We start from the raw sequence: 227839 nt of genomic DNA, 5'->3' as shown, positions 1-227839 counted from the left end.
TCGCGCAAAGACCGAACACGTCCACGACGTGGTTCGGCTGTGTGAAGCCGTGCTCGGCCGCGACCGTGCGCGCCCACTCCTCGACGGCATCCGCCTCGATCTCCACGGTGAGACCACAGTTGCGGCAGATCAGGTGGTGGTGATGCGTGCCCGGCGTGCAGGCGCGGTAGAGGCTCTCACCCTCCTGCTGCAGCGAGTCGGCCTCGCCCTCGGTCGCGAGGTCGGCGAGCGCGCGGTACACGGTGGCCAGTCCAATGGATGACCCGCTCTCCCGCAGCGCGGAGTGCAACGCCTGCGCGCTCACGAACGCCTCGGACTCGCCGAGCGCTTCGCGAACCGCCTCGCGTTGCCAGGTGTTGCGCTTCACCGCCATGCTTCCACCTTACGTTTGGGCACTCGCCGCGCGCCGATCACTCGGCAGATCAAATAGATCGCGAACGAGATGGTCGTGATGAAGGGACTGATCGGCAGCGAACTGCCGATCGCGATGAGGATGCCGCCGACCGCGGACACGAACCCGAACACCATGCTGAGCACGGGCACGAGGATGGGCGACGACGAGACACGCAGCGCTGCAGCGGCGGGCGTCACGAGCAGGGCGAGCACGAGCAGCGCACCGATCACCTGCACCGAGACCGCGATCGTCAGCCCGAGCAACAGCATGAACGTGAAGCTCAGCGCGCGCGACGGCACACCGCGTGCGGCGGCGACATCGGGATCGAGGCTGTCGAAGGTCAGCGGCCGCCAGATCACCAGGAGCACCGCGAGTACCGCGATCGAGATGCCGATGAGCAGCCCCAGCTGCGGGAAGTCGACGGACACGATCTGGCCGGTGAGCAGGCCGAACTTATTGCCGCTGCGTCCGGGGTAGAGGGCGAGGAAGAGGATGCCGAGGCCCAGGCCGAACGGCATGAGCACCCCGATGATCGAGTTGCGGTCCCGCGCCCGGGCCCCGAGTAGTCCGATGATCCCGGCCGCCACGAGCGAGCCGACCACCGAGCCGAGCACCACATTCGCCCCCAGGAGCAGGGCAGCTGCCGCACCCGCGAACGAGAGCTCGCTGATGCCGTGCACGGCGAAGGCCATGTCGCGCTGCATGACGAAAACACCGATGAGGCCGCCCGCGATGCCGAGCACCGCGCCCGCGTAGACGGAGGCCTGCACGAGCACAAGCAGCTCGCCGTAGTCGCTGAAGTCGAAGATCATCAGTGGTGCCCCACATCCGTTGCGCCGGCGACGAACACTCGCCCCTCGCGCCGCAGCACCTCGACGGGCGTGCCGTAGAGGTCACTCAGCACCTCGGAGCGCAGCACCTCGTCGGGCGTACCCACCGTGAAACGGCCCTGCGCGAGGTACAGCACACGATCGACCATGCCGAGCACCGGGTTCACATCGTGCGTGACGAAGACGACGGCGGTGTCGTTCTCCCTGCGCTGCTCATCGATGAGCTCGGCCACCCCTCGCTGGTGCGCGAGGTCGAGACTCGTGAGCGGCTCGTCCGCGAGAAGCAGGAGCGGGTCGGATGCCGTGGCCTGCGCGACCCGCAGTCGTTGCTGTTCCCCGCCGCTCAGTGTGCCCATCGGCTGCTCGGCGTACTCGGTCGCCCCGACGGCGGCGATCGCGGCATCCACGCGTGCGCGATCCGCGGCCGAGGTGATCGGCAGGCCGAAGCGGTGCCCGTTGACCCCGAGCGTGACGAGATCGCGGCCGCGCAGCGGCGTTCCCGGTGCCACGATGCGCTGCTGCGGAATGTACCCGATGCGCCGGTCACCGCGCCGAACGGGTGCTCCGCCCACCGAGATCGTTCCCGAGTCCAGCGGCTGCTGGCCGAGGATGGTGCGGAGCAGGCTCGTCTTGCCCGACCCGTTGGCGCCGAGCACCGCAAGGAACTCCCCCGGCGCGACCGACAGGTCGAGCGCACGCCACAGGGCGCGCCCGCCGAAGCTGAGCGCGCCCTCGTGGATCTCGAGTGCGGGAGTGGCCACTAGATGAGTGCTTCCTCGATCTGCGCGATGTTGACCCGGCTCATCCACGAGATGTAGTCGTAACCGTCGGGCAGTGTTTCGGTGAAGGAGGCGACGTTGATGTCGGCATCCTCCGCGGCATCCCGCAGCTTCTCGGTCTCGGGGCTCGAGGTCTGCTCGTTGTAGCCGAGCATGATCACCGACTTCGAGGTGATGAGGTCGAGCGTCTCCTGAAGAGCGAGCGGCGGCACATCCGACCCCTCCTCGATCGCCTCGGTGAAGGCCTCTGGGGTGGCGTTGACGAGACCGATCGTGTCGATGAGGTACCCGGGAACCGGCTCGGTGAGGGCGACGCTGCGACCCGCTGCCTTGGGGATGAGGCTCTCCGCCTTGTCCTGGAGGATCCCGATCTGGTTCACGAACTCCTGGGCGTTCGCGGCGTAGGTGCTCGCATTGTCGGGGTCGATCGTGCCGAGGTCGGTGGCGATCTGGTCGGCGAGACGGCCCATGGCGGTGAGGCTGTACCAGACGTGCTCGTTGAAGCCCTCGATGTGATCGTGGTCGTCCTCGCCCTCGGCGTGGTCATCGTCTTCCGCGGCATCCGCGGGCAGCAGGCCGGAGACCTCCACCGCGTTGATCACCGGGGCGGACGTGGCGGATGCCTCGACCAGGGTCTCCATGAAGGTGTCGTAGCCACCACCGTTGAGGATCACGAGGTCCGCGTCATCCACCGCCTTGCGGTCTCGGGCGGAGGCCTCGTAGCTGTGCGGGTCCTGCGAGGGGCTGTAGATGATGTTGGTCACGTCGAGGTGCTCGCGGCCGACGGCGGAAGCGATGTTGCCGTAGACGTTGGTGGAGGCGACGACGGTGACGCGGTCACTCTCGGCCTCAGGGGCTGGGGTAGCGGCGCATCCCGCAAGGATCAGGACGGAGGCAGCGAGAACGGCGAGTTGCTTCATGGTGGTGCTTTCTAAGCGAACGGTAATGAGATTCGTTATCAGTACCGTAACACAGCTGCGCCGGACTCAACTGCAGACGCGTTCAGTCCAGGAGCAGGGCGGGCTCCTCGAGCACGCTCGCGACGTCGGCCACGAAGCGGCTCACGACGTCGCCGTCAACCACACGGTGGTCGAAGCTGCCACCGAGCGTGGTGACGAAACGAGGACGCACCTCGCCGTCGACGACCCACGGCTTCTGCTTGATCGTGCCGAGCACGAGGATGCCCACCTCGCCGGGGTTCAGGATCGGGGTTCCCGTGTCCATGCCGAACGAGCCGAGGTTGGTGATGGTGAACGTGCCTCCCGCCATGTCCGCGGGGGTGGACTTGCCATCCCGTGCGGTGATCGTGAGCTGCTCGAGCGACAGCGCGAGATCCTTCAGCGAGAGGGTGTGCGCATCCTTGACGTTCGGCACGACAAGTCCGCGTGGGGTCGCCGCGGCGATACCGAGGTTCACGTAGTGGTGGACCGTGATCTCCTTGTCGGTGAACGTCGAGTTCACCGAGGGGTTGCGGCGGATCGCCCAGATCGCAGCCTTCGCGGCGATGAGCAGCGGGGAGACCCGGATGCCGGCGAAGTCGGGCGAGTTCTTCAGGCGCTTGACGAACTCCATGGTGCGCGTGGCATCCACGTCGACGAAGACGCTGACGTGCGGGGCCGTGAACGCGCTCTTGGCCATCGCGGTCGCGATCGCCTTGCGCACGCCCTTGACGGGGATGACCTCCTCGCGCTCGGCACCCCACTCCGGCGTCTCGATGTTGCGGAACACGCTCGCCTGCGACGCCTGGCGGATGACGTCGTCGCGGGTGATCTCGCCGGCGAGGCCGGTCGCGAGCACCGTCGTCAGGTCCACGCCGAGGTCCTTGGCGAGCTTGCGGATCGGCGGCTTCGCGATGATGGCGGATGCCGCGGCAGCGGGAACACTCGACGGCCGCGCCGCGGGCGCGGCAGGCGGGGCGACCACGGGCGCTGGCGGTGCACCGGCGCCGCGCTTGCGACGGGACACTCCGTGCCCAGCCGAGCCGTAGCCGACGAGCACCGCGCCAGACGTGTCCTCCGCGGGCGCACCCTCCGAGGCGACGGTCGCGGCGGTGTCGGTGATGATCGCTGCGGGCTCGGGCTCCGGTGCTGGGGTGGCAGGGACATCCCCGTCGACGGAGATGATCGCGGTGCCGACCTCAACGGTCTGCCCCTCGTCGACGAGCAGCGCGGACACCTTTCCCTCGAAGGGGGACGGCAGTTCGACGAGCGACTTGGCCGTCTCGATCTCCACGAGTACCTGGTTGATCGAGACGGTGTCGCCGGCCTTGACCTTCCAGGCGACGATCTCGGCCTCGGTCAGGCCCTCACCCACATCGGGAAGCAGAAACTCAGACAAGGGGAAGCTCCTTAGTACGCCATGGCGCGGTCGACAGCTTCGAGCACGCGGTCGACATCGGGCAGGTAGGTCGTTTCGAGTTTGGCGGGAGGGAACGGGGTGTCGAAGCCGGCGACGCGCAGGACGGGAGCCTCGAGGTTGTAGAAGCAGCGCTCGGCGATGGTCGCCGCGATCTCGGAGCCGACCGAGACGAAGCCGGGAGCCTCCTGGGCGATGACCAGGCGGCCCGTCTTCTGCACGGACTCGACGATGGGCGCGTAGTCGATGGGCGAGATCGAACGAAGGTCGATGACCTCCGCGCTCGTGCCCTCCTCGGCTGCGAGCTCCGCGGCCTGCAGCAGCAGCGACACCGTCGGGCCGTAGCCGAGCAGCGTGATCTCGGTGCCCGTGCGCACCACGCGACTGGCGTGCAGCGGGATGCCGGGGTTCTCGAGGTCCACCTCGCCCTTCGGCCAGTACCGGCTCTTCGGTTCGAAGAACAGCACGGGGTCGTTGGACGCGATCGCCTCCTGGATCATCCAGTAGGCATCGTGCGGGCTCGCGGGACTCACGACGCGGAGTCCGGGAGTGTGCGCGAAGTACGCCTCGGGGCTCTCCTGGTGGTGCTCGACGGCACCGATGTGGCCGCCGTACGGCACGCGGATCACGACCGGCATGCTCAGGCTGCCCTCGTGACGGTAGGTGAGCTTGGCCAGCTGCGAGGTGATCTGGTCGAAGCCGGGGAAGATGAAGCCGTCGAACTGGATCTCGCACACGGGCCGGTACCCGCGCATGGCGAGACCGATGGCGCTTCCGACGATGCCGGACTCGGCGAGCGGAGTGTCGAGCACCCGCTTGTCGCCGAACTCCGCCTGGAGCCCCTCGGTCACGCGGAACACACCACCGAGGCGACCGATGTCCTCACCCATGAGGAGAACCTTCGGGTCGTCGGCGAGCGCCTTCTGCAGCCCCAGGTTGAGGGCCTTGGCCATGCTCAGGGATTCGGTGCTCACTGTCCGGCCTCCTCGAAGGATGCCTCGTACCGTTCGAGCCACGCCGACTGTTCGTCCATCAGCTGATGCTGCTCCGAGTACACGTTGCTGAAGATCTTCGAGTTCGGCAGGCCACCGAGCGCGAGGGTGCGGCGACGCACGTCGGCGGCCAGGTCCTCGCCCTCCTGCGCGACCTCCGCGAAGAAGGCGTCGCCCTCCCCGCGGCTGCGGAGGTAGGCCTCGAAGCGGGGGATCGGGTCGTGCTTGACCCAGAAGTCGAGCTCCGACTCATCCCGATACTTGCTGGGGTCGTCACTCGTGGTGTGCGCCCCGATGCGGTAGGTGAGGGCCTCGATGAAGCCGGGCCCGCCGCCGGAACGGGCGACGTCGAGGTTCGCCGTGGTGACGGCGTAGCTGGCGAGCACGTCGTTGCCGTCGATCTGCACCCCCGGGATGCCGAAGCCCGACGCGCGGAGGTAGAGCGGGCTGCGCGACTGGCGGCTGACGGGCACGGAGATGGCCCAGTGGTTGTTCTGTAGGAAGAAGACCTGCGGCGTCTGGTAGCTCGCCGCGAAGACCAGGGCCTCGCTGACATCCCCCTGGCTCGATGCGCCGTCGCCGAAGTAGACGACGGCTGCCTCGTCGGTGTCCGGGTTGCCCGTTGCGGTGGCTCCGTCGAACTGGATGCCCATCGCGTAGCCGGTGGCGTGCAGCGTCTGCGAACCGATGACGAGCGTGTAGAGGTGGAAGTTGCCGTTCTCCTTCGGATCCCAGCCGCCGTGGCTGAGGCCGCGCAGCATCTCGATGATGCGCATCGGCTCCACGCCGCGGATGCGCGCGACGACGTGCTCGCGGTAGGCGGGGAAGATGTGGTCCTGCGGGCGGGCGGCGAAGCCGGAGCCGACCTGCGCGCCCTCCTGCCCGATGCTCGGAATCCACAGGCCGAGCTGGCCCTGGCGCTGCAGGTTGCCCGCCTCGACGTCGAACCTGCGGATCACCACCATCTGGCGGTGGAACTCGCGCAGCTGTTCGTCGGAGAGCTTCTCGATGATCGGGAGGTACTGCTCGGTCGCATCGTTCGTGACGATGGTCCCCTCCGGGCTGAGAAGTTGAATCGTCGCCGGGGTGTAGGCCATTGCTCTAATCTAACCCGCCCTTGCGGCTCCCGTTCGTTGGAGTGAGACAACCTCCTCGGCAGCACTTAGGAGTTTCTCCACAGCTTCCGTCTCTCCGATGGAGATGCGGATGCCCTCTCCCAGTGGTCGCACGATGATCCCGTGCCGCTCAAACACTTCAGCGGCAGCGACGCTGTGGGCCCCCGTCGACAGCCAGACGAAGTTGCCCTGGGGCACGGGGATGTCCCATCCCTGGGCGGTAAGTCCCTCGACGACCTGCTCCCTCAACGCGGCGAGCGCGGCGACGCGGGCGAGCAGCTCCTCCTCGTTGTCGAGGGAAACGATCGCGGCCCGCTGGGCGGGCTCGGTAACCGACAGCGGGATGGCGACGGCGCGTGCGGCATCCATCACGTACTCCGCGCCGACGGCGTAGCCGATGCGGAGGCCCGCAAGGCCGTAGGCCTTCGAGAAGGTGCGCAGTACGACGAGGTTGGGATGCTCGGCCACGAGTGGTTCGCCGCGAACCGCCTCGGGATCCGTGACGAACTCGGCGTACGCCTCGTCCAGGATCACAAGCACGGTCGGCGGGACCGCGTCGAGGAACTCGAGGAACTCGGTGCGGGTGACGGTCGTGCCGGTCGGGTTGTTGGGGCTGCAGACGATCACCACGCGCGTACGGTCGGTGATCGCGGCGGCCATCGCGGGCAGGTCGTGGCGCCCGTCGGCGGTGAGCGGAACCTGCACGCTAGTCGACCCCGCGGTGGCGACGAGGAGCGGGTAGGCCTCGAAGCTGCGCCACGCGTAGACGACCTCATCGCCGGGGGCGCTGGCCGCCGAGATGAGCTGTGCGAGCACAGACACGGAGCCCGCACCCACCTGGACCTGCTCCGGCGAGATGCCGAACTTGACCGCGACGCGTCCACGGACTCCGGCAGCGGAGGCCTCGGGGTAGCGGTTGATGCTGCTCTCGGTGATCGCAGCGAGCACCGCAGGCAGCGGCGGGTAGGGGTTCTCGTTGGAGGAGAGCTTGAAGGCATCCTCGGCTGCTGTACGCCCCTGTCGGTAGGGCACGATCGATTCGATCTCGGGCCGCAGTCGCACTCGCTCGTTGGTCACGGTCGCTCCTCGCTCATGAGCCAAGCCTATTCTCGACGCGCCCGCGCCGACCTGCCGTTGCCTCGGAGCCCACCCCACGGCATAGTGGTGCGCATGACCTTCCTGCTTCGCGTGATCATCAACGCCGTCGCCCTCTGGCTGACCACACTCATCGTCGCGGGCGTCTCGGTGCGCTCCTACTCACCGGACGACACCTTCGCGACCGTGCTCACCTACCTGCTCGTCGCGCTCGTCTTCGGAATCGTCAACGGTGTCATCGGCAACTTCATCCGCATCGTCGCCTTCCCCCTCTACATCCTCACGCTCGGCCTCATCTCGTTCATCGTCAACGGCCTCCTGCTGCTCCTGGTGGCGTGGATCTCGTCGCTCGCCGGTTTCGGTCTCTTCGTGAACGGCTTCTGGTGGGGAGTGCTCGGCGCCCTGGTGCTCGGCATCATCAGCTGGCTCATCAGCATCCTGCTGCGCCCCCTCATGAAGGACCGCCGCTAGCGATCGCCGTCGGGCTGACCCTCCGGGTACACCCGCTCGCACGTGTAGGCGACGGATGCCACGAGCCTCCCGTCACCGCCGAACTGCTTCAGCGTCTCAGCCGTCGACACCAGCCGTGACTCGTCGCTGGCATCCATGAGCCCCGCGGTCTCGATGTAGCCGGGGCGCTGGTGACCCGGCAGGATCGGAGCGGTCGAGAAGTCGGCGCCCTGTGATGCCCACCTCTCGACGATCACGGCGTGCGTGTTGTCCTGGGTGCCGCCGAGCGCGGCAACCAGATCGTCCGTGTGCTCCACGATCACCGTGGGAACGTCGCGTGGCAGCGGAACCTGGCCGGTGTTGCCGCCGAAGGTGACGAGACCCTGCGTGGAGAACTCCCCCGAGGCCGCGAGTTGCGCGGCCGTGCCCGCCCCCTGCGAGTACCCGGTGAACTGCACGGGATCGTCGGGCCCGATTCCCGCGCGCTCCATCGCCGCGACAACCGAATCGTACGATCCGCTCCCCGGTCCGATCGCATTGCTGACGTTGCTCGCCATGTCCCACGGCTGCCCCACGGCTGCGGGGTCGAAGTCGACGGTGGCCGCCACGTACACCTCGTAGCGTGAGCTGCCATCGGGCATCTCGTAGGTCTCGATGAGCACCTGCGACCCGCCGTCCTCCGCGGGAATGGGTATCCGGTCGAACCGGTCCTGGAAGCCTGCGGGTGCCTGAGTTGGCCCGCCCTCCACCACCTCCTCCCTGGTGACGCGCACCTGCCCCTCCTTGAGGAGTCCGACCGCCCTGCCCAGCCCCGCGATCGTCGTGGCAACCAGGGGGATGCCCGCCAGGTCCAGCCCGTGGTCGCCGATGATGGCGGTGATCTGCGGGGGTATTCCGAGACGGGAGAGCATCGCGTCATCCGCCCCCGACGCGAGAGCGCGAATGGCCTTGACGACGAGCGGATTGCTGAAGAATGCGTTGCGCCCCTCCGGCCCGGAGAGAGCAAGGCCGACGCCTCCCCACAGCAGCGGCACCACGAACAGCGGCGCGACGATGCCCAGCACGCTGGATCCCTGGTCCAGGATGACGCCCATCAGGCGGCGCGAGGCCTCCTCCGCGAGCACGTAGCCGCCCGCAGCCGTATCCAGTGAGAGTGCGACGAAGCGAGCCTCCGCCTCGACGAGCATCAGCGCCGTCACCGCGCGGTCGATCTCGCTCCCGGCGGCCCGGACCTCCGCTGGCGCTCCGTTCACCCCGGTCGACGCGAGCTGGTCGGCGTAGACGAGATCGGCGCGGATGCCCGCCGCCTCGCTCGCGAGCGCGTGGAGTGCCGCGGCGGTAGCCGAGAGCTCCTCGGTCACAACGACGGCGCCTCCCGTGGAGACGTCGATGACGTCAGCCACGCGCGACCACCGTCCTGAGTGCGCTGCCCGTGAGCACGTACGCGCGCCGCGTCGCCTCCTCTGCGGTATCGGTCGCCAGGCCGACGGCGTGGTCAGCAGCCTCGAAGGCCCGTCGTGCCTGGCCCTGCCATTCCACGGGCGTGGCCGAGGCGAGTTGGGACCTCAATGCGGTCACCCTCGCGAGGATCGGGCCGAGGGCGGAGTACTGGATCTCGAGCGCGGCGAGCAGTGGGGCATCCTGTGGCGTGGTCATCCCGACAGCGTGGCGTGCACCCCGCCGGTGCGGGAGCCGAGGCATCCATTCGGTGGGAAGTCCGCGAAAACACCCTCTGGTGGGGAGCAGATTCTGCGGGACAATGGGGCATGACGTTCGAGCGCGCATTCTCCGGGTCCGCGCTCTTCCGAATCTGCTTCGTCTGCACGGGGAACATCTGCCGATCGCCCATGGCGGAGGTCGTGTTCACAGACCTCGTGCGCCGCGCGGGCATGGAGAAGAGCATCGCCGTGATCTCCGCCGGGACCGGCGACTGGCACGTGGGTGAGCGGTCCGACGAACGCACTCTCAGCGCACTCGCCGCCCAGGGCTACGACGGATCCCGCCATCGCGCGCGGCAGTTCGATCCCGGGTGGTTCGACGATCTCGACCTCGTGGTCGTCTTCGACCGCAGCCAGGAGCGCATCCTCAAAGCGTGGGCGGCCACCGACCAGGACCGCTCGAAAGTACAGTTGTTACTGAGCTTCGACAGCGAGCAGGCAGAACTCGGCGACGTGCCGGACCCGTACTACTCCGATGCTGCGATGTTCGACCACGTACTGGGGATGACGACGCGGGCCTGCACCGCGCTGTTCCGCCAGATCAAACCCGCGATCCGACAGGGAACCACATGAGCCTGCCCGACCAGCCCCTGAGCCCGCTCGACGGCCGATACCGCGCGGCGGTGTCCGAACTCGGTGATCACCTCTCGGAGGCGGGCCTCAACCGAGCGCGCGTTCGTGTCGAGGTCGAGTGGCTGCTCTACCTGACCGACCACGAGCTGTTCGGCAGCCAGCGACTCGACCACGAGTCCGCACGCGTGCTTCGCGAGTTCGCGGCCGAGTTCGGCCAGCCCGAGATCGACCGCCTCGCCACCCTCGAGGCGACCACGCGCCACGACGTGAAGGCCGTCGAGTACCTCGTGCGCGAGAAGCTCGCCGCACTCGGGCTCAACTCAGTCGCCGAGCTCACCCACTTCGCGGCCACCAGCGAGGACATCAACAACCTCTCCTACGCCCTCACCATCAGCGCGGCCGTGCGCGAGGTCTGGCTGCCGAAGTACCGGGCGGTGATCGAGTCGCTGCGCGAGCTCGCGATCCGGCATCGGGATGCCGCGATGCTCTCGCACACCCACGGTCAGCCTGCCACCCCCTCGACCATGGGCAAGGAGCTCGCCGTCGTGGTGTACCGGCTGGAGCGCATCCTCGCCCAGGTCGAGGTGACCGAGTACCTCGGCAAGTTCAGCGGCGCGACCGGCACGTTCTCGGCGCACCTCGCGGCCGACCCCGAGCTCGACTGGCCGGCGGCGTCGCAGGAGTTCGTGACATCCCTCGGCCTCACCTGGAACCCGCTCACCACGCAGATCGAGTCCCACGACTGGCAGGCGGAGCTCTACTCGCGCATCAGCCACGCGAACCGCGTGCTGCACAACCTCTGCACGGATGTGTGGACGTACATCTCGATGGGCTACTTCCGGCAGATCCCGCAGGCGGGTGCGACGGGCTCGTCCACCATGCCGCACAAGATCAACCCGATCCGCTTCGAGAATGCGGAGGCCAATCTGGAGCTGTCGAGCGCACTGCTCGATTCGCTCGGGGCAACGCTCGTGACATCCCGACTGCAGCGAGACCTGACCGACTCGACGACCCAGCGCAACGTCGGGGTCGCGCTCGGCCACTCGCTGCTCGCCCTCGACAACATCGAGCGCGGCCTCAAGGAGATCGACCTCGACCTCGGGGCACTTGCCGCGGACCTCGACTCGAATTGGGAGGTGCTCGCCGAGGCCATCCAGACTGTCATCCGTGCGGAGGTCACCGCCGGGCGCAGCTCGATCGCCGACCCGTACGCGGTGCTCAAGGAACTGACCCGCGGTCGCCGCGTCGGCCAGGCAGAGCTCGTCGAGTTCATCGACGGTCTCGACATCGGCGCCGAGGCGAAGGCACGCCTGCGCGCCCTCACGCCCCAGACCTACGTTGGCGTCGCAAGCGACCTCGTCCGCTACATCGAGCGCTAGCCCGGCGGATGCCGCGGCTAGTGCCCGCGGCCCTTCTGCTCGTCGTCCTGCTCGAGGATGTCCAGCTTCTCGTCACCCGTGGGCTGCACGGCGAGCGCGAGCATCGCCAGCACCACGAGCGCGACGATGAACGCGATCCCCAGGAAGATCAGCGAGAGCACGACTTGCCGCGTCGACATGAGCACGACAAGGCCCGCGAAGATCGCCAGTCCTGCGGAGATCGCGATCAGCTCAGCGGGGCGCGTGCGGTCGCGGCGGGAGGGGGCGTTCATGGTGCACTCGATTCAACGGGGGCTGGTGCGCTGGGGGCTGTGGCCGGGATGGCGGCGATAGCGAGGAATACGCCGAGTATCGCCCAGTACGCTCCGAGCAGGCCGACAATGATGACGGATGCCGTGACCTCCCCGGTCACCTCGTCGAAGGCGAACGGCTGGGTGTAATCCGGCGGCACCACGAGCACGACGATCGCGAGCACGACCGTGAGCGCACCGACAAACATCCGATCGCGCGCCCCGGCCTGGCCACGAGAGCGCAGCCCCACATAGACCTCGAGGAACCCGGTCGTCACCGCCCAGGCGCTCACGATGAGCACGAGGTAGGGAAGGCCACCGCCCGTGACCGTGAGTGCCGCGACTCCCGCGAGCACCGTGAGAGCGGCCTGGATCAGCTGGATCGTGCGGTCGGCCCCCGCCGCACCGAGCAGCGCGACGATGCCGAGGCCGAGTCCGGAGACCACACCGAAGATGCCGAAGGTCAGCAGGCCCAGGGCCGCGGAGTGGTCTGCGGAGAAGGTGATGACGATCGCAAGAACGATCGCGGGCACGGCGCGAACGAGCGGTGCGATCCAAGGCTTCACCGCTCCAGTCTAGATTCCGCGGGACGCGACACCCACCGGCCCCGCGACCACCCGAGCACCTAGGCTGTCGTGGTGCCCCAGCCCTCTTCTGACGACCTGCCCAACCTCGGCCTTCTCCTCGATGTGGACGGGCCCATCGCGAGCCCGGTCACCCGGACCGTCGCGATTCCCTCGATCCTCACCGACCTTGTCGCGCTCGCGGCGGCTGGCGTGCCGATCGCGTTCATCACGGGCCGATCGGATGCGTTCATCCGCGACAACGTCGTCGCTCGACTCCTCGAGGTTGGACTCGCCGACGCCCTCCGCTCCCCCCGTGCGCGCATGTACGGCGTCTTCGAGAAGGGCGGGTCGTGGGCCACGATCGACGCGGACGGCATGGGTCCTGTCGAAGTCGACAAGGCCCTCGCCTTTGGCGCCGATGCCGTGGCAGGAGTGCGCGAGCTCGTCGAGCGCGACTTCGCGCACACCATGTTCTTCGACGACACCAAGCGCGCCATGATCTCGGTCGAGCAGCGCACGGATGTCACCTCCGAGGCCTACCTCGAGACGCAGGGACCCTTCCAGGATGCCGCCTTCGCGCTCGTGACCGACCTCGGTTACGGACTCCGCTACGGTGACCGGTCCACGCCGGACGCGCGCGGCGAAGTACCCTTCCGCATCGACCCCACCATCATCTCGACCGACATCGAGTCCGTGCGGCTCGACAAGGACCGTGGAGCCGAGCGCGCCCTCGAGCGCTTCGCCTCGCTCGGCCCCCTCCCGACACGCTGGGTGAGCATGGGCGATTCGCGCAGCGACTACCTCATGGCTGACCATGTCCACGACGCGGGACATGAGGCTGTCCACGTCGACGTGCGCCCCTCTGACGGGATGCTCGAGCGGGAGTACTCCGTCGTGACCGTCGGCGACCTCATCCACGATGAGGCTGGCGCCGCCTACCTCGCGCAGGAACGCGAGCGGCTGGGCGTCTAGGGCGCCATCACCCTCAGGATGTAGCGCGCGGTGATCGCGACGCGCTCGTCCGGGTCACCGGCGAGCGCCACCGCGAGCGAGCGCGCCGGCTCGGGAGGGAGCTCGGCCAGGGCCTGGGTCAGACGCACGCGGGACGCGGCATCCGTTGTTCCGAGTGCCGCGGCCACTGCCTCGACGACCTCGGCGACGCGCTCCAGATCGTGCGCCAGTCGGCCGAGAACCTCCGCCGCATCCACGTCGTCGCGCCCCGCCACCACCATCTCGATGAGCACGGGAACCGCACCGAGGTCGCCGCTGGCTCCTACGGCGAGCGCGCTTCTGTCGCGCACAACCGGGTCCGCATTGTCCAGGGCCCGACGCAGCGCCTCGAGCCCGCCCACCTTGACGAGTGACTCGACGGCTCGTCGCCGAACTTGTGGCTCGGCAGAACCGAGGGCCGCCTCGAGCGCCGGCACGGGATCACCGTCCGACCGCGACAACGCCCAGGTCAGCGCACCGGCGACGTTCGGGTCGCCCTCGGCGAGCGCAGCGTCCACGAGCGGAGCGACAGCGCCACCCTCATGCGCGAGTGCCGCACGCTGGCGGGTCGACGGATGCGACGAGCCCAGACCCTTGAGCAGGGCGACGAGCCGCGGCACCTCCGTCCACCTCTCCGGCTCGACGGACCGCACGGCCTCCAGCCGACGCACGAGCTCACGATCCAGCTCGATCCGCTCCCGCGTGCGCTCGATCACCTCGTTGACGATCTGCTGCGGCGACAGCGCACCCGAGCCGTCCAGCGCGGCCCGCACCTCCGCCAGCGAGAGGCCGAGCGACCGCAGCGACTCGATCTCGAGGAGCCTGCGCAGGTCCGCGTCGTCGTAGTGACGGTACCCCGACGACGTGCGACCGCTCGGCGTGAGGAGCTCGATGTCGTTGTAGTGCCGTAGCATCCTGGCGCTCACGCCGGAGAGCCGCGCGACCTCACCGATGCGCATCGTCGTCCGGCGGCGGTGCTGGTGCTTCCTGCAGCGAGACCGTGCGCACAGCCTCGCTGATGAGGTCGTCGAAGGTCGCGTCGGGGTCGATGATGAGCCGGGCCGACGCGATGGCGTGGGCACGGGCATCCATCGTCCCCTGCTTCGCTGCGCGCTCGAGAACCGGCAGTGCAGCGTCGCCGAGTGCCGCGAAGGCCCGACTGAGACTCAGGCGCAGGCTGGCGTCACCACGACCGAGCTGATCCACAAGGAGCTCGGCGAGTGCGGCCTCCCCACCCTCCGGCACGAGTATCGCCGCCGCACGCCACGCGCTTCTCGCGACTTCGTCGACGGGGCTCCGCAGTAGCTCCGGTGTGATCGCGTGCCAGCCGCGCACGTCCCCGATCTTGGAGAGGGTGTGCAGCGCCTGGCTACGCGCCTGGTCGCCTCCCTCCGCCACCTCGCGCAACAGCAACGGAACGGAGACGGATGCATCCTGCCGCACGATCGCCCAGGTGAGCATGTCCCGCACGAAGAAGTCGGGCTCGATGGCGCAGCGAGCGACGAGCACGTCGAGGTACTCGGTGTGCGGACGCGTGCCCGCCGTCAGCGCGGCCTGCAGGCGGTCGGACGAGGAGTCCCGCTGCAGCGCGTCGGTCAGGGCTGTGGTGTCGATGGTCATGATGTTCCTCCGACTATCCACCCAAGACCTTCACACCGTGTCAAGGTCAAGGCCCAGTCGGGGGATCAGGGGTGGGGCCACGCCTCGAGTGCGTCAGCAACGGCGCGACTGCCTCTCGAGTCCAGATCGCGCACGAGTTCCAGCACAGGCTTGCCGGGCTTGCCACGTGCGATCGGCACCCGCCACGTGCCCATCACGACGCCGTCGAGGAGCACCGCGGGCCGGAAGATGCCGTTGCCACCCGGAGTGAGGCTACGGAATGCTGCGTCGTCGGAGACGAGCGACCGATCCGCGTAACCGAGGATCCACTCGTCGAAGCCGGGGAGCAGGTCGATCCCTGCCGGTCCGGGGTCCTCCGTAGGATCACCGATGACGAACATCTCCTTTCCCTCGACCTCGACCCGCACGAGGTCCGGCACAGCCGCGATGGCAGGGCGAAGCACGCCCAGTGGCAGCTTCGTCCACCATGCGAGGTCGGCCTCGGACATGGGCGCGCGCGACAGGATGACCGACCGAATGACCTCGGGAAGGGCATCCGCCGGTGGCGCCTGGGCGGCCGTGGCCACGAGCAACTGGTCCTCCCCCGCGAATGGGCCCCAGTGCACGAGACCCTCGATCGCGAAGTGCACGATGAGGTGGTACCCGCGACCCGCGCTCGTGTCGATGCCGGCGTCCTGCCACAGGGCCATGACCTCGGCTCGCCCAAGCGGATGCTCGGCCAACGCCTCGAGCAGAAGACCTCTCGCCCGCTCGATGACGTCATCGGTGAGACCCAGATCGGTGCGTCGCCTCACCATCGACCTCTGGGTACGGTCACCCGTGTGGGCGAGGAGAAGCGCCAGGTGCTCCGGCGTCGTCGCGAACAGGGTGCCGCGCATCGGCCAGGACCGCACGAGAAGGCCAGCGTCGAAGGCGGCGATGACGTCCGCGACCGTGGTGCCGGGCGCCGACCTGATGGCGATGGCCCGCACTACGGCACGGAGATCCTGCCCCTGGAGTGCAACGGCGCGATCCACGACCTCGACCGGCGTGAGATCGGAGCCGTCGAGGAGCTGGGCCTGGCGTCGCGCCCGACGCGCGTGGGCACCCGTGAGCTGCTGCATCCGGAAAAACGTATCCCCTCCGCTGCCCACGCGCGAGCCTCGGCTGCACAGGAACGTCGCGCGCCGGAGAGTTTTCCCGAAATACAGGAGATTCCACGCGCAAGGCTGCACTCGCCCTGCGGCCTGGTCACATTCCGTGGCATCTCCTGCATTGGGGATGCCCGACGCGAGGTATCAGGGAGCTCGGTCGCGGTCTACTGCACCTGACCCGCGAGCCACGAGCCGCCCGACCCGACCGGCGACCACGGAATGCCGAGCTCGTCGGCCGCGGGAGCGATGTCGATGGCCGTGTCCGTTCCGGGCTCGAAGAAGTACAGCGTGATGTCCACGGGGTTCAGGTCGGTCTGCGCGAGTGGCCGGAGCATCGAGCCGAGCAGATCCGAGGTGACCGCTCCCTCATGGTCGATCTGAATCAACAGTCCTTGTGACGTGCCCGACGTGGAGATGGAGACGACCACGTTCGACGCGGATGGGTCCGCGTCCTTGACGATGTCGACCACCTGCTGCTGGCGTTCTTCGACGGACGGCGATGGTGGGCCGAACAGGGGGCCGCAGGCCGTACACGCCAGTACGAGCAGGGTGATGGCCGCAAGTCCGAGACTTCGCGAGAGTCGTTGAGGCATACTCCACGCTAACTCACGCACATCCCGCGACTCGCTGGGCGCACCTGATCGGAGCGCTTGTGACGCGGCAGCGTCGAACTCTAGCTCGGAGCGCTTTTGACCCGGCAGCTGAAAACTCTAGCTCGGAGCCATGTCCCCGAACCGCGAGAAGTGGCCCGTGAAGGCGACGGTGATGGTACGCGTCGGTCCGTTGCGGTGCTTGGCCACGATGAGGTCCGCCTCGCCAGCGCGGGCATTGTCTGCCTCGTAGGCGCTCTCGCGGTGGAGCAGGATGACCATGTCGGCATCCTGCTCGATCGACCCGGACTCACGGAGGTCGGAGAGTGCTGGCTTCTTGTCGGCGCGCTGCTCGGGTCCACGGTTCAGCTGTGAGATTGCGATCACCGGAACCTCGAGCTCCTTCGCGAGCAGCTTGAGCGCACGCGAGAACTCCGAGACCTCCTGCTGGCGCGACTCCACCTTCTTGCCGCTCGTCATGAGCTGCAGGTAGTCGATGATGACCATCTTCAGTCCGATGCGCTGCTTGAGTCGGCGGCACTTCGCGCGGATCTCGACGAGCGTCATGTTGGGGCTGTCGTCGATGTAGAGCGGTGCGTCGTTGATGCGTCCGCGTGTCTGGGCGATGGTGGTCCAGTCGTTGGCGTGCACGGTTCCCTTGCGCATGTGCTGCAGGGGAACGGATGCCTCGGCCGAGAGCAGTCGCATGGCGATCTCACTACGGCCCATCTCGAGGGAGAACACGATCGACGGGAGGTCGTGCTTGATCGCGGCTGCCCTGGCGATGTCGAGGCCGAGCGTCGATTTACCGATGGCGGGTCGCGCCGCGATGATGATGAGCTGGCCGGGGTGGAGACCGTTGGTGAGTTCGTCGAGCTCGGTGAATCCGGTGGGGACTCCGATCATCTGGCCGTCACGGCCGCGGGCCGCCTCGATCTCGTCGATCGCGGTGGTGACCGCCTCGGTGAGGGGAACGTAGTCCTCGCTCTGCACGCCACCCGTGACGCCGTAGATCTCGGCCTGCGCGTTGTTGACGAGGTCCACGACCTCGCCCTCCGAGGCGTAGCCCATCTGAACGATGCGGGTGCCGGCTTCCACCAGGCGCCGCAGCACGGCCTTCTCCGCCACGATCGAGGCGTAGAAGCCGGCGTTGGCCGCAGTGGGAACGAGTGCGGTCAGGGTGTGGAGGTACTCCGCACCCCCGGCGCGCTGAAGCTGGGCCGTCTTGGTGAGCTCGTCGGTCACGGCGATGACATCCGTGGGCTCACCGTGCGAGTACAACGTCAGGATCGCGTCGTAGATGACCTCGTGCTTGGGCAGGTAGAAGTCGCTGCCCCTGACGGACTCGATGGCATCGGCCACGGCATCCTTGCTCAGGAGCATTCCGCCGATGGCGCTCTGCTCGGCGAGGAGATCGTGCGGGGGAACCCGGTCGGAACGTGAGCCAGCGCCGTCGCTGGCAGGCCTTTGGTCGCCTGCCAGACCCAAGTGCGCAATGGACAAGTTCGGCCCCTCCCGTGTTGTTCGGTATTCCCCAGTTGTAACTCTCGCCGCTGACATTCGCGGGATGTCACGGGGTGCGTTGCCGACACCGCGTGAGCGACTGCCTCACCCTAGGTATCCGCATCGGGGGTCAACAACAGGGCCTGTGGATGGGGCTGTGGGAAATGTGCAGGAAACGCCGAGAGCTGTGTGGGGAAGCTGTGCACACGATTGGGGATAACTAATTGATTCTGGAAATTAATCCCGCCCTGATCAGCTTTTTCTCTATTCCACACCCATGTGTAAAAACATGTTTAGACTTCGGGTTGAGGGTTGCTTCCGAAACTTCAATCCTGTGCATAGATCTCGCGAATAGTTGTCATTAAACGCGTGCCTCAGACGGGGGATGAGCGTATGTACCCCGCGAGACGCACGAAAGCGGCGAGCCCTGAGGGCCCGCCGCTTTCGTGTGGAGATGCGTTACTTGGCCGCGACGACCTGCAGCGTGATCGTTGCCACGATGTCGTCACGCAGGCGCACAGTGGCCTCGTGCTCACCGACGGACTTGATCGGGCTGGTGATCTCGATCTTGCGCTTGTCGACCTCGCCGAGACCAGCAGCGGCAACGGCCGCTGCGACATCGACGGGCTTGACGGAACCGAACAGGCGTCCGCCGGTTCCCACGCGCACGGGGAGCTTGACGGAGACGGCCTGGATGCGGGCCTTCAGGTCCTGGGCCTCTTCGAGCGTGGCGTGCTCGCGAGCGGCACGAGCGGACTTGATCTGCTCGATCTGCTTCTCGCCACCACGGGTCCACGCCACGGCGAAGCCCTGGGGGATGAGGAAGTTACGTGCGTAACCGTTCTTGACGTCGACGACGTCGCCGGGGGCACCGAGGCCGGTGACCTCGTGCGTGAGGATCAACTTAGACATATCGGTGCTCCTTAACGGCCCGAGCCGGCGTAGGGAAGAAGTGCCATCTCGCGGGCGTTCTTGACGGCCGTGGCGATGAGGCGCTGCTCCTGGACGGAGACACCGGTGATGCGGCGGGCGCGGATCTTTCCACGCTCGGAGATGAACTTACGAAGCGTCGCGACATCCTTGTAATCGATGACGCCGACGCGGATCGCCTTGGCCGGGGCGGCGTTCTTGCCGTCCTTGCCCTTGCGAATCGGCTTGCGGCGATCGCCGCTGCTCTTTCCTGCCATGAGTTTTACGTTTCCTTAAGTGTTGTTGTCCTGTGCCCTAATCCGGTCCCTGAGGAGGCGCGAAGCGCCGTCTCGAAGGGCGAAGGGCGAAGGGCGAGTTAGAACGGAGTCTCGTCCGGGTAGCTGCCTGGGGTGTTCCACGAGTCGCTCGACGAACCGGGCGCGCTTGCCGCCCACGGCTCCTCAGCAACCTGGCCACCGCCACGGGGAGCGCCACCGCCATCACGGGATGACGCGGCACGCGTGACCTGGGCGGTCGCGTAGCGCAGGCTCGGGCCGATCTCGTCGACCTCGAGCTCGATGCTCGTACGCTTCTCGCCCTCCTTCGTCTCGTAGGAGCGCTGCTTGAGGCGACCGGTCGCGATCACCCGGCTTCCCTTGGTCAGCGAACCGGCAACGTGCTCGGCGAACTCACGCCAGCAGGATGCGCGGAGGAACAGTGCCTCGCCATCCTTCCAGTCGTTCGTCGCGCGGTCGAAGTTGCGCGGGGTCGAGGCGATGGTGAAGTTGGCGACCGCAAGCCCGGACTGCGTGTAGCGCAGCTCGGGGTCAGCCGTGAGGTTACCCACAACGGTGATGATGGTCTCGCCGGCCATGGTCTACTCGGCGTCCTTGGCGGCAGGAGCTGCGGCATCCTCAGCGGGCGCTTCGGCGGCGGGAGCCTCGGCCTTGGCGGGAGCTGCTGCGGGAGCCTCGGCGGCAGGCTTCGCACCCTTGCGGGCGGCCTTCTCGTCGGCGAGCTTCTTAGCGGCGGCAACCTGTGCGAAGCCCTCTTCGGCCCGCAGCACCTTGGTGCGCATGACGGCCTCGGACAGCTTCAGCTGGCGGTCGAGCTCGACCGATGCAGCTGACGTCGCGGTGTAGTTGACGACGGCGTAGATGCCCTCGCTCTTCTTGTTGATCTCGTAGGCCAGACGACGGCGGCCCCAGATGTCGACGTTGTCGATGGATCCACCATCGGTACGGATGACATTGAGGAACTTGTCGAGGCTCGGGGCCACGGTGCGCTCATCGATCTCTGGATCGAGGATGACCATGAGTTCATACTGGTGCGTCACAAACCCACCTCCTTCGGACTAGAACGGTTACAGACGGTCTGTAACAGGAGGGTGTTGACGGTTGCCCGCCACCGAACGGCAGAAGACAACCTGCCTAGGTTAGTCGTTTACGGGCGAGATTGCCACCACGAAAGCAGGCGTCGCTCCGCCTCCTCCGCGCCGAGTGGTCCCTCATCCAGTCGCAGATCGAGCAGGAATCGATAGGCCTCCCCGACTTCGCGACCAGGCTTGAGGTCGAGAATGCGCATGATCTCCTCGCCGTCGAGGTCCGGGCGCACCGCCGCGATCCCCTCGGCCTCGCGGATCGCGGCAATGCGCTCCTCGAGGTCGTCGTAGGCGAACGAGAGGCGGTCGGCCTTGCGAACGTTCCGCGTCGTGACGTCGGCGCGCGTGAGGATATGGAGCCACTCGAGGTTGTCGCCCGCGTCGCGAACGTAGCGGCGCACGGCAGAGTCGGTCCACGCGCCATCCGTGTACCCGAAGAACCGCAGGTGCAGCTCGACGAGTCGCGAGACGGTCGAGATCGTGTCGTTCGACATGCGCAGTGCCTTGAGGCGCCTCGACGCGAGCTTGGCTCCGACCACGTCGTGGTGGTGGAACGTCACCACTCCCCCTGACTCGATCCGGCGGGTGGCCGGCTTACCGATGTCGTGGAGCAGGGCGGCCAGGCGCAGCTCGAGGCTCGGCTCGTGGCCGCGCGACTTCTCGAGGTCGATCGCCTGGGTGAGCACCGTGAGGGTGTGCTCGTAGACGTCCTTGTGGTGCGCGTGCTCGTCGCGCTCCAACCGCAGGGCAGGGATCTCCGGCAGCACGAGGCCCGCGATCCCCGTGTCGACGAGCAGACGGATGCCCGGAACAGGGTCGTCCGTCAACAGAAGCTTCGACAGCTCATCGCTGATGCGCTCTACGCTCACGATCTCGAGGCGCGGAGCAAGGTCCGTCATGGCCTGCACGGTCTCCGGGGAGACGTCGAACCCGAGCTGCGACGAGAACCTGGCGGCCCGGAGCATCCTGAGCGGGTCATCTCCGAAGGAGACCTCGGGGAGGCCGGGCGTCGTGATGACGCGGGCCATGAGGTGTTCGAGGCCACCCCAGGGGTCGACGAGCTTGCGCTCAGGGAGCCGCAACGCCATGGCGTTGATCGTGAAGTCGCGACGCTCGAGATCGTCCTCGAGGTTGTCGCCGAACGCGACGACCGGCTTGCGTGTCGCCCCGTCGTAGGAGTCGGCACGGTAGGTGGTGATCTCGACGGTCATCCCCGCTATGCGAGCCGCGATGGTGCCGAAGTCCCGCCCGACGTCCCACTGCGTGTCCGAGATGGGCTTCACGAGCGCCAGGATCTCGTCCGGGAGGGCGTTCGTCGTGAAGTCGAGATCCTTCACGGGCCTGCCGAGGAACGCATCGCGCACGGGCCCACCCACGAGGGCGAGCTCCTTGCCGGCGGAGGCGAAGGCGGAGGCGAGAGCCTGTACCGGAGCGGAATCGGCGACCTCGCCGAGTCGAGCTACCGCTGCGGCCACATTTTCCATGGTGCCCAAGCTTGGCACAGGACTACCCCCGTGCCTCCTGTGCAGCGCGGCCCCCGGGCTCTCAGGCACGAACGAATAGACTTCTCGCCATGTTGGCCGCGCAGGTGTTCCGGGGTGCCGCGGCAGCAACCCTCGCTGTAGGACTCGCCGTCGCCGGCATCGGTGCACCCACCGCCACCGCGGCAGATTCCGGACCCGTCGAACTCGCGATCATCGTGCCGATCGTCGTGCCGGCCGGCTCGACGGGACTGGTCAGCTCGGAGCAGCTCGCTGAGTACACCTCGGCCTCCGGGATCCTGTCGCGCCAGCTCGACTCGGCCATTGACCGCCCGGTGACGCTCGCGATCGATCCGATGATCCTCGCGTCGATCCGAGTGCTCGGCAGTTCAGCGCCACCCTCGGCCACGGCGTGGCTCACCCGGCTCGAGAAGGCCAGCAACGAGAGCTTCCTGCTCTCCTACGCGGATTCGGATGTCACGCTCGGCACCCAGGCCGGGAGCCCGACCGTGCTCGCCCCCGAGAACTTCGACTTCGCCATCGACCCGGCGAACTTCGGCCCGGCGGCGACCCCCACCTCGACTCCGAGCTCGACGTCGAGCCCCACCCCTACCCCCACGCCGACACCGACCGAGGTCCCGGTGCCCTCGCTACCCACGACGTCCGATCTGCTCGCGTGGGACAGCGACTTCCCGGCAACGGTCTGGCCGCGCGCGGGAACCGTCAGCGATGCCGACATGGCGTCCTTCGCCGCCAGCTCCTTCGAGACGGCCATCCTCTCCTCCGGCAATGTCACACTGCCGGATGGCGCGGGCCCCTCAGTCACGGTGGGTGGGCTCCCGGCCATCATCACCGACGACACGGTGTCGTCGCGGCTGTCGGCCGTGGCCAACACCTCCACGATCGACGTGCTCCAGTCGACACTGCCCGGGGTCGAGTCGGCCGCGGTGGCCGCCGCGCAGACGCAGAGCGGCACGGGGAGCGTCGTGGCATTCCTGGACCGCGCGGTCCCGAGGCCCGGCACGAACGCGGGCTCGACCATCATGCTGCTGCAGTCCTCGACCACCGTGACTCTCGTGCCCCTGAGTGTGGCGCTCGATGGACGCGAATCGGCCGAGGCCACCCTGGTACCGGGTGCGCAGGGGGAGCAACGACTCAGTGAAGCCGGACGGATGCTTCTTGCCGAGGCATCCGACGCCCGTTTCGCCACCATCGTGGAGGACCCGACGACCATCACCGCGCCCCGCCGACTGGCGCTGCTCGGTCTTCTCTCGATCGGATGGATCGGCAGCGAGAGCACCTGGAGCTCTGCGGTCCAGCGGCAGATCGACAGCTCCGAGGACCTGCGCGCATCGGTCGGGATCGTCACGACGAGTCCCTTCACGCTCCTCGCCGACAACGGCACACTGCCCATCCCGGTGAGCAACGAGCTGAGTGAGCCCGTGACTGTGTATCTGACCGTTCGACCGCTCACGGGAAAGCTCGCAGTGTCGGACTCGCGCGTCGAGGTCAAGATCGAGCCGAATGCCCAGGCCAGGGCGCAGGTTCCCGTGCAGGCGATCACCAACGGAAGCGTGCAGGTCGTCATGACCCTCACGAGCGCGTCCGGTGCGTCGATCGGCCAGCCGGCGATCACCGAGATCAACGTGCAGGCCGGGTGGGAGACCCCTATCGTGCTCGCCATCGGTGCCGTGGTCGTGCTCGTCTTCGCGGGTGGACTCGTGCGCAACATCGTGCGGCGGCGGCGGCCGGCGCGCACCGAATCCGACGCCCAGAGCCGCGACGCCGATGAGTAACGGCGCGGCGACGGCCGCAGGCTCCGGGGGAATCGGGCGGGCCAGTGCCCTTCTCGCCTCCGGGACGATCGTCTCGCGCATCCTCGGATTCGTGAACGCCATCGTCCTCGCGGGGGCAATCGGGTACATCGGCGCCGCTGCCGACGGTTTCACGCTCGCCACGCAGATCCCGAACAGCATCTACGCGCTCATCGCTGGAGGTCTCCTCAGCGCTGTTCTTGTGCCGCAGGTCGTGCGCGCCGCCGCACATGAGGATGGCGGCCAGCTCTTCATCAACCGGCTGGTGACGCTGGGTGTGGTCGTCTTCCTCCTGGTCACGGCGGTGGCGACTCTCGCGGCTCCGCTACTCGTGAACCTCTACGCGCAGTCCGGCGAGCGCGGCTTCAGCCCCGACGGCATCGCCCTGGCCATCGCCCTCGCGTACTGGTGCCTTCCGCAGATCTTCTTCTACTCGCTGTACAGCCTGCTCGGCCAGGTGCTCAACGCTCGTGGCATCTTCGGCCCGTTCACGTGGGCGCCCGCCCTCAACAACGTGATCGCCATCGCCGGCATCTCGGTGTTCATCGTGCTCTTCGGACCCGACCCCGCTCACCGGGATGCCTCGACCTGGACGCCCGAGATGGTTGCCGTTCTCGGCGGCACCGCCACACTCGGCATTGCTGCCCAGGCGATCGTGCTGACCTTCTTCTGGCGCAGGGCGGGACTCCGCTTCCGCCCCAACTTCCGCTGGCGCGGTGTGGGTCTCGGCCGCACCGGCACCGCCGCCGCGTGGGTGTTCGGGATGATCCTGCTCACGCAGCTCGCCGCCATCGTCGAGACGAGGGTTGCCACCCTCGCCACGGGCACCGCATCACTCGGCGCCCTCAAGTACGCGTGGCTCATCTTCATGCTCCCGCACTCGATCGTGACCGTGTCGATCGCGACGGCCTACTTCACCCGAATGAGCGCCCACGCGCGCGACGGCAGGCTGGCTGACGTGCGCACCGACCTCTCGGCAGCGCTCCGCGCGATCCTGCTCATTATGGTCTTCTCCACGGTGGGGCTCGCGGTGCTGTCGGTGCCGTTCAGTGCCGTCTTCGGTGGTGACTTCGAGGATGTCACGGCCCTCGCCACCGTGATCGTGGCGTACCTCGTCGGCCTCATCCCGTTCACCGTGCTGTTCCTCCTCCAGAGGGTCTTCTACTCTCTCGACGACACCCGGACGGTGTTCTTCCTGCAGGTGCTCCAGTCGGTGATCTTCGTGGGCGGCGTGCTGCTCGTGGCGATGGCACCGACCGCGGGCATCGCGGTCGGAATCGCCCTCGTGATGAGCATCGCCACCGCCGTTCAGACGCTCGTTGCCGCGTGGCTCCTGCGCGGCCGCCTGAAAGGCCTCGACGGCCGCCGTGTCGTCACGCGCACCCTGCAGTACTTCGGTTCGGCCGTGATCGCCGGGGCCATCGGCGTCGTGGTCGTGGTCGCCCTCGGCGGTTACGCGGACGGTGGGTTCGGGTCATCCAGCCGCATCGGGGGGCTCCTGACGATGGCTGTCGCGGGTCTCGCGATGGGGCTCGTGTACGCGGGCATCCTGTGGGTCATCCGCAACCCCGAACTTCGGGGGTTCATCAACCCCATCCGTTCACGGTTCCGCCACGAACCGATGGAATAGCCGGTCACTACGATGTGTTGTACCGGACGAACCAACTGAGGAGTCGCACATCATGCGCCAAGTGATCATCATCGGGTCGGGCCCCGCTGGCTACACCGCCGCGATCTACGCTGCCCGCGCCAACATGAACCCGCTGGTCATCGCGAGTTCGGTCGAGGCCGGTGGCGAGCTCATGAAGACGACCGAGGTGGAGAACTTCCCCGGATTCCCTGACGGCATCCAGGGCCCCGACCTCATGTCGAAGATGCTGGCCCAGGCCGAGAAGTTCGGCACCGACGTCATCTACGACGATGTCGTGAAGCTCGAGCTCGAGGGAGACGTCAAGCGCGTTCACCTCGGCAACGGAGACGTCGTCGAGGCGCTGTCGGTCATCTTCGCGACGGGTTCCGCGTACCGCAAGCTCGGCCTCGAGGACGAAGCACGCCTGAGCGGAATGGGCGTGTCCTGGTGTGCGACCTGCGACGGGTTCTTCTTCCGTGAGAAGACGATCGCCGTGGTCGGAGGTGGCGACTCCGCGATGGAAGAGGCCACGTTCCTCACCAAGTTCGCCGACAAGGTCTACGTCGTGCATCGCAAGGACTCACTCCGTGCGTCCAAGACGATGCAGGATCGTGCCTTCGCCAACCCCAAGATCGAGTTCCTCTGGAACAAGGAGATCAAGCACATCTACGGTGACCAGCTCGTCACGGGCATCGGTGTCGTGGATGTCGAGGATGGCACGGAGACCACGATCGACGTGAGCGGCGTGTTCGTCGCGATCGGTGCAGACCCCCGCACCCACCTCGTGCACGGACAGCTCGACCTCAACCCGGATGGCACGATCGCGGTGCACGGGCGCACCTCGCGCACGAACATCCCCGGTGTCTTCGCGGCTGGCGACGTCATCGACCCGACCTACCGCCAGGCGGTCACGGCAGCGGCCTCCGGTACCGTCGCCGCCCTGGACGCCGAGCATTACATCGCGGCACTGCCCACCGAAAAGCTCGCCCTCGCTGCCGTCTAGCGCAGGGCAACATCACTCTCTAGAGAAGGAAGAAACAGTATGTCTAACGCCAAGGATGTCACCGACGCCACGTTCGCCGACGAGGTGCTCAACTCCTCCGACACAATCATGGTGGACTTCTGGGCCGAGTGGTGTGGCCCGTGTCGCGCCGTCTCCCCGATTCTCGACCAGATCGCCTCGGAGAACTCCGACAAGATCAAGATCGTCAAGCTCAACGTCGACGACAACCCGCAGATGGCCATGAAGTACCAGATCACGTCGATTCCGGCGATGAAGGTTTTCCGTGGCGGCGAGGTCGTGAAGACCGTCATCGGCGCCAAGCCGAAGCCCGCCCTCGAGGCCGACCTCGCGGAGTTCCTGGCGTAAAGCCAATCTCGAAGCACTGGCCCCGTCTCTTCTGAAGAGGCGGGGTTTTGTGTTTTAGCTGGCTATTCTTGAATCTTCGCGACTGAAGAGGACAGCGCATGACGAATCAGGGCAACAACCTCGACCAGTGGTACGGCCACTACGCCGATCGCACAGCGGGGCTCGCCGCCTCCGAGGTGCGCGCGCTCTTCGCCGTCGCCTCTCGTCCGGAGGTCGTCTCGCTCGCCGGCGGCATGCCGTTCGTCTCCGCCCTGCCCCAGGACCTCATCGCCGGCGCTTTCGAGCGCACGATGCGCGACTCCGGCCCGATGGCCCTCCAGTACGGATCAGGACAGGGGATGCCCGCACTCCGCGAGCACATCCTCGAGGTCATGGCACTCGAGGGAATCCGTGGTGGCGTCGACGACGTGGTCGTGACGACCGGATCCCAGCACGCCCTCGAACTCGTCACCAAGCTCTTCGTGAACCCCGGTGACGTCGTCCTGGCCGAGGCACCGAGCTACGTCACGGCACTCACGGTGTTCAAGTCCTTCCAGGCCCAGGTGAGCCACGTCTCGATCGACGAGTTCGGGCTCATCCCCGAGGCCCTCGAGGAGCGCATCGTCGCCCTCAAGGCCGAGGGCCGCACGATCAAGTTCCTGTACACGGTCCCGACCTTCGGCAACCCGTCCGGTGTGACCCTCACGTGGGAGCGCCGACTCCGCGTGCTTGAGATCTGCCGGGCCCACAACATCCTGGTCCTCGAGGACAACCCCTACGGCCTGCTGTACTTCGACTCCCCCGCGCCGCACGCCATGCGTTCGGTCGAGGAGGACGGGGTCATCTACCTCGGCACCTTCTCCAAGACACTCGCTCCGGGTTTCCGCCTCGGCTGGGCTCTCGCCCCACACGCCATTCGAGAGAAACTCATCTTGGCGAATGAGGCCGCGGTGCTGTCACCGAGCTCCTTCACCCAGGGGATCGTCAGCGAATACCTGTCCTCCGTCGATTGGAAGGCGCAGATCGACGTCTTCCGCGGCGTGTACCGCGAGCGACGGGATGCCATGCTCACGGCACTCGACGACTACCTCCCCGATCTCAGCTGGACGCACCCCAACGGCGGCTTCTACGTGTGGGTCACCCTCCCGGAGAACCTCGACTCCAAGTCGATGCTCCCGCGCGCGGTCAAGGAGCTCGTCGCCTACACGCCGGGAACGGCGTTTTTCGCCGACGGCAGCGGTCGCACCAACCTGCGGCTGTCGTTCTGCTACCCGACTCCGGAGTTCATCCGTGAGGGCATCCGTCGCCTCTCCACCGTCGTCAACGGTGAGCTCGAGTTGCTCACCACGTTCTCGCAGACTGCACCGCTTCGCACGGTCCGCCCGAACGAGAACATCATCAGCCCGCCCGCCAACCTCGGCTAAGGAACAATGTCGGACTCCCCTCGAATCCTCGTTCTCTCCGGCGGCATCTCCCACGAGCGGGACGTGTCGCTGCGGTCGGGTCGTCGCGTGGCGGACAGCCTCGCAGAGCACGGCCTCACTGTGGAGCTGCGTGACCCGGATGCCACGCTTCTCCACTACCTGCGCGAGTCGCGCCCCGACGTCGTCTGGCCGGCCCTCCACGGCGCCAGCGGTGAGGATGGCGCGCTCCGGGGACTCCTGGACTTCATAGGCATCCCCTATGTGGGTTCCCGCTCCGATGCGGCACGTCTCGCGTGGGACAAACCGACCGCCAAGACGATCGTGGGTCGCGCGGGGGTCCTCACACCTGCATCGATCACGCTGCCCCGTGATGCTTTCCGTGAACTCGGTGCCCACAGCATCCTGGAGGAGATCTCCGACGAGTTCTCCGGTCCGCTCGTGGTGAAGCCCGCGCAGGGTGGCTCCGCCCAGGGCGTGAGTATGGTGGACGACCGCTCGCTCCTACCCCGCGCGATGGTCGATGCGTACACCTACTGCGACGTTGCGCTCATCGAACAGAAGATCACCGGCACCGAGATCGCCGTCGGCATCATCGACAACGGCGATGGGCCTGTCGCCCTACCCGCCGTCGAGATCGTGCCCCTCTCGGGCGTGTACAGCTTCGAGGCCCGCTACAACGCGGGTGAGACCCGCTTCTTCGTTCCGGCCCGCATCTCTCCGGAGGTTGCCGCTCGTGCCGCCGAGACGGCGCTGGCTGCCCATGCTGCGTTGGGCCTGCGCCACCTGTCCCGGGTCGACATCATCGTTGACGGCGCCGGCACTCCCTGGTTCCTCGAGGCCAATGTGCTTCCCGGCCTCACCGAGACATCGATTCTGCCGCAGGCACTCGAAGCGGCCGGTCACGATCTCGGCTGGGTCTACAAGGCGCTCGCGGATGCCGCGATCGCCGAATCCCGGGCCTGACCCGACTGCGTGGTTCAGAGGGCGCGACTCAGGTAAACCGAATTCGGGTCGTCGGTGTAGGCCGCGAACGGCTCGCACGGGATGAATCCGTAGCGCTCATACAGCCGACGTGCTGGCTCGAAGTAGTCCTCGGCGCCGGTTTCAAGGCTCACACGTTCGTAGCCGCGTTCCCTGGCCACCCCGAGCAGGTGCTCAAGGAGAGCGGATGCCACTCCTCTACCCCGCGCGCCGGCCGAGGTCCGCATCGACTTGAACTCGCCGTGCGTCGCGTCGAGGTGCTTGAGTGCGCCGCATCCGATCACCGCACCGTCCTCTCGGGCGGTGAAGAATTCGATGTCCGTTCCGGCAAGCGTTTCCGGGTCGAGAGCATGAACGCTCTCCGGGGGCGACGTGGCCCACATGTCGCGAAGGTGCTCCTCGAGCAGCGGGCGTACGTCGGGGCTCGTCGGATCGTCGGAATCGATCTTCATCGGGCTGTCAGCGGGAGAAGCCGGGCTGCCCCAGCTCGCCGAGGATGCGGTTGAGGTCGCCGACGGTGGCGAACTCTATGACGATCTGACCCTTGTTGGCGCCGAGCGTGACCTTGACCCTGGTGTCGAGACGATCGCCGAGGCTCTCGGCGATCTCGTCGAGCTGTCCCTGTCGACCGCCAGCGACGGGCTTCGCGCGCGTGGGCTTCGCGGGAGCCGTCGAGACGATCGCTTCCGCTGCCCGCACCGAGAGTTCCTCGTTGACGATCTTGTCCGCGAGCTTCTCCATGGCCGACTCATCGCCTGCCGCGAGGATGGCGCGGGCGTGACCTGCGGTCAGTACTCCGGCCGCCACTCTGTTGCGTACCGCTTCCGGCAGCTTCAGCAGCCTGAGGGTGTTCGTGATTTGGGGGCGCGACCGTCCAATGCGCTGGGCCAGCTGGTCCTGGGTGACACCGAAGTCGGCGAGAAGCTGCTGGTAGGCCGATGCTTCGTCGATCGGGTTGAGGTTGGCGCGGTGGATGTTCTCGAGGAGGGCATCCCGGAGCATGTCCTCGTCCGCGGTGTTCTTGATGACCGCGGGGATGGTTCCTGTTCCGACCTCCTTGCTCGCGCGGAGTCGACGCTCCCCCATGATGAGTTCGTACTGGGGACCACCGGGCTGGGCATCAGCGAGCGGGCGCACGACGATGGGCTGCAACACACCGAACTCGCGGATCGAGACGATGAGTTCCGCCAGCTCGGCCTCACGGAACTCGGTCCGGGGCTGCTGGGGATTGGGCACGATCTCGTCAAGCGCGATGTTCGCGAGCCTGAGCCCGGGAACCGCGGCCAGACCGGTATCCGACTCGGGGAAGAAAACGTCGACAGGGCGAGCGCTGTCATCGGCGGTGGGGATGAGCGCTCCGATACCGCGACCGAGGCCAGTGCGCTTGGGTGCTGCCATTATTCGGGTGCTCCTCGTCGTGAGATCTCGGCCGCTGCTTCGAGGTACGAGAGCGATCCGGGCGATCCGGAGTCGTAACTGACCACGCTCTGCCCGTAGCTCGGCGCCTCAGAGATGCGCACGGATCGGGGGATGACGGTGTCGAGAACCTGCTCAGGGAAGTGCTCTCGCACGTCTTGAACGACCTGGTTGGCGAGGTTGGTCCGGGAGTCGTACATCGTCATGAGGATGGTGGAGACCGATAGGCGCGGATTGAGGTGTTTCTCGATCAGCTGGATGTTGTTGAGGAGCTGGCTCAAGCCCTCCAGCGCGTAGTACTCGCACTGGATCGGGATGAGAACTTCGCGTGCAGCCACGAAGGCGTTGATGGTGAGCAGACCGAGCGACGGCGGGCAGTCGATGAAGACGTAGTGGAACGGCTCCTCCGACTCCGAGAGGAAGGCCTCCAATGGTGTGCGCAAGCGCTGTTCGCGCGCCACGAGCGACACCAGCTCGATCTCCGCACCCGCGAGGTGGATCGTTGCCGGCACGCAGTAGAGGCCCTCGAACTCCGGGCTCTTCTGGATGATGTCCGCGACCGGCGCGTCATTCACGAGAACGTCGTAGACGCTGGGGGTCTCCGCACGATGCTCGATGCCGAGCGCGGTGGAAGCATTGCCCTGCGGGTCGAGATCGATCACCAGGACTCGCGCTCCCCCACGCGCCAATGCGGCTGCGAGGTTGACGGTCGTCGTGGTCTTCCCCACGCCGCCCTTCTGGTTCGCGACAGTGAAGATCCGAGGCTTCTCGGGCAGTGCAAGCCGGTCGGCCGCGATCGCCATGCGTCGGCGGGTCAGGTCGGCCAACTCGCGCGCGAGAGGAGTTGACTCATCGAACGTGGCGGTGTCGGCATCGAGGCCGTCGGGATGTTTCACGTGAAACCTTACGTGTGACTGGGCCGTGCTGGCCCGGATGGAGCGGTCTGCGATCAGTCCACTGTAGCTCTAAACAACCTCGTGATCTCGGGGGTTATCCCCTCCCCGAGCACGAGCACGGAAACCTCGCTGAGGTGTGCCTTTTTGATCACTTTCGCGGCCGCAGACACTTCCTCGTTGACGCGCTCGCCCTTCATGAAGAGCAGCTGTCCTCCCGATCGGACGAGCGGTACGGTCATCGGAATCAGCTTCGACAAGGCGGTCACAGCCCTGGCCGTGACCTGGTCGAGCGGCTGGTCGAGCTTTGCCTCCTCGGCCCGAGCGCGGATGACCGTGACGTTGTCGAGGCCAAGTGCGTCAGCCTCAGATCGAAGCCAATCGGTGCGACGCTCCATCGGCTCGATAAGGATGAGGTGGGCGTCCGGTCTCGCGATCGCGAGCACCAGCCCAGGCAATCCAGCGCCGCTTCCGATGTCGCCGACGCGACCCGCGGTCAGGAGGGGGGCTGGCAGCACGCTGTTGACGATGTGACGCGACCAGAGGCGGGGAAGCTCGAGCGGGCCGATGAGCCCCAGCTCCTCCCCTCGCCTGGCGAGGTCCGCCGTGAATTGACGCGCCACATCGATGCGGTCACCGAAGAGTCCAGCTGCGTAATCGGGTTCCAGTTCGAGCGTTGACATGTCGCATCGTCCTCTCTGCGGGGATCAAGTATGGGGCCCGTGGGCACGCCAGGAGGCGATCCCCATCACGGGCCTCAGTCGCGGTGACCAATAGTTTCACGTGAAACATCGCCAGTCGAGACGGCGAATGTTTCACGTGAAACACCCGAGAAGGTTCAGCGCGTGATGACCGTGTGGCGGTCTCGGCCCTCACCCTGCGAGCCGGAGACGAATCCCCGCTCGGCAACGATGTCGTGAACAAGCTTTCGCTCGTACGACGACATCGGGGGGAGTGCCGCAGACTCAGCGCCTGCCTCGATCCGCTCGACCGCGCGATCCACAAGCGCAGCCAGCTCAGCTGCTCGGGCGTCGCGCGATCCGCCGATGTCGAGGATGAGCCGGGAGAAGGAGCCGGTCTTCGCTTGCACGGCAATGCGGGTGAGCTCCTGAAGGGCGCCCACCGTCTCAGGCTTGGCGAGCACACGGAGGCTGTCGAGTTCGGAGGCCGTCACCGAGATGTAGGACCGTCCACCGCGTGCCTCGATCTCGATGTCGCCATCCAGATCGGCGATGTCCAGAAGCTCCTCGATGTAGTCCGCGGCGATGTCGCCTTCCTCCTCGAGCTCGTCGACCGTGGGCTCGTCATGCACGGGCAGGTCGGCTGCCGTCGTCTCGGGGGTGGTGTCTCCGGCGATCTGTGTCTCAGTCACGTCACTCACTTCTTGTTCTGCTTCTTCGCACGGTTCTTGCTGACCGGCTGCTGGCGTTGGGGCTTCTTCGGTTCCTCGACGATGACGGCACCCTCGGGAGTCTCTTCGACGATTCCCTTCCGCTGGTTCCGCTTCGCAAGACGGGCCTCACGAGCGAGGGCCGCCTCACTGCCAGGGGTCGGCATGTTGCGGATCACCAGGAACTGCTGACCCATGGTCCAGAAGTTGGAGACGAGCCAGTAGGTCATCACACCGAGCGGGAAGGTGAAACCGGAGAACGCGAACACGAGCGGGAGTAGGTAGAGCAGCACCCGCTGCTGGCGGTACATGGGGCTGGCCTTCATCTCGGCCGACTGGTTCTTCGACATGATCTGCAGCTGCGTGATGAACTGCGACCCGGTCATGAGAATCACCATGATGACTGCGATGACGATGACCGTGGTGTTGCCGTCTGCCGTACTGATCGAGAGACGGAGCGGAGCGCCGAAGATCTCTGCGTTGGCAAACTGCTCCGAGAGCGTCGCATTCAAGAGACCCACGCCCGACTTGCCGTGCTGTGCGTCATTGAGCACTGAGAACAGACCGAAGAAGATCGGCATCTGAAGCAACAGAGGGAGGCACGAGCTCAGTGGGTTCGTGCCCGTCTTCTTGTACAGCTCCATGGTCTCGCGCGACATGGCCTCGCGAGAGAACTGGTCCTTCTTGCCCTTGTACTTGTCCTGGATCTTCTTGAGCTGAGGGGCCACCTCGAGCATCCGCCGCTGGCTCTTGATCTGCCGCACGAAGATGGGAATGAGCGCAGCGCGCACGACGAGAACAAGACCGACGATCGACAGGATCCACGTGATACCGGCGGCGGGGTCGAGACCAATCGTGGTCAACAGTGTGTGGAATGCCACGAGGATTGCCTCGATGACCCACTTGATCGGCGTGAGAAGAGTGCCGAAGAAACTCAGGATGTCCATGTGCGGGTTAGCCCCTTCCGTGGCTTGACGCGACAACGAAACCGGAACGGGTTACCCGGTAGCGATCGTGTGGGCGAGCAGGGACATCGTCGATGCCGCCTTCCGCCCAGGGGTGGCAACGTGCGATCCGTCGTGTTCCGAGCCAGACGCCACGGACAACGCCGTGTTGCTGAATCGCCTGGAGCGTGTAGTGAGAACACGAGGGGTAGTAGCGGCACACGTCACCGTAGAGCGGAGAGATGACCGCCCTATATGCAGTGAGTATTGCGACACAGATGTTCCGTGGCACGAGGAGCGCAAACGCTACAGCGCTGTTCATCTTCTCCTCGCCATCGTGCCGAGACCACGAGCGATCTCCGAGTGAAGGGTAGCCCACGGAGCCTCGGCAGAAGCTGGAAGTGCCCTCACGACGACGTCGCTCCCGGCGCCGAGCGTGGGGAGCAGATCGTGGGATGCCGAACGAAGACGGCGCCGAACGGAGTTACGCACGACGGCGCCACCCACCGCTTTGGTCACGATGAAGCCGAACCTCGACACATCGCTCTCCGTGGGAACCACGTAGAGAACCATCGTGTCCGAGACGAACCGTCGACCCCGGCGCACGATGGCCTTGAAGTCGTGGGGCTGTGTCACCCGGTTCGGCTTGGCAAGCACGAGCCGGTACTAGGCGGAGAGTTCGGTGCGACCCTTGCGACGACGAGCGGCCAGGATGGCGCGACCGGCGCGGGTGCGCATACGAAGGCGGAATCCGTGTACCTTCGCACGACGCCGATTGTTCGGCTGGAACGTTCTCTTGCTCATAGTGATATCTCCAAAGCGCAGCGGGAATCCGCAGAATGTGGCCCTCCGGGCCGGAAGTCAACTGATTAAAGCTACGTGCTTAAGCCGACCGGGTCAAACGTTCACTGATTATCCACATGTGAACAGACTGGGGTTGGAAACCATGGCCTGTGGAGAACTAAGGTAAAGCCAGCCATCTGCCCCGGCGGATGAGGCCAACTATAGGTTGTCCGTCCCCCCACAGCGGTGGATAACCATGTGAATAAACGCTTGAGGATGTAGGGCAGACATGTCGGATGAATCGGACCCGACCCAGGAGATCTGGCGCTCCGTGCTGGCTCGCCTCTCCTCGGACGAGCGGATCACACCGCAGCTCATGGGATTCGTGAACCTGGTCGAGCCCAAGGGCATCATGGGCGGAACCCTCTACCTCGAGGTGCCCAACGAACTCACCCGCGGAATGCTCGAGCAGCGCATCCGCGTTCCTCTCCTGAATGCGATCGCCGGACTCAGTGACGACCAGGAGGTCATCAACTTCGCGATCGTCGTGAATCCCGACATCCAACAGGATTCCCTCGAGCAGGCGCCCGACCTCACCGAGCAGGCCGCGTACATCGAACCGACGATCGTGTCGGATGCCCGGCAGTCCGGTCGCTCGGATTCGCGTCTCAACCCCAAGTACAACTTCGACAACTTCGTCATCGGTGGGTCCAACCGCTTCGCACATGCTGCAGCAGTGGCCGTGGCCGAAGCGCCGGCCAAGGCTTACAACCCCCTCTTCATCTACGGCGACTCCGGGCTCGGCAAGACCCACCTCCTCCACGCGATCGGCCACTACGCCGAGAGCCTCTATCCGGGCATCCGCGTTCGCTACGTGAGCTCGGAAGAGTTCACCAACGACTTCATCAACTCGATCGCCAACAACCGGGCCTCGGTATTCCAGTCGCGCTACCGCGAGATCGACATCCTTCTCATCGACGACATCCAGTTCCTCCAGGGCAAGGACTCGACCCAAGAAGCCTTCTTCCACACCTTCAATACACTGCACGACCACAACAAGCAGGTCGTGATCACGAGCGACCTGCCCCCGAAACACCTGACCGGCTTCGAGGATCGGATGCGTTCGAGATTCGAGTGGGGTCTCATCACAGACGTCCAGGCACCCGACTTGGAGACGCGCATCGCGATCCTCCGCAAGAAGGCGCAGAGCGAGAAGCTCCAGGTTTCGCCCGACATCCTCGAGTACATGGCCTCGAAGGTCTCGTCGAACATCCGTGAGCTCGAGGGAACTCTCATCCGCGTCACGGCATTCGCGAGTCTCAACCGCCAGCCGGTCGACATGGCCCTCGTTCAGACTGTGCTCAAGGATCTGATCACGCTTGACGAGGACAACGTGATCGCGCCGGTCGACATCATCAACCACACTGCGGAGTACTTCAAACTCACGGTCGACGACCTGTACGGGTCATCCCGTTCCCAGGCCGTGGCAACGGCACGACAGATCGCCATGTATCTCTGCCGGGAGATGACGAATCTCTCGTTGCCCAAGATCGGTCAGCTGTTCGGCAACCGCGACCACACAACCGTGATGTACGCCAACAAGAAGATCACCGAACTGATGAAGGAGCGCCGCTCCATCTACAACCAGGTGACGGAGTTGACGAGCCGGATCAAGCAGAACAACCGCGGCTAAACCGGGCGCGCACCATACCCGATTGTCTACCCGTTTCTTCACACTGTGGACAACCTGTGCATAACTGTGGAGACACGCTGAGCGGCCTGTTGATGACGGACGGGTTTCTGTGGAAAACGAATTGCGTTCATTGATGAACTAAGTTCTATCCCCACGACGTCCTACTGCTCGTCAACATCTCACACGGTTGTAGTTTCCAGTGTTGACGCGGGCCCGAGCGGGTTACTCACAAGTTCCACAACGGTTAAGAATGTTGTCCCTAGAGAGAAGAGAAATTTCAGGGGATAACCCTTGGGGACCGAGCGACACCCTCCTGTGCAAGTATTAACGCCCAGACCATCGAACGGGTGAGGGGTGTTTCCGTGAAGTTCCAGGTCAACCGTGACGTCTTCAGTGAAGCCGTCTCCTTCGCCGTCAAGCTTCTCCCCCAGAGAACGACGCTCCCCATCCTGAGTGGTGTGCTCATCGAGGCCACCGCAGAGGGGATCACACTCTCGTCGTTCGACTACGAGGTCTCTGCGCGAACGCAAGTTGCAGCCCAGGTCGATGAGGCTGGCACTGCCTTGGTCTCCGGGCGACTTCTCGCCGACATCGCCAGCCGGCTTCCGAGCGCCCCCGTGACGTTCTCGACCGAAGATGGTCGGATCGTCGTCAGCTGCGGCTCGGCGAACTTCACCCTCCTGAGCATGCCGGTCGAGGAGTATCCGACCCTGCCCGAGGTGTCCGAGAACTCAGGACTCCTCAAGGCAGAGGATTTCGCAGCGGCCATCTCGCAGGTCGCGGTCGCAGCATCCCGCGACGACGTGACTCCCGTCATCACCGGAGTCCAGCTCGAGGTCTCCGAGAACAGTCTTTCTCTCGTGGCCACCGACCGGTACCGGGTCGCGGTCCGCGAGATCGAATGGGATGCCGGCGCCTCGGGCATCGACCAGGCCACCGCTCTCGTTCCCGCCCGCACCCTCACCGAGATCGGCAAGACCTTCGGACACAGCGGCACCATCTCCGTTGCGATCACCAATTCCGAAGAACGCGAGCTCATCGCGTTCCAGGCGGACAACAAGACCGTCACCTCACTCCTGATCAAGGGCAACTTCCCCCCGGTCAAGCGCCTCTTCCCCACCGACGTCGACAACTACGCCGTGCTCAACACCGCAGAGCTGATCGAGTCGGTGCGTCGTGTGTCCCTCGTGCTCGAGCGCGAGGCCGCACTGCGATTCACGTTCACGATCGACGGGCTCACCCTGGAGGCCATCGGTTCCGAGCAAGCCCAGGCATCCGAATCGATCGACGCGTTCCTCACCGGATCCGACACCGTCGTCTCCCTCAAGCCGCAGTTCCTTCTCGATGGTCTCGCGTCGGTGCACTCCGAGTTCGTGCGCATCTCGTTCACGAAGACCGAGAATCCCAACAAGCCCGGCCCCGTTCTCATCACCAGCCAGTCCTCGAAGGACCAGCCGGGTGCCGACAACTACAAGTACCTCCTGCAGCCGAACCTCCTGCTGCGCTAACGACTACTTCGAGGAATACCTGATGCACATCGGAATTATCGGGCTCGGCAAGATGGGCAACAACATGCGTGCCCGTCTGCGCAAGAACGGCGTCGAGGTCACCGGCTTCGACCCCAACGCGGATGTCACGGACGTGCCCGATCTCGCCGCGCTCGCGGCCGCGCTTCCCGAGCCCCGTGTCGTCTGGGTGATGGTGCCATCCGGCAAGATCACCGATGACGTCATCCACCAGGTCTCCGAGGTGCTCAGCCCCGGCGACCTCGTCATCGACGGTGGCAACTCGCGGTTCACCGACGACGCTGTCCATTCTGAGTTCCTCGCGGGCAAGGGCATCCGGTTCATCGATGTCGGTGTCTCGGGCGGAATCTGGGGTCTCGAGAACGGTTACGGACTCATGGCCGGCGGCGAGGCGAAGGACATCGAGTACGCGATGCCCATCTTCGACGCGCTCCGACCAGAGGGACCGCGCGACGAGGGATTCGTGCATGCCGGCAAGATCGGTGCCGGGCACTACGTGAAGATGGTGCACAACGGTATCGAGTACGCGCTCATGCAGGCGTGGGCAGAGGGCTATGAACTCCTCGAGAACCGTGACGATCTCGTGCACAACGTCCCAGGAACCTTCAAGGCCTGGAAGCGTGGCACCGTCGTGCGGTCGTGGCTACTCGATCTGCTCGTGAAGGCGCTCGAGGAGGATCCGGACTTCCACGAGATCTCAGGGTACGTCGAGGATTCGGGCGAGGGCCGTTGGACCGTCCACGACGCACTCGACCGTGCCGTTCCGGTTCCCACGATCAGCGCGGCGATCTTCGCCCGGTTCGTCTCACGCCAGAAGGATTCGCCCGCGATGAAGGCGGTGGCTGCTCTTCGCAACCAGTTCGGTGGGCATGCTGTTCGCAAGAGCTGATTCGCGTGTTCGTCACGCACCTCACTCTCTCCGACTTCCGTAATTACACGTCTCTTGACGTCGAGTTGGTGCCCGGTCCGAATCTGTTCGTCGGCAGTAACGGGCAGGGCAAGACCAACCTGGTCGAGTCGCTCGGCTACCTGAGCACCCTCGGTTCACACCGGGTCTCCAGCGACCAGGCGATGATCCGCCAGGGTCAGGACACCGCGATCATTCGCGCACGTCTCGCCCATGATGGCCGTGAGTTGTTGGCCGAGGTCGAACTGAACAGGTCGTCGCCCAACCGTGCACAGGTGAACCGCTCCCCCATCAAGACTCGAGAACTGCCCCGGTACTTCTCGAGTGTCCTCTTCGCGCCGGAAGATCTCGCGCTCGTGCGGGGCGAGCCTTCGGGTCGCCGTCGGTTCATGGATGAGCTCCTTGTCCTGCGGGCACCGCGCATGAGTGGGGTGATCGCGGACTATGAGCGCGTGCTGCGCCAGCGCAACACGTTGCTCAAGTCGGCACGGGCATCCGGTGTCAAGGAGAGCCAGCTGGGCACACTCGAGATCTGGGATGACCGGCTCGTTGGACTCGGAACCGAGCTGATCCGCGCCAGGGCGCAGCTTGTGTCGGAGCTCGCGCCCGAGGTGACGCGCGCATACGGCGCAATCGCCGGTGCCGATCATGCCGCAACACTGTCGAGCCAGCTGAGCATTCTCTCGAGCAACCCGGACTCCGAGGAGAACGAGGCGACGGCCACCGTGCACGACGTTCCGTCGGTCGATCGGGTGACCACCGATTTCAGAAATTCGCTCGCGCGCCTTCGGCGCGCTGAACTCGACCGAGGCGTGACGCTGGCGGGTCCCCATCGTGACGACCTCGTGCTGGGACTCAACGGGATGCCGGCGCGCGGCTACGCGAGCCACGGTGAGTCGTGGTCGTTCGCTCTGGCGCTGAAACTCGCGTCGGCCGCTGTCCTTCGGCGCGAGTCATCCTCGGGCGACCCGGTGCTTGTGCTCGACGACGTCTTCGCCGAGCTCGACGAATCACGCCGGTCGCGACTCGGGGCGGCTGTCGCGGATTTCGAACAGGTTCTGATCACCGCTGCCGTCTTCGATGACGTGCCGGCGGAACTGGCCACACACGTCGTGAGGATCCGTGCGGGTGAGGTGGTCGACGAATGACGGATGCGCCCGAGCCGGAACACGTGTCGGTGTACCTGCGGTTCCGCCGGATCTTCGGCGACCCGTCGATGCGATCATCAACGGCGAGAAAGCGCCGCGAACGTGTGGATGGAGCAACCGTCCCGTTCGGTGAAGGGCGTGATCCCCATGGTCTCGGCGATGTCATGGACGGGCTCGCCTCCAAGATGGGATGGACCTCTCCCCTTGCGCAGTCCGACCTCCTGTCGTCCTGGACCGAGATCGTGGGTGCCGAGACTGCGGAACACGCCAGACCGGTCGGGATCGAGGACGGCGTTCTCACGATTCAGTGCGACTCGACGGCCTGGGCCACCCAGCTGCGTCTGATGCGTTCGCAGATCACCACAACCATCGCCACCGCGTTCCCGGAAGCGGGCATCCAGTCGGTGAGGTTTGACGGGCCGGGTGTTCCTTCCTGGAAACGGGGCCCCAGATCAATTCCAGGCCGCGGTCCACGCGATACCTATGGATAGGTAGTCAAATCTGGTCACCCCGTCTAAGAAATCTCGCGAGAGGGGCGTCTAGGGCCGATTGCTCCCGCGAATTTGGTAGAATGGAGTCGTCGTCGGGTCTCGCTCCAGTGGGAGCCATCCTGCCCGAATGACATGCGCGAGAAACCGGCAGGAGCCACACTTCGATATGACAGATCCGTCCCCCGAGAACCTGCCAGAATCCGGCCTCACCAGCAGTCACGTCGATAGCGATTACGGCGCAGACCAGATCCAGATCCTCGAGGGTCTCGAAGCTGTTCGCAAGCGGCCCGGTATGTACATCGGTTCGACCGGTCCCCGCGGACTTCACCACCTTGTGTATGAGGTTGTGGACAACTCGGTGGATGAAGCGCTCGCCGGCTACTGCGACACCATCTCCGTGACACTACGGCGCGACGGTGGAGTGCGCGTTGCGGACAATGGTCGTGGCATCCCGGTCGACATCAACAAGCAGCAGAACAAGTCGACCGTCGAGGTCGTCATGACGATCCTGCACGCCGGTGGAAAGTTCGGCGGCGGCGGATACGCCGTGTCTGGTGGTCTGCACGGTGTCGGCATCTCGGTCGTCAACGCGCTGTCGCGCGAGGTGGACACCGAGGTTCGTCGCCAGGGCCACGTGTGGCGGATGAGTTTCGAGAACGGTGTTCCCACCGCTCCGCTCGCCCAGGGCGAGGCCTCGGATGAGACCGGAACTACCCAGACGTTCTGGCCGAACCCCGACATCTTCGAGACCGTCGAGTTCGACTTCGAGACGCTGCGCGCGCGCTTCCAGCAGATGGCGTTCCTCAACAAGGGCCTGCGCATCACGCTCACCGACGAGCGGGGTGAGGAGGAGACATCCGTCAGCTACATGTATGAGCGCGGTCTTGTCGACTACGTCGAGTACCTCAACCGGGCCAAGAAGAACGACCTCATCCACCCGGACGTGATCGCCTTCGAGTCGGAGGACACCGAGCGTCACATCTCGCTCGAGGTCGCGATGCAGTGGACCAACGGCTACACCGAGAGCGTCCACACCTACGCGAACACGATCAACACCCACGAGGGCGGAACGCACGAAGAGGGCTTCCGCGCTGCGCTCACCACACTCGTCAACCGCTACGCGCGCGAGAAGAACATCATCAAGGAGAAGGACGAGAACCTTTCCGGTGACGATGTGCGCGAGGGTCTCACCGCGGTCATCTCGGTGAAGCTCGGCGAGCCGCAGTTCGAGGGTCAGACCAAGACGAAGCTCGGCAACACCGAGGCGAAGGCGTTCGTGCAGCGTGTCGCGGGCCAGCAGCTCGCCGACTGGTTCGACCGCAATCCCACGCAAGCCCGCGACGTGATCCGCAAGGCGATGCAGGCAGCGGCCGCGCGTCTCGCCGCGCGCAAGGCGCGGGAGAACACCCGCCGCAAGGGACTGCTCGAATCGGGTGGCATGCCCGGCAAGCTGCGCGACTGCTCGAGCAACGACCCATCCCTCTCAGAGATCTTCCTCGTCGAGGGTGACTCGGCAGGCGGTTCGGCTGTGGCCGGTCGTAACCCCGAGTTCCAGGCGATCCTCCCCCTGCGCGGCAAGATCCTCAACGTGGAGAAGGCGCGGCTCGACCGGGCACTCGCCAACAACGAGGTGCAGGCGATGATCACGGCGTTCGGTGCCGGAATCGGCGAGGACTTCGACCCGGAGAAGGCCAGGTATCACAAGATCGTGCTGATGGCCGATGCCGATGTCGACGGCCAGCACATCACGACGCTCATCCTCACGCTGCTCTTCCGCTACATGCGTCCTCTGATCGACGCGGGGTATGTGTACCTCGCGCAGCCGCCGCTGTACCGAATCAAGTGGTCGAACGCCGAGCACCAGTTCGTGTTCAGCGATCGTGAGCGCGACGTGCTCGTCGCGGACGGCCTGGCCGCGGGCAAGCGCCTCCCGAAGGACAGCGGCATCCAGCGCTACAAGGGTCTGGGCGAGATGGACTACTCGGAGCTGTGGGAGACGACGATGGATCCCGCGACACGCACGCTGCTTCAGGTCACCCTGGATGACGCGGCCGCAGCCGACGAGATCTTCTCGACGCTCATGGGCGAGGACGTGGACCTGCGCAGGAGCTTCATCCAGCGCAACGCCAAAGACGTTCGCTTCCTGGACATCTGATCTCGAGTTCGATCGAAAACCGAAAGTAAAAAATGGCTGACGAAGAAACTCCCGTGGAGCCCACGTTCGAGAACGCGCCCGTCGACGACAGGCACGACAAGATCGACCAGGTAGATCTCCAGCTGGAGATGCAGCGCTCCTACCTCGACTACGCGATGAGTGTCATCGTGGGTCGTGCGCTTCCGCGCGTCGAGGACGGACTCAAGCCCGTTCACCGCCGCGTGATCTACGCGATGTACGACGGTGGATACCGTCCGGACAAGGGCTTCTCCAAGTGCACTCGCGTCATCGGCGAGGTCATGGGACAGTTCCACCCGCACGGTGACTCGTCGGTGTACGACGCGCTCGTGCGGTTGGTCCAACCGTGGAGCCTGCGGTACCCGCTTGCGCTCGGCCAGGGAAACTTCGGTTCAGCGGGCAACGACGGTGCGGCCGCCCACCGGTACACCGAGACCAAGATGGCCCCCCTCGCCATGGAGATGGTCAGGGACATCGACGAGGAGACCGTCGACTTCCAGGACAACTACGACGGACGCACGCAGGAGCCGGTCGTGCTCCCCTCGAGGTTCCCCAACCTCCTGGTGAACGGCTCGGTCGGTATCGCGGTCGGCATGGCAACGAACATCCCTCCGCACAATCTGCGCGAGGTCGCTGCCGGCGCCCTGTGGGCGCTCGAGAACCCGGATGCCTCGCGCGAGGAGCTCCTCGAGGCGCTGATCCAGCGCATCAAGGGCCCGGACTTCCCGACCGGCGCGCAGATCCTCGGAGTCAAGGGGATCCAGGACGCCTACCGCACGGGTCGTGGCTCGATCACGATGCGCGCCGTCGTGACCGTCGAGGAACTCCAGGGTCGCACGTGTCTCGTGATCACCGAGCTGCCGTACCAGGTCAACCCCGACAACCTCGCGCTCAAGATCGCCGAGCTCGTGAAGGAGGGCAAGGTCGGTGGCATCGCGGACATTCGTGATGAGACCTCCGGCCGCACCGGCCAGCGACTCGTGGTCGTGCTCAAGCGCGACGCCGTCGCGAAGGTTGTACTCAACAACCTTTACAAGCACACGCAGTTGCAGGACAACTTCGGTGCCAACATGCTCGCGATCGTCGATGGCATCCCGCGCACCCTCGCGCTGGACGGATTCATCGGCCACTGGATCGACCACCAGCTCGACGTCATCGTGCGCCGTACCCGGTTCCGTCTGCGCAAGGCGGAGGAGCGGATGCACATCCTCGTCGCCTATCTCAAGGCGCTCGACGCGCTCGACGAGGTCATCGCGCTCATCCGCCGCAGCGCCGACGCAGAGGCGGCCCGCGACGGACTGATGGAACTGCTGACGATCGACGAGCTGCAGGCACGCGCCATCCTCGAGATGCAGCTGCGCCGGCTCGCCGCACTCGAACGCCAGAAGATCGTCGACGAGCACGCCGAGCTCGAGCGTCTCATTGCGACGTACCACCACATCATCGAGACGCCTGCCGAGCAGCGTCGCATCGTGATGGAGGAGCTGCAGGAGATCGTCGACCGCTTCGGCGATGACCGTCGCACGGAGATCCTGTTCGGGTTCGACGGCGACATGAGCGTCGAGGACCTCATCCCCGAGGAGGAGATGGTTGTCACCGTCACCCGCGGTGGCTACATCAAGCGCACGCGCAGCGACAACTACCGCAGCCAGCACCGCGGCGGTAAGGGTGTGCGCGGAGCCCAGCTGCGAGCGGATGACGTGGTCGAGCAGTTCTTCGTGACGACGACGCACCACTGGCTGCTGTTCTTCACCAACACGGGCCGGGTCTACCGCGCGAAGACCTACGAGGTGCAGGAGGCTGGCCGAGACGCGAAGGGCCAGCACGTCGCGAATCTCCTGGCGCTGCAGCCGGGGGAGGAGATCGCGCAGATCCTCGACATCCGCGACTACGAGGCGGCGAAGTACCTCGTACTCGCGACCCGTGGTGGCCTGGTGAAGAAGACCGCGCTCGCCGAATACGACACCAACCGCTCGGGCGGCATCATTGCGATCAACCTCCGCGAGGAGGACGAGCTGGTCTCGGCGATGCTCGTCGACGAGGACCAGGACGTGCTGCTCGTGTCGCGCAAGGGTATGTCCATCCGGTTCACGGCGACCGATTCCGCGATGCGTCCGATGGGCCGGAGCACCAGCGGCGTGAAGGGGATGGACTTCAGGGCGGGCGATGCTCTGCTCGCGGCATCCGTCGTCAGCGACGAGGGCTACGTGTTCGTCGTGACCGAGGGTGGCTACGCCAAGCGGACCGCCGCCGACCAGTACCGGGTACAGGGTCGGGGTGGTCTCGGCATCAAGGTCGCCAAGCTCAACGACGACCGCGGTGACCTCGCCGGTGCCCTGATCGTGGGCGAGGAGGACGAGGTCCTTGTGGTTCTTGCCAGTGGCAAGGTGGTACGCTCGTCTGTCGCTGAGGTTCCGGCCAAGGGCCGTGACACCATGGGCGTCGTGTTCGCTCGATTCGCCGACGAAGACAGAATCATCGCGATTGCTCGCAATAGTGAGCGGAATCTGGACAATCAGGACGCGGATGACGGTGCCGAAACTGGCCCGGCAGCCGAAGCCACTGGGAAGGACGAATCAGTAGATGAGTAGTGTCGCGGAGAAGCTGCAACGCAAGTCGCAGCGCACGGTGGCCACCAAGCAGGTGCGCCTCAAGCTCGTGTACATCGACTTCTGGTCGGCAGTGAAGTTCTCGTTCCTCGTCGCGGTGTGCCTCGGCATCATCCTCGTCGTGGCCACAATCCTGCTGTGGATCGTGCTGAACTCGACCGGCATCTTCGGTTCGTTGAACGACATCATGAAGGACATCCTGGGCAACCCGGAGTTCGACATCGCATCAGACTTCTCGCTCGGCCAGGTCGCCCTGTTCGCGATCGTCGTCGCCCTACTCAACACTGTCGTTGGCACTGCGCTCGGTGCGATCGCGGCACTTCTGTACAACTTCAGTGTTCGTATCACCGGTGGACTGCTGGTGGGCTTCACGAACAACTGATCCGTGGGCCGAGCGCAGCTCGGCACCGGATCAGATCGAGTGATCGCGCCTGCCGCGCGATCGTATCGAGATCTACGGTCCGATTAGAGGAAACCGGGCGGGTGCGATACTCTCGTATCTGCCTTTCCGGGGGTATAGCTCAGGCGGTTAGAGCGCTTCACTGATAATGAAGAGGTCCCAGGTTCAAGTCCTGGTACCCCCACTGGAATCTCCACAAGAGATTCCTCCCCTCACAACTAAATGCTGGAATGCGCGACCCCCTCGCTAATTCGGGTGGAAGCCGGTTGGGCCGGGCGCTCGCGCGCGGCCGGGCCAACCCCACGTACGCCGGAGAGGCGCCGGCGTACCAGCCAACACGGGGCCTTAGCTCAATTGGTAGAGCGCCTGCTTTGCAAGCAGGAGGTCAGGAGTTCGATTCTCCTAGGCTCCACAAACGAAGAAGACCCCACCATCGGTGGGGTCTTCTTCGTTTATCAAGTGCAGCGAATCGAACTGGGCCCACGCGCCGCAGTCCGCCGGGCGGCGAAGCCGTCTGGCGGCGGCAAAGCGGGGATTCTCCCTAGAAACCATTCGGTCGCCGACCACCGGTCGGCGACTACCAGCGCCTACCTCAACCTAGCCCGCCGACCAAAGGTCGGCGACAACCAGCGCCCAGCCCACCCCACCCCACCTGCACCCCCCCCAACCTGCTACCCTCACCCCCAGGCGCCCGCACCGCTATCCTGATCTCAATTCCCCGACGAAGGAGCACGCGTGGCCGAGCGCAAGAAGCCGACGAAGAAGGTTGTCCGGGTCGAGTCGACGCCGGAGGCGCGGGCCGAGACCGCGTCGGGGTGGAAGCCCACCCCCGAGGCGAAGAGCAAGGCCCTGACCTTCCGGATCATCGCGATCGTGCTCTGGGCGCTCGCCATCGGCGGTGAGGCGTTTGAGATCTTCTGGGTGCTGCGCCAGTCCCCACCGAACATGTGGCTGCTCATCGGAGGACTCGTCGTGATCGCCGGGCTCGCGATCGGTGGTTCGTTGCTGTGGAAGCAGGCGAATCGTCTGGACCCGGCATCCCGTGAGAACACGACCCGCTTCTTCATCCAGAACCAGCTGGGCGCGATCATCACAGTCGTCGCGTTCCTTCCGCTGATCATCCTGATCTTCCTCAACAAGGACATGAGCGGCTCGCAGAAGGGTGTCGCGGGCGGCATCGCGATTGTCCTTCTGCTCGTTGCGGGCTTCCTGGGGACGTCGATCAATCCGCCGTCTACCGAGCAGTACGACGCCGAGACCAACCAGGTGGTGGAGATCACAGGCCAGAACCTCGTCTTCTGGACGAAGTCCGGCAAGGTGTTCCACCTCTGTGAGGGTGCTTCGGCCGTCAACCTCGAGTCGCAGGACAACACGATCTACTCGGGCACTGTGGCCGATGCTCACGCCGCAGGCAAGGAGCGCTTGACGCTCCAGGTGGACCAGGAGATCGACCAGTGCGGCTTCGAGGCTCCGGCGGTCGACGAGGAGACGTCGACCGATGTGGACAGCGACCCGGACGCCACGCCTGCTCCGTAGTTCCGCATGGCGTCCGCTAACGTGACCGGATGACCGCTCGACAGTTTCCGAATCCGCGCACGTTGTTCGAACTGATGAAGTTCAAGCGCCCGACGTTGAGCGCGCGCACACGTCGGCTCGAGTCTGCGCTCACAATCCATGACCTGCGTCTGGTGGCGAAGCGACGCACTCCTCGCGCTGCTTTCGACTACACGGATGGTGCGGCCGAGGCTGAGCTCTCGCTGCACCGGGCACGGCAGGCCTTCGAGGACATCGAGTTCCACCCGGGCATCCTGCGGGATGTCTCGAACGCAGACACGACAACGACGGTGCTCGGTGGCACGTCCGCCATGCCGTTCGGCATAGCTCCCACAGGATTCACCCGCCTCATGCAGACGGAGGGTGAGACAGCGGGCGCCGGCGCGGCGGGGGCTGCTGGCATCCCGTTCACCCTGTCCACCCTGGGCACGACGTCGATCGAGGATGTCGCGCGCGCGAACCCGCACGGCCGTAACTGGTTTCAGCTCTACGTGATGCGCAACCGCGAGATCTCCTTCGGGCTTGTGGAGCGCGCACGCGCCGCGGGGTTCGACACCCTCATGTTCACCGTGGACACCCCGGTCGCGGGCGCACGCCTGCGCGATAAGCGCAACGGGTTCTCGATTCCACCGGCACTGACGCTCGGCACCGTGATCAATGCCATTCCGCGGCCGTGGTGGTGGTTCGACTTCCTGACCACTCCCCCTCTCGAGTTCGCGTCGCTGTCGTCAACGGGTGGGACGGTGGGCGAGCTCATCGATTCGGCGATGGACCCGTCGGTGAGTTTCGAGGATTTGGACACCATTCGTGAGATGTGGCCGGGCAAGCTCGTGGTCAAGGGAGTGCAGACGCTTGCCGATTCCGTGGCGCTCGTCGATCGTGGCGTGGATGGCATCCTGCTCTCGAACCACGGGGGCCGACAGCTCGATCGGGCGCCCATTCCGTTCCACCTCCTGCCCGAGGTAGTCCGCGAGGTCGGCGCTGATGCGGAGGTGATGGTCGACACGGGCGTGATGAACGGGGCGGACATCGTGGCATCCCTCGCGCTCGGGGCGAAGTTCGCGCTCGTGGGTCGCGCGTACTTGTACGGACTGATGGCCGGGGGACGGCCGGGCGTCGATCGCGCGATTGAGATACTTTCTTCAGAGGTCATACGTACGATGAAGCTCCTGGGTGCGCGCTCGATCGACGAGCTCGAACCAGGCCACGTGACCCAGTTGCGTCGAATGGTGCCGGTGCACTCGGCCTGATCGGCGCAGCTGACACCAGAATCCGAAGGACACATCATGAAGTTCGCGCGACTTGGCGCAGTGGGCGCAGAGCGCCCCGCCCTCTTCTCGGAGGGTTCGTACCTGGACATCTCCGAATTCACCGATGAGATCAACGGGGAGTTCCTGGCGTCGGGCCGTGTCGAGAAGGTGCGGGCTGCGGCATCCGCCGGGTCGCTACCCCCGCTCGACATCGCTGACTCCGAGCGGATCGGCGCCCCGATCGCGAGGCCCGGCGCAGTGATCTGCATTGGCATGAACTATGCCGCACACGCCGCAGAGTCCGGCTCAGCGCCCCCCACCATTCCCATTCTGTTCCTCAAGACCCCGAACACCGTGGTCGGCCCGAATGACACCGTCGCCATTCCGCGCAGGAGTGTCAAGACGGACTGGGAGGTCGAGCTCGGCGTTGTGATCGGCTCGCGTGCCTCCTACCTCTCCGACCCGTCCGAGAGCATCAAGCACATCGCGGGGTTCGTTACGGCCAACGACCTGTCCGAGCGCACCTTCCAGCTCGAGGAATCCGGCGGTCAATGGTCGAAGGGCAAGTCGGCCGCGGGCTTCAACCCGACCGGGCCGTGGCTCGTGACGCCTGACGAGGTCGACTACCGCAATCTCCGGTTGCGTTCGTCGGTGAACGGTGAGGCACGTCAGGACTCGACGACCGCAGACCTGATCTTCAACGTCGACTTCCTCATCTGGCACCTCAGCCAGTACATGGTTCTCGACCCGGGAGACCTCGTGCTCACAGGCACGCCCGAGGGCGTCGCGCTCTCCGGACGCTTCCCGTACCTGAAGGCCGGCGATGTGTGCGAGATCGAAATCGAAGGCCTCGGTCGCCAGAGACAGGAGTTCGTCGATGCCTGATGCAACGGAGTTCGAGGGGCTCGTCGCCATCGTCACGGGAGGCGCCCAGGGGATCGGCGCTGCGATCGCCGATCGTCTTGCTGCCGGCGGCGCAACGGTGGCGGTGCTCGACCTCAACGACGGCGGAAGCGAGCACCTGTGGGTGCGCGCAGACCTCGGCGACGACGCCTCGGTCCAGGCCGCGGTGACCGAGGTGGCCGAGCGACTCGGCAGGATCGATATCGTCGTCAACAACGCCGCCATCAGTTCGATCGGTACTGTCGTGGACAACAGCGACGAGGACTGGGCCCGGGTCCTGAGCGTGAATGTGACCGGGATTGCCCGCGTTGCGCGCGCGGCGATGCCGCACCTGCTCGATTCGCCCGCGGCATCCATCGTCAATCTCGGGTCGATCGCCGCGACGGCCGGCCTGCCCCAGCGCGCTCTCTACAGTGCAGCCAAGGGCGCAGTGCTGGGCCTGACCCGAGCCATGGCCGCCGACCATCTTGCCGAGGGCATCCGTGTGAACTGCGTCAACCCCGGCACCGCGGACACCCCCTGGGTCGCAAGGCTCATGGATGCAGCAGACGACCCGACGGCGGAGCGCGCTGCCCTCGAGGCCCGCCAGCCGCACGGCCGCTTGGTGCGACCCGAGGAGATCGCCGACGCGGTCGCGTATCTCGCGAGCCCCCGCTCGGGGTCGACCACGGGTACCGCTATCGCGGTCGATGGCGGGATGCAGGAGCTGCGGCTCCGCCCGCGTTCCTAGCGAGACCCTCTTGCGCCCCGTGAGGGGTCGCTTCAGCGCGCCATTTTCACCCCCAATCGGGGGCCAGACCCTTGTGGTCGTAATACGTCAATCGTATGATGTGTGACATTACGACTCATTCGAGTCGGCGAGTCCCTCGCCCCACGGTGTCGTGGGTCCGGTGCCAATGGTGGCTCCGCGCGAGCGGGATCGTCTCTCGTAGACACAAGAGGACCACCAATGAAGCTAGGTTCAAGAAAGTTGGCGTTGCTCGCGGCCGGTGCCGTGTTGGCGACTTCCATTACCGTCGCGCAACCAGCGTTCGCCGATACGTCGACGATCTACGTTGCGCCGGGTGGATCGGGCAGCGTGTGCTCGGTTGCGGCACCCTGTTCCATCGAAGGCGCGCAGGCGTATGTCCGTACCTTCGAGGCGGCACCCGCCGGCGACATCACCGTGGAGGTTGCCGATGGCACCTACACCGTTGACGAGACCCTGATCTTCCGCGAACCCGACGGAGGGCGCGAGGGCAGCACAGTGCGCTGGACCGCTGCGGCCGGCGCCAAGCCGGTGTTCACGGGAGCCACGCCGGTATCCGGCTGGACCGTGCACGACGCGGCCAAGAACATCTACGTCGCAGACACTCCGGTCGGGCTCGACACCCGGCAGCTCTACGTGAACAAGGTGGCTGCCCAGAAGGCAGCCTTCCGCGTCACCAACAACGCCTACATCACGTTCACGTCGTCGGGCATGACGATCAACAACGCGGCGCTGGAGTTCCTCAACACCCTGCCGGACCAGGATCGCCTCGAGTTCGAGAGCCGTGGCGACTTCACCAACCGGTACTCCCCTGTTGCGAGCATCGCCAACAACGTGGTGACCATGGAGCAACCGTCGTGGAACAACAACACGTGGGGCTGGGACACACCGCAGAACTCGTTCCTCGCGGCATCCAGCTACTTCTTCAACAACTCGCTCGCCTTCGTTGACGAGGTCGGCGAGTGGTACATCGACCCCGAGGAGGGCAAGCTCTACTACAAGCCCGGAGCTGGCGTCGACCCGAACACCCTCGACGTGGAGCTTCCGAGGCTCGAGGTGCTCGCGAGCATCGGTGGCACGTACGACGCCCCGTTGACCAATCTCGAGTTCAGTGGAATCACCTTCACGGGAACATCGTGGCTCGGCCCGACGGCCGACGGCTACGCCACCCAGCAGAACGGGTCATTCATCAAGGACAACTACTCGTACCGGCCCGCCGATGCCTTCACCTCCTGCTCTCGCGGATGCGAGCAGTTCGAGCGTGCCCGCACGTCGTGGTACCAGCAGCCCGCAGCGGTGCAGGTCTCCGCGGCGAGCAACGTCACGTTCAGCGACAACACGTTCGTGAACCTCGGCTCGTCGGCGCTCGGCATCGGTAACGACACCAACGCGGCACTCTCCGGTGTCGGCCTGGGTGCGAGCAACATCCACGTCGACGGCAACCTCTTCACCGAGGTCGGCGGACATGGCGTATTCGCGGGCGGAAACCGTCCGGATGCACACCACCCGAGCGACGTGCGGATGACCAACAAGGACATCTTCATCACCAACAACACGGTCAACCGCGCAGCCTTCGAGTACAAGGACAACTCGGGCATCCTCACCACCTATGTCACGAACTCGCAGATCGTGAACAACGAAGTCTCGAACGTCTCGTACGACGCGATCGACACTGGCTACGGGTGGGGGATGAACGACGAGGGCGGCTCCGGCGAGTACACCAACCGCGGCTACTACAACTGGAATGAGCGCTACACGACGCCCACGACCCTCAAGGACAACCTGGTCGCCAAGAACCTCGTTCACCACTCCAAGGCGAAGTTCAGCGACGGTGGCTCGATCTACAACCTGTCGGCGACCCCGGGTTCGGTGACCGAGCGCAACTACCTCTACAACGCGGGCGGCGTCGGCCTCTACGCCGACGAGGGCACACGCTACGCCACGTACCGGCAGAACGTGCTGCAGGGAACCAACCCCTGGTACTTCAACAACTCCTACGGTGCGACGAACACGAGCAACAACACGATCACGGGCAACTGGTACAACTCCGGTGGCACGTCGATTCCGAACCAGTCCTCGAACAGCATCACCCTCACGGACAACGTCTCGGTGTCGGGTACGAACTGGCCGAGTGGCGCTCTCACCGTCATCTGTGAGGCAGGTGTTGCTCCCGAGTTCCGCACCCACTTCAACGCGAATCTCGTATCCGAGAATCCTGCGTGCGGCGACAGTGGCCCGATCTCGGCGCCGTACTTGACGACCGCCGGGGGAGCGACAAGTTCGTTCTTCGGCCAGGTGGGAGACAGCTACGGCATCCGCGCAGCAGGTGCGGATGTCTGGACCAACGACGACGATTTCGGAGCGATCTACGAGCCGGACTCGGTCACTTCGGGTACGGCTGTGTCGGCTCGCGTCGACTCGCTCAATGACACGAACGCGAATGCCAAGTCCGGCGTCATGATCCGAAACGACATGACCCAGCAGGACGTCTCGCCCGGCTACGCGATCCTCGCGGTGACCCGCAGCGCTGGCGTTGTCTTCCAGTGGGACTCGAACGGAAACGGTCGCATCGACGGGTCGGCCACCGCCAGTGCCGATCTGTTCCGTGCCATCTGGGTGAAGCTCGTGCGTGATGGCGACCAGGCCAGGGCGTACTACTCCTACGACGGTGCCAACTACATCCAGGTGGGAACGGCCATCACCCTGACCGGTGCCACCGCCGTGCAGGATGGCGGAATCTTCTCGAGCTCGCACAACGCCACCCAGTCGGCGGTCAACATCTTCAGCGACCTGAAGATCGAACAGCCCAAGCCCGAGGTCGCGGTGGTGGTTGATCCCGCGGCCGCAGACGGGCTCGCGGGGTGGTGGACCGGGCCGGTGACGCTGACCGCTGAAGGAACCGTGGGTGCTGGTGCTGCGGACGTCGAGTACAAGATCGGCGACGGCGAGTTCGCTCCGTTGACCCAGCCGCTCGTCATCTCGGACGAGGGGACCTCCGTCGTCACCTTCCGTGCCGTGGACGACGAGGGCACCACGTCAGACGAGGTGGTCAAGACCATCACGATCGACAGTGTTGCCCCCGCCGTGTCGTCGACGCTCGCCGACCGTACGGTCACGATCGAGGCATCGGATGCCACGAGCGGCGTCGCTCTCGTCGAGTACCGGCTGCCGGGCGACCCCGACGCGCAGTGGACCGAGTACACCGGGCCGCTCACCATCGGACCCGCGGCCGAGACTGTCGAGTTCCGGGCTACGGACGTGGCAGGCAACGTGAGCGACCTCGGTAGCCGGAACGTTCCGGGAGCGGAGATCGCCGTCGATCGTGTGGCAGGCGACAACCGCTACACGACGGCTGTGGGCGTATCGGAGGAGTCGTACCCGGATGGCGCGGACATCGTGTTCGTCGCGAATGGCCAGACCTACCCCGACGCCCTGTCGGCTGGTCCGGCGGCCGCCTTCGCCGGTGGACCGCTGCTCCTCGTGCCAACGGACTCCGTTCCGCAGGCGGTGACGGACGAGATCAACCGTCTCAACCCCTCGCACATCGTGGTCGTCGGTGGCACGCCCTCGGTCTCGGCCGCGGCATACAACCACCTCGACGGGCTGCCGGGCACGATTGAGCGGATTGCCGGTGCCGACAGGTACGAGACATCCCGCCTGATCGCGGACAGCATCTTCGGGGATGAGGGCGCCACGACCGCCTACATCTCCACCGGGCTCAACTTCCCGGACGCCCTCACGGGTGGAGCGGCTGCGGGTGCGCACGATGCACCGGTCATCCTCGTCAACGGGGGCAGTGCAGACCTGACGTCGCAGACGGCGGATCTCCTCGACAGCCTCGGCGTCGAGACGATCAAGGTGCTCGGAAGCAACGTGAGCGTGTCGGACGGCATCCTTGCCGACCTGCAGGCGATCGCCACGACCGAACGCCTCGCAGGCCCCAACCGCTACGAGACCGCTCGGGCGATCAATGCCGACGCGTTCGAGTCCGCGGACCGGGTGTTCCTGTCGACGGGCACCAACTTCCCCGACGCGCTAGCAGGCTCCGCCTGGGCGGGATCCGTGGGAGCGCCGCTGTTCGTCGTGCAGCCCACCTGTGTTCCGCAGGGCGTGCTCGATGACATCGAGGCGTTGGGTGCAACGCAGGTCACGCTCCTGGGAGGCGAACCGTCGCTGAGCGCGGAGGTTCGACTGCTCACGCCCTGCGCGTAAGTAGCAAGGGAACACGGTGAGGCCGTCCCGATGCCGCGAATGCGAGCATCGGGGCGGCCTCAGCCGTGTCCCGAAGGCTCAGCTGTCGCAGAGCGCGAGGTCGGTCTGGGCGAGAGGCTGCCCCTCCTCGATCACATAGGTGACGAGCAGCACGACGTCAGCATCACTCTCGTTCACGCCCTGGTGCACGTAGCCCGAGCCCTCGATGATCGACTGGCCCGCCGTGTACACGTGCACCCCATCGGGGTAGGTCGGGGCATAGTGCGTGAAGGTGCCCTCCTCCACAACGGCCACCAGCTGGCCAGCGTGGCAGTGCTCGCCGGTACCAGCGCCCGGGGCGAGCGTGATGCGCCGGAACACCACCTGCGTCGGGCCATCGACATCGACGTCGACGCCGTCGGGCTGCTCCCCGGCGCCGAGCTCCTCGACGGCGACGGGCACGGGGGATGCAGCCGGCGTCGGGGTGGCCACGGGTGCTGGGCTCGCCGCGCACCTCGAGAGCACGGCGGCGCAGGCGAGAAGAACAAGGGCGGAGCGTCCGAGAGGCGGCATGGGCTCATCCTGCACCACGCGTGGCTCGGGCAGTGCGGCGTGCGCCGCGCGGCACGAAACACGGAGGCAACGCTGGGGACGTAGCATCCGGATCATGGATGCCGCCTCCCTGACCCCCGTCGGAACCCTCTTCGGTGTGCCCGCCACCCGTGACCTCACCGGCAGCAGTGTCGCGGTGATGGGCGTGCCCTTCGACATGGGGTACCACCCCACCAGGGTGGGCGCGCGGAGCGGCCCCGCCCACGTGCGCACCCACTCGGCGCTCGTCGCGGAACACCTCGACGGGTTCGGCGTCGACATCCTGGAGGAACTCGGCGTCGTCGATGTGGGCGACGCCGACGTCCTGCCCGGCGATGTGGCCACAAGCTTCACCGCGGTCGAGGCCGCTGTGGGCGAGATCGTGGCGGCGGGCGTCACCCCGCTGACCTTCGGCGGCGACGGTGCCGTGACCCTGCCCCAGCTCCGCGCGCTCAAGAAGCACCTCGGTCGCGACTTCGCGATCCTGCACTTCGACGCCCACACCGACGCCTACGACGGCATCTACCCGTACGACTACAACAACGCGAACACGTTCATCCACTCGGTCACCGAGGGCATTGCCGATCCCGCGGCCTCCCTGCATGTCGGCATGCGCGACACCGAGTTCCGAGGTGTACCGGGCGTCAACCAGACCGCGCGTGACCTCGGCTACGAGGTCATCACGATGAACGAGCTCACGGCGATGGGGGTGCCGGCGCTCCTCGAGCGCATCCGCGAGAAGTTCGCTGGTGTGCCCATCTACCTCTGCTGGGACATGGACGTCTTCGACCCGTCGGTCTCCCCCGGTGTCGTCACTCCGTCGTGGGGTGGCATCACCGCTCGCGAGGGTCTCGACATCCTGCGTGGCATGCGCGGCCTGGACTTCGTGGCGTTCGACATCAACACCGTGAGCCCGCCGCATGACCACCTCGGCATCACGGGCAGCCTCGCTGCTCAGGCCGCCATGGAGTGCCTCTTCCTCGCAGCGGAGCGACCGCGCAAGAGCTAGCTGCGCTGAAGCTTCACCCATGAGCTCAGCACGAGAACGCCCAGCACGCCGAACACCAGCCAAGTGGCCACGGATGCCGCGACCCCCGTCACGAGCAGGCCGAGAAGCAGCGCCGCCACCCAGGCCACCACGCACGCAAGTACCACGCCGAGAATGGCCAGCACGTGACGCACCGGCGTGCGACGGAACGCACGGAAGCCATCGAGTGGGTCACCCGCGGCACTGGCGGGAACGACGAAGAGCGCGAGCACGAGACCGACGAGCGCGAGCGGAGGCAGGAGTACCGACAGCACGGCGGTGAGAACCACGGCGGCCGCCACCCACGCGAGGCCGCGAACGGTCCACGCGCGGGTGACCACGCTGAGCCCCGCCCACGTGGCCACGATGAGTGCCACCACCGAGACGACGGTGAGCGCCACGAATCCGAGATCGCCAGTCGGCACCGGATCCCCGAGCACGAGCAGGCCCTGGACCGCGGCATGGGCCACGACGATCGCGGCGAGCAACAGCGGCCTCACGAGGCTGGCCGCATCGCAGCATCCAGGACGTCCTGGATGACACCGGTGAAGAGGGTCTCCGTGCCAACCTCGATCGTGAGGCTCGCCTGGTCGTCCGCCGTCGACGTGACGGTGATGGCCTCGCCGTCGACGGTCTCGCCTTCGCAGGACACGGCCTTGTCGTCGGAGACCGAACAGACCGGCGCGGTCAGGATCGGCACCTCGCGGTCGACGAGCACGTCGATGGCCGCGTACCGCACGTCCGAGAGACGGTTGCCTCCCACCGGCGCGATGGCGGCGACCTCCGAGCACCCTGCCAGGGCGAGCGCTGCGAGAGCAACAACTCCGAGAACGAGCGGTCTCACGAGTCGAGTCCCTTCTCGTACGCGGTAATGCGGGCACGCGCTGCCATGTGCTGCGACTCGAGCGCGGCATCCGTGATCGTCGAGAGATCGAACGGCGCCTTCACGAGCAGTTCGGTGTTGCGGTCGAGCGGCGACCCGCGCCGCATGAGCGGGAAGGCCGCCCAGTCGTTGACGGCCAGTTCGCGGCTCTGTGCCGCGAGGTCCAGGTAGGACCCGCTGGATCCTGGCACCACGGGCGAGGCGTGATCCACCACCGTCGTGAACAGCGAGAGCGTGCCGTCGCGGTTGTCGACGAGCTCCACGACCTGCTGCTGCTGGGGGAAGTCGATGCACGACGCCGTCGTCACTTCCCAGAAGCCGCCCTTGGGCCCCGGGTGGGCGAGGATCTGGTTGAGGTGGGTGTGACCGTTGAGCCAGCCGACCACGACCGGGAACTCGAGGAGCAGATCGATGAACTCCTCGGCTCCATGGAGCACCTGCTCCTGTCCCGGGCGCTGCGCCCGGTTCTCGAGAGTGAGCGAGTTGTGGTGACTGAAGATGAGCGCGAGCTTGTTCTCGGCGGTCGCGGCCTTGAGTTCCCGCCGTAGCCACTGGAACTGCACGTCCGGCACGGCGCCATCCGGGCCAGCGACCTGATTGCACGTGTCGAGCCCGAAGGCGCGGATGCTCGGGGTGAGGTCCGCCTTCCACCACGTCTCGCCCGTCTCCAGGTTGTGCTTGGTGAAGCCGTGGCCGACCGGCCCTGGCGTGCTCTCCGTGAGGAAGTGCTGCGCCATGAAGTCGACCTGCTCGAACAGGAACCGTTCAGGGTCGGCGGGCACCGGCAGGAACCCAGGCCGACCGAATTGCAGACCGAGCGCGTCGACCGCGCGTTGCAGCGGGCTCGCCGTCGACGCATAACCGTTCAGGGCCATGGATGCCGTGCCCTCGAGTGAGTACGATTTCTGACCACCCACGGCCAGTGCCTTCAGTTGCGAGCTCACATCGAAGGTTCCGAGCAGGAGCGTGTCGTGGTTCCCGTAGACGGCGTACCAGGGGGCGGGCATCCCGACCGAGGCGATCGGGGTGCGGATCGCGTCATCCAGCAGGCTCGGAAGTCTCGGGAACCCGTACTCGCCGAAGGGGCCACCGGCCGGGTCGCCCGGACGATACGCCCACACCGCCTCGGCCCAGGCCTGCACTCCCGTGTAGGTGTCGCCGATGTCCGCCGTCGGATCGACCGGCACCCCATCGAGCAGGTCGATGTACCAGCGAAGCTCCTTGTGCGAGTGCATGTCGGCGCTGTCGCCCGTCACGATCGCAGCGCCCATGGGCGCTCCCGTGAGCGGGCTGTACCGCAGGTCGGAGAACGCCTTGACCATCGCCGCCGTGACGTGCGGACTCAGGGGATCATGCGGGTGGAAGGCGCTCGCCCACGCGGAGTGGTCCTGCACGATCATCGGCTCGATGCGACCGGGTGACTGCGCCTCGATCACGTGCATGTCGGAGAGGTGCGCCATGTAGAGCAGCGAACGGCGTGCGGTCGCCCGACTCGAGCCCGGTGCGGAGCCCAGCACGTCCATGCGTGGGATGTATGCCTCGCCTGGTCCCGCGACGAGCGACCGGTACTGACGGGAGACGACCTTGCCCTGCAGCACCGTCTGAAGCAGGGTGCTCGGCGCGTCGACGGCGGGCGTCGCCGCGGAGGCGAGAGTGCGCCCGAGGGGATCCAGTTCCAGGCCGGTCGCAGCAGCGAGCGCGGTCGTTGCGGCAAGAAACTGGCGTCGGGACAGTCCGGGCATCATGCTCCCTGGGCGTGGGATGTCGGGTCATCGTCTCCCGCGAGACACCATCATCATGGCAGCGGCAGCCCCACCGCGGAATCACCCACTCCGAGGGGAGGACCTAGCTTTCGGTGTCCGCGGCAGCAACCTGTGCCGCGACCTGCTCGCGCACGGCGTCCATGTCGAGGCCCTTGACGCCGTCGATGAGCTGGTCGAGCTGCGCCTGGCCCAGGGCGCCGGGCTGGCGGAAGACGAGGATCCCGTCGCGGAACGCCATGAGGGTCGGGATCGAGGTGATCTGCAGGCCCGAGGCGAGCTCGCGCTGGTCCTCGGTGTCGATCTTGCCGAAGACGATGTCGGCATTCTGCTCGGAGGCCTTCTCGAAGATCGGCCCGAACATCCTGCACGGCCCGCACCACTCTGCCCAGAAGTCGAGCAGCACGATCTCACCGTCGGTGATTGTCTCGCTCAGGTTGTCGATGGTGATCTCTCGCGTAGCCATGCCGCCATTATCCCCCGGTCGCCTCAGAGGACCCCGGGATGTCCGGTGGGCACCGTGCCAGAATCGAGCGGTGGAAGACATCCGTACCATCACGGTTCTCGGGGGTGGGGTCGGCAACGCGCGCTTCCTCCTCGGCCTGCGTGATCATCTCGCCGCGGCATCCGACCCGGCGACCGTCAACGCGATCATCAACGTCGGCGACGACATGTGGCTCGCGGGTCTGCGCATCACGCCGGACCTCGACACCGTCATGTACGCGCTCGCCGGTGTCAACGATGTGCAGCGCGGATGGGGCAGGGTGGGCGACACGGAACGGGTGTCCGCCGAATTGCAGGCATGGGGCGTCGGCTGGCCGTGGTTCACCCTCGGTGACCTAGACCTCGGGGCGCACATCACGCGAACGGCCCTGCTGCGTGAGGGGCTCCCCCTGTCCGCGATCGTCGAGCGGATGACGGAACGCTGGCCGATCGGCGTGCGCATGCTGCCCGTCAGCGACGACGAGGTGGAGACCCACGTCGTAACCGCAGAGGGGGAGATGCACTTCCAGGAGTGGTGGACGCGCCACCGGGCGGCGCTCGAGCCCACCGCCTTCGTCTCGCACGGTCTCGAGTCGGCGCAGCCCGCACCGGGAGTGCTGGAGGCGATCGAGGCGGCCGACGTCATCCTGCTCGCGCCGTCGAACCCGATCGTCTCGCTCGACCCCGTGCTGTCGATCCCCGGCGTCCGTGACGCGGTGCTCCGGGCATCCGCTCCCGTGGTCGGCGTCTCCCCCATCATCGGCGGCGCCGTGGTGCGCGGAATGGCAGACCAGTGCCTCACCGCGGTCGGGGTGGAGACCTCGGCGCTCGCCGTGGCGCGCTACCTCGGGTCGCGCCGCGATGGTGGCCTGCTCGACGGGTGGCTCGTGGACGACGTGGATGCCGCAGCCATCGCCCCCCTCGAATCGGAGGGCATCTCGACCGTCGCCGTGCCCCTCTGGTTCCGCGATGGGCCCACGAGTATCGCGATCGCGCGGGCCGCACTGGCCGTGGCGCGCGGCCGAATGTCCCCCGATGGCACCACACTGGGTAGGTGAATCCCCAGTGCTCCGTCTTCATCGCCACCAGCCTCGATGGCTTCATCGCGGAGGATGACGGCGCGCTCGACTTTCTCTCTGTCGTGGAGGACGCCACGACCGACTACGGCTACGGCGATTTCATCGCGACCGTCGACGCCATCGTCATGGGTCGCGCCACCTACGAGGCGGGCCTCGGGTTCCCGGTGTGGCCGTATGCGGGCCAGCGGGTCATCGTCCTGACGAGCGGCTCGAAGGAGTCCGTCAACGGCGAGGAGTTCTCGTCGGAGGATCCAACGGCGCTCGTCGAGAGGTTGCGCTCCGAGGGTGTTCGCCGCGTCTACGTCGACGGGGGTGCCACCATCCGTTCGTTCCTGGCGGCGGGACTCATCGACGACCTGGTGATCTCGGTGATCCCGCGGATCCTCGGCCGCGGTATCCCGCTGTTCGGTCTTGGCATCCCCTCGCTCGCGCTGCGACTCGAGGGGGCGGAGGCCTTCGACTCAGGCCTCGTGCAGTTGCGCTACAGCCGGGCCCAGCGCTAGCGCACCACGAGTGCCGTGCGTGACGACATCGTGGTGGCGAGGCGCTCCAGCAGCACGGTGAGCTGCTGCCTGTCCTCTGCGGTCCATCCCGCGAGCAGCGAGTTCATCATGAGGTCGCCCTGGCGGAACAGTTCCGCGCTCGCCGTCGCACCCGCTGACGTGAGCGCGACAATGCTCGCGCGGGAGTCGAGCGGATCGGCGACGCGCTTCACGAGACCAGCCGTACAGAGCTTCTCCACGAGGCGACTGACCGTTGGAGGTGACACGTGGAGTCGCACAGCGAGCGCACCGGGACGCAGCGACCCCCAGGCGGCGAGTACATACATCGCGGAGACTGCGTGCGGGTCGTCCGGTATCGGGGTCGACGATGCGAGCGCTCGATGGAAGGATGCGGATGCCAGGAGGGCAGAGATCCGCACGAGATTGCCCAGTGCATCAGATTCGTAGGGCAGTGCGTACTCCGGCAGGCCGCCGCCGGCCTCGTCGATCTTACGAGCCATGGTCGGCTCCTCTCTCAGTCGTGAGGTCGCCCTGGGCCGACTCCACTGTCGCGCCCAGGAAACGGATGAACGTCGCAATCCATCCGAAGATGATGATGAAGACGACGAGTTCGAAGAAGGTCAGGTTGAAGTAGCCCGTGCCGGCGAACAGCACGACCGATCCGACCATGGCCGCGAAGAAGGCGCCGGTGACGGCGAAGAACGTCCAGGGCATCCCGCGCAGCACGAGCGGGGATGCCAGCAGCAGGAGGCCGAACGCGACCGACATGCCGGCCGCGCAGAAGTTGTGCAGTGCCACGCTCACGGTCAGAGGGAAGACCCCGACCCCCGCGAGCATCAGGCCCATGACGATGAAGAGCACGGAGATGGTGCGCGCAGCCCAGCCGTAGCGCAGCACGCCGAGCTCGAACAGCGCGTGGATGTCACGCTGCAGGTAGAGCGAGAACGTGGTCACGAGCAGGCCAGCAATGATGAGCGAGATGTTGAAGAGGTTCGCGGAGGTGTCACCGAGCGTGCCGAGAAGGCTGAAGTGGTACTCCCACCATTGCGGGTCGGAGGCCGTGGCCATGCTGGTGAGCGTCGTGATCGCGATGAACGTGACGAGAAGGGTCGAGAGCTTGGAGGTGTCGATCTTCGACACCGAGACGTAGACCAGGTACACCGACAGGCCAGCGGATGCCGCGACGCTCGCCCCGGACACCCACCCGTCGAGCGTTACCCCACGGAAGCTCAGTGAGAGCAGCACGAAGACCGCGATCGTGGTGATGGCCGCGATCAGGGCGTGGACGGCGGCCACGTTCGTGGCATCCAGAATGAATTTCCACGGTGCGAGGCTCAGTCGCCACTCCTGCCCTGGCAGGTGGCGGGAGCGCCAGTAACCGATGTAGCTCGCAACCACCGAGAGCGCGAGAACGGTAATGGCGGCGAGCAGGCCGATCGACCAGCCGCCCCAGAGCGACGGGGAACTACCGGCGAAGACGATTCCGCCCACGGCGGCACCGACAACGCCCGCGATTCCGCTTGCTACGAGGGCCTCGGATTCCGCGCCGACGGCCGTTCGTGACTCGGATCGAGCCGTCAGTACAGGTGCTGCCATGCGGCAAGCATAAGCCTCGGAAACTGCGGATTACACTAAATGACTAGGAAGATTCAGCTACGACGAAATCGTGCGAAAAATCAGGCCTCTTCGACTGATTCCGTAGCCTCTGGCTCGTCATCGATCCACAAGTCGTCATCAGCCCGCAGGGTTTGCCACGCGGCATACGCGATGGCGGCAACCGTCACGACGCCGAATCCGATGAGGATGTACTTTCCCGGCCCCGACTTCTTCGGGGGCTCGATGATGCCGACCTTGGTTCCGACCTCGGTACCGAAGCGGGATGCCCGACTGATGGCCTCGCGCACCTGCTTGTTCTTCGCCACCTCGATGGCGGCGAGGGCCGTGCCGAGCGCGGAGGACATGGCGGGCAGGACGTCGTCGACGAGGCGGTCGCGAGTGCTCTGCGCGGTGTGCTTGGCGGTGGATGCCACGGCGCCGACGGCCGGGACGACCTTCTCCTGGTAGGTCTCGCGCACGCGAGGCGCGACCTCTTCCTTGGTGTAGTTAGCGGCCTGGCGGCTGGCCTCACGAACGACGCGCGACGCGTGGTCGAGGAGTTCCTTCTGGTCCTCCCACAAGTCCTCAGCCTGGCCCTTCAGGCGGTCGAGTTCCTTCTGTCGTTTACGCGATAGTGCCATGGCGAAACCTCCGTGGTCGTTTTTGTCGACAGCGTCCATCCTGTCACGTCATGCAAGAATTGGCCCTATGTCGAACCACACCGCAGTCGCAACGATCGTGACCAACTACGGCACGATCCGCGTCAACCTCCTCGGAAACCACGCCCCCAAGACGGTCGCGAACTTCGTCGGTCTCGCGACGGGCACCAAGGAGTGGACGCACCCGGGCACGGAGGTCACCTCGACCGACCCGCTGTACAACGGCGTCATCTTCCACCGCATCATCAAGGACTTCATGCTCCAGGCCGGCGACCCGCTCGGCAAGGGTATCGGCGGCCCCGGCTACGAGTTCGACGACGAGATCCACCCCGAGCTCACGTTCGGCGAGCCCTACATCCTCGCGATGGCCAATGCCGGCGTGCGCTTCGGCAAGGGCACCAACGGCTCGCAGTTCTTCATCACCACGGTGCCCACCCCGTGGCTGCAGGGCAAGCACACCATCTTCGGCGAGGTCGCCGACGAGGAGTCCAAGCGCGTTGTCGACGCCATCGAGGCCGTCGAGACGGATGGTCGCGACAAGCCCCTCAAGGACGTCGTCATCGAGAGCGTCAGTGTCGAAGAAGTCTGAGTCGGCCACAGCGTGATGAACTCCGAGCCGTCGAAGTCCGATCGGTGAGTGACTCAGCGGGCTCCTCGAGCAACTACTGCTACCGGCATCCGAACCGGCAGAGCTACATCCTCTGCCAGCGCTGTGGCAGGACCATCTGCCCGGAGTGCCAGACCCAGGCTGCGGTCGGGGTTCAGTGCCCCGAGTGCGTTCGTGAGGGTCGCGCGAGCGTGCCCCGCCCGAAGTCGCGCATCCTGACCGCCTTCCGCCCGGACAGCGGCAAGCCTGTCGTTACCTGGACGATCATCGCACTCTGCGTCGTGCTCTTCGGCCTCCAGAACCTCCCGGTCGTGGGCAACTACATCAACATCTTCGGTGTCTACCGCCCGCTCCTGACCGAGTCGCTGCCGTGGACGATGATCACCTCCGCGTTCCTGCACGGGTCGATCCTCCACATCCTCTTCAACATGTACTCGCTGTTCATCATCGGGTCACTGCTCGAACGGATGCTCGGACGAGGGCGCTACATCGCGCTCTACCTGCTGAGTGCCTTCGGTGGATCGGTTGCCGTGCTGCTGCTCTCCCCCGCCACCGCAGTCGTGGGTGCCTCCGGTGCGATCTTCGGTCTGCTCGGTGCTTTCTTCGTGATCCAGCGCAAGTTCGGTGGAACGAACGTCCAACTGCTCGTGATCGTGGGACTCAACCTCGTGATCGGGTTCGTGCCGGGACTCAACATCGCGTGGCAGGCGCACATCGGCGGCCTCATCGTGGGAGCGGCGATCGCGTTCATCTACGTGCGCACACGGCGGGCCGCGCAGAAGAACACGCAGATCCTGATGGTCTCGCTCGTGGGCGTTGCGCTCATCGCGCTGACCATCGTCGGGGTGCTACTTATCCACAGGTGATTCCACAGTGGGTATAACTACAACGGTGTAGTTAGGTCACCTCGGTGGTCGGGCGACTGCGAGGTCAGCGCCACCGCGTGGTCATGAGGAAGCCGATGAACGCGATGCCGAAGCCGATGACCAGGTTCCAGCCGTCGATGCCGGGGATCGGCAGCGTGGAGCTGCTCACGTAGAAGACGATGATCCACAGCAGCCCCGCCAGCATGAAGCCGAACATGACCGGCTTGAACCACACAGGGTTCGGTGCCGGCTCACCGGAGGAAGCGGGACGCTCGGGCTTGGTGCGTGCAGTCGTACGGGCCATGCGAGAGATTCTAGCCGACTCGCGCGGAATCCCCAGTCTGAGTGCTACTCACGGTGGGTGCACAGGACCCTGCGATTACAATCGACCCATGGTTCTCGTGGACGGTCGCGTCGCGCGCCGGCGTGCCGAACGCGCTTCGCGTCACAAGGTGACGGTCGTTGGCGTCCTCGGCGAGGTTCTCATCACCGGTGGAGTGCTCGTTCTCGCGTTCCTCGGATGGCAGGTCTGGATCAACGACATCATCGTCGGTGACGAGCAGACCCACGTGTCCCAGGAGCTCAGCCAGAACTGGGACAAGGGTGAGGCCACCGTTGCAGCTCCCCCCGATCGTCCCGACCCGGGCGCTCCCCAGATCGACGTAGCACCCGGCAATGCCGAGCGCTTCGCCAACCTGATCGTGCCGCGCTTCGGCGCCGACTACACCCGCCCGATCGCCGAGGGCATCGGCGTCGAAGATGTTCTTGCATTCGGAATCGGTCACTACCCCGACACCGCCATGCCCGGAGACGTCGGCAACTTCGCGGTGGCCGGTCACCGCACCGGCTGGGGCGCTCCCCTCGCCGACATCGTCAACCTCCAGGTGGGCGACAGCATCTTCATCGAGACCGAGGCCGGCTGGTACAAGTACGTCTTCCGTTCGATGGAGTACGTGATGCCGACGGGCGTGAACGTGCTGGAGCCCGTTCCCACGATCGAGGGCCAGGCCCCGACCGACCGACTCATCACCATCACGAGCTGCAACCCGCCCCTGACGGCTGCCGAGCGTGTTGTCGCGTACGGCGTGTACGACACCTGGTACCCGCGCGCCGGCGGTCCGCCGCCCGAGATCGCTGCGATCGCGCAGACCGTGGCGGCCGGCTGATGTACGGAGCTCTCTGGAGGGTGCTTCCGGGCCCCTGGTGGGTCAAGACGATCATCCTCGTGATCCTCGCCGCGGCGGTGGCGTACGCTCTGGTGTTCTGGGTGTTCCCGTGGATCAACAGCCTGATCCCGACATCCGACGTCACCGTGGAAGGCGGCTAGGCATGACACGAGTTCTCGTCGTCGACAACTACGACAGCTTCGTCTACACGCTCGGCGGTTACCTTCTCCAGCTCGGCGCGGAGACCACCGTCGTGCGCAACGACGACTTCAGCGCAGCGGATGCTGCCGGCGTGATCGCCGAGTACGACGCCGTGCTGCTCTCGCCCGGCCCCGGCACTCCCGCGGACGCTGGCGTGAGCATCCCGATCGTCAAGGCGGTGCTCGAGTCCGGCCAGCCGTTGCTCGGCGTCTGTCTCGGCCACCAGGCGATCGCCGAGGCCATGGGTGCCACCGTGACGCACGCCGAAGAGCTCATGCACGGCAAGACGTCACTCATCACGCACGACGACAGCGGCTTCTACGACGGCGTGCCCCAGCCGTTCACGGCGACGAGGTATCACTCGCTCGCGGTCGTCGACTCGACCGTTCCGAGCGACCTTGTTGTCACGTCTCGTACTGAGGGCGGCATCATCATGGGTCTCCGCCATGAGGAGCTGCCGATCTACGGTGTGCAGTTCCACCCTGAGTCGGTGCTCACCGAGGGCGGCTACCGGATGCTCGGCAACTGGCTCGCCTCGGCTGGGCTGCCCGAGGCTGCCGAGACGGCTCGTGGTCTCACGCCGCTCGTCAAGCTCTGAACGTGCTCCCCGTTCCCTGAGGAGCGCCGAAGGCGCGTAGCCCGTTCCCTGAGGAGCGCCGAAGGCGCGTCTCGAAGGGCCAACGCGAGCTAGCGCCCGCCCCTCGAGAACCTCAGGACCCGCCGCACACCTGGATCGTGATCGCTGCGCGCTGCGCCTGCTCCCCCACGATCGACTGGGCCGAGACGACGTTGCCGCTGCAACTGAAGTCGACGTTGGTCGTGATGGAGAGCTTGAGGGCCGTGAGAGTCGCGTTGGCCTGAGCGAGAGCCTGGCCCGTGACATCCGGCACCTCGACGAGGCCGTTCGACACGTAGAGGTTGACCACGTCGCCCTCACGGATGATCGAGCCGTCGCCGCGGCGCTCAGCGTCACCCTCGGGATCGGAGCGGATCACGACCCCGGCCGCGAGATCGGGCGAGTACTCCTGCGTCGTGGTGCCGTACTGCAGGCCCCGCGCCTCGATCTGGGCGATCGCGTCGGCCTCCAGGAGGTTGTTCACGTTCGGAACCTGCGCTGGAGTCTCGCCGAGCGACACGAAAACCTTGACCTGGAAGCCCGGGGTCACGTTGGTGCCGGCCTCGGGGTCGGTACGGATGATCGCACCCTCCGGCACTGTCGTGCTGGTCTCGGTGAACTTCTGCGCGACGAGCTCCGCGCCCTCGAGGGCGGCGGCACCGTCGTCGAAGCTCTGGCCGACGACATCCGGAATGGACGTGGAGAGGCCCTCGCCCAACTGCGTGGGTGCGAGGTTGAACGTCCAGAAGATCACCGCGGCGACGATCACGATCATGCTCACGATGCCGGCCCAGATCCAGGCCACGGGGGGCCGGTTCTGCGTGCGAGCGATGCGACTGTCGTTGTCGACCGTGAGCTGTCGCATGGTCGCTTCGCTGCCAGCGACGGAGGTGGGGTTCACGCCGAAGAGCGTGGAGTTGAAGTCGGTGGGGGCGAGTTCCTTGCGCGCCGGAACCTGGCCAGCGGCCGCACGCTCCAGGTCGTCGCGGAACTCCGCGGCGCTCTGGTAGCGCTCGAAGCGGTCCTTCGCGAGGGCGCGGAGCACGACAGCGTCGAGCGCGGGCGACACCTTCGGGTTGAGCGAACTCGGCGGCACGGCCTCGGAGTTGACGTGCTGGTAGGCGACCGCGACCGGGTTCTCACCGCGGAACGGTGCACGGCCCGTGAGGAGCTCGAAGAGCACGATGCCCGTGGAGTACAGGTCGGAACGGGCATCCACCGTCTCGCCCCTGGCCTGCTCCGGCGAGAAGTACTGGGCCGTGCCGACGATGGCACTGGTCTCGGCGATCGTCGCCGAGGAGTCGGAGATGGCGCGCGCGATGCCGAAGTCCATGACCTTCACCTGGCCGCTCGCCGTGACCATGATGTTGCCCGGCTTGATGTCGCGGTGCACGACCCCGGCGCGGTGCGAGTACTCGAGCGCAGTCAGCACCTGGCCGACGATGCGCGCCGCCTCGGACGGGTCGAGGGGGCCGTCGGCGATGATGTCGCGGAGCAGGCGGCCATCGACGAACTCCATGACGATGAAGGGCAGGAGCGATTCTGCACCGCTGCGCTCGTGCACGACCTCCTCGCCGGCGTCGAAGATGCGGACGATCGTGGGGTGCGCCATCTTGGCAGCATCCTGCGCCTCGCGGCGGAAGCGGGTGCGGAAGGCCGGGTCGGTCGCCAGTGATGGCTTGAGCAGCTTGACGGCAACGCGACGCCCGAGACGATTGTCGATTCCGACGTGAACATCCGACATGCCGCCGCGGCCGATGAGGTCGCCGAGTTCGTAGCGCCCGGCGAGCAGACGTACGCCCTGTGCAACGCCTTCAGTCACCAGACAACTCCTCGAAACAACCCGACAATATCTCCCGTCAGTGTAGCTGTCCGCCTGAGAGCGGACCTGCTAGCCGACCGTGATCGTTACAGGGTCGGAAGACGGCGATTCGAAGTCCGTGCAGACCGCCGTGTAGGCGATCGACGTGGTTCCCGGAGTGCCGAGCAGGATGTCCAACGTGGTCGCCGACGACGGCACCACATTGGGCACCGAGGCGGTGCCGTTGGTGACCTGGAAGTTGAAGCCACTGAGAGCGTGTCCTGACGGGCATCCCGAGTATGCGGGCCACGTGATCGGGACCGTGTCGCCCGCGACGTAGGTGCCGGTGGGCACGACCACCGAGCTCGGCTTGGTCGCCACGGGGTCGGGGATCGCCGTGTAGAACGTGACCACGATGACCTCGCCCTTGCGCACGTTGCCGCGCGGGTTCACGCTCGCGGCGAGGCCGACCTGCTCCTCGCTCGGTGCCTGCACGCCATCGCGAGCTTCGAGGTTGAGCTCGAGGCCGGTCAGGATCGCACGGACCTCGTCCTCGGTCTTGCCGAGGATCTGGGCCTCGTCGAGGAACACGCGGTCGGACACCGTTGCGCTCGGTGACGGCGTCGGAGTGTTGGACGGCCGCGACGCAGTCGGGGTTGGGCTGGTGGGGTTCGGCGGGGTCTGGGAGGGGTTGGCGAAGATTGCGATCAGCATTCCGATCACCACGACGGCCAGGAGCGCGACGATCACGATGAGTGGCCAGGTCCACGGATTGCGCTTCTTCTCCTCCTCCGCGGGCACCTCCATGGCCTGCGTCGGGCTTCCCACCGACGAGAGCACACGGGTCGCCTCGGTGGGTGCTCCGTAGTTGGCGCCGGCGGCAGCGGCGAGGCTGCGGGTGCCGAGGATGCCGGGCACCGCCGCGGCGGCGGCCGCGACATCCCCGCGCCTGAGCGCCTGTGCGGCGCGCGCGAGGTGCGCAGCGGAGGCCGGACGGTCTGCAGGGTTCTTCGCGATGCACGAGTAGACGAGGTTGCGCACGGGCTCGGGCACGGTCGCCGGGAGCTCGGGGGGAGTCTCGTTGATCTGGGCCATCGCGATGGCGACCTGGGACTCACCCGTGAAGGGGCGCTTGCCCGCGAGGGCCTCGTACGCGACGATGCCGAGCGAGTAGATGTCGGTGGTGGGGGATGCCGGGTGCCCGCTCGCCTGCTCGGGCGAGAGGTACTGCACCGTTCCCATGACCTGGCCGGTCGCCGTGAGGGGCACCTGGTCCGCAATGCGTGCGATGCCGAAGTCGGTGATCTTGACGCGGCCGTCGGGCGTGATGAGCAGGTTGCCTGGCTTGATGTCGCGGTGCACGAGACCGGCCGCGTGTGCGGCCTGCAGCGCGAGGGCGGTCTGCGCGACGATGTCGAGCACCTTGTCGGTGGGGAGCACTCGCTCGCGCTCGAGGATCGAGCTCAGTGCCTCGCCGGGCACGAGTTCCATGACGAGGAACGCGCTGCCGTCCTCCTCGCCGTAGTCGAAGACGTTGGCGATGCCCTCGTGGTTGACGAGCGCCGCGTGACGGGCCTCGGCGCGGAACCGCTCGAGGAAGCCCGGGTCGCCCAGGTATTCGTCCTTGAGGATCTTGATGGCGACGGTGCGCCCGATGACGAGGTCCGTCGCCTGCCAGACCTCACCCATCCCACCGATCGCAACACGGCTGGACAGCTGGTATCTGCCCCCAAACGTGAGCCCGCTACTGGGTCTCATTTGAATAGCACCGCCTCAAGTACTGTTTGTGCGATTGGTGCAGCGACCTGGTTTCCCGAGCCGGACTGGCCAAGCCCGCCTCCGTTCTCCACGACGACTGCGACTGCAACCTGTGGGTCATTTGCCGGGGCAAAACCGGTGAACCAGAGGGTATATGGCTCACCCTCGCCGTTCTCCGCTGTGCCCGTCTTACCCGCGACATCGACTCCGTCTATTCTGGCATTACTGGCCGCGCCGTTCGCGACCGAGTCGACCATCATCTGGGTGATCTCCGCGGCTGTCTGCTGGCTCATCGCCTCCCGGTACAACTCCGGTTCGAGCTGCTCCAGCACCCGCAGATCCGACGAGAGAATCCTCTCGACGAGATTCGGCTTCATGAGCGAACCGCCGTTGGCGATCGCCATCGACACCATGGCCATCTGCAGGGGCGAGGCCCGCACGTTCGTTCCCTGTCCGAAGGCCGAGAGCATCGTGGAGGGATCGTCCAGCGCGCGGGGGTAGGTGCTGGGGGTCGACTCGAGCGGCACATCGATGGACTCGTTGAACCCGAATTTGTCGGCCTGCTCGCGGATGGTCTGGTCACCGAGCTCCAGACCCAGTTCGGCGAACGGGATGTTGCACGACAGGCTCAGCGCGCGTGCAAGCGGCACGGTGGCCGTGCCGCCGCAGTCATCGCCGCCAGAGTTGGTGATGACGTTGTCGCTCTCGGGCAGTTGCAGCTGGGCGGGGTTAGGGAACTCCGACTGCGGGGTGTAGTTGCCGGACTCGAGGGCTGCGGAGGCGACCACGAGCTTGAAGGTGGAGCCAGGCGGGTTGAGGTTGCCGGCGAGTGTTCTGTTGAAGAGCGGGCCGGCCGGGTCATCCAGCAGGGCGTTGTACGCCGCGATGACCTGCTCGCTGTCGTGAACGGCCAGGAGGTTCGGGTCGAACGTCGGCTTGGAGACCATGGCGATGATCTCGCCCGTCTTGGGGCGGATCGCGATCACCGCACCGCTCTGCTCGCCGAGGGCATCCCAGGCCGCCTGCTGCACGGCCGAGTCGATCGTCAGTTCGACCGAGGCGCCCTTGGGGTTCTGGCCGGTCAGGATCGCGTTGATGCCGTCGAGGAACTGCGAGTTCGACGTGCCGGAGAGGTAATCGTTGAGCGCGCCCTCGATGCCGGTGTTGCCCTGGTTGAGAGTGAAATAGCCGGTCACGGGCGCATAGAGCAGCGGGTTCGTGTACGTGCGCTGGAACTTGTACTCGTCGTCCGTCGGGACCGACTCCGCGATCGGCTGGCCGTCGACGAGGATCGGACCGCGCTCGGCCGAGTAGCTCGCGTAGAGGGTGCGCGTGTTGCGATCGTCCGCGCGCAGCCCATCCGAGGTGACAACCTGGATGAGCATCGTCGACGTGAAGAGGGCGAGGAACATCGCGAGGACCACGATGCTGACGCGCTTGAGTTCCTTGTTCACTGGCCCACCACCAGCCTGTCCTCCACGGCCTTGTCGATGACCAGCAGCGGCTGGTTGCGCACGGAGTCCGAGAGCCGAAGCAGGAGCGCGGCGATGATCCAGTTCGCCACGAGTGACGAACCACCCGCCGCGAGGAACGGCGTCGTGAGACCGGTGAGGGGGATGACGCGGGTGACGCCACCGATCACGACGAAGACCTGCAGCGCGATGACGAAGGCGAGACCGACGCCGAGTAGTCGCCCGAAGTCGTCCTGCCCCGCGAACCCGATACGGAAGCCGCGAGCCACGAAGAGCAGGTAGAGCGCGAGGATCGCGAAGAGTCCGATGAGACCGATCTCCTCGCCGAGCGCCGCGATGATGTAGTCGCTCTCCGCGAGGGGAGTGATGTCCGGTCGTCCACGACCCAGCCCCGTGCCGATGAGTCCACCGGCCGCCAGGCCGAACAGCCCCTGAACGAGCTGATAGCTGCCGCCGATGGCCTCGAAGTTCTCCGGATTGAACGGGTCGAGCCAGGCGTCGACCCGGCCGCCGACGTAGCTGAGCGTGCGGCTCGCCACGAACGCGCCCAGCACGAACAGCGAGAGACCGAGCACGACCCAGCTCGAGCGGCCGGTCGCGACGTAGAGCATGACGAGGAAGAGGCCGAAGTACAGCAGCGCCGTGCCGAGGTCCCGCTGCACGACGAGAACCAGCATCGAGGCGGCGAAGACCACGAGGATCGGGCCCAGGTCCCGCGCCCTGGGCAGTTGCATCCCGAGGAACTTGCGACCGACCATCGAGAGCGAATCGCGCGCGGTGACGAGGTAGCCGGCGAAGAAGATCGCGAGTGCGACCTTGCCGAGCTCACCCGGCTGGAACGAGAAGGGACCGAGCTCGATCCAGAGGCGCGCGCCGTTCCGCTCGCTGCCGATCACCGGGAGCATGGGCAGGAGAAGCAGCAGGATGCCGCTGAACATCGCGATGAAACGGTAGCGCTGGAGCACGCGGTGGTTGCGCACGATCAGCAGCACAGCGCCGGCGATGACGATGGCGATGCCCGTCCACACGATCTGGCGAACACCCGCGCTGTCCCAGCCCTCGTATCCCTCGGCGAGGTCGAGACGGTAGATCATCGCGATGCCCATGCCGTTGAGCACGGTGATGATGGGCAGGATGAGCGGGTCGGCTTCGCGCGCGACCAGACGCAGGGTCACGTGGATGCCGAGGATGAGGACGGCGAGCACCCCGACGAGGGAGAGGATGCCCGGCTGGATCTGGCCGATGGCGCCGAGTTCGACGAGCACGACCGCCGAGAACACGATGACGAGCGCGAAGAGCACGAGCAGCAGCTCGACGTTGCGGAGCCGCGCGGGCTCCCGCAGCTTGAGGCGGATCGTCGACGTGAACGTCGAGATGGGCGAATCAGCGTTCGAGGCGGGCATCCGCAAGCTCCTCGACGATTCGTCTCGCGTCCTCCAGGTCTGAGGCGTTCAGTGTGGCCTCGACCTGTCCGCGGTAGTAGGGCGGCAACTGGTCGAGCAGGATCGTGGTCTCCTCGTAGACGTGGGAGAGCTCGATGGGGCCGATGTCCTGCTGCACACCCTGGAAGATCGCCACGCGCCCATCGACGTCGCCCACGAAGTAGTGGCGCTGCGTGAACTGGTAACCGAGGAGCGCGGCGAACACGAGGGCGGCGACAACCAGGCCGAGGAAGACCAGCCACGTGATGCGGCGACGCCTGGCACGCTTGCGGTCCTCCTGGATGAGCGCCGCGAGGTAGTCGTCAGACTCCGGCTCGAAGTGGCTGTCCTCCGGCGGGGTGGCCTTGAGTGGATGCAGCAGCAGGCTCGGCAGGCGCAGTGCACGTCGCTCGATCTCGCCGCCGAACATCAACGGGAGGGCGGCGGAGCCGACGGTCGTGGGGGACTCGAAGGACGCGTCATCCACGTCGTCCACATCCACGACGACGACCGTCACGTTGTCGGGCGCACCCTGGTCGAGGCTCTCCTTGACGAGACGATCCGCAGCGTCGCGGGCCGAGGGCACGGTCTTGAGTACCGCGAGGATGCGCTCCTCCGGAACGTAGCTCGAGAGTCCGTCGGAGCAGAGCAGCCAGCGATCGCCGGGGCGGGTCTCGAGCACGGCAGTGTCGATCTCGGGGGAGGCATCGACGTCGCCGAGCACACGCATGAGTACCGAGCGCCGGGGGTGCACGGCGGCTTCCTCCGCGGTGATCCGGCCGCTGTCGACGAGACGCTGCACGAAGGTGTGGTCCGCGGTGACCTGCTCCATGGCGCCGTCGCGCACGAGGTAGATGCGGGAGTCGCCGATGTGCGCGATGACGACCTTGTCGCCCACACGCACCATGCTGCTGACGGTTGTGCCCATGCCGGTCAGTTCGTTGTGCTCGAACACGGTCTCGGCCAGGAGCGAATTGGCGGAGAGGAGTGCCGACTTGAGCGCGAACTCGGCGTCATTGGGGGAGGTGTACTGCTGGTCGGTTTCCGCAATGCGCTTGGTCGCGATCGCCGAGGCGACATCGCCGCCAGCGTGGCCACCCATCCCATCGGCCACAACGAAGAGATAGCGCCCGGCGTAGGCGCTGTCCTGGTTGTTGGCGCGGACCTTGCCGACGTGGGAGGCCGCTGCGCTGCGTGACACCGGGTTACCGCCGCAGTTCGAAGCTCGTCGTGCCGATGCGCACCGTGGCGCCGAGCGGGATGACCGTGGGAACGATGATGCGGTTGCCGTCGAGGAACGTTCCGTTCGTGGAATCGAGATCCTGGACGACCCAACCGTCGGGCCAGCGGAGGAGGCGCGCGTGGTGGGTCGAGGTGTAGTCGTCGCGGATGACGAGACCGGACTCGCTCGACCGGCCGATCGTCAGCTGTTCCTCGGGGAGCACGATCTCGAGGCCCTCCTTGGCACCGGAGGTGATGACGAGACGTGTGGCGAACACCGGCCCCCGGGGGGCGGCCGGGCGGGGAGCCTGGGCGCGTGGGGCCGGAGCCGTGGTGCCGGCGCCGGGGGCAGCGGGCATCCGGCGCACCTTCTGGCCGAAGAGGTCGCTACGCAGTGCGTAGACGATTGCGAAAACGAAACCCCACAGCACCGCGAGAAACGCGATGCGCAGAACGAGGAGAGTGAGTTCGCTGATCTCGGTCACTGGAGGCCGCCCAACCAGCTCGTCTCATCGCTCACCGGCGAGTTCTGCGGCGGATCGACGGCGGCGGACTGGGCGAGCACCCGGAACACGATACGCGTTCGACCGATGTCGATGACGGAATCGGGCGTCAGCGGTGCGCGAGCAACCGGTGCACCGTTGAGCTTGGAGCCGTTCGTTGACCCCAGATCGTTGACCTGGGCGCGGGTGCCATCCCAGAGAACTTCGACGTGCTTGCGGGATATTCCGGTGTCGTCGACGGTGATGTCTGCGTCGCTGCCGCGCCCGATGATGGTGCGGGAACGGGTGATCGGATGCCGCGTGCCGTTGATCTCGAGCACGGGCGTCCACGTGACTGCGCCCTGCACGTTCACCGACTGGATCTCGATCATGCCCTGGGAGAGGCGGCGATCCTCGGCCAGCGCGACCGAGATGCCTCCCGCGAAGGAGTACCGCTGGGTGCGGGCGTGCCGTTGTACCAGGTCGACGAGTTCGTCGATGAGTGCCGGGCCTAGCCCTGACATCCGTTCGTAGTCGACGGGGCTGAGCTTCACGGTGAACTTGTTGGGCACGAGGATGCGGTCGCGTGAGACGACTGCAGCCTTCGTGTCGAGTTCGCGGCGGAGTGCCGCTGTGATCTCCACAGGCTGCAGACCGCTCTTAAAGGTCTTGGCGAACGCGCCGTTGACGGCGCGTTCAAGACCTCGCTCGAAGCTGTCCAGTAGTCCCAAGGCTCTCCCCGTGATCGCCGCTGCCGGTTTCTACGATGTTAGCCGCTGGCCCTGAGAACCCCCTCCTCGGTGACGTTCCCGCTGTCCGCCCGCTGGAACCCCCGCGAAAAGCCACTTTATGCGGCTTCCGGTGCGCTTCGGCCCGATAAGTGGCTTCTCGCGGGGGTTGGGCGCTGTGGTAATCTCGCTAGCTGGTACGCGCGAGTGGCGAAATTGGCAGACGCGCACGGTTCAGGTCCGTGTGCCCGTGAGGGCATGGGGGTTCAAGTCCCCCCTCGCGCACCGTATGGAAAAAGGTCGTCCCGTCAGGGGCGGCCTTTTTGCATGCCGTGCGTGGGTGGCGTCTCTTAAGCGGCCGGGGCCCCGAACTGCGCAGTCCGGACCAGCTTGCTGGGCCGGCGGCACAGTTTGGGCGTCAAGTCCCCCCTCGCGCACCGAAATAGAGAAGGCCGTCCCTCTGGGGGCGGCCTTCTCTATTTCGTTTGGTGAGGGTGCTGCGCTAGTACGCAGCGTTGCTGAGGGTTCCGCTCACCTGCTGAGCCGGGTCGTAGATGGCGCACTGCACGAGACGGTCGCCCTGGTCCCAGCCCGACGCCGTCGGCCGCAGACTGAAGACGTCGAGGGTCGAGTCCTCGTAGGCGATACCCGCGAAGGCGTCGAAGGCGGCAACGCACTTCTCGTCGGCTTCGGAGGAGACGGCGTCATCACCGGGGAACTCGCCGTCCGTGATCTCGAACTCGTGGAACACCTCGTTGTCGTGCGGCTGGTCGCAGGGAACGATCGGCACCGAGGTGATCTCCTCCGAGCTGCCCTCATCGTCGAAGCAGTCCCCGACCGCGAGGGAGAAGACGTCGACGTCTCCCTCTTCTACAACCTGGCCCTCGTCGTCCCTCACCGCTGAGCCAGGGCCGAGGAGGTCCCCGACGATGGAGCATCCCGCCAGTGCGGTTGCCGTGACGAGCGCGAGGGCGGCGGTCGTAACGAGAGTGGTGAGTTTGAGCATCGGTGTCTCCTCGCACGCTGATTGTTTCTCATCACACTAGCGAAGCGCGGGGTCGCGCCTAGGCTGGGGGCATGTCCCGTGGACGCCAGATCGCAGCAGCAGTGGCCGTGGCCATCGGCGCGCTGCTCTACGGGGTGTCGCCGATCGATGTGATCCCTGAGTTGCTCACGGGTCCGCTCGGCCTCGCCGACGACCTGGCGGTCTTCGCGGGCGCGGGCTTCGCCATTTGGAAGCTGCTCAGCGGCGGCAAGGGCCAGCAGCCCGGCACCACGCCGCCTCCACCGCCCGCGGAGTGAGCTCGAGGCGTTACCAAACTGCCACCGCGAATCCAGCCAACCTGAGGCATCCTTTATAGGTGACTCCCCCGGCACTGACTGCGCGCGAGCGCCTCGAAGCGGTGCGGGCGACCCTCAGCGACGTGGCCCTCCCCCTCCCGCTCGACGGCGCACCCGAGGCTCGGGATGCCGCGGCAGCGGCCGTGCGGCAGATCGACGACTACATCCGCCCCCGCCTGACCGACCTCGACGCCCCTCTTCTCGCGGTGGTCGGTGGTTCCACGGGCGCCGGGAAGTCGACCATCGTCAACGCGATCGTCGGGTCTCCCGTCACGCGGGCAGGCGTCATCCGCCCCACGACGCGGCAGCCGATCCTCGTGCACGCCCCGACCGATGCCGGGTGGTTCGCGTCCGACCGCATCCTGCCGGGACTCGCGCGCGTGCGCGGTCGCCTCGCGGGGCCGTCAGAGACGGCGTCGACCGCGGGTGAGACCCCCGACGCCTCGCGGATCGGTGAGCTCGTGCTGCTCGCCGACGACCGAATCCCCGACTCGGTGGCCATCATCGACGCCCCCGACATCGACTCCGTTGCCGACGAGAACCGCGCACTCGCGAACCAGTTGCTCGCAGCAGCCGACCTGTGGCTCTTCGTCACGACGGCCAACCGGTACGCGGATGCCGTGCCGTGGCGATTACTGGATGACGCGGCATCCCGTGCCATCACCGTGGGAGTCGTACTCAACCGCGTGCCGCCTGGCGCTGCCGACGACGTGCGCGAGGACTTGGGCAGGATGCTCGCCGAGCGCGGTCTCGGAGCCGCACCGGTCTTCACCGTGACGGAACAGCCGCTGGACGACTCGGGCATGCTGCCGATCGCCGCGGCAGCCGGCATCCGCGACTGGCTCTCCGGAATCGCGGGCGACAAAGCGGAGCGCGCGCGGATCGCCGCCGCGACCCTCACCGGTGCCGTGGAGGATCTCGCGCGTCGCGTGAACGGTATCGCGACCGCGCGGGCGGCCCAGCTCGCGTGGACCAACGAGGCCGACGAGGCGGTGCGGCTCGAGTTCTCCTCCGCGGACGCGGGCATTGACGCCGCGACCCAGGACGGTGCCCTGCTGCGCGGCGAGGTGCTCGCCCGCTGGCAGGACTTCGTCGGCACGTCCGACGTGTTCCGCACTGTCGAGTCCTGGTTCTCGCGGACACGCGACTCGGTGAGCGCGTGGTTCCGCGGTGTTCCACAGCCCGTCGTCGACGTCGAGACGACGATCGAGCACGGGCTCCACGCGGTGATCGTCGACCAGGCGAGTCGCGCATCCGCGGGCGCGTGGCGCGAGCTCCAGCGCAGCAGTGCCGGTCGGGCACTGCTCGAGGGGCACCCGGAACTTTCAGCACCGAGCCCCGGCTTCGGGGCAGAGGCATCCGCCATGATTCGCGACTGGCAGGCCGGCGTCATGCAGCTCATCAGCGACAACGTCGGCGGCAAGCGGACGCGCGCGCGGGTGCTCTCGCTCGGTCTCAACGCGGTGACCGTCGCCCTCATGATCGTCGTCTTCGCCTCCACGGGCGGCCTCACGGGAGGTGAGCTCGTGATCGCGGGCGGCTCCGCCGTTCTCGGGCAGAAGCTGCTCGAGACGATCTTCGGCGAGGATGCGGTGCGGCGTCTCGCGAAATCCGCGCGCGACGACCTCGGTGCTCGCGTTGACGCGTTGCTGGCCACCCAGGCCGACCGGTACTCCGTGCTGCTTGCGGGAGTGCGTCGGGGCCCGACGCCCGAGGGGCTGCGGGAGGCCGCGGCATCCCTCGTGTCCGCGGTGCGGGAGCAGAGGGCATGAGCGCTGGCACCCTGGATGCGCGGATCGAAGCGCTCCGTGACATCCGTGAGCTCGGCACCGGTCGTGAGCCCGAGGCCCTTCTCGTGCGCATCGACGCCGTGGTGGCGCGCACCGAGGGTCGACGCGCACTCTCGGCCGACCACACGGTCGTGGGGCTGTTCGGGGCGACGGGGTCGGGCAAGTCGAGCCTGCTGAACGCCCTCGTGGGTAGTGACATCGCCCGCAGCCACGTTCGTCGCCCGACCACCTCGGAGCCCCTCGCCGTCACCTGGGAACCCGCGGGTGCCGTGCCCCTCCTCGACTGGCTCGAGGTGCGCGATCGCCACGTCGGAGAGGCACCGCTCGACCCGCGCGCGCCGATGCTCGTGCTTCTCGACCTCCCCGATTTCGATTCCGTGGAGCTCGCCCACCGACAGGTCGCCGAGCGCCTCGCGGGCCAGGTCGACGTGCTCGTGTGGGTCGTCGACCCCCAGAAGTACGCGGACGCTGTGCTGCACGCCGACTTCCTCGCCAACTACTCGCGCCACGGTGCCGTAACGCTTGTCGTGCTCAACCAGGTGGACCTGCTGCCCGCAGCCGATGTCGGCAGGGTGGTCGACTCGCTGCGCGGCCTGCTCGCGGCCGACGGCCTGCCATCGGTGCGCGTGCTGCCCGTGAGTGCCGCGACGGGTGTCGGCATCGACGACCTGCGCGGGGCGATCGGCGCGCTCGCCGCGGAGAAGGCCACCATCACCGCGCGCCTCGAGGCGGATGCCGCCGCCATCGCCGCGGAAATCCCGGCGCCCGGCCGCCCGGCCAAGCTCCCACGCTCCCTCGAATCCGCGCTGACCGAGCAGCTCGCCGTCGCGGCGGGGGCTGACACGGTCGCGGCGGCCGTCGCGGCCTCGTACCGCAAGCGCTCGGGACAGGCGACCGGCTGGCCCGTCGTCTCGTGGATCCTGCGGTTCCGCCCCGATCCGCTCACCCGTCTGGGTCTGAGGACCAGGAAGGGCAGCGACCCCGACCTCCATCGCACGAGCATGCCCGCCATGAACGCGGGCGCGCAGGCGCGCGTGTCACTCGCGGTGCGGAGCTACGCGGATGCCGCGGCCGAGCCCCTCGCGGAGAACTGGCGGGCGAGCATCCGCGACACCGCCTCCCGAGCGCTCGACCGGCTGCCGGGAGCGCTGGACCTCGCGATCGCGCGGGCGGCCCTGCCGACCCGTGCATCGTGGTGGTGGGTGCTCTTCTCCATCCTGCAGTGGGTATCGGTCCTCGCGGCGCTCGCCGGAGTGCTGTGGCTCCTCGCCCTCGCTCTTCTCCCCACCATCGGCATCACTGCCCCCAGAGTGCCCGTCGTCGAGGGATGGCCCCTCACAACGCTACTTATACTGGGAGGAGTTCTGCTCGGAGTCGTTCTGGGTATTGCGGGGGCCGCGCTCGCTGGGGTAGTCGGGGCGCACCGCAGGCGACGGGCTCGCAGATCTCTGTTGGCGCAGGTCGACGTGGTTGCACGCGATCTTGTGATGACTCCCATCTCCGCGGAATTGGAACGTGCGACCATGTTTGCGAATGCGCTCGAGAAGGCCGCCGGCGGCGGCAAGAAGGTGGTGAGGTAGTGGTGAGGGACACGAGGCCCTGGTACCTCCGACACCACCCGGCAGTGCGCAAGCCGGAGAACGCCGGCGTGCGCGTCCTGAAGGGCGTGGCCGGAATCCTCAGCCTCAGCCTGCTTGGCGGCATGCTCGTAGCGCTGGGCGCTGCGCCTGTCGTCGGCGTCACGGGTGTCGTCGCCGCGAGCACGACCGGCATCTTCGAGGAGCTGCCCGAGTACCTGGTCGTCGACCGCCCCAACGAGCGGAACACCATCTGGGCGCAGTCCACCGCGCCGGGCAACGTCAATGGCTACACCCCCATCGCGACCGTCTACCTGCAGAACCGCCAGGCCGTCGACTACGACCAGATCTCGCCGTTCGCGATCGCCGCGGCGATCGACGGTGAGGACCACCGGTTCTACGAGCACAACGGTGTCGACGCCAACTCCGTGATGCGTGCGGTGCTCGGCAACTTCGTCAAGAGCGGCGTCGACAGCGGTGCATCCACGATCACCATGCAGCTGGTCAAGAACCTCTTCGTGCAGCGCGCCCTCGAGCAGCCGACCGGCGTGCTGCGCGATGCCGCCTACGAGGAGGCGACCGCGCAGAGCTTCGAGCGCAAGCTCGCCGAGATGAAGTACGCGATCGGTCTCGAGAAGCGGTACACGAAGCAGGAGATCATCACCGCGTACCTGAACATCTCGTTCTTCGGGGATAACACTTACGGTATTGAGGCGGCGGCCCAGCGCTACTACGGTCGCGCGGCCAAGGACCTCACGCTCGAGCAGGCCGCGAGCCTCATCGCGATCGTGCAGTACCCGGGCGAGCGGGGTCTCGACAACCCGGACAACTTCGCCGCCAACCAGAAGCGCCGCGACGTGATCCTGCACGCCATGTACGACGTGGGCAGCATCACGAAGGACGAGCGCGATGCCGCTCTCGCCCTGCCGGTGGATGCCTCGACCCTCGCCCCCGTCGAGGGTGGCAGCGGCTGTGTCAACGCCAAGGTCGAGGCGCGCTGGTTCTGCGACTACGTCGTCAAGAACATCGAGAACTTCGAGGCACTGGGGGCGACGCCCGTCGAGCGCCTCGAAAACTGGCGTCAGGGCGGATACGACCTGTACACCACGCTCGATCTCGACATCCAGACGAACGCGCACAACCAGACCAACTTCTGGGCACCGGGCAATGAGCCGGGCTTCGCCCTCGGTGCGGCCACGACATCGGTCGAGGTCGGCTCCGGCCGCGTGCTCACGATGGCCGAGAACAAGACGTTCGACGACAGCAGTGCTGGCGGCGGGGCTGGCACCTCGGCGGTCAACTACAACACGTCGTACGCCTACGGCGGCTCCTCGGGCTTCCAGTCGGGCTCGACCTACAAACTCTTCACGCTCGTGGCCTGGCTGCAGGCCGGACACAAGCTCTCCGACACTGTGGACGGGTCGGCCCGAACGGTGCAGCAGTCCGCCTTCGTCGACACGTGTGCGGACAGCCGCGGCCCGTGGGGCGGGCCGTACCCGTTCAAGAACGACTCCGGCGGCGGCGGCGCGATGTCGGTGGCCTCGGCGACGGCAGGCTCTGTGAACGGTGCCTTCATCTCGATGGCCCTCAAGCTCGACCTGTGCGCCATCCGTGCCGCCGCTGAGGCGCTCGGCGTCGAGCGAGCAGACGGTGACCCGCTGTGGACCAACCCGTCGTCGGTGCTCGGCACCAACCAGGTCACCCCGCTCAGCATGGCTGGTGCGTACGCGGCCATCGCGGCCGGCGGCGTGTACTGCAAGCCGATCGTGCTCGACAAGGTGGTCACTCCCGACAACCTCGAGCTGCCCGGCCAGACGAGGGACTGTCGCCAGGCCATCGCGCCCGAGATCGCCGCTCAGGCGTCCATCGCGCTCCAGGCGGTCATGACGGGCGGCACCGGCTCTGCCTCGAACCCGGGCGATGGTATTCCGGTGCTCGGCAAGACCGGAACCACCGATGATTCCATCCAGACCTGGATCGTCACATCGACCACGCGTGTGGCGACGGCCGTGTGGGTCGGCAACACCGTGGGCGAGTTCCCGCTCGCGCAGTACGTCTACGCGGATGTCGCGGGCAACCAGTTGCGCCACCGCATCATGGCCGCGACCCTCGCCGTCATCGACGGCAAGTACGGCGGCGGCGGACTGCCGTAACCGGCTCGACCGTCGTCGGCGGACCGGTGGTGTCGTGCCGGTCTAGCAGCGGTCGAAGTTGGCCACTCCGGAGCTCAGGGTCGGGGTTCCACCGAGCAGAACCACCTGTGTGGCCTGGATCGAGGTGAGGGCTCGCGACACCGACTCCGGGATGCACGCACTCGCCGAGAGGTAGAGCGGAGCATCCTTGCTTCCGGCGAGTGCTGCGCCAGCCAACGCGTCGGGGAAGGTCTGGCCCGATGCCAGGTACACAGTGGGAGCAGTGCCGAACGCCTGCACGTTGATGGCGTTGGCCGTCTCGTAGCGGTTCGCTCCCGAGAGGCGACTGACCGAGAATCCTGCGTTGGAGAGGGCCGACTGGATGCCACCACTCACGGTGTCCGTGCCCCCGACGATCCGTACCGTCGTGACCCCCAGCGACTGCAGGAGCGGCACCGTGGACGAGTCGATCGTCGACAGTCCGCCGTTGACGAGGATGACGGGTCCGTCGAGCCGGGCGGCGGCCGCACTCGCGGTGAGGGCGTCCGGGAAGTCCAGGCCGGTCGCGATGTAGGCGACGGAGGCGCTGTCGAAGGCGTCGTCGACGATCGCCCGCGAGGTGGCGTAGCGATCGGGGCCGGCCACCCTGGTGGTGGGGGCGATGGCTTCGAGCTGCGCGAGGACGGTGTCATCCACAGACGGAGTGCTGCCCACGACGACGATGCGCCCAGGCTGCAGGCGACGGAGTTCCTGATCGACGGAGGGCGGCAGGGTGCCGGTCTCGGTGAGAAGGAGGGGCCCGCCGAGCTTGGCCGCGGCGGGGGCGGCCCCGAGTGCGTCCGGGAACCCGAGGCCGGAGGCGACGTAGGCGATGGGGACACCCGGCGCGAACCCGCTCTGCGAGATCACGGCGGAGGTCTCGTAGCGGTTCGAGCCGGCGAGCCGCGACGACGTCACGGATCCCGAGACCGGTGCAGTCGGGTTGGAGGTCTTCGACGCGGGGTAGTGGCCGTACTTGGTGCCCGTTACCGTGGCGGTGATGGTGTTGCCCATGTCGGTCAGGGAGGGCTTGTAGCTCGAGGACGTCGCGCCCGGGATGACGGTGCCCCCCGACTCCCAGCGCCAGCCGATCGACACATCGGAGGGCCAGCCGCTCAGCGAGGCGTTGAGGGTGCCGCCGATCGATGCTGACCCCGAGATCACGGGAGCATTGCCCGGGATGACACGGGGCTGACTGCCGGCAAAGATCTGCACCCAGTAGTGGCCGTAGGGTCCACCCTTGACGTATCCGACGCCGACGCCGACGTAGCTGGAGTTCAGGATGTTGGCACGGTGGCCCGCCGAGTTCATCCACGCGTTCATCACCTGCGACGCGGACGTGTGGCCCGCTGCGATGTTCTCGCCGGAGAAGGTCCAGCCGCCGCCGGAGATCATGGCCGATCGCCAGTCGGCGCTGCTGTGCTGGAAGAGACCGTTGTCGGCGAGGTACTGCGCCCAGACCTGCGCGGCGAAGTCGAGCGTGGGATCCGTGAGCAGCGGGCCGAGGCCGTTGGCGGCGCGCTGCTGGTTGACGAGTGAGTAGACGTCCCCGGCGGGGCCGGTCGCCGCCTGGGCGGGCACGACGAGGCCCACGGAGAGAAGCACCGCCGCCGCAACTGCGGCGAGCATCCTGCTGATGTGTGATCGCACTCGTTACCCCCTGACGATGAACGCTGCGGTGTCACCACCCCTGATAGCTCCGCAGTCCCCCCAACTTATCGGGGTACAGGGGGTGATACCAGACGTCCTTAAGGGGGACATGGGACGGGGAGATCACCTCCCGCGCCCCCTGTTCGCGGCTCTTGATCGGCACTCGGGTCGCCCAGCAGACTGTCCGCATGAACACTCTTCGCACCTTCGCCGCCGCAGCCATCGTCGTCTCGGCGGTCTTCAGTCTCTCGGCGTGCTCGCCGAACACGCCCGTCATCGCCCCGGTCACGGTCGAGGCCAACGACCTGCAGGGTACGAACGTCGACCTCGTCGTCGGCCAGGTGCTCAACATCAATACGGGTGACCTCGCGGTCGACAGCTACACCGCGGAGATCGCGGATGGCGCGATCCTCGAGTTCACGCAGGGCCGCGAGGACGGCTCCGCCGTCTTCAACCCCGGTTTCACGGCCAAGGCCGTCGGCGAGACCGAGGTCACCATGACGAACGAGCAGGGTGGCATCCAGCCCCTCGAGTTCACCGTGACGGTCACCGAATAGCACCACAGTGGCGTAGCGTCGCTGCATGAGTCGCATTGCAGCGGTCGCCCCCGTGCTGCCTGACTATTCGTACACGCAGGCTGAGATCACAGCCGAGCTCGCGCCGCTGATCTCGGCCGCGCCCGGCAAGCGGGCCGTGCTCGAACGGATGCACGCCGCATCCGGCATCGGACGGCGGCACACGGCGCTCCCGCTCGAGCGCTACCGGGAGCTCGGAACCTTCCGCGAGACGAACGACCTGTTCATCAGCTGCGCCACCGATCTCGCCGAGCGCGCACTGCGCACCGCGCTCGCGGAGAGCGGTCTCGAACCGCCGGACGTCGACTTCGTGATGTTCACGTCGGTCACGGGTATCTCTGCGCCGTCCGTCGACGCGCTCCTCGTGCAACGGCTCGGCCTGCGCGCCGACGTGAAGCGCCTTCCCTCGTTCGGCCTCGGTTGTGTAGGGGGAGCCGCGGGGCTCGCACGCGTCAACGACTACCTGGCGGGTCATCCCGGCGAGGTTGGCGTGCTGCTCAGCGTGGAGCTGTGCTCGCTCACGCTGCAGCGCGACGACGAGACGATGGCGAACTTCGTCGCGACCGGGTTGTTCGGGGACGGGGCTGCGGCCGTGGTGCTTGTGGGCGACGACCGGGGTGAGCCGGGCATCCGCGTCGTCGACACGCGAAGCTCGTTCTACCCGGACTCGACCGAGGTGATCGGGTGGAACGTCGGCGGCTCGGGCTTCGAGATCGTGCTCACCGCGGGCGTCGCGGACGTGATCGACAGGCACTTCCCCGCCGAGGTCGCTGCCTTCCTCGGCGACCACGGCATGACGGTGCAGGATGTCGCGACCTGGGTCGCACACCCCGGCGGCCCGCGCGTGCTCGAGGCGTTCGAGCGCTCGCTCGGGGTCGACCGTTCCGAGTTCGCGGCAAGTTGGGCCTCGCTGGACAAGGTGGGCAACCTCTCGTCGTCGGCGGTTCTCCACGTGCTCGCGGACACGATCGAGTCCGGGGCGTCGGGCCCCGGACTCCTGTTCGCGCTCGGGCCCGGGGTCAGCGCCGAGTTCGTCCTGCTGGAGCTGCCGTGAGCGTGATCCTCTACGTCGCCTTCGTGCTCGCGACGGGAGGCGAGCGCATCTTCGAACTCGTCGTCTCGAAGCGTAATGCCGCCGCCGCGTTCGCCCGCGGAGGTATCGAGTACGGCCAGCGGCACTTCCCCTGGATGGTGGCGCTGCACACCGGCCTTCTGCTGTCGTGCATCGCGGAGGTCGTGCTGCTGCAGCGGCCGTTCATCCCGTGGCTCGGCTGGCCGATGCTCGTGATCGCTATCGCGTGCCAGGCGGCGCGGTACTGGATCATCGCCTCGCTCGGCACGCAGTGGAACACGCGCGTGATCGTCGTGCCGGGTGCTGGCCGGGTCGCGGATCGTGGTCTCTACCGCTGGTTCAGCCATCCCAACTACGTGATCGTGGCCGTCGAGGGCATCGCGCTCCCGCTCGTGCACACCGCGTGGATCACGGCGATCGCGTTCACGGTGCTCAACGCCGTGCTGCTGTTGGGATTCCGTATCCCCACCGAGAACCGGGCGCTGCGACAACTGTGAACGACGTCGACGTGCTCGTCGCCGGTGGTGGACCCGTCGGGCTCGCCGCCGCGATCGAGGCGAGGCTCGCCGGACTCACCGTTGCCCTCGTGGAACCACGCGAGGGCCCCATCGACAAGGCGTGCGGCGAGGGGCTCATGCCCGGTGCGCTGCCGTTGCTCCAGCGGCTCGGTGTGGATCCCGCCGGGATGCCTCTGCGCGGAGTCAGCTACCGGAACGCGTCCAAGCGCGCCGACCACCGGTTCGAGACGGGCGTCGGGAGAGGGGTCCGTCGCACGGTGCTGCAGTCGGAGCTCGCCGACAGGGCCAGCGAGCTCGGCGTGCGCTTCGTGGACGGTCGGGTCGACGGCATCGAGCAGGATGCCACGGGCGTGAGCGCGGCGGGGGTGCGGGCATCCTGGCTCCTCGCCTGCGATGGCCTCCACTCGGGCGTGAGGCGCACGCTCGGGCTGGACCGGCCCGTGCGCCGCGGCAGGCGCTTCGGGATTCGACAGCACTTCGAGGTCGCGCCCTGGAACGATCTCATCGAGGTGTACTGGGCCGAGGACGCCGAGGTGTATGTCACCCCGATCGCCCACGACACTGTGGGCATCGCAATGCTCGGCGCGCAGCACGCCGACTTCGACGCCGTCGTGCGGTCGATCCCCGAGCTCGCTACAGCGCTCGCGGATGCCGCGCCCGCAAGCACTCGGCGCGGTGCCGGCCCGTTCCGGCAGCGGGCCGCGCGGGTGCGACTCGGGCGCGTGCTCCTCGTGGGAGACGCCTCCGGCTACGTCGACGCGATCACGGGTGAGGGACTCCGGCTCGGCATCGACCAGGCGCGCGTCGCGGTCGCCTCCCTCCTGGGCGGAGCCGGCTACGAGCGCGAGTGGAGGCGCGTGACACGCGACTTCCGCGTCCTGACGAGCGGGCTGGTTGCCGCAGCCCGCAGCCCCCTGCGCGGGGGCATCGTGCCGCTCGCCGCCCGGCTCCCGCGCGTCTACGGCGCAGTGGTCGAGCGGCTCGCGCGGTAGTTCGCGGACGCGGACGCGGACGTGGGCGCAGCGCGAGCCGCGCGGCCTCAGCGGAGGTGGTCGAGGAGAGCCGTGAGCGAGTCGCGGATCGATTCGAGCTCGGCCAGTGGCATCCCGAGGCGCTCCACGACCTGACCGGGGACGGCCTCCGCCCTGCTGCGCAGGGCGACACCCTTGTCGGTGAGGCTCACGTCGAGGGCGCGCTCGTCAGCAGGGTTGCGGCGGCGCGTGATGAGGCCTGCCTCCTCGAGACGCTTGAGCAGGGGCGACAGGGTCGCGGGCTCGAGCAGCAGCGTCTCGCCGAGGTCGCGCACGGTGCGGGGGCTGCGTTCCCAGAGCGCGAGCATCACGAGGTACTGCGGGTGCGTGAGACCCAGCGGTTCGAGGATCGGGCGGTAGAGCCCGATGACTCCACGCGAGGTGGCGGCGAGGGCGAAGCAGACCTGGCGGTCGAGGGCGAGGGGATCCGGGATGCTCGTATCGACGATCGTCATTTACTTAGTATACTAATTGTTTGTGGACACAGTACATTCGAAACCGGCCTGGTGGCAGCGTCTCAACCGCGCGCTCTTCCCATTCATGGGCCCGGCGCAGGTGGGACCGTACGAGACCGAGCCGCTCCCGCCGACGGGCCAGAAGCCGTGTCCGCTGTGCGGCAACCCCATGGATGGCCACACGTTCGAGCGCAGCACCGACCACCGTTCGACGCGCATGCACTGCCCGACCCCCTAGTTTCGGCGCCCGCCGTGCGGGGCGGGGGATGGGTCAGCCGAGGAGCAGGGGGATGAGCTCGGCGGGGGTCGCGACCGTCGTCAGCGAACCCTTGGCTTCTTCCGGCTTGCCGTAGCCCCACTCGACGAAGATCGACGGGATGCCATTGGCCGCTGCTCCCTCGATGTCGTAGTCCCGGTCGCCGACCATGATCGGGCGCGAGACATCGACCCCGACCATCCGGAAACGTGTGATGGCCTCCGAGATCACGTCCTTCTTGGCCGAGCGGATCTCATCGATCGACGCACCGGAGAGCACCCTGAAGTACTGCGTGAGGTTGCCGTGGTCGAGGATGACGGATGCCGGGAACTCGGGCTTCGACGTCGCGAGCGAGAGTGGCACCCCCGCGGTGTGGATCGCCTTGAGCACCGCCGGGATCCCCTCGAAGATCGGGCTCGACTTGGTACCGCGCGAGATGTAGTGGTCGCGGTAGATCGCGAGGGCGACGGCCGACTCCTCCGGGCTCATGCCGGCGCGGTCGCGGAAGGCGTCGAGCAGCGGCGGGCCCACCCACGCGCGCAGTTCGGTCTCGCTCGGGACGGGTAACCCGAGTTCCGCGAAGACGTGACCGAGCGACGCGGTGATGCCTGGCGCCGAGTCGGCGATGGTGCCGTCGAGGTCGAAGAGGATGCAGGTGTAAGGGCTAGTCATGGCATCCCGAGCCTACGCTGCGCCCGCTACAATGCCCCGAACGAGCGGATGAGGTTGGCCGCCGCCGGCCCCAGCACGATGATGAAGAGCACCGGCAGGATGCAGAACATGAGGGGGAACAGCACCTGCACCGGTACGCGCATCGCCTTCTCCTCGGCTCGCTGGCGACGCTTCGCGCGCAGGTCCTTCGCCTGGGTACGCACGACCTGGCCGATCGAGACGCCGTACTCGTCGGCCTGCATGATCGCGCGGGCGAACCGCTGCAGGTCCACGACGTCGGTGCGGGCGGCGAGGGCCGAGTACGCCTCGCGGCGGGATGCCCCGACCCGCATGTCCTGCACGGTGCGAGCCAGTTCGGCTGCGAGTGGCCCCCGCCCGTGCCTGCCGGCCCGGTCGATTGCCGTCTCCAGCCCGAGTCCGGCCTCGACCGAGATGAGGATCTGGTCGAGGGTGTCCGCGAGCTCGAGCTGGATGGTGTCCTGCCGCTCCTTGGCCCGCCCGTACACGATGAGGTCCGGCACGAAGTAGCCGCCGACCACAAGTACGAGGCCCACGATCACGATCGTTGCCGAGGGCTGCCACCAGATCAGGAGCGCAGCGACACCGAGACCGGCGAGCAGGAGCAGGAGCTTGGCGATCACGAGCGTGCGCAGCGACCACTGGTTCGTGAGGCCGGCCAGCTGCAGGTTGCGTTCCATACGCTGGATGAGCGCACGTGGCGCGAACGGCGGTGGCGCTGTGTGCGCAACTCGTGGCCGCGCGCTCGCGGTTGCAGTGCCGCGACCCGGGAACACGGCGAGCACGAACAGCGGCAGCGCCGCTGCGAGGAGGAGCGGGCCGAGGATGCCGAGGGCGAAGGACATGGTCAGAACCGGATCCTCGTGATGGCGCGCAACCACAGGCTGCCGACGATGAAGAGCACCAGGCACACGCCGAGCAGCAGGAACCCGATCGGGGTCGTGACGAAGAGGGCGAGGTAGCCGGGGGAGAGCACGCTGAGGAGCAGCGCGATTCCCACGGGCAGTGCCATGAGCACGATCGCCGAGACGCGGCCCTCGGAGCTGAGTGTCGCGACCTGCCGCCTGATCTGCTGGCGCTCGCGGATCGTCTCAGCCACGTGGTCGAGCACCTCGCTGAGGTTGCCACCGACCTCACGATGGATGGCGACGGCCTGCGCAGTCCACGCGAGGTCGTCGCTCTGCATCCGGGTTGCGACGGCTAGCATCGCGTCGCTCAGCGGGCGCCCGAGCCGGTGCTCGTTGACGACGCGCGTGAACTCCTCGGCTGTCGGGCTCGCCGAGTCCGTGCTGACCGAGTCGACGGCGCGCTGGAGGCTGTGGCCGGCCCGGAGCCCGCTCGCGAGCAACTGCAGGGTGCCCTCGAGTTGCTCGCTGAAGGCCTGGCGGCGCTTGTCGATCCTGTGCGTGAGCAGCAGTCGCGCGACCACGAGCACGACGACCGGAAGGAGCACGGGGAGGAGCCAGGCGATGAGTGACGGGCGGCTCAGCGCCACGATCATCCCGAGCACGGCGGCTCCGGCGGCGGCGACAGAGATCAGGAGCACGACGGCGCCAGCGCTCAGATGGATGCCAGCGAGCTCCACCATGCCGACAACGCCCGACCCGCTCCGCTTGACCGCGACATCCGCGCGGGCGGACGCGACCCTGCCCCACTCGCGCAGGCGATCCGCTGCGTGATCGCCGGTCGTCGAGCGTGGCGCTGCCACCACGAACACGACGACGCCGACCGCGACGAAGAGCAGCAGGAGGCCCAGGAGGATCGGAGTCATTGCCACCCCTGCGTCTGTCCTGGCTCCACGGGTGCCGCGATGAAGGCTGCGGGGTTGAACGGCACACCGACCTCCTCGAAGCGCGAGAGGAATCGCGGTCGGATGCCGGTGGGCTGCGAGGTCCCGAGGAACCGTCCGGACGAGTCCACGCCCGCCGAGAAGTCGAACCGGTAGACGTCCTGCATCGTGATGATGTCGTTCTCCATGCCGAGAACCTCGGTGATGTGGGTCACCCGGCGCGTGCCATCCCGAAGACGCGTGATGTGGATGATGACGTCGACCGCGGAGGCGATCTGCTCGCGGATCGCGCGGTGGGGCAGGTCCATGCCGGCCATGAGCGCGAGCGTCTCCAGGCGTGCGATCGCGTCTCGGGGTGAGTTGGCGTGGATGGTGGAGAGCGAACCGTCGTGACCGGTGTTCATCGACTGCAGCATGTCCAGGGTCTCGCCGCCGCGGCACTCGCCGACGACGATGCGATCGGGACGCATGCGCAGCGAGTTGCGCACGAGGTCGCGGATGGTGATCTCGCCGCGCCCCTCGAGGTTCGACGGGCGGCTCTCGAGGCGGACCACGTGCTCCTGCTGCAGCTGCAGCTCGACGGAGTCCTCGATCGTGACGATGCGCTCGTCCGGTGGGATGAACGAGGAGAGCACGTTGAGGAGGGTCGTCTTGCCGGTGCCCGTGCCGCCCGAGACGATGATGTTGAGGCGCGCGCGAACGCACGCGCGCAGAAGGTCGACCATGGAGTCGCTCAGGGTTCCGAGCTCGACCATGTCGCCGGCTTTGTACGGATCAACCGCGAACTTGCGGATCGTGAGGGACGGCCCACTCACGGCGAGAGGCGGGATGATCGCGTTCACGCGCGAACCGTCGGACAGTCGGGCATCGACGAGGGGGGATGACTCGTCGATGCGGCGCCCCACGCGGGAGACGATACGCTCGATCACCCGGCGAAGGCGATCCTCGGAGCGGAAGCTCGTCGACACACGCTGGATGCGACCACGGCGCTCGACGTAGACGTGGTCAGGGCCGTTCACCATGATCTCGCTCACGGTGGGGTCATCGAGCAGCGCCTGGAGTGGCCCCAGCCCGAGCGCCTCGTCCGCCAGCTCGCGGATGAGGCTGATGCGCTCCTGCTCGGTCAGGCGCGCGCCGCGTTCGTCGATGATCGAGGCGAGTTCGCGGCGCACTGCGGCGTCGAGCTCCTGCTCGCTCAGCCGCGCGTCGTTGATGCGGGTGCCGATCCGGTCGGTGAGCACGTCGGAGATCTGCTGGCGCAGGGCGACGTACTCGGGCGACTCCTGCGGCTCCGCGCTTTCCGGTGCTGCCGCAACCGGCGCTGGTTCCGGTGGTGCGGGCGCGGTCGGAGGCGGTGCGAACGCCGTGGGCACGGCAGGCGGAGGCGTGATCGGCCACGTGGGCAGTGGAGGGGATGCGGCGGGGGGCTCGACGAGAGGTGCAGGCTGTCGGCGATTGCGCGCGGCATCCAGGCGGTCGGAGAGGCTCATCGGGCATCCTTTCGGCGGGGGGTCTGCTCGGTATCGATGCGCTTGCCCAGCACTCGCAGCTGGGCCGACGCCCTGTCGCGGGGGCTGTCGAGCACGACGGGGACCCCGCGGTTGGTCGAGCGCCCGACCGCGTTCGAGCGCGGGACCGAGAGCGACACCGACTCACCCAGCGAGGACTCGATGTCGCTCACGCGAGCCGACCAGCGGTCGGCCATGTTGAGCACGAGATGGTGCGGGGTAGGAAGCATCCCGAGCTCACGCAGCACCACGAGTTCCTTCGACAGTCCGTTGATGCTCGTGACGTCGGGGCTCGTGACCGTGATGACCTGGGATGCTTCGTCGATGGCCGCAAGCGTGTGCTCCGACAGTCCCGGCGCGGTGTCGACCACCACGTACGCGTACTCCTGGGCGAGCTGGCGCAGCACGATCGCGACATCCGTTGCGCTGATGCGATCCGCGTGCACGGGGGAGGGTGGCGCCGCGAGGACCAGCAGCCCGCTCGAGTGCATGGTGAGAGTGTGCTTGACGAGGAGCACGTCGCGGGATGCCGCGGACCCGACCGCCTCGGCCATCGAGTTCAGCGGCGAGAGCGCCAGGGCCTCCGCCACATCGCCGAACTGGAGGTCGAGGTCGACGAGCACCACCTCGTGGGGCCGGATGGCCGCGAGCACGAGCGCGACATTGGTCGCGATCGTGGTCTTGCCGACCCCGCCCTTCGGCGCGGTCACGACCACGATCTCGCCGCGGGGTCGCAACTCGCGGGGTGAGGAGAGTTGCGAGGCGGCGCGCGCGGCCCGATCGGATGCCTGCACGAAGAGCGCGTCGACATCCTCCAGCTCCGCCCCGTGGGGGAGCACGAAGGCTATGCCCGCGGCCGTATCTTCCGCGGTGAGCGCGTCGCGGCTCCCCGCGACAGCGAGCGTGGGCACGGTGAGGCGGAGTGATCGCGCGAGCTCCAGGCTCTGCTCTGGCGGAACGTAGGCGCCGAACACCACGAGGTGGGGCCGCGCGTCCAGCCGGAGCAACCGCGTCAGGAGCAGTCCGGTCTCCGCCGGTGCGATGACCAGGACCTGGTCGCCGAGGAGCAGCCGCGCCTGGTCCTCGAGCGAGCTGTCCGGTCCGATGAGCACGACGCGCGTCACGTGAGGAGTTCCTGGATGGTGAAGGGTGTGCGGCCGCTGGGCGTGGTGTCGGGGTCCTGCTTCGTGAACCAGAGCTGCGCGTACTCGCGGGCGTAGATGATCGCCTGCGCGTCGCGTTCCGAGACCGCGACAGTCACTGTGACCGTGCCCTGCGCGCCCGTGATCGTGCCATCCTCCGCGACCGCGGTGCCGCCCGAGACCGCAGTGACGAGCACTTTCTCGAGCAGCGGACGAGTCTGCCGCGGAGCGGTCCCGTCGCCCTCGACGCTCACGAAGATGCCCACGGTGTCGCCGGGACTGAGTCTTCCGTCGAGGACGCGCGGTGCATCCAGCGAAACCGAGACCTCCTGGAGTCCCTCGGGGATGAGAACGGAACCGCCGCGGTCGACGAACGACTCTGCCGTGTCGAAACGCTCGCGCACGACCTGCTCGCCCGGCACGAGTGCTGCCGTCGTCACGAGGTCGCCGAGATCGGCCAGCTCATCGAGGCTTGTGATCGCGCCCTCGGCGAGGAATGCTGCGGGCACCGACCGCTCCTCGACGAACAGCTCGAGCTGCTTGGCCGTGGCACCGCGGGGCACCTCGGTTGTCACGACGAGGACGGGCGTCAGTTCCGCCCCCTCGGAGGCTCGCTGGTCGGCACCGCGCACATAGCTGACCAGGAGCACGCCTCCGACAACAGCCAGGACTACGGCGATCACGAGGGCTACGATTCGAGTTCTCATCAGGACTTTCTGTTGTGGCGGCGGTCAGGCGACAAGGCGGTAGGGGATCAGGGCGGCGCTGGCTTCTTCAGCGGTCAGGCTGTCGTCGACCAGCTGGCCCTGGAGGCCCTGGCAGGCCAGCACGGTCGGGAGGAGCTGGTCGAACAGCGGATCGAGGAGACTCCCTACGATTCCGAGGTCAACCCCGAGGAAGTCCTGCACGGAACCACTGCACCCCGGGTCGGTGCCGCTGGGGAACGACACGAGGTCGTCGTCGCCGATGGCGGCAAGCCCATCGAAGTCGTAGCCGGTCACTACGATCTCGGCGTACCCAACGATCGTGACGTTGCCGAGCAGCGAATCGACGACGGTTGACGTGGCGTTGTCGTAGACGGGCACGATGACCCGCTTGCCGATGAGGGTCTGGATGACGGGAACGCACGCGCTGACCGGTACGAGCTTGTTGAGCGTGCTCACCACGTAGGTCTTCACGTTCGGGTCGAAGGTGCATTCCTCGTCGGCATCGCCGAGCCACCCGCCTGCGAGCACATTCGTACCGCAGGTCAGGATGTTCCCGACGTAGTCGGGTACCGAGGTTCCCGTCAGCAGGCTGGTGATGGACGACAGAAGCGTGTCGACGCCGTCGTACGCCCCCGTTCCGATGAACACCGTGTCCGTGCCCGGGTCGGGGAGCGTGCAGGCATTGATCGCCAGCGGCAGCGCGACCGCGGCCGGGTTCCACTGTGCGACGGCGCTCGCACCCACGGTCGTGTCGCCCTCGCCCGCTGCCCACGAGAACAGCGCCGGCTGCACGCTCAGCAGCTGCACGGTCACCGTGTTCGCGTCGAACACCGGGGCGCCCACGAGTTCCGCGGCCCCGTCGTTGAGGGTGGCCACCGCGATCTCGGTGGCGGTCGACGCGGAGCTCGAGCGCACCACCGGGTCACAGCCGTTCAGCACCGTGGTGGCGGGGGACTCGTAGCACTGCTGCGCGAGGGCGAGGGCCGCGGCATCCGCGGCATCCTGGAGCTGCGAGTTGCGCGCCGTTGCAGCGCCGACGTCGATCACGAGGGCGGCCACGATGAGCACGATCGTCATGGTCATCGCGACGAAGATGGCGCTCGCACCCTCCTCGTTGTGACGGAGTTCCCCGATCAGCCGCCGCACTGTCGTGTCGCCTTTCCCGTGAGTGGAATAGTGGCGCCGAAAAGGCCGGTCAGAAGCGGTTTCTCCACCGTGACGTCGACGCTCAGCCTGGCCGGGCTGACGCATGGTCCCGCGGGGGACACGGTGAACGTGACATCCGCTTCGGTGACGGTGAGGCCGATCGGTTGCGTCGCCGCGTCGGCCGCCGCGACGGCCTCGGTCTCATCGCCCGAGAGAGTCATGCTCCTGGCCGCTTCGCGCGCGGCGTTGGTCAAAAGGATCTGCGCATTGAAGGCCGTGCCGAACTCGACGATCCCGAGGAGTAATACCAACAACACGGGCAGGACGAGCGCGAACTCGACAGCCGCAGCGCCGAGTTCCGAAGTCTCCCGTAAGCGCTTCACGTGCTGCGAGAGGAGGCGGTGAACGATGGACCCCGGTTAGTCACTCGGTGGAGCGTTGTTGGTCAGCATGTCGCCGATACCGGAGAACATGTTCTGCAATCCGCCGGTGAGTGCACCGACGGCGACGATGAGGGCGACGGCGATGAGGCCCACGATGAGCCCGTACTCGACGGCCGTCGCACCCTCCTCCTCGCGCGAGAGACGGCGACCGATGGATGAGATGGATGCTGCGATGTAGGTGAACATGATCTCCCCGATGATTCAGTGCTCGACGTGGCGAACGTGAAGCTGACGTGTCTTCGAGCTGCGACTGTACCCGTAGCTTCCCCCATTAAATACCCGGGGGTACCCCCCGAATGGGGGTACCGGCGCTTGTGCAATAGATATGTAACGAGTCCGAAAAAAATCCGAGAAAACATCCGGGATTGGCTCAACGCTCGGTGATCAGAGTTTCACTTTCGTGAATCCCGGGGGTTGAAGTTCGTTCCAGAGCGTGCAATCCTGAAAAGCAATTGGATGACCTGGCTGGGGAGCGGGGCATCTGCCGTAACTACTTCTGTGACAAGAAGAAGGATCCCAGCCATGAATAGTTTCGCCGTCCGTTCTCGCACCCTTCGAACCGGTGCCTTCGCCGCAATCGCGCTTGGCACAGCCGCCGTTCTTGTGTTGCCTTCTGCAGCATCCGCAGCGCCAGTCGTCTCGCAGGGCGAGGGTCGGTTGCTCACCGCGACGCTCGGCGGTGAGCCCATCGACGGGCTGCTCACGCTCGCCGGTGCCACCGCCGTGAACACCGACGGCGGGCCGACCGTCGTCGCCGACGTGCCGCTGGACGCCACGGCCCTCGGTGCGCTGAACATCCAGATCGCCCCGGGCATCGACGTCTTCGGCGACTCCGGATTCCTCCAGCTCGGGGCGGTCGGCCAGTACGCGGAGGCACGCCCGGACGGATCATCCGTCGCCTTCTCCGGCACGGTCAGCACCGCGCCCAGCCTTCTTGGTAGCGACACAACACCGACCGGCAGCAACCTGGGTACGCCGGGTGCCGGCGACTCGGCCAGCATCGAGGTCGGCTCTGCCGCTCTCCTCGGCGGCACCGACCTTGTCAACCTCAACATCGGTATCGGCGCCGTCGCGGCAAGTGCTCAGCAGCCGTCGGGTGGCGCCGCTCCTTCGGGTGACTACACGATCGCCGGCCTGACAGTCGGAACCGGCGGGACCGTGCTCGATGGCACGCTCGGCGAGCTGTCCCCGGTGCTCACGACCCTCCTCGGCACAGTTCAGACGCTGACCGGCGTCGAGGTTGAGAACCCGATCACGCCGGGCGGGACGATCGAGATCACCCTCGATGAGCTGCTCGCCGAAGCTGGCGTCGCGAGCCTGCAGGACCTGCCTGAGGGCACCAACCTCCTCCAGTACCTGCCGGAAGCCATCGTGACAAAACTCACGAACATCGTCAACGACACCCTCACCGAGGTATCGGCTCTCGTCGCGACCTTCCCGCTCGTGGGCATCGCGCTCCAGGCGGCGATCGACATCGCAAACGGCCTCATCACGCCGATCCTCTCCGATCTCGCCGCCGACCTCGGTGGTCCCCTCGGTGACGCGATCGACGCAGTGGCCCAACTGAACGTCAACAACAAGACGACCAACCCGGACGGCTCGTTCACCCAGAACGCCCTCACGATCGGCCTCGGCACCGAGGGCTCGATCGCGGAGATCGCCCTGGCCAACGCGACCGTCGGTCCCAATGCCGGCATCGAGGGCGTCCCCGTCGCCAACCCGGAGAGCCTGCTCATCGCGGGCGGCATCCTCGGTGCCGCGGCCCTGGGCGCGGTCATCGTGCTCGCCAGTCGTCGCCGCACCGCGGCCGCGAGCTGAGAGGACGAGCCGACATGAGTGGAAACTACGGACCCATCGGAGGCGGCCTCGCCGCAACCGGTCTAGCTCTGCCCTTCGGGTGGTACTTCGTGATCGCCATCGCGGTGCTCGTCCTGGGGTTCCTCCTGGTGCGGGTCGCCATGCGCAGCCGCGCACGGCGGGCACCACGTCACGCCTGACAACAGAACACGCAAGCTCACAGTGGGGATGATCCCGGCCGGATCGGGCCGGCTGGGATCATCGGGGAGGGGATGCAGGAATGCCAGCCAGCGAATCCGCACAGGCACTCGCCTTCGTGCTGCTCGTGATGTTCCTCGCGTACGTACTGCTCATCCTCGTTCCGTTCCTCCGGCGCCAGAAGGACCCGGAGGGCGACCCCGGTCAGTTCGGATGGCACGTCTTCGTGCCGTGCCGCGACGAGGAGACCGTCATCGGGGCGACGATCGAGCGTCTCCGCACGAGCTTCCCGTCGGTGCACGTCTGGGTGATCGACGATGCGAGCGACGACTCGACAGCCTCGATCGTGGAGTCAGCTGCGGCGTCTGACCCCTTCGTGCATCTCGTGCGCCGCCACCGGCCCCATGCCCGCCAGGGCAAGGGTGCCGCACTCAACGAGGCGTACCGCGTTCTGAGCCGGTGGCTGCCGCGTGACGCCGATCGCAGCCACACGGTCGTGGCCGTGGTGGATGCTGACGGTCGTCTCGCACCGAACGCCTTCCACCAAGCGGCAGGGCCTCGGGCCTTCGCCAACCCGGCCATCGGTGCTGCGCAGGCCGCGGTCTGGATGAGCAACCGGGACGACGCGACCCCCCTCGACGGAGAGCACTCGCGCCTCCGCCAGGCGTGGGGTCGCTACCTCGTCAGGATGCAGGACATCGAGTTCCGCACGACCATCGCCGCGATGCAGTGCCTGCGACTCCGCACCTTCTCGGTCGGACTCGGCGGCAACGGGCAGTTCAGCCGGCTGTCCGCGCTCGACAGGGTGTCGGAGATGTCGGGCAACCCCTGGCACGGCTCGCTCCTCGAAGACTACGAGCTGGGTGTCCACGTCGTGCTGGCCGGCTACCAGAACACGTACATGCACGACACCCACGTGGAACAGGAGGCCCTGCCATCCACTCGCCGTCTGCTGACCCAGCGAGTTCGCTGGTGCCAGGGCGGCATGCAGTGTGCACGCTACCTGCCGAGCATCTTCCGGTCCGAGAACTTCACCAATGCGGGATCCCTCGAGGCGACCTACTTCCTGTTGCTCCCCTTCATCCAGCTTGCGGGGATCGTGCTCTGGCCCGCCGCGTTCATCGCGATGGTGGCATCCGGAACCCTCTACGCCGGCAGCTTCGCGCTGTTCCTCGCCCAGGCGTGGTGGTTGATTCCGCTCATCCTCGTGACGGGCATCGCGCCCTTCGGCATCTGGGCGATCATCTACCGCCAGCAGGTCGCGCGTGAGGCGAGCATCGGCGCCGCCATCGGCTGGGCGTTCGGCTACTGGCTGTACATGTACCAGACCTACATCTCTGTCGTGCGGGCGCTCACGCGCCTCGTTCTCGGCAAGGACAACTGGACGAAGACGCGGCGCAACGCCGAGCGCGACAACCTGCGACTCGTAGCGAGGGAGACATGACCGCGACGACGGAGACACGAGCAACGTCGCACGGCCGGCGGGCGGCCACCCGCCCGGTGTCGCAGCGCGGGTCGCTCCTCGTGGCGGCCGCCCTGCTCGGATCCGCTCTCCTGCTCGCGCTCAACTCGACGGCCGTCATCGCCGTCGAGGCCAAGCTCACCGCATTCATCATGGGCCTCTTCACCTACGGCCAGTCGACTTCGCACGAGCACCTCATCTACATCGGGCTCGGCACGGGCGAGGTACTCGGGTTCCTCATCACCCCCCTGTGCACGTCGATCGTGCTCGCCACACCCGTGCTCGTGCTGGCAGGTCTTCTCCTTCTCTTTCCGCGGTACCGCCTCGCGTGGGTGCTCCGCGGGCTGCTCGTGGCCCTCCCGCTCGCGATAGGGGCGAATCTGGCTCGTTTCGTGCTCGTCGGCGTAGCCTTGCAGTTGTGGGGGCGCGGGGGTTTCGAGATCATGCACCACTACGTCGGGTCGGTGCTCGTGCTCCTGTGCTCGGCGGCCGCCCTCGTGCTGCTGCTGCTCATCGCGACCACCGGTCGGGTCTCCATCCCGAGCGGGTGGCTGGCCCTCCTCGGGCGACGCCGCTGACGCCCGGCTCCTGGCGCATCGCGGTCATCGGATGCGCCGTGCTCCTGCTCGCCGCGTGCAGCGCCGCACCTCTCTCCTCGACCCCCTCGCCCGAGGACCCGGCGCCTGCCGTCGGCGAGTGCCACGTCCTCGATCGTCCTGAGCATTTCGCCGTGCTGAGCGATACGTCCCCGACGGTCGAGTGCGGGGCGGAGCACACGACCGAGACGTACATGATCGGGGACCTGGCATCCGTCACCCGGTTCTCTGGGCGATACCCCGCCCTGGAGGAGCGGCTCGACATCTCGGAGCAGGCGTGCTCCGGCTCGGTCGTGCGCGCCTACGTGGGTGCGAACGACCGGCAGGCACTCTACGGACTCTCGTCGATGGCGTTCCTGCCCACTCCTGAGCAGTGGGCGACCGGCGAACGGTGGGTGCGCTGCGACCTCGTGATGGTGGGCAGTGAGACAGAGGCGTTCTGGCCGGTGGGTGTCGAGTCCGCGTTCCGGGATGCTGCGGCGTCAGGCAACGCCGACCCGCTGCTGCGTTGCTACACGGGCGATGCCGACGTGCGGTGCAGCGAGCCCCACACCTCGCGCGACATCAACATGTGGATTCCGCAGACGTCGGAGCCCAGCGAGCTCGAGATCGTGCAGCAGTGCGTGCCGGCCGCGACCGAGTGGGGCACGCTGACGGGCCGCACCGTCGAGGGGGTCTCCGGCGTGCTCCACACCGAGTCGAACGGCGGCCTCACGCTGCGCTGTGTCGTGACGGAGGACGCCGATGTCGCACAGTGAGCCGCAGCCCGAAGGTCCGCGCCGCGCTCGCCACATGTTGCGCACGCGCACCCAGCGACGCATCACCCTGGCCGAGGGCGTCGGCCGTGTCATGGAGCGCATCTCACCGGGGGAGTTCGAGAACCGTCCGCGCGCGTGGGCTGCCGCCATCATCGGGGGTGTGGTCGCGCTCGTCGTGCTCCTCGTGAGGCTGTTCGTACCGAGCGTCGTGGGTATGGGGGACAACGGCGACGGTTTCCGGCTGCTCTGCGGCCTCGGCCTCGGCAACGACCGGCCGTTCGACGCGAACTCGGCGCTCGCGATCTATCCGCAGTGGTCGCAGACCGGATGGTACGGACTCGCCTGCCCCACGGGCGACGCGCCCCCCTTCTCCTCGTACTACCTCCTCGTGGGGTTGGCGCGCCTGCTCTCGATCCCGTTCGGTGGCGGACTCGACCTGCGCGTGCTCGGCGCCCTTCTCGCGCTCGTCGTGGCCGCCCTCCTCGTCGCGCTCATTCGCTACCTGCCCGGGGCGACCGCCTTCCGGCTGGTCGTCGCCGGCGGCATTCTGGTCCTCCTGCTCGACAGCTCCTTCGTGGACTTCTTCGTCTCTGCCGACCTGCAGGGTGTCGAGCTCGTGTCGGTGCTCGCCGCGTTCGTGGCGCTCCTGATCCTGTGGGGTGGGTACGCGGAACGTGTGACCACGATCGATGTGCCGCCTCGTGGCATCCTCGCGCTCGGGCTCGCCGTCGTGATCGCCCTGCTCGTGGCGAGCACGTCGGTGGTCGGTCTCGCGTTCGTGCCCGGCTTCGTCGCCGGACTCCTCTGGGTGCCGCGATTGCGGGACGCGGAGCGCTCGCGGTCCAGGCCGACGGGGCGCGTGCTCCGCGGCGACCGGCGGCGTGCGTTCGGCCGGGCGGTAGCGCGTCGGGTGCCCGCGATCGTCGCGAGCGTTCTGCTGCTCGGGGTTGCGGGGGCGCAGGTGGCCTCGCTCTCGACGCGCGACCACACCGACGACGTGTACGACACGATCTTCCTCACCATCCTCCCGTCCAGCTCCACGCCGGAGGCGGATCTCGAGTGGTTCGGTCTCGATCCGGGGCTCGCCGACGCGAGCGGGCAGGCACGAACATCCGTCGCCGCCTCACGGGTCATGGCCGACGACGGGTTCGCCGAGATCGGCGCCACCCGGGTGCTGCTGTTCCACCTGACGCATCCGGAACGGATGGTGGCGCTCGCCGATCGCGGCATGGCGGCCCTGGCATCCCCCCTGCTCGAGAATCGCGGCAACTTCCTCGATGTGCGCCTCGATGCCGACGGCGATCTCGTGCACGATCGCCGCTGGATTCCGGTGCAGTGGGGCAGCCAGGTGCTGTACTCGGTGCCGCTGCTGATTCCCGCCGGGCAGATCGCGGGCATTCTCATCGCGCTTGCGCTGGCCTTCGCGCAGGCCGGGTCTGTGCGAAGTCGAAGCCTCGGCTGGGCGACCCTCTTCCTCCTGGTGGGGTCGGCGCTGGTGTTCTGGGCGACCCTGCTCGGGCCTCACCTGGCGCTCGCCGAGGCCCTGCTCCCCTCGACACTTGTCCTGTGGATGTCGATCCCGCTCGTCATCGCCTGCGCGGCCATCAGAGTGACAGCGAGCCCGGGGTCGAAGTCCGGCGTTCTCGACCCGATGCCGAAGAACTCCTGGATAGCCGCGGCCACGCGCATAGCCGCGCCGCCATCACCGTAGGGGTTCACCGCTCGCGCCATCGACTCGTAGGCCGACTCGTCGTCGAGTAGGCGAGTCACCTCCGCGAGAATCACGTCCTCGTCGGTCCCGACGAGTTTCGCTGCACCCGCGTCGACGCCCTCGGGACGCTCTGTCGTGTCGCGCGTGACCAGCACCGGCCGTCCGAGGCTCGGTGCCTCCTCCTGCACACCGCCGGAATCGGTGAGCACGAGGTGGCTTGCCGCCATGACCGCGGTGAACTCGTGGTAGTCGAGCGGGTCGACGACGGTCACGCGTTCATGCGGCGGGAGCCACTCCGCGAACGCCTCGCGCACGACCGGATTGCGGTGCAATGGGATCAGTACGTGCACGTCGGTGCGGGCATCCACGAGTCGGCCGATCGCTCGCGCGGTGGACGCAAGCCCGGTCTCCCAGGACTCCCGACGGTGGCTCGTGACCAGCACGATGCGTCGGTCCGAGCGGATGACGCGACCGATCTCCTCGCTCAGCTCCGGCGGTGTCGCCACCGCGTGCAGCAGTGCATCGATCACGGTGTTGCCCGTGACGACCACGCGAGCCGGATCCACACCCTCGGCCAGGAGGTTGTCGCGCGCCGTGGGGGTGGGCGCGAAGTGAAGGTCGGCCAGCTGGCCGACGATGCGTCGGTTGCCCTCCTCGGGGAAGGGCGAGTCGAGGCGACCCGAGCGCAGCCCTGCCTCGAGGTGGAAGACCGGTACCTCGCTGTAGTAGCCGGCCAGTGCGGCGGCGGCCGCAGTGGAGGTGTCGCCCTGCACCAGGATCGCATCGGGTCGGGCGTCGGCAATGACGCGGCCGACGCCCTCGAGCGCCCTCGCGGCAAGGCCCGTGAGCCCCTGGCGGTCGGTCATGATATCGAGATCGATGCGGGGCGTGATGCCGAAGAGTGTGTTGACCTGGTCGAGCATGGAGCGATGCTGGCCCGTGACCACCACGTCGAGCTCGATGTCCGGTGTTGCCTCGAGGGCGCGGATGACCGGGGCGACCTTGATCGCCTCGGGACGGGTGCCGTACACAACCATCACCTTGAGCATCGCAACCTCGGTATCAGATCGTGCTTCGCCCGGTGGCCGGTACCGCTGGGCTGGGGACTCCGCGATACCGGCTACCGGCCCCGCCGAGGCGGGTGAAGCGATGGGCACTTCATTAGAGAGGACTCCGAAGTCGCGGAACTATGTCGCGAAACTCAGAACTTTTTTGAGGAGAGTTCTTTACGGGGTGGTCGAGATCGTGGGGGGCGTGCTCGGCTCCTGCGGAGCATCGAGTGCGCGCGAGATTCCCAGCGCGAAACTGCCGATCAGGATCACCGCTCCAACGATCGCAATGACCTTGGCGCGACGGCCCGCCACCATGGCGAGCGTGTACGTTCCGAGGAGGGGGAGGGCCATGGCATCCGACTGCGAAGCCGTCTCGCCGGCCTGGGGCAGCGAGGGAATCACCGCGTCGGCCATGGCGGCGGCCGACGGCTGCGACAGTGCTTGAAGGTAGCCGGCTCCCGCAACACCGCCGAGGGCCAGCGGGATGAGTACGAGGGCGAGCCGCGACCCGACCTCCTCGACCTCCGAGGCGACGAGCAGGCACTTCGTGCAGTTGTCGAGGTGCCTCTCGATGCGAGCGCTGTCGCGCGCGCTCAGGTTGTGCCGTGCATAGCCGCCCATCTTGGAGACGGCCCACTCGCACTCCGCGGAGTTGCCGGCGTCGTGCACGTGCGCCTGGAGCCACGCCTCGCGAAGGCCCTCCCGCGCGCGCATGGCGAGGGAGGCGACACCGTTCGCCGACAGTCCGAGGAGGGGCGCAACCTCGTGCGGGTCCATGCCCTCGATCTCCGTGTACCAGAGCACGGTCTGCCAGCGCTCGGGGAGGGAACGGAACGCCTGGGTCGTCAGGGAACGCTCGAGGGATGTCACGAGAGGGTCGTCGTGCGTACGTTCATCCTCCGGGTCCTCCTCGAGCGGGTCCGTGGGGAGGGTGCGGGCGGTGCCCCGGGTCGTCGCGATGTTGCGGATCACGGTATAGAGGTACGGACGGAAGGCAGAGGTCGGCCCGCGCCCGGCCAGCAGCTGCTGGTACACGCGCAGGTACGCCTCGGAGAGAAGGTCGTCGGGTTCCATGATGCGGGAGAACTGCATCGCCGCTCGATACGCGGGGCGGTAGTGGCGCTGCCACAGTTCCGCGAACGCGCGCGTATCACCGGATCGGATGCGCTCGGTGAGCTCTGCATCCGATGCCTCAACGACAACGCCTGCCTCGGCCACTCCTGACCCCCCTGCCCACGCACAACTCTAGGGCGAGAAGCCCTCACCAGTCGAGTGGTGCCTGACGTCGCGAGGCTCCCGTCCAACGCCCACGACTGTCTTTTCACTCTTTTCCGGAGGGTTGACTTCCGACGGGGTCAGAATCCGCAACCAGTGTGATCTGGCCGCCCAAGCTCCGGAGAAGAGTGAACAGTGGGGACGCAGGCCGCAGCGCGCAGCGACCTAGAACAGGCGCGAGTGGGAGTCGTCCATGCCACGCATCGCGTCGTAGTCGAGAACGAGGCAACGGATGCCACGGTCCTCCGCGAGCGTGCGAGCCTGCGGCTTGATCTCCTGGGCCGCGAACACCCCGGCGACGGGTGCGAGCAGGGGGTCGCGGTTCATCAGTTCGAGGTAACGAGTGAGCTGTTCGACCCCGTCGATGTCGCCGCGGCGCTTGATCTCGACGGCGACACTCTTGCCCGTGGCATCCGTTGCGAGGATGTCGACGGGGCCGATCGCGGTCATGTACTCGCGGCGCACGAGACGGTGGCCGTCGCCCAGGAGTTCGATGTGCTCGGCGAGGAGCTTCTGGAGGTGGGCCTCCACGCCGTCCTTCTGCAGGCCGGGGTCGATGCCGAGCTCGTGCTTCGTGTCATGCAGGACCTCGTGAATGGAGATCACGAGGAGGTCGGCGGTCTTCGCTTGGGCAACCTTCCACACTTCGGTGACGCCGGCTTCCGCCTGCTCCTCATCCGGCTCGAGCACCGCGAGTGTGCACGGCGGGCTCATCCAGTTGAGCGGCTTGTAGCTCAGGGAGTCGGAGTGCACGAGCACGCTGCCATCCGCCTTTAAGAGGAGCAGCCGCGTCGCGAGCGGCAGGTGCGCGGACAGTCGACCCGCGTAGTCGACGGAGCAGCGGGCAATGACGAGTCTCATTGCGTCAACGGTAGCGGACCCACATGCACGAGGCAGGGCTCCTCCCCCCGTGCAGATCCCAAATGCAGGAGATTCGGCGACGGATGCTCGGCCGACGCCACACGCAGGCTACTGGAGCCCGGAACTCCTGCATTTGGGATGAGGTCAGGTGGAGGGAACGCCCGGGTCCGCGAAGGTGTCCGCCTTCGCGGGGGTGCGCGACGGCTCCCGCGTCGCACCTGAGACGAACACGCCGATCGCGCAGAGCACGAGCGCGACGAGAAGTGCATTCAGGATGCCCACCTGCTCGCCCAGCACGCCGATGACCGGAGGCCCTGCAAGGAATGCCAGGTAGCCGATGGTGGCGACGGCGCTCACCCGTGCGGCTGCGGTCTTCGGGTCGTCGGCGGCTGCTGACATCCCGATCGGGAAGCCGAGAGCAGACCCGAGACCCCAGGCGATAGCGCCGACGGTGGCGACGATGGGGTCGGGCACGACGATCATCACGAGCAGGCCGACGCCGGCAAGGACGAAGGATGCCCGCAGCACGGGAACGCGTCCGAACTTGTTCAGCAGCACGACGCCACCGAGGCGACCTGCTGTCATGGCGGTGACGAACACACCGAACACGAGAGCGCCGGTCGCCTCGTCCACACCGTGGCCGTCAACCATGGCGAGCGTCAGCCAGTCGTTGGCCGTGCCCTCGGCGAAGGCGGCGGCGAGCACCACGAGACCGATGAGGATGGTGCGCGGGTCGCGCCAGATCGAGAGGCGCCCGCGCCAGGTCTGGGAGTGGTCATCCGCGGGGATCTGCTCGCCGTCCTCCATGACCTTCTCGCTCTGCAGGAAGCGGAACGTGGAGAGAGCCCCGATGAGCACGAGCACCGCGACGATGCCCATGTGGATCACGACCGGAATCGCGAGCGCCGCGGCGAGTGCGCCGAGACCCGCACCCACCATGGTGCCGAAGCTGAAGAAGGCGTGGAAGATCGGCATGATCGCCTTGCCCAGGGCGCGCTCGTTGGCTGCGCCCGAGACGTTCATCGCGACATCCGTGATGCCCGATGAGAAGCCGAACATGAACAGGCCGAGGAACACGACGCCGAACACCGCCGTGGTTGCGCCGATGCCTGCGACCGCGACACCCGCCGCGACGACGGTGAGGCCCGCAAGGATCGTGGTTCGTGCGCCGAAGCGGGCGATGATGTGGCTCGAGAGCACGAGGCCGAAGATCGAACCCGCGGCGATGCCGAACACGAGAACGCCCACCTGGTCGAGGCCGATTCCGAGCGAGTCGCGCACGGCGGGGAGGCGTGCTGCCCAGGACGCGAGCACGAGTCCGGGCAGGGCGAAGACCGCGAACGTGGCGTTGCGCCAGGCAATGTTCTGGCGGTGGGTGAGGGTCTGCGTCATGATGTCCGTCGGTGCTTGTGCGAGGTCGAATCGATTCGACCGAATCGATTCGACTAAGCTACCAACCCATGCGGACCGAGGCAAGCCAGAGCCCAGAGCGCCCCACGCTCGCGGCCGTTGCTGCGCTCGCGGGTGTCTCCGCCTCCACGGCATCGCTCGCTTTCAGCGGGGCCGGGCCCGTCTCCGAGTCGACGCGCGCCAAGGTGCTCGCGGCCGCAGAGCAGCTCAACTACGCCGGCCCCGACCCGCGCGCTCAATCACTTCGCCGGGGACGTTCGGGCATCATCGGCGTCGTCATGGAGGACCGCCTGAGCGATGCCTTCCGCGACCCCGTCAACATCGCCATGCTCGACGGAGTCTCCGAGGAGCTCGGGCTCGCAGGCTACTCACTCCTCTTGTTAACGGACACCGGCGACAACCACGCGACACTCGCCGCCGCCCCGGTCGATGGGGTGATCATGGTCGGGTGCAGCCGTGAACTCGACGCACCCGTGACGGCGTTCCGGCAGCGTGGCATCCCGATCGTGGCCATCGAGGCCGACCCCATGGATGGTGTGCTCCACATCGACCTCGACAACCGGGATGCCACAGCCAGCGCCGCTCGCCACCTGCACGATCTCGGCCATCGCCGTGTTGCCCTCGTGACGCTCCCGCTCGAGGGAACCCACACCACAGGGCCCCTCACGGCCCAGGCCGAGGCTGCCAGTCGCGTGCACACCACACTCGAACGGATCCGCGGTGCGCGCGACGTGTTCCCCGATGTGCCTGGAGTTGTGGCGGGGGGATCATCCGTCGAGGACGGACTCGTGGCGGGCCGCTCGGTGCTCGAGGCCGAACCGCGACCGACTGCCGTCATCGCCCAGAGCGACCTGCTCGCGCTGGGTGTCATCCGTGCAGCGGAGGAGGCGGGGCTCACCGTTCCACGCGACCTCAGCGTGATCGGCTTCGACGGTGTGCGCATCGAGGGTGCCGGCGACTACGAGCTGACGACGATGGCCCAGCCCTCGGTCGACAAGGGCCGTGCTGCCGGCCGCGCGGCGGTGGAGCTGCTGGCACACGGAGAAACGGAGCCGCAGGCGTTCACCGCGGCGCTGCGCGTGGGCAACACGACGGCGCCGCCGCAGTAGGCGCGCATCCGTGCTGGGAGCCGCTCCTCCCATGACGGCGCGCGATGCCTCGACCTATGCTGGCCAGATGCAGTACGCCGTGCCCCCACGTCGCCGCGGTCGACCGCGGCGCGGAGAGCGTGATGACACTCGGCAAGTGATTCTGTCGGCCGCCGTAGAGGAGTTCGGCGAACTCGGGTACGACGCCGCAACGATTCGTGGCATCGCAGGCCGCGCCAACGTCGATGCTGCCCTCATCCATCACTACTTCGGCACGAAGGCCGACCTGTTCGGCGCGACGGTCGATGCCCCCATGAGACCCGACCGGGAGGTGCCCCTTCTGCTTGAGGGTCCGCGGGATCAGCTCGGTGAACGCATCGTGCGCTACGTGCTCGAATCCTGGGAGGAGCCGGACACGCGCAAGAGGGGAACCCTCATCATGCGCGCGGCGATCGGCAATCGGCTCACGACGCCCCTACTCGCGGGCTTCCTGTCACGGGAACTCCTCAGCCGAATCGCGGATTCGCTGGAGGGCGAGGATGCCACGCTCCGTGCGTCGCTCGTCGCGAGCCAGATCGCCGGCCTGATCGTGACCCGCTACATCCTCGAGTTGCCTGCGCTGAGGGATGCCTCAGTGGATGAACTGGTGACCCGCGTCGGAGCCACCGTGCAGAGGTATCTCGTCGATCCTTGACACCGTTGCATCCCGAGTGAATAATTCACCACACGATGAATAATTCACTTGATGTAACTGGTCTGACGGTGAAGCGAGGGTCGACCACGGTCTTCGACGACTTCTCGATAGCCATATCCTCCGGCAGAATCACGGGGCTCCTCGGGCCCTCGGGATGCGGCAAGTCGACGCTCATGCGCTCCATCGTCGGCGTGCAGAAGATCACTTCGGGCACGGTCACCGTGCTCGGCGAGCCGGCGGGATCGCCCGTGCTCCGTCGTCGCGTGGCCTACGCCACCCAGGCGGCCTCGGTCTACGACGACCTGACGGTGCGCCAGAACCTGGCCTACTTCGCCCGAGTCCTGCGCGCACCGCGCGCCGACGTGGAGAGGGTGATCGATCAGGTCGAACTCTCCCGGCAGGCCGGTCAGCGCGTCAGTTCCCTGAGCGGAGGCCAGCGCAGCAGGGTGTCGCTTGCGGTCGCCATGCTGGGTGCCCCGGAGGTGCTCGTTCTCGACGAGCCGACGGTGGGACTCGACCCTGTGCTCAGGGAGAGCCTGTGGAGCATCTTCCGTGAGCTGGCCGACGGCGGAGCAACGCTTCTGGTCTCGAGCCACGTCATGGATGAAGCACTGCGTTGCGACGACCTCGTGCTGCTGCGCGACGGCCAGCTCGTGGCACACACGACCCCGCAGGGCCTGCTCGAGGAGACCGGGGCATCCGATCCCGACTCGGCATTCCTCACGATGATTGAGCGACACGGGAGGGCGGCATGAGCGTCACCTCGACCTTCGCGACGGCCGGGCGCGTACTCCGTCAGCTCTCGCACGACCCGCGCTCCATCGTCCTCATGCTCTTTGCACCCAGCCTCCTCGTGGGACTCTTCGCGTGGATGTTCACCGATACCGAGGGGGTCTTCCAGCAGTTCGGGGCGCCGATCCTCGCGCTGTTCCCCTTCATCGTGATGTTCCTGATCACCTCGGTGACGACCCTGCGCGAGCGCCGGTCGGGCACCCTCGAGCGACTCCTGTCGACACCCCTCGGCAAGAGCGACTTCATCGTCGGCTACGCCATCGCCTTCGGCACCATGGCCACGCTGCAGGCGATCATCACCGTCTCCTTCGCCGTTGGCGTCTGCGGACTCGAGGTCGATGGACCACTCTGGCAACTCGGGCTGGTGGCGGTGCTCGACGCGATTCTGGGCACGGCCCTGGGCCTACTCGCGAGCGCCTTCGCGAGTACAGAGTTCCAGGCGGTGCAGTTCATGCCCGTCGTCGTGTTCCCGCAGATCTTCCTGGGCGGCCTGCTCCTACCCCGCGACGAGATGCCCGACGTACTTCAGGCCATCTCGGACTGGCTCCCGCTGAGCTACGCGGTCGATGCCATCAACGCGGTCACTGCGGGCGAGGAGGGCTGGGATGTCGCGTCACCGCTTATCGTCGTTGGGGCCTTTGCCGTGGCATCCCTCGCCGTCGCCTCCCTCACTCTTCGCCGCCGCACGCCATAGGTGGGCAGGGAGCCGAGGGCGCTAACCCAGGTACTCCCCATCCGCCGGCACCGGTAGCCCCTCGTACTCGAACGGGATCCCTTGCCCGGTCCACGCGGACGCCCGATCCATGAGCTGCGCGTGCACGTGCGGCTCCGTCGTGTTGCCGCTGTTGCCGCACGCCGCGATCACCTGGCCTGCGACCACGCGGTCGCCGGGTGCGACGGCGATGGATCCGCGGCGGAGGTGGGCGACGAGCGCGTAGATGCCGTCATCCGTTCGGATCACGACGTGGTTGCCGATCACGAAGCGCGGGCCGCCGATCTCGCGAACGGCACCCTCGGCGAACATATAGAGGAGTGCGAACCAGTTCGAGCGAGCCCGGTGGTCCCGTAGGCCGTCGGACGCCGTCACGACCACGCCGTCGACCATGGCGAGCACCGGTTGCCCGAGGGCCGGATACGCGGAGGCAGTGCGGAACGGTGTTCCCCCGAAGGCCGGCCGCGACCCATCGGCTGGGTCGTACACGAGGTCGATCGCGTAGGTCTGCCCGTAGGCCCGGATGCCGTGGCTCGGTACCTTCGTGGCTGGGCTGTTCAGCGCGAGCCATCGCCCACTCACGGGAGGCGTGACCGTGACCGGCGGATGCTGCGGCAGCAGTCTCCACCCGACCACTGCAAGCACCGCGACGAGGGCCAACCCACCGATGCCCACACGGATGACAATCGTCGCCACGTCCCCGAGTGATGGTGCGACGAGTCGCAGCGGGATCGTGGCCAGCATCGCCACAACGATCACGATGAGAATCACGCCGCGCACCCGGTAGAGGCCGAGCGCCGCTCGCTTCATCGTTCCACCGCCACGAGGCACGCCAGCAACGGCACCGCGCGCGCGGCGGGCACCTCGTAGCTGCCGCGCCCGCTCTGCTTGAGCCACCCCGTCGCGAGCAGCTGCCGGAGGTGGTGGTGCAGCTGGCCGGTGGTTCCGAGCGATTCGATCGCGGCGAGCCCCGACGTCGTGGTGGTGCCCGACATGACGTGTCGCAGGAGCTCAAGACGCACGGGATGGGCGAGCGCCGCGAACCCCGCAGCCCGCTCGCTCCAGTCGACCTCGAAGAGTCCCTCCGTGCCCGCGCCCTGCTGCCACTCGACGGGGGCTCCCGTCGGCGTGGTGACGGAGCCGACGATCATCACGGCACCCTTCGCGGTCGACGGATGCTCGGCCAGCCGCTCACGGAGCCCCGCGAGCGCCCACAGGGCGTCCCCGGTCGCCGCCATCGCCTCCGTCTGCGTGTTGCGAGCGCCCTCGAGCGCTGCCACGCGATCGGAGAGTGACGTTATGGCGAGGCGGAGGGCATCCGTGTCGTTGTCGATCATGTGTTGATTCTACGATAGAACGTAGAAACGTATCAACAGGTGCTGGGACTACGAGGTGGCGATGCTCGCCCAGCCGCTGGCGGTCGCAAGTTGCGACAGGGCAGCGGTCAGTTGGTCTGCGGGCAGCGCGGCGCCGAAGCCGGGCCCTCCGGGATCTAGTGCTTTCCCTGCTTCGAGAGAGCCAGCGTGAACAGGGTCGAAGCCTAGATCGTCAATGAGTTGCAGCACGACCTCGAGTGCGTCGGGGTGGTTGCTGGCCGCGGCGATTGCGGTTCGGACCCCAGTTGGGTCGGGCTGACGGTGTTCGTCGAATTGGTGGTAACCGAGTTGGTTGAAGCTCTTGACCACTTTCGCCGAGTCGAACCACGCCTGCACTATCGTGCTCGAGCCGTGCTCCGCCTCGGCGAGTTCCGGGTCAGAGCCGTCGATGGGTTCCCAGTAGTTCATGGCGTCGATGACCACTTTTCCGTTGAAGAGGTCGTGATCGAGTTCGCGGAATTTGTGAGTGGGTACGGCGAGCACGATGAGTTTGTGGGATTCGACGACTTGTGCGGTGGTCGCGGCGTGGGCTCCAGGTGCGAGGATCTCGATGGTGAGTGCGCTGCGGTCGATCGACCCCGATCCCGAGATGGTGACTTCGTAGCCCGCGGCGACGGCGGCCCGCGCGATCGATGTGCCTATCTTCCCCGCGCCGACGATCCCCAGTCGCTGTGTCGTGTCAGTGATCTGTGCCACCGGCGGCCTCCTCATCTTTCGCGAGCAATTCCCGCACGCGAGGGATGACTTCGCGGCCGAAGAGCTCGATGCTCTGGAATCGGAGCTCGGGTGGCATGTCAACGACGTCGTACTTCAGATCGAAACGGCTGAGGCCGAGAGTTCGGATGGTGCTGGCAATTCGGTTGGCCATAGTTTCGGGTGAACCGACGAATAGTGCTCCTCCCTGTGTTTCGGCGTAGAAGTTCTCTGGAGTCGGGGCGCGGAATCCCCGTTCACGGCTGATGTCAGTCATGCGAGCTTTCCAGAGCGGCCAATAGGTGTCGCGTGCCTCCTCGTCTGTGGCGGCAAAGAAGCCGAGGGAGTGTTCCGCTATCGGCAGGGGGGCGTGTCCGAGTTCCTGCAGTGCACGGTGATACAGGTCGACAAAGGGTGCGAAACGCGAGGGGTTGCCTCCGACTATCGCGAGCATGAGCGGCATTCTGTAGCGCGCTGCCCTGATCACCGACTGGGGGCTGCCTCCGACCCCGACCCACACCGGAATCGAGTCAGGCTCGATGGCGGGTTGGACGGATTGGTTGGTGAGGGAGCTGCGAGTCGAGCCGGACCATGTCACTGGTTGGTTTCGCATCAGCTGCGCCAGGAGATCGAGCTTCTCCTCGAACAGGGTTTCGTAGTCGGCCAGGTCGTAGCCGAAAAGCGGGAATGATTCGGTCGCGGAGGCGCGGCCGACGACCAGCTGGGCTCGACCATGGGAGAGTGCCTGAAGGGTTGCGGCTTCTGCGTAGATCCGCACCGGGTCATTGGTGCTGAGCACGGTGACCGACGTCCCGAGTCGGATACTCTCGGTGCGGCCAGCGATCGTTCCCAGGATGACGTGGTTTGCGGAGTCGACCATCTCGGGCCGGTAGTGCTCGCCGATACTGAAGATGTCGATGCCGACCTTCTCGGCCAGCACTGCCTCCTCGACGATCGCTCGGACGCTGTCGGCGGGGCTGCCGGTACGCCCAGTACCGTCGCCTATGAGCTCGCCGAATGAATTGAGACCGAATTCGATGTGTTGCGTGCTCATGCGGTCACCTCTGTCGTGTTCTGGGCGAGAAGTTCGCGGACCTGCGGGATGACCTCTCGACCGAAGAGTTCAATGTTGCGCATCCGCACTTCATGCGGAACGTGACCGCTGGCGTAGGCGAGGTCGAAGCGGTCCGCGCCGAGGCCGCGAATCGCGTTGGCGATGCGGGGAGCGATGGTGTCGGGTGATCCGACGTAGAGGGATCCGCCCTGTACCTCGGCGAGATAGTGGTCCTTGCTCGGCACCTGCCAGCCTCGGATGCGCGCCTCCTGCTCGAAGAGCGCTCGCCAGTATGGCCACTGCAGGTCGATTGCCGCCTGATCAGTCTCAGCGATCAGGCCCGGCGAATGGATGCCGACTTTCTGGCGGCCGTGGCCGAACTCAGCAGTCGTGCGGTGGAACAGGTCAACATAGGGGCGGAATCGAGTCGGATGCCCGCCGATGATCGCGAGCATCAGTGGTAGCCCGTATCTGGCCGCCCTCACGACCGATTGGGGACTGCCTCCAACGGCAACCCACGTTGGGAGATGGCCTGACGGAAGGGGTGGGTTGACGACCTCGTTGTTCAGCGGCGGACGGTACTTCCCCGACCAGGTGACCTGCTTCTCCCGCAACAGCCGCGTGAACAACTCGAGCTTCTCCTCGAAGAGCTCCTCGTAGTCGGAGAGGTCGTACCCGAACAGCGGGAAGGACTCACTGGCCGAACCCCTTCCCACAATCAGTTGAGCGCGTCCGTCGGAGACCGCATCAAGGGTGGAGAAGTTGTGGAACACCCTCACGGGATCCTGAGTGCTCAGCACAGTGACGGCGGTGCCAACGCGCAATCTGGTAGTCCGACTCGCGATCGAGGCAAGGATCACGGGGCTCGCGGTGTCCATGAGGTCCTTGCGGTAGTGCTCGCCAATATTGAAGGAGTCGATGCCAACCTCCTCAGCAAGCACCGCCTCCTCGATCAGGTTCCGGATCACCTGGTCGCCGGCAACCTCCCCACCGCGCCCGTCGTCGGTGGCGTAGGCGAATGTGTCGAGACCGAATTCGATGTTCCTCATGTCGTTCCTTCGAGTTACTGTTAGTTACTGGTGTACACTTCGGTAACCGGTCACTTCAACTAAACCCGAGTTACCCCGAAGTAACCGACGAGCAACAGGAGGCGCGGCATGACGTCGACGATGCGACAGGGCGATGAGCTGCTGCGCTCAATGGGGCGAATGTGTACCGAGCACGACCCCGACATTTTTCGCTCCGTCCTCGACCGCGTGGGTGATAAGTGGAGCCTGCTCCTGATCGGGATCCTGGAGGATGGGCCGCAGCGCTTCACTCAGTTGCTCAAGACCACCCCCGGCATCTCACGGCGCATGCTGACGATCACCCTTCGCGCTCTGGAGCGGGACGGACTGATCGAACGGACCGTCTATGCCGCGGTTCCGCCACGTGTCGAATATGAGACCACTGAGCTTGGCCGCACTCTCACCGAGCCAGTGCTCCGGCTGGCCGCCTGGGCGGCCGCGAACCAGGACGCGATCGTCGACCACCGCATCGCCTACGATTCCCGCCAGGAACCATCCGAGCTGGTGTGAGGAACATCGGGCGGCGTCCTTGACGCTGGGGCCGTCCGTGATCAGAGCAGAGTTCCGGGCACGCCCCGCGTAGCGGGACGAGGCCGGATCGGCTCAAGGAAGCACTCGGTGCGGGTCAGCGATTCGTGTCAGGGACGAGCACAACACGGCCATCCAGTGTGCGGTCTTCCATGCGGGTGTGAGCCGCAACAGCGTCACTGAAACTGTGGACGTCCACGACGGTCTGGCCGAGCCCGGCCGAGACAACCTCGACCGCCGCTTTCAGCGCAGGCGCGAGAAGCTCTGGGTGGGTGGGCAGGAAGGCTCCGGCGTTGAATCCGGAGACCGTCAGGCTTCCCAACCACAGAGTGTTCGTCGGCACCGTGTGGGCCCAGTCGTTGCTTGCATTTCCGGCCACGATCAGTCTGCCTCCGGGGCGGAGGAGGCCAAGGCTCGCGCTACGAAGGTCGCCGCCAACGCTGTCGATGATGATGTCGAAGCGCTCGTCGCCGAGCGTGCCCAGGTCGGTTGAGTCCACTATGAGGTCGTAGGGAAGTTTCGTGGCCTGCGCCGCCTCAAGCTTGCTGGGGCGAACGGTGCCGACGACGCGAGATGCGCCGAGGCGCTTGGCAACGCCGGGAACCGCTGATGCGAATCCACCGAGTGCTCCGTGCACAAGCACAGTTTCGCCTTCGCGGAGATGTGCCACGGCGGTCATCGCGACGTGCACCATCGCAGCGTTGGGGATCACGGACACCGCGATGGCGGGGTCAATGCCAGCGCCCTCAATCGACACGATTTGGGATGCCCCGGCCACCTTGATCGACGAGTAGCCACCACTGCCGCCTGACGACAGGGCAACCACCTTCTCGCCGACCGAGAAACCGGTCACACCCTCGCCGAGGGCCCGGATTGCGCCTGTCACCTCGAGGCCGGGGACGAACGGGGGTTGGGGCATCCCCGGGGCGTCCTTGAACTGACCTTGACGCATGAGCAGGTCGATCAATCCCACGGCAGCATGCGACACGTCGATCGTGACCTCGCCCGGACCCGGAACCGGGTCGGGAAGCTCGATCACTCGAAGAACAGAGGGGGCGCCGAATTCAACGGCTTCAACAGCATGCATGAGATGTGGCTCCTAGATGTCGACGCAGGGCGCCGATGACTTAACGCATCATGTGATGCGTTCTGACAGTAGCATCTTTCTGCGAATAACACATCATGAGTTGCGTTATCCTGATGCGATGCGTGAACGTGCACGATCTGAGGAAGACAAGACGCAGCGTTCGGAGGATCTCCTGGCGGCCGCGGAGGCGATTGCGCTCGAGCGCGGCGGTGTTCGATACGTGACGATCGCTGAGGTGACCGATCGTGTCGGATTGCATCGCACAGGTGTGCGGCGCTACTACGCGAGCAAGGAGGAGCTCCTCCTTGAACTCGCCGAACGCGGATGGCGTCAGTGGGCCGAAGCGGTCAAGGCGAGGTTCTCTGGCCTCATCGGCCTCGCGCCGAAGGACCTGGCAACCGTGCTCGCGAGCACGATCGTCACGCTTCCCGTGTTCTGCGATCTCCTCACGCACGTCGCGATACGGCTCGAAGGCGACGTCGACGTTGAACGGGCCAGGCGCTACAAGTCGAGTGCGTTCGCTGCATCCGACGAGATCGTCGCTGAACTCGTCCGCGCCGGCACCCTGGATGTCGACCGCGCCTCACAGCTGTCCGCGGCTGCTGGCATCATGGCCGGAAGCCTCTGGCAGGTAGCGCATCCCACGCCAACGCTGGCAGGGCTATACGCGCAGGAGCCCCAGTGGGCTCACGTTGCTCTCGACTTCGAGCCGCGCCTGACACGCTTTCTGCAGGCGTTCGCGGTCGGGCTCTCACATGAGGCTTCCGCGCAGACGCCTGCCTAGGCTTGAAGAGTTCCTCCGCGCTCGAGCGTCTGGACGTCCCAGTAGAGGCACTCGACGAGTGTTCCCGCTGGGCAGTGAGGATTCGTGTCAGTGTCTGACGGTGTTGCCACGCGAGCGAATTCCCCGCGAGCCTTGGTCAGCAGCGCATCGAACTCCTTGGCCTCCACGCTGACATGCACGGCTTCCAGCCACTGTCTCAGCATCGGCTCGACGTCTGAGTGGTACACCCTCGACTCCGCCCAGACCCGCTGCACAATCCCTGCGACCTGATCTGCCCTGGGCGCCGACTGTGCTCCATCCATCACCGGATACGTCTGGGGCTGCTTGTGCTTGTCCATCATCCTGCCGTCCGTTCACTTGAAGTTGCCGTCGCTTGTCGCAGACGGTGATTGCGTGCCTTCTCGCGGTTGCCGCACAGCGCCATCGAGCACCAGCGGCGGCGATGCGACTTCGTGTGGTCGTAGAACCACATGGTGCATCCCGTTCCTTCGCATCTCCTGACGTAGGCGGTTTCGCCCATGCTCAGAAGTTCCGCGAAAACGTGAGCGATCGGGGCCAGTAGTTGACGCGGGCTGCTCCATCGGCGCTGGAGCACGAGGTCTCCACGCGAGTCGAGTTGGCGGAAGAAATCGTCTACGGCCATGAGCTCATTCAGGCGAACCGAAGCGTCAATCGACACCTCGCCTTTCTCCAACTCCGCCCAGCGAGCCACCTCAGATCGCAACCACTCCCTGAGCTCTCTGGCCTGGGCGGCTTGTGCATCGAGCTCCGAGATCGGCATCTGCAGCAAAGCCCTGCTCTCGTCGTGAGAGACGAGTCCGGCGGCGTGAAGCCACCCGACAAGGGCGTGACCGCTCTCGATGAACTCGAAGGTCGAGGCCCCTTGGGTGACCGTGCTGTTGAGGAAATCGAGAGCGGTGTTGTCTCCCAGCCCCATCACGTTGCTCAGTTTCATCCGAATCTCCGTAACCACTAAACGTCGTGTTGACAAGTTAGCATGAACCTGCGTAACCTCCAAAACAAATAATTAACGGTTAGTCGTGAGAGTCCCCTCCGGCTGCACCAAGTCCTCAAGGAGAGAAACATGTCTGCACTCAGCTACCGCACCATCGAGGTCGATGGACTCAACATCTTTGTTCGGGAGGCAGGTGATTCGTCCAAGCCGACGCTGGTATTGCTGCCAGGGTTCCCGTCGAGCACCCGCGCGTTCACGCGCCTCATCGACCGGCTTGCACCCCAGTGGCACGTCGTTGCCATCGACTACCCAGGGTTCGGGAGTTCAGATCCGCTACCGGAGTCTCCGACGTTCGATCGGATTGCGGAGGTTGTTCGCGATGCGATCGACCAGCTCGGTGTCGCTGAGTACGTGCTGTACATGTTCGACCTTGGAGCGCCGGTCGGATTCCGGGTCGCGCTTGAGCACGATGAGCGCGTTCGCGGCATCGTCACGCAGAGCGGAAATGCCTATGTAGACGGCTTCGGGCCGGGAGTCGCAGGCCTCGCGGAGTGGTGGCAGGATCGCGAGAAGGGTCAGCCGACCGTCGACGCATTCGTGAGCCTCGCGGGAACGCGGATGCAGTGGCAGGTCGGCGCGAGGAACCCGGAGCACGTTGATCCTGATCAGGCGATCGCGGATCAGGCCATCCTCGATCTGCCGGGCCGGTCGGAGTACATGAAGGCGATCCTCTGGGACTACCAGAACAACCCCGCGCAGTACCCGGTGTGGCAGGCCTGGTTGCGGCGTCGCCAGCCGAAGGTTCTCGCCATCTGGGGCAAGAACGATCCGTTCTTCATTCCGGCAGGGGCGGTCGCATTCCAGAGGGATGTGCCGGACACCGAAGTGATCCTCCTCGACACTGGCCACTTCGCTCTTGAGGAGGAGGTCGACGCGATTGCGGAGCACACGTCGGTTCTTCTCGAGCGAGCGTTCGCCAACTGATCTCAGAGGGGGCTTCAGCACTCAACAGCGTTGACTGCGAGGCCCCCTCGAACGTCTCCCGGTACGGCACATTCACGTCGCGGTCCGCCTCGCCCACGGCAGCGCTGGCCACAAGAGGTTAGGGGGAGCACCGAGCCTGTGAATATCGCCACCAGGACGCTGAGCCTTCCTAGGCTGGTCGTATGGCACGCACTCCGACGGCGCAGACCGCCGCAGCATCCATCGACCTGTCGAAGCGCGACCTGACACTCGACCTCGCTCGAGTGTTCTGCGTGCTGCTCGTGGTGCTCATCCACCTGCTCATGGTGGGTGTGGGGGTCGGCCCCGATGGCGAGCTCATCGCGCAGACCCCGACGGAGAGTCCCGTCGGTGCTGCGCCCTGGTTCCCACTCGCGACCTGGGCCGGGCAGATCATGCCGCTCTTCTTCGTGGTGGGCGGGTTCGCGTCGATCACGGCCTGGCGCAGCCTCACGCGGCGCGGGGGAACTGCTGCCGACTACGTGCGCAACCGCGTGCTGCGCCTCGCGCAGCCGGCCCTGCCGCTGTACATCTTCTATGTTGTCGTGATCGGGGCCGCGATGCTGCTCGCGGTCGCGCCCGAGCTCGTGCAACTCGCGGTGCAGGGCGCGGCCTCCCCGCTGTGGTTCCTCGCCGCGTACACGCTGTGCCAGGCACTCGTGCCCTTCATGGTGGCGTGGCACACTCGCGCTCCGAGGGCGACCCTGGTCGTGCTGCTGGCGGGCGCGATCGTCGTGGATGCCGTGCGATACGGCACGGGCATCCAACAGGTCGGCCTGCTCAACCTCTTCTTCGTCTGGCTCCTCGTGCAGCAGCTCGGGTTCTGGTACGCCGACGGATGGTTCGGCCGACGCCCCGCATGGCAGCTGGTCCTCATCGCCGTCGTGGCCTACGCGAGCCTCATCCCCCTGACGACGTGGGGCCCGTACTCCGACAACATGCTCACGAACCTCAACCCGCCGACGCTCCCGCTGGTTGCGCTCGCCGTCGCCCAGGCGTGCGTGCTGCGACTCCTGCGCCCGGCGCTCGCCGCCCTCATGAACACCCACGCCGCGCGGGCCGTCGTCTTCCTCGCGGGAACCCGACTCATGACCATCTACCTGTGGCACCTGCCGGTGATCCTCATCATCACGGGCATCACGCTGCTCATTCCTGGCGCGGCTCCCGAGCCGGGAAGCGCCGTGTGGTGGTGGTCACGACCTCTTCTCTATGTGTTGGTGCTGGCCGCCGTCTTCGGGTTGTCGTTCATCGTCGGTCGCTGGGAGGCGCCGCGGGAGATCACCTCGACGCCGCCGAACGCGGTCGTGGCCGTCGCGGCGGTGCTGTCGTTCATTCCGTCGTTCCTCGTCATGCAGTTCTTCATGGACTTCTGGATCGCGGTCACGGGCAGCGTTCTGCTTTCGGTCGCCGTCCTGATGCTCGGCCGCTGGGGACAGCGGGCTCCGCAGCCGGGCTAGCGCACGATCGCGGCGATCGCATCGTCCAGGGTCTCCCGCACCTGCTCGGAGGTCGGGCGGGATTCGGGCACCATCATCGCCAGGGCGAGTCCGTCGACAAGGGCGAGCAGCATCCGGGCCTGACGGTCGGTGCTGCCGGGGAGAAGCGCCCCCTCAGCGGCGAGAACGTCGAGCCACGAGCGCACGCGAGTGTGGGCCTGTCGTGCGAACGCTGACCATGCGGTTCGCATTTCTTCCGAAGCGCGGGACGTGATCATCGTGGCGAGCGACTCGACCCAGCGCTCGAGCGCGTTGCCCGGAGCATCCACGGGAGTGATGAACTGCTGGATGCACTCCGCCAACCGCTCGCGCGCCGGCACCGACGAGTCGCTGATGCGCAGGTCATCGAGGCTCGCGTCGAATGCGGCCGAGAAGATGGCGTCATGGAGGTCACGCTGGGTGGGGAAGTAGTGGCGAAGAGTGCTCGCGCCGATCCCAGCGCGAGCAGCAACGGATCGCACAGTGATGGCGGATGCCCCGCCCTCAGCGAATACCGCCTGGGCGGCCTCCACGATCTCGTCGCGACGGCTCACGATAACCTCTCATTAGTACAACGTGCTAGCACAGTGTGCTAGTCTGGCCTGAATCGTTAGCACAGTGTACTAGGAGGACGAATCGATGCTCGAGACCCTGCAGAACTTCGCCGAAGGGCTCCCGCCGGCCCTCCAGTGGCTCGGCATCATCGCGCTCGGAGCCATCCCCTTCGTCGAGTCGTACCTCGGCTCGATCGTCGGTGTGCTCGCCGGTCTCTCCCCGTTCGTCGCGATCCCCGCAGCGATCATCGGCAATATCGTCTCGATGCTGATCTTCGTGATGTCTGCACATCGTGTGCGTGAACGGGTAACACGGGACCGCGAGGAGCCCGTCCTCTCCCCTCGTCGGCAGAAGCTCAAGGCGCGGTTCGACCGCTGGGGCGTGCCCGGCGTGAGTCTCCTGGGCCAGCTCCTGCTGCCGAGCCAGATCACCTCCGCTGCGATCGTCTCCTTCGGAGCTCCGCGCAACGCGGTCATCCTCTGGCAGACCATCTCGATCATCCTGTGGGGTGTGGTCTGCGGTGGACTCGCGGCTGTGGGTGTGAACCTGTTCGCAGGTCGCTAGACACCCAGCAACGGTGTCGCTCAAGCGAACTAGGCTTTCTCGCATGAGCGACGCCCCCCTTGCAGCTGGAATCGATACGAACGAGCTCGAGCCGAGCATCCGCCCCCAGGACGACCTGTTCCGCCACGTGAACGAACGCTGGATCGAGCGCACCGAGATCCCGAGCGACAAGGCGCGGTACGGCTCCTTCTATCTGTTGGCCGAGGAGGCCGAGAAGGCGGTGCGCGACATCATCGTCGAGTCCCAGTCCGCCGAGCCGGGTACTGAGGCACGCAAGGTCGGCGACCTGTACGCGAGCTTCATGGATGAGGCGCGGATCCAGGCGCTCGGCGCCCAGCCGATCGCCGAGCTGCTCGAGACGGCGGCCGCGGCATCCACCATCGACGAGGTGCTCGCGACGCTCGGTCGCCTCGAGCGCGGTGGCGCCCCCGGCCTCTTCGCTGCGTTCGTCGACAACGACCCCGGCCAGCCCGACCGCTACCTCGTGTTCCTCGAGCAGGCCGGTCTCGGTCTTCCAGACGAGTCGTACTACCGCGAGGACAACTTCGCCGAGATCCGCACCAAGTACGTCGCCTTCATCGAGCGGATGCTCGGGCTTGTCGGTCTCGATGAGCCCGCAGCCCGTGCCAGCCGCATCATGACGCTCGAGACCGAACTGGCCAGTCACCACTGGGACAACGTCACCAATCGCGACAGCGAGAAGACGTACAACCCGATGCTCTGGCAGCGGGCGAACGAGCTCGCGGGCTCTCTCGACATGGACGTGTGGCTCACGGCGCTCGGTGTGCCGGAGCATTCGTTCGACGAGGTCGTCGTTCGGCAGCCGAGCTTCCTCGAGGGGCTCCAGACCGTGCTGCGCGAGGACAACATCGAAGCGCTCCAGGACTGGCTCGCATGGCAGGTTGTCCGCTCGAACGCCGCGTACCTCTCACAGGAGTTCGTCGAGACCAACTTCGACTTCTACGGCCGCACCCTTACCGGCACGCCCCAGTTGCGCGACCGCTGGAAGCGGGGCGTGAGCCTCGTCGAGGGAGCTCTCGGCGAAGCCGTCGGTCACATCTACGTCGAGCGCCACTTCCCCGAGGCGGCGAAGACCGCGATGGACGTGCTCGTCGCGAACCTCGTCGAGGCCTACCGCCAGAGCATCGAGAAGCTCGAGTGGATGGGCCCTGCCACGCGAGAGCGCGCGCTCGAGAAGCTCAGCAAATTCACGCCCAAGATCGGCTACCCCGTGAAGTGGCGCGACTACTCGAGCCTCGAGATCGATGCCGCCGACCTCATCGGCAACATCCGCGCGACGAACGAGTTCGAGTTCCAGCGCGAGCTCGGCAAGATCGGCAAGCCCCTCGATCGCGACGAGTGGTTCATGACCCCGCAGACCATCAACGCGTACTACAACCCCGGCTTCAACGAGATCGTCTTCCCTGCTGCCATCCTGCAGTTCCCCTTCTTCGATGAGAATCGGGATGCCGCGGCCAACTACGGTGCGATCGGCGCGGTCATCGGCCACGAGATCGGGCACGGCTTCGACGACCAGGGCTCGAAGTACGACGGTGACGGCAAGCTCACCGACTGGTGGACGCCCGAGGATCGCGCCGCATTCGAGGAGCGCACGGCATCCCTCATCGAGCAGTACGACGCGCTCGCACCGCGCCAGGTTCCCGATCACCACGTCAACGGTGCCCTCACGATCGGCGAGAACATCGGCGACCTCGGCGGGCTGTCGATCGCGTGGAAGGCCTACCTCATCTCGTTGGACGGCCAGGAGCCTCCGGTGATCGACGGCCTCACGGGCGCGCAGCGCTTCTTCCTCTCGTGGGCGCAGGCCTGGCAGATCAAGGCCCGCGACGAGGAGGTCGTGCGTCTGCTGACGATCGACCCGCACTCGCCCAACGAGTTCCGCTGCAACCAGATCGTGCGCAACATCGACGAGTTCTATGAGAGCTTTGGTGTGACTGAATCCGACGAACTCTGGCTGGACCCGAAGGACCGCGTCACCATTTGGTAGAGATCACCCGAACCCGAGAGCGCTGGGAGCGAGTGCGTGCCCCGAGGGCCGCGCGTCACTCCGGAACCGGTGTTGCCGAGAGCTTCGCCGGCACTTTCGCCGCGCTCGGGCGGCTGGCGTTCGAGGGGGCCCAGGTCTCGGCGAGCGTCATCGATCTCAACTCGGGCAAGACGTTGCTCGCGATCGACGACCGGATCGTGCTCCCGACGGCGAGCATCGGCAAGGTGCTCCTCCTCATTGAGGTGTCGGCGCGCCTGACCAACCGCGAGTTCTCGGGTTACGGCATCCTCGACAAAACGGCGAAGGATGCCGTCGCCGACTCCGGCCTGTGGCAGCACCTTCAGGCACCATCGCTTCCCATCGCTGACCTCGCCACTCTTGTCGCTGCCTCCAGCGACAACCTCGCGACGAATGTGCTCCTGCGCGAGGTCGGCCTGAGCGCCGTGCGCGCGAGGACGGAGTCGCTCGGTCTCATGCGTACCGCCCTGCTCGACCTGGTTCGCGACAGCAGGGGGCCGGATGACGCGCCCCAACTGTCCGTCGGATCGACGACCGAGCTCAGCTGGCTGTTCGCCGCTCTCGCGCGCGGTGAGGTGGTGGACCCGCTCACGAGCCAGCGGGTCATGGGCTGGCTCTCCCTCAACAGTGACCTCTCCATGGTGGCCAGTGCGTTCGGTCTCGATCCGCTCTCGCACCGCGGGGCCGACCACAACACGCTCCTCGTCAACAAGACCGGAACGGATGCCGGTGTCCGAGCCGAAGCCGGAGCCCTCCGCGGCACCAACCGGGCCGTGGCCTACGCCGTGTCCGTACAGTTCAACGACGACGGGCTCCAGGCTCGGCTGCGTGTACTCGACGCGATGCGCACCGTAGGAATGGACATCCTGGAGTACGTGCACTGACGGCCCCCGTTCTGGGGGTAGTCGGGCTTGTACCCCTTTAGGTAACGAATCCGGTATTTCGGCTTGTCCCCCCTTTTGCGGACATGCTACGGTGAAGGCGCGTTGGATAAGTCCATACACCCGAATGGATTTAACCCCGATAACCAACGCGCTCGAGCCTTACCCCGATCAGGCGCATTCTCCTTCCGAGACGCACCACGCTGGGCGCGGCCCGAACTCCCTTACCCAGGAGATTCCCCCAGTGCTGAAGAAGTTCCTCGCGATCACCTCGACCGTCCTCTTGGCCCTAGGCCTCTCGTTCGTCGCCGTCGCAGCCCCCGCCTCTGCCACGCACCCGTCGGTGTCCGGCACCTACGCGTGCAACCCGACCACGGGCAAGTTCGACATCACCTGGAAGGTGACGGGCGACACGTCGTACCCGAACGAGACGGCGACCATTAAGTCGCAGAGCACGGGTTCGGGTGATCCGGTCACCACGACGCCGACCCTCGTGGGCCTCACCGTCAAGAACACGAGCTACGTCACCGGCGTTCAGGCTGGTGTCACTCCCGGAAACTACTCCTTCAAGGTGAACGTGCAGTGGACCAACCACTCGCAGGGTGACCTCGTCTCCCAGACGGGCACGCTGAACATTCCGTCGAATGCGACCTGTTACACCCAGCACGACGACACCGTGGACTGCACCAACGCGACCGTCTACCTGAACGCCGCCCTCACCAACGGCAACTACATCAACATGACGATCCGCCAGAACGGCGTCGAGAAGCAGACGAGCGCCTACGTCGACCAGTGGCAGAGCGCCGGTCAGGGCGGTGTCGCCAACGCGGGCTCGGGGCTCGTGCTGCGCGTCACGAAACTCGATGGAAGCCAGATCTGGCTGCCGATCACGGTCGAGCAGAAGAACTCCGGCATCCTGACCTACAACTACTCCGCGTACATCACCGGCCCGTTCACGGTCACCTGGATCCAGTTCGACGGACACAACTGGCACTTCGGTGCCGATGGCGCGAGCCTGACCTGTGGCGACCTGCCGAAGGACGCCTCGGCTGCCGTCGTGATCACGCCCCCCACCTGTGAGCAGAGCGCAACCTTCGCCCTCGGCGCCATCTCGAACGCGACGTTCGGCACGCCCGTCATCACCGAGAACAGCTACTCGGTCGTCGCCACCGCCAACACCGACCACCTCTTCCCCAACGGCGAGAAGACGATCACGCTGAGTGGCCCGCTCGCACCGAAGAACACCGGCGGCGTCTGTGACGACGTCACGGTCGCGCTCACGATCACCTACGTGCCCGAGTGTGCTGTCGACGCCGACAACACCTGGAAGATCTTCAACCCGTCCGAGGAGACCGTGACGGTCACCTACGGCGCAGGCCAGACGTTCCAGGCAACCCCCGGCTACTCCACCCTCACCACCCCCCGCTCGAACGACCCGCTCGTCATCACCTGGGGTGCTGACGGATCCGGAGTCAAGACCGGAACGGCAACAGGAACCCCCGGCGCCGACCTCACCGGCGAGGACGAGGAGTGCTACACCTCGCCCGACGTCACCAAGGTCGTGGGCGACTGCGTGTACTACACCGACGGCACCGCGGGTAACCGCACCGTGAAGATCACGTACGATAACACCGACAGCAACGTGCCCGTCACCTTCTCCCTCCAGGGTTTCCAGGGCGTCTACGACCGCACGGTCGACGCCGGTGAGTCCGTCGTCGTGGACGCGCCGAACGTGCTCCCCGCAGGAGGCACGTACACGGTGATCGCCGCGGGCAAGACGTTCTCGCTCGAGATCAGCCCGTGCCCGACGTACGAGAAGCCGGAGCCGAAGGTCGAGCAGCGCCCCGTTGCATCCTTCGACTGTGACGACACCGTCGTGACCATCGTCACCACCACGTACACCGCGGAGCCGGTCTTCGACACCGAGACGCTCACGTGGGGCTACGGCGAGTGGGTCGAGGGCGAGTCCGTCACCACCACGCGCGCACCGCTGCCGTCCGAGGTCTCGGAAGAGGGTTGTGTCGTCACGGTGACTGACCCCACCGCCTCGACCTGTGAGGTCACCGACGCCACCGAGCTTACGAGCTGGATCCGCATCCAGCTCAACGCCAACGTCGAGTACCGCATCGACGACGTCGTGGTCACGGACGAGTTCACCTCGGTCACCCCCGGCACGCACACCGTCACGGCGACCGCACTCAACGGCTACTCGCTCGCTGGCGCGAACCCGGCACCCGACGACTGGACCGGTGACACCCACACGTGGACCTTCACCGCCGTCGACTCGGCGGTGGACTGCACGCCGGAGCAGCCGAGCCTCGAGGGCTCCTTCGCGGCGGGCGAGTGCAAGCTCGACGCCCCGTGGATCTCGTGGTCGGTGTCGATGAGCGACCCCGACAACCAGGTTCCGACGAAGCACGCAACGCTCGTGCTGTCGGATGGCACGAACGAGCAGACCATCGACCTCGGTGATCTCGTCTACAACGAGACTTCGGGCAAGTGGGAGCTGAGTGGCGCGAACCTCTGGCCCGGTGCATCCGTCGACTCCGAGGGCAACGCGACCGGTTGGCCGGGCTGGGAGCAGCTCTCCGATGGAACCTGGCAGGAGACCACGGGCAACTTCGCCTGGGTGCGTGGCATCACCTCCGCGACGGTCCACGTGAACCCGTCACTCGTGATCGACCTGGCCTACCCGGATGCAACGCCCCTCTGTGACGGACCGCACGAGCCGCCGACTCTCGCCGACGTGCTCCCCGCGTACGACTCCACCCCTCTCACCTGCACCACGGATGGCAGCTACACGATCGGCGCCGAGTTCGGCGACGTGACGTGGACGGTCAACGGAACGGTCGTCGAGGCGGGAACCTACAAGGTGACAGAGCCGACCACGATCACGCTGGTGGCCTCGCCGACCAACGAAGACGACACGCTCAACGAAGCGTGGAAGGACGAACCCGTCGTGCTGAGCTTCGCTCTGCCCGCCGGTGAGTGCGCATCGGCCGTCCCGCCGACGCCCGCTCAGCTCGCCTTCACCGGTGCCGCGGCATCCGCGGGTGTCGTGTGGGCTGGACTGCTCGTGATCCTGACGGGTCTCGGACTGTACTTCCTGCGTCGCAAGCCGACCGCCGACTAATCGGCAGGTAGGCGCCTAGCACCACAGCACCACAGCAAGCTCGTCAGGGTCTTCCCGGGTCATTCCGGGGGGACCCTGACGACATTAACGGCGGCTCTTCTTTCCCATCCCCTCGTTCTCCATTTCCTCTTCTCCGGAGGTTTCGCTCAACACGCCGGTGATTCCCGTTACCCCTGTGCGTTGGAGCCGGATGCTCCGGAGAAACGAGCAGGGAAGGTGCGGCGTCCGCGCCGTAAAGTAGCGGCATGACCCGGCTCACCCGCCAGCAGAAGACCTCCCTCGTGGTGGGCGACAGCTACTGGACGACGGCGGCGGTTCCGGGCATCCCGTCGATCACGATGAGCGACGGACCGCACGGGCTGCGCTACCAGCCGAACCACGGCGACAACCTCGGCCTCGGCGGCAGCGAGCCCGCCACCTGCTACCCGCCAGCGGTAGGTCTGGCTTCGAGCTGGAACCGTTCACTCATCGAGCGGGTCGCCCAGGCCATCGGCGAGGAAGCCGTCGAGCAGGGCGTCAATCTCGTGCTCGGCCCGGGCGTGAACATCAAGCGGTCCCCGCTGTGCGGGCGCAACTTCGAGTACATCTCCGAGGACCCGTTCGTGAGTGGCGAGCTCGGGGCCGCGTGGGTGCGGGGTGTGCAGTCACGGGGGGTCGGGGCATCCCTCAAGCACTTCGCGGCCAACAACCAGGAGACCGCGCGCATGACGGTGAGCGCCGAGGTCGATGACCGCACGCTGCGCGAGATCTACCTGCCCGCCTTCGAGCGCATCGTGAAGCGCGAGAAGCCCGAGACCGTGATGTGCTCGTACAACCGCATCAACGGGGTGGCCGCTGCTGAGAACCACTGGCTGCTCACTGACCTGCTGCGCGACGAGTGGGGTTTCGAGGGCGTCGTGCTCTCGGACTGGGGTGCCGTCGACGGGGCCGTTGCCGCTCTCGCGGCGGGGCTCGATCTCGAGATGCCGGGGCCGCAGAAGGACTCTCGGTCAGCTCTGCTGGCGGCACTCGATTCCGGCGACCTCGACGAGGACGTGCTCGACCTCTCCGTCGAGCGGATGCGACGGCTCGTGCGCCGCCTCCGCTCCGGCACGGTCGGGGTTGATGCGTTGCCCGTCTCCGATAGTTCACCCCACCTCGACGTGGTGGAACGCCACGGTCTCGCGCGTGAGGCCGCCGCCGAGTCCATCGTGCTCCTGCGCAACGAGGGCTCGGTGCTACCGCTCACCCCCGGCTCCAGCGTCGCGGTCATCGGCGAGTTCGCCCGCACCCCACGGTTCCAGGGTGCCGGCAGCTCGCAGGTCACGCCCACCCGAGTGGATGCCGCGCTCCCCGCGTTCGAGGAGATCGCCGATGTAACCTTCGCACCCGGTTACCGTCTCGACGAGCACGTTGATCAGCAACTTCTCCATGAGGCGGTGGACGCAGCTCGCTCCGCAGACGCGGCGGTGCTCTTCGTCGGCCTCCCGCCGATGGAGGAGTCGGAGGGCTTCGACCGTGACCACCTCAACCTGCCGGCCGACCAAATCGCGCTCATCAAGGCCGTCGCCGCGGTGAACCCGCGCACGGTGGTCGTGCTGACCAACGGCGGGGTTGTGACCCTCGAGCCGTGGCATGACTCGGTAGCGTCCATCGTGGAGGCGTGGCTTCTCGGGCAGGCCGGAGGCCCGGCGGTAGCCGATGTTGTGTTCGGGGTGGTTGCACCTTCGGGGCGGTTGACGGAGAGCATCCCGTTCCGCCTGCAGGACACCCCGAGCTACCTGAATTTTCCGGGAGAGAACAACGTCGTGCGCTACGGCGAGGGCGTGTTCGTGGGGTACCGGTACTACGAGACGGTGGACGTGCCCGTGCGCTACCCGTTCGGGCACGGGCTCGGGTACACGACGTTCGAGTTCAGTGATCTGGTCGCTTCGGGGAGTTCGGCCTCGGTGCGGGTGACGAACACGGGTTCGCGCTCGGGATCGCACGTGGTGCAGCTGTACGTGGGGCCGGCGGCGTCGCCGGTGTCGCGACCGGTGCGCGAACTGCGCGGCTTCGAGAAGGTGATGCTCGAGCCGGGTGCCTCGATGGTCGTGACGTTCGAGCTGGATGATCGTGCCTTCGCCTACTGGGACACCCTCACCGACGGCTGGCTCGTGCACGGCGGCTCGTATGCCATCGAGATTGGACATAACGCGCACGACATCGCGCTCACCGCGACCGTGCACAAGCGCGGGCCCGCGCCACGGAAGCTGACGCTGGAATCGTCCGTGACCGACCTGCTCGAGCATCCGGTGACCGGACCGGTGCTGTCGTTCGCGATGCGCCGCGCGGGCGGTGCCGATGAGCTCGGGGCCAACGTGTTCGACATGGTCGCGACGGTGCCGATTCGTCGACTCATGCGCTTCCCGGGTGTTGGGGAGCAAATGCGGATGCTGCCGCTGCTGCTCGCGGTCGCGAACAACCCGGTGATCCGTACGATCGCGGGGTGGTTCCGGAGGTAGGGCGCGGCTCCCCTCCCGTGAGTTGCCCAGTTCGGCCAGTGTTTCGCGCTGTGCACTGGCCGAACTGGGCAACTGAAGCGGATTGAGCGTGCGGTGCGGTCCCCGGATGCACCGATCCTCCGTGACACGCCGGCCCGAGACACCCCGCACCGGCGTGTCGGCGCGAGCGTGTGCATCCCGTCACGCCTGCCGCCGAGACTCCACCCGTGGTGACTCTCGCCAAGGTGCAACTCACCACCGCTGGAGTCTCGCCGCGCTAGTGCCCCGCGACGATCGCCATCACGACCACGTCGGACCACTCGCCGTCCCAGAACCAGGCGTCCCGCAGCAGTCCCTCAGGGTGGAACCCCACCTTCGAGTAGACGCGCTGCGCCCGCGTGTTGAAGTCGACCACGCGCAAGCTGATGCGGTGCAGCCCGACCACCTGCAGTCCGTAGTCGACGACGGCCTTGGTCGCCTCGGATCCGTATCCGCGACCGAACATCGCCCCCGACAGCGTGATGCGCAGGTTCATCGCCTCGTTGTGCGGCTCGAACTCGCTCAGCACGATCTCGCCGACGAACGTGCCATCATCCGCGGTGAGGATCGCCCAGTCCGCACGATCGTGAGCGTCCGCGAGCGAGGTGAGCCAGTCACGATGCTCCTGCTCAGTGCGCTCGATACGGATGCCAGCAAGCCGACGCGACTCCGCATCGTTCAACGTCGCCCACGACCCGTCGAAGTGCTGCGGGCCTAGCGGCTCGAGCCGCAGGTTGCTGGACTTGAGGGACTGCTGGTCGCGGAAGTAGTCGGGGGCGATCATGGTTCGAGGGTAGCGGGGTGGGGTACGGGGGCCGTGGTGCGTTCTCGCCCCCATATGGGGGAACGCAGATAAGTACGCAGCTTGAGTACTTTGTGAACGGTCCTTGCGTCAGGGGGTGTTGACGGAGTTAGCCACGGCGCCGTGGATGTTGAGCGGGCTGAACGGATACGAAAGAGGATAGAGCGATGCGCGAACCCCGCAAGGCAACCGGCGGTGGGCTCACGGGAAACTCACTCCGGGTCTATCTGATCTCGATCGCTATTGCACTGCCAATAGTCGTCTTGGGCTTCATCGTGATGTTCACTAGAGCGGTTAAAGCCGGTGAAGATGGCGACAATGTCACGTTCACCGTCAACATCGTGGCGGGGACAATCGTTTGTCTTTGCCTGGTTGGCTTTGTCTGTTACCTCTTCGTGAGCCACGCTGTCCGCGGCAGACGGATTCGGACGAACATGACCTTGCTCGTCCGCGATTTCCCGGACGGAGTGGGCCTCCTCGTTTTCTATCCCGCGCTTGCTTCACTCGGTGAGTCTCACGATGTCCCGAGTGTCGCCGAGTTGTCGCGAGTCAACGCGATCAGTGTCCGAAGCCGATCAGTGTCGTTACTGAGCTTGGGGAACCCCTCCGTCGTAGTGAGAACCCTCGAACCGAAGCACGGAGAGTTTCGCCTGGGGAAAGCACGATTCTCGCGCCTCGAAGTTCGGCGGCTCGAGATGTATCTGGATATGGGTGGCTACACGCTCAGCTTCGCCGCGGTCCCGGTGGATGTTTCCAGATTCGCTACCCCAAGTTTCTCCTCACTAGAAGATCTCGTCCTGGGCCTCAACAGAGAGCTTCTGGGCTCCAATGCGAAGCCTCTTCCATGAGGTGATAGCTACGCCGAACCAACCTCGCGCCGCGCGTCCGCGGATGCCGCGACCCCAGGCGCCACGTCGAACACAGCGCTCAACCCCGCCACGAACTCGTCCAGCCGACCCTCAGCCGCCAGCTCCCGCGCGCGCACCGAGGGCGCGTGAACGAGCACGCTCGCGAAGTGTTTGAGCGCCCGCTCCACCTCAGGGCTTGAGGCTCGGGCGAGTTCGTCGTCGAGGACGTCGAAGACGTGGCTGCGGAGGGCGACGATGGCGGGTTCGGCGGCGGTGTCCGCGGCGAACTGGTGCGCGGCATCCCGAACCATGGCCCGGGCGTCGTCGTGGGCGGTGAGCTGTTCGAGGGGAGCGTGCAGGCTGATGGTCTCGAGGTCGAGCATCTCGACGCCGGGAATGAAGGCGACCGCGGGGTCCACGTTGCGGGGAAGGCCCAGGTCGATCACGAGGCGGCCGTGGCGACCCGGGAACCGGTCGACGCCGAGCACGACGTTGGCGGTGCACGTGATGATCACGTCGACTTCGAAGTCATCGCTCACGGTGAGGTCGTACTTGGCGGCGAAGGGGGCGCCGCGTCCGCGCGGGGAGTGCACGCGGATGTCGGAGGCGCCGAGGTTGCGGAGGGCCGCGACGGTCGTTGCGGCGTACTGGCCGGTGCCGACGAGCAGGACGCGCATGCGCGACCAGTCGTCGATGCGGCTGGAGGCAAGCTGGAGGGCGAGGCGCACGAGCGAGCGTCCGGCGCCGCCGAGGGCCGTCTGGTTCTTGACGCCGCGGCTCGTGCGGGTGGCGCGCTGGAACAGGCGCTCGAGGTCGCGGCTCGTGGTTCCGCCGAGGCGTGCGCGGCCTAGGGCCGTGGCCACCTGGCCAGCGATCTCGTCCTCGCCGACGACGACGGACTCGAGGCCGGAGGTGACCGCGAAGAGGTGGGTCGCGACATCCGTGCCCTGGTGCACCTGAATGGATGCCCGCAGCTCGGCCACCGGGATGCCGCTGGAGTCACTGAGCGCCTCGAGCATGGAGACCACAGCGACAGCGGTGGCGGCCGTGAGTGGCTCGTCGATGTCGAGGTAGGCCTCGAAGCGGTTGCACGTGGCAAGCACGACCGCGCCGCTGACGAAGTCGGACGAGTTCACGAGGCGAAGAGTGGTGTCCTCGGCGATGACGGAGAGCTTGTCCAGGAGGTCGAACGATGCGTTCTGATGGTTGGAACTCAGGCACAGAAGCACTAGCCCATGCTAACCCCGCTCGGCTGAGGGAAACCTACCCGCGCATCGCCACGCCCTTGCGCCAGTAGCCCATGAACGCAACCTGGCCGCGGTCGATGCCGAGGCCCTTCACGAGGTGGCGGCGGAGGGTTGTGACGACGCCGCTCTCACCCGCGATCCAGAAGTAGCGGTCGGCGTGAACATCGCCAGACGATGTCTCCTCCCCAAGGCCCGAGAAGGTCGGGGTCTCCCACAGAAGCTCGCCCTCGGGCAGGACCTCGGGCGCGGAGTCGACAGGCTGGGAGCCCAGATGTTCGAGCACAGCAGGAATGAGCGCCTCCCCATGAGCCTTACCGTCGCGCGGCAGCCACGTGATCTCCACGCCAGCGGGCGCGGCTATCGGCAGGATGTCACCCGCCTCCGGCACCTCGATGAACGCGGCCCCCCGCGTCGAGGCTGGTGAGTCCTCCAGTATCCGCGCGATGGCCGGAGCCGCCGTCTCGTCACCGGCGAGCAGGATCGAGCTCGCGTCTCCGGGGTAGTACTCGATGCCGCCGCCATCGGTGCGCCCGCGACGAGGCCCAAGCACGAGGATCTCCTGGCCGGGGGCTGCGGCGCTCGCCCAGAGCGAGGCCGGGCCCGTGGAGGTGGGGTCGAGGTGGAGTACGAAGTCGATCGTGAGGGTTGTGCCCGCGGCATCCACCGTCAGTTCACGGATCGAGTAGGTGCGCATCGAGCCACGGGTGTTCTCGGGCAGGGCGAGCCACTCTTGGTACCAGTCGGCGGTGCCAGCGAGCGACGGAAGCGGCGCACCCGGACTCGGGAAGATGAGCTTGATGCGCTGGTCGAGCACGGCGCCGGGGGTTCCGAGGTCCGTGATCTCGGGGCCGCCGAGGGTCACGCGCACGAAGCTCGGCGACACCCGTTCGACCGCCGTCACGGTGGCGCGCGCGAGGAGGAACGGTGAGACGAGTGTGTCAGCGGACATGGTGCCTTCCTGCCGGGATCACGAGCGGATCGCCGGACACGGGGTCGGGGATGATGGTGCTCTCGAGGCCGAACGCCTCGCGCACCAGGTCGGACGTCAGGATGCCGCGGGGCTCCCCGGTCGCGAGGATTCCCCCTTCACGCATCACGACGAGCTCGTCCGCATACCGCGCGGCGAGGTTGAGGTCGTGCAGCACCATGACGATCGTGGTGCCGCGCGAACGGTTGAGGTCGGTGAGGAGGTCGAGCACCTCCACTTGGTGGGACACGTCGAGGAAGGTGGTCGGCTCGTCGAGGAGCAGGATGTCGGTGTCCTGGGCGAGCGCCATGGCGATCCACACTCGCTGCCGCTGCCCGCCGGAGAGCTCGTCGACCGCCCGGTCGGCCAGCGCGAGTGTGTCCGTCGCCTCGAGCGCCGACGTCACGGCCTCGTAGTCGGCCGCGCTCCACCGCGAGAACGCGTTCTGGTGCGGGTGCCGCCCGCGCCCCACGAGGTCGGACACGACGATGCCCTCCGGCGCGACCGGACTCTGGGGGAGCAGCCCGACGATGCGAGCGACCTCCTTGGAGGGGCGAGTGCGTGGGTCCGTTCCGTCGAGGAGAACGTGGCCTGCTGCGGGGCTGAGGAGTCTGGCAAGGGCGCGGAGGAGCGTGGACTTGCCGCATCCGTTCGCCCCGACGATCGCCGTGATCCTGCCGGGTGCGACCGTGTAGTCGAGTCCCTCGACGACGGTGCGATCGCCGTACGCGAGGGTGAGCGACTCCGCACTGAGCGTGCGTTCGCGGGTCATATCGAGCCTCCGTTGCGGTTCATTCGGATGAGCAGGTAGACGAGGTAGGGAGCACCGAGCACACCAGTGATCACGCCCACCGGGTAGCGGTTGTCGAGCGCGAACTGTCCGAGGAAGTCCGCCGAGAGCACGAGCAACGCGCCCACGAGCCCCGCGGGCAGCAGCAGGTTCGAGCCAGGGCCCCAGATGCGCGCGGCGATCGGCCCTGACATGAACGCGACGAACGCGATCGGGCCCGTCGAGGCCGTTGCCACAGCGAGCAGGCAGACGGCGGCGAGGATGAGACCGAGGCGGGTGCGCTGCACGCCCACGCCGAGAGCGGATGCCGCGTCATCCCCCAATCGCAAGGCTCCGAGCGGCCGCTGCAGAACGAGCAGCACCGGCACGGCGATCAGGCACGTGAGGGCCACGGGCGCCACCCGCGACCAGCCTGCACCGTTGAGACTGCCCGCGAGCCACTGCATTGCGACCTGCAGGTCCCACTGCGCAGCGCGCGAGAGCACGTACGCGACCACGCTCTCGAGCATCGCGGCGATGCCGATGCCGATGAGAATGAGCCGGATGCCCGAGAATTCGCCGCGGTGGGAGAGGAGGTAGATCACGCCAGCCGTCGCCAGCGCCGCTGCCAGCGCGAGCAACGACACGGTCGTCTCGTTCAACGAGAACACGACGATGCCGACGACGGCCGCGGCGCTCGCGCCAGCGCTGATGCCGATGACATCGGGGGAGGCGAGCGGGTTGCGGAGCATCGTCTGGAAGGTGGCGCCGGCCATCCCGAAGCTTAGGCCGGCGAGGAGGGCGAGCGTCGCGCGCGGGAGGCGCAGCTCGCCGACCGTGAAGCTCGCGCCGGGCACCTGCTCGCCGAGCAGCACTCTCAGCACATCGCTGAACGAGTAGACGGTGTTGCCGACCATGAGGCTGACCGCGAAGGCGACGAGCACGAGCGCGGCCGCGACGATCAGAAGAGTGCGCCACCGAACAGCGCGCCGCCGGCGACCAAGAACAACAACACTCATAGCTCCCGCACCCGCTGCCTGCGCACGATCCAGATGAAGAAGGGGGCGCCGATAATGGCCGTGATGATGCCGACCTGGATCTCCTCCGGTCGGGCGACGACTCGGCCGAGCACGTCCGCGGCGACGAGGAGGGCAGCACCGAGTACCGCCGAGAACGGCAGCAGCCAGCGGAAGTCGGTGCCCACGAGCAGGCGGCACACGTGCGGAACAACGAGGCCGACGAACCCGATGGGGCCCGCGATCGCCGTCGCGGCGCCGCACAGCACGATCGCGCCGATCGCCGCAAGGAGCCGCGTGCGCAGGACGCGCTCGCCGAGACCCGACGCGAGGTCGTCACCGAGGGCGAGCATGTTCATTCCGCGGGCACTCAAGAAACAGAGCACGACACCCACAACCAGAATCGGGGTGACGGCACCGATGCGACCCCAGTCGGCACCGCCCACGCCGCCGATCTGCCAGAACTGGTACAGAGTGAGCACGTCGACTCGCGGCAGCAGGATTGCACTCACGAGTGAGCTGAGCGCGGCCGACACAGCCGCTCCAGCGAGCGTCAGCTTCAGGGGTGTTGCACCACCGCGGCCGAGCGACCCGACCGTGTAGACGCCGACAGCGGCCAGCGCCGCTCCCGCGATGGCGAGGCCGACCATCCCGTACGGCTCGCTCAGGCCGAAGCCCGCGATGCCGATCACGACAGCGAGGGCAGCGCCCGACGATACGCCGAGAATGCCGGGGTCGGCCAGCGGATTCCGCGTGACCCCCTGCATGCTCGCCCCCGCGATCGCGAGCGCTGCCCCCACGAGAACGGCGAGAACTGTCCGCGGTATCCGCTTGATGACGGCAGCTTCGCCGAAGGTTGTGTCGTTGCCGGAGAAGGCTCCGACGAGGTCGGTGATCGAGACATCCCTCGCTCCGAAGACGAGGGATGCAGCGCACAGTACGACCAGCAGGGCCACCCCTGCCAGCAGCCAGCCCAGGCGCAGCGCTGCCGGGCGCCGCAACGTCTCCTGACGTGCGGCACCCGACAGCGTGCTGGGGCTTGCGGTCACTAGCGCAGCGGTGCCGCGAGCACGCCGAAGTAGTCGCTGATGCCCCATCCGATCGACAGCGGTGAGGGGTTCGCCGACGCCGCGAGCGGGGTTGAGTTCTCGAGAACGGCGATGCGGCCCTCGGCGATCGCGGGGATCTTCGAGAGCAGCGGGTCGGCCTGCAGCTGCTGGATGATCGTGCCGTCGGTCTCGCCGTAGGTGACGAACACGTCGACGTCGGCGAAGCGGTCGGCCGCCTCGGAGCTCACGGTGACATAGAACTCGTCGGTGTTCGCCGACTCCTCTTCCACGATCGTCGGTGCAGGCAACCCGATGCTCTCGAGGAAGCCGGGGCGGGTGTCGTGGCCCGTGTAGAAGCCGACCTGGCTGAAGTCCGACGGGTCGAGGTAGGAGAACAGCACCTTCTTGCCGTCGAGCTCCGGGTACTCCGCGAGGGCGTCGGCGATCTGGCCGTCGAGCTCGTTGATGAGGGCCTCACCCTCGTCGGCGAGGCCGAGCGCGGTCGAGTTCATGCGGATCATGTCGTTCATCGACGTGCCCCACGCGACGTCGGGGTAGGCGACGACGGGTGCGATCTTCGACAGGGTGTCGTACTCCTCCTGCGTGATGCCGGAGTACGAGGCGAGGATCACGTCCGGCTGGGTGTCGGCCACGGCCTCGAAGTCGATGCCATCCGTCTCGTCGAAGAGCACAGGGGTCTCCGCGCCGAGTTCCTCGAGCTTGTCCTCGACCCACGGCAGCACGCCATCGCCGTCATCGTCGCCCCAGGTCGCCTTGCTCATGCCGACCGGCACGATGCCGAGGGCCAGCGGAACCTCGTGGTTCGCCCACGCCACCGTCGCCACGCGCTCAGGTTGCGACTCGATCGTCGTCGTACCGTAGACGTGCTCGATCGTCACGGGGAAGACGCGGTCGGAGCTTGCCGAGCTCTCGGCGGGAGCGGTCGTGGAGCAGGCGGTGAGCGAGACGGCGAGGGTGGCGATTGCCACCAGGCCGAGCGGGCGCAGGAGACTCAAGGGATTCCTTTCGGTTGGGATGTTAGGGGAGCCTAACCTAATTAAGTTGGAGGCTCTAGTGGGTAGGGTTAACCGGTGACTCTCCCCACGGACCATCCCCTCGTCGACGGACGCACCGCTTCTGCGCCCCTGATCAGGGCTTATCGCGGTGATCGCCCCGAGGTCACTCCGGTCTGGTTCATGCGTCAGGCCGGGCGCTCGCTGCCCGAGTACCGCGAGCTACGTGTCGGCACCCAGATGCTCGACGCCTGCCTCACGCCGTCGCTGGCCAGCGAGATCACGCTGCAGCCCGTGCGCCGACACGGAGTCGACGCGGCGATCTTCTTCAGCGACATCGTCATCCCGGTCAAGCTCGCGGGTGTCGACGTCGAGATCGTTCCCGGCAAGGGGCCCGTGATCGCGAACCCGATCCGCACGGCAGCGGATGTCGCGGCCCTCCGCCCCCTCGACCCCGAGGCCCTCGCACCCATCACCGAAGGCGTCGCCCTCACCGTCTCGCAGCTCGGGACCACCCCGCTCATCGGCTTCGCGGGTGCGCCCTTCACGCTCGCCTCGTACCTGGTCGAGGGCGGCCCGTCCAAGGACCAGCTGCGCGCGCGCACTCTGATGTACTCCGACCCCCACACGTGGGCGGCGCTCCTCAACTGGTGCGCGGATGTCACGGGCGAGTTCCTCAAGGCGCAGGTGCTGGCCGGGGCATCCGCCGCCCAGCTCTTCGACTCGTGGGTCGGGTCGCTCAGCGAGCAGCAGTACGTGCGCCGGGTCGCGCCACACTCGAAGCGCGCTCTCTCGCACCTGCGCGGATTCGACGTGCCGCGCGTGCACTTCGGTGTGGGCAGCGGTGAGGTGCTGCACGCGATGCACTCGATCGGCGTCGAGGCCATGGGGGTCGACTGGCGCATCCCGCTCGACGAGGCCGAGCGTCGCCTCGGCGGTGGTGTTCCCTTGCAGGGCAACCTCGACCCCGCCCTGTTGGGTGCCCCCTGGCATGTGCTCGAGGCACACGTGATCGATGTGCTGGAGCGCGGGATGCTCGCGCCCGCGCACGTCGTCAATCTCGGCCACGGCGTGCCCCCCGAGACCGACCCCGACGTGCTCACCCGCATCGTGGAACTGGTGCACTCGCGGTGAGTGCACCGCTCGGCCTACCCCGCGCGCCCGTGGGCGACGCCCCTTCGTTGATGGGCGAACCCCGTTCGCTGGTGGGCGAACCTCGTTCGCTGAGGCTCTCGAAGCGCGGCTCCCGTGACTGACTTCACCGTGATCGGCGGCGGCATCGGCGGTCTCGTGGTGGCTCGCCGGCTCGCGATGGCCGGCCGCGCGGTGACAGTGCTCGAGGCATCCGACCATCTCGGCGGAACCGTCGCCCGGCACACCGTCGCCGGCCTCGACCTCGACGCCGGCGCGGAGAGCTTCGCCATCCGCGGCGGAACCGTCGCCGCTCTCGCCGCGGAGATCGGCCTCGGCAACCAGGTCGTTGCCCCCTCGTCGATGGGTGCGTGGCTTCACCCCGTGTCGGGCCCCGCCGTGCCCCTGCCGGACGCCGCCCTCCTCGGCATCCCGGGCACACCCCTCGCCGCGGATGTCATCGCCGTCGTCGGCGGAGCTGCAGCGTTCCGCGCTCAACTCGACTCCCTCATTCCTGCGTTGTGGGCGCGCCAGTCGCTCACGCTGGGGCAACTCGTCCGACGCCGGATGGGGGCGGCCGTGCTCGAACGGCTCGTCGCTCCCGTTGTGCACGGCGTCTACTCGATCCACCCCGACAAGCTCTCGATCGACCGCGTCGCGGGATTGCGCCACGCGTACAGCCAGCAGGGTTCGCTCGCGGCCGCGGTGCGGTCGCTACGCAGTGCCGCTCCGGCAGGTTCCGCCGTGGAGGGCATCCGCGGTGGAGTCCACAGGCTCGTGACGGAACTCGCCGCCGACCTGGAGACGTACGGCGCCGCGGTCGAGTTCGACCGGAGGGTGACGGCGCTCGAGGGGCTGCCCGGCACGGTGATCGTGGCTGCGCCCGGCATCGTGGCACCCGTGGCCGGGCGGAACGTGGTTGTCGCCACCCTCGTGGTGGATGCGCCGGAGTTGGACGCAGCGCCCCGTGGGACTGGGGTGCTCGTTGCACAGGGGGCTCGAGGCATCCGCGCGCGGGCGCTCACGCACTCGACCGCGAAGTGGGAGTGGCTGCGCGAGCGCGCCGAGGGCAAGCAAGTGCTGCGGCTGTCGTACGACGACGAGCCCGAGAACCTCGCCGAGACCGCCCGCACGGATGCCGCGGCCCTCCTCGGCACGGACCTGCCGCCGACCGCGGTCCTCGACTTCGCCCGCGTGGAGTGGACCCGCCCCGCAGCCCTCACAACTCCGACCGACCACATCGTCGTCGGTGAGACCGTCGGAGGCTCCGGCATCGCCGGCATCGTCGCCCACGCGGAGCGTACCGCCGCCGCGCTGCTAGCCCCGTAGCCCGAGTGCGCAGTTGTGGCAAGTGCCTCGGGCATCCACTGGTCGCAACTGCACTCTCGACTGGGCCGAAGCTGCGCCGGGCGGATTCTGCGGGCCCGAGTGCGCACTTGTGACCAGTTGCGCGCGCCGCACTAGTGGCAAGTGCACTCTCGCGGAGGGGCCGCACCGCGGTGGACGGATGCCGCGGGCCCGAGTGCGCAGTTGCGGCTAGTTGCGCGGCATCCACTGGTCGCAACTGCGCTCTCGCGGAGAGGCCGCACCGCCCCGTCCGGATGCTGCGGCGCCGAGTACGCAGTTGTGCCCAGTTGCGCGGTATCCACTAGTCGCAACTGCACTGTCGCGGAGGGGGCGCATCACAGCGGGCGGATGCCGCGGACCCGAGTACGCAGTTGTGGCTAGTGCCGCGGGCATCCACTGGTCGCAAGCGCACTCTCACGCGGAGGACGGGCTCCACCCGCGCGAGAGGAGCGCCCGCCGCGTGCGCTCGGCGAGCCAGCCTCGACGCTCGAGCAGGCCCTTCGTGACCTGAACCACCGCCCACCCCGCCTCGTGGAACCGCTCGAGCCGGTCGATGTCCTCCTCGAACACGTCCTCCTCGCGGTGACCGCCGCCCTGGTACTCAAAGGCGATGCGGTACTCGGGGTAGGCGAGGTCCGGCGTACCGATGAAGGCACCCTCGTGGTGCGCGCGGAAGCCGACCGCCGGTTCGAGAAACCCTGCGTGCACGATCGTCCGACGCATCCGGGTCTCGCGCGGCGAATCGGTGCCCGCGCGCAGGTGGGGAAGCGCGGCGGCCGCCGCAGTCACCCCGCGTCGACCGCGAGCGGCCACGATCTCGGCGGCGAGAGAGTCGAGTGTGCACGGTGGCCGTTTGCGCCGCACGAGGTGGTCGCCCGCTTCGATGAGCTCCTCGAGCGTGAGGAGCGGAGCGAGTTGCAGCCACACGACTTCGGCCGGGATGACGGCAAACCCGCGCACCTCGATGCGTCGGGCATCCAGCGAGCGATGCGCTGCGACCCCCTTCCGTCGAGGGGGCTGGCCAGACGTCGTGACGTGGAGCTCGTCCGCGAAAAGGCGTTCGGGAAGCGGCATCCCGAGCAGTCGCGCCGCCGTGACGTGCGAGAAGGCGGCATCCCGGGGAGCCACCGGAACATAGGCCTGCGCCCGCCGCCGCAGCTCGTACTCGCGCAGTTCGTACCGGTCGAGGCTCGGGGCGTTCGTCACCCGGATCCGTGATCCACGAAACGGTGCCTCCAGGTCGCGGGCATCGAGTCGCCGCGCCGTGACTCCGGATGCCCGGGCATCCCGCACCGCGAACGCCTCTCCGAGCCCCGGCGGCAGGTCCCTCCTGCGAGTCACCCGAGAATCCTGCGCTGTGCGGCCTACGCTCGCGGCGCATCATCCACACCCGTGGCGACTACGCAGTTGCGACTAGTGCCCCAGTCATCCGCTGCGCGGAACTGCACTCTCGCCCAGCGGCGCGCGGATGCCGCGACATCGAGCACGCAGTTGTGACTAGTGGACGCGGCATCCACCGGGCGCAACTGCACTCTCGCGGCGACGGGAGGAACGCGCGAACGAGAGTTTTCTACAGCGTGTAGAGAGTGCGAGGATGGAACGATGACAGACGAGGCACTCGGCTACACGTTGTGGGCAGTACTCCGCCGGGACGGCGCCACTCCGGCAGGCACCGGAGACCTGGCTCCCGCCATCGCAAGAGTGGAGGCGGCGGGCGTCACGATCCGCGGCTTCTACGACGTGTCATCCATGCGGGCCGATGCCGATCTCATGATCTGGATGCACGGCGAGAAGCCCGAGACGCTGCAGTGGGCACTCCGCGAACTCCGCCGCAGCGAGCCGCTGAAGCCGCTGATCGCGACCTGGAACGCGATGGGTGTGCACCGCGAGGCCGAGTTCACGCGCAGCCACGTGCCCGCGTTCCTGCGCGGTAAGGAGCCCGAGGCCTGGCTCACCGTCTACCCGTTCGTGCGCTCCTACGAGTGGTACCTGCTGCCCGACGATGAGCGCAAGGCGATGCTCGCCGATCACGGACGCAAGGGTTCCGAGTACCCGCAGGTGCTCGCCAACACGGTTGCGGCCTTCGCCCTCGGCGACTACGAGTGGATCCTTCCGCTCGAGGCCCCGGAGCTCGTCGACCTCGTCGACCTCATGCGTCACCTGAGGCAGACGGATGCCCGGCTGCACGTTCGCGAGGAGATCCCGTTCTACACCGGTCGCCGCATCCGCGTCGACGAGATCGCAGAGGTGCTGTCATGAGTATTGCCAATGGAGGTCTCGACAAGCTCGACCCACAGGGTTCGCTCGACCCACAGGGTTCGCTCGACCCACAGGGTTCGCTCGACCCACAGGTGGTGCCGGGCGCAACGCCCGCCGCGGCATCCGGCCCCGAGCACGTCGAGGTCCCCGTCGCCTACGACGCCATCCTGCTCGCGAGTTTCGGTGGGCCCGAGGGCCAGGACGACGTGATCCCCTTCCTGCGCAATGTGACTCGGGGCCGCGGCATCCCGGAGGAGCGTCTCGAGGAGGTCGCGCACCACTACCGCGCCTTCGGTGGCGTGAGCCCGATCAACGACCAGAACCGCGAGCTCAAGGCGGCGCTCGAGGCGGAGCTCGCGAAGCGCGGCATCGACCTGCCCGTGCTGTGGGGCAACCGCAACTGGGACCCTTACCTGCGTGACGCACTCACGGAGGCGAACGAGCGCGGCTTCACGAAGCTCATCGCCATTGGCACGAGCGCCTACAGCTCCTACTCGAGCTGCCGCCAGTACCGCGAGGACTACGCGATGGCCCTCGACGAGACCGGCCTCGGCGGAGTCATCGAGATCGACAAGGTGCGCCAGTTCTTCGACCACCCCGGTTTCGTGGAGCCCTTCATCGAGGGCACGCGCGACGGTATCGCCGAGCTCGAAGCGCAGGGCATCCCGCGCGAGCAGATCCACGTGCTCTTCGCGACCCACTCGATTCCGACGGATGACGCGATCCGCAGTGGTCCGCGTGACCGTGACTTCGGCGAGGGTGGCGCCTACGCTGCCCAGCATCTGGCGGTGGCCGAGGTCGTGGTGCATGAGGTCGCCGAGGGAATCGGGTGGGACCTCGTCTACCAGTCGCGCTCCGGCCCTCCGACGCAGCCCTGGCTCGAGCCCGACATCAACGACCGCATCGCGGAGCTCGCGACATCCGGCGTGAAGGGCCTCGTGATCGTTCCGCTCGGGTTCATCTCCGACCACATGGAGGTGAAGTGGGACCTCGACACCGAGGCTCTCGAGACCTCCGAGGAGAACGGCATCACCGCGGTGCGCGTCCCGACGCCCGGTGTCCACGCCGCCTTCGTGTCTGGCCTTGTCGACCTGGTGCTCGAGCGTCGCGACGGCATCCCCACCGCCGAGCGCCCGGCCCTCACCGATCTCGGACCCTGGTACGACGTCTGCCGCCCGGGCTGCTGCGAGAACGTGCGCCTCGGGTTCAAGCCGGCGCTGGCCGGGATCGCGCCATGACCGTTATAAGAGTCGGAACCCGCGGCAGCGCCCTCGCCCTCGCACAGACCCGTGCGGTCGCCGCGAGCCTCACCGCCAAGACGGGCGCCGAGACCGAGATCATCACGATCTCGACCGAGGGCGACCGCTCGTCCGAGTCGCTCGCGAGCCTCGGCGGCACCGGCGTCTTCGCGAGTGCACTGCGTGACGCGCTCCTCGCCGGCGAGTGCGATGTCGTCGTCCACTCCCTCAAGGATCTCCCGACGGCACCCGTCCCTGGCCTCACCATCGCGGCCATCCCCAAGCGAGAGGATGCCCGTGACGCGCTGTGTGCACGTGACGGCTTCACTCTCGACTCTCTCCCCGACGGCGCCCGGGTCGGCACGGGGTCGCCCCGCCGTGTCGCCCAGCTGCGCGCCCGCCGTCCCGACCTCGAGGTCGTGGACATCCGCGGCAATGTGGATACTCGCCTCGGCAAGGTCGCCTCGGGCGAGCTCGACGCGGTGGTGCTCGCCGTCGCGGGCCTGACGCGCCTCGGCCGGCTCGACGCCGTGACCGATTTCCTCAGCATCGACTGGTGGCCGACCGCCCCCGGCCAGGGTGCCCTGGCGATCGAGGTTCGGTCGGGCGAGGAGAAGCTCGCGAAAGCGCTCGACCACGCGACATCCCGCATCATCGTCGAGGCCGAGCGCCGCACGCTCGCCCTGCTAGAGGCGGGATGCTCGGCCCCCGTCGCCGCGCACGCCCTCATCGACGACGGCATGCTGTTCCTCTCCGCCCGGGTCTACAGCGCAGACCCTTCGAGTGCCTCAGGGAGCGAGCCTCACTACCTCACGAGCTCGCACGCCCTGTACGTGTCCGACACGAAGGACCCGGCTGGCGACGTCGCCGAGCGTGTGGCCAAGGAACTCTTCGACCTCGGCGCTGCCGGCTTGATCGGCGCGTCATGATCGTCCGCCCCCGCCGCCTGCGAGCCACCCCGGCGATGCGCCGACTGGTCGCGGAGACGCGCCTGCATCCCGCCGAGCTCATCCTCCCGATGTTCGTGCGCGAGGGGCTCAGCGAGCCCGTGCCGATCTCGTCGATGCCCGGAGTTCTGCAGCACTCGCTCGACTCGATGAAGGCCGCGATCGCGGAGGCCGCGTCCCTCGGTGTCGGCGGCGTCATGCTCTTCGGTGTGCCAGAGCACAAGGATGCCGTGGGCTCCGGAGCCACTGACCCCGACGGCATCCTCAACGTCGCCACCCGCGTGGCGGTCGCCGAGGCCGGTGACGCGCTCGTGGTGCAGACCGACCTCTGCCTCGACGAGTTCACCGACCACGGGCACTGCGGAGTTCTACGCGCTTCGAGTACCTCAGCGACCGGTTACGTCGTCGACAACGATGCGAGCCTCGAGCGCTACCGGGAGATGGGCGTCGCGCAGGCGGAGTCCGGCTCCCAGCTGCTCGGCCTGAGCGGCATGATGGACGGCCAGGTCGCGGCCGTGCGCGAGGCACTGGATGCCGCGAGCCACCCCGACACTCCCTTGCTCGGTTACGCCGCGAAGTACGCGTCCGCGTTCTACGGACCGTTCCGCGAAGCCGTCCAGTCGTCACTCCAGGGCGATCGGCGCACCTACCAGCAGGACCCGGCGAATCGCCGCGAGGGCATCCGCGAGGTCATGCTCGACGTCGAGGAGGGTGCCGACATCGTGATGGTCAAGCCCGCGATGAGCTATCTCGATGTGCTCGCCGACGCCGCCGCCATCAGCCCGGTTCCCGTGTGGGCGTACCAGGTGTCCGGCGAGTACGCCATGATCGAGGCCGCGGCGGCGAACGGATGGATCGACCGCGAACGTGCCGTACTCGAGTCCCTCACGAGCATCCGTCGTGCTGGCGCAGATGCCGTACTCACCTACTACGCCGTAGAGGCGGCGCGCACACTCTCTGCTGGTTGAGTAGCCGCGGCGAAGCCCGGTCCACTAGTGGGTTGAGTAGCCTCGGCCAAGCCCGGTCCACTAGTGGGTTGAGTAGCCGCGGCGAAGCCCGGCGTTATCGAAACCCCCACCCCCGCCCAAGGAGCACCCCATGACAACCAACGAACAGGCCTTCGACCGGGCCCGCGCGATCCTCCCCGGCGGCGTCAACTCCCCGGTGCGAGCGTTCGGCTCCGTCGGCGGCGCACCCCGTTCCTACGTCTCGGCCACCGGTCCGTATGTGACTGACATCGAGGGCCGCGAGTACGTGGATCTGGTGAGCTCGTGGGGTCCCGCGATCCTGGGTCACGCGCACCCCGACGTGATCAGGGCCGTGCAGGATGCCGCCTCCCGTGGCCTCGGGTTCGGTGCATCCACCCCGGGCGAGACAGAACTCGCAGAACTCGTGCGCGACCGCGTCGGCTCTCGCCTGCTCGGCAAGCTGCGCCTCGTCTCCACGGGAACCGAGGCGACGATGACAGCCATCCGTCTCGCCCGAGGCGCGACGGGCCGCGACCTGCTCGTGAAGTTCGCCGGCCACTACCATGGCCACTCCGACGGCCTCCTGGCCGAGGCCGGCTCGGGCCTCGCGACTCTCGCGATCCCGGGATCGGCAGGCGTGCCCGCGGCCGTCGCCGCCCAGACGGTGGTCATCGGATACAACGACCTCGATGCGGTGCGCGAGCTCTTCGCCGAGCGCGGCAACGACATCGCCGCGGTCATCGTCGAGGCCGCCGCCGCGAACATGGGTGTCGTTCCGCCCGACGCGGGTTTCAACGCCGAGCTCACGCGCATCGCCCACGAGAACGGCGCACTCGTGATCCTCGACGAGGTGCTCACGGGCTTCCGCGTGAGCCCGTCCGGCTGGTGGGGTCTCGACGACTCCTACATGCCCGACCTCGTGACCTACGGCAAGGTCATCGGCGGCGGTCTGCCGCTCGCGGCCCTCGGCGGACGCACCGAGATCATGGACCTCCTCGCACCCCTCGGCCCCGTCTACCAGGCTGGCACCCTCAGCGGTAATCCCGTTGCCGTGGCCGCGGGCCTCGCCACCCTCAGGGCAGCGGATGCCACGACCTACGCCCATCTCGACGCGACAGCCGCCACGATCTCCGCCGCAGCCTCCGCGGCGCTCGCCGCAGAGGGTGTCGAGCACACCGTCCAGCACGCGGGCAACCTGTTCTCGATCTTCTTCTCGCCGACCGCCCCGCGCACCTACGCGCAGGTGAAGGAGCAGCAGGCGTTCCGTTACCCGCCGTTCTTCCACGCCATGCTCGACGTCGGCGTCTCGCTTCCGCCGAGCGTATTCGAGGCCTGGTTCGTCTCTGCTGCACACGACGATGCGGCAGTCACGCGCATCCTCGATGCCCTTCCGGCCGCCGCGAGGGCTGCCGGGTCGGCGACGCCCTCCGCGTGACTTGTCAACCCCCTGCATTCCCTTAGCGGCATAAGCCGCACAGGGCTAGTGTGGGAGGGCAAGCACCGCGACCGTCGAACGAAGGAGCATCCATGCGAGGCAAAATCCTGTTCGTGGTCGGCCTGGGGGTCGGCTACGTTCTCGGCACCCGTGCCGGGCGCGAGAAGTACGAGCAGATCAAGGCGACGGCATCCAGATTCTGGAACGATCCCCGCGTGCAGAAGCGCGTCGATGACGCCCAGGACTTCGTGAAGGACAAGGCGCCCGATGTTGCCGAGTTCATCGCGGATGGCGCGAAGAAGGTCGTGTCGCAGGTCTCCGGTTCGAAGGCTCCCGCGAAGTCCACGACGACGCGCAAGCCTGCAGCCAAGAGCACCTCGTCGTCGGCCGCGAAGAGCACCGCGGCAAAGTCCAGCTCGGCGAAGTAACCGCCATGACCGGCGTACCTCCCCGCCCCAAGCGTTCCCTGTTCTCCCTCATCGCCGACCTGCCCGGGTACTTCATGGACCTGGTGCGAGGCGAGATCGAGCAGCTCAAGAAGGAACTGGTCACGCGTCTTGCGCAGGCCGGCATCGGCATCGGTCTCCTGGTCGCCGCTGCAACGGTGCTCTTCCTCGCGCTCGCCGTCTTCATCACCGCAGCGATCCTCGGCCTCTCCGAGGTGCTCCCCCCGTGGGCCTCCGCACTGATCGTCGGTGGCGGACTGCTCGTGATCGCGGCGATCCTGGTCGCGATTGGCGTGGCCTCACTCAAGCGCGGTTCGCAGGGACCCACCGAATCCATCGACAGCATCAAGAAGGATGTCCGCGCGATTCAGGGCATCGGAAAGCGAGACTGACATGAGCGACGCACCCATCGAAGAGCGAGTTGCCGCTGCGCGAGCGGGCCTCACGGAGACCCTCGACGCTATCGAGGACAAGCTCAATGTTCCGAAGCGTGTGGAGGAGCTGACGGCGAAGGCCAAGGCCTCCTACGAGTCGAACCCCGTGCCGTGGATTGTCGGCGCGGTCGGTGCGGCCGTCGTGGTTGCTGGGCTCGTGGCCTGGGCCATCCTGAGCGACGACTGAACCGGGCTCCCGACGAGCACGCAGACGGCGGCGGACGGTCCCGATTGGCGCCTCATCCGCGACGGGAGCAGGATAGTGGCATGGACCCGAAACCTCTGAAGCGCTGGCGTGTCCTCGTGCCGCGCGGAGGTAAGTGGGGTGATGGAGTTGCAGCCCGGCTCCGTGCGCTCGGAGCCATCCCCGTCATCGCCCCGATGATCAACTTCGCGAGCGCGGATGACGGCGCTGCCCTCGCGAACGCGTTCCACGAACTCGCCGACGGCCAGTACGACTGGCTCGTGGTGACGAGCGCAACGACAGTGGATGTGCTCGCAGGTCACGGCGTCGTACTTCCCGAGAACACCCAGGTGGCAGCTGTCGGCGAGACCACCGCGGGGGCTCTCCAACTCGCGGGGTACCGGGTGGACTTCGTGCCCGAGACCGACAATTCCGCGCGCGGGCTCGTCAAGGAGTGGCCGTCGTCAGCGATCGAGGGCCGCGTGCTCATCCCCCAGTCCGACATCGCCGAACCGACGCTCGTCTCCGGCATTCGCGAGCTCGGGCTCACGGCGGACTTCGTGGCGGCCTACCGGACGGTGGGGGTGCCCGTCTCCGACGCGGTTCGGGCGGATGTCGCATCCGGTCGTATGTCCGCGATCCTCGTCAGCTCGGGGTCGGTCGCGCGCCAGATCGCCGAACAGCTGGCTCCACTGCCGGAGAGCATTGTCGTGGCGTGCATCGGACCGCGGACGGCCTTCGACGCCCGCGCCGCGGGCCTCCGGGTGGACGTCATCGCCGAGGACCGCTCGTCCGACTCCCTCATCGACGCGCTCGTCGAGCGCGCCTCCCGCTAGCGGCGCGTCAGCCGAACGAGCGGAATGACCCGCTCCGTCCGCCTCTCGTAGGAGGCGAATCCGGCGTTCTTCGCCGTGATGTCGGCCCACAGGGGTGCGCGTTCGTCCGCGGGGATCACGGATGCCCGCACCGGGATCGTCTCCGTGCCGAACTCGATCTCGGTGTCGGGGTTGGCCAGGAGGTTGTAGTACCAGCCGGGGTTCTCGGGAGCCCCGCCCTTGGATGCCACGATCACCCAGCCTTCCTCGTCCGGGAAGCTCATGAGCGGGCTCACGCGGGCTACCCCGGACTTGGCACCCACGTGGTGCAGGAGCACGAGCTTGTCGCTGTTGAACGGAGCACCAACGTAGCCACCATGGGCCCGGAAGTCCTCGATGATCTGGGTGTTGAAGTCGGTCATGAGAGGTTCAGCGCGAGAACGAGCGCGATGATTCCGAGGAGAGGTGCGAGGCCCTGGATCGCGGCCGCGCGAGCGAGCTTCGGCGAGCTGATGATCAGCACGAGCGCGGCGGCTACCATGCTGCCCGCGGCGAGGAACACGAGCGCGGCGCCGGCTTCTGGCATCCCGACCCACAGCAGCACCAGGCCGACGAGTGCGCCGACCGCGAGGAAGAGGTTGTAGAAGCCCTGGTTGTAGGCCATGGGACGAGTGACGTCAGCGTCGGCCTGGCTCGCGACCCCGAACGTGCGCCAGGTCTTCGGGCGCGACCACAGAACGCTCTCGAGCGTGAAGATGTAGAGGTGGATGAGCGCGGCGATCCCCACGAGGACCGTCGACGCGACAAGCAGGCCGGTATTCATGTCGCCAGAGTAGACCCCTGACTTCCGTGGGTTGAGTAGGCGCGGGCGAAGCCCCGCCGTTATGACTGTGGGTTGAGTAGGCGCGGGCGAAGCCCCGCCGTCATCGAAACCCCGCCGCCCTGAAGCCGGGGCGATGCCTACCCGAAGAGGATCGCGGCCTCGTCGTAGCGCGACTGGGGCACCGTGTTGAGCTTGCCCAGTGCGTCCTCGAAGGCCACGTGCGTGATGGTCGTGCCGCTCAGCGAGACCATGCGGCCCCAGCGGTTGTGCACGACGGAGTCGACGGCGGCCATGCCGTAGCGGGTGGCGAGCACGCGGTCGTAGGCGGTGGGGGTCCCACCACGCTGGATGTGGCCGAGCGTCGTGGCGCGCGTCTCGATTCCCGTACGAGCCTCGATCTCGGGGGCGAGCACGTCACCGATGCCGCCGAGGCGCGGACGACCGAAGGCGTCGAGTCCGCGCTCGGAGTGCGCGTCATCCATCGTGTCGAGCTTGAAGCCCTCGGCGACGACAACTAGAGGTGCGCGACCACGATTGCGAGCGGACTGCACCCACTCGATGATCTGGTCCATGCTCGTGCGCTGCTCGGGGATGAGGATCGCGTGGGCACCGGCGGCCATGCCGGAGTGGAGGGCGATCCATCCCACGTGGCGACCCATGACCTCGGCAACCATGCAGCGACCGTGAGAGTCGCCCGTCGTGCGGAGGCGGTCCATGGCGTCGGTCGCGATCTGCGTGGCGGTGTCGAAGCCGAAGGTGTAGTCGGTGGCGGAGAGGTCGTTGTCCACGGTCTTGGGAACACCGACGATGTTGATGCCGGCGTCCGTCAGGCGCTTGGCCGCGGCGAGTGTGCCCTCACCGCCGATCGCGATGAGCGAGTCGACCCCGAGGCGCTCCATGTTCTCCTTGACGCGCTCCGGCCCGCCGTCGCCCTCGAACGGGTTCGTGCGGCTCGTGCCGAGGATGGTGCCACCCTGCTTCGCGATGCCCTGGATGTCCTTGCGCTCGAGGGGAATGACATCCCCGTCGACCACTCCACGCCAGCCGTCCTTGAAACCGACGAACTCCTTGCCGTAGATCTGGATGCCCTTGAGGACCGCGCCGCGGATCACCGCGTTCAGCCCGGGACAGTCGCCGCCACTCGTGAGGATGCCAATGCTCATGTATCCATCATGCCGTGTTGCTGTCAACCGATGGTGCACGGCCCTGTGCCACCGATAGAGTCTGGGCACATCGACTCACGAGAGTCGTACTTCAGAGAAGGAGCCAGCAATGAGTGACGTGACACCTCCCGCATCCGCACCCGTACCTCCCGCCCCAGCTGCGCCCGCAGCGTCCGACGGCAAGACCCTCGGCATCGTCGCTCTGGTCTCCGTCTTCTTCATCTCCCTACTCGGCCTGATCCTCGGTTTCGTGGCTCGTGGCCAGTCCAAGAAGGCCGGGGTCAAGAACACCCCCGCGACCGTTGCGATCGTGCTCGGTTTCATCTTCCTCGCCCTCACCATCCTGTGGATCGTCATTGCGGTGGCCGGCTTCTCGGCCCTCGTCAGCCAGTGTGCGGAACTGGGCACTGGCGTCCACACGCTCGACAACGGCGTGACCGTCACCTGCGGCTGATTCTCTGAGAGCAACCACTGAGCCCCGGCCTTGTTGTCGGGGCTCAGTGCGTTAGCCTGCACGCGTGCATCTCCTCTTCCGCACCATCCTCCACATGCTGCGCAGCCGCCGGGCCAGCGCACTGGATGCCACGTCGGTCAGTCGCATCCGCCTGCGTGTGCTCCCCACCGACCTCGACGTGCTCGGCCACATGAACAACGGCGTGTACCTGTCGATCATGGATCTCGGCCGCATGGATCTGCTCGTGCGCACGGGGTCGTGGAAGCGCCTGAACGCCCTCGGCATGTACCCGGTGATGGCCAACGAGACGATCTCGTTCCGCAAGTCGCTCCAGCCTTGGCAGCGCTTCGACCTCGAGACGCGCATCGTCGGGATCGATGAGCGCGCCGTCTACTGCGAGCAGCGTTTCGTCGTGGACGGCGAGATCTACGCGCAGGCGATGACGCGCGGCCGCTTCCTCCGCAAGGGCGGTGGCGTCGTGAGCATCGAGGACCTCACGCGCCTGCTCGAGGTGGATGCCGCGCACTTCCCGCCGCCCGAATGGGTGAAGCGATGGGCAGCCGACGTCGCCCTGCCGAGCACCCGCGCCGAGGCCCCCAGCATCTGGGACTGAGTGCTGCTGGTTGAGTAGGCCCGCGAAAGGGCCGAACCCTGTGGGTTGAGTAGCGCGCTGGAGCTTGGAGCGAAGGCCATTTCTGGCCTTCGCCGCGACGCCAGCGCCGATGCCCGTCTCGGGCATCGGGCGCAGCGGCCGTTATCGAAACCTCACCAACGAACAACACCAAGCACTGCGCTGAGGTTTCGATAACGCCGGGGCTTCGCCCGCGGCTACTCAACCTACCGATGGCCGCCCCAACCTGCGCAATACTGGCTGTCATCTTCTGCCCGCGCCCGTCGAGGGAGCACCCATGACCCAGCTCACGATCATCCAGCGCTCGCCGGATCCGCTCGAACCGCACAACCACCAGCGCAAGCACGCCTCCATCGCCGACAAGCTGCGTTCGCTGGGCGAGGTGCGGCTCGGCGCCATCCTGCTGCTGCTCGCCACGGTCATCGCGGTCGTGTGGGCGAACATCCCCGGCGACTCCTACCACCGGTTCTGGGAGACGCACGTGATGATCGGCGTCGAGGACCTGCAGTTCGAGTTCTCGTTGCACGCCCTCGTGAACGACGCCCTCATGGCGATCTTCTTCTTCTCGGTGGGTCTCGAGGTGCGCCGCGAGTTCGCGATCGGCGAGCTCACCAAGTGGTCCCGCGCGGTGGTGCCGGTCGGCGCCGCGATCGCAGGACTTGCCATCCCCGCCCTGATCTTCGTGTTGTTCAACCTGAACTCGGGCGAGCTGCACGCGTGGGGTGTCGTGATCTCGACAGACACCGCGTTCCTCGTGGGTGCGCTCGCGCTCATCGGTCCGCGCGCTCCCGGGCGCCTGCGCCTCTTCCTCCTCACGCTCGCCGTGGTCGACGACATCGGTGCGCTCACCATCATCGCGTTCGTCTACACCGCCAACTTCTCGCCACTGCCGCTGCTGATTGCCGCAGTCGGCCTCGCGGGCATCTTCTTCACGCGCTACCTGCAGCGGGGGCGCGGGCCCATCTACGTCACCCTGGCGATCATCGTGTGGCTCGCATTCCTGGCATCCGGCGTGCATCCGACCCTTGCAGGCGTCGCGATCGCGCTGCTCGTTCCCGTGTATCGACCCGATCGGAGGGACGTCGAACAGGCGCTCGACCTGGCGCACATGTTCCGGCAGTCGCCGAACTCGGAGTATGCGAGGCTCGCGGCCAACAGCCTGCGCGAGTCGATCTCGATCAACGAGCGACTCCAGTCGGCCTACGCGCCCTACATCGCGTTCGTGATCCTCCCCCTGTTCGCGCTTGCGAACGCTGGAGTGCTGATCAACGGCGAGATCCTCACCGCGGCACTCCAGTCGCCGATCACGTGGGGTGTCGTCGTGGGGCTCGTCGTGGGCAAGCTCGTCGGTGTCTTCGGTGCGTCGGCGTTGATCAAACGTCTGGGGTGGGGCGAGTTCGGCCCGGGCCTCACCCTCGGACGCATCGCCGGTGGCGCAGCGCTCTGCGGTATCGGCTTCACGATCTCGCTGTTCATCGTCGACCTCGCGATCGAGGATGCGGACGCGCAGAACGAGGCGCGAGTGGGAGTGCTCGCGGCATCCGTCATCGCCTTCGTGCTCGGCGCGATCATCTTCAGGATCACCGACGGCAGCCGTGCAGACGAGGAGGTGGGAGCCGTGCTCGTGCGACCTGTCGACCCGAAGCGCGACCACATCGTCGGGCCCGTCGATGCACCGTTCACCCTTGTCGAGTACGGCGACTACCAGTGCTCGTTCTGTTCGAAGGCATCGGGCGCGATCGACGAACTGCGCGGGATGCTCGGCGACGACCTGCGCTACGTGTGGCGTCACGCACCCCTCGTCGACTTCCACCCCAACGCGATCGCGGGCGCGGAGGCAGCCGAGGCCGCCGGACTGCAGGGGCAGTTCTACCCGTACGGCCGCACCCTCTTCGCCGACCAGGAGAACCAGATGCCGAAGGACATCCTCCGGCGCGCGAGCGATCTCGGCCTCGACGTGGATCGCTTCGCCGAGGACCTGCGCTCGTCGGAGGTGGCGGCCCGGGTTCGCGACGACATCCTGGATGCCGAGGCCATGGACATCACGGCGGTTCCGACGTTCTTCGTCAACGGTCGCCGCCACGTCGGCCCGTACGACGCACAGTCGCTTGCGAGGGCGCTGCAGGCGACGGCGCCCAGTTCCACCTAGTCGGTTGAGTAGCCGCGGCGAAGCCCGGCGTTATCGAAACCTCGCCCGCGTGATTGGTGTTGTTCGTTGGTGAGGTTTCGATGACGGCCGCTTCGCGGGCCTACTCAACCCACCGGGTTTCGATGACGGCCGCTTCGCCCGATGCCCGAGACGGGCATCGGCGCTGGCGTCGCGGCGAAGGCCAGAAATGGCCTTCGCTCCAAGCTCCAGCGCGCCACTCAACCAACAAGCAAGGAGCGTCAGCCGCGCGCTTCAACTCGGGGGCCACGAGACGGGGTCGCCGTCCATGGCGAGGCGTTCGTAGTAGGGGCGCTGCACGGTGAGGTACTCGTCGAAGTCGGGCATTTCCGTTCCGGCGATGGCGGCCAGCATCCGATCGAGGTACCACTCCCAGCCAGGGCCGATGCTGCCGGCGTCCCGCGCGTTCGCGAGGCGCTGCTTGAGGTAGACGGCGGTGGTGGTGCCGAGGTCGGCGAGCGAGATCGTGATGCGCCAGGCGTCGGCGCTCTCGCCGAACGCCACTGTGTAGCGCTCGCCCGGTTCGCACGCATCAAGGGTGAGGGTCGAGGTCGGTGAGCCCTCCTCCGCGGTCATGGTCAGGTCGACGGTACCGCCGACGACTGCCCTGCCGCGGCGAGGCCCTATCCACTTCTTCAGTCGCGCGGACGCCGTGAGCCAGTCCCATGTCTCGCCCGCAGGCAGAGGCACGCGTCGTTCGACGATCAGCTCGAGGCCGCTCTCGTCTCGCACGACCCTGCCGCTCGCCTGGATGCCCATGCCCCCGACCCTAGTCGCCGCTCTCGAGCACGGCCATGGCGGCGTTGTGCCCGCCGATCGCGCTCACGGCACCGCCGCGCTGGGCGCCAGAGCCGCACAGCAGGATCCGCGGATGCCGCGTCGCAACCCCCCACCGCTGTGCCGGTGTCGCGAGCTCCGCATCGTCCTCCACGAACGGCCACGTGAGGGGCCCGTGGAAGATGTTGCCGCCGGGCATCGCGAGGGCGTGCTCCAGGTCGAGGGTCGTCTTGGTCTCGATCGTGGGCGCGCCCGTGGCATCCGTGAGCAGCAGGTCATTGATGGGTTCGGCGAGGACCGAGTTCAACGAGTCGAGCACGGCCTGCTGCAGTTGGGCGCGCAGCGCGTCGTTGCTCTCCTCGGTCACGAGCCGATGCGGGGTGTGCAGGCCGAACACCGTGAGGGTCTGGGCGCCGGCGGCCTGCAGTTCGGACGACAGGATGCTCGGATCCGTGAGCGAGTGGCAGTAGATCTCACACGGCAGGGGACCGGGCAGGGCTCCACGTGCGGCGCTCCGGTATGCGGCATCCAGCTGCGTCCACGTCTCGTTGATGTGGAAGGTGCCGCCGAACGCGGCGGCAGGGTCGACGGACGAGTCGAGCAGGCGCGGCAGGCGTTTCACGAGGAGGTTGACCTTGACCTGCGCGCCCTCGGGCCGAACCTCGATCTCGTCACCGAGGAGGCCGGCCAGGACGGCGGGAGCGGTGTTCGCGAGCACCCACGTCGCGTGGAGGGTGCGCTCGGCGTCGCCGTGGCGGAAGGTGACGTCGCCGTCAGGCGTGATTGCGGTGACCGTCGCATCGGTGAGGATCTCCGCACCAGCAAGTCTGGCGGCCCGCGCAAGCTCGCCGGAGACCGCGCCCATGCCGCCGACCGGCACATCCCAGTCGCCCGTGCCGCCGCCGATCACGTGGTACAGGAAGCAGCGGTTGCCGTCGAGCGCGGGATCGATGTTCGGCGCGAAGGTGCCGATGAGCGCGTCGGTCAGCGCCACCCCGCGAGCGACGTCGCCGCTGAAGCGCTCCTCGATCGCCTCGCCGATCGGGCGCTCCACGAGCCAGTCCCAGAGGGCGTCGTCACCGAGCGCCGCGCGCGCCTCGGTGCGGGTGAGCAGCGGTTCCGTCACCGTCGGGAACAACACCTCCGCTGCTCGCGTGGTGCTCGAGTAGAACGAGTTCCAGGCGTGGTCGTCTGCGCCCAGCGCTGCGGCCGTCGCCGTGGCATCCGCGTTGTCGATGAGGAGGCCCGTGCCGGGGCGCGCCGGGTCGGGCGTGTAGCTCGAGTAACGCCGGCGGGCCAGGCGGATGTCGAGACCGAGGTCACGGATGATGCGACCGGGAAGCAGCGACACGAGGTACGAGTACCGCGACAGCCGTGCATCCACGCCGTCGAAGGCCTGCGCGGAGACCGCAGCCCCACCGACGGTGCCCAACCGCTCGAGCACCGTCACGCGCTTGCCTGCGCTCGCGAGGTACGCGGCAGCGGCGAGTCCGTTGTGCCCTCCGCCCACGACGACGACGTCGCGGGTGTCGTCAGTTGGCGTCGTCACCGGAGCCCTCGGCATCGGTGTCGGTGGAATCACAAATAGGCGGGTTGATGCGGTCGAGCACACGGTAGGAGACGCTCCGCAGGATCTCCTGTTCCTCGGGAGTGAGCAGCGTGAAGAAGTTCTCGCGAATGGCATCGGAATGATCGCGGAGGGCCGCCAGCACGGCCCGGCTGCCGTCCGTGGTCAACTGGATCCACACGCCGCGTGCGTCGTCGCCGCATTCCTGGCGGGAGATCAGGCCGCGCTGCTCCATGCGCTTGAGCTGGTGGGAGACGCGACTCTTCTCCCAGCCGATGAGGTCGGCGATGCGGCCGGCGCGAAGGCGGCGGCTGGGCTCGTCTTGCAGGGCGACGAGCACGGCGAAGTCGGCCGAGGAGATTCCCGCGTCCGCCTGGAGCCTGCGCTCGAGGGTCAGATCGAGCTGCCGTCGCATGAGCGAGAAGGCGCGCCAGACGTCCACCTCTTCGTCGTCGAGAGCGGCTCCCATCACACCATCATACCGGGTAGTTGACACGTCATCTATGGCGAGTTATGGTGACACGTCAACTTCTTCGAAAGGACGTCATGTCAGAGCTCAGAATCGGAATCATCCTTGGCAGCACACGCCCAGGTCGGAACGGTGCGCAGGTCGCCGACTGGGTGCTCGAGCAGGCCACCAAGCGTGATGGTGTCGTGTACGAACTCGTCGACATCGCCGACTTCAACCTCCCGCACCTCGACGAGGCCATCCCCGCCTCGCAGGGCCTCTACGCCAACGAGCACACCCGTGCCTGGGCAGAGACGATCGCGTCGTACGACGGCTTCGTCATGGTCACGCCCGAGTACAACCACTCGACCTCCGGCGCGCTCAAGAACGCCATCGACTTCATCTACGGCGAGTGGAACAACAAGGCCGTCGGCTTCGTCAGCTACGGCGCCGCCGCGAGCGGTGCCCGTGCCGTCGAGCACCTCCGCCTCATCGTCGGTGAGCTGCAGATGGCGGATGTGCGCCAGCAGGTGGGCATCTCGCTCCACACGGACTTCGAGAACTACACGACCATGAAGCCGGTCCCCCACCACGAGGCGCCCCTCGCGACGATGCTCGACCAGCTCGAGTCGTGGTCCGGCGCGCTGCGCACCGTGCGCGTGGCTAGCGAATCCCTCGCTGCCTAGCTCCACGGCGAGACATTCTTGCGGATGACCGCCGAACGGCACAGTATTCCTGCGCTGTTCGGCGGTCATTGTCACAGGTTGCGTGATTAGGCTCGGAAACATGCATCCCGAGCTTCACGACGAAACCATCAGCACTGTCCAGCGCTGGCTGCGCGAGTCGTCGAAGGAGAAATCGGATGCCGCGGGCGAGCGCCTCGCCGGACTCCTCAAGGATCCCCGGGGCCTCGAGTTCGCCCTCGGCTTCGTGGACTCCGTCGTGCGCCCCGAGGACCTTCGCGTCGCCGGTCGCAACCTGGAGAAGCTGAGCCGTCGCATCCCGGCGTTCCTGCCCTGGTACCTGCGCGCCGCCATCCTCCTCGGCGGCGGTTTCGCGCCGATCCTGCCCTGGCCGATCGTTCCGATCGCGCGCTGGGCGCTGCGCGACATGGTCTCGCACCTCGTGATCGACGCGACGCCCTCCCGGCTCGACAAATCGCTCGCTCGCCTTCGCGCGAGTGGGCGCGACCTCAACATCAACCTCCTCGGCGAAGCCGTGCTGGGTGAGCGCGAGGCCACCCGCCGTCTCGACCGCACTCGCGAACTCCTCGAACGCGACGACGTCGACTACGTGTCGATCAAGGTGTCGTCCATCGCGGCCCAGCTCAACGGGTGGGTATTCGACGAGACCGTCGACTACGTCGTCGAACGGCTGACGCCGCTCTACGAGTACGCGGCTGGCGTTGTGAAGAGCGGCCGCAAGGCGAAGTTCATCAACCTCGACATGGAGGAGTACCGCGACCTCGGACTCACCATCGCGGTCTTCCAGCGTCTCCTCGACAAGCCGCTGCTGCGCAACCTCGAGGCGGGCATCGTTCTGCAGGCCTACCTTCCGGATGCACTCGGCGCCTTGCAGGGCCTCACGGAGTGGGCCACTCGTCGCCACGCTGAGGGTGGCGCCGGCATCAAGGTGCGTGTCGTCAAGGGTGCCAACCTCGCCATGGAGCGGGTCGACGCGCGCATGCACGGCTGGCCGCTCGCGACCTGGGACACCAAGGTCGACACCGATGCGAGCTTCAAGCGCGTGCTCGACTGGGCGCTCACGCCGGAGCACACCGACGCCGTGCGCATCGGCGTCGCGAGCCACAACCTCTTCGACGTTGCCTGGTCGTGGCTGCTCGCCCAGCAGCGCGGCGTCGAGTCACGCGTCGAGTTCGAGATGCTCCTCGGTATGGCCACCGCACAGTCGGAGGTCGTGAGGCGGGATGTCGGTGGGCTCCGCCTGTACACGCCGGTCGTGCATCCGTCGGAGTTCGACTCGGCCATCAGCTACCTGATCCGTCGCCTCGAGGAGAACGCGTCCCCCGAGAACATCATGTCCGGGCTGTTCGAGCTGGCCACCTCGCAGGACGTGTTCGAGCGGGAGGCCGGTCGGTTCAGCGCCTCGCTCGAGCGCATGGGCGAGCTCGAGCTCGGCCCGCGCCGAACCCAGGATCGGGCATCCGTTCTCGAGATCGCTCCCGAGACCGGGTTCGAGAACGAGGCAGACACCGACTCGTCCCTCGCGGCCAACCGTGACTGGGGCGTGCGCATTCTCGCCCGCAGCGCGGACTCGCGCCTCGGTGCCGACACGATCTCCGCAGCACTCGTGCAGGATGCCGAGACCCTCGAGCAGCGCATCGCCCTGGCCGAACGTGCCGGCGAAGCGTGGGGTGCAACTCCCGGCGCCGATCGCGCGCGGCTGTTGCACGACGCCGGTGACGTGCTCGCGGCCTTCCGCGGCCGACTCATCGAGGTGATGGCGAGTGAGACCGGCAAGACCCTCGCCGAGGCAGACGTCGAGGTCAGCGAAACGGTGGACTTCGCCCATTACTACGCAGAGCGTGCCGTCGAGCTGGACGCGATCGAGGATGCCACGTACATCCCGCCGCGTCTCACCGTGGTGGCCCCGCCCTGGAACTTCCCCGTCGCGATCCCTGCCGGGTCCGTGCTGGCGGCGCTCGCCGCAGGGTCGGCCGTCGTGATCAAGCCGGCACCTCAGGCCCGCCGCAGTGGGGCCGTCATGGTCGAGGCGCTCTGGGAGGCTGGCATCTCGCGCGAACTCGTCACACTCGTCGACGTGGAGGAGGGTGACCTCGGTCGCCAGCTCATCGCCCACCCGCGCGTGGACCGTGTGATCCTCACGGGCGCGTACGAGACCGCGGCGCTGTTCCGGTCATGGCGCCCCGACCTGCCGCTGCTCGCCGAGACGAGCGGCAAGAACGCCATCATCGTGACGCCGACCGCAGACCTCGACCTCGCGGTCGGCGATATCGTGCGCAGCGCGTTCGGCCATGCCGGGCAGAAGTGCTCGGCCGCCTCGCTCGTGATCCTGGTCGGCTCCGTCGCGCGCAGTGAGCGGTTCCAGCGCCAGCTCGTCGACGCTGTGCGCACCCTCCACGTTGGCTACCCGCAGGACCCGACCTCGGTCGTCGGCCCCCTCATCGAGGCGCCGACGGGCAAGCTCCTGCGTGGCCTCACCCAGCTGGGCGAGGGCGAGAGCTGGCTTGTCGAGCCGCGCGCGCTCGACGACAGTGGTCGCCTGTGGTCGCCGGGCGTTCGCACCGGAGTCCAGGCTGGCAGCGAGTTCCACCGCACCGAGTACTTCGGTCCCATCCTCGGAGTGATGACGGCGCGCACCCTCGACGAGGCGATCGACCTCCAGAACGGGAGCGACTACGGCCTCACGGCGGGCATCCACTCGCTCGATCCCGCCGAGGTCTCCCGCTGGCTCGACCGTGTCCAGGCCGGCAACCTCTACGTCAACCGCGGAATCACGGGCGCGATCGTGCAGCGCCAGCCGTTCGGCGGCTGGAAGCGCTCAACCGTCGGAACGGGCGCCAAGGCCGGCGGACCCAACTACGTGCTCACTCTCGGCCGGTGGGAGTCCATCGAGAAGGAGCCCGTCGCCAACATCACGCTCAAGGGTGTCTCCGCGAGTGTCGCCGAGGTCATCCGCCACGGCCAGACCGGCCTCGACTTCCCCGAGTTCGATCGCGTGCGCCGTGCCGCCCAGAGCGACGAGAGGGCCTGGGCGTCCGAGCTCGGTGTCGCCAGGGATGTCTCGAACCTCGGCGTCGAACGGAACGTGCTGCGCTACCGACCAGCCGAAGTGACGCTGCGGCTGTCTGAGGGGGAGTCGCTCGGGCACCTCGTGCGACTCATCGCCGCGGCATCCCGCGCGGGCGCGCTCGTCACGATCAGCTCTGCACTGCCGCTCCCCGCGGCCCTCGTGCAGTCCTTCTCGACGGCGAACCCGTCAGCACGGGTGCGCGACGTCGCGATCGAGACGGATGCCGCGTTCCTCGCGCGTGCGCCCCGCCTCACCGGTCGCGTGCGTCTCGTCGGCGGCGATGCCAGGGCTCTTGCGGAGGCCACGGGCGGATCACCCGACGTGGCGATTTATGCGGGGCCCGTGACGACAGAGGGCCGCATCGAGCTCCTGCCGTTCCTGCGCGAGCAGTCGGTCACGGTCACCGCGCACCGTTTCGGCAACCCCGACCGGGCGATGATCTCGCTCGAGATCTAGCGTTACTCGCCGAGGGCGGCCTTGAACGCATCGGACTGGGCCTTCTCGCGTCCCTTGACCGACAGCTGGGGGTCGTTCTTCACGTCGAAGCGCACGGCACCCGATGCCGGATCGATCTCGACCTTGACGACGTTACCGGCGTCCGGAGGCCAGAAGTCGGTCACCCAGCGCGGCTCGTCGATCTTCGCGCGCGTGACCGATCCGTCGGCGCGGCGTACGTCGGCGGCCCATTCGCGCGTCGGCGTGAGCCCGTCGCTCGACACCTTCTTGATGTTGACGAGCACGATCGTCGCCTCTGCGGGCTCCCAGGCCTTCTTGCCGATACCGAACATGAGCACAGTATGTTCCACTGGGAAAGATTTGGTCAAGCGTCGTCGCGTACCCTTAATCAGTGGATGGCTCGGCACAGGTACCGAACGACGGGATGCCTGTTCCCGGAAGCCGCGCCCACGACCTGCTCCTGAAGGTGCTCGCCCATATCCGTGCCGAGGGCCGCGTCGACCTCTCGCTCCGACAGCTGGCCCAGGGCGCAGGCACAAGCCACCGCATGCTCGGCTACTACTTCGGAACGCGCGAGCAACTCCTCGGCTACGTGATGCGGCAGCTGAGCATCGAGTACATCGCGCAATTCGGCGGACGCCGCCCCGCGAGTCGAGCGGAGGCCATCCGCTGGACGTGGGAACAGTTCCGCGACCCCAACAACCGCCTCCAGACGCAGCTGCTCTTCACGCTCTCGAACGCCGCGGCCGAGAACCCCGATCTCGAGATCTCGGCGCTCAACTCCGACCTCGACACCTTCGCGGCGGGTCTCACAGCGCTCGGAATGCACGAGGGCCTCGACGCCGAGCGTGCGACCCGCGAGGGGCGCCTTATCGTCGCCACCCTGCTCGGCCTCTACCTCGACTTCTTCATCACGCGCGGATCGACCCGGGTGGATGACAGCTACCGCACCCTCATCGAGTGGGTGGAGCGGAGCTCGGCCTCGGCTTAGGCGCGCAGCGCCGCGGTCACGTACGCGAGCGCCTGCTCCGGGGCAACCCCGAGGGCGGCGGCCCGCGCGGCGTACTCGGTCGCCGCGACCTGGAGGAGGGCATCCGCGTCGCCGGGTCGCGCCTTGATGACGGTGCCGTTGCGTCCGCGGGTCTCGACGAAGCCGTCGGCTTCGAGCTCGCGGTAGGCACGCGCGACGGTATTCGGCGCGATGCCGAGGTCGGTCGCGAGCTGGCGCACGGCCGGGAGCTTGGTGCCGGCGATGAGCTCGCCCTCCGAGACCCGGGCCACGAGCTGCGCCTTGATCTGCTCGAAGGGCGGCGCGGCGCCCTGCGGGTCGATCTCGAAGGTGATGGCGCTCTGCGTCGCCGGTCGCCGCCAGGAATCGGTCACGGAGCTGTCCTAGTCGTGATTGCGGTGGATGAGACGGGACAGCACGATCGCGCTGCGCGTGTGGTCCACGTTCGGGGCGTTCCTGACGCGTTCCAGCGCGAGCTCGAGTGAGGCGATATCGCGGGAGCGCATGTGCACGATGGCATCCGCGGAACCCGTCACGGTACCGGCATCCACGACCTCCGGCACGCCCGTGAGGATGCGCTTGAGCTCCTCGGGGGCAACCGTGCCGCGGCAGAACAGCTCGACGTAGGCCTCTGTGCCCATGCCGTCGACGGTGGGGTCGACCTGGATCGTGAACGCACGGATGACTCCATCCGCCACGAGCCGGTCAACGCGACGCTTAACGGCGGAGGCCGAGAGCCCCACCACGCCGCCGATATCCGCGTAACCCGCGCGGGCGTTCTGGCGGAGGAGATCGATGATGCCGTGATCGAGGCTGTCCATTGCCACAGTGTACGACCGATTATTGTGCGATGCCACTATTAGGCGCGCGTTTGCTGCGCCTAAAGCTCTGACATTGCGGATAGGTGCGTGAAACACTGGGTTCATGACCATGACTGAACCCGCAGCATCCCCCGTGCAGCGTACTCCCTCACGCAAGTCGGTACTCATGTGCCGCCCCGAGCACTTCACGGTGAGCTACCGGATCAACCCCTGGATGCACCCGGAGGACCCGACGAGCACCGCCACCGCGGTCGCCCAGTGGGAGGTGTTGTACCGCACCTACCTCGATCTCGGCTTCGACGTTCAGCTCATCGACCCCGTCGAGGGCCTGCCCGATATGGTCTACGCCGCAAACGGCGGATTCGTGCTCGACGGCAAGGCCTATGGCGCGAGTTTCACCTACGCCGAGCGTCAGCCGGAGGGCCCCGCCTATATGGACTGGTTCGCAGCCCAGGGCTATGAGGTGCACCGGCCGGTCGAGGTCAACGAGGGCGAGGGTGACTTCCTGCTCGTCGGCGACGTGATCCTCGCGGGCCAGGGCTTCCGCAGTGCGAGCAACAGCCACCAGGAGCTCGCGAGCATCTTCGGGCGCGAGGTCGTGTCCCTCCAGCTCGTCAACCCCAGCTTCTACCACCTCGACACCGCGATCGCGGTGCTCGATGACGGCCGCGGCACTGCACCGGCCAACATTGCCTACCTTCCGGCCGCGTTCGACGAGCCGTCGCTCGAGATCCTGCGCGAGCGCTACCCCGATGCGATCCTCGTCACGGAAGAGGATGCCGCGGTGCTCGGGCTGAACTCGTTCAGCGACGGCTACAACGTCGTGATCGCTTCGCGCGCCAAGGACTTCGAGCGCCAGCTGCGCGAGCGCGGCTACAACCCCATAGGCGTGGACCTCTCCGAGCTCCTGCTCGGCGGCGGCGGTGTCAAGTGCTGCACCCTGGAACTGCGCCGATGACGTCCCTCAACCAGCGGCGTCCCCTGAAGGGTCAGCTCCAGACAGCCGACCCCGACGTGCACCTCGCCCACAACTACCATCCCCTGCCGGTGGTCGTGGCGTCCGGCGAGGGAGCCTGGGTGACGGATGTCACCGGCCGCCGGTACCTCGATTGCCTCGCGGCGTACTCCGCGGTGAACTTCGGCCACGGACATCCCGCGCTCATCGCCGCAGCCAAGGAGCAACTCGATCGCATCACCCTCACGAGTCGTGCCTTCCACAACGACCGACTCGAGCCGTTCGCCGAGGCGCTCGCGCAGCTCGCCGGCAAGGACATGGTGCTGCCGATGAACACGGGTGCTGAGGCCGTCGAGTCCGCCGTGAAGGTCGCTCGGGCCTGGGGCTACCGGGTCAAGGGCGTGCCGCAGGGCCAGGCGACGATCATCGTGATGGACGGCAACTTCCATGGACGCACCACGACGATCGTGAGCTTCTCGACCGACGAACAGGCGCGCGCCGATTTCGGTCCGTTCACGCCCGGCTTCGTCGTCGTCCCCTACGGGGACGCGGAAGCACTCGAGGCCGCCATCGACAAGACGACGGTCGCGGTACTTCTCGAGCCGATCCAGGGCGAGGCGGGCATCCTCGTTCCGCCCGCCGACTACCTCCCGGCGGTGCGCGAGATCACGCGGCGCAGGAACGTGCTCATGATCGCCGACGAGATCCAGTCGGGCCTCGGCCGCACCGGCACGACCTTCGCGTGCGACCGCTCGGGAGTCGTGCCCGACCTCTACCTGCTCGGCAAGGCGCTCGGCGGCGGAATCGTGCCCGTGAGTGCCGTGGTCGGCAACTCCGACATCCTCGGGGTGCTCCAGCCGGGCGAGCACGGATCGACGTTCGGCGGCAACCCCCTCGCGGCGGCCGTCGGGCACGCCGTGGTTGAGCTGCTCGCGACCGGCGAGATGCAGCAGCGCGCGAACGAGCTCGGGGAGCGCCTGCACTCCGGATTGAACGCGCTCATCGGCCACGGGGTCACCGCCGTGCGCGGCGCAGGCCTCTGGGCGGGAGTGGACATCGACCCCGCCCTCGCGACCGGGCGGGAGGTGTGCGAGCTGCTCATGGATCGCGGCATCCTCGTCAAGGACACCCACGGTTCGACCATCCGTTTCGCCCCGCCGATCGTCGTCTCCGAGGAGGACATCGACTGGGCGGTCGCACAGCTCAAGGAGGAGCTCGAGCTTCTCGCGACACGCTGACCCCGTGCATCCCGCGGGCCGGGATGTACGCATCCAGACCGACACGCCGCACCTGACCCAGAATCGGTGCGGCGTGTCGCATGTCCCCCTCCCGTGAGTTGCCCAGTTCGGCCAGTGCGCGCGACGCAACACTGGCTGAACTGGGCAACGCACGGGCAAGTAGGGTCGTTGCATGATCCTGCCTCCCTCGACCCACACTCCTCTTCGCGGCGGGCCGGTGCAGCGCTGGGGCATCCTGGCTCCCGGCGGGATCGCGGATGACTGGACCTCCGCCCTCCGCAGCCACACCGACCAGCGGGTTGTCGCCGTCGCCTCGAGGTCCCTCGAGCGCGCGCAGGCGTTCGCCGACAAGCACGGGATCCCCCAGGCGTACGGGTCCTATGAGCAGCTCGTCGCCGACCCCACCGTCGATGTCGTGTACATCGCGCCGCCGCACACCGAGCACCTGAAGCTCGCGTTGCTCGCGATCGCCGCGGGCAAACACGTGCTCGTGGAGAAGCCGATCGGTATCAGCGCTGCTGAGGCTCGCACGCTCGCGGACGCCGCACGCGCGGCGGGAGTCTTCGCGATGGAGGCGATGTGGTCGCGGTTCCTGCCGCAGACCACCGTCGTCGACGCGCTTTTGCGCGACAGTGCACTCGGCGACGTGCTCACGGTCACCGCCGATTTCGGTGCGGTCTTCGACACCGACCCGAACGGCCGCGCCTACAACCCCGCGCTCGGTGGCGGGGCGCTGCTCGATGTGGGCGTGTACCCGGCGTGGTTCGCGCACTTCGTGAAGGGGGCGCCGCAGCGGGTGACCGCCAGCGGCTCGCTCACGAGCACGGGCGTGGACGCGCAGGCTGCCATCATCCTGGACTACGCCGATCGCGCCCAGGCGGTGCTCACGACGAGCATGCTCGTGGCAACCCCTCTCGCCGCGACCATCAGCGGCACCGCGGCGCGCATCGACTACCCGCACGAGTTCATGGGCCCGAGCTCGTTCCGGGTGCTCGTCGACGAGAAGGTGGTCGCGGAGTACAGCGACCCCAACGGCTTCGCGTGGCGCGACGGCCTCTGCTACCAGGCCGTCGCCGTTGCGCAGCACATCGCGGACGGCCTCACCGAGTCACCTCTCCACGGGCTGGACGACACGATCGCCGTGCTCGACGTTCTCGATGCCGCCCGCTCCCAGGTCGGCTGACCGTGTCTCCCGAGGTAAGCGATTCGGCCCCTCCGGACCCTGCTACAGGGGCCGATCGGCTTACCTCGGAGATGGACTCTGCTGATGCGCTCGCGGGCTACCGCGATCGGTTCGTCGAGAGTGACGGGCTTGTGGCGTACCTCGACGGCAACTCGCTGGGTCGTCCGCTGAAGGCATCCGTCGAGAGGCTCGCGACCTTCACGCGCGAGGACTGGGGCGGAAGGCTCATCCGCGGCTGGGACGAGGGGTGGATGCAACTCCCCCTCGACATCGGCGACGAACTCGGTCGTGTGGCCCTGGGTGCCGCCGCGGGCCAGGTGGCCATCGCGGACTCCACAACCGTCGTGCTCTACAAGCTCGTGCGAGCTGCGCTGGATGCTCGACCGGGGCGCACCGAGATCGTCATCGACCGCGAGAACTTCCCCACCGACCGCTACATCGTCGAGGGCATCGCCCGCGACCGCGGCCTCACGGTTCGCTGGATCGAAACGCCGCACGATGGGGGAGTGACGCCCGAGCTCGTCGCCAACGCGGTGGGGCCTCACACAGCAGTGGCGCTGTTCAGTTCGGTCGCCTACCGCTCCGCGTGGCTGGCCGATATCCCCGCCGTCACGGCGGTGGTCCACGGCGCCGGCGGCCTCGTCATCTGGGACCTCTCCCACTCCGTCGGTGTCGTTCCCACGCCTCTCGACGAGTGGGGCGTCGACCTTGCCGTGGGCTGCGGATACAAGTACCTCAACGGTGGCCCCGGTGCACCGGCATTCCTCTACGTGCGACGGGAACTGCAGGCGGAGTTGCGCCAGCCGATCCAGGGGTGGCTGGGTTCGGCGACCCCGTTCGAGATGGGCCAGGGCTACGAGGCCGCGGCGGGCATCCGGGGCTTCCTGAGCGGAACGCCACCCGTCATCGGCATGCAGCCGATGCGCGACATGATCGCGCTCCTCGGCGAGGTCGGGCTCGACGCCGTGCGCGCCAAGTCCGTGGCCCTCACCGAGCACGCGATAGCCCTCGTCGACGACCTGCTCCCGGATGCCGCGCTCGCCTCCCCGCGCGATGCGTCCCGCCGTGGCGGCCACATCACGATCGACCACCCGCGATTCGCCGACATCATGCCCGCACTGTGGTCGGCCGGCGTGATCCCGGACTTCCGGAGGCCGGACGGCATCCGTCTCGGGCTGTCGCCGCTCTCGACGAGCTTCGCCGAGGTCGAGGCTGGCGTGCGCGCGATCGCGGGCGCGCTCTAGCCCGCCAGCTGCGGGTACAGAGCGGTGATCGGTGCGGCCAGCCCCTGCTTGACGCGCGCCGAGGCTTCGTCGGCGAGCACCTCGTACTCGCCGAGCTCGAGTCCGTCATAGGCCTGGCGCACCACGTCGGCCGGGTCGTTCTTGGGTGCAGCCACGTTGGTCACCATGGGGGTGTCCGTGTAGCCGAGGTGGAGGCCCATCACGTGCGTCCCGGCGGGCGCGAGCTCCAGGCGCAGGGAGTTGGTGATCGACCAGAAGGCGGCCTTCGACGCGCTGTAGGCACCGGCCACGCCGAGCCAGCTGAGCAGGGAGTGCACATCCACGAGGGCGCCCCCGCCGTTGCGAGCGAGCACGGGGGCGAAGGCGCGGGCCACGTTGATCGCCCCGAACACGTTGGTCTCGAAGGTGGCGCGGATGTCCGCGATGTCCCCGGTGGCGATGGGCGCGTCCCCGCCGATACCCGCATTGTTGATCACGATCGTCGTGTCGGCGGCGACTCCCGCGACCTCGGCAACAGAGGCCTCGTCGGTGACGTCGAGCGCGAGCGGAACGACGCGCTCATCGCTCCACGTGCGCGGCGTTCGCGCGGTCGCGTAGACCTTGGCCGCACCGCGGTCGAGGGCCTGCTGGACGAACTCGACACCGAGTCCCCCGTTGGCTCCGGTAACGAGGACTACTGCTCCTGCGATCATGACTGCTCCTAGCTGAGTTGGAAGTCACAACCTAGCACCCTAGGTAGGAATCTCCAACTCACGTAGGATGTGGACATGGACCCCTCCGAATTCAACGCACGATGCTCCATTGCGAGGACCCTCGAGGTCGTCGGCGAGAAGTGGACGCTGCTGATCCTGCGAGAGGCCTTCCGGGGCAGGACCCGGTTCAGCGAATTCCGGGACGCGCTGGGTGTCGCGCGCGACATCCTCGCCGCTCGGCTGACCGTCCTCGTGGACAACGGGGTCATGGCCAAGCGCGCCTATCGCGACGAGAACTCCCGCGAGCGGGAGGAGTACGTGCTGACGGATGCTGGCCGCGACCTCCGCCCGGTGCTCGCGGCCCTCACCGAGTGGGGCGACGCCCACCGCCGCCTGCCCGAGGGACCGACGGCGCGATTCGTCGATCGGTCGACGGGCGCGCCGGTGCATCTTGTCTTCGTGACCGAGGGGGGAGAACTGGTCGACCCTGCCCTCGTGACGAGCGAGTTCACCGAAGCGGCGACCCTCTGACCGGTGGCACGAGTGGTTCGCGCTCGCCGCTGTCGGTCGACTGCTCGGGTGCTGAGGGCCATGAGGCGTAGCGTTATGCCATGACCGTGCTCACCGAGGAACTGCTGCAGCGGATCCGCTCGCGGGCGGCTGGCTACGACCGCGACAACGCGTTCTTCCAGGAGGACCTCGACGACCTGCGCGCCGCTGGCTACCTCGCGCCGCGGAGCCTCCTCGAGACGGCCCGTGACCAGCGGATGCTCGCTGCCTACGCCCCGGCCACGGCGCTCGCCATCAACATGCACCTCGTCTGGGTGGGCGTCGCGCGGGTGCTGAAGGATCGCGGAGACACCTCCCTCCAGTGGGTACTGGATGACGCGGCATCCGGTGAGCTCTTTGCCTTCGGTAACAGCGAGCAGGGCAACGATCTCGTGCTCTGGGACTCGCTCACGACAGCTGAGACCGTCGAAGGCGGTTACGCGTTCACGGGCACGAAGATCTTCACTTCCCTCGCGCCAGCGTGGACCCGGCTCGGCATCTTCGGAAAGCAGAGCGGGCCGGAGGGCGACCGTCTCATCCACGGCTTCATCACGCGAGACACCCCCGGCTGGCGCTCCAAGGACGACTGGGACACCCTCGGCATGCGTGCGACCCAGAGCCACAGCACGGTGCTCGAGGGCGCCTTCGTTCCCGAGGCTCGGGTTGCCCGCATCCTGCCGGTGGGTCCGAACGCCGACCCGTTCATCTTCGGTATCTTCTCGAACTTCCTCCTCCTCATCGGCAGTGTCTACGCGGGCATCGCCGACCGCGCCCTCGAGCTCGCGGTCGAGGCCGTGAAGAAGCGCACGAGCCTGAAGACCGGGCAGACCTACGACAAGGACCCGGACTTCCGGTGGCGCGTCGCCGACGCCGCACTTGCCCTCGACGCCCTGGCGCCTCAGATCGAGACCCTGGCCCGGGATGTCGACGAGCTCGCCGATCACGGTGCCGACTGGTTCCGCCTCCTCGTCGGCGTCAAGCATCGCGCCACCGAGACGGCACGGTACGTCGTCGACCAGGCCATGCGCTCGGCGGGCGGAGGCGGATACCGCAGCTCCTCGGAACTCGCCCGCCTCCAGCGCGACGTGCTCGCCGGTATCTACCACCCGAGCGACACCGAGTCGGTCCACAGCACGGTGGCGGCAAACCTCCTCGGCCCGTTGTAGCTCCGACGCCAGCGCTGTCCCCCGTTCCGGCGGGCAGCCACCGACGTTGCGGAGGATGACGCGCCGCAGCGAGCCCGGATCCGAGCGCGCCGCGGGCGTGGCATCCTCCGCAAGGTCTGGCGCTAGCGGGACAGCACAGCCTGCGGTACCGTGGCCCCTCGTGACTGACTCCGCCTCGCGCGTGTGAACCGCCTGCGCCGCCGCCTTCGTCCCGCCCAGTGGACCCTGGGCGGTTTCGTCGTGGGCATCCTCCTCGGCACTGGGCTGCTCATGCTCCCGATCGCCAAGACCGGCCCGGGCGGAGCATCCTTCATCGAGGCCTTCTTCACCGCCGTCTCGGCGATCTGCGTGACCGGGCACATCATCGTCGACACCCCCACGTTCTGGTCCCCGTTCGGGCAGGTCGTCATCCTCGTGCTGATCCAGGTCGGCGGCCTCGGGGTCATGACGTTCGCGTCGATCATCGGCGTCACCGTCATGGGGCGGCTCTCGCTCGCGTCCCGCATCACGACGGCCGCCGAGTCACGAGCTCTCGACCTGGCCGACATCAAGTCACTCGTGCTGGGAGTGCTGAGGATCTCGCTCCTCATCGAAGCCGCCGTCGCGCTCGTACTCTTCCTCTGGTTCTGGCTGCACTACGGCCGCAATCCGCTCGAGGCCGCCTGGATCGGCATCTTCCACGGCATCTCGTCGTTCAACAACGCCGGGTTCGCTCTCTTCAGCGACAACATGATGAGCTACGTCGCAGACCCGGTCGTCTCGCTCTCGCTCTGCGTCGCGATCATCCTCGGTGGCCTCGGCTTCCCGGTGATCCTGCAGCTGCGCAAGTACTGGGGCCGCCCGCTGCGCTGGAGCATGAACACCCGCATCGTCGTCTGGGCGACACCCGTTCTCCTGCTCGCGGGCACCGTCTACATCACGGCCATCGAGTGGAACAACCCGGCCACACTCGGGTCGCTCGCCTGGCCGGCGCGCATCCTCGCCGGGTTCTTCCAATCCGTGCAGACCCGCACCGCCGGGTTCAACTCGATCGACATCGCGGCGGCGGATGACTCGACCCTCTTCGGCATGACCGCGCTCATGTTCATCGGCGGAGGCCCCGCGGGCACCGCGGGCGGCATCAAGGTGACGACGTTCGCTGTTCTGCTCTTCATCCTCCTGGCCGAGGTGCGGGGCGAGGGTGTCGTCAACGTTCTCGGCAAGCGCCTCTCGCGAGCGGTGCACCGCCAGGCGATCTCCGTCGTGCTGCTCGCCACCGGTCTCGTCACCGCGTGCACCGTCGCGATCATGCTCCTCTCCGATCTCCCGCTCAGCCCTGTGCTCTTCGAGACGGTGTCGGCGTTCGGCACCGTCGGGCTCTCCACGGGTATCACCAAGGAGCTGCCGCTCGCCGCGCAATTGCTGCTCTGCCTGCTCATGATCGTCGGCCGTCTCGGCCCCATCACCTTCGCCTCGGCGCTCGCGCTGCGAGAGCGCGAGGTGCTCTACCAACTCCCCAAGGAAAGGCCGATCATTGGCTAAGTCACACTCACAGTCCGATGCCGGTCGCGTCGCGAGGGCCGACTCCGTCGCCGTCATCGGTATGGGTCGCTTCGGTCGCGCCCTTGCGCTCGAACTCATGGCCAGCGGAACCGAGGTGCTCGGCATCGACTTCCGCGAGGACATCGTGCAGGAGCTCAACGGCCAGCTCACCCACGTGGTGCAGGCCGACTCCACCAAGGAGGAGGCGCTGCGGCAGCTCGCACTGCCGGAGTTCGACCGCGTGGTGGTTGCGATCGGGCACGACGTGCAGTCGAGCATCCTGACCACCTCGATCCTGCTCGGATTCAACATCGAACACCTCTGGGTGAAGGCCGTCAGTGCGCAGCACGGGCGCATCCTCGAGCAGCTGGGTGTCAAGCACGTCGTCTTCCCGGAAGGTGACATGGGGCGTCGTGTTGCGCACCTCGTGCGGGGGTCGATGCAGGACTTCCTCGAGATCGGCGACGACTTCTCGCTCATCAAGATGGCGCCGCCGCCCAGCACGATCGGCAAGAACCTGACGGATGCCGGGGTCCGCACCAAGTTCGGTGTCACCGTGGTCGCGGTGCGCAGGCTCGGTGGCCGCTGGAACTACGCCACGGCCGACACCATGATCGAGGAGGGCGACACTCTGCTCGTCGCGGGCTCGACGAGCAAGGCGGAGGCCTTCAGCCAGTTGCACTGACCCGCTCGCTGAGGAGCTCGCGCAGCGAGCGTCTCGAAGCGCGACCGACGTAGTACGTAGGCTTGGTTTCGAGACGCGACCTTCGGTCGCTCCTCAACCAACGGAGAGAGGAGCGTCGTGACACACGCCATCGTGGCTCTTGTCGGCACGCTCGACACCAAGGGTTCCGAGTACCGCTGGATGGCCGACAGGCTCGCCGAGAGTGGTGTCGACGTCGTGATCCTCGACGCAGGAACCCACGACCCCGAGGGCTTCGACGCTGAGATCGACTTCCCCCGCGAGGCGCTGGCTCGCGCCGCGGGCAGCGACATCGAGACGCTCATCGCGGCGAACGATCGCGGTGCCGCCGTCACCGTGATGGGCGAGGGTGCCGCCGCGATCACGCAGCACCTCCTCGAGGAGGGTCGCCTCAACGGGGTGCTCGCGCTCGGCGGTAGCGGCGGGTCATCCATCGCTGCCAGGGCCGTGCGCGATCTGCCCATCGGGCTGCCGAAGCTGATCGTCTCGACGATGGCGTCCGGTGACGTCTCGCCGTACGTGGGCGCCAGCGACGTCACGCTCATGTACTCCGTCGTGGACATCGCCGGCATCAACCAGGTGTCCCGCGTGGTGCTCGGCAACGCGGCCGCGGCGATCGCGGGAATGGCCAGCGCCCATGCGGCCAGGGAGGCCGACCCCGAGGAGTCCGACGACCGGCCGCTCATCGCGGCATCCATGTTCGGCGTCACGACGCCCGCAGTGGATGCCGCGCGCCAACGTCTCGAGCAGCTCGGGTACGAGGTGCTTGTGTTCCATGCCACGGGGTCGGGAGGTCGCGCGCTCGAGTCGCTCGCACGCTCGGGCCTTCTCGCGGGTGTGCTCGACCTCACGACGACGGAGCTCGCCGACGACCTCGTGGGGGGCATCCTGAGTGCGGGCCCCGACCGCGTGACCGCGGCAGCGGCAGCCGGAATCCCCCAGGTCGTGAGCCTCGGTGCCCTCGACATGGTCAACTTCGGCCCGCGCGAGTCGGTGCCGGGCCACTTCGACGACCGGCTGCTGTACGTGCACAACCCGACGATCACCCTCATGCGCACGACCGTCGAGGAGAGCGCCGAGCTCGGCAGACGCCTCGGCAACAAGCTCGCCGGGCAGGCGCGCACGGTGCTCATCGTTCCGCGCGGCGGCGTCTCGGCGCTCGACGCTGACGGGATGCCGTTCCGCGACGAGGCAGCGGACGAGGCGCTGTTCGACGCCGTAATCGAGGCGGCAGGTGGCATCCCGGTCATCGTGAGCGACGACCACATCAACGACGAGACACTGGCCCACCAGGCGGCGGACTCGCTCCACGCCCTCATCAGAGAACACCAAGGAGAAGCATGATCGACAGGACAACCGCCCTCGAACGCCTCCGCGCCCAGGTCGCGGCCGGCAAGCCCATCATCGGGGCCGGAGCGGGTACGGGTATCTCGGCGAAGTCCGAGGAGGCCGGCGGCGTCGACATGATCATCATCTACAACTCGGGGCGCTACCGGATGGCCGGCCGAGGCTCGCTCAGTGGCCTTCTCGCCTATGGCGACGCGAACCAGGTCGTCGTCGACATGGCGCGCGAGGTGCTGCCGATCGTGCAGGACACCCCCGTCATAGCGGGTGTCAATGGCACGGACCCGTTCCGCGTCATGGGGCACTTCCTCGACGACCTCAAGCGCATGGGGTTCACGGGAGTGCAGAACTTCCCGACCGTCGGACTGATCGACGGGCTGTTCCGCCAGAACCTCGAGGAGACGGGTATGAGCTACTCGCTCGAGGTCGACATGGTGCGGCTCGCGGCGGAGCGCGACCTGCTCACGACGCCGTACGTCTTCGACCTCGAGTCGACTGTCGCCATGACCGAGGCCGGGGCCGACATCGTCGTCGCGCACATGGGCCTCACGACGATGGGCACGATCGGCGCGAAGACGACGGCCGTGACTCTCGAGGAGTCGGTGGGCCGCGTGCAGGAGATCGCGGATGCCGCGACCGCGATCAACCCGGACGTGCTCGTCATCTGCCACGGTGGTCCCATCGCGGAGCCGGCGGATGCCGCGTACGTGCTGCAGAACACGACGGGTGTGCACGGTTTCTACGGGGCCTCCTCGGCGGAGCGGTTGCCCACGGAACGTGGCATCCGTGAGCAGATCGAGGAGTTCAAGGCGATCTCGTTCACTGGGGAGGCGTGATGACGAAGCCCGACGACGTGCCTACCCGCGTGCTCGACTGGGGAACCATCAAGTGGTTGGTCTCGCCCGAGACCGACCCCGGCACGGGCATCACGATGTGCGAGGTGGTCGTGTACCCGGGCAAGGGTCACGAGCGGCACACGCATCCTGACGCCGAGGAGACGATCTACGTGGTCTCGGGCACGGGAACGCAGACCGTGGGTGACTCCGGCGAGTTCGCGATCGCGGCGGGCGACGGTATCTACGTGCCTCGCGACGCGCTGCACTCGACGTACAACACCGGGTGGGTGCCGCTGCACATCCTCGTCACGTACAACCCGGCGGGTGCCGAGACGGCGATCGACGAGGACCCGAGCGTGCGCATCCTCGCGCCGGGCGAGGCGCCACTGTGGGTGCAGGATCGCGGCTGAAGACCCGTCCACGAGCGCTGTTGAGCTGCCGAGAACGCAGTTCTGACCAGTGCTGGCGACGGCACTAGCCACAGGTGCGCTCTCACCCGGCGGTTACGCTGGAAGCATGCCACTTCAGGGAGAATACGCACCGAGCACGTCAGACTGGGCCCGCGAGCAGGCCGAGAAGTATGAGGCAACCGGAGGCGCCGAGGGCGGCGACCTTCGCGGCATGCCCGTCATCGTGCTGACCACGGTCGGAGCCAAGTCCGGGATGCTGCGCAAGACCGCCCTCATGCGTGTCGAGCACGACGGGGTGTACGCCGTCGTGGCATCCCTCGGGGGCGCACCCAAGAACCCCGTCTGGTACTACAACATCGTCAAGCAGCCGCACGTCGAGCTGCAGGACGGGCCGGTCAAGAAGGACTACCTGGCGCGTGAGATCAGCGGCGACGAGCGCGCGATCTGGTGGGAGCGGGCCGTTGCGGCGTACCCGCCCTACGCCGACTACCAGCAGAAGACGGAGCGCGAGATCCCGCTGTTCGTGCTCGAGGAGTTCGACGCGTAGCAGCGCCTGGGACCGAGCATCCTGGGCCCGCGCGTCTTAGCTCCTCTGATCACCACCCACGCCACCTCGCAAACAGCGCGCTGGTGTACGAGCTGCGTGCACATATTCGCGCCGGTCGTACATCAGCGCGCTGTTTGTGAGGTGTGTCGGGGGTTAGGGTGCACGGCGGTCCTCCAGCCAGCGCTCGCAGAGCGCGCGCCACGCGGACGCGGGGAGGCCCTCCGCGAAGCCGAGACCGTGGCCGCCGTCGGCGAAGACATGCAGGTCGTACGGCACACCGTGGCGGGCCAACGCCGCACCGAGCCGGTAGCTGTGGTCGACCGGCTCGACCGAGGCATCCTCCCCGGTCGTCCAGATGAACATGGGCGGCGCATCGGATGTCACCATCCGATCGAGCGACAGCGCGCGCTTCGCCCACGGCCAGGGTCGGGGCCCGAGCAGATTGTCGCGCGATCCCCGATGGGTCCGCGCCTCCATGCTCACGACCGGGTAGCACAGCACCGCGAAGTCGACTCCGGGCGTCATCAGTGCAGCGTGCCCGGCGAGGTGCCCACCCGCCGAGAACCCGAGCACCGCGACCACGTCGTGTCCCGCAGCGCGCTCGACGGCGATCTCACGCTGCACCGCCTTGAGGGGTCCGGGATGCCGCGTGCCCACGGGATACTCCACGACCCTGGCATCCCACCCCAGCCCGCGCAGCCACTCGGCCACGGGCTCGCCCTCGTGGGGAGCAAGCCGCGCATAGCCGCCGCCGGGGAGGACGAGGATGCTACCGCTCATGCGCCCACGTTACTTCTTCTCCCGCCACGCCCTCTCGAACGGCAGACGCCACGCGTGGGGCGCGATGAGCTGGTGGATGGCGTCGGGCCCCCAGGTTCCGGGGAAGTAGGGGCGCACCTTTCCGGGATTCTCGAGCAGCGGGGCCGAGACCTCCCAGAGCCTCTCGATGTCGGCTGCTGTCGTGAAGAGGGTGTGGTCGCCGCGCATCGCGTCGAGGATGAGTCGCTCGTACGCCTCCAGCACGTCGCCGACCTGGTCGACCTCGCTCAGCGAGAACTGCATCGACAGCTTGTCGAGCTTCATGCCCGGTCCCGGGCGCTTGCCGTAGAACGAGAGCGACACCTTCGAGGCGTCGGCAAGGTCGAAGGTCAGGTGGTCGGGGCCGTGTTCTCCGATTCCCGAGCCGGCAGGGAACATGCTCTTCGGGGGTTCGTGGAAGGCGATCGAGATGATGCGCTGGCCCTCCGCCATCCGCTTGCCCGTCCGCAGGTAGAACGGCACCCCGGCCCACCGCCAGTTGTCGATGAAGACCTTGAGCGCCACGAAGGTCTCGGTCTCGGACTCCGGGTCGACGCCGTCCTCGTCGCGGTAGCCGCCGTACTGGCCGCGAACCACGTTCTCTGGCTCCAGGGGCTGCATCGAGCGGAAGACCTTGTTCTTCTCCTCGCTGATGGCGCGCGGCTCGAGCGCTGTCGGCGGCTCCATCGCCATGAACGCGAGCACCTGGAACAGGTGTGTCACGACCATGTCGCGGTAGGCGCCGGTCGCCTCGTAGAACCCGGCGCGGCCGTTGAGGTTGAGTTTCTCGGGCACGTCGATCTGCACGTGGTCGATGAAGTTGCGGTTCCAGATCGGCTCGAAGAGCCCGTTGGCGAAGCGGAACGCGAGGATGTTCTGCGCCGGCTCCTTGCCGAGGAAGTGGTCGATCCGGAAGATCTGGGACTCGTCGAACACCTCGTGCACCTGCGCGTTGAGGTCGATCGCACTGGCGAGGTCGGTGCCGAACGGCTTCTCCATGATGACGCGGGAACCCTCGACGAGTCCCGCTTGCTCGAGGGTCTTGATGACGGCGAGTGCTGCCCGTGGCGGCACGCTCAGGTAGTGGAGCCTCCTGGTGTCGGGCCCCAGGGTTTTCTCGGCCTTGTGGACGGCCTTGGCGAGGGCATCCGGCCCACTGCCGGTGGGCACGTAGGTGAGTCGCGTTGCGAAGACCTTCTTCTGCTGGTCGGTGAGGGGCCGCGTGGAGAACTGCGCGACCGCATCGAGGGCCATCTCACGGAAGGACTCGTCCGTGTGGTCTTCGAGGGATGTCCCGACGACACGGATGTCGGGTGCGAGTGCCGACAGCACGAGGTGTGCCAGCCCGGGCAGGAGTTTGCGGCGTGCGAGGTCGCCCGCTGCACCGAAGAGGACGACGACGTGCGGTGCGATCTCTTCGCGCACCTCGGATTCGGGTGTGGTGTTCACATCCCGATGCTGGCAGGGAGAGAGGCCTCAGATCGCCGTGAGTAGCGATCATTTACAGGTCCTTAACGTGCCAGTAATCTGCCGAGCCGTGATCGGGTCCGGTCGTCGTTCGTCGGTGTCAGGTCCACGCCGATGACGACGGCGGTGGGGGAGAGGTCGACAGTGGCCGAGGCGAAGACCGAACTCAGTACGGCCCTGTACGCGGCGGGCCGCAGCCCGTGTCGGCGCTCGCCGTCCAGTCCCGCCGTGACGCGCAAGGTCGGTGTCGGGTCCGGGGTGAAGGTGGCCATGGTGCTGCCGGCCACGGTGCCGGGCGCGTTCCGGATTTCGCCTATCACGGCCGCGAGCGCGCGGCGCTGTGCTGCGCTCATGACGTCGAGCAGGCGGGTCGGATCGGGCCCCACCGTGTCGACAAGTTCGGCGAGCCAGGAGAAGCGGGAGCTCCGAGAGAGCATGGTGCGAAGTGTCGCCGCGAGGTCGCGGGCCCGGGTGATGTCGACCTCCGTTAGTGTCGGGCTGTTCAGGATCTCCTCCAGGTACGGTCCGACCTGGACTTCGACGAGTTCCGACCGCCGCGTGAGGGCTTCAGCATGCTCCCGCGCGCGGATCGATGCCCGTTCCGTCTCGATCTGGAGCGTGTAGGCCTGCTGCCAGCGTTGCATCCTGGTCACGAGGATGCGGGAGAACGCGGTCGCGCCCATTCCCACCGCGATGAGCGGGACCACATCGGATTCGACAAGCCGGCCGTTCCCGACGCAGGCCCACGAGATGAGAGCGATCGCCGTGGCGGAGAGGAGGGTGAAGACCGCGATTTCCGCCGCGGGGCGGAACGCGCCAATGGTCACCAGCATGAGCATGAGGGCGATGGACGCCCAGGTGCCCTCCCCGTCGGGGTGTCGGCTCGCGCAGTCCAGGGCGAACGCGAGAACCATGAGCGTCTGCAGTGCGGCATGCCGTCTCGCGCTGTAGGGGAAGTTATGGGGGGCGGCGCCCGTGACATTGACCACCGCGGCCGCTGCGAAGGCGAGGAGCGCGCCGCCCTCGAGCAGCGGTGCGACGACGTTCTGGCTCGCCGTGAACTGCACGTAGACAGCCATCGCGACAGCGAGGAGGGTGCTCGCGATGGTGAAGTACCGCGCGGAGAAACCGCCCAGCGGGTCGAGTGTTTGGGGTGTGTCTCGACGGTTCGTCGCGGTGGGGTTCATCGCGTCGTCGGCTCATCGAGGTCGTACATGAGGATGACGGATGTACCGGACCCCGGGCTGCTCAGAATGCGCACCGTTCCTCCGGCCTCCTCCACGCGACCCCGGATGGACTCGCGGAAGCCGAGGCGATCCTCCGGCACGCTAGCCTCATCGAAGCCGACGCCGTTGTCGACGATCATCACCACGATCGATCGGTCGCTGCGCACGATCGACAGTTCCGCGGTGTCGGTTCCCGCGTGGGCGCCGACGTTGACGAGCGCCTGGTGGGCGGCACGGAGGAGCGCATCGCGTACCTCCTCCGAAAGCTGCGAGAGCGCGTCGGGGTCCCCGGTAACCGTGACCGCGACACCGGGGACTCTGAGGTTTCCCACGAGATCGCTGAACGTGGTAGTTGTCGTGTCCCGGGAGTCGTCGACGCTATCGCCCCGCGCCAGTTCGAGACTCAGGCGGATGCTGGAGCGCACCGGTGCTGCGATCGCCCCCGGGTTCATGTTCGACAGTGCGGTCAGCTCGCTGAGGATCGTGTCGTGAACGAGCGCGCGGGAGCGCAGGTCGAATGCTCGCCGTTCGTCCGCCGCGATGTCGGTATGGACCGTGCGCTCGAGGCGTTCGCGAACGCCGTGTGACGATCGACGAACCACGAAGAGGAGTGTGTAGTAGGCCGCGACGATCACGGCGACGACCAGGGGTGCGAGAGCGAAGGTGGGGTCGAGCGGACTCGCCTCGAGGGTGACCCTCGCCACGGCGTAGCCCACGAGGGTGCCCACGGCGCCCGTCCAGCGATCGAGGTTGCTGCCGAGGGCGGTCAGTCCCACGATGCACGCGGCGATCTGGACGCTGGAGCTGTGGATCACTGCCGACGTGGCAACACCCCACAGCAGGAATCCACCGGCGGCCAGAATCGCCAGTGCAGCGACGAGGGGTGGCCGCTTCCATCGCCAGGCCAGCAGGATCAGACACCAGAGTGCGAGGAGGTAGACAACCACGAGCGCCGTGTCGAGTCCCGGCGACGCTCTGAGACACGAGAAGAACACGGCGGCAGCGATGAAGACGGTGGAGACTGCGAAGAAGGCACCTTCGATCGCCAGTCTCGACGTCGACACTGCCTCCGACGCTGGGTAGATTGCGCTCATCGACAGCCCCAGTTGTTCGTTGACGACACGCTACTCCTGAGCGACCCGTGCCGTCGGTAGTGATCGGATGTCCGGCCTCACTCCGTCGGCGGAATCACGCGCGCCTGGGCTGCTCGTCCATCTCCACGTAGAGCTCGAGCAGCTCCTCACGAAGTTCGATCCTGGCGACCGGGAACGCATACCTCAGCACGGCGCGGTATGCGGCCGCCCGACCCTGGGGCGCTCCCTCGCCCGGTCGCAGTTGCGCTGTGATGCGCATGCTCCTCGGGTGACCGGCGGTGAGGACCGCGTGAACCGTACCGAGAACGATGGGCGCCGAATACCGTGCCTCGGCAAGTCCTGCGCCGATGACGCGCCGTTGGTCGGCAGTGAGAGTGTCGAGCAGCCGGTCGGGGTCGTCGAGTTCGTCCACGAGTTCGGCGAGCCAGGAGGCGCGAGCGCTCCGCAGCAGCATCGTGCGCAGCGTCGTCGCGAGTCCGCGAGCGCGGGCGATGTCGACCGGCGTGACCTGACCCGATGCGAGGATCTGCTCGAGGAACGGCCCGACACGGTAGTCGACGAGTTCCGTGCGACGCGCAATCGCCTCGGCTTCCTCGCTCGCCCGGATGCTCGCCCGCTCGGTGTCGACGACGTGCTCGTTGAACCGCTGCCACTCGCGCACGCGCGTCACGAGCACGCGCGAGAATGCCGCGGCCCCGGCGCCCACGGAGACCAGCGGCACGATGTACGCGAGCACGTGGCCGGGTGTTGCCCCGCCCAGCCAGGCAATGATCGCGATCGTGATCGCGGAGATGCCCGTGAAGACGAGGATTTCGATCCACGGCCGGAAAGACCCCATGACGACGACGAGGATCGTGAGCGCAACGGGGGCCCAGGAGCCTGTGACCCCCGGGGGCCGGCTGGCGCAGTCGAAGGCGAAGGCGACGAGCATGAGGGCGTGCAGGACCGCGTGCCGCACCGGCCCGTAGGGGAACCTTCCCGGATCGACGCCCTGCAGGTTGCTCACCGCCGCGACGACGAAAGCGGCCAGCGCGACCGTCTGAAACAGGGGCGACTGGATGCTCGCACTGAACGTCACGAGCATGAGCGCGACCACGCCTCCCGCGATGGCGGTGCTGGCGCTCGCGAAGTGACGGGCGGTGAGCCCACCGAGGGGGTCGAGGGTCTGTGGGGTGTCGAGCCACTCCGGCTTACCGGCATCCGATCCCGGCGCGACCGTGGCATGCCCGCTCACTGTTGCCCCTCCGGCACGTCGAACACGAGGATCACGGATGTGCCGTGCCCGGGGCTGCTCAGGATGCGGGCGGTTCCCCCGGCCGCCTCGACCCGTCCCTGGATCGACTCGCGGAACCCGAAGCGGTCCTCCGGCACGGTGCTCGAGTCGAACCCGACTCCGTCGTCGACGATCATGACTACGACGGAGGTGCCGCTTTCCGAGAGCGAGAGTTCCGCGCGGTCTGTGCCCGAATGGGATGCCACGTTCACCAGCGCCTGGTGTGCAGCGAGCAGCAGCGCATCCCGAGCCTCCTCGGAGAGCAGGTCGAGGACGCCGGGGTCGCCGCTCACCGTGACGGCCACCCCGGAGGTGGCGAGCCGTGCGACGAGAGTGTCCAGTGCGGCGCCGATGCCCTCGGGGCCCGATGCCGACGTCTGGGCCACGGCCCGCCGCACGGAGTCGAGGCTCGTCTCGATGCTCGTCCTGGCGGCCGGCGTGAGTGGGCCGGGCGACATGAGCGAGACCGCGGCGAGTTCGCTGAGCATGGTGTCGTGGACGAGCGCACGCGACTGCAGCTCGAGCGCTCGGCGCTCGGCGTTGGCCATGTCGGTGAGGGCGGCGAACTCGAGGCGAGCGCCGATCGCTCGCGAGGAGTGGCGAAGCATGGTGAGCAGGCCGTAGTAGGCCGCGACCGTGATGGCCACGATGAGCGGCGCGATCTCGAACGATGGGGCGACGCTCAGGAGTACTGCGCCCTGGGCGACGGCGTAGCCGACGAGCGTGCCCACTGCCCCAGTCCAGCGATCGAGGTTGCTGCCGAGTGCCGTGGTGGCGATGATGCATCCGACGACCACGAGGCTCGCCTCGCACGCAGGATCGGCCCCCACCACAAGCCAGACGAACAGCCCGGCGACGATGAGCATGGCCACGATGACGACAACGGGCAAGGCGCGCCAGCGCCGGGCGGCCAGCAGTAGCAGCCAGAGCCCGACGACCGGGAGGAGGGCCGACCAGAGTCCCTCCGCTGAGGGCTCGCCGAGCAGGATCGCCACCACGGCACCGGCGAGGAACCCGGTCGACACCGCGAAGAACGCACTCTCCACGCCGAGGCGAGTGGTGACGGCGGCTTCGCGCGACGGGTAGACCCAGCTCATCGCACCCCCCTGACTCGTCTCCTGCCACGGTACTACCGTCGCGGAACTGCGGAGGGGTGAGGATTCGACGGCACCCGTGAGGTGACGGCCGACGGGACATCTGTTGATGATTAATCAACTTCAGGTTAGTCTCGCACTGAGATGACCTGAGTTCCAACGACGCAACACCCAGGGTGATGTCCATATGAATCGTCGAGAAGATGCCTCCGTCTGTTTCACCTGCTGAGTCGGGGCCTGCACGATCGAGCGCCTCCCACGTCGCCGTCTCCGTGGTGTTCGGCGTCGCCACGGGAGTCCTGGTCAACTACGCCATTGCCGTAGCGCCAGCCGTGCGAGTGCCGCCGAACTACACGATCAGCCCACTGGCCCTCGCGTTGATCGCAGTCATCGGTGCCGTTGCCATCGCCATCGCGTGGCGCTGGCCCATCGTGGGCCTGACCGCTGGGCTTCTCATCGTGGCGATAGTGGTGGTGGGGATAGCCGCGCGATGGGGGTGGTCGTCAGCGGAGTCAGCGTGGCTGGATCCGCTCAATGCGCTCGCATTCGGCACGGCCACGGGGTACCCCGTACTCATCGGCGCCGCGATGGCGACGGCGTCCGGGTTGCGACTGCGCGCCGGGCGCACGTGAGACCCGAGCCGATCACACTGCGGAGCACAGAGGTGGCCGTTGCTGGCGGCACGACGATGGCCGCCGCGGTGCCGGGCAGTTCTATCTGCTCGACGACCGCGACGGCCATCGCCGTTCAACTGGTTACTGTGATCAGCAACGGGTCAGAGCCAGCACCGAGGCCGACAGCGACGGCTCGCCACCCAGCAGGGTCACGTGCGTCACGCCGAGCTTCTCGAGGTCGTCGAGAACCCCACCCGGAACGCAAGTCGTGTTCGCGGCGAAGAGCGGTGCACCGACGGAGCCCGCCCATGCCGAGCCGGCCAGCGCGTCGGGGTAGTTGCCACCTGTGGCGAGGAATGCCCGGCCAGCCGTCTCGAACGCGTCGGCGTTGATCGCCCGAGCGGTGTCATAACGGTTGGCGCCCGCGAGGCGGACGGCCTCGGTGACAGCGTCGACGTCCTCGAAGAGGCCGGCGGTCACCGAGGCGGTGTCGCCGAGCACTCGCGTGTCGGTGATGCCGAGCTCGGTGAGCAACGTTGCCGTCGCCGCATCCAGGTCCGCGGCAGCGCCGTTGACCAGGATCACCGGGGCGTCGTTGACGCCAGCGGCGCCACCGGCCATCAGCGCATCGGGGAACTTCGTTCCCGTGGCGATGTAGGCGCGCTCAGCACCCGACGCGCCGAACGCGTGATCGGCGACCAGACGCGACGTCTCGTACCGGTCAACGCCGCTCAGACGCGTGATGTCGCCGGGCAGGGCATCGAGCTGGTCGTAGACCGCTGCACCCACCGACGGCAGGCCGCCGACGACCACGATGCGCTCCGGGGCGAGACGCGCCAGCTCAGCGGAGACGACACCCGGAAGCGAATCCGGCGTCACCAGCAGCAGCGGGCCGCCCTCGAATGCCGCAGCCGGGCCAGCCGACAGTGCGTCAGGGTAGTTGTTCCCGTTCGCGATGTAGACCACGCCAGCACCGGTGGGGTACGACGCCTTCGAGATCTCGACAGCGGTCTCGAAACGGTTCGCACCGAACACACGATCCACGGTGGAGGGGACGGTCAGCGTCGCGCTCGCCGACGTGGTCCGGTAGTCCGTGCCCCCGATGGTGTTGGTGAACACCGCGCGGTACTGCACGTTCTTCGCACCAGCGACGACCTCAAGCGAGTCTCCGACGGCGCCGTCAACGACGGTCCAGTCGGCGGCGCCAGAAGCACGGGACTCCCACGTCGTGTGGGGTGTGGGAACGCCGAACCCGTGTGCCTCGAAGGTGACCGGCGAACCCTGCTCAGCCGTTGCGGCTGTCGGCGACTGGACGACTCGCGGTGCCTGCTGGCGCCCGATCACGACGATCGGCGCCGGCTGTGACGAGCTGCTCGATGCGTAGATGAGCCCCTTGCTCACATCGACGGCGACGCCCTCGATGCTCGCTCCGAAGGATGCCTCGGATGCCCGCGCCACCGTGTCGGCGACCGGGTCAACCACCGAGATGCCTGAGGTGCGGTGCCCGACGTACACGAGGCCCTGGGTCGTGTCGAGGTCGAGGCTTGTGGCCCCGGCATCCAACACATAGCTCCTGAGTTCCGAAACGCCGCTGCGAGTCGCGTAGATGCGCAGGCCCACGGCACCGTTGGTGTCCGAGTCGAACGTGGCGTAGAGGTTGCCGGTCACGGGGTCGAGCCGGAGACGCTGAACGTCGGCCGGCACGGTCGTCTGCGCGAGGTGCTGGTCCGCCTTGAAGTTGTACGTCTCGATGACGCCCGTCTCGAGAGCGATGTAGGCAAGGTCGGGGACCTGGTCGATGGCGACACCGCGGATTCCCGCGGTGAACTGCTCCTCGAAGATCTTGGTGCCGAAGTTGGACGGGTGAACCGAGTACCCGGCGATCTTGTCATCCTCGGTGGCCACGATGACCGCGGGATAGGCGGGGCTGAACCCGGCGAGGTCGGGCTCGTACACCATGTCGACGACGGGCGAGCCCGTCGAGAACTCGCGCACGACCGCTCCCGTGCTGGGGTCGATGGCCTGGATGAGTCCCGACCCGGCCTGGTCGGCCACGTAGAGCAGCTTGCGCTGGGGGTCGAACGCGGACGCGCTCGGGGCGGTGGCGGTGGCGGCGTCGATGGTGCCGACAACCTCGTGTCCGAGCGGAACCGTAGCGGGCGCCGAGCCCGGCTCCTCGGGGAGCTCCGGCCCTTCCACCTCGCCCGGCCCGGGGACGGTCACGCCGGTCTCGGTCACGAACTTGGTGCCGTTGTCGTACTTGGTGATCGTGAACGAGTCGAGCACGCCGCCGACGGGCACGTCGGTCGTCGACTGGTCGTCCCACTTGGCGGCGACGACTGCCTCGTAGAACAGCTGGTCGTCCGTCACGCGGATGCCCTGGAAGGTGGAGGTGTGTCCGGCACGGACGACCTGGGTCGCACCGTTCTGCGTCCAGACGTTGTCATCCACCGGCTGCTGCTCGTAGTACTTCGGGCCGGAGACGGACACCGCGTAGACGGGACCTGTGGTCACACCGGGGGTGGCGGTGGCATCCGAGTTCACGTAGCCGCGCGCGTAGGTGTGGTCGTGTCCCATGAGCACGAGGTCGATGTCGTTGCGCTGGAAGACCGGCAACCAGGCGTTGCGGATGTCGACCTCGTCGCGCCCCTCAGCGGTGGAGAACACCGGCTGGTGGAAGACGACTGCAGACCACTTGTTGGGGTTGCTCGTGAGTGCATCGTCGAGCCAGTCGGCCTGCATCGACAGCCACAGCTTGGCCGGATCGGGGCAGGCGATGAGGCACGGCGGAAGGCTCGCCGGGGTGATCAGGCTCTCGTTGATCGTGGCGTTGAGGGAGATGAACCGCACGCCCTGGTAGTCGGTGTAGTACGCGGTCTCCTGGAGCGCGACCTCCATGTGGGCGCGGTACGCCGCCTCCTGGATCTTGGCCTGGCTGGTTCCCGTGGTGCCATCCCACGCGGGCCCGTTGGCCGGGTACTCGAAGTTCGACTTCCAGTTCTTGAGGAACGCGTCGCCCGAGTACTCGTGGTTGCCGGGAGCTGCGATCACGTTGGTGGTCTGGCTGTAGCCGTCCATCGCCCCGAACCATTCGGTCCATTCGGAGTCGTTGCCGGACCGGTTGACGAGGTCACCGGCGTTGACCGTGCCGATGGCATCGGGGAAGCGGTCGTACGCGGCCTTCACGACGGGGGACCACTTGGCCGTGAGTTCGTTCTGCGCGTCGCCGAAGTAGATGAAGGTGAAGTCCTCGCCCGGTGCCGAAGCGGTGGTGAAGCGGAAGGTGTCGCTCGTGAAGCCGTCGGTGCCCACGTAGTACTCGTACTCCGTCGCCGCAGTGAGGCCGTCGATCGTGGCCGAGTGGGTGCGGGTGGGGATGCCAGCGCTCTGCAGGATCTCGTTGGCGCGAGCATCCACGACTCGCCAGGTGGTTTCGCCGACCGCACGGATGTGGACGGCTCCCGCCGTCACCGAGCCTCCGGTGCGCCACGTGATCGACTGGCTCGTCGACGGGTCCTGGGGCGGTGTGAGCACGACGCGCTCGGGGGTCGCGTCATCCCCCGACACCACAGCGGGCGCCGCGAACGCCGCGGAGACGGGAAGGAGGGAGATGGCGACGATGGCCGCGGCGGTCGTTGCAGCGTTGCGCAATCGCCTCGGGGTGCGGGGTGACCGCATAGATATGTCCTCTCGGAAGTGGGAAGGTGCCGCGAGTGCGGCGTCCCCACCCTGTTCGTCCCAGACGGACCGGAGGGGGCGGGTAGGTAACGAGATGCTTTCGTACGACCTAACGCCGGTCTCTCGTGCTGGGCTCCCGCTCGACCATCGGAGCATGCGTGTAAAACAAACTTGACACCGAGTTAGGGATTCTTTACAGTCGTCAGTGTCAAGTTTTCTATACATCCCCGGGAGGGCGACATGACCTACGAAGAGAAGGGCGTCTGGGTGTACCTCGTGGTCACCCTCGGCGCCTACGGCACCTACCTCGCCATCGTGCTCGGCCAGCTCGCGACAGTGCCGGTAGCCGACATCGACTACGTGCCAGCGTTGCTGTGGACGATCGGGGCATCCATCGTGGCGGCGATCGTGCTGCGCATCATCGTCGAGATGTTCGGTCCGAGCGAGAGCCAGAAAGCGGATGCCCGTGACCGAGACCTCAAGCGCACGGGTGACCGCCTCGGCGGCTGGCCGATCATCGCCGGGGCCCTCGGTGCGCTCGTGCTCGCGATCGTGCACGCGGAGTACTTCTGGATCGCCAACGCGATCTACCTCGGGTTCGCGGCCTCCGCCGTGCTCTCGTCGATCATCACGATCGTGCTCTACCGACGGGGCCTGTGATGGTGAAACCGACCCGCATCACCAACGACATCCGCTCCCTGCGTTTCGCTCACGACGAGATGACGCAGGCCCAGCTCGCCGAACGCATCGGCGTGACCAGGCAGACGGTCATCGCGATCGAGCAGGGCAAGTACTCCCCGTCCCTTGAGCTCGCGTTCCAGATCGCAGCCGTGTTCGGGGTGCCCCTCGACACGGTGTTCCAGTATCCGGAGCAGTCGTGAGGGCCGCAGTCACGGCCGCCGTCGGCCGAGAGTGCAGTCGCGAACGGCGGATGCCACGGCCACTGGTCGCAACCGCGTTCTCGTGGTCGCGGCATCCGCCCGCCACACGCGAGCCGCGCGGCTGAAACAACGCCGCAACACTGCGCGCCTAAGCTCGACCCATGGCAGACCTGTTCGACGGCTATGGCACCACCGCCACGAAGAGGCCAGGCACGCGCGCGTGGGACGAGATGTTCCACTCTCCTGGCGAGGCGCGCGAGTCCTATCGTGAGATCCAGGCCGCACTCGCCCAGATGACGCAGGACGAGTTGCGAGGCCGCACCGAGGCCCTCGGCGCGAGCTATCTCGCCCAGGGTGTGACCTTCGACTTCGCCGGTGAGGAGCGACCGTTCCCGCTGGACGCCGTGCCGCGCGTCATCGACCAGGCCGAGTGGCTCACCGTCGAGGCGGGTATCAAGCAGCGGGTTCGCGCGCTCGAGGCCTTCCTCGCCGACATCTACGGCAAGCAGAACGCGGTCAAGGATGGCGTGATCCCCGCGCGGCTCGTGACGAGCTCCGCGCACTTCCACCGTGAGGCTGCGGGCATCGAGCCGGCCAACGGTGTGCGCATCCAGGTCTCCGGCATCGACCTCATCCGCGACGAGCAGGGCGCCTGGCGCGTGCTCGAGGACAACGTGCGCGTCCCGTCCGGCGTCAGCTACGTGATCTCCAATCGCCGAGTCATGGCGCAGACGCTTCCGGAGCTGTTCGTGTCGATGCGCGTGCGGCCGGTGGGGGACTACCCGCACAAGCTGCTCGGGGCGCTGCGGGCATCCGCCCCGGCTGGCGTCGAGGACCCGACGGTCGTTGTGCTCACGCCCGGTGTCTACAACTCCGCGTACTTCGAGCACACGCTGCTCGCTCGCCTGATGGGCGTCGAGCTTGTCGAGGGCCGCGACCTGTTCTGCTCCGGTGGCCGAGTGTGGATGCGCACGACCGCGGGCCCCACCCGCGTCGACGTCATCTACCGCCGGGTGGACGACGAGTTCCTCGACCCGCTGCAGTTCCGCGCCGACTCGATGCTCGGCAGCCCAGGTCTCATGCTCGCGGCCCGCCTCGGCAATGTCACGATCGCCAACGCGGTCGGCAACGGCGTCGCCGACGACAAGCTCGTGTACACGTACCTGCCAGACCTCATCAAGTACTACCTCGGTGAGGACGCGCTCCTGCCCAACGTTCAGACCTGGCGCCTCGAGGACAAGGGCGCTCTTGAAGAGGTGCTCGACCGCCTCGACGAACTCGTCGTCAAGCCGGTGGACGGCTCCGGCGGCAAGGGCCTCGTGATCGGTCCGGATGCCTCGAAGCAGGAGCTCGACGAACTGCGTGGTCGCCTCCTCCGAGACCCGCGTGGCTGGATCGCCCAACCAGTCGTGCAGCTCTCGACGATTCCCACGCTCGTGGACGACGGCATGCGCCCGCGTCACGCCGACCTGCGTCCCTTCGCGGTGAACGACGGCGAGGACATGTGGGTGCTGCCCGGCGGGCTCACGCGTGTGGCGCTGCCCGAGGGTGAGCTCGTGGTCAACTCCTCACAGGGTGGAGGCTCGAAGGACACCTGGGTGGTCGGCCAGGACCCCCTGCAGATCGCGCGCCACAGCATCCAGGGTCTCGTCGCCGGCCAGGCGGCCGCGACCGAGTCCATCTCGATCATCACGCCGGAGATGCTCAAGGCCCACCTGCAGGACCACGCGCCCGCCGACCGCCCGCTCGGCCAGGGTCAGCAGGAGCAGCAGCAGCAACAAGGACCCTTCCGCTCGTTGAGGAGCGACCGTAGGTCGCGTCTCGAAGACACCCGTGGGTTGAGGAGCTCGCGCAGCGAGCGTCTCGAAACCTCACCGACGAACCACGATGGTGAGATTTCGACAGGCTCAATCCACGGAGATGCAGGCTCAATCCACGGAGATGCAGGCTCAATCCACGGAGTAAACGGGGAGGCCGACTGATGCTCTCCCGTATCGCAGAGTCACTGTTTTGGATCGGCCGCTACGTCGAGCGCGCCGACGGCACCGCCCGCATCCTCGACGTCCACCTCCAGCTCCTCCTCGAGGACCCCTGGATCGAGGAGGACCTCGCCTGCCGGTCGCTCCTCAGCGTCATGGGCAGCCCCGAGCCCGAGGACACCGTGCTCACGCGTCAGGACATCCTCACGGTGCTCGCGGTCGACCGCAACGAGCCAGCATCCATCGCCTTCTCCCTCGGCGCCGCCCGCGAGAACGCCCGGCGCGCCCGCGAGATCGTCAGCACCGAGCTGTGGGAGTGCCTCAACACCACGAGGGCACGGATGCCACGCAAGGTCTCGAGCGACAAGGTCCACGAGTTCTTCGGCTGGGTCCGTGAGCGTTCGGCGCTCGCGGTCGGCATCATCGAGTCGGCGACGAGTCGCGACGAGGCATGGCAGTTCTTCACCCTCGGCCGCAGCATCGAGCGCGCCGACATGACGGCCCGCCTGCTTGCCACAAGGTCACTCACCGAGGCGAGCGGCCCGAGCTGGACCACGATCCTGCGCTCCTGTGGCGCGTACGAGGCGTACCTGCGCACCTACCGTGGCGTGCCGAGTGCCCGCAATGCGGCGGAGTTCCTGCTGCTCGATCGGCTCTTCCCCCGCAGCATCCTGTTCTCGGTCACTCGCGCGGTGAACTGCCTCAAGGAGATCGAGCCGCGCAGCGATCGCGTGGGCGTCTCCGACCAGGCGCAGCGCCTGCTCGGCCAGATCCGCAGCGAGCTGGAGTACCGGCCCATCTCGGAGATTCTCGAGGACCTCACGATGCACATGGACAATGTGCAGTCCGCGACATCCGCCGCGTCCGAGGCGATCCGCCAGCGCTACTTCCCGACACAGGTTGCCCCGAGCTGGGTGGGTGAGACGACATGAACCGACTCCGTATCAAGCACATGACGGGCTTCCACTACGGCGGCGACGTCACCGCCTCGTACAACGAGGCGCGCATGCTCCCGGTGAGTTCGGACGGCCAGCTCGTGCTGTTCGCGAACCTCGAGATCCTGCCGATCTCGAGCCACCACAACTACGTCGACTACTGGGGTTCGCGCGTCTCGTCGTTCGAGATCCTCACCCCCCACAAGGAGCTCTCGCTGACGGCGACGAGCCTCGTCGAGGTGCGCGACGTGCAGCACGTCGACGCCAAGCTCGATTGGGATGCCCTCGCCGAGGCCGCGGAACGCACCACCTCGACCGTGGAGCAGCTCAAGCAGACCGCCCGCACCGCGCCGCCTGTGGAGGTGCAGGACCTCGCTCGCGAGATCGCGAGCTCGACGTCCGACCCGTGCGAGGCGGCCCTCGCCATCAGCACTGCGCTCGGCAGCGCCATGGAGTACGTGCAGGGCGTCACGGCCGTCACGTCCACCGCCGCGGAGGCGTGGGCGGTGCGCAAGGGCGTTTGCCAGGACATCACCCACCTCGCGTTGGGGGCACTCAGGCACGTGGGCATCCCCGCCCGCTACGTGTCGGGGTATTTGCATCCGAAGCCCGACGCGGCGATCGGCGAGACGGTCGCCGGCGAGTCCCACGCGTGGGTCGAGTGGTTCTGTGGAGACGGATGGCGCGGCTTCGACCCGACCAACCTCATCGACATCGGCGATCGTCACGTGCTCGTGGGTCGCGGTCGCGACTACAACGACGTTCCGCCGCTGCGCGGGGTATACGCGGGTCCGTTCGGGAGCACGTTGTTCGTCAAGGTGGAGATCACGCGCGAGACGTAGGCCCATTGGTGTGTCTCATCGTGCGTCATGATTCCGTAACACCGCGGACGCGGGCGCATCACATGTCGGCGTTACCGTCGGTCCGTAACTGACGGATCGGGGTAGTGGTGACGGCGTTGGGTGAGGCCATCGCCGCCAGGCGGTCGGCAACGAGCCTGACGGCGTCATCTCCGCTGGCCGGCATGCGCCGTCGAACCGTCTCCACGGCGGATCTCGTCGCCCAGTCAGTCGCCGCTGTAGCTCCCGCCGGTGTGATGCTCATCAACCCTGTCGGAATGTTCGGCCGTGGGGGTTCCTTCGCGGCGTTGGAACTGGGCATCACCGCGGGCATCATCGTGCTCGTAGCCTTGGGTATCTCACTCTTCGCGAGGCGCATTGCCGCGGCGGGTTCGCTGTACACCTTCGTCACGCGCGGCCTGGGCAGTACCGCCGGGATGGCTGCGGGCGCTGGCCTCGCGCTCGGCTACGCGTCCGTCTCCCTCACGACGCTGAGCGGTGCGGCGCGCCAGATCACTCTCCTCATCGCCCCGTCCACGGCATCCCCCGGCCCGGGGACCAACGCGACCGACCTTCCGTGGGCTGCGATCCTTATCGTCGGCGCACTTGCCGTGCTCATCGGCACCGTCATGATCATCGGAGCCCGCGTCTCAACGCGCGTCATGCTCGGCATCGAGATTGTCGCGGTGAGCCTGATCATCGCGGTGTCGTTTATCGTCCTCAGTGCCACGGGCTGGGACCTGAGCCCGCTGGTGCCGGATGTCGCGCATCCGCCGTCGTTCTCCTCACTCGTGGGGGCTGTGGGGTTTGGCCTCATAGCTTTCGTGGGGTTCGAGAGCGGTGTCGCGCTCGGCCCCGAAAGTAAGCGCCCGCTTGCCACCGTGCCGCGCACCCTCTTCTTGACGGTTGCTGTGTTGTGCGTTGTCTACCTCGTCGGGGTGTACGCACAACTCGCGGTGATCGCGCGGTATCCGAATGACGGATACGAGTCACTCTTCCAGGTCGCATCGACTGCGGTGCAGCTCCCGGGTCTGGCTGTGGCTACCAACCTCATCATCGCCGCCTCGTTCGTGGCCTGTTCTCTCGCGTGCGCGTCGGCCCTCGTGCGTCTGGTCTTCACGATGGCGAGGGAGGGGGTGCTCCCTGCATTCCTGGGTGCCACCTCCAGGAGATTCGGCACTCCACATCAGGCCACTCTCGTGACCGTAGCGGTGATCGCGCTGCTCGCGGCACTCACACTTGCGATTCCCGGCTCCGTACTGGGCGCGGTGGCCCACCGGGCGAGCACGCTCGGATTTGTTGTCGCCTACCTTCTGGTGTGTCTTGCTGGGCCCGTCTTTCTGGTGAGGTTGCGCGAGTTCACCCTGGCCGAGGCGCTTCCCGCATTCGCCGCGGGAGTGGCGCTCGGGATCATCCTGGTCGGTCAGATCGGTACCGTCGAGCCAGATCGGGCGCTCGGCCTCGGCATCACCCTCGGAATCGTTGCCCTTGTCGTGCTCTGGCACCGCGTCAGGATGTCGCGCGATCCCCAGCTGCGGGATCGCACCGGCCTCTACGACAGTCCCATCGCGAGCGACGGGATCGCGGGCGCCGAAAAGAGTGATGGCGGGGGACGCGAATTGTGAGCGGGACGCCGTCGCCGCAACTCTCGGGGATCGGAATCTCTCTGGCCATCTTGGAGGAGGTCGCACGCGCAGGCCCGGCGATCTCTGCCAACGAGATAGCCCACAAGCTCGGGCTGCCACGGGCCAGCGCGTACCGGCAGATCAACTCGCTCGTGCGTGAGGAGTATCTGCTGCGGCATCCCAGCATGCGAGGGTTCGTTCTGGGTGCGCGCGTTGTCGAACTCGCACATCTCGTCGCGCCTCCCACCAGCAGGCCGGAGCTCGCGATCGTGTCCTCCGTGCGGGAGAGAATCGACGAGGCGGTGCACTACGCGCGGTATGAGAAGGGTTACCCCATTCTCATCGACGAGGATCCGGCGAGCCCGTTCCTCTCCCGTGAACGGTTGCAGAGCGACCTCACTGCGACGGCGATCGGTCGGCTCTACCTTTCGGATGTGAAGGTGGGAGAGGCGCCACCGACGGTGGACCGTGAGGCGCATCGCAGGATCGCGGAGGCGACAGCCGCAACGGGGTATGCGCAGGTGATCGGCACAGACACCAGAAGTCGATCATGCCTGGCTCTGCCCGTTCGATCTCGCAGTGGCATCCTCATTGGTGCGCTCACCATGTCAACGACGGCCTCCCGCCTGGACCTTGCACTCCGGCACCTCGGCGCCTTGCGCACTGCTGCTAGCGAGATGGGCGCCCTCGAGGTCTGATCTCGCCTGTTCCGGAATGCATGGCCGCATCCCGACAGATTTCGTGAGTGTTTCGCAAGGTGGTGCACGCCCGGTGACGGTGTCTCAGGGACGGATATTTCGATGCAATACCCGTTTGCCATAGTCGTCTCCACTCAGCAAGCGCACCTCGGCCCTCCCGCACACCATCGGGGGTGTGCGCACACATCCAGTCCGAAGAGAGACAGGTCAGATGAAGATCTCCGGAAGTCCACCATCAGCATTCCTTCAACGCGCACCACTCAAGGTTTACGTCATCGCGGCAGCGGCGTGCCTCGCGGGTGCTGCCGTCGTGCTCACCGTCGCCACCACGATGGTTGTCCACGGCGACGAGGAGGCGCGCAAGGAACAAGCGGCCGTGATCGAGCCCGAGTCGAACGCGACTGACTCGCCCGAATCGGTCGCCAGCGAGGCGACGCTCGAGGTGCCAGGCGTTGTCGGTTTGCCCCGCGACCCCCTCACCAACGACGAGGTCGCGTACGCTCGCTCGCTCGCGAGTCTCGATCCCTCGTTCGTCGCCGCTACGGGCGACGACGGGCGCAAGCCCGTCTATCTCTCGACGACGATCTCCGAACCCGAGGCCTACACGGATGATGCGCGGCGATTCGAGGTCGTCTACTACAGCTACTCCGACAACAAGACGATGCGCTACATCGTCAACGTGAGCACCGGTGTCGTCGAGCTCGCGGAGGCGGCATCCTCGGTTCAGCCGCCGCCCGCCCAATCCGAGGTGGACGAGGCGTACGAGTTGCTCCTCGACAGCCCTGTCTCGGAGGTCGTCAAGCAGGCGTTCTTCGCGACGGAGGGCACCAAGCTCACCGATCCATCGCAGACCACCTACAACGCGTCATCGTTCGTGGCCACGCCAGGAAGCATCGGCGCGGAGGAGTGCGGCGTCGACCGATGCCTCATGCTCCTCGTTCAGACACCGGATGGCACGTACCTCCCCACAACGGGCATCGCCATCAACCTCACGCAGCAGACCGTTCTCGAGATCAACTAGACAGGGAAGACACAATCACATGAGAAGGACCATCAGCATGCTGACGGGAGCGGCGATCCTCGCGGCCGCACTCGTCGGCGGAATCGCGGCACCAGCGAACGCCGCTCAAACCCCGACCGAGGCCGCGTGTAACGGAAGTTCGCTCGTCTCGAAGACGCTCACCTCGGGTGCGACCTGGCAGCTCTGCTGGCGCGTGGACACCTACAAGGGACTTGTCGTGGAGAAGGTGGCGTACAAGGGCAAGAACGATGCGACACCGATCGTCGTGCTCGACTCGCTCGCCATTGCGCAGCTCAACGTGCCCTACGACACCGGTTTCAACGAGTGGAACGACATCACCTCGTACGGCTTCGGCGGCCGTTATGGGCAGAAGATGACAACGACCCAGTGCCCCAAGGGCGAGATTCGTAGCTCCTACCTGAGCGAGAGCCGTCCCTCCACTGACGTGTTGTGTGTCACGGAGGAGGACGCTGGGCTCGCCTACAACGCCAAGGAGTCCCGTTGGGGCGGCAACGCCGACGATGGCCTGCTGTTCTCGGCGCAGAGCACCGACCTCGTCCTCAACTACATCGCCAAGGTCGACTGGTACGAGTATGAGACCGAGTTCCGCTTCTCAGACGACGGCGAGATCGATGTTCGTCTGGGGGCTACGGGTGACCTCGCCCCGAGCGATTACGTCGATGACCAGGCAGGCCTATCGACGTACGGCATCGGTCCGGACGATGTTGACAACTATGGTTGGCCCATCGGCGTCGGCGCCAACGACTATGCCGTGTCCCACTACCACAGCGCGATCTACCGGGTCGATTTCGGCGTCGGTGGCGGCGGTGCCCAGCGGGTCGAACAGTTCGATTCCGACCTCACGGGAACCATGGGCCGTCGCGGGGCAATGTTGCGCACCGAGGTGACGCCCATTGAGACGGAGGGGATGTTCACCAAGGACTCCCGGCGCATCTGGCGGGTCGTCAACGACACGAGTCTCAACGCGGACGGGCACGCGCGTTCGTACGAGATCATCCCGAGTGCGGGGAGCATCTACGCCGCAAACCCGGAGACGAGCTACGACGTGGCGTTCACCCAGCTCCAGGCTGATGAGCTCTTCGCATCGCACAACCTCATCCCCTCGAGCGCTGATCTTGGTGTGCCGCAGTACGTGAGCGACGCCGAAACGCTCACCGACCCGGTCGCCTGGGTGAACGTCGGCTTCCACCACATCGTTCGCGACGAGGACCAGAGCCCGATGCCGATCCACTGGCAGGGCTTCACGCTCTATCCGCGTGACTTCAGTGCGCAGTCGCCGGTCATCCCGGAGCAGCGAGAGTACGTCAACGGAAACGTCGGTCGCATCAACACCCCGACGACGCCCACGCCGACTCCGACTCCGACGACAACCCCAACGGCACCGCCCACGTCAACGCCCACTCCTACCCCGACCCCCAGTGGAACGCCAGATCCGGGTACCGGGTCGCCGACTGCTGGTGTGGCGCTGTCACGGACCACGGCAACGCCCGGGTCGTCCATCACGGTCACCGGCAGTGGATTCGAGTCCGGTGAGACGGTGACGGCGACCATGCACTCCACACCCGTCGCCCTCGGCAGCTACAACGCGAACAGCTTCGGCGCAGTCGAGTTCACCTTCACGGTGCCCCTCGATGCCACAGAGGGCTCACACCGGGTGGAACTCACCAGCCCCTCGGGCGTGACCGTCAGCAGCTCGTTCCAGGTTGAGCGGCCCGCCGCCCCGGCACTTGTGTTCGGTCAGCTCGGCAACACGGGAACGCAGGCGGGTGTGCTCGTTACGTCGTCGGCGCTCCTGTTGCTCCTCGGGGGCGCGCTGGCGATCGCCGCAGCCGTTCGCCGACGCTTCGAAGGTTCCCACGGCACGGTCGCAAGCTAGCGCCAAAGGAACCACTGGGTGCCCACCTCGCTCTTGAGGTGGGCACCCAGCGCATCCGCCGGCACCGTCCGGCGAGCAAATACGTACCACTGCGAACCATCGCAGCCTGAACTACCCGCGCGCCGAATGGCAGTGGCGCACACCATCGAGGAGATCCCGTGACCGAGACTGATACTCCTGTGGCTGGTCCATCGCGGCGCAGCGTCGTTTCACTCGTTGCCGCGATCGTGGCGGTCGCCGTCTGCGTCATCGTGGCCGGCTTCGCGTGGGGGGCCTCTCTCGGAAGCGCGCAGGGGTCTTCCGTCGACGCGAAGGCTCCGGCATCCGTCTTCCCCAATAGCGCTGACTTCTGTTACGCGCAGATGATGATGCCCCACCACCAGCAGGCGGTCGACATGAGCGCGATCCTCCTCGCGAAAGAGGGGGTGTCGGAGCGCGCGCGCAAGTTTGCCGAGTTCGTCCAGAGCGACCAGTCGCGCGAGATCACCTCGGTGGAGGCGTGGACTGAGGCCTGGCGCACCGAGTACCGGTCGAACCCTCCTGTCCAGACGATCGACGATCCCGTCACATCACACGGCCACGAACCCGGTTCGGAGTTGGCGACGGGTGGGTTTGCGACCGAGGTGGACGTCGATGAGCTCGTCGACTGCGGCGATGCATCCGATCCCGGGCGCTTCGTCGCCATGGCGGGGATGCTCACCCCGACCCAACTCGACGAACTGCGAGGCGCGACGGCGCATGACGCGGAGATCCTGTACCTCCAGCTCATGATCCCGCACCACGAGGGAGCGCTCGACATGTCGCGCGAGGTGGTACTCGGCGGCGTCAATCACTTCACGATCCAGATGGCTCGGCACATTCTCAACGAGCAGCAGATCGAGATCGAGGCGATGACGAGGATGATCGAGGAGATGTCCTGATGCCCGCCGAGCTCGTCGCTCGCCCCCGCGCGGGCTGGCTCGTTGTCGCGTCTGCCTTCGTCGCTGCCCTGCTTCTCCTGCATGTCTCGGCCCTGTCTGTGCGCGTCTCCGGGGCGTCGATGAGCCCCTACGCGGGGGATGGCGCGATGCTGCTCGTCAACACCGTCGCCCCCGTTTCGCGCGGTGACGTGGTTGTCGCCCACACGCCGGAAGGTTGGAACGCGGGTGCGCCGGAGCGCATCGTCAAGCGGGTGGTTGCGGTGGCTGGTGACCGCATCAGCTGCTGTGACAAGAACACCGGATCGCTCGTGCTCAATGGACAGCCACTCGACGAGCCATATGTTGCGGATGCTTCGGACCCGAGCGCGACGGGGTTCGATGTCGTCGTACCGGAGGGCCACGTGTGGCTCCTCGGCGACAACCGGGCAGTGTCCCTCGACTCTCGGGAGCACGTGTCGGATGGTCTGTCGGGTGCAGTGCCGCGTGCATCCATTCTCGGAGTTGTGTGGTGGCGACTCCCCTTCTGAGTTCAGCCGCTGACGGTGAGTGGGTTATGTTGATATAGCCAACAAATACCGAGGAGGCGTCATGACCCAGAACCGTACCGAGCGCTTCGAGGCGCTCCTCGCCGAGGACGTGGACCTCCAGCGTCTCGTCGCGGGGGACTGGATCCGCTATCGCACGTCGCCCGCACTGCAGGAGCTGACGTGGGATGCTCACGCCACCTGCACGACGATCAACCGGATCTACTACGACAATCAGGCCGAGGCGGAGCGTCTCTTCCACGAGCTCATCCCGGGTGCCGGGGAGGGCGTCGACTTCCGGCCGCCCGTCATGATCGACTACGGCGCGCGTCTCGTCATCGGTGACCGCACTTTCATCAACGCGGACTTCCTCGTGATCGGAGGCGGAACGGTCACGATCGGCAGCGACTGCCTGATCGGCCCGCGCTGCGGCATCTACACGCCCAACCACGCCCAGGACATCCCGCGCCGCCTCGACGGGTGGGAGCTGCCAGAACCCGTGACGATCGGCAACAACGTGTGGCTCGGCGGCTCGGTCACCATCACGCCGGGCGTGACCATCGGCGACAACAGCATCATCGGTGCGGGCTCCGTCGTGACGAAGGACATCCCCGCGAACGTCATCGCGGTCGGCAACCCGTGCCGCCCGGTGAAGCCGCTCCCAGCGTGAGGCAAGAGGCACCTTTCCACCCCTGAATTGGGCACACCGAACGCGTCGCGCTGGCGTAGCCCGCGTCGATACTGTCGGTTCACAACCATTCTCCTCCGCCCGAAGGGGTCAGCCTTGCCCGACAACACTCCGACTCGCCCACGCACCACATCCCGTTGGATCGCGGGCATCGCCTCCGTAGCACTCGCCCTCGGTGGCGTCGCATTCACGACGGACGCCGCGACGGCCGCTTCGCTCCAGCCCATCCCGAACGGGGTGTATCTGGCGAGCCCGTGGGTGGTGCCCGGAGGCTCGGTCTCGGTCTTCTTTGTGGGGCAGACCGCGGAATGTGGCACGGGATACGGCGACGGATACAGCTACTCGTGGGCGTTCCAGGGTCCGAGCGGCACCACCCCTCTCGCAACGGCAGGCTTCGGCGAAGGTCTCTGGATCGGGCGTTCGGCTGCCTTCCGGGACGCGGCAACATGGAATCCCCTCCCGATCGGATCGTCCGGTCCCGTGAGCGGCAAGCTGCTTCTCACCTGCACGCCATCGTCCGGGCCGGCTCAGACGGTGTCGATGGACCTCGTCGTTCGGTCCACCCCACCGGCGACGATCTATCACAGCCCGACCGCGTGGACGTGGTACACCCCGGCCGGCCTCGTTGCGGGAGCTCCCGTCACCGTCAACGCCCTTGGGTTCAAGCCCGGTGAGAGTGTTGCGGTCAATCTTGTTAATGCCACCAAGTACTTCGCCAACGGGAATTTCGCTGGCGCCACGGCGACGCCGGTGACTGTCACTGCCGATGGCGAGGGCGCCGTTACCGCAGTCGTCACACTTCCCTCCGGATGGAGTCCCTCGGACGAGCTCGACGCCCTCGTGGCGGGCGGCTCGAGCAAGTACCTCCTCATCTCCGGAGAGGGTCAACCGTCCAACGGGGATCCATCCATTGCGCTCGCTTCCACTGACACCGCCTTCCCCGGAGGTGCGGTCACCCTTGCGGCCGGTGGTTTCGAGGCGGGCGAGACAGTAGCGATTGGGCTCCACTCGGCTTCAGCGCAGGCCTACAACCTCGGTACCCTCACCGCCGATGGCAGCGGCAAGATCAGCGGCAGTGTTTACCTGCCCATTGCTCTCGCCACGGGTGAGTACCGCGTCTGGGCGGGAGCCAGGTCGGAGGGATACCTCCTCGTGAACGCCCCGCTGACGATCGGCGCGAAGCCTTCCACCGACCGCATCGCTGGCGCCAACCGCTACGAGACTGGCGTGCAGATCGCGCAGCGCGTCGAGCCGTTTACGTCCGGTGGGCGTGTGTACCTGGCATCCGGTATCGCCTTCCCTGACGCCCTCGGCGCTGGGCCCCTCGCCGCGCACTTCGATGGCGCGGTGCTGCTCACCAACCCGACGTCGTTGTCTCCCGCCGTCAAGGCCGAGTTGGAACGCCTGAAGCCAGCAGAGGTCGTGGTCATCGGCGGCGACACTGCGGTATCCCCTGCGGTGTTCGACATCGTCAAGGGCCTCGGATTCCCGCACAGCACCGAACGGATCGCGGGCGCCAACCGGTACGAGACGAACCGCTTGATCATCGATGACGTCTTTCCCACCGCCACCACCGCCTACATCGCGACGGGCGCGAACTTCCCCGACGCGCTTGCTGCTGGTCCGGCCGCGATCGCGGAGGACGGCGTCGTCGTGCTCGTGAACGGTGCGAACGCCACGCTGGATGCAGCGACCGTCGCACTGCTCGATGGCCTCGACCTCACCGACATTCGTGTCGTGGGTGGGCCGACGACGGTGAGCCCCGGAATCGAGTCGCAGCTGAACGGCCTGTACCCGGGCCACGTCGTGCGTCTGGCCGGGGCGGACCGCTACAGCACCGCAGCTCTCATCGTGGGTGCCGCGTGGCCTGACGGTGCGCCGGAGGCCATTCTGACCTCGGGAGTGAACTTCCCGGACGCGCTGGGTGCCGGAGCCCTTGGCATCCCGATGCTGACGAGCAAGCCGACCTGTGTGCCTGCAAGCGTTCTCGCGGAGCTGGGTGAACTGCAGGTGTCGGATGTCACGCTCATCGGTGACCCGAACGCGCTGAGTACCGGGGTGGCATCCTTCGCGCGCTGCTAGCCAGCTAGCTGGTACGGCGCTCCGTCGTCTCGACGATCGCGATCTCCTGGGTGGCGAGTTCGCGCTCCTCGGCGCGCGTCGGGGCGAAGCTGAGGGCGAGGCCGAAGCGCGTTCCGGGTTGCCTGGCAACGCGCATCCCTCGTCCGACGACGAGCCACGCGACACCGACAAGAGCTGCGACGAGCCCGGATGCCGCGGCAATACCCACTGCGAAGCGCGGGCCCAGCTCATTCGCCGCCCATCCGACGATCGGCGCCCCCAGCGGGGTGCCCCCGGCGAAGAGTGCGAGGTAGAGCGCCATGACGCGACCGCGCACAGCCGGGTCGGTCGTGGTCTGCACGTAGGCGTTCGCGGTGTTCATGGTGGTGAGGCCGGCGGCTCCGACGAGCAGGAGCAGCGCCCCGAAGAACCACAGGTTCGGTGAGAACGCCCCGATCGCGCACGTGACGCCAAAGGCCGCCGCGCCGACGATCACGAGGCCGAGGCGTGCGCGGTCACGGCGTGCGGCGAGGAGCGAGCCGACGAGCGAGCCGATCGCGATCACCGACGACAGGATGCCGAACTGCTCAGACCCGCCACCGAACTCGACGGTGGACATCGTCGACACGAGGATGGGGAAGTTGAAGCCGAATGTTCCGATGATGAACACGATCGTGAGCACAACCACGAGGTCGGGGCGCGAGCGCACGTAGGCGAGTCCCTCGCGGATCTGCCCGCGACCGCGCTCGAGCTTGGGCGCGGCGATGAGGCGTGACCGCCGGATGAAGAACAGCGAGGCGAGCACGCCCGCGAACGACGCAGCGTTGATGAGGAAGACGGGTCCGGCCCCGATGAGCGCGACAAGTACACCGGCGAGTGCTGGCCCCACGAGCCGCGCACCCTGGAACGACATCGAGTTGAGCGCGACGGCGTTCGGCAGGTCAGCATCCCCCACGAGCTCGGACACGAACGACTGTCGCACGGGCGCGTCGATGGCCGTCGCGATGCCGAGTCCGAGCGCGAACGCGTAGACGATCGGCAGCGTCGCGACACCCGTGACCACGAGGATGCCAAGCCCCAGGGCGAGGGCGAGCTGCGCCCCCTGCGTCCAGGCGAGCACCCGCTTGCGATCGAACCGGTCGGCGATGAGTCCAGCGACCGGCATGAGCAGCAGGAGCGGACCGAACTGGAGTGCCATCGTGATGCCGAGAGCGGCAGCATCGTTGTCGGTGAGCTCGGTGAGCACGATCCAGTCCTGGGCGGTCCGCTGCATCCAGGCGCCCGTGTTCGACACGAGGGCTCCCGCGAACCACAGGCGATAGTTCGCAACCCGGAGGCTGCGGAACATCGCGCTCACGAGTCGGCGAGCGCGCGGATGATCGGTGTTGCCGCCAACAGTGTGCGCTGCTCATCGGCACTGAGGCTCTCGAGCTGTCGGGTGAACCAGGCGATGCGACGCTCCCGCGTCTCGGTGACGATCCGTCGTCCCGTCTCGGTGAGGTCGACGAGCACCTTGCGCCCGTCGTCGGGTGCCGCGGTGCGCGACACGAGGCCGGCATCGACGAGCGCGCTCACGGTGCGCGTCATTGACGGTGCGCTCACGCGGTCGTGCTCGCTGAGGGCACCGGCGGTCTGCGGCCCGTGCTTGGCGAGCACGAAGAGTACGGAGAGCTGGCCGTCCGTGACATCCCCGTCGACGCGCTCGATGCGCATGCGCCGGGCGAGGCGCATCACGGCGATGCGCAGGTCGTCGGCAGTGTCAGGAGAGTCGGTCATCATTACTTAGCATAGCAAATTAGTTGCGCTAACTATTCCCTCCGCCCGTAGCATGGACACAGCGAGGAGGCAGCCATGCCCACATTTGTCCCGGTCAGGCATGACGCAACGTACGTGGATGCGCAGGGCGTCACGATCTACTACTACGCGTGGAAGGCGGCGAAGCCCAAGGGGGTCATTCAGCTCCTTCATGGTCTCGGCGAGCACGCCAACCGCTACCAGAAGCTCGCCCGCGAACTCGTCAACGCCGGCTACTCGGTCTACGCCGACGACCACCGCGGCCACGGTCGTACCGGCATGGAGCAGTACAACGGAGACACGAGCAAGCTCGGTCGTCTCGGCGTCGGCGGGATGCGCGCGACGATTGCCGCCATCGAGCAGTTCACGGGCATCATCCGTGCCGAGAACCCCGAGGTGCCCCTCGTGGCGCTCGGGCAGTCCTGGGGCTCGCTCATGCTGCAGAGCATCATCAACACGAGTTCGCAGAACTACGACGGCATCGTGCTCACGGGCACCGCGTACCGCACGCTCACCGACATGAACTCCGGCGACCTCAACAAGAACCACAAACACCTCGGCACGACGGGCAACGAATGGCTGAGCCGCGACGAGTCCGTGCACACCGCGTTCTCGGAGGATCCGCTCAACTTCTACGCCGCAGCATCCAAGCTGTTCGGCATTCGCGAGGGGCTGCGCCTCCTCGGCCGCCCAGCCAAGAACATCGAGCACGACATCCCCGTGCTCATCATGATCGGCAGCGAGGACTCGCTCGGAGGCGAGAAGAGCATCGAGAAGCTTGCCCGCGACTACGTGGAGCGCTCCAAGCTCACGGATGTCACGGCCATCGTCTACCCGGGTGCGCGTCACGAAGTCTTCAACGAGACCAATCGCGACGAGGTCGTTGCAGAACTCATCGAGTGGCTGGACTCCCGCCTCACCTCATGAGCTCCGTCTTCACCCACATCCTCGAGGGCACTGCGCCCGGCCGCTTCCTCTGGCGCGACGACACGTGTTTCGCCATTCTTACGATCGAACCCCGACGCCCCGGCCACGCCCTGGTGATCCCCGTCGCGGAGGTGGACAAGTGGACTGACCTCCCCGAGGAGGTCGCGATGCACATCTTCCGGGTCGGACGCATCATCGGGCTCGCCCAGCAGGCCGAGTGGAACTCGCCCCGCGTCGGCCTCATGTACGAGGGCTACATGGTGCCGCACTCCCACCTGCACGTCTGGCCGTCGTGGACAGTGTTCGAGTACAGCCACACCGGGATCGATCGCGGAGCGAAGGCCGCGGACCTGGATGCCGCAGCCGAGCGTCTGAGGGCCAGGCTCATCGCCGACGGCCACGGGGAGTTCGTGCCGGAGTGGGGGTAGCGGGTGCACCGCATGTGGCTGGCTGGAGCGCTGTGGGTCGCGTTTATCGCCCTGAGTGTGGTGAACCTCGTCGTCACCATCAACCGAGCAGAATCCCCGTCGTTGGGGTGGAAGCTCGCACTTCTCCTCGTGGGCATACTTGCCGTATTCGCAGCGATTCTCGCCGCGGTGGGCACTAGCGCGCGAAAGCGAAACCGCGAGCTGAGGCAGGAATCGAAGGATGCGGTGTCCTGGACAACCGGCCGCGACCACGGTCTCATTCCCGCGCTCTCCGAGCTGACCGGCAGGTACGTCAGCCGAAACATGCCGATGGTGCTGAGCGTGGTGATCGACCGCGATGGGTTGAGGATCGTCGGTGGGTCCTCGCTGCGGCCTCAGACGATCATCGATATCCCGCGGCAGGCCCTCGTCGATGGGCGCGCAGCTCACCTGACCGGGACGTACACGAACCAGGCCGGAATCGAGATCCGAGTCAGTCAGGATGCCGCCTCGGACCCCGTCGTGCTGCCCCTACCCGTGTTCGGGCGAGGCCCGGGGGGTATGTTCCCCGCATCACGCACGGACGTCGAGGCGCTCGCGAACGACATCACGAGGATTCTCGAAGTCCCGGCGAAGGTGGAAGCGCCTGACGAGACTCATCCGCTCGGCTGATGCCGAAAGGCATTCACAAGGCGTAGAGTCTGGCCGTGCGACGGCGGACATTCCTCATGGGGGCGCTCGGGCTCGCGGGTGCCGGCGCGGTGTCCTTCGTTGCTGGGCGGCTGACGGGTGCTCCCGCTGCACAGCCCGCGCCAATCCCGAGGGCGTCCGCGACGCTTGTGCATCCGCGTCGGAATCCCCCGAGCATCCCGGAGCCCCTACCGCTCCCGTTCGACTTCGCGACGCCGAGCCTGGAGCGGCGTCCCGCCCCTGATCTCATCACAGACCTGCCTGGCGAGGGCAACCTGATCGCTCTCACGGTCGACGACGGTGGCAGTTCGGAGACTGTGGCGGGCTACGCGCGTTGGGCGGAGGAGACGAGCATGCGCGTCACCTTCTTCGTCACGGCGTCCTTGCCATCGTGGTCGGAGAACGCCGCGACCCTGGCCCCGCTCATCGCCGACGGGCGGGTTCAGATGGCCAACCACACGTGGTCGCACGTCGACCTCACGACGGCGAGTGACCAGCAGGTCGTGGACGAGCTCTCGATGACCGACGAGTTCCTCCAGTCCACGTTCGGTGTGAGCGGCAAGCCCTACTTTCGCCCGCCGTTCGGCCGGTACGACGATCGGGTACTGGCCGCGGCATCCTCGATCGGGTACACGAGTTGCGCGCTCTGGTACGGATCGCTCGCCGACTCCGGGCTGATCGCCGAACCCGAGCTGCTCCAGTACGCCACCGAATGGCTCCTCCCGCAGCACGTCGTGATCGGTCACGCCAACTACCCGACGGTCGTGGGCGTGATGCCCCAGCTCACGGGCATCCTCCGCGATCGTGGGCTGCAACCGGTCACTCTCGACGACGTCTTCACGAGGCCCGTATAGGTCGGAAGGCCCGGCGCTGCCGCACGCCGACAGATTAGGCTTGCCTAAGGCGGCCGCGCTGCACCGCGCGATACCCGGGCCGCTCCAGGAGGCTTACGATGCACGGAGAATTCAAGGTGCCCGGCGGCAAGCTCGTCGTGGTCGATCTCGATGTCGTCGATGGCGCGCTCGCGAACGTGCGCCTCGCTGGCGACTTCTTCCTCGAACCCGACTCCGCCCTCGACGCGATCAACGCGGCGATCAACGGCTTGTCCGCCGAGTCGGATGCCGCCACCATCGCAGCCGCGGTCCGCTCCGGCCTTCCCTCCGATGCCCTCCTGCTGGGGTTCTCCCCCGAGGCCGTCGCGACCACCGTGCGTCGCGCCCTCCAGAAGGCCACGGACTGGCGGGACTACGAGTGGCAGCTCATCCAGGGCCCGCCGCTCGAGCCGGTCGTGCAGATGGCTGTCGACCAGGTGCTCGCCGAGGAGGTCGGCGCGGGCCGCCGCAAGCCCACGCTGCGCATCTGGGAGTGGGACCGCCCGGCCGTCGTGCTCGGGAGCTTCCAGTCCGTCAAGAACGAGGTCGACCTCGAGAACGCCGCCAAGTACGGCATGGACGTCGTGCGCCGTGTCTCCGGCGGCGGCGCCATGTTCATGGAGGCCGGCACCGTCATCACGTACTCGATCTACGCCCCGACCGATCTCGTGCAGGGCATGAGTTTCGCGGACTCCTACGCGTTCCTCGACGAGTGGGTGATCTCCGCCCTCAAGTCGCTCGGCATCGGCGCGAGCTACGTGCCCCTCAACGACATCACGAGCCCGACGGGCAAGATCGGTGGAGCCGCCCAGAAGCGCCTCGGAACCGGAGCCGTGCTCCACCACGTCACGATGAGCTACGACATGGACGGCGACCGCATGGTCGAGGTGCTGAGGATCGGCCGCGAGAAGATCAGCGACAAGGGTGTCGTGAGCGCGAACAAGCGCGTCGACCCGCTGCGCAGCCAGACCGGCCTGCCCCGTGAGGAGATCATCGAGCGTATGGTCGAGACGTTCCGCACGCTCTACGGCCTCACCCCCAGCGAGATCACGCCGGAGGAGTCCGCCCGTGCCGACGAGCTCGTGAAGGAGAAGTTCGGCACGCAGGAATGGCTGTACCGGGTTCCGTGAGTCATCGGGGTCGATACATCCTCCTCACAGCGGGGCTTGCCGTCGTGCTCGTGGGTGGCATCGTGCTCTCCGCGGTGCTCGGGCAGCTCGCGGTGAGTCCGGCGGAGGTCGTCGGTTCCGTGCTGCGGGGGATGGGCATCCCGAACGGCTGGGCTCCGACCGACCCGATCGTGGAGTCGACGCTGTGGATCGTGCGCTTCCCGCGCATCGTGATGGCGCTCGCCGTGGGTGCAGCGCTCGCCGTGGCCGGTGCCGTGATGCAGGCCATCTTCGGCAATCCCCTCGCCGAGCCGGGTGTCGTCGGAGTCTCCGCGGGAGCCGCGTTTGGGGCGGCCGTCGCGATCGTCCTCGGGGTCGCGGCCTTCGGAAGCGGGAGCATCGCCGTCTTCGCGTTCGCGGGTGGCCTGGGAGCGACCCTTCTCGTCTACCTCATGGCGCGGGCCAATGGCCGCACCGAGGTCGTGACCCTGCTCCTCACCGGCATCGCCGTCAACGCGTTCGGCGGTGCCGGGCTCGCGTTCCTGCTCTTTGTTGCCGATTCCGGCAGCCGGGAGCAGATCGTGTTCTGGCAGCTCGGTTCGCTCAACGGTTCGCTGTGGAGTGAGGTGATCGTCGTGCTGCCCGTCGCCGTCGTGGGCACGCTCGTCGCGGTCGCCCTGGGTCGCCGTTACGACCTGCTCACGCTCGGTGAACGCAACGCGCGTCACCTCGGCGTCAACGTCGAGGGGCTGCGCATCGGTTCCATCGTGCTCGTGGCCCTGCTCACGGGTGTCGCGGTCGCCTTCGTCGGCATCATCGCGTTCGTCGGGCTCGTCGTACCGCACCTCATCCGCATGATCATCGGCCCCGCTCACCGCGCGCTCCTCATCGCGAGCGCCTTCGGCGGTGGCGCCCTTCTCGTCTACTCCGACCTCATCGCGCGATCGGTCGTGACCGGCGCCGACCTGCCGATCGGTCTTGTGACCTCGCTCGTCGGTGGTCCGTTCTTCTTCTTCCTGCTGCTGCGCCAGCGCAAGCGGAGCGGGGGCTGGGCATGACCGGCGCCACCAACGTCACCTCCCGCATCGTCGCCGAGTCCGTCGGGGTCGAGCTCGATGGGCACACGGTGCTCCACGACATCACGATCGGCGTGAACGAGGGCGAGGTGCTCGCACTCGTCGGACCGAACGGCGCAGGCAAGTCCACCCTCCTCGGGGTACTCAGCGGCGAACGGCGGCCGAGCCGCGGGAGTGTCACGCTCGATGGGCGGGAGCTCGGTGGCATCCGGCACGCCGACCTCGCGCGGCTGCGCAGTGTTCTCACCCAGGACAACCAGGTGAGCTTCCCGTTCCGCGTCGTCGAGGTGGTGTCGATGGGTCGCAGCCCGTGGGCGCGGACTGTCGAGGGGCGCGACGACATCCAGGCGGTGCAGGAGGCGATGGATGCCGCGGACGTCACCCATCTCGCCGAGCGCCGCTACACCGCCCTCTCCGGCGGAGAACGTGCCCGCGTCTCGCTCGCGAGGGTTCTCGCGCAGCGGGCGCCCATAGTCTTCCTCGATGAACCGACCGCGGCTCTCGACCTCCGCCACCAGGAGGACGTGATGCGCCAGGCGCGGGCGCTCGCCTCGAACGGGTGCGCCGTCGTTGTGGTGCTCCACGACCTGAGTCTCGCTGGTGCCTACGCCGACCGCATCGCACTTGTCTCGGGTGGCCGCCTCGAGGCGCTCGGGTTGCCGGCGGAGGTGCTCACGGCCGAGCGTGTCGAGCGTGTCTACGGCCTCCCGGTCACGCTGCACCTCGTCGACGGCCGCCCCGTGGTCGTCCCCACCCGCGACTAGCTGAGGCTACGCGGCATCCCTCCGCCCGACTCCGTCGCACTTTCGGAGGATGGCGCGCCGCGACACCGAGGCAACCGCACCGCTCGGCGGCGCGTCATCCTCCGGAACGTTGTGACGGTCGCGTGGTGCGAGACCGAGCGCTCGCGGATGCCCGTGCCTTAACGCCACCAGGGGCGGTGAGTTTCCCCACCGCCCCTGGCGTTGCTGTGTTACTTCTGCGCTGTGACTACGCCTCGCAGGCCGTGAACTCCTCCACCGCAGTGCTCAGCGACGGGATGCCACCCAGCAGGGTGACCTTCGTCGCGCCGAGCGCTTCGATGTCGGCGAGAACTCCCTGCGGGATGCAGTTCGTGTTCACGAGGAACACGGGCAGCCCGTTCTTCGCGGCCCACGCCGAGCCGGCGAGAGCGTCAGGGAAGTTCGATCCGGTCGACAGCAGCACGTGGTCCGCTGACGTGAACGAGTCGGCATTGATCACTCGCGCCGTCTCGTACCGGTTGGGTCCAGCCAGTCGGGTCGTGTCGGGCGTGATGTTGTCGATGTCGTCGTACAGCGAGTCCGTCACCGACGCGGCGTCACCCAGCACTCGGATGCGCGTCACCCCGAGATCCTCGAGGAGGTCTCCCGTCGCGTCGTCGAGGCTGGCCTCGCTGCCGCGGATCAGGATGACCGGGGCATCCGCCGCACCAGCTGCGGCACCGGCCGACAGCGCGTCGGGGAACTTCGCTCCCGTTGCGAGGTAGGCCGAGGTCGATCCGGCTTCACCGAAGGTGTCCTCCGCGATGAGACGCGAGGTCTCGTAGCGGTCGACACCGGCGATGCGCTTGATCTGGTCTGCCTCGACGAAGCCCGAGAGCTCGGTGTACACCGCTGCGTTCACCGACGGGATGCCACCGACGACCACGATGCGACTCGGGTCCAGACGCGTGATCTCCGCGGAGATCTCAGCCGGGAGCGACGTGCTGCGCACCAGGAGGAGTGGGCCACCCTCGAACGCTGCTGCCGGTCCTGCGGACAGGGCGTCGGGGAACACGTCACCGTTGGCGACGTAGACCACATCGGCACCATCCGGGTAGGCGGCCTGCGAGATCTTGGCTGCCGTCTCGAAGCGGTTGGCACCGGCGACACGGTCGACGACCTGGTCGACCCGCGGCACGTTCACCGTGATCGGGTCGGACGTGGTCTGGTTTCCGTTGGCGTCAGTGACGAGTGCGGTGAACACGACCTCCGTGCCACGGTCGGCCTCGCTGGCCGTCCAGGAGAACCTGTACGGCGACACGAGACCGGTGTCAACGGGGTTGCCGTTGACCAGCAGCGTGACGGAGCTGACGGCGAAGTCATCCTTCGCACGGACCAGCGGCGTGACCGACTCGCCCACGAGGACGCGCTCGCCGCCTCCCGGCTCGATGAGCGACGCGGTCGGGGCTGCATCAGTGATCGCTCCGGCCGCGGTCGGCACCGACTCGATCGTCGACGTCGCGCGCTCCGTGACGATGACCGTCGGCGAGCTCGTGGTGTCGAGGCCGGAGATCGCCTCGATGCCGTTCGCCGGGTCAGCCGGTCCACCGACGACGGGGTCGCCGGCGCCGAGGTAGCTTCCGCTCACGGTGACGGGAGCGCCCTCGCGAACAGCGGTGTTTGCCGCATTCGCGTTGTAGACGGCGAACCCGTTGCTCGTGATGACGTTGCCGCTCAGCGTGAGCGCGTCAGCGGTCTCCGTCTTCGCGTCGGTCAGCAGCACACCGTAGTTGTTACCGGTGATGCGGCTGCCCTTGACGAAGCCGTCGAAGCCGTTGGTGTACTTGATGCCGGCCTCGGGGGTCGTTCCGGTCGGTGCCGTGACAACGGTGTTGGTCACGTAACCGTGCTGGATGATTCCCGAACGCTGCGTGTTCGCCGCGTTGCCATCGGTTCCGCGGCCGCCATCGAACAGGATGCCGCCGGACGCGAAGCCCGTCACCACACTGTCGGTCACGGTGAGCTCGGTCTGGACCGTGCCCTTGCCGGAACCCTGGATGACGCCCGTCTTCACGACGCCCCAGCCGAGGGTTCCCGCGGTTCCCGCGGTGATGACGCTGTCCGAGACGCGACCCGCTGCACCGAAGTACGCGATACCCGCTTCGGCCGCGACGTTGCCCGTGGAGACGGTCACACCGGAGAGGTCGAGGAACATCTCGTTGGTGTCCGTCGATCCGAGCGACTGGCGCGAGACCGTGATCACGTTGCCGCCACCGTCACGCAGGTACGGTGCCGTACCGGCGAGAGTGGTGAGGGTCTGCGTGGGCATGATCGTCACCTTGTCGGCGCCCGCACCCTTGATGCGCAGCGGCTTGGTGATGGTCAGACCGTTCTTCGACCCGCTCTGCGAGGGGCTCGCGGTGTTGTTCAGCGGCGTCGAGCTCTCCTCGTAGGTACCGGCGCACACCACGATCGTGTCCCAGGGCGACGCGAAGTTGATCGCCTCCTGGATCGAGGTGTAGTTGGCGTTCGGGCATTCCACGCGGTCGTTGTCGACGACCCACGTGGTGTTCGATGCCGGGTTTCCGGTCGTGTCGACGAGGGTCATCTCACCGGGCGTGTTGTCGTAGTCGAACAGGTAGTCCGCCGGGTCCGGGCCGGTGGCCGGGGCGCCGTGGCCGGCTCCCTGGTTGAGGGCGGTGCCATCCGAGAGGATGAGCGGCTTCTCGGCCGCTGCCTCCTGGAAACGAACATCCGCGAGCTGGATGGATCCCGAGGTCGGGGTTCCGTCCACACCGAAGCGCAGTTCGAGGCGGTCCAGCGAGGCGATGTTGACGCCCTGAGCGGAGAACTCGCTCAGCGGAACGCGGATCTGGTCGAGCACGATGTGCGTGCGCGCCGTCGCGGTACCGGTCGACATGTGCAGGGCGTTGCCCCAGCGCTCGTCGGCGGCGTTGACCTTCGCCTCGTTCCCGTCGGTGTCGACGAGGACGATCATGAAGTCCTGCGTCGTCGACGCGGGGCTGTAGGCGACCGGAAGGGGCTGGTTGTTCGAGTCGAACCGCGTCGAGCCCGGGTTGCGGGTGTCGAAGAAGTTGACGTCGGCACCCATCGAGAGAGCCTTGAGTCCGCTCATGTCCTTCGACGCGAGGGGGATCTCCGCCTTCAGGGTCGCAGTGGACGTGGGCTCCCACGCCACGGCCAGCTGGCGGCCGTAGGAGTGGTTGATGGGCGAGTTCTCACGCGTGCCGTTCTGTCCACCGAGAGCTGCCTTACCGGGCAGCGGGCACGCCTTGGCGCCCGTGGGCTGGGTGGTGAGACCGAGCTGGCTCGGAGCGAAGTGGTCGGGCTCCGGGTTGCACCAGTCGACTCCACCCGCGGTCGGGGCGGGCAGCGAGACGCCGCCGTTGTCGACGTACGGGTAGGCGAAGCCGGTGGCCTCGAGCGAACCACCGAGCGCGTTGAGCGTCAGCGGGTTCTCCACCTCGGGGCGGATGAGGTCGACGCGCTCGGATGCGGGCGGGAAGTAGCTCGTCGAGACGACTTCCTCACACTCGATCCGCGTCGCGGAGACGCTCGTGGGGCAGGCGGATGCCGGGATCTGCAGGTGCGAGTCGGTGTTCGACAGCTCACCCGTCATGTACGGCTCGAACGCGCCCTCACCACCGACGTAGCGGCGGAAGAATGCCGACATCGTCGCGAGGCCGACCTTCTCCTGGTCACCCATGCGCTCGGCGTCACCGGAGATCTTGGTGTTGACGAGCGGGTTGTAGGTGTCCGAGTTGTTGACCACGTACGACTTGGGGTCGTAGCTCGCGGCACCGCTCAGTCGGAGGTTGTTCGGCTGGACGTTGTTGTTGGTGTCCGGCTGCGAGTTTCCACACGCGGCATCCACGACAGTTCCGCCATCCTGGCTGCCGTCGGCGAACCACACGGTGTTGTACCAGTTGTGGATCGCGCCCTGCTGGGACGACTGGATGAGTGGGAACGCGTTGTCGCCGTTGACGTACTGGCCGCGCTCGAAGAAGCGTGCACCCTGGAGGTTGGAGACGTCGCCGTCACACCAGGGGAGGATCGTCATGTACGGAACGCCGTACGGCGCCTTGCGCTCGTAGTCCACCGGGGCGAGCGAGATCACACCGCGGAGCGGGTAGCGCGGGCCATCGGTGCGGGTGCGGTTGTAGTCGATGAAGCTCGTGACACCGTCACCACCGCGCGAGTGGCCCATGAGACCGATGCGGGTCATGTCGAGCTTGCCCACGAGGGTCGTCCCGATTGTCGTGTCGGCGTCGACGGGGAGACCACCGGGCTCGTTGGCCGCGCTCAGGGCGTCGAGGGTCGCCGCGATGAGCAGGCGACGCTGGTGCATGCCCTTGCCCTTGTTGTTGTCCTGGCGCATCATCATCTGGTCCTGCGAAACCGAGAAGGTCGTGTAGCCCCAGGTCGCGAGGTTCTCCGCGAGGTAGGCGTAGCCAGCTTCATTGCGCTTGTACTCAGCACAGGTCGCCGTTGAGGAGCTCTGACCGGAGTCACACGAGCCGTGGTTACCGTGCACGAGCACGAGCACGGGCGACGGCTCGCTGCGGTCGGCCGGGTAGTACAGCTGGCCGCGGATCTGCAGGTTCTCGGGCGCCTGCGCCGTTCCGGAGGTCGGTGCGCTGCCCGAGGAGCTCGGCTCCTGGAGCGAGACCAGGCCGAGCTTGGTCTCCTGGATGACCGCTGGCGTGTAGCTGCCGCGGTCCATCGGGTCGGGAAGTCCGGATGCGACGTCGGTGATGGCCGTGGGAACCGGCGCGGCGGACGCGCTGGTTGCTGCCACGGGCAGCAGCATCGACGCAACTACCAGAGGAATGAGGGCAAGCGCGCGAAGACGCGCAAAGCCAGATCGTGTCACGGGGACTCCTGGTGTGCAGTGGGATGGGGACTGGAGGGTTCCCGCTTGAAAAAAGGCGCCCAAGCAGGAAAAGAGGTACTTCTCCGGCGAAAATAGGGGCGACGAGTTTCCTCTTTGTTTCGGCATGTAACAAATAAAAGGTCACTTTTCTGGGTGGAACTATCTGTTCCATACAGAGTGTTCATAGCGCAATCTACGTGCGAGAATGCCGCTAGTTGCGGCAGGTTATTGCGAATCGCACCATGCGACGCAGTTTTTGTGCACGGCAACGCACAGTATTTGCGCTCGGCCAGGGGCCTACGACAGCGCGAGCTCGGGGTGTTTCGTTGCGACACGCCGGAAGAAACAACAAGGACAATTCATAACGAATTGATAACGCGCCCCCAGCCGAATGCTGTGATGGCGCGAGGGGAAATCAGCGGGTGAGCAGGTCCTGGTAGTCGGCGTGCTCGCTGATCCACTTCTTGATGAAGGGACACCGCGCCACCACTCGACGGCTCGACTCGGCGCGCACGAGGTTGAGGGCACCACGAGCGATCTCGTCACCGAGGCCCTGGCCACGGAAGGCGGGATCGATCTCGGTGTGCAGGAAGACGATCTTCTCGTCGTCCTGCACGTAGTCGGAGATCCCGGCCTGCACGCCATCCACGAGCAGCTCGAACCTGCTCATCGACACATCCTGCACAACCTCGGTAGCCATGCAAACAGCCTACGCGCTCTCGCGGACCACCAGACGGGTCGGCAGCACGCGCGCGCGTTCGGTTGTCTCGCCGCCGAGGAGGTCGAGAAGCATGAGCGCCATCTCGGTCCCCATCTGGCGGGAGGGCTGGTGCACAGTGGTCAGGCCGATCTCGCCGTTGGTGGCGGCGGAGCTGTCGTCGAAGCCCACGACCGCGACATCCTCTGGCACCCGTCTGCCCTGCGAGCGCAGCACCGAGATCGCCCCTCTCGCCATGAGGTCGCTCGCGACGAACACGCCGTCGATGTCCGGGTTGCGCTCGAGCAGCTCCCGCATGGCGGCTGCGCCGCTGCCCATGCTGAAGTCACCGTAGGCGACGAGGGATGCATCGAGCCCGGCCTCACCGAGAGCGCTCGCCCAGCCGTCCCTGCGGTCGACGGCCGCCTGCATATTGGCGGGGCCGGCGATCGTACCGATCGTTCGCCGTCCGAGGTCGACGAGGTGGCGCGTACCGAGCGCGGCGCCGGCGGAGTTGTCGACGTCGACGTAGTTGTTGTCGGGCGTCGCGCTGTCGCCTGTCTCAGGGTGGAACGGACGGCCACCGAAGACCACGGGGATCGTGGCATCCAGTCGCGTGAAGAACTCGTCGCCGGAGTGGTGCGAGACCACGATCGCGCCGTCGACGTTGCCGCCGAGGAGGTAGCGGATCGTCTTCGACGATGGTGCGTCGGGTTTCGCGAGCTGCAGGTTGAGCACGTAGTCGCTGCCCTCGATCACGGTGATGATGCCCTGCATCACCTCCGAGAAGAAGGGGTCGCCGAAGAAGCGCTGTACATCCTCGGGAACCACGAGGGCGATCGCCATCGTCCTGCGATTCGCGAGCGATCGGGCCGCCCGGTTGGGGATGTACCCGAGGCGCTCGATGGCGTCGTTGACCGTCAGCACCACGTCGGGGCTCACGTGACTCGAGCCGTTGACCACGCGCGACACCGTGGAACGCGAAACACCGGCCTCGGCGGCTACCGCTTCGAGGGTCGGTGCTTCGCGCCGCAGGGGGCGCTCGATGGTCATGAGCGTGAGTCTAGCCAGTCGCGTTACAGCGATCGGTCAGCGATGATGCTGCGGTACGCGAGCGCGCTGTCCTTCGGGGTGCGCTCGAGCGTGTCGTAGTCGACCCGCACGATGCCAAACCGCTTGTCGTAGCCCCACGCCCACTCGAAGTTGTCCATGAGAGACCAGTAGAAGTACCCCTGCACGGGCACACCGTCGTCGATGGCGTCGAGGATGGCACCCAGGTGGGCCTCGAGGAACGCCACCCGATCCGCGTCATGCACGGAACCGTCGCCCGCCACGGTGTCGTCGTAGGCCGAACCGTTCTCGGTGACGGCCAGGGACACGCCAGCCGGCCCCGCGTACTCCTCGTGGACGCGCTTGAGCAGGCGCGTGAGTCCCTCGGGCTGCACCTCCCACTGCATCGCCGTCAGCGGCAGGTCGCGGAGGTGCCAGTGCACGCCGTCCGCTGCCGGGAACGGCGATCGCTTCGGTCGCTCGCTGGGTGCCTGCGTGCTCATGGTCGCACCAGCCGGCGCATGTCCTCCCACGAGTTCACCGTGGTAGTAGTTGATGCCCAGAAGGTCGATCGGCGCGGCGATGGTCGCGAGGTCCCCCGGCTTCACGAACTGCTCGAAGCCCAGGTGCGCGATGTCCACGAGCAGGTCCTCGGGGTACTCACCGCGGAAGATGGGGTCGAGGAAGAACCGGTTGAACTGCCCGTCGATACGTCGGGCCGCGTCGAGGTCGGCCGGGTCCGTGGCATCCACCGGGTCGGCCACCGTGAGGTTGAGGGTGATGCCGAGCTTGAGATCGGGATCCCGCCTGCGCAGCTCCTCGGTCACGAGCCCGTGCGCGAGCAGCAGGTGATGGCCGGCGGCGAGACCGGCGGTCGGCTCCTGGCGACCCGGCGCGTGCTCGCCACCGATGTAGCTGAGGAACGACGCGCACCACGGCTCGTTGAGGGTGGTCCAGTTGGTCACCCGGTCGCCGAGCGCGTCGTGAACGGCGAGCGAGTAGTCGAGGAACCGGTAGGCCGTGTCGCGGTTCGGCCAGCCGCCCTTCTCCTCGAGGGCCTGCGGCATGTCCCAGTGATAGAGCGTGAGCCAGGGCCGGATGCCACGTTCCAGGAGCTCATCGACCAGCCGTGAGTAGAAGTCGATGCCCGCCGCGTTCACGGGTCCGCCGTCGGGGCAGACTCGCGACCACGACGTGGAGAAGCGGTACGCCTGGAGCCCCAGGTCGGACATGAGCTGAACGTCGTCGCGGTAGCGGTGGTAGTGATCGCACGCGACATCCCCGTTGTCCATGCCGACGACCGCGCCGGGCACCCGGCAGAAGGCGTCCCAGATCGAATCGGTGCGGCCGTCCTCGTGGGCGGCCCCCTCGATCTGGTAGGCCGCGGTGGCGGCACCGAAGAGGAAGTCGGTGGGGAATGCGCGCTCGCGCGCGAAGTGCGGGGCGACCTGCCCCTGGTCAAGTGCAGTCATCGTCAGCCCTTCACCGCTCCTGCCATGATTCCGCTGACGAGCTGCTTACCGGCGAACACGAAGAGCAGAAGCAGGGGGATGGTGGCGAGAATAACACCGGCGAGCACGATCGAGTAGTCGACGAAGTAGTTCGACTGCAGCAGCGAGAGCGCGACGGGGAGCGTCGGATTCTGCCGGTCGAGCACGATGAACGGCCAGAAGAAGTTGTTCCACGCGGTCACGAAGGTGAAGAGGAACAGCATGGCGGCCGCGGGCCGAGCGGCGACGACACCGACGGTCCAGAACGTGCGGATCATGGTCGCACCGTCCACACGGGCGGCTTCGATGAGTTCGTCGGGCACGGCCTGGCGGAGGTACTGCGTCATCCAGAACACCCCGAAGGCACTCGTGAGCGCCGGGATGATGATCGCACCGATCTGTCCCGTCCAGCCGAGCTCCGCGAAGAGGATGTAGAGCGGAACGACACCGAGCTGCAGGGGCACGGCCATCGTGGCGACCACGAAAACCAGGAGCGCGCTGCCGCCGGCGAACTTGAGCTTGGCGAACGCCCAGCCCGCGAGCGTCGACGAGATGACGACGGCCACCGCGATGAGTACCGAGCTGTAGATGCTGTTCCAGAGCGCTGCCCAGAAGTTCACCGCGGGGTCGCTCATGACCTTGATGGCGTTGGCGATGAAGTTGCCCGCCGGGAAGAATCCGGGGTCACGCAGGGTCGAGGCATCCCCAGAGCCGATCAGGAACGAGAAGTAGAAGGGGAACGCGGATGCCACGAACACCACGCCGAGGGCGATGTACACCCACAGGCTCGGCCGCGAGCCGCGGATGCGGATCGCACGGGCGCCGCGCTTGCGAGCGCGGGCGTTCGGGATGCCCTCCTCGACGATCGCGAGCGGGGGGTTGGTACCGATGCTCATCGTGCACCCACCTTCTTTCTGCGCTTGGGCTTCTCATCGCCGGACCGTGTGCCCTCGGTGCGCAGCAGCGTGCGGGTGACGGCGAGGTTGATGAGTCCGATGGTGACGATGATGAGGAAGAGGATCCAGGCCATGGCGGCGGCCCTGCCGAAGTTCCACTGGCCCCAGCCGATGTCGTAGAGGTAGAGGGAGATCGTCAACCACTGCTGGGCGGCGCCACCTCGACCGAACTGGTCGAAGACGCGGGGTTCGTCGAAGATCTGCAGGCCTCCGATCGTGGAGGTGATCACGACGAAGATCAGGGTCGGACGGAGGGACGGGAGCGTGATGCTCCAGAACTGGCGGAAGGCGCCTGCGCCATCGATGGCGGCGGCCTCGTAGTAGTCGCGGTTGATGGCCTGCATCGCGGCCAGCAGGATGAGGGCGTTGTAGCCCGTCCAGCGGTAGTTGACCATCGTGGCGATCGCGACGTGGCTCCAGAACGGGTCGGTGTGCCACGGGATCGGCTCGAGGCCGATCGCTTCGAGGTTGGTGTTCACGATGCCGAACTTGTCGGCGAAGATCACGGTGAAGATGAGGCCGACGGCGACAGGGGCCACCACGTACGGGAGCAGTGTGCTCATGCGCCAGAAGGTCTTCGCGCGGATGTGGCGGTCGAGCATCGTGGCGATGAAGATCGCGAGCACGAGCTGGGGAACCGTCGACAGCAGGAAGATGCTGAACGTGTTGCGCAGGGCGGTCCAGAAGTGGGGCTGCTCGAGGATCCAGATGTACTGGTCGAAGCCGACGAACGTGCCGGAGTTGCGCACGAGGTCCCAGTCCATGAAGGAGATGACCGCGGTGAAGATGATCGGGAAGACGCCGACGATGGCGAAGAGGATGAAGAAGGGGGAGATGTAGAGGTACGGCGAGAACTTCAGGTCCCACTTGCTGAGGCGCTGGGAGAACGAGATGACTCTCGGCTGGGTGGTAGTCACAAGGGATTCCTGTCGATGCGAGGGGACGAAGGGGGTGCGGGCAGCGGGGACAGCCGCCCGCACCCCCTGGGGGATGGGAACTAGAAGGCCGAAACCTCAGTCACCCACGTGTCCCAGGACTGCTCCGGCGACTCGAGGCCGTCGAAGACACGCGTGACCGCGTTCTGGAGTGCATCGTGGAACTGGAAGTACTTCGGTCCCTTGAAGGTCGACACGGTCACGGCCTCGGCGCGGTCGATGCCGATCTCGCCGGTGGGGGCGTCGTTGAAGTACTCGTTGGTGAACCCGGTGAGCGCGGCATCCGTGTAGGCGTCGGGCTGGCTCGGGAACGTACCGGCGTTCAGGAACGCCTTGATCTGCGTCTCGGGCGAGGTGAGCCAGTCAGCGAGCTGCTGTGCTGCCTCGACGTTGGCGCCGTTGGCGGGGACGGTCAGGTACGAACCACCCCAGTTGCCGCCGCCGCCGGGGAAGGCGTTGGCGATGTCCCAGCCGGTGACGTCGGGTGCGTTGCCCGAGATGATGCCCTGCATCCAGCCGGGGCACAGCATGGCGGCGAACTCGCCGTTGGCCATCGAGGCGTTCCAGTCCTCGCTCCACTGGGCGGGGAAGGCCGAGATCGGAATCGCCTTCTCCACGACGGTGGTGTACGCGTCCTTGATGTCGGGGTTCTCGGTGGCGATGATCGTGCCGTCCGGCTCCTCGTAGGCGAACTCGAGCTGGTTCACGATGCCCTGGAGCACGGAGTTGGCGGAGTCGATGAACGGCTTACCGGTCGCCGCGGTGTACTGCGCGCCGACCTCGAAGAAGGCGTCCCAGGTCGGGAAGAGGTCTGCGACGGCCTCGCGGTCGCTCGGCAGGCCTGCCGCCTCGAACAGGTCACCGCGGTAGCAGATGCCCTGCGGGCCGATGTCGGTGCCGTAGGCGATCAGGTTGCCGTCGGCGTCGGTCGCGGCGGCTTCCTTCCAGTCGAGCCAGCGGCCCTTGAGGTCGTCCGGCACGGGGGCGAGCAGGTCGGAGTACTGCATGGCCTCGGTGAACCAGTCGATCTCGACTGCCTCGACGTCGGCGAGGCCCGACTTGCCGAGCTTCTGGAAGTAGTTGGCACGAGCGTCGTTCGACGTCGCTGCCTTGTTGTGGATGACCGTGATTCCGGTCTCCGCCGTGAACTCGGCCAGCAACTCGTCGGTGTACCCGAAGTCGTTGAAGGTCGCGAGGGTCAGTTCGGTCGTTCCGCCAGCGGAGTCGTCACCGCTGGGGGCACATCCGGTTGCCAAGAGGGCGATGGTTGCGGCGCCAGCGACTGCTGCTGCCACGGTGCGTCGTGAGGTTCTCACGGTCACTCCTTTGTGTGCGTGGTTGAAGGGTTGGGTGCAACGATGGACCATCGTGGGAGCGCTCCCACGAGATTTCGGCCAAGACTATGCACGGGTCTCAAACCCTGTCAACTACTGGGTGAGAGCGCTCCCACGAGCGCAAGCGCTTGCCATCCGGAACAACCCCGGGAATCCGGGGCAGAGCGCTCTCAGATTCGCTCGGAAATTTCTTCCGCGACAACCCCGGTTTCGGGCGTTTCGGATGCCTCGTCCGCAGCTTCCTCGAGCGCCGACTTGTCCCGGAGGGGTGCCGTCCTGATGAAGAAACTGATCACGAAGGCGACGATCATGACCCCGAGACCGACCAGGTACATCGTCACGGCGGCGTCGTTGAAGCCCTCACGGAAGGGCAGGGTGAGGCGCTCGTCGGCGTAGGTGAGGAACGTCGAACTGCTGTCGAAGGCGTCCTCGGCCGCCTTGCTGTCCGCCCCGGCCGAGAGGATGTCGATGATCGCCTCGTTGGCCTGGTTGGTGCGCACCTGACCCTCCGACAGGGCGTTCAGGAGGGCACGCTTGTTGGCCGGCTGGTCGGCGAACGCCTCGATCGCCCCGGGCAACCTGGTGAACAGGATCGAGAACATCACCGAGACGCCGAGCGTGCCGCCGAGGGAGCGGAAGAAGGTCGAGGAACTCGTCGCAACACCGAGGTCCCTGGCGCGCACCGAGTTCTGCGACGCGATCGTGAGGGTCTGCAGGAGCTGGCCGAGACCCAGGCCGATGATGAACGTGCCGACCATCATCCACGCCGCCGGTTTGTCTGCCGTGAGGAAGGTCAGCCAGAGGAACCCGAGAGCGAGGGAGGCGGTGCCCGTCCGGAAGAAGATGCCGTAGCGACCCGTGCGGCCGATAATCTGCCCGGTGACGATCGAGGCGGTCATGAGGCCGATGAGCATCGGCAGCATCTGCAGGCCGCTCACCACGGGGTTCGAGCCGTTGACGATCTGGAGGTACAGCGGGGCGGTGAGCATCGACCCGAACATGCCGAAGCCGACGAAGACACCGAGGATGGTCGCCATCCTGAAGGTGTCGTTGCGGAACAGCCCCAGAGGGATGAGAGCGTCGTCGCCCATGCGCTTCTCGATGAGGATGAAGGCGATGATGCCCACAACACCGAGCGCGTAGCAGGCGAGAGCGGCGGGGGACGCCCAGCCCCAGTCGCGACCGGACTCCGCGATCAGCAGGAGCGGGACGAGGGCGACGATGACCGCGGTGGCCCCCAGCCAGTCGATGCGCACGCGCCGCCGCGTCTTGGGCAGGTGAAGGAACCGCAGCACGAGCCCGAGAGCCACGAGCCCCACGGGCAGGTTGAGCAGGAACACCCAGCGCCAGCCGTCAACACCCAGGATCTCGGGCGTGCCGGCGAACAGGCCGCCGAGGAGCGGCCCCGCGACGCTCGAGAGGCCGAAGACGGCGAGGAAGTAGCCCTGCGCCTTCGCGCGCTCACGGGGCGGCAGCAGGTCACCCATGATCGCCAGCGGCAGCGCGATGAGGCCTCCCGCTCCGAGCCCCTGGATGGCGCGGAAGATCGCGAGGTCGTACATCGAGCCAGCGAATCCCGCGAGGATCGACCCGACGAGGAACACCAGGATGGCGGAGATGAGCGGCAGGCGCCGACCGAAGATGTCGCTGAGCTTGCCGTAGATCGGCGTGCTGATCGTCGACGTGATGAGGTACGCGGTGGCGACCCAGGCCTGCAGGCTCAGCCCGTCGAGGTCGTCGGCGATCGTGCGCATCGACGTGCTCACGATCGTCTGGTCGAGGGACGACAGGAACACGCCGGCCATGAGTCCCGCGATCACGAGGAGGATCTGGCGGCGCGTCATGAGGGGGGCCGCGGATGCCACGGCAGCCCCCGTCACGTCGGCTGTGCGCGCGGCGGCGGGGGTGGCATCCACGCGCCTTTCGGTCGTCGTGGTGCTGCCCTCGCCCCGCCGCAACGCGCGCTGCTTACGTTGAGAACTCTTGGACATCGGCTTGCTCCCTGGTACGTCGTTGTCGTGCCAAGGTACCCCGTTCCGGGCGGGTTACGGCTTCGAGTCCGCCGAGTCCGTCGCGGTGGTCGTACCGCCCGCCGCTTCAGACGTCTCGGCGGCCACCGGAGCGATGAGCGAGGCGGTCGATGCGGCGGCGAGATCGGCCTGGACGGCGGCCTCGTCGTCGGCAGCCTCTTGCAGTGCCGACTTCTGGCGAAGCGGTGCGGGGCGGAGGAACCACGACAGGATGAAGGCCACGGCGACGACCGCGAGGGCAACCCAGTACACGGTCACCGTCGCGTTGTTGAAGCCGTCGAGGAACGGGGCGGACAGGCGCGGGTCTGCCCCGTTCAGGAACGACGTGTCCCCGTTGAGCGAGTCACCGAGCGAGCCGCCGTTCTGACCCTGCTGCAGCAGATCGAGGATGCCCTTGTTAGCGGGGTCCGCGACGACGTTCGGGTCGGCGAGGGCCGCGGCGAGATCCTTCTTGACGCCCGCGCTCGCAAAGGCCGCGGCGATCGTCTCCGGGATGCGCGTGAAGAGCACCGAGAACAGCACCGCGACACCCAGCGTTCCACCGATCTGGCGGAAGAACGTCGACGAGCTCGTGGCCACGCCGATGTCGCGTGGGCCGACCGAGTTCTGCGACGCGATCGTAAGCGTCTGCATGAGCTGGCCGAGGCCGAGACCGATGAAGAAGGTTCCGATCATCATCCAGATCACGGGCTTGTCGACCGTGAGGAAGGTGAGCCAGAAGAATCCGACGACCATGAGGGCCGTGCCCGTCTTGGGGAAGATCGCGTACTTGCCCGTGCGCGAGATGATCTGGCCGCTCACGATCGAGGAGATCATGAGGCCGAGGATCATCGGGAGCATGAGGAAGCCGCTCTCGGTCGGGGTCGCCCCGGAGACGAGCTGGTAGTAGAGCGGGATGGTCATCATCGCGCCGAACATGCCGAAGCCGACGAGCACACCGAGCACGGTCGCCATCGAGAAGGTCGCGTTCTTGAAGAGCTTGAGCGGGATGAGCGCGTCGTCGCCCATGAGCTTCTCGCTGAGGATGAACGCGGCGATACCGATCGCGCCGAGGCCGTAGCAGACGAAGGCACCGATCGAGTCCCAGCCCCACTCGCGACCCTGCTCGGCCACGAGCAGCAGCGGAACGAGCGCGAGCACGACGGTGGCGGCACCCCACCAGTCGATCCGAACTTTGCGGCGGGTGTGCGGGATGTGCAGGAACCGCGTGACGACGGCGAGGGCGATGATGCCGATCGGCAGGTTGATCAGGAAGACCCAGCGCCATCCCGTGACGAACAGGATCTCGGGCGTTCCGGAGAGCAGGCCGCCGATGAGCGGGCCGACGACGCTCGAGATGCCGAAGACGGCGAGGAAGTAGCCCTGGTACTTCGCGCGCTCGCGCGGGGCGAGGATGTCACCCATGATCGCGAGCGGAAGTGCGAGCAGTCCGCCAGCACCGAGCCCCTGCAGCGCACGGAAGATCGCGAGCTGGTACATCGATCCAGCGAAGCCCGCCGCGATGGATCCGACGAGGAAGATCACGATCGCGATGATGAAGAGCGGCCGGCGGCCGAAGATGTCGCTGAGCTTGCCGTAGATGGGCGTGGCGATGGTCGAGGTGATGAGGTACGCGGTCGTGACCCAGGCCTGGAGGCTCAGGCCGTCGAGGTCGTCGGCGATGGTGCGCATGGAGGTTCCGACGATCGTCTGGTCGAGCGACGAGAGGAACATGCCGGCCATGAGCCCGGCGATCACCAGCAGGATCTGCCGGTGGGTCATGACGCCGCCGGCATCAGCGATGGCCTGGGCCTGCTGCTTGCCGCGCGAGGTGGTGCTGGACATAGATGTACTCCTGAAAGATTGCGTAGACTGCAAACTTACACCCTGCGCAGGCAACATGTAAACGTCCACAGCGTGTCCGTAGGGTGACGCCGTAGCGTGAGGGGGGATGCAGGTTCTCGCGCCCCTCCTCCCCTCCGCGTACGCCGCTGCCGCCATTGCGGGGCTGCTCGCCGCCAACGCGCTCATCACACCTCCGGACCGCGCGCCGCGCGCCGTTGCTGCGACCGCGCCCCCCGTCGTTGCTGCACTCGAACCGACGCAGGGCGCGCTGGTCGGCGGGGAGACGGTGACGATCACAGGGAGTGGGCTCACGGCCGTGACATCCGTCGAGATCGATGGTGTGGCTGCCGACCTGGACCGCGTCGTGAACGGCTCGATCACCCTCCGGGTTCCCAACGCCGCCGACTACGAGGCGGGCACCGTCGAGGTGGAGGTCTTCGCGGGGGATGCCGCGGTGGCATCCGATCTCGAGTGGACCTACGTCACCACGACCGCCGTCGACCGGCAGCTCGAGTACGCCTTCCGCCACTGGGACGACTACAACACCGCCTACTTCGGCAACTTCAACGAGTGGGGCGGGGACTGCATGAACTTCGTGAGCCAGACGCTCGTTGCCCGCGGCTGGGTGCCGCAGGCAGAGTGGTTCAACGACGCGCAGCAGGAGTGGGCCGACCCGTTCGTGCACGTGCCGTCGTTCGACGAGTGGTTGGCTGAGCATCCCGAGTACGGCGCCGTGAGGCTGGACTACTCCGAACGCGATCGGGCCAAGGTCGGCGACGTCATCGTCTTCGATTGGGACGGTGACGGATCGCTCGACCATTCGCAGGTGATCTCGCGCATCAGTGACGACGCGGGCATCGAGATGGTGGGGCACAACGTCAACTCGACGTACCGCTCGGTCGACGAGGCGTTCGACCAGCAGGGCACCGACTCGACCCAGGTCTACATCTGGAGCATCGCGTAGTGCTCTCTGCGCTCCGGGCGGCCCGGCCTAGGATCGACGCGTGTCTGAACTCCGCCCGCGCAATCGCCCGTCGCGACAGGTTCGCCGTCGTCGAACGATTCTTGTGGCGAGCATCGCGGGTGCCGTCGCCATCATCGCGATCGTGGTCGCGGTAGTGGCGCTGCAGCCCGCACCGCCGCCCGCGCCGACGCCCAGCCCCACGCCGACTCCTACTCCCACGCCGACGCCCACCCCAACCCCGACGCCGACCCCCGAGGGCTTCGACAAGTCCGCACAGTCGATCGACGATCCCGCAAGCTACTGGGTCGTCGTCAACAAGCAGCGCCCGCTCACCGTGATCGACTACGAGGCGCCGGACATCGTGCCCGTGCCTGTTCCGTACGTGAACGAGCCGTATCTGCGACAGGCGGCAGCGGATGCGGCGGTCCAGATGTTCGCCGCGATCACCGCCGAGACCGGCCTCGAGCTGCAGGCGCAGAGTGCGTACCGCAGCTACAGCGTGCAGGAGGGCGTGTACGCCGGGTGGGTCTCCAGACTCGGCCAGGAGGCGGCGGACCTCACGAGCGCGCGCCCCGGACACAGCGAGCACCAGACCGGCCTCGCGATCGACGTCAACGCGCTCCCCGACCAGGGCTGCGCCCTCGAGCCGTGCTGGGGCGACACCCCCCACGCCGCGTGGGTCGCGGAGAACGCGCACCGTTTCGGGTTCATCGTGCGCTACCAGGACGGCATGACGCCCATCACCGGCTACGAGTACGAGCCGTACCACCTGCGCTACGTGGGTGTGGAGCTCGCCACCGAGATGTACACGACCGGCGTGAAGACGATGGAGGAGTTCTTCGGGCTGCCCCCGGCGCCGACGTACTAGCATCCGCTGGTTGAGGAGGTCGCGAAGCGTGAACGGCATCCGCTGGTTGAGGGGGTCGCGAAGCGGCCGTCTCGAAACCCCACCGACGCTCCACGTTGGCTCGGTTTCGAGACGCGACCTGCGGTCGCTCCTCAACCAGCGTGAAACTCAGCCCTGGAGCGCCGCGTCCACGATGGCCTTGGCCTCCGCCTGCACCTGGCGCAGGTGATCCCAGCCGAGGAACGACTCCGCGTAGATCTTGTAGACGTCCTCCGTGCCGCTCGGGCGGGCCGCGAACCAGGCGTTCTCGGTTGTGACTTTCAGGCCGCCGATCGCTGCACCATTACCCGGCGCGTGCGAGAGCTTGGCCGTGATCGCCTCGCCGGCGAGCTCGGTCGCGGTGATGGCATCCCCACTCAGCTTGCCGAGGCGCGCCTTCTGCTCCTTGGATGCCGCGGCGTCGATGCGCTCGTAGGCGGGGTCGCCGAACTGCTCGACGAGTTCCGCGTAGAGCTGCGACGGCGACTTGCCTGTCACCGCGCGGATCTCGCTCGCGAGCAGGGCGAGCAGGATGCCGTCCTTGTCGGTCGTCCAGGCCGTACCATCCATGCGCAGGAAGCTCGCGCCCGCACTCTCCTCGCCACCGAACCCGACGCTGCCGTCGACGAGGCCCGGAACGAACCACTTGAATCCGACGGGCACCTCCCACAGCGTGCGACCGAGGGATGCCGCGACCCGGTCGATCATCGAGCTCGACACGAGCGTCTTGCCGATCGCCGCATCCGCGCGCCAGCCGGGGCGATGCGTGTAGAGGTACTGGATCGCGACCGCGAGGAAGTGGTTGGGGTTCATGAGGCCACCGTCGGGGGTGACGATGCCGTGACGGTCGGCGTCGGCGTCGTTGCCCGTGAGGATGTCGAAGTCCCCGGCCTGCGCGACGACCGAGGCCATCGCGCTCCGCGACGACGGGTCCATGCGGATCTTGCCGTCCCAGTCGAGGGTCATGAACGCCCACGCGGGGTCGACGAGCGGGTTGACGACGGTGAGGCTGCTGCGGCCGTCCTTGCCGTCCAGCTGGTACTTCTCGGCGATCAGGGCCCAGTAGTTGACGCTCGCGCCGCCCAGCGGGTCTGCGCCGATGCGGAGGCCGGCCTTCGCGATCGCGTCCATGTCGATGATGTTCGCGAGGTCATCGACGTACGCGCCACGGAAGTCGTAGGTCTCGACCTGCGACGGTTCTGCGCGCTTCACGTCGACGCTGCCGGCCTCGATGATCTCGTTCGCCCGGTTGGCGATCCAGCCGGTCGCGTCACTGTCGGCTGGGCCGCCGTGCGGGGGGTTGTACTTGAAGCCGCCGTCACGCGGCGGGTTGTGGCTCGGTGTGATGACGATGCCGTCGGCTTGCGCACTGCTGGTTGAGCCTGTCGAAACCCCTGAGGCTCTTGAAGGGTCGGCGTTGTACGCGATGATCGCGTGGCTCAGCGCGGGGGTCGGCACGTAGTCGTCGAACTCGTCCACGAGCGCACGCACGCCATTGGCACCGAGCACCTCGAGGGCCGTCGTCTGCGCGGGGCGCGACAACCCGTGGGTGTCGCTGCCGATGAACAGCGGGCCCGTGATGCCCTGGCTCGCCCGGTACTCGACGATCGCCTGGGTGATGGCCGCGATGTGGGTTTCGTTGAAGGCCGTATCGAGGGACGAGCCACGGTGGCCGCTCGTGCCGAAGACGACGCGCTGCTCCGGGATCGTGACATCCGGAACCCTGTCGAAGTAGGCCTGCACGAGCTCGTGCACGTTGATGAGGTCGGATGCTGCGGCCGGCTGCCCTGCGCGATCGTTCATGCCGACCAGTCTGGCAGGTGGAGAGCTACTCGGCAGCGATGATGAGGCGCGAAATGCGGTCATCTCGCACCTCGAACTCGATCGGGCCCGTGCCGTTGTAACCGCCGCCGGTGACGACGATGGTGACCACCTGGTGCCTTTCGTCGCCCGTGACGCCGAGGGTCTCGAAGTGCGCGTTCTTGCCGATGTTGTCGGTGCGGTTCCACGATGCGAGGCCCTCCCGCCCATGGAAACCGCGGCCCCAGTCCTCGAGGTACGCGTCGTCGGTGAAGCAGTCGAGGAACGCCTCGGTGTCGCCGGCATTGGTCGCGGCGATCATGCGTGCGATGGGTGCTGCGAGTTCGGTCATCAGGCCATACCTCCGTTGGCGAAGATCACTTGTCCGTTGATCCATCGTGCGTCACCCGCCAGCGCGGAGACGACCTCGGCGATGTCCTCCGGCTTTCCCAGCCGGTTCATGGGGTTCGCTGCGGCCAGCCTCTCGATGAGCGCGTTGTCCTTGCCGGTGAGGAAGAGTTCCGTCGCCGTGGGTCCGGGGGCGATCGTGTTCACGGTGATGTCGCGGCCCGCGAGTTCCCTGGCGAGGATGAGGCCGAGGGCTTCGACGGCCGCCTTGGTCGCCGCGTACGCGCCGTAGGCGGCCAGGGAGGTGCGGGTGATGCTCGTGGAGAAGTTGAGGATGGCCCCTCCGGCGCGAACGTGTCGTGCAGCGGCACGGGACACGACGACGGTGCCGCGCAGGTTGGTGCGAACCATCCGATCGAAGTCGTCGAGGTCGAGGTCGGCGATCGGGGAGAGCTTCATGACACCGGCGGCATTGACGACGACGTCCACGCCACCGAACCGGTCGGATGCCGTGGCGAAGAGTTCATCGACTGCGCCCTCGTCGGCGACGTCCGTGCGGACGGCGATCGCTTCACCCCCTGCCGCGGCGATCGATTCCACAGTGGCGGATGCCTCGGCGTCGTTGCTCGCGTAGGCGACCACCACGCGGCATCCGTCCGCGGCGAGTCTCTGGGCGACGGCTCGACCGATCCCGCGTGATCCTCCCGTGACGATGGCAACTCGTGTACTCATGACGGCCTTTCTATAGCGCTGTTATACGAGCTAATATAGCACCATGGAAAAGCTTGGCAAGCGGGAGACGCTCCTCGCCGAAGCGGCACGCTTGCTCGCCGAGCGTGGGCCGGACGTGTCCACCCGGGCGATCTGTGAGGCCGCGGGAGTCACCGCCCCGACGCTGTATCACTACTTCGGTGACCGGGCGGGCCTGCTCGACGCCGTCATCGGCCAGGGTTTCGGGGACTACCTCGACTCGAAGCGCGCCCTCGAGTCGACGGGCGATCCCATCACGGACCTCCGGCGCGGATGGGACGGTCACACCGAATGGGGGATCACGCACCCATCGCACTACGCCCTCATGTTCGGGCAGGTGCGACCCGGTGTA

General features: G+C 67.1%; 222 protein-coding genes, 3 tRNA genes and 1 pseudogene (2 of these 226 running past the window's edge). 115 read left to right on the top strand and 111 right to left on the bottom strand.

The annotated features are described in order from the left end of the window. The 8 genes from HDC94_RS02505 to hisC all read right to left on the bottom strand — a co-directional run. Nucleotides 1–373, bottom strand: the 5' portion of a protein-coding gene (locus HDC94_RS02505) for a Fur family transcriptional regulator (RefSeq protein WP_179494573.1). It extends 14 nt beyond the left edge of the window; only the first 373 of its 387 coding nucleotides appear in the window; the start codon lies at nucleotides 371–373; its stop codon lies off the left edge, out of view. Continuing rightward, entirely contained in the window at nucleotides 364–1206 is an 843-nt protein-coding gene (locus tag HDC94_RS02500; RefSeq protein WP_179494571.1) for a metal ABC transporter permease, read from the bottom strand. The genes HDC94_RS02505 and HDC94_RS02500 overlap by 10 nt, the downstream gene beginning before the upstream one ends. After that, on the bottom strand, nucleotides 1206–1985 hold the full coding sequence (locus tag HDC94_RS02495) for a metal ABC transporter ATP-binding protein (protein WP_179494569.1): 780 nt from the start codon (nucleotides 1983–1985) through the stop codon (nucleotides 1206–1208). The genes HDC94_RS02500 and HDC94_RS02495 overlap by 1 nt, the downstream gene beginning before the upstream one ends. After that, the gene (locus tag HDC94_RS02490) at nucleotides 1985–2923 is read right to left on the bottom strand and encodes a metal ABC transporter solute-binding protein, Zn/Mn family (RefSeq protein ID WP_179494568.1); all 939 of its coding nucleotides are present in this window, start codon (nucleotides 2921–2923) and stop codon (nucleotides 1985–1987) included. Before HDC94_RS02490 ends, HDC94_RS02495 begins: the two co-directional genes overlap by 1 nt. An 82-nt stretch (nucleotides 2924–3005) precedes the next feature. Beyond that, a complete protein-coding gene (locus HDC94_RS02485; RefSeq protein WP_179494566.1) occupies nucleotides 3006–4340 on the bottom strand; it encodes a dihydrolipoamide acetyltransferase family protein in 1335 nt (444 codons plus the stop codon). Between the two features lie 11 nt (nucleotides 4341–4351). Continuing rightward, on the bottom strand, nucleotides 4352–5311 hold the full coding sequence (locus HDC94_RS02480; RefSeq protein WP_179498781.1) for an alpha-ketoacid dehydrogenase subunit beta: 960 nt from the start codon (nucleotides 5309–5311) through the stop codon (nucleotides 4352–4354). Nucleotides 5312–5328: 17 nt separating this feature from the next. Continuing rightward, nucleotides 5329–6447, bottom strand: coding sequence for a thiamine pyrophosphate-dependent dehydrogenase E1 component subunit alpha (locus tag HDC94_RS02475; protein ID WP_179494564.1), 1119 nt, complete (start codon nucleotides 6445–6447; stop codon nucleotides 5329–5331). Between the two features lie 9 nt (nucleotides 6448–6456). Further along, nucleotides 6457–7542: a histidinol-phosphate transaminase gene (gene hisC, locus HDC94_RS02470; RefSeq protein WP_179494562.1), complete on the bottom strand. Its 1086-nt coding sequence runs from the start codon at nucleotides 7540–7542 to the stop codon at nucleotides 6457–6459. A gap of 93 nt (nucleotides 7543–7635) precedes the next feature. On the opposite strand from hisC, the gene HDC94_RS02465 reads away from it, so the two are divergent. Next, complete coding sequence (locus tag HDC94_RS02465) at nucleotides 7636–8031, top strand: phage holin family protein (protein WP_179494560.1); 396 nt, start codon at nucleotides 7636–7638, stop codon at nucleotides 8029–8031. Here the strand turns inward: HDC94_RS02465 and HDC94_RS02460 are convergent. After that, nucleotides 8028–9413 (bottom strand): hypothetical protein, encoded by a 1386-nt coding sequence (locus tag HDC94_RS02460; RefSeq protein ID WP_179494558.1) that lies wholly within the window; start codon nucleotides 9411–9413, stop codon nucleotides 8028–8030. The two genes, HDC94_RS02465 and HDC94_RS02460, sit on opposite strands and share 4 nt — an antisense overlap. Next, nucleotides 9406–9666, bottom strand: coding sequence for a hypothetical protein (locus HDC94_RS02455; protein ID WP_179494556.1), 261 nt, complete (start codon nucleotides 9664–9666; stop codon nucleotides 9406–9408). Before HDC94_RS02455 ends, HDC94_RS02460 begins: the two co-directional genes overlap by 8 nt. 110 nt (nucleotides 9667–9776) lie before the next feature. Between HDC94_RS02455 and HDC94_RS02450 the strand changes: the two genes are divergently transcribed. Together HDC94_RS02450 and purB are read left to right on the top strand one after the other, a co-directional pair. After that, nucleotides 9777–10301, top strand: a complete 525-nt coding sequence (locus HDC94_RS02450) for a low molecular weight protein-tyrosine-phosphatase (protein WP_179494553.1) — start codon at nucleotides 9777–9779, stop codon at nucleotides 10299–10301. Next, on the top strand, nucleotides 10298–11680 hold the full coding sequence (gene purB / locus HDC94_RS02445) for an adenylosuccinate lyase (protein ID WP_179494551.1): 1383 nt from the start codon (nucleotides 10298–10300) through the stop codon (nucleotides 11678–11680). Before HDC94_RS02450 ends, purB begins: the two co-directional genes overlap by 4 nt. A gap of 17 nt (nucleotides 11681–11697) precedes the next feature. On the opposite strand, the gene HDC94_RS02440 is transcribed toward purB, so the two are convergent. Beyond that, entirely contained in the window at nucleotides 11698–11952 is a 255-nt protein-coding gene (locus HDC94_RS02440) for a hypothetical protein (protein ID WP_179494549.1), read from the bottom strand. Further along, nucleotides 11949–12536, bottom strand: a complete 588-nt coding sequence (locus HDC94_RS02435) for a hypothetical protein (RefSeq protein WP_179494547.1) — start codon at nucleotides 12534–12536, stop codon at nucleotides 11949–11951. Before HDC94_RS02435 ends, HDC94_RS02440 begins: the two co-directional genes overlap by 4 nt. A 72-nt stretch (nucleotides 12537–12608) precedes the next feature. Between HDC94_RS02435 and HDC94_RS02430 the strand changes: the two genes are divergently transcribed. Then, nucleotides 12609–13508, top strand: coding sequence for a hypothetical protein (locus tag HDC94_RS02430; RefSeq protein WP_308495604.1), 900 nt, complete (start codon nucleotides 12609–12611; stop codon nucleotides 13506–13508). On the opposite strand, the gene HDC94_RS02425 is transcribed toward HDC94_RS02430, so the two are convergent. The 10 genes and pseudogenes from HDC94_RS02425 to HDC94_RS02380 all read right to left on the bottom strand — a co-directional run bounded on the left by HDC94_RS02425 (nucleotide 13505) and on the right by HDC94_RS02380 (nucleotide 22146). Beyond that, nucleotides 13505–14485, bottom strand: a complete 981-nt coding sequence (locus HDC94_RS02425) for a MerR family transcriptional regulator (protein WP_179494545.1) — start codon at nucleotides 14483–14485, stop codon at nucleotides 13505–13507. The two genes, HDC94_RS02430 and HDC94_RS02425, sit on opposite strands and share 4 nt — an antisense overlap. Beyond that, nucleotides 14472–15146, bottom strand: coding sequence for a HEAT repeat domain-containing protein (locus HDC94_RS02420; RefSeq protein WP_179494544.1), 675 nt, complete (start codon nucleotides 15144–15146; stop codon nucleotides 14472–14474). Before HDC94_RS02420 ends, HDC94_RS02425 begins: the two co-directional genes overlap by 14 nt. A 65-nt stretch (nucleotides 15147–15211) precedes the next feature. Next, nucleotides 15212–16249 carry a winged helix DNA-binding domain-containing protein gene (locus HDC94_RS02415; protein ID WP_179494542.1) on the bottom strand — a complete coding sequence of 346 codons (1038 nt, stop codon included), beginning with the start codon at nucleotides 16247–16249 and terminating at the stop codon, nucleotides 15212–15214. 194 nt (nucleotides 16250–16443) lie between these two features. After that, nucleotides 16444–16872, bottom strand: a complete 429-nt coding sequence (locus tag HDC94_RS02410) for a hypothetical protein (RefSeq protein ID WP_179494540.1) — start codon at nucleotides 16870–16872, stop codon at nucleotides 16444–16446. 117 nt (nucleotides 16873–16989) lie between these two features. After that, nucleotides 16990–18372: a replicative DNA helicase gene (gene dnaB, locus HDC94_RS02405; protein WP_179494537.1), complete on the bottom strand. Its 1383-nt coding sequence runs from the start codon at nucleotides 18370–18372 to the stop codon at nucleotides 16990–16992. Between the two features lie 459 nt (nucleotides 18373–18831). Then, complete coding sequence (gene rplI, locus HDC94_RS02400) at nucleotides 18832–19284, bottom strand: 50S ribosomal protein L9 (RefSeq protein ID WP_179494535.1); 453 nt, start codon at nucleotides 19282–19284, stop codon at nucleotides 18832–18834. Between the two features lie 11 nt (nucleotides 19285–19295). Continuing rightward, nucleotides 19296–19559 (bottom strand): 30S ribosomal protein S18, encoded by a 264-nt coding sequence (gene rpsR, locus HDC94_RS02395; protein WP_097061567.1) that lies wholly within the window; start codon nucleotides 19557–19559, stop codon nucleotides 19296–19298. A 98-nt stretch (nucleotides 19560–19657) separates the two neighbouring features. Further along, nucleotides 19658–20155, bottom strand: coding sequence for a single-stranded DNA-binding protein (locus HDC94_RS02390; protein WP_179494533.1), 498 nt, complete (start codon nucleotides 20153–20155; stop codon nucleotides 19658–19660). A gap of 108 nt (nucleotides 20156–20263) precedes the next feature. Beyond that, nucleotides 20264–20596 (bottom strand): annotated as a pseudogene (gene rpsF, locus HDC94_RS02385) (30S ribosomal protein S6); the annotation flags it as partial. A gap of 128 nt (nucleotides 20597–20724) precedes the next feature. After that, nucleotides 20725–22146 (bottom strand): CCA tRNA nucleotidyltransferase, encoded by a 1422-nt coding sequence (locus HDC94_RS02380; RefSeq protein ID WP_179494529.1) that lies wholly within the window; start codon nucleotides 22144–22146, stop codon nucleotides 20725–20727. An 89-nt stretch (nucleotides 22147–22235) separates the two neighbouring features. On the opposite strand from HDC94_RS02380, the gene HDC94_RS02375 reads away from it, so the two are divergent. The 6 genes from HDC94_RS02375 to HDC94_RS02350 all read left to right on the top strand — a co-directional run bounded on the left by HDC94_RS02375 (nucleotide 22236) and on the right by HDC94_RS02350 (nucleotide 29322). Further along, the gene (locus HDC94_RS02375; RefSeq protein WP_179494527.1) at nucleotides 22236–23939 is read left to right on the top strand and encodes a DUF6049 family protein; all 1704 of its coding nucleotides are present in this window, start codon (nucleotides 22236–22238) and stop codon (nucleotides 23937–23939) included. Continuing rightward, complete coding sequence (gene murJ, locus HDC94_RS02370; protein WP_179494525.1) at nucleotides 23932–25587, top strand: murein biosynthesis integral membrane protein MurJ; 1656 nt, start codon at nucleotides 23932–23934, stop codon at nucleotides 25585–25587. The genes HDC94_RS02375 and murJ overlap by 8 nt, the downstream gene beginning before the upstream one ends. 52 nt (nucleotides 25588–25639) lie before the next feature. After that, the gene (gene trxB / locus HDC94_RS02365; RefSeq protein WP_179494523.1) at nucleotides 25640–26590 is read left to right on the top strand and encodes a thioredoxin-disulfide reductase; all 951 of its coding nucleotides are present in this window, start codon (nucleotides 25640–25642) and stop codon (nucleotides 26588–26590) included. Nucleotides 26591–26629: 39 nt separating this feature from the next. Beyond that, nucleotides 26630–26956 (top strand): thioredoxin, encoded by a 327-nt coding sequence (gene trxA, locus HDC94_RS02360; protein ID WP_179494521.1) that lies wholly within the window; start codon nucleotides 26630–26632, stop codon nucleotides 26954–26956. 98 nt (nucleotides 26957–27054) lie between these two features. Further along, entirely contained in the window at nucleotides 27055–28359 is a 1305-nt protein-coding gene (locus HDC94_RS02355; protein ID WP_179494519.1) for a PLP-dependent aminotransferase family protein, read from the top strand. Between the two features lie 6 nt (nucleotides 28360–28365). Continuing rightward, nucleotides 28366–29322 carry a D-alanine--D-alanine ligase gene (locus HDC94_RS02350; RefSeq protein WP_179494517.1) on the top strand — a complete coding sequence of 319 codons (957 nt, stop codon included), beginning with the start codon at nucleotides 28366–28368 and terminating at the stop codon, nucleotides 29320–29322. A gap of 14 nt (nucleotides 29323–29336) precedes the next feature. Here the strand turns inward: HDC94_RS02350 and HDC94_RS02345 are convergent, their stop codons facing one another. From HDC94_RS02345 to rpmH, 9 genes are all read right to left on the bottom strand, one after another. Beyond that, entirely contained in the window at nucleotides 29337–29792 is a 456-nt protein-coding gene (locus HDC94_RS02345) for a GNAT family N-acetyltransferase (protein WP_179494515.1), read from the bottom strand. A gap of 7 nt (nucleotides 29793–29799) precedes the next feature. Beyond that, the gene (locus HDC94_RS02340) at nucleotides 29800–30738 is read right to left on the bottom strand and encodes a ParB/RepB/Spo0J family partition protein (RefSeq protein WP_179494513.1); all 939 of its coding nucleotides are present in this window, start codon (nucleotides 30736–30738) and stop codon (nucleotides 29800–29802) included. Then, nucleotides 30738–31559, bottom strand: coding sequence for a ParA family protein (locus tag HDC94_RS02335; protein WP_179498779.1), 822 nt, complete (start codon nucleotides 31557–31559; stop codon nucleotides 30738–30740). Before HDC94_RS02335 ends, HDC94_RS02340 begins: the two co-directional genes overlap by 1 nt. A gap of 146 nt (nucleotides 31560–31705) precedes the next feature. Next, nucleotides 31706–32332: a 16S rRNA (guanine(527)-N(7))-methyltransferase RsmG gene (rsmG, locus tag HDC94_RS02330; protein ID WP_179494511.1), complete on the bottom strand. Its 627-nt coding sequence runs from the start codon at nucleotides 32330–32332 to the stop codon at nucleotides 31706–31708. A 155-nt stretch (nucleotides 32333–32487) separates the two neighbouring features. Beyond that, on the bottom strand, nucleotides 32488–33030 hold the full coding sequence (locus HDC94_RS02325) for a protein jag (RefSeq protein WP_374757259.1): 543 nt from the start codon (nucleotides 33028–33030) through the stop codon (nucleotides 32488–32490). Next, the gene (gene yidC, locus HDC94_RS02320; protein WP_374757280.1) at nucleotides 33027–33977 is read right to left on the bottom strand and encodes a membrane protein insertase YidC; all 951 of its coding nucleotides are present in this window, start codon (nucleotides 33975–33977) and stop codon (nucleotides 33027–33029) included. The genes HDC94_RS02325 and yidC overlap by 4 nt, the downstream gene beginning before the upstream one ends. Nucleotides 33978–33993: 16 nt before the next feature. Next, nucleotides 33994–34305, bottom strand: coding sequence for a membrane protein insertion efficiency factor YidD (gene yidD / locus HDC94_RS02315; RefSeq protein ID WP_179494505.1), 312 nt, complete (start codon nucleotides 34303–34305; stop codon nucleotides 33994–33996). Continuing rightward, nucleotides 34302–34640, bottom strand: a complete 339-nt coding sequence (rnpA, locus tag HDC94_RS02310; RefSeq protein ID WP_179494503.1) for a ribonuclease P protein component — start codon at nucleotides 34638–34640, stop codon at nucleotides 34302–34304. The genes yidD and rnpA overlap by 4 nt, the downstream gene beginning before the upstream one ends. A gap of 9 nt (nucleotides 34641–34649) precedes the next feature. Next, on the bottom strand, nucleotides 34650–34787 hold the full coding sequence (rpmH, locus tag HDC94_RS02305) for a 50S ribosomal protein L34 (RefSeq protein ID WP_022881903.1): 138 nt from the start codon (nucleotides 34785–34787) through the stop codon (nucleotides 34650–34652). A gap of 268 nt (nucleotides 34788–35055) precedes the next feature. Between rpmH and dnaA the strand changes: the two genes are divergently transcribed. From dnaA to HDC94_RS02230, 15 genes are all read left to right on the top strand, one after another. Next, on the top strand, nucleotides 35056–36459 hold the full coding sequence (dnaA, locus tag HDC94_RS02300) for a chromosomal replication initiator protein DnaA (RefSeq protein ID WP_179494501.1): 1404 nt from the start codon (nucleotides 35056–35058) through the stop codon (nucleotides 36457–36459). Between the two features lie 362 nt (nucleotides 36460–36821). Beyond that, complete coding sequence (gene dnaN, locus HDC94_RS02295) at nucleotides 36822–37967, top strand: DNA polymerase III subunit beta (protein WP_179494499.1); 1146 nt, start codon at nucleotides 36822–36824, stop codon at nucleotides 37965–37967. 22 nt (nucleotides 37968–37989) lie between these two features. Beyond that, nucleotides 37990–38874 (top strand): phosphogluconate dehydrogenase (NAD(+)-dependent, decarboxylating), encoded by an 885-nt coding sequence (gene gnd / locus HDC94_RS02290; RefSeq protein WP_179494497.1) that lies wholly within the window; start codon nucleotides 37990–37992, stop codon nucleotides 38872–38874. A 5-nt stretch (nucleotides 38875–38879) separates the two neighbouring features. Next, nucleotides 38880–40040, top strand: coding sequence for a DNA replication/repair protein RecF (gene recF, locus HDC94_RS02285; RefSeq protein WP_179494495.1), 1161 nt, complete (start codon nucleotides 38880–38882; stop codon nucleotides 40038–40040). Beyond that, nucleotides 40037–40531 carry a DUF721 domain-containing protein gene (locus HDC94_RS02280; protein ID WP_179494493.1) on the top strand — a complete coding sequence of 165 codons (495 nt, stop codon included), beginning with the start codon at nucleotides 40037–40039 and terminating at the stop codon, nucleotides 40529–40531. The genes recF and HDC94_RS02280 overlap by 4 nt, the downstream gene beginning before the upstream one ends. A gap of 166 nt (nucleotides 40532–40697) precedes the next feature. Next, nucleotides 40698–42686, top strand: a complete 1989-nt coding sequence (gyrB, locus tag HDC94_RS02275; RefSeq protein WP_179494491.1) for a DNA topoisomerase (ATP-hydrolyzing) subunit B — start codon at nucleotides 40698–40700, stop codon at nucleotides 42684–42686. Nucleotides 42687–42718: 32 nt separating this feature from the next. Next, nucleotides 42719–45295, top strand: coding sequence for a DNA gyrase subunit A (gyrA, locus tag HDC94_RS02270; protein WP_179494489.1), 2577 nt, complete (start codon nucleotides 42719–42721; stop codon nucleotides 45293–45295). Further along, entirely contained in the window at nucleotides 45288–45695 is a 408-nt protein-coding gene (locus HDC94_RS02265) for a DUF3566 domain-containing protein (protein WP_179494487.1), read from the top strand. Before gyrA ends, HDC94_RS02265 begins: the two co-directional genes overlap by 8 nt. Nucleotides 45696–45823: 128 nt before the next feature. Then, a tRNA-Ile gene (locus tag HDC94_RS02260) sits at nucleotides 45824–45897 on the top strand. A 155-nt stretch (nucleotides 45898–46052) separates the two neighbouring features. Beyond that, nucleotides 46053–46125: transfer RNA gene (locus tag HDC94_RS02255), tRNA-Ala, on the top strand. 323 nt (nucleotides 46126–46448) lie between these two features. Next, complete coding sequence (locus tag HDC94_RS02250; RefSeq protein ID WP_179494485.1) at nucleotides 46449–47249, top strand: hypothetical protein; 801 nt, start codon at nucleotides 46449–46451, stop codon at nucleotides 47247–47249. Nucleotides 47250–47278: 29 nt separating this feature from the next. After that, nucleotides 47279–48517 (top strand): alpha-hydroxy acid oxidase, encoded by a 1239-nt coding sequence (locus HDC94_RS02245; RefSeq protein ID WP_179494483.1) that lies wholly within the window; start codon nucleotides 47279–47281, stop codon nucleotides 48515–48517. A gap of 36 nt (nucleotides 48518–48553) precedes the next feature. Continuing rightward, nucleotides 48554–49402 (top strand): fumarylacetoacetate hydrolase family protein, encoded by an 849-nt coding sequence (locus tag HDC94_RS02240; RefSeq protein WP_179494481.1) that lies wholly within the window; start codon nucleotides 48554–48556, stop codon nucleotides 49400–49402. Beyond that, complete coding sequence (locus HDC94_RS02235) at nucleotides 49395–50150, top strand: SDR family NAD(P)-dependent oxidoreductase (RefSeq protein WP_179494479.1); 756 nt, start codon at nucleotides 49395–49397, stop codon at nucleotides 50148–50150. Before HDC94_RS02240 ends, HDC94_RS02235 begins: the two co-directional genes overlap by 8 nt. A 267-nt stretch (nucleotides 50151–50417) precedes the next feature. Further along, nucleotides 50418–54380 carry a cell wall-binding repeat-containing protein gene (locus tag HDC94_RS02230; protein ID WP_179494477.1) on the top strand — a complete coding sequence of 1321 codons (3963 nt, stop codon included), beginning with the start codon at nucleotides 50418–50420 and terminating at the stop codon, nucleotides 54378–54380. A 78-nt stretch (nucleotides 54381–54458) separates the two neighbouring features. Here HDC94_RS02230 and HDC94_RS02225 read toward each other — a convergent pair whose 3' ends face one another. Continuing rightward, nucleotides 54459–54932 carry a cupin domain-containing protein gene (locus HDC94_RS02225; RefSeq protein ID WP_179494475.1) on the bottom strand — a complete coding sequence of 158 codons (474 nt, stop codon included), beginning with the start codon at nucleotides 54930–54932 and terminating at the stop codon, nucleotides 54459–54461. Between the two features lie 94 nt (nucleotides 54933–55026). On the opposite strand from HDC94_RS02225, the gene HDC94_RS02220 reads away from it, so the two are divergent. Then, the gene (locus tag HDC94_RS02220) at nucleotides 55027–55959 is read left to right on the top strand and encodes an arginase family protein (protein WP_179494473.1); all 933 of its coding nucleotides are present in this window, start codon (nucleotides 55027–55029) and stop codon (nucleotides 55957–55959) included. Here the strand turns inward: HDC94_RS02220 and HDC94_RS02215 are convergent. The 4 genes from HDC94_RS02215 to trxA (HDC94_RS02200) all read right to left on the bottom strand — a co-directional run bounded on the left by HDC94_RS02215 (nucleotide 55956) and on the right by trxA (HDC94_RS02200) (nucleotide 59086). Beyond that, nucleotides 55956–56477: a hypothetical protein gene (locus HDC94_RS02215; protein WP_179494471.1), complete on the bottom strand. Its 522-nt coding sequence runs from the start codon at nucleotides 56475–56477 to the stop codon at nucleotides 55956–55958. The genes HDC94_RS02220 and HDC94_RS02215 overlap by 4 nt on opposite strands. Further along, on the bottom strand, nucleotides 56474–56821 hold the full coding sequence (locus HDC94_RS02210) for a hypothetical protein (protein WP_179494469.1): 348 nt from the start codon (nucleotides 56819–56821) through the stop codon (nucleotides 56474–56476). Before HDC94_RS02210 ends, HDC94_RS02215 begins: the two co-directional genes overlap by 4 nt. Beyond that, the gene (locus tag HDC94_RS02205; protein ID WP_179494468.1) at nucleotides 56818–58602 is read right to left on the bottom strand and encodes a TIGR03767 family metallophosphoesterase; all 1785 of its coding nucleotides are present in this window, start codon (nucleotides 58600–58602) and stop codon (nucleotides 56818–56820) included. The genes HDC94_RS02210 and HDC94_RS02205 overlap by 4 nt, the downstream gene beginning before the upstream one ends. Nucleotides 58603–58705: 103 nt before the next feature. Next, entirely contained in the window at nucleotides 58706–59086 is a 381-nt protein-coding gene (gene trxA / locus HDC94_RS02200; protein ID WP_179494467.1) for a thioredoxin, read from the bottom strand. Nucleotides 59087–59156: 70 nt separating this feature from the next. Here trxA (HDC94_RS02200) and cofD point away from each other — a divergent pair, with 70 nt between their 5' ends. Both cofD and HDC94_RS02190 read left to right on the top strand, forming a co-directional pair. Then, nucleotides 59157–60161: a 2-phospho-L-lactate transferase gene (gene cofD, locus HDC94_RS02195; RefSeq protein WP_308495602.1), complete on the top strand. Its 1005-nt coding sequence runs from the start codon at nucleotides 59157–59159 to the stop codon at nucleotides 60159–60161. Continuing rightward, nucleotides 60158–60685: a dihydrofolate reductase family protein gene (locus HDC94_RS02190; RefSeq protein ID WP_179494465.1), complete on the top strand. Its 528-nt coding sequence runs from the start codon at nucleotides 60158–60160 to the stop codon at nucleotides 60683–60685. The genes cofD and HDC94_RS02190 overlap by 4 nt, the downstream gene beginning before the upstream one ends. Here the strand turns inward: HDC94_RS02190 and HDC94_RS02185 are convergent. From HDC94_RS02185 to HDC94_RS02175, 3 genes are all read right to left on the bottom strand, one after another. After that, complete coding sequence (locus tag HDC94_RS02185) at nucleotides 60682–61185, bottom strand: MarR family winged helix-turn-helix transcriptional regulator (RefSeq protein ID WP_179494464.1); 504 nt, start codon at nucleotides 61183–61185, stop codon at nucleotides 60682–60684. The genes HDC94_RS02190 and HDC94_RS02185 overlap by 4 nt on opposite strands. Beyond that, the gene (locus HDC94_RS02180) at nucleotides 61175–62281 is read right to left on the bottom strand and encodes a DUF998 domain-containing protein (RefSeq protein WP_179494463.1); all 1107 of its coding nucleotides are present in this window, start codon (nucleotides 62279–62281) and stop codon (nucleotides 61175–61177) included. The genes HDC94_RS02185 and HDC94_RS02180 overlap by 11 nt, the downstream gene beginning before the upstream one ends. Nucleotides 62282–62361: 80 nt before the next feature. After that, nucleotides 62362–62922: a hypothetical protein gene (locus HDC94_RS02175; RefSeq protein ID WP_179494462.1), complete on the bottom strand. Its 561-nt coding sequence runs from the start codon at nucleotides 62920–62922 to the stop codon at nucleotides 62362–62364. A gap of 67 nt (nucleotides 62923–62989) precedes the next feature. On the opposite strand from HDC94_RS02175, the gene HDC94_RS02170 reads away from it, so the two are divergent. Further along, complete coding sequence (locus tag HDC94_RS02170; protein WP_179494460.1) at nucleotides 62990–63529, top strand: peptidylprolyl isomerase; 540 nt, start codon at nucleotides 62990–62992, stop codon at nucleotides 63527–63529. Nucleotides 63530–63573: 44 nt separating this feature from the next. Continuing rightward, on the top strand, nucleotides 63574–64413 hold the full coding sequence (locus tag HDC94_RS14855; RefSeq protein ID WP_179494458.1) for a rhomboid family intramembrane serine protease: 840 nt from the start codon (nucleotides 63574–63576) through the stop codon (nucleotides 64411–64413). Between the two features lie 64 nt (nucleotides 64414–64477). On the opposite strand, the gene HDC94_RS02160 is transcribed toward HDC94_RS14855, so the two are convergent. After that, the gene (locus tag HDC94_RS02160) at nucleotides 64478–64717 is read right to left on the bottom strand and encodes a cell division protein CrgA (RefSeq protein WP_179494457.1); all 240 of its coding nucleotides are present in this window, start codon (nucleotides 64715–64717) and stop codon (nucleotides 64478–64480) included. An 88-nt stretch (nucleotides 64718–64805) separates the two neighbouring features. On the opposite strand from HDC94_RS02160, the gene HDC94_RS02155 reads away from it, so the two are divergent. From HDC94_RS02155 to HDC94_RS02145, 3 genes are read left to right on the top strand one after another with little or no spacing between them, the layout of a single operon-like run. Next, nucleotides 64806–65579: a class E sortase gene (locus tag HDC94_RS02155; protein ID WP_179494455.1), complete on the top strand. Its 774-nt coding sequence runs from the start codon at nucleotides 64806–64808 to the stop codon at nucleotides 65577–65579. Next, on the top strand, nucleotides 65579–65740 hold the full coding sequence (locus HDC94_RS02150; protein WP_179494453.1) for a hypothetical protein: 162 nt from the start codon (nucleotides 65579–65581) through the stop codon (nucleotides 65738–65740). Before HDC94_RS02155 ends, HDC94_RS02150 begins: the two co-directional genes overlap by 1 nt. Nucleotides 65741–65742: 2 nt before the next feature. Then, the gene (locus HDC94_RS02145; RefSeq protein ID WP_179494452.1) at nucleotides 65743–66378 is read left to right on the top strand and encodes an aminodeoxychorismate/anthranilate synthase component II; all 636 of its coding nucleotides are present in this window, start codon (nucleotides 65743–65745) and stop codon (nucleotides 66376–66378) included. Nucleotides 66379–66490: 112 nt separating this feature from the next. Here HDC94_RS02145 and pknB read toward each other — a convergent pair whose 3' ends face one another. The 7 genes from pknB to HDC94_RS02110 form a co-directional block, all read right to left on the bottom strand. Further along, nucleotides 66491–68218 carry a Stk1 family PASTA domain-containing Ser/Thr kinase gene (gene pknB / locus HDC94_RS02140; protein ID WP_179494450.1) on the bottom strand — a complete coding sequence of 576 codons (1728 nt, stop codon included), beginning with the start codon at nucleotides 68216–68218 and terminating at the stop codon, nucleotides 66491–66493. A 69-nt stretch (nucleotides 68219–68287) separates the two neighbouring features. After that, on the bottom strand, nucleotides 68288–69955 hold the full coding sequence (locus HDC94_RS02135; RefSeq protein WP_179494448.1) for a serine/threonine-protein kinase: 1668 nt from the start codon (nucleotides 69953–69955) through the stop codon (nucleotides 68288–68290). Further along, on the bottom strand, nucleotides 69952–71409 hold the full coding sequence (locus HDC94_RS02130; protein ID WP_179494446.1) for a penicillin-binding protein 2: 1458 nt from the start codon (nucleotides 71407–71409) through the stop codon (nucleotides 69952–69954). Before HDC94_RS02130 ends, HDC94_RS02135 begins: the two co-directional genes overlap by 4 nt. Further along, nucleotides 71406–72830 carry an FtsW/RodA/SpoVE family cell cycle protein gene (locus HDC94_RS02125; protein WP_179494444.1) on the bottom strand — a complete coding sequence of 475 codons (1425 nt, stop codon included), beginning with the start codon at nucleotides 72828–72830 and terminating at the stop codon, nucleotides 71406–71408. Before HDC94_RS02125 ends, HDC94_RS02130 begins: the two co-directional genes overlap by 4 nt. Continuing rightward, a complete protein-coding gene (locus tag HDC94_RS02120; protein WP_179494442.1) occupies nucleotides 72811–74049 on the bottom strand; it encodes a Stp1/IreP family PP2C-type Ser/Thr phosphatase in 1239 nt (412 codons plus the stop codon). The genes HDC94_RS02125 and HDC94_RS02120 overlap by 20 nt, the downstream gene beginning before the upstream one ends. 4 nt (nucleotides 74050–74053) lie before the next feature. Beyond that, nucleotides 74054–74545: an FHA domain-containing protein gene (locus tag HDC94_RS02115; protein WP_179498778.1), complete on the bottom strand. Its 492-nt coding sequence runs from the start codon at nucleotides 74543–74545 to the stop codon at nucleotides 74054–74056. A 5-nt stretch (nucleotides 74546–74550) separates the two neighbouring features. Next, nucleotides 74551–75282, bottom strand: coding sequence for a DUF3662 and FHA domain-containing protein (locus HDC94_RS02110; RefSeq protein ID WP_179494440.1), 732 nt, complete (start codon nucleotides 75280–75282; stop codon nucleotides 74551–74553). Nucleotides 75283–75480: 198 nt separating this feature from the next. Between HDC94_RS02110 and HDC94_RS02105 the strand changes: the two genes are divergently transcribed. Continuing rightward, a tRNA-Leu gene (locus HDC94_RS02105) sits at nucleotides 75481–75564 on the top strand. Between the two features lie 217 nt (nucleotides 75565–75781). On the opposite strand, the gene HDC94_RS02100 is transcribed toward HDC94_RS02105, so the two are convergent. After that, nucleotides 75782–76285 (bottom strand): septum formation family protein, encoded by a 504-nt coding sequence (locus HDC94_RS02100; RefSeq protein WP_179494438.1) that lies wholly within the window; start codon nucleotides 76283–76285, stop codon nucleotides 75782–75784. A 71-nt stretch (nucleotides 76286–76356) separates the two neighbouring features. Here HDC94_RS02100 and HDC94_RS02095 point away from each other — a divergent pair, with 71 nt between their 5' ends. From HDC94_RS02095 to HDC94_RS02080, 4 genes are read left to right on the top strand one after another with little or no spacing between them, the layout of a single operon-like run. Beyond that, on the top strand, nucleotides 76357–76581 hold the full coding sequence (locus HDC94_RS02095) for a DUF1232 domain-containing protein (protein WP_179494436.1): 225 nt from the start codon (nucleotides 76357–76359) through the stop codon (nucleotides 76579–76581). A gap of 59 nt (nucleotides 76582–76640) precedes the next feature. Beyond that, complete coding sequence (locus HDC94_RS02090) at nucleotides 76641–78392, top strand: dynamin family protein (protein WP_179494433.1); 1752 nt, start codon at nucleotides 76641–76643, stop codon at nucleotides 78390–78392. Beyond that, complete coding sequence (locus HDC94_RS02085; protein ID WP_179494431.1) at nucleotides 78389–79990, top strand: GTPase; 1602 nt, start codon at nucleotides 78389–78391, stop codon at nucleotides 79988–79990. The genes HDC94_RS02090 and HDC94_RS02085 overlap by 4 nt, the downstream gene beginning before the upstream one ends. Continuing rightward, nucleotides 79990–82140 carry a transglycosylase domain-containing protein gene (locus HDC94_RS02080; RefSeq protein WP_179494429.1) on the top strand — a complete coding sequence of 717 codons (2151 nt, stop codon included), beginning with the start codon at nucleotides 79990–79992 and terminating at the stop codon, nucleotides 82138–82140. The genes HDC94_RS02085 and HDC94_RS02080 overlap by 1 nt, the downstream gene beginning before the upstream one ends. Before the next feature lie 42 nt (nucleotides 82141–82182). Here the strand turns inward: HDC94_RS02080 and HDC94_RS02075 are convergent, their stop codons facing one another. Then, complete coding sequence (locus HDC94_RS02075; RefSeq protein WP_179494427.1) at nucleotides 82183–83808, bottom strand: cell wall-binding repeat-containing protein; 1626 nt, start codon at nucleotides 83806–83808, stop codon at nucleotides 82183–82185. A 188-nt stretch (nucleotides 83809–83996) separates the two neighbouring features. On the opposite strand from HDC94_RS02075, the gene HDC94_RS02070 reads away from it, so the two are divergent. From HDC94_RS02070 to HDC94_RS02055, 4 genes are read left to right on the top strand one after another with little or no spacing between them, the layout of a single operon-like run. Next, nucleotides 83997–84365 (top strand): hypothetical protein, encoded by a 369-nt coding sequence (locus HDC94_RS02070; protein WP_179494425.1) that lies wholly within the window; start codon nucleotides 83997–83999, stop codon nucleotides 84363–84365. 25 nt (nucleotides 84366–84390) lie between these two features. After that, entirely contained in the window at nucleotides 84391–85437 is a 1047-nt protein-coding gene (locus HDC94_RS02065; RefSeq protein ID WP_179494423.1) for a type III polyketide synthase, read from the top strand. Next, the gene (locus HDC94_RS02060) at nucleotides 85434–85952 is read left to right on the top strand and encodes an isoprenylcysteine carboxyl methyltransferase family protein (protein ID WP_179494421.1); all 519 of its coding nucleotides are present in this window, start codon (nucleotides 85434–85436) and stop codon (nucleotides 85950–85952) included. The genes HDC94_RS02065 and HDC94_RS02060 overlap by 4 nt, the downstream gene beginning before the upstream one ends. Next, a complete protein-coding gene (locus HDC94_RS02055; RefSeq protein ID WP_179494418.1) occupies nucleotides 85949–86965 on the top strand; it encodes an NAD(P)/FAD-dependent oxidoreductase in 1017 nt (338 codons plus the stop codon). Before HDC94_RS02060 ends, HDC94_RS02055 begins: the two co-directional genes overlap by 4 nt. A gap of 47 nt (nucleotides 86966–87012) precedes the next feature. Here the strand turns inward: HDC94_RS02055 and HDC94_RS02050 are convergent, their stop codons facing one another. Further along, the gene (locus HDC94_RS02050; RefSeq protein WP_179494416.1) at nucleotides 87013–87459 is read right to left on the bottom strand and encodes a MarR family winged helix-turn-helix transcriptional regulator; all 447 of its coding nucleotides are present in this window, start codon (nucleotides 87457–87459) and stop codon (nucleotides 87013–87015) included. A 22-nt stretch (nucleotides 87460–87481) separates the two neighbouring features. Between HDC94_RS02050 and HDC94_RS02045 the strand changes: the two genes are divergently transcribed. Continuing rightward, nucleotides 87482–87697 carry a hypothetical protein gene (locus HDC94_RS02045; protein ID WP_179494414.1) on the top strand — a complete coding sequence of 72 codons (216 nt, stop codon included), beginning with the start codon at nucleotides 87482–87484 and terminating at the stop codon, nucleotides 87695–87697. A gap of 33 nt (nucleotides 87698–87730) precedes the next feature. Here HDC94_RS02045 and HDC94_RS02040 read toward each other — a convergent pair whose 3' ends face one another. Genes HDC94_RS02040 through HDC94_RS02000 form a run of 9 tightly spaced genes read right to left on the bottom strand, consistent with a single transcriptional unit; the run spans nucleotide 87731 to nucleotide 95326 of the window. Continuing rightward, nucleotides 87731–88387 (bottom strand): HAD hydrolase-like protein, encoded by a 657-nt coding sequence (locus HDC94_RS02040; RefSeq protein ID WP_179494412.1) that lies wholly within the window; start codon nucleotides 88385–88387, stop codon nucleotides 87731–87733. A gap of 26 nt (nucleotides 88388–88413) precedes the next feature. Further along, entirely contained in the window at nucleotides 88414–89250 is an 837-nt protein-coding gene (locus tag HDC94_RS02035) for a type II secretion system F family protein (RefSeq protein WP_179494410.1), read from the bottom strand. Between the two features lie 2 nt (nucleotides 89251–89252). After that, the gene (locus tag HDC94_RS02030) at nucleotides 89253–90176 is read right to left on the bottom strand and encodes a type II secretion system F family protein (RefSeq protein ID WP_257021615.1); all 924 of its coding nucleotides are present in this window, start codon (nucleotides 90174–90176) and stop codon (nucleotides 89253–89255) included. Next, nucleotides 90173–91684: a CpaF family protein gene (locus HDC94_RS02025; protein ID WP_179494408.1), complete on the bottom strand. Its 1512-nt coding sequence runs from the start codon at nucleotides 91682–91684 to the stop codon at nucleotides 90173–90175. The genes HDC94_RS02030 and HDC94_RS02025 overlap by 4 nt, the downstream gene beginning before the upstream one ends. Next, nucleotides 91681–92826 carry an AAA family ATPase gene (locus HDC94_RS02020; RefSeq protein WP_179494406.1) on the bottom strand — a complete coding sequence of 382 codons (1146 nt, stop codon included), beginning with the start codon at nucleotides 92824–92826 and terminating at the stop codon, nucleotides 91681–91683. The genes HDC94_RS02025 and HDC94_RS02020 overlap by 4 nt, the downstream gene beginning before the upstream one ends. Next, on the bottom strand, nucleotides 92823–93551 hold the full coding sequence (gene cpaB / locus HDC94_RS02015) for a Flp pilus assembly protein CpaB (RefSeq protein ID WP_179494404.1): 729 nt from the start codon (nucleotides 93549–93551) through the stop codon (nucleotides 92823–92825). The genes HDC94_RS02020 and cpaB overlap by 4 nt, the downstream gene beginning before the upstream one ends. 24 nt (nucleotides 93552–93575) lie before the next feature. Beyond that, nucleotides 93576–94697 carry a pilus assembly protein TadG-related protein gene (locus HDC94_RS02010; RefSeq protein ID WP_179494402.1) on the bottom strand — a complete coding sequence of 374 codons (1122 nt, stop codon included), beginning with the start codon at nucleotides 94695–94697 and terminating at the stop codon, nucleotides 93576–93578. Further along, the gene (locus HDC94_RS02005) at nucleotides 94685–95080 is read right to left on the bottom strand and encodes a TadE family protein (protein ID WP_179494400.1); all 396 of its coding nucleotides are present in this window, start codon (nucleotides 95078–95080) and stop codon (nucleotides 94685–94687) included. Before HDC94_RS02005 ends, HDC94_RS02010 begins: the two co-directional genes overlap by 13 nt. Nucleotides 95081–95116: 36 nt before the next feature. Then, the gene (locus tag HDC94_RS02000) at nucleotides 95117–95326 is read right to left on the bottom strand and encodes a Flp family type IVb pilin (protein WP_218870423.1); all 210 of its coding nucleotides are present in this window, start codon (nucleotides 95324–95326) and stop codon (nucleotides 95117–95119) included. A 336-nt stretch (nucleotides 95327–95662) separates the two neighbouring features. Here HDC94_RS02000 and HDC94_RS01995 point away from each other — a divergent pair, with 336 nt between their 5' ends. From HDC94_RS01995 to HDC94_RS01975, 5 genes are all read left to right on the top strand, one after another. Beyond that, a complete protein-coding gene (locus HDC94_RS01995; RefSeq protein ID WP_179494398.1) occupies nucleotides 95663–96958 on the top strand; it encodes a choice-of-anchor G family protein in 1296 nt (431 codons plus the stop codon). A 14-nt stretch (nucleotides 96959–96972) separates the two neighbouring features. After that, complete coding sequence (locus tag HDC94_RS01990; RefSeq protein WP_179494396.1) at nucleotides 96973–97137, top strand: hypothetical protein; 165 nt, start codon at nucleotides 96973–96975, stop codon at nucleotides 97135–97137. Nucleotides 97138–97217: 80 nt separating this feature from the next. Further along, nucleotides 97218–98579: a glycosyltransferase family 2 protein gene (locus HDC94_RS01985; protein ID WP_179494394.1), complete on the top strand. Its 1362-nt coding sequence runs from the start codon at nucleotides 97218–97220 to the stop codon at nucleotides 98577–98579. Further along, the gene (locus HDC94_RS01980; RefSeq protein ID WP_179494392.1) at nucleotides 98576–99175 is read left to right on the top strand and encodes an archaeosortase/exosortase family protein; all 600 of its coding nucleotides are present in this window, start codon (nucleotides 98576–98578) and stop codon (nucleotides 99173–99175) included. Before HDC94_RS01985 ends, HDC94_RS01980 begins: the two co-directional genes overlap by 4 nt. Then, nucleotides 99145–99951, top strand: a complete 807-nt coding sequence (locus tag HDC94_RS01975) for a septum formation family protein (RefSeq protein ID WP_179494391.1) — start codon at nucleotides 99145–99147, stop codon at nucleotides 99949–99951. The genes HDC94_RS01980 and HDC94_RS01975 overlap by 31 nt, the downstream gene beginning before the upstream one ends. Nucleotides 99952–101472: 1521 nt before the next feature. On the opposite strand, the gene wecB is transcribed toward HDC94_RS01975, so the two are convergent. From wecB to HDC94_RS01955, 4 genes are all read right to left on the bottom strand, one after another. Then, nucleotides 101473–102819: a non-hydrolyzing UDP-N-acetylglucosamine 2-epimerase gene (gene wecB, locus HDC94_RS01970; protein ID WP_308495601.1), complete on the bottom strand. Its 1347-nt coding sequence runs from the start codon at nucleotides 102817–102819 to the stop codon at nucleotides 101473–101475. A gap of 69 nt (nucleotides 102820–102888) precedes the next feature. Then, entirely contained in the window at nucleotides 102889–103932 is a 1044-nt protein-coding gene (locus tag HDC94_RS01965; RefSeq protein ID WP_179494389.1) for a sigma-70 family RNA polymerase sigma factor, read from the bottom strand. Between the two features lie 222 nt (nucleotides 103933–104154). Continuing rightward, nucleotides 104155–104850, bottom strand: coding sequence for an endonuclease NucS (gene nucS / locus HDC94_RS01960; RefSeq protein ID WP_179494387.1), 696 nt, complete (start codon nucleotides 104848–104850; stop codon nucleotides 104155–104157). Nucleotides 104851–104994: 144 nt separating this feature from the next. Continuing rightward, on the bottom strand, nucleotides 104995–106242 hold the full coding sequence (locus HDC94_RS01955) for an MFS transporter (RefSeq protein WP_179494385.1): 1248 nt from the start codon (nucleotides 106240–106242) through the stop codon (nucleotides 104995–104997). Nucleotides 106243–106310: 68 nt separating this feature from the next. On the opposite strand from HDC94_RS01955, the gene HDC94_RS01950 reads away from it, so the two are divergent. From HDC94_RS01950 to HDC94_RS01935, 4 genes are all read left to right on the top strand, one after another. Further along, nucleotides 106311–107369 (top strand): LacI family DNA-binding transcriptional regulator, encoded by a 1059-nt coding sequence (locus HDC94_RS01950; RefSeq protein WP_179494383.1) that lies wholly within the window; start codon nucleotides 106311–106313, stop codon nucleotides 107367–107369. 136 nt (nucleotides 107370–107505) lie between these two features. Beyond that, entirely contained in the window at nucleotides 107506–108042 is a 537-nt protein-coding gene (locus tag HDC94_RS01945) for a TetR family transcriptional regulator (RefSeq protein WP_308495600.1), read from the top strand. Between the two features lie 35 nt (nucleotides 108043–108077). Further along, nucleotides 108078–108797 carry an ABC transporter ATP-binding protein gene (locus HDC94_RS01940; protein ID WP_179494381.1) on the top strand — a complete coding sequence of 240 codons (720 nt, stop codon included), beginning with the start codon at nucleotides 108078–108080 and terminating at the stop codon, nucleotides 108795–108797. After that, nucleotides 108794–109528, top strand: coding sequence for an ABC transporter permease (locus HDC94_RS01935; RefSeq protein ID WP_179494379.1), 735 nt, complete (start codon nucleotides 108794–108796; stop codon nucleotides 109526–109528). The genes HDC94_RS01940 and HDC94_RS01935 overlap by 4 nt, the downstream gene beginning before the upstream one ends. A gap of 21 nt (nucleotides 109529–109549) precedes the next feature. Here the strand turns inward: HDC94_RS01935 and HDC94_RS01930 are convergent, their stop codons facing one another. Genes HDC94_RS01930 through HDC94_RS01910 form a run of 5 tightly spaced genes read right to left on the bottom strand, consistent with a single transcriptional unit; the run spans nucleotide 109550 to nucleotide 113718 of the window. Further along, nucleotides 109550–110356 carry a peptidoglycan DD-metalloendopeptidase family protein gene (locus HDC94_RS01930; protein ID WP_179494377.1) on the bottom strand — a complete coding sequence of 269 codons (807 nt, stop codon included), beginning with the start codon at nucleotides 110354–110356 and terminating at the stop codon, nucleotides 109550–109552. Further along, the gene (locus tag HDC94_RS01925) at nucleotides 110353–110883 is read right to left on the bottom strand and encodes a helix-turn-helix transcriptional regulator (protein WP_179494375.1); all 531 of its coding nucleotides are present in this window, start codon (nucleotides 110881–110883) and stop codon (nucleotides 110353–110355) included. Before HDC94_RS01925 ends, HDC94_RS01930 begins: the two co-directional genes overlap by 4 nt. A gap of 48 nt (nucleotides 110884–110931) precedes the next feature. Continuing rightward, entirely contained in the window at nucleotides 110932–111618 is a 687-nt protein-coding gene (locus HDC94_RS01920; RefSeq protein ID WP_179494373.1) for an NADPH-dependent F420 reductase, read from the bottom strand. After that, entirely contained in the window at nucleotides 111602–112669 is a 1068-nt protein-coding gene (locus tag HDC94_RS01915) for an LLM class flavin-dependent oxidoreductase (RefSeq protein ID WP_179494371.1), read from the bottom strand. Before HDC94_RS01915 ends, HDC94_RS01920 begins: the two co-directional genes overlap by 17 nt. Further along, nucleotides 112666–113718 carry an LLM class flavin-dependent oxidoreductase gene (locus HDC94_RS01910; RefSeq protein ID WP_179494369.1) on the bottom strand — a complete coding sequence of 351 codons (1053 nt, stop codon included), beginning with the start codon at nucleotides 113716–113718 and terminating at the stop codon, nucleotides 112666–112668. The genes HDC94_RS01915 and HDC94_RS01910 overlap by 4 nt, the downstream gene beginning before the upstream one ends. A gap of 108 nt (nucleotides 113719–113826) precedes the next feature. Here HDC94_RS01910 and HDC94_RS01905 point away from each other — a divergent pair, with 108 nt between their 5' ends. Next, nucleotides 113827–114246: a helix-turn-helix domain-containing protein gene (locus HDC94_RS01905; protein WP_257021613.1), complete on the top strand. Its 420-nt coding sequence runs from the start codon at nucleotides 113827–113829 to the stop codon at nucleotides 114244–114246. Between the two features lie 115 nt (nucleotides 114247–114361). On the opposite strand, the gene HDC94_RS01900 is transcribed toward HDC94_RS01905, so the two are convergent. Continuing rightward, the gene (locus tag HDC94_RS01900; protein ID WP_179494367.1) at nucleotides 114362–115351 is read right to left on the bottom strand and encodes a zinc-binding dehydrogenase; all 990 of its coding nucleotides are present in this window, start codon (nucleotides 115349–115351) and stop codon (nucleotides 114362–114364) included. A gap of 118 nt (nucleotides 115352–115469) precedes the next feature. On the opposite strand from HDC94_RS01900, the gene HDC94_RS01895 reads away from it, so the two are divergent. Next, entirely contained in the window at nucleotides 115470–116135 is a 666-nt protein-coding gene (locus HDC94_RS01895; protein WP_179494365.1) for a TetR family transcriptional regulator, read from the top strand. Here the strand turns inward: HDC94_RS01895 and HDC94_RS01890 are convergent. Together HDC94_RS01890 and HDC94_RS01885 are read right to left on the bottom strand one after the other, a co-directional pair. Beyond that, nucleotides 116132–116476 carry a hypothetical protein gene (locus HDC94_RS01890; RefSeq protein WP_179494363.1) on the bottom strand — a complete coding sequence of 115 codons (345 nt, stop codon included), beginning with the start codon at nucleotides 116474–116476 and terminating at the stop codon, nucleotides 116132–116134. The two genes, HDC94_RS01895 and HDC94_RS01890, sit on opposite strands and share 4 nt — an antisense overlap. Next, a complete protein-coding gene (locus HDC94_RS01885; protein ID WP_179494361.1) occupies nucleotides 116473–117126 on the bottom strand; it encodes an ABATE domain-containing protein in 654 nt (217 codons plus the stop codon). Before HDC94_RS01885 ends, HDC94_RS01890 begins: the two co-directional genes overlap by 4 nt. Before the next feature lie 93 nt (nucleotides 117127–117219). Here HDC94_RS01885 and HDC94_RS01880 point away from each other — a divergent pair, with 93 nt between their 5' ends. Together HDC94_RS01880 and HDC94_RS01875 are read left to right on the top strand one after the other, a co-directional pair. Further along, nucleotides 117220–118074 carry an alpha/beta fold hydrolase gene (locus HDC94_RS01880; RefSeq protein WP_179494359.1) on the top strand — a complete coding sequence of 285 codons (855 nt, stop codon included), beginning with the start codon at nucleotides 117220–117222 and terminating at the stop codon, nucleotides 118072–118074. A 182-nt stretch (nucleotides 118075–118256) separates the two neighbouring features. Further along, on the top strand, nucleotides 118257–119549 hold the full coding sequence (locus tag HDC94_RS01875) for an acyltransferase (protein ID WP_179494357.1): 1293 nt from the start codon (nucleotides 118257–118259) through the stop codon (nucleotides 119547–119549). Here HDC94_RS01875 and HDC94_RS14850 read toward each other — a convergent pair. Continuing rightward, complete coding sequence (locus HDC94_RS14850; RefSeq protein ID WP_179494355.1) at nucleotides 119546–120121, bottom strand: TetR/AcrR family transcriptional regulator; 576 nt, start codon at nucleotides 120119–120121, stop codon at nucleotides 119546–119548. The genes HDC94_RS01875 and HDC94_RS14850 overlap by 4 nt on opposite strands. An 85-nt stretch (nucleotides 120122–120206) precedes the next feature. Here HDC94_RS14850 and HDC94_RS01865 point away from each other — a divergent pair, with 85 nt between their 5' ends. The 5 genes from HDC94_RS01865 (at nucleotide 120207) to HDC94_RS01845 (ending at nucleotide 129209) form a co-directional block, all read left to right on the top strand. Further along, nucleotides 120207–120686, top strand: coding sequence for a small multi-drug export protein (locus HDC94_RS01865; protein WP_179494353.1), 480 nt, complete (start codon nucleotides 120207–120209; stop codon nucleotides 120684–120686). Between the two features lie 43 nt (nucleotides 120687–120729). Continuing rightward, complete coding sequence (locus HDC94_RS01860) at nucleotides 120730–122694, top strand: M13 family metallopeptidase (protein WP_179494351.1); 1965 nt, start codon at nucleotides 120730–120732, stop codon at nucleotides 122692–122694. After that, nucleotides 122688–123596, top strand: coding sequence for a serine hydrolase (locus tag HDC94_RS01855; RefSeq protein ID WP_179494349.1), 909 nt, complete (start codon nucleotides 122688–122690; stop codon nucleotides 123594–123596). Before HDC94_RS01860 ends, HDC94_RS01855 begins: the two co-directional genes overlap by 7 nt. A 241-nt stretch (nucleotides 123597–123837) precedes the next feature. Further along, nucleotides 123838–126726: an LPXTG cell wall anchor domain-containing protein gene (locus tag HDC94_RS01850; protein ID WP_179494347.1), complete on the top strand. Its 2889-nt coding sequence runs from the start codon at nucleotides 123838–123840 to the stop codon at nucleotides 126724–126726. Nucleotides 126727–126971: 245 nt separating this feature from the next. Beyond that, on the top strand, nucleotides 126972–129209 hold the full coding sequence (locus HDC94_RS01845; protein WP_179494345.1) for a glycoside hydrolase family 3 C-terminal domain-containing protein: 2238 nt from the start codon (nucleotides 126972–126974) through the stop codon (nucleotides 129207–129209). Nucleotides 129210–129465: 256 nt separating this feature from the next. Here HDC94_RS01845 and HDC94_RS01840 read toward each other — a convergent pair whose 3' ends face one another. Further along, nucleotides 129466–130011, bottom strand: coding sequence for a GNAT family N-acetyltransferase (locus tag HDC94_RS01840; RefSeq protein WP_179494343.1), 546 nt, complete (start codon nucleotides 130009–130011; stop codon nucleotides 129466–129468). A 185-nt stretch (nucleotides 130012–130196) separates the two neighbouring features. Between HDC94_RS01840 and HDC94_RS01835 the strand changes: the two genes are divergently transcribed. After that, a complete protein-coding gene (locus HDC94_RS01835; RefSeq protein WP_179494341.1) occupies nucleotides 130197–130877 on the top strand; it encodes a hypothetical protein in 681 nt (226 codons plus the stop codon). Nucleotides 130878–130885: 8 nt separating this feature from the next. On the opposite strand, the gene HDC94_RS01830 is transcribed toward HDC94_RS01835, so the two are convergent. From HDC94_RS01830 to HDC94_RS01805, 6 genes are read right to left on the bottom strand one after another with little or no spacing between them, the layout of a single operon-like run. Next, the gene (locus HDC94_RS01830; protein ID WP_179494339.1) at nucleotides 130886–132106 is read right to left on the bottom strand and encodes a glutamyl-tRNA reductase; all 1221 of its coding nucleotides are present in this window, start codon (nucleotides 132104–132106) and stop codon (nucleotides 130886–130888) included. A gap of 34 nt (nucleotides 132107–132140) precedes the next feature. Further along, nucleotides 132141–133073, bottom strand: coding sequence for a siderophore-interacting protein (locus tag HDC94_RS01825; RefSeq protein ID WP_179494337.1), 933 nt, complete (start codon nucleotides 133071–133073; stop codon nucleotides 132141–132143). Further along, nucleotides 133063–133863 carry an ABC transporter ATP-binding protein gene (locus HDC94_RS01820; protein ID WP_179494335.1) on the bottom strand — a complete coding sequence of 267 codons (801 nt, stop codon included), beginning with the start codon at nucleotides 133861–133863 and terminating at the stop codon, nucleotides 133063–133065. The genes HDC94_RS01825 and HDC94_RS01820 overlap by 11 nt, the downstream gene beginning before the upstream one ends. Then, complete coding sequence (locus HDC94_RS01815) at nucleotides 133860–134879, bottom strand: iron chelate uptake ABC transporter family permease subunit (protein WP_179494333.1); 1020 nt, start codon at nucleotides 134877–134879, stop codon at nucleotides 133860–133862. The genes HDC94_RS01820 and HDC94_RS01815 overlap by 4 nt, the downstream gene beginning before the upstream one ends. After that, entirely contained in the window at nucleotides 134876–135973 is a 1098-nt protein-coding gene (locus tag HDC94_RS01810) for an iron ABC transporter permease (protein WP_179494331.1), read from the bottom strand. The genes HDC94_RS01815 and HDC94_RS01810 overlap by 4 nt, the downstream gene beginning before the upstream one ends. Beyond that, nucleotides 135925–136941 carry an iron-siderophore ABC transporter substrate-binding protein gene (locus HDC94_RS01805; RefSeq protein WP_257021612.1) on the bottom strand — a complete coding sequence of 339 codons (1017 nt, stop codon included), beginning with the start codon at nucleotides 136939–136941 and terminating at the stop codon, nucleotides 135925–135927. The genes HDC94_RS01810 and HDC94_RS01805 overlap by 49 nt, the downstream gene beginning before the upstream one ends. Nucleotides 136942–137016: 75 nt before the next feature. Here HDC94_RS01805 and hemE point away from each other — a divergent pair, with 75 nt between their 5' ends. Both hemE and HDC94_RS01795 read left to right on the top strand, forming a co-directional pair. Further along, nucleotides 137017–138072, top strand: a complete 1056-nt coding sequence (gene hemE / locus HDC94_RS01800) for a uroporphyrinogen decarboxylase (protein ID WP_179494327.1) — start codon at nucleotides 137017–137019, stop codon at nucleotides 138070–138072. A gap of 114 nt (nucleotides 138073–138186) precedes the next feature. Beyond that, nucleotides 138187–139398, top strand: a complete 1212-nt coding sequence (locus tag HDC94_RS01795) for an NAD(P)/FAD-dependent oxidoreductase (RefSeq protein WP_179494326.1) — start codon at nucleotides 138187–138189, stop codon at nucleotides 139396–139398. 432 nt (nucleotides 139399–139830) lie between these two features. On the opposite strand, the gene HDC94_RS01790 is transcribed toward HDC94_RS01795, so the two are convergent. Further along, a complete protein-coding gene (locus tag HDC94_RS01790; RefSeq protein ID WP_179494324.1) occupies nucleotides 139831–140757 on the bottom strand; it encodes a hypothetical protein in 927 nt (308 codons plus the stop codon). 261 nt (nucleotides 140758–141018) lie between these two features. Between HDC94_RS01790 and hemQ the strand changes: the two genes are divergently transcribed. From hemQ to HDC94_RS01745, 9 genes are all read left to right on the top strand, one after another. Next, a complete protein-coding gene (gene hemQ / locus HDC94_RS01785) occupies nucleotides 141019–141675 on the top strand; it encodes a hydrogen peroxide-dependent heme synthase (protein WP_179494323.1) in 657 nt (218 codons plus the stop codon). A 95-nt stretch (nucleotides 141676–141770) separates the two neighbouring features. Next, the gene (locus HDC94_RS01780) at nucleotides 141771–142913 is read left to right on the top strand and encodes a ferrochelatase (protein ID WP_308495743.1); all 1143 of its coding nucleotides are present in this window, start codon (nucleotides 141771–141773) and stop codon (nucleotides 142911–142913) included. Further along, on the top strand, nucleotides 142910–143842 hold the full coding sequence (hemC, locus tag HDC94_RS01775; RefSeq protein WP_179494321.1) for a hydroxymethylbilane synthase: 933 nt from the start codon (nucleotides 142910–142912) through the stop codon (nucleotides 143840–143842). The genes HDC94_RS01780 and hemC overlap by 4 nt, the downstream gene beginning before the upstream one ends. Next, nucleotides 143839–144828, top strand: a complete 990-nt coding sequence (gene hemB, locus HDC94_RS01770) for a porphobilinogen synthase (protein ID WP_179494320.1) — start codon at nucleotides 143839–143841, stop codon at nucleotides 144826–144828. The genes hemC and hemB overlap by 4 nt, the downstream gene beginning before the upstream one ends. A 130-nt stretch (nucleotides 144829–144958) precedes the next feature. Beyond that, nucleotides 144959–146263, top strand: coding sequence for a glutamate-1-semialdehyde 2,1-aminomutase (gene hemL / locus HDC94_RS01765; RefSeq protein WP_179494319.1), 1305 nt, complete (start codon nucleotides 144959–144961; stop codon nucleotides 146261–146263). A 92-nt stretch (nucleotides 146264–146355) separates the two neighbouring features. Further along, the gene (locus HDC94_RS01760; RefSeq protein WP_179494318.1) at nucleotides 146356–146691 is read left to right on the top strand and encodes a YtxH domain-containing protein; all 336 of its coding nucleotides are present in this window, start codon (nucleotides 146356–146358) and stop codon (nucleotides 146689–146691) included. Between the two features lie 5 nt (nucleotides 146692–146696). Continuing rightward, a complete protein-coding gene (locus HDC94_RS01755; protein ID WP_179494317.1) occupies nucleotides 146697–147101 on the top strand; it encodes a phage holin family protein in 405 nt (134 codons plus the stop codon). A gap of 1 nt (nucleotide 147102) precedes the next feature. Continuing rightward, on the top strand, nucleotides 147103–147330 hold the full coding sequence (locus tag HDC94_RS01750; protein WP_179494316.1) for a DUF3618 domain-containing protein: 228 nt from the start codon (nucleotides 147103–147105) through the stop codon (nucleotides 147328–147330). A gap of 80 nt (nucleotides 147331–147410) precedes the next feature. After that, entirely contained in the window at nucleotides 147411–148163 is a 753-nt protein-coding gene (locus HDC94_RS01745; RefSeq protein ID WP_179494315.1) for a uroporphyrinogen-III synthase, read from the top strand. On the opposite strand, the gene HDC94_RS01740 is transcribed toward HDC94_RS01745, so the two are convergent. The 3 genes from HDC94_RS01740 to HDC94_RS01730 form a co-directional block, all read right to left on the bottom strand. Continuing rightward, the gene (locus tag HDC94_RS01740) at nucleotides 148160–148564 is read right to left on the bottom strand and encodes a nitroreductase family deazaflavin-dependent oxidoreductase (RefSeq protein ID WP_179494314.1); all 405 of its coding nucleotides are present in this window, start codon (nucleotides 148562–148564) and stop codon (nucleotides 148160–148162) included. The genes HDC94_RS01745 and HDC94_RS01740 overlap by 4 nt on opposite strands. Beyond that, the gene (locus HDC94_RS01735; RefSeq protein WP_179498770.1) at nucleotides 148561–148953 is read right to left on the bottom strand and encodes a DUF1304 domain-containing protein; all 393 of its coding nucleotides are present in this window, start codon (nucleotides 148951–148953) and stop codon (nucleotides 148561–148563) included. Before HDC94_RS01735 ends, HDC94_RS01740 begins: the two co-directional genes overlap by 4 nt. Nucleotides 148954–149102: 149 nt before the next feature. After that, nucleotides 149103–150128 (bottom strand): 6-phosphofructokinase, encoded by a 1026-nt coding sequence (locus tag HDC94_RS01730; protein ID WP_179494313.1) that lies wholly within the window; start codon nucleotides 150126–150128, stop codon nucleotides 149103–149105. Nucleotides 150129–150237: 109 nt separating this feature from the next. On the opposite strand from HDC94_RS01730, the gene HDC94_RS01725 reads away from it, so the two are divergent. The 3 genes from HDC94_RS01725 to nhaA all read left to right on the top strand — a co-directional run bounded on the left by HDC94_RS01725 (nucleotide 150238) and on the right by nhaA (nucleotide 153362). Next, nucleotides 150238–150582 carry a DUF4190 domain-containing protein gene (locus HDC94_RS01725; RefSeq protein ID WP_179494312.1) on the top strand — a complete coding sequence of 115 codons (345 nt, stop codon included), beginning with the start codon at nucleotides 150238–150240 and terminating at the stop codon, nucleotides 150580–150582. A gap of 64 nt (nucleotides 150583–150646) precedes the next feature. Next, nucleotides 150647–151195, top strand: coding sequence for a thioesterase family protein (locus HDC94_RS01720; protein ID WP_179494311.1), 549 nt, complete (start codon nucleotides 150647–150649; stop codon nucleotides 151193–151195). Nucleotides 151196–151490: 295 nt separating this feature from the next. Next, on the top strand, nucleotides 151491–153362 hold the full coding sequence (gene nhaA, locus HDC94_RS01715; protein WP_179494310.1) for a Na+/H+ antiporter NhaA: 1872 nt from the start codon (nucleotides 151491–151493) through the stop codon (nucleotides 153360–153362). A 252-nt stretch (nucleotides 153363–153614) separates the two neighbouring features. Here nhaA and HDC94_RS01710 read toward each other — a convergent pair whose 3' ends face one another. From HDC94_RS01710 to HDC94_RS01700, 3 genes are read right to left on the bottom strand one after another with little or no spacing between them, the layout of a single operon-like run. Then, nucleotides 153615–154139: an SRPBCC domain-containing protein gene (locus tag HDC94_RS01710; protein WP_179494308.1), complete on the bottom strand. Its 525-nt coding sequence runs from the start codon at nucleotides 154137–154139 to the stop codon at nucleotides 153615–153617. Nucleotides 154140–154149: 10 nt separating this feature from the next. Continuing rightward, a complete protein-coding gene (locus HDC94_RS01705; protein ID WP_179494306.1) occupies nucleotides 154150–155721 on the bottom strand; it encodes an NAD(P)/FAD-dependent oxidoreductase in 1572 nt (523 codons plus the stop codon). Further along, nucleotides 155690–156193: a MarR family winged helix-turn-helix transcriptional regulator gene (locus HDC94_RS01700; protein WP_179494304.1), complete on the bottom strand. Its 504-nt coding sequence runs from the start codon at nucleotides 156191–156193 to the stop codon at nucleotides 155690–155692. The genes HDC94_RS01705 and HDC94_RS01700 overlap by 32 nt, the downstream gene beginning before the upstream one ends. 77 nt (nucleotides 156194–156270) lie before the next feature. Here HDC94_RS01700 and HDC94_RS01695 point away from each other — a divergent pair, with 77 nt between their 5' ends. Both HDC94_RS01695 and HDC94_RS01690 read left to right on the top strand, forming a co-directional pair. Further along, the gene (locus HDC94_RS01695; protein WP_179494302.1) at nucleotides 156271–156858 is read left to right on the top strand and encodes an NADPH-dependent FMN reductase; all 588 of its coding nucleotides are present in this window, start codon (nucleotides 156271–156273) and stop codon (nucleotides 156856–156858) included. A 100-nt stretch (nucleotides 156859–156958) separates the two neighbouring features. After that, nucleotides 156959–160402, top strand: coding sequence for a bifunctional proline dehydrogenase/L-glutamate gamma-semialdehyde dehydrogenase (locus HDC94_RS01690; RefSeq protein WP_179494300.1), 3444 nt, complete (start codon nucleotides 156959–156961; stop codon nucleotides 160400–160402). A gap of 2 nt (nucleotides 160403–160404) precedes the next feature. Here HDC94_RS01690 and HDC94_RS01685 read toward each other — a convergent pair whose 3' ends face one another. Beyond that, a complete protein-coding gene (locus HDC94_RS01685; protein WP_179494299.1) occupies nucleotides 160405–160752 on the bottom strand; it encodes a hypothetical protein in 348 nt (115 codons plus the stop codon). A gap of 41 nt (nucleotides 160753–160793) precedes the next feature. On the opposite strand from HDC94_RS01685, the gene HDC94_RS01680 reads away from it, so the two are divergent. Continuing rightward, nucleotides 160794–161393, top strand: coding sequence for a TetR/AcrR family transcriptional regulator (locus HDC94_RS01680; protein ID WP_179494297.1), 600 nt, complete (start codon nucleotides 160794–160796; stop codon nucleotides 161391–161393). On the opposite strand, the gene HDC94_RS01675 is transcribed toward HDC94_RS01680, so the two are convergent. Together HDC94_RS01675 and HDC94_RS01670 are read right to left on the bottom strand one after the other, a co-directional pair. Continuing rightward, entirely contained in the window at nucleotides 161390–161785 is a 396-nt protein-coding gene (locus tag HDC94_RS01675; protein ID WP_179494295.1) for a GntR family transcriptional regulator, read from the bottom strand. The two genes, HDC94_RS01680 and HDC94_RS01675, sit on opposite strands and share 4 nt — an antisense overlap. A gap of 9 nt (nucleotides 161786–161794) precedes the next feature. Beyond that, entirely contained in the window at nucleotides 161795–162232 is a 438-nt protein-coding gene (locus HDC94_RS01670; protein WP_179494293.1) for an Lrp/AsnC family transcriptional regulator, read from the bottom strand. 103 nt (nucleotides 162233–162335) lie between these two features. Between HDC94_RS01670 and ddaH the strand changes: the two genes are divergently transcribed. The 4 genes from ddaH (at nucleotide 162336) to HDC94_RS01650 (ending at nucleotide 166852) form a co-directional block, all read left to right on the top strand. After that, on the top strand, nucleotides 162336–163190 hold the full coding sequence (gene ddaH / locus HDC94_RS01665) for a dimethylargininase (protein ID WP_179494291.1): 855 nt from the start codon (nucleotides 162336–162338) through the stop codon (nucleotides 163188–163190). Next, nucleotides 163187–164425, top strand: coding sequence for an ornithine--oxo-acid transaminase (gene rocD / locus HDC94_RS01660; RefSeq protein WP_179494289.1), 1239 nt, complete (start codon nucleotides 163187–163189; stop codon nucleotides 164423–164425). The genes ddaH and rocD overlap by 4 nt, the downstream gene beginning before the upstream one ends. A 172-nt stretch (nucleotides 164426–164597) precedes the next feature. Further along, on the top strand, nucleotides 164598–165608 hold the full coding sequence (locus tag HDC94_RS01655; RefSeq protein WP_179494287.1) for a Gfo/Idh/MocA family protein: 1011 nt from the start codon (nucleotides 164598–164600) through the stop codon (nucleotides 165606–165608). A 71-nt stretch (nucleotides 165609–165679) separates the two neighbouring features. Next, entirely contained in the window at nucleotides 165680–166852 is a 1173-nt protein-coding gene (locus HDC94_RS01650) for a kynureninase (RefSeq protein WP_179494285.1), read from the top strand. Here the strand turns inward: HDC94_RS01650 and HDC94_RS01645 are convergent. After that, nucleotides 166849–167544, bottom strand: a complete 696-nt coding sequence (locus tag HDC94_RS01645) for an SDR family oxidoreductase (RefSeq protein ID WP_179494283.1) — start codon at nucleotides 167542–167544, stop codon at nucleotides 166849–166851. The genes HDC94_RS01650 and HDC94_RS01645 overlap by 4 nt on opposite strands. Nucleotides 167545–167619: 75 nt before the next feature. Between HDC94_RS01645 and HDC94_RS01640 the strand changes: the two genes are divergently transcribed. The 8 genes from HDC94_RS01640 to HDC94_RS01605 all read left to right on the top strand — a co-directional run bounded on the left by HDC94_RS01640 (nucleotide 167620) and on the right by HDC94_RS01605 (nucleotide 174620). After that, nucleotides 167620–168075 (top strand): helix-turn-helix domain-containing protein, encoded by a 456-nt coding sequence (locus HDC94_RS01640; RefSeq protein ID WP_179494281.1) that lies wholly within the window; start codon nucleotides 167620–167622, stop codon nucleotides 168073–168075. Between the two features lie 80 nt (nucleotides 168076–168155). Then, a complete protein-coding gene (locus HDC94_RS01635; RefSeq protein WP_179494279.1) occupies nucleotides 168156–169259 on the top strand; it encodes an acyl-CoA dehydrogenase family protein in 1104 nt (367 codons plus the stop codon). Nucleotides 169260–169442: 183 nt separating this feature from the next. Beyond that, nucleotides 169443–170780 (top strand): potassium transporter TrkG, encoded by a 1338-nt coding sequence (locus tag HDC94_RS01630; RefSeq protein WP_308495598.1) that lies wholly within the window; start codon nucleotides 169443–169445, stop codon nucleotides 170778–170780. After that, entirely contained in the window at nucleotides 170773–171465 is a 693-nt protein-coding gene (locus HDC94_RS01625; RefSeq protein ID WP_218870421.1) for a TrkA family potassium uptake protein, read from the top strand. Before HDC94_RS01630 ends, HDC94_RS01625 begins: the two co-directional genes overlap by 8 nt. A gap of 117 nt (nucleotides 171466–171582) precedes the next feature. Then, on the top strand, nucleotides 171583–172827 hold the full coding sequence (locus HDC94_RS01620; RefSeq protein ID WP_179494277.1) for a Tm-1-like ATP-binding domain-containing protein: 1245 nt from the start codon (nucleotides 171583–171585) through the stop codon (nucleotides 172825–172827). After that, nucleotides 172824–173663, top strand: a complete 840-nt coding sequence (locus HDC94_RS01615) for a phosphoenolpyruvate hydrolase family protein (RefSeq protein WP_179494275.1) — start codon at nucleotides 172824–172826, stop codon at nucleotides 173661–173663. The genes HDC94_RS01620 and HDC94_RS01615 overlap by 4 nt, the downstream gene beginning before the upstream one ends. After that, entirely contained in the window at nucleotides 173663–174073 is a 411-nt protein-coding gene (locus tag HDC94_RS01610; protein WP_179494273.1) for a cupin domain-containing protein, read from the top strand. The genes HDC94_RS01615 and HDC94_RS01610 overlap by 1 nt, the downstream gene beginning before the upstream one ends. A 106-nt stretch (nucleotides 174074–174179) precedes the next feature. Then, nucleotides 174180–174620 (top strand): nitroreductase family deazaflavin-dependent oxidoreductase, encoded by a 441-nt coding sequence (locus HDC94_RS01605; RefSeq protein WP_179494271.1) that lies wholly within the window; start codon nucleotides 174180–174182, stop codon nucleotides 174618–174620. A 153-nt stretch (nucleotides 174621–174773) separates the two neighbouring features. Here the strand turns inward: HDC94_RS01605 and HDC94_RS01600 are convergent, their stop codons facing one another. The 6 genes from HDC94_RS01600 to HDC94_RS01575 all read right to left on the bottom strand — a co-directional run bounded on the left by HDC94_RS01600 (nucleotide 174774) and on the right by HDC94_RS01575 (nucleotide 181575). Next, nucleotides 174774–175400: an alpha/beta hydrolase gene (locus HDC94_RS01600; protein ID WP_179494269.1), complete on the bottom strand. Its 627-nt coding sequence runs from the start codon at nucleotides 175398–175400 to the stop codon at nucleotides 174774–174776. Nucleotides 175401–175409: 9 nt separating this feature from the next. Next, nucleotides 175410–176867 (bottom strand): glucose-6-phosphate dehydrogenase, encoded by a 1458-nt coding sequence (gene zwf, locus HDC94_RS01595; RefSeq protein WP_179494267.1) that lies wholly within the window; start codon nucleotides 176865–176867, stop codon nucleotides 175410–175412. A gap of 62 nt (nucleotides 176868–176929) precedes the next feature. Continuing rightward, nucleotides 176930–178072 carry a hypothetical protein gene (locus HDC94_RS01590; RefSeq protein ID WP_179494265.1) on the bottom strand — a complete coding sequence of 381 codons (1143 nt, stop codon included), beginning with the start codon at nucleotides 178070–178072 and terminating at the stop codon, nucleotides 176930–176932. After that, a complete protein-coding gene (locus HDC94_RS01585; RefSeq protein ID WP_179494263.1) occupies nucleotides 178069–179205 on the bottom strand; it encodes a sensor histidine kinase in 1137 nt (378 codons plus the stop codon). Before HDC94_RS01585 ends, HDC94_RS01590 begins: the two co-directional genes overlap by 4 nt. A gap of 94 nt (nucleotides 179206–179299) precedes the next feature. Further along, on the bottom strand, nucleotides 179300–180439 hold the full coding sequence (locus HDC94_RS01580; RefSeq protein ID WP_179494262.1) for a hypothetical protein: 1140 nt from the start codon (nucleotides 180437–180439) through the stop codon (nucleotides 179300–179302). Beyond that, nucleotides 180436–181575: a sensor histidine kinase gene (locus HDC94_RS01575; protein WP_179494260.1), complete on the bottom strand. Its 1140-nt coding sequence runs from the start codon at nucleotides 181573–181575 to the stop codon at nucleotides 180436–180438. The genes HDC94_RS01580 and HDC94_RS01575 overlap by 4 nt, the downstream gene beginning before the upstream one ends. Before the next feature lie 200 nt (nucleotides 181576–181775). Between HDC94_RS01575 and HDC94_RS01570 the strand changes: the two genes are divergently transcribed. Then, nucleotides 181776–182204 (top strand): hypothetical protein, encoded by a 429-nt coding sequence (locus HDC94_RS01570; RefSeq protein WP_179494258.1) that lies wholly within the window; start codon nucleotides 181776–181778, stop codon nucleotides 182202–182204. 132 nt (nucleotides 182205–182336) lie between these two features. Here HDC94_RS01570 and HDC94_RS01565 read toward each other — a convergent pair whose 3' ends face one another. Further along, the gene (locus tag HDC94_RS01565; RefSeq protein ID WP_218870419.1) at nucleotides 182337–185864 is read right to left on the bottom strand and encodes a cell wall-binding repeat-containing protein; all 3528 of its coding nucleotides are present in this window, start codon (nucleotides 185862–185864) and stop codon (nucleotides 182337–182339) included. A gap of 240 nt (nucleotides 185865–186104) precedes the next feature. Between HDC94_RS01565 and HDC94_RS01560 the strand changes: the two genes are divergently transcribed. From HDC94_RS01560 to HDC94_RS01500, 13 genes are all read left to right on the top strand, one after another. After that, nucleotides 186105–186524: a hypothetical protein gene (locus HDC94_RS01560; RefSeq protein WP_179494254.1), complete on the top strand. Its 420-nt coding sequence runs from the start codon at nucleotides 186105–186107 to the stop codon at nucleotides 186522–186524. Further along, entirely contained in the window at nucleotides 186524–186745 is a 222-nt protein-coding gene (locus HDC94_RS01555; protein ID WP_257021611.1) for a helix-turn-helix transcriptional regulator, read from the top strand. The genes HDC94_RS01560 and HDC94_RS01555 overlap by 1 nt, the downstream gene beginning before the upstream one ends. A gap of 161 nt (nucleotides 186746–186906) precedes the next feature. Next, nucleotides 186907–188727 carry a circularly permuted type 2 ATP-grasp protein gene (locus HDC94_RS01550; RefSeq protein ID WP_257021610.1) on the top strand — a complete coding sequence of 607 codons (1821 nt, stop codon included), beginning with the start codon at nucleotides 186907–186909 and terminating at the stop codon, nucleotides 188725–188727. Further along, nucleotides 188727–189656, top strand: a complete 930-nt coding sequence (locus HDC94_RS01545) for an alpha-E domain-containing protein (RefSeq protein ID WP_179494252.1) — start codon at nucleotides 188727–188729, stop codon at nucleotides 189654–189656. Before HDC94_RS01550 ends, HDC94_RS01545 begins: the two co-directional genes overlap by 1 nt. Continuing rightward, on the top strand, nucleotides 189653–190501 hold the full coding sequence (locus tag HDC94_RS01540; RefSeq protein WP_179494250.1) for a transglutaminase family protein: 849 nt from the start codon (nucleotides 189653–189655) through the stop codon (nucleotides 190499–190501). The genes HDC94_RS01545 and HDC94_RS01540 overlap by 4 nt, the downstream gene beginning before the upstream one ends. A 104-nt stretch (nucleotides 190502–190605) precedes the next feature. After that, entirely contained in the window at nucleotides 190606–192123 is a 1518-nt protein-coding gene (locus tag HDC94_RS01535; RefSeq protein WP_179494248.1) for an APC family permease, read from the top strand. Nucleotides 192124–192173: 50 nt separating this feature from the next. Next, the gene (locus HDC94_RS01530; protein WP_179494246.1) at nucleotides 192174–192821 is read left to right on the top strand and encodes a helix-turn-helix domain-containing protein; all 648 of its coding nucleotides are present in this window, start codon (nucleotides 192174–192176) and stop codon (nucleotides 192819–192821) included. Nucleotides 192822–193032: 211 nt separating this feature from the next. Continuing rightward, nucleotides 193033–193842: a hypothetical protein gene (locus HDC94_RS01525; protein WP_179494244.1), complete on the top strand. Its 810-nt coding sequence runs from the start codon at nucleotides 193033–193035 to the stop codon at nucleotides 193840–193842. A 19-nt stretch (nucleotides 193843–193861) separates the two neighbouring features. Beyond that, entirely contained in the window at nucleotides 193862–195739 is a 1878-nt protein-coding gene (locus HDC94_RS01520) for a hypothetical protein (protein WP_218870417.1), read from the top strand. Between the two features lie 158 nt (nucleotides 195740–195897). Continuing rightward, entirely contained in the window at nucleotides 195898–196659 is a 762-nt protein-coding gene (locus HDC94_RS01515) for a DUF305 domain-containing protein (protein WP_179494242.1), read from the top strand. Beyond that, entirely contained in the window at nucleotides 196659–197186 is a 528-nt protein-coding gene (lepB, locus tag HDC94_RS01510) for a signal peptidase I (protein WP_179494240.1), read from the top strand. Before HDC94_RS01515 ends, lepB begins: the two co-directional genes overlap by 1 nt. A gap of 61 nt (nucleotides 197187–197247) precedes the next feature. After that, on the top strand, nucleotides 197248–197853 hold the full coding sequence (locus HDC94_RS01505; protein WP_179494238.1) for a sugar O-acetyltransferase: 606 nt from the start codon (nucleotides 197248–197250) through the stop codon (nucleotides 197851–197853). 114 nt (nucleotides 197854–197967) lie between these two features. Next, nucleotides 197968–199953, top strand: coding sequence for a cell wall-binding repeat-containing protein (locus HDC94_RS01500; RefSeq protein ID WP_179494236.1), 1986 nt, complete (start codon nucleotides 197968–197970; stop codon nucleotides 199951–199953). A 4-nt stretch (nucleotides 199954–199957) separates the two neighbouring features. On the opposite strand, the gene HDC94_RS01495 is transcribed toward HDC94_RS01500, so the two are convergent. Together HDC94_RS01495 and HDC94_RS01490 are read right to left on the bottom strand one after the other, a co-directional pair. Then, on the bottom strand, nucleotides 199958–201280 hold the full coding sequence (locus HDC94_RS01495; protein WP_218870414.1) for an MFS transporter: 1323 nt from the start codon (nucleotides 201278–201280) through the stop codon (nucleotides 199958–199960). 5 nt (nucleotides 201281–201285) lie between these two features. After that, nucleotides 201286–201708, bottom strand: coding sequence for a MarR family winged helix-turn-helix transcriptional regulator (locus HDC94_RS01490; RefSeq protein ID WP_179494232.1), 423 nt, complete (start codon nucleotides 201706–201708; stop codon nucleotides 201286–201288). A gap of 75 nt (nucleotides 201709–201783) precedes the next feature. Between HDC94_RS01490 and HDC94_RS01485 the strand changes: the two genes are divergently transcribed. The 7 genes from HDC94_RS01485 (at nucleotide 201784) to HDC94_RS01455 (ending at nucleotide 207571) form a co-directional block, all read left to right on the top strand. After that, a complete protein-coding gene (locus HDC94_RS01485) occupies nucleotides 201784–202653 on the top strand; it encodes an alpha/beta hydrolase (RefSeq protein WP_179494230.1) in 870 nt (289 codons plus the stop codon). Beyond that, nucleotides 202650–203081 (top strand): HIT family protein, encoded by a 432-nt coding sequence (locus tag HDC94_RS01480; protein WP_179494228.1) that lies wholly within the window; start codon nucleotides 202650–202652, stop codon nucleotides 203079–203081. The genes HDC94_RS01485 and HDC94_RS01480 overlap by 4 nt, the downstream gene beginning before the upstream one ends. Before the next feature lie 3 nt (nucleotides 203082–203084). Continuing rightward, nucleotides 203085–203732: a hypothetical protein gene (locus tag HDC94_RS01475; RefSeq protein WP_179494226.1), complete on the top strand. Its 648-nt coding sequence runs from the start codon at nucleotides 203085–203087 to the stop codon at nucleotides 203730–203732. Between the two features lie 35 nt (nucleotides 203733–203767). Beyond that, nucleotides 203768–204604, top strand: coding sequence for a polysaccharide deacetylase family protein (locus HDC94_RS01470; protein WP_179494224.1), 837 nt, complete (start codon nucleotides 203768–203770; stop codon nucleotides 204602–204604). Nucleotides 204605–204702: 98 nt separating this feature from the next. After that, nucleotides 204703–205752 carry a biotin/lipoate A/B protein ligase family protein gene (locus HDC94_RS01465; RefSeq protein WP_179494221.1) on the top strand — a complete coding sequence of 350 codons (1050 nt, stop codon included), beginning with the start codon at nucleotides 204703–204705 and terminating at the stop codon, nucleotides 205750–205752. Further along, a complete protein-coding gene (locus HDC94_RS01460) occupies nucleotides 205731–206789 on the top strand; it encodes an iron ABC transporter permease (RefSeq protein ID WP_179494219.1) in 1059 nt (352 codons plus the stop codon). Before HDC94_RS01465 ends, HDC94_RS01460 begins: the two co-directional genes overlap by 22 nt. Beyond that, the gene (locus tag HDC94_RS01455) at nucleotides 206786–207571 is read left to right on the top strand and encodes a heme ABC transporter ATP-binding protein (protein ID WP_179494217.1); all 786 of its coding nucleotides are present in this window, start codon (nucleotides 206786–206788) and stop codon (nucleotides 207569–207571) included. Before HDC94_RS01460 ends, HDC94_RS01455 begins: the two co-directional genes overlap by 4 nt. Before the next feature lie 226 nt (nucleotides 207572–207797). Here HDC94_RS01455 and HDC94_RS14845 read toward each other — a convergent pair whose 3' ends face one another. The 9 genes from HDC94_RS14845 to HDC94_RS01410 all read right to left on the bottom strand — a co-directional run bounded on the left by HDC94_RS14845 (nucleotide 207798) and on the right by HDC94_RS01410 (nucleotide 222676). Then, complete coding sequence (locus HDC94_RS14845) at nucleotides 207798–212348, bottom strand: cell wall-binding repeat-containing protein (RefSeq protein ID WP_218870412.1); 4551 nt, start codon at nucleotides 212346–212348, stop codon at nucleotides 207798–207800. A 490-nt stretch (nucleotides 212349–212838) separates the two neighbouring features. Beyond that, nucleotides 212839–213123, bottom strand: coding sequence for a GNAT family N-acetyltransferase (locus tag HDC94_RS01445; protein ID WP_179494213.1), 285 nt, complete (start codon nucleotides 213121–213123; stop codon nucleotides 212839–212841). A 9-nt stretch (nucleotides 213124–213132) separates the two neighbouring features. Next, entirely contained in the window at nucleotides 213133–214173 is a 1041-nt protein-coding gene (locus tag HDC94_RS01440) for a LacI family DNA-binding transcriptional regulator (RefSeq protein ID WP_179494211.1), read from the bottom strand. Between the two features lie 23 nt (nucleotides 214174–214196). Further along, entirely contained in the window at nucleotides 214197–215642 is a 1446-nt protein-coding gene (locus HDC94_RS01435) for a GH1 family beta-glucosidase (protein WP_179494209.1), read from the bottom strand. Between the two features lie 2 nt (nucleotides 215643–215644). Next, nucleotides 215645–216556 (bottom strand): carbohydrate ABC transporter permease, encoded by a 912-nt coding sequence (locus HDC94_RS01430; protein ID WP_179494207.1) that lies wholly within the window; start codon nucleotides 216554–216556, stop codon nucleotides 215645–215647. Then, nucleotides 216553–217533, bottom strand: a complete 981-nt coding sequence (locus HDC94_RS01425) for a carbohydrate ABC transporter permease (protein WP_179494205.1) — start codon at nucleotides 217531–217533, stop codon at nucleotides 216553–216555. The genes HDC94_RS01430 and HDC94_RS01425 overlap by 4 nt, the downstream gene beginning before the upstream one ends. Before the next feature lie 80 nt (nucleotides 217534–217613). Continuing rightward, the gene (locus HDC94_RS01420; RefSeq protein WP_374757258.1) at nucleotides 217614–218873 is read right to left on the bottom strand and encodes an extracellular solute-binding protein; all 1260 of its coding nucleotides are present in this window, start codon (nucleotides 218871–218873) and stop codon (nucleotides 217614–217616) included. A 182-nt stretch (nucleotides 218874–219055) separates the two neighbouring features. Beyond that, the gene (locus HDC94_RS01415) at nucleotides 219056–220729 is read right to left on the bottom strand and encodes an MDR family MFS transporter (RefSeq protein WP_179498760.1); all 1674 of its coding nucleotides are present in this window, start codon (nucleotides 220727–220729) and stop codon (nucleotides 219056–219058) included. A 201-nt stretch (nucleotides 220730–220930) separates the two neighbouring features. Then, nucleotides 220931–222676, bottom strand: a complete 1746-nt coding sequence (locus HDC94_RS01410; RefSeq protein ID WP_179498758.1) for an MDR family MFS transporter — start codon at nucleotides 222674–222676, stop codon at nucleotides 220931–220933. Nucleotides 222677–222845: 169 nt separating this feature from the next. On the opposite strand from HDC94_RS01410, the gene HDC94_RS01405 reads away from it, so the two are divergent. Continuing rightward, nucleotides 222846–223703 carry an amidase domain-containing protein gene (locus HDC94_RS01405; RefSeq protein ID WP_179494201.1) on the top strand — a complete coding sequence of 286 codons (858 nt, stop codon included), beginning with the start codon at nucleotides 222846–222848 and terminating at the stop codon, nucleotides 223701–223703. Between the two features lie 40 nt (nucleotides 223704–223743). After that, a complete protein-coding gene (locus HDC94_RS14485; RefSeq protein ID WP_179494199.1) occupies nucleotides 223744–224571 on the top strand; it encodes a D-alanyl-D-alanine carboxypeptidase family protein in 828 nt (275 codons plus the stop codon). Between the two features lie 147 nt (nucleotides 224572–224718). Here the strand turns inward: HDC94_RS14485 and pgm are convergent, their stop codons facing one another. The 3 genes from pgm to HDC94_RS01385 are packed head-to-tail and all read right to left on the bottom strand — an operon-like array spanning nucleotide 224719 to nucleotide 227469. Beyond that, nucleotides 224719–226392: a phosphoglucomutase (alpha-D-glucose-1,6-bisphosphate-dependent) gene (gene pgm, locus HDC94_RS01395; protein WP_179494197.1), complete on the bottom strand. Its 1674-nt coding sequence runs from the start codon at nucleotides 226390–226392 to the stop codon at nucleotides 224719–224721. A 25-nt stretch (nucleotides 226393–226417) separates the two neighbouring features. Next, nucleotides 226418–226741: a nuclear transport factor 2 family protein gene (locus tag HDC94_RS01390; protein ID WP_179494195.1), complete on the bottom strand. Its 324-nt coding sequence runs from the start codon at nucleotides 226739–226741 to the stop codon at nucleotides 226418–226420. Continuing rightward, complete coding sequence (locus tag HDC94_RS01385) at nucleotides 226741–227469, bottom strand: SDR family oxidoreductase (protein WP_179494193.1); 729 nt, start codon at nucleotides 227467–227469, stop codon at nucleotides 226741–226743. Before HDC94_RS01385 ends, HDC94_RS01390 begins: the two co-directional genes overlap by 1 nt. Before the next feature lie 43 nt (nucleotides 227470–227512). Between HDC94_RS01385 and HDC94_RS01380 the strand changes: the two genes are divergently transcribed. Next, on the top strand, nucleotides 227513–227839 hold the start of the coding sequence (locus tag HDC94_RS01380) for a TetR/AcrR family transcriptional regulator (protein ID WP_179494191.1). 363 nt of this gene lie beyond the right edge of the window; the window shows 327 of its 690 coding nt (coding positions 1–327); it begins with the start codon at nucleotides 227513–227515; its stop codon lies beyond the right edge, outside the window.

This window comes from Leifsonia sp. AK011, assembly GCF_013410945.1.
Classification (GTDB): Bacteria; Actinomycetota; Actinomycetes; order Actinomycetales; family Microbacteriaceae; genus Rhodoglobus.
This window is presented reverse-complemented; position numbering and strand designations above follow the sequence as displayed.

Bases quoted from the DNA above. Each gene is read 5' to 3' on its own strand.
- HDC94_RS02500 (WP_179494571.1), bottom strand. From the start codon at position 1,206: ATGATCTTCGACTTCAGCGACTACGGCGAGCTGCTTGTGCTCGTGCAG.
- HDC94_RS02490 (WP_179494568.1), bottom strand. From the start codon at position 2,923: ATGAAGCAACTCGCCGTTCTCGCTGCCTCCGTCCTGATCCTTGCGGGA.
- HDC94_RS02480 (WP_179498781.1), bottom strand. From the start codon at position 5,311: ATGGCCAAGGCCCTCAACCTGGGGCTGCAGAAGGCGCTCGCCGACGAC.
- HDC94_RS02475 (WP_179494564.1), bottom strand. From the start codon at position 6,447: ATGGCCTACACCCCGGCGACGATTCAACTTCTCAGCCCGGAGGGGACC.
- HDC94_RS02465 (WP_179494560.1), top strand. From the start codon at position 7,636: ATGACCTTCCTGCTTCGCGTGATCATCAACGCCGTCGCCCTCTGGCTG.
- HDC94_RS02455 (WP_179494556.1), bottom strand. From the start codon at position 9,666: ATGACCACGCCACAGGATGCCCCACTGCTCGCCGCGCTCGAGATCCAG.
- HDC94_RS02450 (WP_179494553.1), top strand. From the start codon at position 9,777: ATGACGTTCGAGCGCGCATTCTCCGGGTCCGCGCTCTTCCGAATCTGC.
- purB (WP_179494551.1), top strand. From the start codon at position 10,298: ATGAGCCTGCCCGACCAGCCCCTGAGCCCGCTCGACGGCCGATACCGC.
- HDC94_RS02440 (WP_179494549.1), bottom strand. From the start codon at position 11,952: ATGAACGCCCCCTCCCGCCGCGACCGCACGCGCCCCGCTGAGCTGATC.
- HDC94_RS02425 (WP_179494545.1), bottom strand. From the start codon at position 14,485: ATGCGCATCGGTGAGGTCGCGCGGCTCTCCGGCGTGAGCGCCAGGATG.
- HDC94_RS02420 (WP_179494544.1), bottom strand. From the start codon at position 15,146: ATGACCATCGACACCACAGCCCTGACCGACGCGCTGCAGCGGGACTCC.
- HDC94_RS02415 (WP_179494542.1), bottom strand. From the start codon at position 16,249: ATGCAGCAGCTCACGGGTGCCCACGCGCGTCGGGCGCGACGCCAGGCC.
- HDC94_RS02410 (WP_179494540.1), bottom strand. From the start codon at position 16,872: ATGCCTCAACGACTCTCGCGAAGTCTCGGACTTGCGGCCATCACCCTG.
- rplI (WP_179494535.1), bottom strand. From the start codon at position 19,284: ATGTCTAAGTTGATCCTCACGCACGAGGTCACCGGCCTCGGTGCCCCC.
- rpsR (WP_097061567.1), bottom strand. From the start codon at position 19,559: ATGGCAGGAAAGAGCAGCGGCGATCGCCGCAAGCCGATTCGCAAGGGC.
- HDC94_RS02390 (WP_179494533.1), bottom strand. From the start codon at position 20,155: ATGGCCGGCGAGACCATCATCACCGTTGTGGGTAACCTCACGGCTGAC.
- HDC94_RS02380 (WP_179494529.1), bottom strand. From the start codon at position 22,146: ATGGAAAATGTGGCCGCAGCGGTAGCTCGACTCGGCGAGGTCGCCGAT.
- HDC94_RS02375 (WP_179494527.1), top strand. From the start codon at position 22,236: ATGTTGGCCGCGCAGGTGTTCCGGGGTGCCGCGGCAGCAACCCTCGCT.
- murJ (WP_179494525.1), top strand. From the start codon at position 23,932: ATGAGTAACGGCGCGGCGACGGCCGCAGGCTCCGGGGGAATCGGGCGG.
- trxB (WP_179494523.1), top strand. From the start codon at position 25,640: ATGCGCCAAGTGATCATCATCGGGTCGGGCCCCGCTGGCTACACCGCC.
- trxA (WP_179494521.1), top strand. From the start codon at position 26,630: ATGTCTAACGCCAAGGATGTCACCGACGCCACGTTCGCCGACGAGGTG.
- HDC94_RS02355 (WP_179494519.1), top strand. From the start codon at position 27,055: ATGACGAATCAGGGCAACAACCTCGACCAGTGGTACGGCCACTACGCC.
- HDC94_RS02350 (WP_179494517.1), top strand. From the start codon at position 28,366: ATGTCGGACTCCCCTCGAATCCTCGTTCTCTCCGGCGGCATCTCCCAC.
- HDC94_RS02345 (WP_179494515.1), bottom strand. From the start codon at position 29,792: ATGAAGATCGATTCCGACGATCCGACGAGCCCCGACGTACGCCCGCTG.
- HDC94_RS02340 (WP_179494513.1), bottom strand. From the start codon at position 30,738: ATGGCAGCACCCAAGCGCACTGGCCTCGGTCGCGGTATCGGAGCGCTC.
- HDC94_RS02335 (WP_179498779.1), bottom strand. From the start codon at position 31,559: ATGGCGATCGCGGCCGACCGGCTTGCACTGCCCGAGAAGCCTCGGATC.
- rsmG (WP_179494511.1), bottom strand. From the start codon at position 32,332: ATGTCAACGCTCGAACTGGAACCCGATTACGCAGCTGGACTCTTCGGT.
- yidD (WP_179494505.1), bottom strand. From the start codon at position 34,305: ATGAACAGCGCTGTAGCGTTTGCGCTCCTCGTGCCACGGAACATCTGT.
- rpmH (WP_022881903.1), bottom strand. From the start codon at position 34,787: ATGAGCAAGAGAACGTTCCAGCCGAACAATCGGCGTCGTGCGAAGGTA.
- dnaA (WP_179494501.1), top strand. From the start codon at position 35,056: ATGTCGGATGAATCGGACCCGACCCAGGAGATCTGGCGCTCCGTGCTG.
- gnd (WP_179494497.1), top strand. From the start codon at position 37,990: ATGCACATCGGAATTATCGGGCTCGGCAAGATGGGCAACAACATGCGT.
- HDC94_RS02280 (WP_179494493.1), top strand. From the start codon at position 40,037: ATGACGGATGCGCCCGAGCCGGAACACGTGTCGGTGTACCTGCGGTTC.
- gyrB (WP_179494491.1), top strand. From the start codon at position 40,698: ATGACAGATCCGTCCCCCGAGAACCTGCCAGAATCCGGCCTCACCAGC.
- gyrA (WP_179494489.1), top strand. From the start codon at position 42,719: ATGGCTGACGAAGAAACTCCCGTGGAGCCCACGTTCGAGAACGCGCCC.
- HDC94_RS02265 (WP_179494487.1), top strand. From the start codon at position 45,288: ATGAGTAGTGTCGCGGAGAAGCTGCAACGCAAGTCGCAGCGCACGGTG.
- HDC94_RS02245 (WP_179494483.1), top strand. From the start codon at position 47,279: ATGACCGCTCGACAGTTTCCGAATCCGCGCACGTTGTTCGAACTGATG.
- HDC94_RS02240 (WP_179494481.1), top strand. From the start codon at position 48,554: ATGAAGTTCGCGCGACTTGGCGCAGTGGGCGCAGAGCGCCCCGCCCTC.
- HDC94_RS02235 (WP_179494479.1), top strand. From the start codon at position 49,395: ATGCCTGATGCAACGGAGTTCGAGGGGCTCGTCGCCATCGTCACGGGA.
- HDC94_RS02225 (WP_179494475.1), bottom strand. From the start codon at position 54,932: ATGCCGCCTCTCGGACGCTCCGCCCTTGTTCTTCTCGCCTGCGCCGCC.
- HDC94_RS02220 (WP_179494473.1), top strand. From the start codon at position 55,027: ATGGATGCCGCCTCCCTGACCCCCGTCGGAACCCTCTTCGGTGTGCCC.
- HDC94_RS02205 (WP_179494468.1), bottom strand. From the start codon at position 58,602: ATGCCCGGACTGTCCCGACGCCAGTTTCTTGCCGCAACGACCGCGCTC.
- trxA (WP_179494467.1), bottom strand. From the start codon at position 59,086: ATGGCTACGCGAGAGATCACCATCGACAACCTGAGCGAGACAATCACC.
- HDC94_RS02185 (WP_179494464.1), bottom strand. From the start codon at position 61,185: ATGGCTCGTAAGATCGACGAGGCCGGCGGCGGCCTGCCGGAGTACGCA.
- HDC94_RS02180 (WP_179494463.1), bottom strand. From the start codon at position 62,281: ATGGCAGCACCTGTACTGACGGCTCGATCCGAGTCACGAACGGCCGTC.
- HDC94_RS02175 (WP_179494462.1), bottom strand. From the start codon at position 62,922: ATGGCACTATCGCGTAAACGACAGAAGGAACTCGACCGCCTGAAGGGC.
- HDC94_RS02170 (WP_179494460.1), top strand. From the start codon at position 62,990: ATGTCGAACCACACCGCAGTCGCAACGATCGTGACCAACTACGGCACG.
- HDC94_RS02160 (WP_179494457.1), bottom strand. From the start codon at position 64,717: ATGGCCCGTACGACTGCACGCACCAAGCCCGAGCGTCCCGCTTCCTCC.
- HDC94_RS02155 (WP_179494455.1), top strand. From the start codon at position 64,806: ATGGTTCTCGTGGACGGTCGCGTCGCGCGCCGGCGTGCCGAACGCGCT.
- HDC94_RS02150 (WP_179494453.1), top strand. From the start codon at position 65,579: ATGTACGGAGCTCTCTGGAGGGTGCTTCCGGGCCCCTGGTGGGTCAAG.
- HDC94_RS02145 (WP_179494452.1), top strand. From the start codon at position 65,743: ATGACACGAGTTCTCGTCGTCGACAACTACGACAGCTTCGTCTACACG.
- HDC94_RS02135 (WP_179494448.1), bottom strand. From the start codon at position 69,955: ATGAGACCCAGTAGCGGGCTCACGTTTGGGGGCAGATACCAGCTGTCC.
- HDC94_RS02125 (WP_179494444.1), bottom strand. From the start codon at position 72,830: ATGCCCGCCTCGAACGCTGATTCGCCCATCTCGACGTTCACGTCGACG.
- HDC94_RS02100 (WP_179494438.1), bottom strand. From the start codon at position 76,285: ATGCTCAAACTCACCACTCTCGTTACGACCGCCGCCCTCGCGCTCGTC.
- HDC94_RS02095 (WP_179494436.1), top strand. From the start codon at position 76,357: ATGTCCCGTGGACGCCAGATCGCAGCAGCAGTGGCCGTGGCCATCGGC.
- HDC94_RS02085 (WP_179494431.1), top strand. From the start codon at position 78,389: ATGAGCGCTGGCACCCTGGATGCGCGGATCGAAGCGCTCCGTGACATC.
- HDC94_RS02070 (WP_179494425.1), top strand. From the start codon at position 83,997: ATGAACACTCTTCGCACCTTCGCCGCCGCAGCCATCGTCGTCTCGGCG.
- HDC94_RS02065 (WP_179494423.1), top strand. From the start codon at position 84,391: ATGAGTCGCATTGCAGCGGTCGCCCCCGTGCTGCCTGACTATTCGTAC.
- HDC94_RS02050 (WP_179494416.1), bottom strand. From the start codon at position 87,459: ATGACGATCGTCGATACGAGCATCCCGGATCCCCTCGCCCTCGACCGC.
- HDC94_RS02040 (WP_179494412.1), bottom strand. From the start codon at position 88,387: ATGACTAGCCCTTACACCTGCATCCTCTTCGACCTCGACGGCACCATC.
- HDC94_RS02035 (WP_179494410.1), bottom strand. From the start codon at position 89,250: ATGTCCTTCGCCCTCGGCATCCTCGGCCCGCTCCTCCTCGCAGCGGCG.
- HDC94_RS02030 (WP_257021615.1), bottom strand. From the start codon at position 90,176: ATGACTCCGATCCTCCTGGGCCTCCTGCTGCTCTTCGTCGCGGTCGGC.
- HDC94_RS02025 (WP_179494408.1), bottom strand. From the start codon at position 91,684: ATGAGCCTCTCCGACCGCCTGGATGCCGCGCGCAATCGCCGACAGCCT.
- cpaB (WP_179494404.1), bottom strand. From the start codon at position 93,551: ATGAGAACTCGAATCGTAGCCCTCGTGATCGCCGTAGTCCTGGCTGTT.
- HDC94_RS02000 (WP_218870423.1), bottom strand. From the start codon at position 95,326: ATGTTCACCTACATCGCAGCATCCATCTCATCCATCGGTCGCCGTCTC.
- HDC94_RS01995 (WP_179494398.1), top strand. From the start codon at position 95,663: ATGAATAGTTTCGCCGTCCGTTCTCGCACCCTTCGAACCGGTGCCTTC.
- HDC94_RS01990 (WP_179494396.1), top strand. From the start codon at position 96,973: ATGAGTGGAAACTACGGACCCATCGGAGGCGGCCTCGCCGCAACCGGT.
- HDC94_RS01985 (WP_179494394.1), top strand. From the start codon at position 97,218: ATGCCAGCCAGCGAATCCGCACAGGCACTCGCCTTCGTGCTGCTCGTG.
- HDC94_RS01980 (WP_179494392.1), top strand. From the start codon at position 98,576: ATGACCGCGACGACGGAGACACGAGCAACGTCGCACGGCCGGCGGGCG.
- nucS (WP_179494387.1), bottom strand. From the start codon at position 104,850: ATGAGACTCGTCATTGCCCGCTGCTCCGTCGACTACGCGGGTCGACTG.
- HDC94_RS01955 (WP_179494385.1), bottom strand. From the start codon at position 106,242: ATGACGCAGACCCTCACCCACCGCCAGAACATTGCCTGGCGCAACGCC.
- HDC94_RS01950 (WP_179494383.1), top strand. From the start codon at position 106,311: ATGCGGACCGAGGCAAGCCAGAGCCCAGAGCGCCCCACGCTCGCGGCC.
- HDC94_RS01940 (WP_179494381.1), top strand. From the start codon at position 108,078: ATGAATAATTCACTTGATGTAACTGGTCTGACGGTGAAGCGAGGGTCG.
- HDC94_RS01935 (WP_179494379.1), top strand. From the start codon at position 108,794: ATGAGCGTCACCTCGACCTTCGCGACGGCCGGGCGCGTACTCCGTCAG.
- HDC94_RS01930 (WP_179494377.1), bottom strand. From the start codon at position 110,356: ATGAAGCGAGCGGCGCTCGGCCTCTACCGGGTGCGCGGCGTGATTCTC.
- HDC94_RS01925 (WP_179494375.1), bottom strand. From the start codon at position 110,883: ATGATCGACAACGACACGGATGCCCTCCGCCTCGCCATAACGTCACTC.
- HDC94_RS01915 (WP_179494371.1), bottom strand. From the start codon at position 112,669: ATGAGCACGCAACACATCGAATTCGGTCTCAATTCATTCGGCGAGCTC.
- HDC94_RS01910 (WP_179494369.1), bottom strand. From the start codon at position 113,718: ATGAGGAACATCGAATTCGGTCTCGACACATTCGCCTACGCCACCGAC.
- HDC94_RS01905 (WP_257021613.1), top strand. From the start codon at position 113,827: ATGACGTCGACGATGCGACAGGGCGATGAGCTGCTGCGCTCAATGGGG.
- HDC94_RS01900 (WP_179494367.1), bottom strand. From the start codon at position 115,351: ATGCATGCTGTTGAAGCCGTTGAATTCGGCGCCCCCTCTGTTCTTCGA.
- HDC94_RS01895 (WP_179494365.1), top strand. From the start codon at position 115,470: ATGCGTGAACGTGCACGATCTGAGGAAGACAAGACGCAGCGTTCGGAG.
- HDC94_RS01890 (WP_179494363.1), bottom strand. From the start codon at position 116,476: ATGATGGACAAGCACAAGCAGCCCCAGACGTATCCGGTGATGGATGGA.
- HDC94_RS01880 (WP_179494359.1), top strand. From the start codon at position 117,220: ATGTCTGCACTCAGCTACCGCACCATCGAGGTCGATGGACTCAACATC.
- HDC94_RS01875 (WP_179494357.1), top strand. From the start codon at position 118,257: ATGGCACGCACTCCGACGGCGCAGACCGCCGCAGCATCCATCGACCTG.
- HDC94_RS01865 (WP_179494353.1), top strand. From the start codon at position 120,207: ATGCTCGAGACCCTGCAGAACTTCGCCGAAGGGCTCCCGCCGGCCCTC.
- HDC94_RS01860 (WP_179494351.1), top strand. From the start codon at position 120,730: ATGAGCGACGCCCCCCTTGCAGCTGGAATCGATACGAACGAGCTCGAG.
- HDC94_RS01845 (WP_179494345.1), top strand. From the start codon at position 126,972: ATGACCCGGCTCACCCGCCAGCAGAAGACCTCCCTCGTGGTGGGCGAC.
- HDC94_RS01840 (WP_179494343.1), bottom strand. From the start codon at position 130,011: ATGATCGCCCCCGACTACTTCCGCGACCAGCAGTCCCTCAAGTCCAGC.
- HDC94_RS01835 (WP_179494341.1), top strand. From the start codon at position 130,197: ATGCGCGAACCCCGCAAGGCAACCGGCGGTGGGCTCACGGGAAACTCA.
- HDC94_RS01825 (WP_179494337.1), bottom strand. From the start codon at position 133,073: ATGTCCGCTGACACACTCGTCTCACCGTTCCTCCTCGCGCGCGCCACC.
- HDC94_RS01820 (WP_179494335.1), bottom strand. From the start codon at position 133,863: ATGACCCGCGAACGCACGCTCAGTGCGGAGTCGCTCACCCTCGCGTAC.
- HDC94_RS01815 (WP_179494333.1), bottom strand. From the start codon at position 134,879: ATGAGTGTTGTTGTTCTTGGTCGCCGGCGGCGCGCTGTTCGGTGGCGC.
- HDC94_RS01810 (WP_179494331.1), bottom strand. From the start codon at position 135,973: ATGGGGCATCAGCGACTACTTCGGCGTGCTCGCGGCACCGCTGCGCTA.
- hemQ (WP_179494323.1), top strand. From the start codon at position 141,019: ATGACAGACGAGGCACTCGGCTACACGTTGTGGGCAGTACTCCGCCGG.
- hemC (WP_179494321.1), top strand. From the start codon at position 142,910: ATGACCGTTATAAGAGTCGGAACCCGCGGCAGCGCCCTCGCCCTCGCA.
- hemB (WP_179494320.1), top strand. From the start codon at position 143,839: ATGATCGTCCGCCCCCGCCGCCTGCGAGCCACCCCGGCGATGCGCCGA.
- hemL (WP_179494319.1), top strand. From the start codon at position 144,959: ATGACAACCAACGAACAGGCCTTCGACCGGGCCCGCGCGATCCTCCCC.
- HDC94_RS01760 (WP_179494318.1), top strand. From the start codon at position 146,356: ATGCGAGGCAAAATCCTGTTCGTGGTCGGCCTGGGGGTCGGCTACGTT.
- HDC94_RS01755 (WP_179494317.1), top strand. From the start codon at position 146,697: ATGACCGGCGTACCTCCCCGCCCCAAGCGTTCCCTGTTCTCCCTCATC.
- HDC94_RS01750 (WP_179494316.1), top strand. From the start codon at position 147,103: ATGAGCGACGCACCCATCGAAGAGCGAGTTGCCGCTGCGCGAGCGGGC.
- HDC94_RS01745 (WP_179494315.1), top strand. From the start codon at position 147,411: ATGGACCCGAAACCTCTGAAGCGCTGGCGTGTCCTCGTGCCGCGCGGA.
- HDC94_RS01740 (WP_179494314.1), bottom strand. From the start codon at position 148,564: ATGACCGACTTCAACACCCAGATCATCGAGGACTTCCGGGCCCATGGT.
- HDC94_RS01730 (WP_179494313.1), bottom strand. From the start codon at position 150,128: ATGAGCATTGGCATCCTCACGAGTGGCGGCGACTGTCCCGGGCTGAAC.
- HDC94_RS01725 (WP_179494312.1), top strand. From the start codon at position 150,238: ATGAGTGACGTGACACCTCCCGCATCCGCACCCGTACCTCCCGCCCCA.
- nhaA (WP_179494310.1), top strand. From the start codon at position 151,491: ATGACCCAGCTCACGATCATCCAGCGCTCGCCGGATCCGCTCGAACCG.
- HDC94_RS01710 (WP_179494308.1), bottom strand. From the start codon at position 154,139: ATGGGCATCCAGGCGAGCGGCAGGGTCGTGCGAGACGAGAGCGGCCTC.
- HDC94_RS01705 (WP_179494306.1), bottom strand. From the start codon at position 155,721: ATGCCGAGGGCTCCGGTGACGACGCCAACTGACGACACCCGCGACGTC.
- HDC94_RS01700 (WP_179494304.1), bottom strand. From the start codon at position 156,193: ATGGGAGCCGCTCTCGACGACGAAGAGGTGGACGTCTGGCGCGCCTTC.
- HDC94_RS01695 (WP_179494302.1), top strand. From the start codon at position 156,271: ATGTCAGAGCTCAGAATCGGAATCATCCTTGGCAGCACACGCCCAGGT.
- HDC94_RS01690 (WP_179494300.1), top strand. From the start codon at position 156,959: ATGCATCCCGAGCTTCACGACGAAACCATCAGCACTGTCCAGCGCTGG.
- HDC94_RS01670 (WP_179494293.1), bottom strand. From the start codon at position 162,232: ATGGACAGCCTCGATCACGGCATCATCGATCTCCTCCGCCAGAACGCC.
- ddaH (WP_179494291.1), top strand. From the start codon at position 162,336: ATGACCATGACTGAACCCGCAGCATCCCCCGTGCAGCGTACTCCCTCA.
- rocD (WP_179494289.1), top strand. From the start codon at position 163,187: ATGACGTCCCTCAACCAGCGGCGTCCCCTGAAGGGTCAGCTCCAGACA.
- HDC94_RS01655 (WP_179494287.1), top strand. From the start codon at position 164,598: ATGATCCTGCCTCCCTCGACCCACACTCCTCTTCGCGGCGGGCCGGTG.
- HDC94_RS01650 (WP_179494285.1), top strand. From the start codon at position 165,680: ATGGACTCTGCTGATGCGCTCGCGGGCTACCGCGATCGGTTCGTCGAG.
- HDC94_RS01645 (WP_179494283.1), bottom strand. From the start codon at position 167,544: ATGATCGCAGGAGCAGTAGTCCTCGTTACCGGAGCCAACGGGGGACTC.
- HDC94_RS01640 (WP_179494281.1), top strand. From the start codon at position 167,620: ATGGACCCCTCCGAATTCAACGCACGATGCTCCATTGCGAGGACCCTC.
- HDC94_RS01635 (WP_179494279.1), top strand. From the start codon at position 168,156: ATGACCGTGCTCACCGAGGAACTGCTGCAGCGGATCCGCTCGCGGGCG.
- HDC94_RS01615 (WP_179494275.1), top strand. From the start codon at position 172,824: ATGATCGACAGGACAACCGCCCTCGAACGCCTCCGCGCCCAGGTCGCG.
- HDC94_RS01610 (WP_179494273.1), top strand. From the start codon at position 173,663: ATGACGAAGCCCGACGACGTGCCTACCCGCGTGCTCGACTGGGGAACC.
- HDC94_RS01605 (WP_179494271.1), top strand. From the start codon at position 174,180: ATGCCACTTCAGGGAGAATACGCACCGAGCACGTCAGACTGGGCCCGC.
- HDC94_RS01600 (WP_179494269.1), bottom strand. From the start codon at position 175,400: ATGAGCGGTAGCATCCTCGTCCTCCCCGGCGGCGGCTATGCGCGGCTT.
- HDC94_RS01590 (WP_179494265.1), bottom strand. From the start codon at position 178,072: ATGAACCCCACCGCGACGAACCGTCGAGACACACCCCAAACACTCGAC.
- HDC94_RS01585 (WP_179494263.1), bottom strand. From the start codon at position 179,205: ATGAGCGCAATCTACCCAGCGTCGGAGGCAGTGTCGACGTCGAGACTG.
- HDC94_RS01575 (WP_179494260.1), bottom strand. From the start codon at position 181,575: ATGAGCTGGGTCTACCCGTCGCGCGAAGCCGCCGTCACCACTCGCCTC.
- HDC94_RS01570 (WP_179494258.1), top strand. From the start codon at position 181,776: ATGCCTCCGTCTGTTTCACCTGCTGAGTCGGGGCCTGCACGATCGAGC.
- HDC94_RS01565 (WP_218870419.1), bottom strand. From the start codon at position 185,864: ATGCGGTCACCCCGCACCCCGAGGCGATTGCGCAACGCTGCAACGACC.
- HDC94_RS01560 (WP_179494254.1), top strand. From the start codon at position 186,105: ATGACCTACGAAGAGAAGGGCGTCTGGGTGTACCTCGTGGTCACCCTC.
- HDC94_RS01555 (WP_257021611.1), top strand. From the start codon at position 186,524: ATGGTGAAACCGACCCGCATCACCAACGACATCCGCTCCCTGCGTTTC.
- HDC94_RS01550 (WP_257021610.1), top strand. From the start codon at position 186,907: ATGGCAGACCTGTTCGACGGCTATGGCACCACCGCCACGAAGAGGCCA.
- HDC94_RS01545 (WP_179494252.1), top strand. From the start codon at position 188,727: ATGCTCTCCCGTATCGCAGAGTCACTGTTTTGGATCGGCCGCTACGTC.
- HDC94_RS01540 (WP_179494250.1), top strand. From the start codon at position 189,653: ATGAACCGACTCCGTATCAAGCACATGACGGGCTTCCACTACGGCGGC.
- HDC94_RS01525 (WP_179494244.1), top strand. From the start codon at position 193,033: ATGAAGATCTCCGGAAGTCCACCATCAGCATTCCTTCAACGCGCACCA.
- HDC94_RS01520 (WP_218870417.1), top strand. From the start codon at position 193,862: ATGAGAAGGACCATCAGCATGCTGACGGGAGCGGCGATCCTCGCGGCC.
- lepB (WP_179494240.1), top strand. From the start codon at position 196,659: ATGCCCGCCGAGCTCGTCGCTCGCCCCCGCGCGGGCTGGCTCGTTGTC.
- HDC94_RS01505 (WP_179494238.1), top strand. From the start codon at position 197,248: ATGACCCAGAACCGTACCGAGCGCTTCGAGGCGCTCCTCGCCGAGGAC.
- HDC94_RS01495 (WP_218870414.1), bottom strand. From the start codon at position 201,280: ATGTTCCGCAGCCTCCGGGTTGCGAACTATCGCCTGTGGTTCGCGGGA.
- HDC94_RS01490 (WP_179494232.1), bottom strand. From the start codon at position 201,708: ATGACCGACTCTCCTGACACTGCCGACGACCTGCGCATCGCCGTGATG.
- HDC94_RS01485 (WP_179494230.1), top strand. From the start codon at position 201,784: ATGCCCACATTTGTCCCGGTCAGGCATGACGCAACGTACGTGGATGCG.
- HDC94_RS01480 (WP_179494228.1), top strand. From the start codon at position 202,650: ATGAGCTCCGTCTTCACCCACATCCTCGAGGGCACTGCGCCCGGCCGC.
- HDC94_RS01465 (WP_179494221.1), top strand. From the start codon at position 204,703: ATGCACGGAGAATTCAAGGTGCCCGGCGGCAAGCTCGTCGTGGTCGAT.
- HDC94_RS01460 (WP_179494219.1), top strand. From the start codon at position 205,731: ATGGCTGTACCGGGTTCCGTGAGTCATCGGGGTCGATACATCCTCCTC.
- HDC94_RS01455 (WP_179494217.1), top strand. From the start codon at position 206,786: ATGACCGGCGCCACCAACGTCACCTCCCGCATCGTCGCCGAGTCCGTC.
- HDC94_RS01445 (WP_179494213.1), bottom strand. From the start codon at position 213,123: ATGGCTACCGAGGTTGTGCAGGATGTGTCGATGAGCAGGTTCGAGCTG.
- HDC94_RS01440 (WP_179494211.1), bottom strand. From the start codon at position 214,173: ATGACCATCGAGCGCCCCCTGCGGCGCGAAGCACCGACCCTCGAAGCG.
- HDC94_RS01435 (WP_179494209.1), bottom strand. From the start codon at position 215,642: ATGACTGCACTTGACCAGGGGCAGGTCGCCCCGCACTTCGCGCGCGAG.
- HDC94_RS01430 (WP_179494207.1), bottom strand. From the start codon at position 216,556: ATGAGCATCGGTACCAACCCCCCGCTCGCGATCGTCGAGGAGGGCATC.
- HDC94_RS01415 (WP_179498760.1), bottom strand. From the start codon at position 220,729: ATGACGCGCCGCCAGATCCTCCTCGTGATCGCGGGACTCATGGCCGGC.
- HDC94_RS01410 (WP_179498758.1), bottom strand. From the start codon at position 222,676: ATGACCCACCGGCAGATCCTGCTGGTGATCGCCGGGCTCATGGCCGGC.
- HDC94_RS01405 (WP_179494201.1), top strand. From the start codon at position 222,846: ATGCAGGTTCTCGCGCCCCTCCTCCCCTCCGCGTACGCCGCTGCCGCC.
- pgm (WP_179494197.1), bottom strand. From the start codon at position 226,392: ATGAACGATCGCGCAGGGCAGCCGGCCGCAGCATCCGACCTCATCAAC.
- HDC94_RS01390 (WP_179494195.1), bottom strand. From the start codon at position 226,741: ATGACCGAACTCGCAGCACCCATCGCACGCATGATCGCCGCGACCAAT.
- HDC94_RS01385 (WP_179494193.1), bottom strand. From the start codon at position 227,469: ATGAGTACACGAGTTGCCATCGTCACGGGAGGATCACGCGGGATCGGT.